Below are 224859 nucleotides of genomic sequence, written 5' to 3' on the forward strand. Positions count from 1 at the left end.
TCGTCTGTACCGATACCGAGGCTTACCGGGGTTATCTGCCTTGTACTCGAGTACTCAGCAACTCCACCGAAGAGTGGCTGCAAGCCATCCGCATGCACTTGGCGGATCCTGATGCCAGCTACCGCATGGGCGATGAATTACGCGAAGCGGTACTGCGCGATTTCATGCTGCGCGGCGACAACGTTCGCTACTGGGAGAACGGCTGGCTGGCCGATTGACCCCTCCTTCTGTGGTCGCCGCTGCCCAACGGTAGCGGCGGCTGCCGCGCCTGCATTCGAGCTGGCGCGTTTCCTGCAAGTCCCCTGAAAATCGCCATAAATCTAGCATGTGCGACGCAGCCAAAAGCTCAAGGTTGCTGCCGCATGCGATTTATCCAGATGGTCGCAAAGCCTTGTCAGGCTTGAGTCGGCCCTGTGACGAACAAGAGGGGGAAACGATGAAGGCAGTTATTCTGGCGGGTGGTCTGGGCACGCGGATCAGCGAAGAGTCGCACCTCAAGCCCAAGCCAATGATCGAGATCGGTGGCAAGCCAATTCTCTGGCACATCATGAAGCAATATTCCGCCCACGGGATTCACGACTTCGTGATCTGCCTTGGCTACAAGGGCTACGCGATCAAGGATTTCTTCGCCAACTACTTCCTGCATACCTCCGACGTCACGTTCGACATGTGCAACAACCGCATGGACGTTCACCAGAACTACAGCGAGCCATGGCGCGTGACCCTGATCGACACCGGCGAAGACACCATGACCGGTGGCCGCTTGCGTCGCGCCGCGCGTTATCTGGAAGGCGAGGAGGCGTTCTGCTTCACCTACGGTGACGGCGTCTCGGACCTCAATATCGGCGCGCTGGTGGACTTCCACCTGACCCACGGCAAACTCGCGACCGTCACCGCCGTTCAGCCGCCGGGCCGTTACGGCGCCCTGGAGCGCGACGGTGACAGCGTCAAAGGCTTCATCGAGAAACCACGCGGTGATGGCGGCTGGATCAATGGCGGTTTCTTCGTGCTGTCACCAAAAGTGCTGCCGTACATCGCCGACGACCAGACCTCCTGGGAAGCCGAGCCGCTGGCAGCGCTGGCCAACGAACAGCAACTGCAAGCATTCCAGCACGACGGCTTCTGGCATCCGATGGACACCCTGCGCGACAAGAATCACCTTGAGCAGTTGTGGCTGAGCGGGGAGGCCCCATGGAAGCAATGGGACTGAGCCCGGAGTTCTGGCGCGGCAAGCGGGTTCTGCTGACCGGCCACACCGGTTTCAAAGGCAGTTGGCTGACGTTGTGGCTGCAAAGCCTCGGCGCCGAAGTCAGCGGTTTTTCGCTGGACCCTTCCACCGAGCCGAGCCTGTTCGAACTGGCACGGGTCCATGAAGGTATCAACGATCAGCGCGGCGACCTGCGTGACCTCGGTGCGTTGCTTGAGCTGATCGCCGAGACCCAACCGGAAATCGTCCTGCACCTGGCGGCCCAGCCGCTGGTGCGCGAAGGCTATCGCGACCCGCTGGGGACTTACTCCAGCAACGTGATGGGCACGCTCAATCTGCTTGAAGCCATCCGCCAGATCGGCGGCGTGCGTGCCTGCGTGCTGGTGACCACCGACAAGGTCTACGCCAACCAGGAATGGCTGTGGCCGTACCGCGAAAACGAAGCCCTCGGTGGCCACGATCCTTACAGCAGCAGCAAAGCCTGCTGCGAGTTGTTGGCGCAGTCTTACGCCGCTTCGTTCTTCCCTGCCGAAAAGCATGCCGAACACGGTCTGGCCCTGGCCACGGCACGGGCCGGCAATGTTCTGGGCGGCGGTGATTTTGCCCCGGAACGCTTGATTCCCGATGTGCTGAAAGCCTGGTCGGCCGATGAGCCCGTGACCCTGCGCTACCCGCAAGCCGTGCGCCCGTGGCAGCACGCGCTGGAGCCGCTGGCCGGTTACCTGCAACTGGCGGCCGGTCTTTATGAGAAGGGCCCAGAGTTCGCCGGCGCGTGGAACTTCGGCCCGAGCGAAGCGGATATGTGCAGCGTCGGTGAAGTGGTCGAATTGCTCGCCAGCCGCTGGCCGCAAGCGCGCGGCCTGCGTATCGAACCGAGTGACCTGCATGAAGCCGGTCTGCTGCGTCTCGATAGCAGCCGTGCCCGTCAGTTGCTGGCCTGGCAACCTCGCTGGTCGTTGCAGCAGTGCCTGACCCAGACCCTCGACTGGCACCTGGCGTGGCAGAACGGCGATGACATGCGTGCCATCAGTCTGGGCCAATTGAACCTGTACCGAGGCGTGCTGTGAGCGAGTTTCTGGTGAAACCTCTGCCGCTCGCCGGCTTGTTCAGCGTGCAGCACAAACGCTTCGAAGATGAGCGCGGGCACTTCGCGCGGCTGTTCTGCGAAGGCAGTCTCAATGCTTTCGGCCAACCTTTTCATATCCGCCAGATCAACCATTCCTGCACCCGCGAGCACGGCAGTGTGCGGGGGCTGCATTACCAGAACGCCAGCGCCCCGGAAGCCAAGTTGATCACCTGTCTGCGCGGTGAAGTCTGGGATGTGGCGGTGGACCTGCGCCCCGACTCGCCGACGTTCCTGCAGTGGCACGCCGAGCACCTGCGGGCGGGCGACGGTCGCAGCCTGTTGATCCCGGCCGGGTTCGCCCATGGTTTTCAGACCCTGACTGACGACGCCGAATTGCTCTACCTGCACAGCGCGGACTACACGCCGGCGCACGAAGGTGGTTTGAGCGTGAACGATCCACGGCTGGCGATTGCCTGGCCGTTGCCTGTCAATAATCTGTCGGTACGGGATTCCAGCCATCCCTTGCTCGATGAACACTTCGCTGGAGTGCGTGTATGAACTGCCGTGGTTGCGGGACTTCTCTGGCTTTGCCGCTGATCGATCTCGGCACTTCGCCGCCGTCCAACGCCTATGTGCGCGCCGATCAGCTGGAGCAAGCCGAGCAATGGGTGCCACTGAAAGTGGCGGTGTGCGAGCAGTGCTGGCTGGTGCAAACCGAGGATTACACCAGCGCCGACAGCCTGTTCGACGCTGAGTACGCCTATTTCAGTTCGTTCTCCACCACCTGGCTGGCCCACGCCGACCGCTATGTGGCCGAGATGGTCGAGCGCTTCGGTCTGACTGCCGACAGTCGCGTGGTGGAAATCGCCGCCAACGACGGTTACCTGTTGCAGTACGTGGCCGGACGCGGCATCCCGTGCCTGGGGGTCGAGCCGACCCGCAGCACCGCGCAAGCCGCGCGGGAAAAAGGCCTGGAAATCCGCGAGCTGTTCTTCGGTCGCGACACCGCCTCACAGTTAGTTAGCGAAGGCTGGTCCGCGGACCTGATGGCCGCCAATAACGTGCTGGCCCATGTGCCGGACATCAATGATTTCCTCGGCGGTTTCTCCACGTTGCTCAAGCCGACCGGTGTAGCGACGTTCGAGTTTCCGCAACTGCTGACGCTGATGGCCGGGCAGCAGTTCGATACGCTTTATCACGAACACTATTCCTACCTGTCGCTGACCGCCGTGCAGACGCTGTGCGCACGCAACGGCCTGGAAGTGTTCGACGTCAGCCAACTGTCGACCCACGGCGGATCGCTGCGGGTCTTCGTCCAGCGTGCCGACGGTGTGCGCCGCGACGTGCAGCCAGCGGTTGCGCAACAATTGCAGGCCGAACTCGTCGCCGGGGTGAAAACCCCCGAGTACTACGCGACCCTCGCACCGGCTGCCGAACGCATCAAGCACGGCCTGCTGCGCTTCCTGTTGCAGGCGAAAGCCGAGGGCAAGCGCGTGGTCGGTTACGGCGCCGCGGCCAAGGGCAACACCTTGCTCAACTATGCCGGGGTCAAGCCGGACCTGTTGGCCTGGGTGGCCGACGCCAATCCGCACAAGCAAGGCAAATACCTGCCGGGCAGTCGCATCCCGATCGTATCGCCGGCGCAGATCGACCTGGAAAAACCGGATTACATCCTGGTCCTGCCGTGGAACCTGTTGCAGGAAGTCAGTCAGCAACTGGCCCAGGTACGCGAGTGGGATGGTCGCTTTGTCATCGCCGTGCCTGAGTTGACTGTCCTGTGAAGGTCCTTGTCACCGGCGCGACCGGATTCGTTGGCCGTCACCTGGTGCAGGCCTTGCTCGCCCGTGGTTGCGAAGTCCGCGCGGTGGCACGCAATGCCGAGACCGCCGCGAACTTGCCGTGGATCAATGCCGTGGAATTCGTGGCGGCCGATATTCACGCCGCCGACCTCGATGTCTCGGCATTGACCGCTGGCATCGATGCCCTGCTGCATCTGGCCTGGCCGGGGTTGCCGAACTATCAGGCGCTGTTTCACTTCGAGCACAACTTGATGGCCGACTACCGGTTCATCAAGGGCGCGGTCGAGGCGGGTGTCGCGCAAGTGCTGGTCACCGGGACCTGTTTTGAATACGGCATGCAAAGCGGACCACTCAGCGAGCAGACCGCGCCGCAGCCGGGTAACCCTTACGGATTGGCGAAAAACACCCTGCGCCTGTTTCTGGAAAATCTGCAGCGGCTTCAACCGTTCACCCTGCAATGGGCACGGCTGTTTTACCTGCACGGAGAAGGGCAAAACCCGAACAGTCTGCTGGCGGCGCTGGACCGCGCCATCGACGCCGGTGAGGACAGTTTCAACATGTCGGCCGGCGAACAGCTGCGCGATTACCTGGCCATCGAGACGGCCGCCGGTTACCTCGCGGCCATCGTGCAACACCGTGAGTTCGACGGCGTGATCAATTGCGCCAGCGGCCAACCGGTTTCGGTCCGGGCGCTGGTCGAGCAGCGAGTGCGTGAACGTGGCGCCTCGATCCGTCTGAACCTCGGTCACTACCCATACCCGACCCACGAACCGATGGCGTTCTGGGGCGTGGCGGACCGTTTGCAACAGCTACTGGGAGCAGAGCATGAGGCATGAGTTGTATCGGGTCGCCGACCTGCCGGTGTTGCAGAATCGCACCTTTGCCGACCCCGAGTCGGCGCGGGCATCGGCCTGCGCCGACCTGTTGCTGGTGCAGGATGAACGGAGCGGGTTGATCTTCAACCAGGCCTTCGATGCCGACAAGCTCAGCTACGACGCCGACTACCAGAACGAGCAGGCGCATTCGGGCCAGTTCCAGAAGCACCTGGGTGACGTCGAAGGCATCATTGCCCGGCACTTCAAGGGCCAGGAACTGATCGAAGTCGGCTGCGGAAAAGGTTACTTCCTCGAACTGCTGAAGGGCCTGGGCTATGCGATCACCGGCATCGACCCAGCCTACGAAGGCAGCAACGCCGATGTGATCAAGGCGCCGTTCACACGCGGCCTGGGCCTGGCGGCGGACGCCATCGTGTTGCGTCATGTGCTGGAGCACATCCAGGACCCGGTGAGCTTCCTCGCCGAAATGGCCGACGCCAATCAGGGCGGGCAGATCTACATCGAAGTGCCGTGCTTCGACTGGATCCTCGACCACCGTGCCTGGTTCGACCTGTTCTACGAACACGTCAATTACTTCCGCCTCGATGACCTGCGCCGGATGTTCGGCACGGTGCACGAAGCCGGTCACCTGTTCGGTGGCCAATACCTGTACATCGTCGCCGACCTGGCGACGTTGCGCCTGACCCCGGAACAGCCGGTGCCACGCCTCGAACTGCCGCAGGGTTTCACCCGCAGTCTCGAACGCGCGGTGCAGATTATCCAGGCCGCCCCCGAACAGGGTTCGGCCATCTGGGGCGCGTCTTCCAAAGGCGTGATCTATTCGCTGTTCCTGCAACGGGCGGGGGTGGCGGTGGATCGCGTGGTGGATATCAACCCGGCCAAACAGGGTCGTTATCTGCCCCTGAGCGGCGTGCGGGTGTCCTCGCCGCAAGAGGCTTTGGACGCGTTACCCGAAGGCGCCAATCTGTTTGTGATGAACTCCAACTACCTCGAAGAAATCAAGCGGATGACCGATGGACGTTTTGTCTATCACGCCGTCGACAGCGCTTCGTTCCAGTGACTATTGAGACTAGAAAAATGACCGACAACACCATCAATACCGCCTTCGAAGCCGAATGCCAGGCAGAAATCGCGGCCCAGGGCGACGACCAGAAACTCACCGGCCTGGCCCAGGATTTCTTCAACCAGTCGGCGAAGCACAAGTACAGCTACCACTTCTCGTGGATGGGCCGTCCGATCATTCAGTTGCCGCAAGACATGATGGCGATGCAGGAAATCATCTGGCAGGTCAAACCTGACCTGGTGATCGAATGCGGTATCGCCCACGGCGGTTCGATCATCTACTACGCCTCGTTGCTGGAGCTGCAAGGCCACGGTGAAGTGCTGGGCATCGACCTCGACATTCGCCCGCACAACCGCGAAGCCATCGAGAGCCATCCGATGAGCAAGCGCATCAAAATGATCGAAGGTTCGAGCATCGATGCCGCCATCGCCGAGCAAGTGCGTGCGGCCGCCGAAGGCAAGAAAGTCATTCTGGTCCTGGACTCCAACCACACCCACGATCACGTGCTGGAAGAGCTGCGCCTGTACGCGCCACTGGTGTCGGTCGACAGCTACTGCGTGGTGATGGACACCGTGGTCGAAGACATGCCGGCCGACTTCTTCCCTGACCGTCCATGGGGCCCGGGCGACAATCCGAAGACCGCCGTGTGGAAATACCTGGAAGAAAACGCCGACTTCGAAATCGACCGTCAGTTGCAGAACAAGCTGCTGATCACCGTGGCGCCGGACGGCTACCTGCGTCGCGTTCGCTAAGCAACGACATCATTGTTCAGTTCATCGGGCGATAAGCCGGTTGTGGGGAAGAAAATGCAAGGCAATTACGGTTCTGAAAGCGGGTTACCACTGAACGAGTTGTTGACGGTGGTGATGGTCACCCATAACCGTCCGGCCTTTGCGCGCCGGGCCGTCAAGTTTTACAGCACCTTGCCTTGCAGGATTCTGCTGCTGGATTCTTCGACCCAGGTTACCGAGGGCATCGACGGCGTTTATCCCTCGGTCGATTACCGGCATGTACCGCAGTTCGGCTACCAGGGTCTGCGGGCCAAGCTGGACTACGGCGTGAAGGAGGTGACCACGCCGTACATGGTGTTCGCCGCCGACGATGACTTCATTTTGCATGACGGGATCAAGGCTGCGGTCTCGTTCCTGGAAGACAATGCCGATTACGGCATGTGCCACGGCTATTGCCTGATGTACCTGACCCTGGCGAGCAGCGTGAGCTACTACCGCCGGGACAAGAAGGTCTGTGAAGACTATTCGTCCGAGCGTGCTCAGGACCGGGTCATCGATTTCATGCAGCAATACATTCCGCCGTTCTATGCGGTTCACCGCGTCGACCTGCTGCGTGACTGGTACGCGATCATGCCAGAGGACACCAGTTTCGAATGGCAGGAAATCGGCCACGCGTACTACATGCTGGCACGGTCCAAGGCGCGAATGCTGCCGATCCCGTACGTGGTGCGCGAGGTCAACTACATGGTCTCGGAACACAAGACAGAGGTCTACGTCACCCTGACCGCCAACGATGCGAAATCGGTGGAAGACCGTGAAACGTTCGCCGAATTGCTGTCGACCTTGCCGAGCGCACACACCGGGCTCGAACCGGCGCAGGCCAAGCAGTTGGCGCTGGACAGCTTCGACGCGATGGCCGACTGCCTGCGCACCGGCCGCTCGCTGACCTCCGAACCGATTATCGAGTCGCGCTGGACCGACGTTCAGAAAGGACCGGAACGCCGGTTCGGGCTTTATCAGTACGTTGAGTTGCCTTACTACAACCAGCCGTTCTTCGATCTGTTGAGCCAGATCGAGTTTCTGCTGCACGCCATGCCGGCTGGCCGGGTCCAGCTGCAGGGACTCGAAGGCATTTGGGCTGATCAGGAAAACATGATGCGCCCGCGCAACAACGACACCGTCGACAGTGTGGTCGATCGGCTGTGGCATGCGTATGGCGCCAGTCCGTTCAACCGTCAGGTGGTTGATCGCCTGGCTCAGCAATTGAAACTGTTGGGTGAGGAGGAACCGGCGCGGAACATGTTCGCCTGGTCCGAGCGTCTGAATGCGCTATCGACTGAGGGCCATGAAGCGGCGTTCGGTGCCATGCGCTCCGGTCGCCTGCTCAAGTGGCTGGCGGCGCGAGCCCCGGACGCTGACGAAGTTGCTGCGACTTCGCGTTATCTGGCTGAGCACAACGGCGGCCCGCAATTCGGCATTCTGGTGCTGGACCTCGACAGCGACGCCGCCAAGTTGCAAATCACTCTCGACAGCTTGCTGGAAGGCCACAGCCACGCCTTCAAGATCGTGGTGTTCACCACGGGCGAACCCCTGGCGGCAACGACCGAACACAACACGCTGCACTTTGTGCGCGTGACGCCTGCCAACTATGTCGACAAGCTCAACCAGGTGACGCGTCATTCGACGTGCGACTGGATGATTCTGACGGAGGCGGGTGATGAGTTCACCGCTGGCGGCCTGTTGCGCGCCGGGCTGGAATTGCTCGCCGCGCCGGAATGCCGCGCGGTGGCGCTGGACGAAATTCAGCGCGACGCCCATGGCGCTCTGGTGGACGTGTTCCGTCCTGGTTTCAACCTCGATCTGCTGCAAAGCCTGCCCGCGCTGATGGCGCGCCACTGGCTGATCCGCAGGGACGTGTTACTGGCCGCGGGCGGTTACCAGGCCGACTTCAGCAAAGCGCTGGAATTCGACTTGCTGCTGCGCATCATCGAAGAGGGCGGTCTGGCCTGGCTGGCGCATCTGGACGAGCCGCTGCTGATCGCCCGCGCGCCGGTGCTGGAAGACAATGCCCACGAGCGTCAGGCACTGGTCCGTCACCTCGCGACCCGTGGTTACAAGGCGCAAGTCAGCTCTGAGGATACAGGCACTTACCGCATCGACTACCGTCACTCTGAACGTCCGCTCGTGTCGATCATCATTCAGAGCCAGGACAACCTGGAGCAATTGCAACGTTGCCTGACCGGCATCGTGCAGCGCACCCGCTATACCCGTTACGAAGTGTTGATCGCCGACAACAAGAGCCAGTCGCCAGAGCTTCTGCAGTGGCTGGATGGTCTAGGGCAGCCGGGTGACCGGGTGCGCGTGCTGCGCTCGCACGAGCGTCTCAGCGCATCGGCGTTGGTCAACGAAGCCAGTCGGCAAGCCGAGGGTGAGTACCTGGTGCTGCTGGCGTCGGACAGTGAGGTGGTCAATCCGAACTGGCTCGAATCCCTGCTCAACCAGGCTCAGCGCCCGGAAGTCGGCGTGGTCGGCGCCAAGTTGCAGGACCGCGACGGCAACGTGACCCAGGCCGGGCTGATCCTGGGTATGAACGGCGGTGTCGGTTCGCCCTTTGTCGGCGAGCCGAAAGATGCCAAGGGCTACTTGAACCGTCTGGTGCTGGAGCAAAGCTACTCCGCCGTCTCAGCCGTGTGCCTGATGGCCCGCAAAGCCTTGTTCAACGAAGTCGGCGGTCTGGACGAAGCGGCGTTCGCCGATGCGTTCGCTGATGTCGACCTGTGCCTCAAGGTCGGGCAGACGGGTTATCTGGTGGTATGGACGCCGCAAGTACAGGTCATTCACCCGGGCGCCTTGCCAGACGCACCGAAGGCCCTTCAAGCCTTGCGTGAAAAGTGGTCTGGTCCGTTCCAGCATGATTTGGCCTACAACCAGAACCTGGCCTTGACCGGCAAGGGCTTTACCCTCGGCGACGCCTCCAGTGTGAACTGGGCGCAGTTGCTTGCTTAAGCGGACTGATCGGCAAAAGGATTCAGCACATGTGCAACGGCAAATTGATGTTCAAGGACACGGGCTTTAGCCCGTTGATCGGGCCTTGTGTTGAGTCACGGTCATGATGCCGTACCGGATTCCCTACGGCCGACAAAGCATTGACCAGACGGACATCGACGCCGTCATGGAAGTGCTCAACTCACCGTGGCTGACGCAGGGGCCGACGATCGAGCGCTTTGAAAAAGCCTTGGCCGAACACTGCCAGGCCGAGTACGCGGTCGCGGTGTGCAACGCCACGGCGGCGTTGCACATTGCTTGCCTGGTCGCCGGACTGGGGCCGGGTGACACGCTGTGGACCAGCCCCAACACCTTCGTCGCGTCGGCCAACTGCGGACGTTACTGCGGCGCCGATGTCGATTTCGTCGACATCGACCCGCACACCCTGAACATGGATGCCCGGTTGCTGGCCGAGAAACTCGAAGTCGCCGAAGCTGCGGGCGAGCTACCCAAAGTGGTGGTGGCGGTTGCGTTCGCGGGGCAGAGTTGTGACATGCGCACGATCGCGCAATTGTCCGAGCGCTATGGTTTTGTCTTGATCGAGGACGCGTCCCACGCGGTGGGCGCCTCGTATCTGGGACGGCCGGTGGGTTGTGGCCAATACGCGGCGATGACGATTTTCAGTTTTCACCCGGTGAAGATCATCACCAGTGCCGAGGGCGGCATGGTGCTGACCAATCGCCCGGAATTCGCCGACCGTCTGCGGCGCTTGCGCAGCCATGGCATTACCGGTAATCCGGCGCAGATGAACGTGCCTGAGACCGGGTTGTGGTACTACCAGCAACTGGAGCTGGGTTTCAATTACCGCATGACCGATCTGCATGCGGCGCTGGGGCTGTCGCAGATGGCCCGGCTCGATGCGTTCGTCGCCAAGCGTCGTCAGTTGGCGGCGCGCTATGAAACACTGCTTGAAGGCCTCGCGGTGACGTTGCCGACGGTTCAGCCAGGGGCGGAATCGGCCTGGCACCTGTACGTCGTCAGGTTGCAACTGCCTCGGATCAAGCTCGACCAGACCCAGGTGTTCGAAGCGTTGCGGGCCGCCGGTCTGGGGGTGAACCTGCACTACATTCCTGTGCACTTGCAGCCGTATTATCGTGAACAAGGTTTCAAGGATGGCGACTTCCCGGAAGCCGAGCGTTACTTCTCCGAGGCCATCAGTTTGCCGCTGTACCCGGATCTGACGGACGAAGAGCAGGTTGAAGTGGTGGAGCATTTGAGGCGAGTTCTGGGTTGAACAGCATGATTGATCGTCGGGCGGCGGGAGGCTGACTGTGAGTTGCGTGGCCATCATTCCAGCCCGGGGCGGCAGCAAGCGAATTCCGCGCAAGAACCTCAAACCGTTCGACGGCGTGCCGATGATCGTCCGTTCGATCCGGGTGGCGCTGGAATCGCAGCTGTTCGACCAGGTGATCGTCAGCACCGACGACGAAGAAATCGCCGATGTCGCCCGGGCTCACGGCGCTGAAGTGCCGTTCATGCGTCCGGCTGCGCTGGCCGACGATTTCACCGGCACCGCCGCGGTGATCGTTCATGCCTTGAAGGCATTGCCGGCGTTCGATTACGCCTGCTGCGTCTACGCCACCGCTCCGTTGTTGCAAGCACGCTTCCTGCGTCAGGGCTTCGAATTACTGGCGCAGCATCCGGACAAATCCTTCGCGTTTTCCGTCACCGGTTTCGGTTTTCCCGTGCAGCGCGCCTTGACCCTAGACGAGGAGGGCGCGCTGACGTCGTTGTACCCGGAATTCCGCAACACCCGCTCGCAGGACCTGGCCGCGGCCTTTCAGGATGCCGGCCAGTTCTACTGGGGACGCAGCGACGCCTGGGTGCGCGGCGACGTGCTGTTTTCTCCGGCGAGCCTGCCGGTGATCCTGCCGCGGCACCTGGTGCAGGACATCGACACCCTCGAAGACTGGACGCGCGCCGAATACCTGTACGCCGCGTTGAAGGCCGGTGGTGAATTGCAATGAGAGTGCTGATTCGCTCCGACGCATCGCCCACCATCGGCAGCGGGCATATCGCCCGCTTGTTGCCGTTGGCCCGGACCTTGCGCAAACAGGGCTCGCACGTTGCTTTCGTCTGTCGCCAACTGCCCGGGCATCGGCTCGACATGCTCGCGGCCGAAGGCTTCGAAACCTTCGCGTTGCCGCAGCGTTATCCCGGCGAAGACCCGCAACAAGCCATCGAATCCCTGTTGCCGTGGCAGGCGGACATCGACGCGCTGGCACACGCACTGGACAGCCATCCCACGTTCGACTGGATCATCGTCGATCACTATGGCCTCGACTATCACTGGCAGACGGCGGCCCGGCGCTGGGCGCCACGGATCGCCGCAGTGGATGACCTTGCCACCCGCCAGTACGACGTCGACTTGCTGCTCAATCAGAACCTGTTGGGTACGCCGCAGGCTTATGCTTCGCTGCTTCCCCTCGGCTGCCAGACGTTGTTCGGTCCGCGATTCGCCATGCTGCGTGACGAGTTCTGCTGCCCGGCGATCCCGATCAAGCCTCAGGCCAAACGGGTGCTGGTGAATTTCGGCGGTTTCGATGCGGCGATGCAGACTCATCACGCCATGTTGGCGATGGCCGAGTTCCCTGAGCTGGAAGTCGACTTCGTCGCCGGTGCCGATAACCCGGCCTGGGAGAACATGCAGGCGCTGGCGGCGGATCATCCGAATTGGCGCTTGCACAGTTTTGTCAGCGACTTCTACCGCCTGATGACTGAGGCCGACCTGTTTGTCGGCGCCGGCGGCGGTACCAGTTGGGAGCGGGCGGCCCTGGGGTTGCCGACGATTTGCATCGCGGTTTCGAATAATCAACAGGCCAATGGCGAGGCCATGGCCGCTTCGGGCGCTCATGTTTACCTGGGACCTCGTGAGCAGGTGAGCGTCGAGCAGCTGCGTCAGGCAATCGGTTTTGTCGCGGGCAACCCCGGCATACGCCGCAGCATGGCCGAGCATTCGCGACAGCTGGTGGATGGTCGCGGCGCCCAGCGGGTAGCTGCAGCTTTGGCTGGCGCGGTGTTGCAGGTTCGCCCTGCCACTGCAGACGATGCGCAGCTGCTGTTCGACGGACGCAACGCTGAAGCGGTGCGGCGCTGGTCGCTGGAGACCGGGGTGATCGAATGGTCGTCGCATCAAAAGTGGCTGGCCGCCAGTTTGCACAATGCCCAGCGTTTGTTGTTGATCGCCGAGACCGATGACGGTCCGGTGGGCGTATTGCGTTATGACCTGCGCGGACTTGAGGCCGAAGTCTCGATTTATCTGTTCGAAGAGCGCATCGGCCTGGGCTGGGGCAGGGCGCTGCTGGCCCGGGGCGAGGCCTTCGCGATCAACCATTGGCCGCAACTGCGGGCCATCACTGCTCAAGTGCTGCCCGCAAATCAGCCCTCGCTGAAGGTGTTTCGCGAGGCCGGTTTCACACAGAGTGCTTGCGCGTTCACGCGCGTATTGAAGGATGACAGCAATGACTAGTTTCAAGATCGGCCATCGTTCCATCGGTGCCGATGCGCCGCCGTTCATCATCGCCGAGATGAGCGGCAACCATAACCAGTCCCTGGACATGGCGCTGCAAATCGTCGACGCCGCGGCCAAGGCCGGTGCGCATGCCTTGAAACTGCAAACCTACACTGCCGACACCATGACGCTGGACCTGTCCGAGGGCGAGTTCTTCATCAAGGACCCCAACAGTCTGTGGGCCGGATCTTCGCTGTATGCGCTGTACGAAAAAGCCCATACGCCGTGGGAATGGCACGCGCCGATCTTCGCCCGCGCCAAGGAGCTGGGGATGCTCGCGTTCTCCACGCCGTTCGATGACAGCGCGGTGAACTTCCTCGAAAGCCTCGACGTGCCGGCGTACAAGATCGCCAGCTTCGAGAACACCGACCTGCCGCTGATCCGTCGCGTTGCTGCCACCGGCAAACCGTTGATCATTTCCACCGGCATGGCCAGCATCGCCGAACTCGACGAAACCGTACGGGCCGCCCGCGGGGCCGGTTGCAAGGACCTGGTGTTGCTCAAGTGCACCAGCACCTACCCGGCCACGCCGGCCAACAGCAACGTGCGGACGATTCCTCATCTGCGGGAACTGTTTGGCTGTGAAGTCGGGCTCTCCGACCACTCCATGGGCGTCGGTGTGTCCGTGGCGGCGGTGGCGCTCGGGGCGACGGTGGTGGAAAAACACTTCACCCTCGACCGTAGCGCGGGTGGCGTGGACGCCAGTTTTTCCCTCGAGCCGGCTGAACTCGCCAGCCTGGTGATCGAAACTGAACGCGCCTGGCAGGCCATGGGTCAGGTGCATTACGGCGTCACTGAAGCCGAGCGCAAGTCGCTGGTGTATCGGCGATCGCTCTACGTGACCGAAGACATGGCGGCCGGCGAGCCGTTCACCGGTGCCAATCTGCGTGCCATTCGTCCGGGCCTGGGGCTGGCTCCCAAACATGCAGAAACCCTTCTGGGCCGTCGCGCCCGTCAGGCCATCAAGCGCGGAACGCCGCTGGACTGGTCCTTGGTCGAATAACCTGTTGTGGGTTGATTCGGCAAAATAGCGTGACCTGCGAGTCATAACGCGCATCTTCACTGTATTGTATTGATCGGGAAGGTGGCGCCTGGCCTGTTTCTGGCCCAGTGATAGCCTTTTATTCTTCCCGCTGTCGCCCCGATAAGGCGGCAGATTTCCTCTGTTTGTCGGCGCCCCTCGAATCATTACGAGCGGTGGTATTGGGCTGTTTATTATTGGGAAGCCGTAATGATTGGCATAAAAAGCATTGCGAGCTACGTTCCTGTAGCCGGCGTGGACAATTACGCACAAGGTGCAAAATTCGAAAAGGATGAAGAATTCATCCTTGGCAAAATCGGTTCGGCCTTCCTGCCGCGCAAAGACGCCGGGCAGGAAACTTCGGACCTGTGTGTCGAAGCAGTCAATGCGCTATTTGCCAATAACCCGGACTTGAAACGCGAATCCATTGACGTGCTGATCGTCGTCACCCAGAACGGTGACGAAGAAGGCCTGCCGCACACAGCTGCCATCGTTCAGGACAAGCTGGGCCTGCCGACCACCGTGGCGGCGTTCGATATTTCCCTGGGCTGTTCCGGTTACGTATACGGCATCTACGCGATCAAGGGCTTCATGGAAGCCGCGGGCCTGAAGAATGGCCTGCTGGTCACCGCCGATCCGTATTCGAAGATCGTCGACCCGGAAGACCGCAACACCACCATGCTCTTCGGTGACGCGGCCACCGCAACCTGGATGGGCGAAAACGCACCGTGGCAGCTGGGCAAAGCCAAGTTCGGCACCGACGGTTCCGGCGCGCCGCACTTGAAGGTCTCCGATGGCGTGTTCTTCATGAACGGCCGTCAGGTGTTCAACTTCGCGCTGCTCAAGGTTCCTGCGCATTTGCATGAGCTGCTGACCGATTCGCAACTGACGCCGGCCGATGTCGATGCTTTCTGCATTCACCAGGGCAGCGCCGCGATCGTCGACGCCGTGGCGCGCCGTTTCGAAGGCGAGCCGGAGAAGTTCATCAAGGACATGGTCGAGACCGGCAACACCGTGTCGTCGAGCATTCCGCTGCTGCTGGAAAAACACGTGCTGGACTCCGACTGGAAGCGCGTTGCGCTCAGCGGTTTCGGTGTGGGGCTGTCCTGGGGTTCGGCGATCATCTATCGCCCTTGAATCCTGTGCTGTAGTCGAAAAAAGCCAGGCACAAAAATAGCGCTCAGGGTGTAATCTTGAGCGCTATTTTTTTTGTTTGGCGAGCGAGGCGATATGAGCGACAGCTTTGACCACAATGCTCAGGTGATAGAGCGACGCTGGCCGGCGTTGTTTGCACGGCTGGTCACCGAATGCAGCATGGAAGAGCAGGCTGAACTGGTGGAAGGTTTGGGCTCGACTCTCAGTATTGCCGGCATTCAGCTCACCAGTCGCCATGACCGCACGCGTGAAGCGCGCCTGCAGGCCGCCAGCCTGCCGCCGGAGAGTCCGGTGGTGCATGTCTATGGCACAGGGCTGGGTGACTTGCCGAGCGTGTTGCTGGAAAGCGACGTTCAGCGTGTCTACGTGCATATCCTCAACGGGGCGATTTTTCGGTTGACCCTGCAGCTGCTCGATCAGTGTCACTGGCTCAGCGATCCACGGATCGAGTTGAGGTACGCCGGTGATTCGTCGGACATCTGCATGCCGTTTTTTGCCTTGCCTTCCGAGATGCTGCTGGCAGACGACTTCAACGCCAAGATCCGTGATCGGCTGATCAGCGAAGTGCACCTGGCCTTCAGCAATCGCAGGTTTGATCCGACATCTCCGGAAATCATCCGCCGGCTGGAAGAGAGCGTTGAGCTGGTCAGCCAGGATGCCGATGTCGCCGAGCTGTTCGCGACCTGTCCAGGACGGGAGGTGTACGTCATTGCTACGGGGCCGAGCCTCGAACACCACTTCGAACAGCTTCGGGCCATACGCGAGCAAACCCCGCGGCCGTTGTTAATCAGCGTCGATACCGCCTACCGTCCCCTGCGCGAGCACGGCATTGCACCGGACATAGTGGTCAGCATCGACCAGCGCATCGGCCTCAGCCACTTGCCGCCCGAAGATACGGGTGACATCCCTTTGGTTTATTTGCCCCTGAGCGACCCGCAGGTCCTGTCAGCCTGGCAAGGCGCCCGATACGTCGGGTATTCCGCCAGCCCGGTCTATGCCGCGCTGCGTCAGCAACTGCCCAAGGCTGAACTGTACGTGGGCGGCAGTGTGATTCATCCGGCGGTGGACCTGGCGGTGAAAATGGGCGCGGACCGGATCACCCTGTTCGGCGCCGACTTTGCATTCCCGATGAATAAAACCCACGCCGGCTGGGGCGATGGCGATCTGGGGCCAGGCGTAAGCCAAGCCAGGCACTGGGTACTCGACGGCAATGGTCAGCGGGTCAGCACCCAACTGAACTTTCGCAGTTACCTGTGCGAGCTGGAGCGTTATATCGCCGGGCACCCGCAGGTGAGCTTTTTCAACAGCAGTCGGGCTGGCGCGATGATTGTCGGAACGATGTTCAATCAGGAGTTCGTACAGTGAACGGGTTCGCACAATGCATCAGCGATTGCCGCCAGTGCGCGCTGCTGTTCCGTCTCGGGCGAGATGTCGAGGCGGCGCTGAACATGGTCGATGTCTTCGAACAGTCGCAGGCGCTAATCAGTCAAATGCCGCAGACGATCCAACAGCAGTGGGCGCAACTGCTGATGTCGATGCTCGCGGCTCAGGAAGCGCAGAACTGGCTGGGGTTGGCGGATTCGATGGAATACGAATTGGTTGATTTGCTCGAAGCGGGTCCGTCCCCGCGTTGAGCGTTCACTGCCGGCTGATGCGACTGACGATCGCCGGCGATTCTCTGGCGTCATTTTTTCCTCTGGTGGGTGTCTTGCAAGCCTTTGTTTTCATAGGGGTGGCAGTGTGATGGCAAATTTTTTTCAAAAAGCCCTCAAGCAACCTGCAATCGCGACGATAACTACTACGAAGGTTCTCTAGGCCATACCCGGCGGTTGCCAGGGCCGGAAGCCAGTACCCAACCAACGAGGAATTCATCATGCCATTAGGCGTAAACACTAACGTTGCATCCCTGAACGTTCAAAAGAACCTGGGCCGTGCTTCGGATGCTCTGTCGACCTCCATGACTCGCTTGTCTTCCGGCCTGAAAATCAACAGCGCTAAAGACGACGCCGCCGGCCTGCAGATCGCTACTCGTATGACCAGCCAGATCCGTGGTCAGACCGTAGCCATCAAAAACGCCAACGATGGTATCTCGATGGCTCAGACCGCTGAAGGCGCTCTGCAAGAGACCACCAACATTCTGCAGCGTATGCGTGAACTGGCTGTTCAAGCCCGTAACGGTACCAACATCACTGCTGACCGTACCGCAACCAACTCCGAATTCACCCAGCTGTCCGACGAGCTGACTCGTATCGCCGCCAGCACCAACCTGAACGGCAAAAACCTGCTGGACGGTACTGCTGGCAGCATGGTTCTGCAAGTTGGTTCCAACACCGGTACCAACAACCAGATCACCCTGACCCTGAGCACCAGCTTCGCTGCTTCCAGCCTGTCCGTAGGTTCGGGTACTACCGTTCTGACCGGTGCTACCAGTGCTGCTGCTTTCTCGAACATCGACGGTGCAATCACCGCGATCGACAAAGCTCTGGACTCGGTGAACGCCGTTCGCGCCAACCTCGGTGCTTCGCAAAACCGTCTGACCAGCACCATCTCCAACCTGCAGAACGTCAACGAAAACGCCACCGCTGCACTGGGTCGCGTACAAGACACTGACTTCGCTGCTGAAACTGCCAACCTGACCAAACAGCAAACTCTGCAACAAGCTTCCACCGCTGTTCTGGCTCAAGCCAACCAGTTGCCTTCCGCTGTACTGAAGCTGCTTCAGTAATTCGGTTGAGTTTTAGCGGGGGAGTGCGCTTGTCGTGCTCTCTCGCTTTTTAGCTTCAGGAGTGATGGACATGGACATGAGCGTAAAGCTGAACTTGTCTTACCCGGCGGCTCATCCGGCGAACGCGACGGTGGCTCAATCGACTGGCGTTTCTTACGGCGCAAGCGATAACGATCAGTCGGTGGCTGGCAGTAAAGACTCGGATCCGAACAAGCTGAAACTGGCTGTGCAGGAAATCGAGAAGTTCGTCCAGTCGATCAAGCGGAATCTGGAGTTCTCGATTGATGAGGCGTCCGGAAAAGTGGTTGTTAAAGTGATTGCCACGGAATCCGGTGAAGTGGTGCGGCAGATCCCTTCCGAAGAAGCCTTGAAGCTGGCAGAAAGTTTGAATACTGCAAGCAACGTTCTGTTTGACGCCAAAGCCTGACAGCTGGCATGAATCGTGTTTGTGCTTTGATGTGATGGTGCGACCGGTCAAAAGACCGGCGGCAGACATTTAGGGAGATCTACATGGCAAGTCCAATTACAACCGGTACGGGCCTTGGCTCCAATCTGGACATCAGTTCGATCGTCAATGCATTGGTCAACGCTGACAGTTCGGCCAAGCAAAACCAGATCAAAAACCAGACCACGATCAATACCGCGAAAATTTCGGGTGTCGGCTCGCTCAAAAGTGCCCTGGCCGCCTATCAGGCCGCCATGGATAAGCTGAGCAGCGCGACCAGCCCAGCGTTCAGTGGTTTCGCTGCAACGTCGTCGTCGCCGACCGTCTTGACCGCGGTTTCCGATAACACAGCTGTCAATGGTTCCTACGTCATCAAAGTCAACAATCTGGCTACCAGCTCCAAAGTTGCCAGTGCTTCTTTTGCAGGCGGTGCGACCAGTGCCATTCCGACTGGTACCTTGAAAATCAGTCAAAATGGCACTGACTACAATGTGGCAATTCCAGCCGGTGCGACGCTGCAAAGCACTCGCGATGCGATCAACACCACGCTGAGCGCCCAGGGAATTTCAGCCAACATCGTCACTGACAGCAGCGGTTCGCGCCTGGTCATCGGGTCGACCGTGACCGGAAAGGGCTCGGACCTGGTCGTGAGCGGTATCGCAGGTCTGAACATCGACGGTACGCAGTTGATGGGGACCATTCCCGATCCTGCAAACCCGGGGCAGACCCTGCCGGATCCAGCCAGTTCCGGGACTATCGGTGCGCTGGCTGTCGATGCGAACCTGACGGTCGATGGCCTGCCTGTGCCTAGCAAATCCAACACCATCAGTGGTGCGGTGGGCGGGTTGAGTCTGACTCTGGTAGCGGCGGGCACTTCCACGGTCACCGTGGCGACGAACACGACCGGTCTGCAGACATCGATTCAGTCGTTTGTCGACGCTTACAACACGCTGATCAAAACAGTTAACTCGTTGACTCAGGCCACGGCCGACAAAGATGGCAAGCTGACCGTCTCGGCACCGATGACCGGTGATTCCTTGCCGCGTTCGCTTATTGCCGATATCCGCAAAGAGCTGACTACCCCGGGCCCTGGCGGACAGTTGTCTGTACTGGCGCAATTGGGTATCACCACCGATCAGAAAGCCGGCACCTTGAACTTCGACTCCAGCAAGTTCAACACGGCAATGAAAGACAAGTCGCTGGGTAGTCAGGTGCAGACGCTGTTCACCGGCACGAACAGCACCAACGGTCTGCTGGCGCGAATGAAGACGGCGATGACTCCGTACGTGCAGACCGGTGGAATACTGGACCAGCGCTCCACGAGTCTGGGCAAGCAGAAAACCGACCTGAGTGCTCAGCAGGTGGCACTGGATCTGCGTGTGGAAGCGATGACGAAGACGCTGACTGCCAAGTACAATGCGATGGATCTGTTGGTTGGACAGATGAAGGCGACGGCGAGCAACATTACTTCGTTCTTCGACACCATGAACGCTCAAGCCAAAAGCTCATAGTTGAATATTTGGCACAAAAAACCCGGTTACGTTTTCACGTGCCGGGTTTTTGTCTTCTGCTTTAAAGTTTTTTGACTCTGAGACGATATATTGGTTAGGCGAGTCCTAACGTTGTGATGAGGTAAGAACATGAATCCGATGTTGGCCCTTCGGCAATATCAGAAAATCGGAGCGCAAGCTCAAGTCTCCGAAGCCAGTCCGCACCGTTTGGTGCAAATGCTGATGGAAGGCGGGCTTGATCGCATTGCTCAAGCCAAAGGGGCTATCGAGCGAGGCGATGTTCCGGGCAAAGGTGTCTTGATCAGCAAGGCCATTGGCATCATTGGCGGCTTGCGAGAGGGCCTGGATCTCGAGAACCGGGCTGATGAGGTGGAGCAGCTGGATAACCTCTATATCTATATGATGAAGCGTCTGGCCGAGGCTAACATCAAGACTGATCCTGTGCTTCTCGACGAAGTTTCCGATTTGCTTCGGACCGTCAAAGACGGTTGGGATGGAATTGCCGCACCGGATCCGCAGTTTTAAGGAGATCACCATGAGTCTGGTATTGCAGCGAATCGAAAACACTCGCGAAGCACTGGTCGGTGCATTGGCCGAGCGCGACTGGGAGGCCATTGGTGAACTGGACCTGGCTTGCCGTTCCTGCATGGAGGACGTCTTGAGTGAAGCTTCGGTGGACGAGGCGCTGTTGCGTAAAAATCTTGAGGAGTTGCTGTGGGTCTACAAGCAGCTTCTGGAGGCGGCGACAGGGGAGAGGCAGGCAATAGTTGATGAGATGTCGCAGATCCATCAAGCACAGAACGCTGCAAAGGTTTACCATCTGTTTGGTTAATTAATCCTCAGTTAATCCAGACCTGGCGCGCCATAAATTTGACTGTGCACGGTTTTTTGACTTAACTAGTGGCTGGTTGCAGATTTCAGGCGTCAACAGGCTTAACGTATTGGCTGGCGTCTAGATTGCCCCTCATTTTCGGGCATTGAGTTGACTAGGGAAGTTGCTATTGCATGTGGCGTGAAACCAAAATTCTGCTGATTGATGACGATAGCGTCCGCCGCCGCGATTTGGCGGTGATCTTGAATTTTCTTGGCGAAGAAAATTTACCCTGCGGTAGCCATGACTGGCAGCAGGCTGTCGGCTCTTTGTCATCAAGTCGTGAAGTGATCTGTGTCCTCATCGGGACGGTCAATGCTCCTGGCGCACTTCCGGGCTTGTTAAAGACACTCTCAACCTGGGATGAGTTCCTTCCGGTTTTGTTAATGGGCGATAATTCTTCCGTTGACTTGCCAGAAGACCAGCGTCGCCGAGTGCTTTCGACCCTCGAAATGCCGCCCAGCTACAGCAAACTTCTCGATTCGCTGCACCGTGCCCAGGTCTATCGCGAGATGTACGACCAGGCCCGCGAGCGCGGTCGTCACCGTGAACCCAATCTTTTCCGCAGTCTTGTCGGCACCAGCCGGGCGATTCAACACGTCCGCCAGATGATGCAGCAAGTCGCCGACACCGACGCCAGCGTGCTGATCCTCGGCGAGTCCGGCACCGGCAAGGAAGTGGTCGCACGTAACCTGCACTATCACTCCAAGCGTCGTGACGCACCGTTCGTTCCGGTCAACTGCGGGGCGATCCCGGCCGAGTTGCTGGAAAGCGAACTGTTTGGTCACGAGAAGGGCGCTTTCACCGGGGCAATCACCAGCCGCGCCGGTCGTTTCGAGCTGGCCAACGGTGGCACGCTGTTCCTTGATGAAATCGGCGATATGCCGCTGCCGATGCAGGTCAAGCTGTTGCGTGTGCTGCAGGAGCGCACCTTCGAACGTGTGGGCAGCAACAAGACCCAGAGCGTAGATGTGCGGATCATCGCGGCGACCCACAAGAATCTCGAAAGCATGATCGAGATCGGCACCTTCCGCGAAGACTTGTACTACCGCCTGAACGTGTTCCCGATCGAGATGGCGCCACTGCGCGAACGTGTCGAAGACATTCCGTTGCTGATGAACGAACTGATCTCGCGCATGGAACACGAAAAGCGCGGTTCGATCCGTTTCAACTCTGCAGCGATCATGTCGCTGTGTCGTCACGGCTGGCCGGGCAACGTCCGCGAGCTGGCCAACCTGGTGGAGCGCATGGCGATCATGCATCCGTACGGGGTGATCGGCGTGGTCGAGCTGCCGAAGAAATTCCGCTATGTCGACGACGAAGACGAGCAGATGGTCGACAGCCTGCGCAGCGATCTGGAAGAGCGCGTGGCCATCAACGGTCATACGCCTGACTTTACCGCCAATGCCATGCTGCCGCCGGAAGGGCTGGACCTGAAGGACTACCTCGGTGGCCTGGAACAAGGGCTGATCCAGCAGGCGCTGGACGACGCCAATGGCATCGTGGCGCGCGCGGCTGAACGCCTGCGGATTCGTCGCACCACGCTGGTGGAAAAGATGCGCAAGTACGGCATGAGCCGTCGCGAGGGCGATGAACAGGCGGATGATTGACGCCTGTTCCCGGTAATCCGTAAGGAACCAAAAAAAGGCCAGCGCGAAACGCTGGCCTTTTTTTCAATCCGTCAGCCAGGCGTTTCGCCACGTCAGCAGGTGTTCGTCCCTGAGCATCCAGTTATCGAGCACCACGCTGCGCAGGGCGTCACCGGCCCTGGCGTTTGCATCGGGTTCAGCGAGATGTTCGCGAATGGCGGCGATCCAGTCTTTCGGCTTGTTCTTGACCCTGGTCACCGGGAAGTCACCGCGATAACAGATGATGTCCGAGCAAATCACCGGGAAGCCACACGCACCGTATTCCAATAGCCGTAGATTGCTTTTGCAGGCGTTGAAAACAGAGTCTTTCAGCGGTGCCAGAGCCAGGTCCAGGTTTAGGCCAGCCAGGCGTTCCGGGTATTTCTCAATGTTCACGCCCCTATGGAATTCGTGGACATAGGGACGCAGTGCCGGTGGACACATGCCCATAAACACCCACTCCACTTCCCCGGCCAGTTCACGAACCACCTCGGAGATGACGTGCAAGTCAGCGCCATGGCCCGAGCCCCCAGCCCAGCCGACCCGAGGTTTGCGGCCTTGTTGGCGAAGGCTGTTGAGGCCACTCCACCACTGGCTTGGTAAACGGTTTTCTACCACGCGGATATCGGCGTTGTAGCCCTTCAGTGCATTGGCCAGCGGCTGCGTCGAGACCACCAGCCGATCGCACAGGCCCACGGCTTTCTTCAAGCGCTTGGCAATGTCTTTGGGGGGCAGGTCGCGGCTTGCGCCGGCGGGTACGTCGAGAATGTAGTCGTCCAGCTCGTAGACCTTGAAAGCCTTGGAGAATGCTTTGGTGTTCTGCATGAACTCGAGCTGAGGTGTCGTGTATTGCCGCTGGAAAATGATGGTGTCCGGCGCCAGGCGCTCCAGCTCTACCGGTTGAAGCGCCCAGTCACTCACCGCGCCCTCGACCAGGTGCGCGGCTTTCATGGCCGCGAAGGGCTGACGCACCCGATAATGACCGCAGCCGAAAGCGTCGCCGGGGTAGCACAGCGCTTGAGGTAGCGCGCGACTGGCGAACGGTTGCCAGCCGGCTTCGCTGCGGGATTCGGCGGCGAAGCCGCTGCCTTCCAGGGTCAGGTTGCGGTTGTAGGCCGAATCGTTAGCGAGCAGCGGTAGCCAGCGTTGGTACATCACCGACTGTTCGCGCTTGAAGCGTTCGCGCTTGGCTTCCAGCTTGGTCGTGTCGACATTGTTCTGGCTCACGTTGGATTCGTGCATGAGCACTGCATAAGGCGTCCAGACGATCAGTCGCCCGGCCTGTCCGGCCTTCAGGCACAAATCTACGTCGTTGAAACAAACCCCCAGGCCGGACTCGTCCATTCCGCCCACCTGGCGGTACAGATCCGTGCTGATCATCAGGCAGGCGGCAGTCACCGCGCTGTAGTTCTGATCAACCTGCAAGCGGTGAAGGTAGCCGTTGGATTGCATTGGGTCGCCGAAGAATGGATGGTCTGCGACACCGCGCAAGCCGAGTACCACGCCTGCGTGCTGAATAGTCCCGTTGGGAAACAACAGTTTGGCGCCGACAACCCCGACTTCCGGTCGTTGAGCGTGATGGAGCAATGCGCCAAGCCAGTTGCCGTCAATGACCGCCGTGTCATTGTTGAGGAGTACCAGGTAATCGCCATGAGCGTGGCCGACAGCAAAATTGTTGATCGCCGAGTAGTTGAACGGGTGCGGGTAACGCAGGATGCGCACCTTGGTGTCGTTCAAACTTTCCATACCCTCGAACCATTCCCGGGCCTCGGCGGTTTCACTGTTGTTGTCGATGATGATCAGTTCGTAATTCGTATAGAGGGTTTTCTCAATAATGCTTTCGATGCAGCGCAGCAGCATCGGCAGGCAGTCCTTGGTGGGAATGAGGATGGACACCAACGGCTGTGCGGCGTGTTGGTAAACCACGCGGTTGATCATCGGCAAAGGTCCCGCACGCAGCTCATGAGCCACGCCCAGGCGCTGCAAATGCGCCTCGACGATCGCCGCGGAATGCGCGACGACCTTGGGTTCGCCGAGCCACTGACCGAAGTTGATTGCCTGGTGCACTAGCACGTCAGAAAGGTGCCCGACGGTGCCAAGCCCGTGAGTTTCAATCAGCCGATAGAGCAAATCATGAGGCGCCAGTTCGGGAAAGGCGGGATCGAAGCCATCAGCCTCCAGCACGGCTTCGCGACTGAAGGCCAAGGCTCGGCCGACATACGGATAACTGCGCATCAGATCCAGGTTCAGGTCCGGCTTGAATACAGGGTCCTGGCATCCAGTCGGGGTCAGCGAGTCTTCATCGCTGTAGCAAACTTTGATACCGGGATTCAGGGCGATGCCTTCGGCGAGCAACAGCAGTGCGTGAGGATCGAGCTGATCGCCGCCCCGCAGCAGGTAACACCAATCGACTTCGATGCCTTGCAGCAGCTCATTGAGCTGGCTTGGCCAGGATTCAGCCAGCGGTAGCCAGACCAGATTGTCGGCTGGCGTCACGCCTACCGGTTCCGCATCGGACAGCACCACGATGGCTGCCGCCCCATAAAGCTGGCGGTCAATGCTTTCCAGGCTGGAGCGCAACAACGCAATGTCACCGGTGGTATCGGTCAATACCAACAACACGTCCGGTTGCTGTGGCCAGCTGGCAAGTCGTGCCGGTAACGCTTCAAGCTCGGCAGGGGCCAATTGCCGGGTGTCCAGCCAGCGCCGATACAGCTCGATATTGCGCTGCTGATGGCCGACATTCGCCAGTACACCAAAAAAGCGTTCCAAGGCGTGCGCCAGGGTGCCTTCAAGCTGATCGCGTTCGGTTTCGAAATCCTTGCTTGTCAGGCGCATCCGTTCCACTGGCGCCAGCGCGTCGGTACGTACAAAGAAATTTGAGCCGGTAAAAAAATGAGCGGCGTCGATTTCTCGTGGGTCAAAGCCTGCGCGCTCGAACAGGGTGAGCAAGTGCGCGCGGGTGCTTTCATCGAGGTTTTTGGTGATCTGCAGGCAATATTTCTCGATGCCGAGCAGCGGATTGCGCGCCGGGTCGGCAAGGTGTTCTACCGATTGACGGAAGCGTACCGGGTTTAGCAAGTCATCGAAAAGGTCTGGGGTCGAGGCGTTCGTCGCGCCCTGGCGCAGCTGGGGCTGGGTGTGCAACTTGACCAGCGTGTGAATGTTGTCGGCACGTACGAGCGGCAACATCTGCAGGAAAGGCAAAGCATCCCTCCCGTGGTTGGCCACCCGGTACAGTGAGTAACTCAGCCCGCTGGCCTCCAGCTGGGCACGTACTGTGTCGTCACGGCCGGCCACGCAGGTTACGTAGAGGTGCAGGCGTTCATGCAGATCAATCAAGCGGACCAGAATGTCTCGCAGCACATCGGGGTGAAGCGCATGGATGACCACGCCGACCGGAGGCTCACCGTCTTCGAAAACTGGCTGCTGCACGACCAGCGCTTCGCACTCCTCGATGACCGGGGCTGCGGTAGGGTATGCGTTGATCAGCGGGGTGTCAGAAACCTGGTAAACGCCTCGGTTTGAGGGGGTATTTGTCATGGTCATACCAATTTGAATAGGGGGGCGCAGCGCGTGTTTGTCGAGTAGCCGGCGCTGGATCGAAATCGACTTCGGCGTGGTGCGGCGCATTGAACAGCCGCGCGTGAAAATGCCCCGGTAGCCGTCAATGAAATGTTGCTCTCCAAAGGGGGTAAAGCAGGAAGCGTTCCAACTTCAGGCCTCGACGCCAATGGTGGGACTGCGCAATTGCAGGGCTCGCCAGCACTCGATCGCGGTTTTGCGTGCATCGTCATCCCCGTACTCCGTGCACACCCTTTTTAGGCACGGGTATTGCTATAGCCCTCGCAACGTTCCGTTTCACTGACGGTCAGCCAAGCGAGAGAGCACGATGCCCCAAGCCGCCCAGATGTCTCCTGTCCCTGACGCTTCGGGGCAACCGTCGTCCGTAGAGCAGGCAAGCCGGCTTGGCCTTGAGCAGGCTTTCGCGCTGTTCAACCAGATGTCCAGCCAGTTGACCGACTCCTACAGCATGCTCGAAGCCCGGGTCACCGAGCTCAAGGGCGAGCTGGCAGTGGTCAGCGCGCAACGCATGCAGGAACTGGCGGAAAAGGAACGCCTGGCCAACCGTCTGCAAAACCTCCTCGATCTGTTGCCGGGCGGTGTCATCGTCATTGATGCCCAAGGCATTGTGCGCGAAGCGAACCCCGCGGCCTGCGAGCTGCTCGGTCTGCCCCTTGAGGGCGAACTGTGGCGTCATGTCATTGCCCGCTGTTTCGCGCCACGGGAAGACGACGGTCATGAAATCTCGCTCAAGGACGGTCGACGTTTGTCGATCGCCACGCGTTCGCTGGATGCCGAGCCGGGTCAGTTGGTGTTGCTCAACGACCTGACCGAAACCCGTCATCTGCAGGACCAGCTGGCTCGCCACGAGCGCTTGTCCTCCCTCGGCCGGATGGTCGCCTCGCTGGCTCATCAAATTCGCACACCTTTGTCCGCTGCGTTGCTCTACGCCAGTCATTTGACCGAACAAGAATTGCCGGTCGCCACGCAGCAGCGTTTTGCCGGACGGCTGAAAGAACGTCTGCATGAGCTGGAGCATCAGGTGCGCGACATGCTGGTGTTTGCCCGTGGCGAGCTGCCGCTCACCGATCGCGTCACGCCGAAGATGCTGATGCAGTCCTTGCAATCGGCTGCCTTGACCCACGTGCAGGATTTGCCGATCCGCTGGCAGTGCGACAGTCATGCGGGCGAGTTGCTGTGCAATCGCGACACGCTGGTCGGGGCGATCCTGAACCTGATCGAGAATGCCATCCAGGCCAGCGCCGGCGACGTGCGCTTGAAGGTCCATCTCTACGCCCGAGACAACACGCTGCGGGTGTCAGTCAGTGACAACGGCAGCGGCATCGATGCGAAGGTGCTGGCGCGTCTGGGCGAACCTTTCTTTACCACCAAAACCACCGGCACCGGCCTCGGTCTGACCGTGGTCAAGGCGGTGGCGCGTGCTCATCAGGGAGAATTGCAACTGCGCTCGCGGCCGGGTCGCGGCACCTGCGCGCAGGTCATCCTGCCGCTGTTCAGCAGCACTCAGGGAGCGGAGTGAAGGACATGGCGATCAAGGTTTTACTGGTCGAGGATGACCGCGCGTTGCGTGAAGCGCTGGCGGATACGCTGTTGCTCGCGGGTTACGACTACAAGGCGGTCGGTTCGGCGGAGGAGGCGCTGGAAGCAGTCGGTGCCGAGTCATTCAATCTGGTCCTCAGTGACGTCAACATGCCAGGCATGGACGGCCATCAACTGCTGGGAATGTTGCGCGCTCGTCAGCCGCAACTGCCGGTGTTGCTGATGACGGCGCATGGCGCCGTGGAGCGTGCCGTCGATGCGATGCGCCAGGGCGCGGTGGATTATCTGGTCAAGCCGTTCGAACCCAAGGCGCTGCTGGACCTGGTGGCGCGTCACGCGCTGGGCAGTCTCGGCGCGCCCGATCGCGAGGGGCCTGTCGCGTTCGAGCCGGCCAGCGCGCAATTGCTGGAGCTGGCCGCGCGAGTGGCGCGCAGTGATTCCACGGTGTTGATTTCCGGCGAGTCCGGCACCGGCAAGGAAGTGCTGGCGCGGTATATCCATCAGCACTCGCATCGCGCCAGCCAACCGTTCATTGCGATCAACTGTGCGGCGATTCCCGACAACATGCTCGAGGCGACGCTGTTCGGTCACGAGAAGGGTTCGTTCACCGGTGCCATTGCGGCGCAGGCGGGCAAGTTCGAGCAGGCGGATGGCGGCACTATCCTGCTCGACGAGATTTCCGAAATGCCCCTCGGCCTGCAGGCCAAATTGCTGCGCGTGTTGCAGGAGCGCGAGGTCGAGCGCGTCGGCGCGCGCAAACCCATTACGCTGGATATCCGTGTGGTCGCGACCACTAACCGTGACCTGGCTGGCGAAGTGGCGGCGGGGCGATTCCGTGAAGACCTTTACTATCGCCTCTCGGTGTTTCCGTTGGCCTGGCGTCCGTTGCGCGAGCGCACCGCCGACATCCTGCCACTGGCCGAGCGCCTGCTGGCCAAGCACGTCAATAAAATGAAGCATGCTGCTGCGCGACTGTCGCCTGAGGCGCAGGCGTGCCTGGTCGGTTATCCATGGCCGGGTAACGTGCGCGAGCTGGATAACGCCATTCAGCGTGCGTTGATTTTGCAGCAGGGTGGCTTGATCCAGCCGCAGGATTTCTGTCTGACCGGGCCGGTCGCCTATGCGCCCCTGCTGACATCGGCACCTGCGCCGGTGCGCGTGGCGGATGCCGAGGCCGAATCCGCCGGGGCGCTGGGCGACGATCTGCGTCGTCGCGAATTCCAGATGATCATCGACACACTGCGCGCCGAGCGCGGTCGCCGCAAAGAGGCGGCCGAACGCCTGGGCATCAGCCCGCGCACCTTGCGCTACAAGCTGGCGCAGATGCGCGATGCCGGAATGGATGTGGAAGCGTACCTGTTCGCCACCTGAAAACCGATGCACACAAAACCCCTGTAGGAGCGAGCCTGCTCGCGATGAGGCCGTGTCAGCTGGCATTTATGTGTCTGTCGCACCCTCATCGCGAGCAGGCTCGCTCCCACAGGGGCTGCGGTAATTTTTGATCAAAGCGAAGCCAGGACGGCTTTTGTTGAGAGTGGCCACGGAGCTGGCACCCTTGTTGCTAACACCTCACTACCCGCCGAGTGAGTGTCAAAAAATTGCGGGCCGCCAGAGAGAGTAGTCCATGAGCCAAGGTATTGAATTCAATCGATTGATGCTGGATATGCGTTCCATGCAAATGGATGCGATGTCTGCGCCGAAATCGACTGCCGCCGTCCCAGAACTGAGTGGCAGCAGCTTTTCCGACATGCTCGGTCAGGCCGTCAATAAAGTGAACGACACCCAGCAGGCGTCCAGCCAGTTGGCCAATGCCTTCGAAATCGGCAAGAGCGGCGTCGACCTGACGGACGTGATGATTTCCTCGCAGAAGGCCAGCGTGTCTTTCCAGGCGTTGACCCAAGTGCGTAACAAGTTGGTTCAGGCATACCAAGACATCATGCAGATGCCGGTTTAAGGACGAGATTGAGTCATGGCAGAAGCAGTCGCCGATAATGTTCCGGCCAAGGCCACCCCGATAGACGGCAAACCGCCGCTGTTCGGCTTGTCCTTCCTGGAAAACCTCTCCGAGATGACCATGTTGCGTCAGGTGGGCCTGTTGGTCGGCCTGGCTGCGAGCGTGGCGATTGGCTTCGCCGTAGTGTTGTGGTCCCAGCAGCCGGACTACCGGCCTCTGTACGGCAGCCTTGCCGGTATGGACGCCAAGCAGGTCATGGACACCCTGGCTTCCGCTGATATCCCCTACACCGTTGAACCGAACTCCGGTGCCTTGCTGGTCAAGGCCGATGACTTGTCCCGTGCGCGACTCAAGCTCGCGGGCGCTGGTGTCACTCCCAGCGATGGCAACATCGGTTTCGAGATCCTCGACAAGGACCAGGGGCTCGGCACCAGCCAGTTCATGGAAGCGACCCGTTATCGTCGCGGCCTCGAAGGCGAACTGGCACGGACCATCTCCAGCCTGAACAACGTCAAGGGTGCCCGCGTGCACCTGGCGATTCCGAAGAGCTCGGTGTTTGTGCGCGACGAGCGCAAGCCAAGCGCTTCTGTTCTGGTGGAACTGTATTCCGGCCGCTCGCTGGAGCCGGGCCAGGTGCTGGCGATCATCAACCTGGTCGCGACCAGCGTGCCTGAACTCAGCAAGTCGCAGATCACCGTCGTCGACCAGAAAGGCAACCTGCTTTCCGATCAGGCGGAGAACTCCGAACTGACCATGGCCGGCAAGCAATTCGACTACAGCCGTCGCATGGAAAGCATGCTTACCCAGCGTGTGCACAACATCCTGCAGCCGGTATTGGGCAACGACCGCTATAAAGCCGAAGTCTCCGCTGACGTGGATTTCAGCGCCGTCGAGTCAACCTCCGAGCAGTTCAACCCGGATCAACCGGCGTTGCGCAGCGAGCAGTCGGTCAACGAACAACGCACGGCCAGCAATGGCCCGCAAGGTATCCCGGGCGCTCTGAGCAACCAGCCGCCGGCACCGGCATCTGCGCCGCAAACCACCGGTGGCGCTACTGCGCAGGCCGGTATGGTGCAGCCAGGTCAGCCATTGCTCGACGCCAACGGTCAGCAAATCATGGACCCGGCCACCGGCCAGCCGATGCTCGCGCCGTACCCGGCGGACAAGCGTCAACAATCCACCAAGAACTTCGAACTCGACCGTTCCATCAGCCACACCAAACAACAGCAGGGTCGCTTGAATCGCCTGTCGGTGTCCGTTGTCGTGGACGATCAGGTCAAGGTCAACGCAACCAACGGTGAAACCACCCGTGCACCGTGGAGCGCCGACGAATTGGCGCGCTTCACCCGCCTGGTTCAGGACGCCGTCGGTTTCGACGCCAGCCGTGGCGACAGCGTCAGCGTGATCAACATGCCGTTCTCCGCCGAGCGCGGTGAAGTGATCGCCGATATTCCGTTCTATTCCCAGCCGTGGTTCTGGGACATCGTCAAGCAAGTACTGGGTGTGTTGTTCATCCTGGTGCTGGTGTTCGGCGTGCTGCGTCCGGTGCTCAACAACATCACCGGTGGCGGCAAAGGCAAGCAGCTGGCCGGCATCGGCAGCGACGTGGAACTCGGTGGCATGGGCGGCCTGGATGGCGAACTGGCCAACGACCGCGTCAGCCTCGGTGGCCCGACCAGCATCCTGCTGCCTAGCCCGAGCGAAGGCTATGACGCACAGTTGAACGCAATCAAGAGTCTGGTGGCAGAAGATCCGGGTCGCGTGGCCCAGGTCGTGAAAGAGTGGATTAACGCAGATGAGTGATAACCGAGCCGTTGCCGCCAAACTGACCAAGGTCGACAAAGCCGCGATCCTGCTGCTGTCCCTCGGTTCGACCGATGCCGCCCAGGTGCTGCGCCACATGGGGCCCAAAGAGGTCCAGCGTGTGGGTGTGGCCATGGCGCAAATGGGTAACGTGCACCGCGAGCAGGTCGAGCAGGTGATGAGCGAGTTCGTCGACATCGTCGGCGACCAGACCAGCCTGGGCGTCGGCTCCGACGACTACGTGCGCAAAATGCTCACCCAGGCCCTGGGCGAAGACAAGGCCAACGGCCTGATCGACCGGATCCTGCTGGGTGGCAACACCAGTGGCCTCGACAGCCTGAAGTGGATGGAACCGCGCGCCGTCGCCGACGTGATCCGTTACGAGCACCCGCAGATCCAGGCGATCGTCGTGGCGTATCTCGACCCGGATCAGGCCGGTGAAGTGCTGGGCAACTTCGACCACAAAGTGCGTCTGGACATCATTCTGCGGGTTTCCTCGCTGAACACCGTGCAGCCAGCCGCCCTGAAAGAGCTCAACCAGATTCTCGAGAAGCAGTTCTCCGGCAACTCGAATGCCTCGCGCACCACCCTGGGTGGCATCAAGCGCGCGGCCGACATCATGAACTTCCTCGACAGCTCGATCGAAGGCCAGCTCATGGACTCGATCCGCGAAGTCGACGAAGACCTGTCCGGTCAGATCGAAGACCTCATGTTCGTGTTCAACAACCTGTCCGATGTCGACGACCGTGGTATCCAGGCTCTGTTGCGCGAAGTGTCCTCCGACGTGCTGGTGCTGGCCCTCAAGGGTTCGGACGAAGGCGTCAAGGAAAAGATCTTCAAGAACATGTCCAAACGAGCGGCCGAACTGTTGCGCGACGACCTCGAGGCCAAAGGCCCGGTGCGCGTCAGCGACGTGGAAACCGCACAGAAAGAAATCCTCACCATTGCTCGCCGTATGGCCGAAGCCGGAGAAATCGTTCTCGGCGGGAAGGGCGGCGAAGAGATGATCTAAGGTCACTATGTCGTCCAAACATGATGAGTCCCAGACCGACCTGCTCCGTGGCAAGGATGTCGCGGGTTTTGATACCTGGTCGCTGCCCAGCTTTGACCCGCCTGCACCGGAGCCCGAGCCGGAACCTGAGCCCGAGCCTCCGGAAATGGAAGAAGTGCCGCTGGAAGAAGTCCAGCCACTGACCCTCGAAGAGCTCGAAAGCATTCGCCAGGAAGCCTATAACGAAGGCTTCGCGACCGGCGAGAAAGAAGGTTTTCACAGCGCCACGCTCAAGGTTCGTCAGGAGGCCGAGGCCGCCTTGACGCCGAAAGTCACGGCGCTTGAGCAATTGATGGTGAACCTGTTCGAGCCCATCGCCGAGCAAGACACACAGATCGAAAAATCCCTGGTCGACCTTGTTCAGCACATCACCAAACAGGTGATCCAGCGCGAGCTGGCCATCGATTCGACGCAGATCGAACACGTGATGCGCGAGGCCCTCAAGCTGCTGCCGCTGGGCGTGGGCAATGTGCGTCTGTACATCAATCCGCAGGATTTCGAACAGGTCAAAGCCCTGCGCGAGCGCCATGAAGAAACCTGGCGCATCGTCGAGGACGAGGCGTTGTTGCCCGGTGGTTGCCGGGTCGAAACCGAACACAGCCGCATCGACGCCACGGTCGAAACCCGTGTCGCGCGGATCATGGACAAGCTGTTCGATCAGTTGCACGAGCAGGCCTTGCACCCTGCGGCGCCGGACTTGAGCCTGGAGCTGCCGGTGGCCGCCAAGCCTGCCGCTACGCCAGCCGTCGAGCCTGAACCGGAAGACCCCGATGCGTCTTGATCGCACCAGCTTCGCCAAGCGCCTGGGCAGTTACGCCGAGGCCGCGGAGCTCGCCGGCGCACCGATCCTTGAAGGTCGTTTGTTGCGCATGGTCGGCCTGACCCTCGAAGCCGAAGGTTTGCGTGCCGCCATGGGCAGTCGCTGCATGGTCATCAACGACGACAGTTATCACCCGGTGCAGGTCGAAGCCGAAGTCATGGGCTTTTCCGGCAGCAAGGTGTTCCTGATGCCGGTTGGCAGCGTCGCCGGCATCGCGCCCGGCGCCCGTGTGGTGCCTTTGGCGGACACCGGTCGCTTGCCGATGGGCATGAGCATGCTCGGACGGGTGCTGGATGGCGCCGGTCGTGCGCTCGACGGCAAAGGCGGGATGAAGGCTGAAGACTGGGTGCCGATGGACGGCCCGACCATCAACCCGCTCAAGCGTCACCCGATCAGCGAACCGCTGGACGTGGGCATTCGCTCCATCAACGGTTTGTTGACGGTCGGTCGCGGTCAGCGGCTCGGCCTGTTCGCCGGTACCGGCGTCGGCAAGAGTGTGCTGCTGGGCATGATGACCCGGTTCACCGAGGCGGACATTATTGTCGTCGGGCTGATCGGTGAGCGGGGGCGTGAGGTCAAGGAGTTCATCGAGCACATCCTCGGTGAAGAAGGCCTCAAGCGTTCGGTCGTCGTCGCCTCGCCTGCGGATGATGCGCCGCTGATGCGTCTGCGTGCCGCGATGTATTGCACGCGGATCGCCGAATATTTTCGCGACAAGGGCAAGAACGTCCTGTTGCTGATGGATTCCCTGACCCGTTTCGCCCAGGCCCAGCGGGAAATCGCCCTGGCCATTGGCGAGCCGCCGGCCACCAAGGGTTATCCGCCCTCGGTGTTCGCCAAGCTGCCGAAACTGGTGGAGCGGGCCGGTAACGCCGAGAAGGGCGGCGGTTCGATCACGGCGTTCTACACCGTGCTGTCGGAAGGCGATGACCAGCAGGACCCGATCGCCGATGCGGCGCGGGGCGTGCTCGACGGGCACATCGTGCTGTCCCGGCGTCTGGCCGAGGAAGGGCATTACCCGGCCATCGACATCGAAGCCTCCATCAGCCGGGTCATGCCGTCGGTGGTGTCGCAGGAGCACATGCTCCGCTCGCAGTATTTCAAGCAGTTGTGGTCGCGTTATCAGCAGAGCCGGGACTTGATCAGCGTGGGCGCTTATGTCGCCGGCGGCGATCGGGAAACCGACCTGGCGATCTCCCTGCAACCGCAGTTGGTCAAATACCTGCGTCAGGGTTTGAACGACAGCATCAGCCTGGGCGAAAGCGAAGCCTATCTCGGCTCGATCTTCGCGCCCGCGGCTGGCGGGTAACCGGTCATGGCCCAGACTCGGGCGGGGCGGCTGGCGCCGGTGGTCGAAATGGCCGAGAAGGCCGAAAAGACCGCTGTCCAGCGCTTGGGCCACTTTCAGGGCCAGGTGCGCCTGGCCGAAAGCAAGCTCGCCGACCTTGAAGCCTTTCGTCTCGACTATCAGGAACAGTGGATCGTGCGCGGCAGCAGCGGCGTTTCCGGTCAGTGGTTGCTCGGGTATCAGGGCTTCCTGGCGCAACTGGGCGTCGCCATCGATCAGCAGCGACAAAGCCTGGCGTGGCATCAGAACAACATGAGCAAGGCGCGGGACACCTGGCAGCAGGCGTTTGCCCGGGTCGAAGGTCTGCGCAAACTGGTCCAGCGTTATGCGGATGAAGCGCGGCAGCTTGAAGACAAGCGCGAACAGAAGCTGCTGGACGAGTTGTCCCAGCGGTTGCCGCGTGAGAGTCCGTATTGATTGTCACGGGTAAATACCTTCCCTGTAGGAGCGAGCCTGCTCGCGATGAGCCCGAGAGCGCACGGAAACATCAGAATTACAGCGTTATCCTTGACGACCATCGCCAGCGAGCTCGCTCCTGCACACTTGCCCGAGCTTCTACCAGGTGCTAAACCTTGTACAAGTATGTTCACCAATGACAAGGAAGCCGTTCAATGTCAGTCGTTACAGAAGTCTCCCAAGATGGGCAAAAGCTGACGATATCAATCAAGGGACGATTCGATTTCGCCAAGCATCAGGAGTTTCGCGAGTCCTATGAGTCCAGGGACCTCGGCGCAGTGGTCGTCGACTTGAAGGAAGCGACCTACCTCGATAGCTCGGCACTGGGCATGTTGCTCCTGCTGCGCGATCACGCCGGTGGCGACAATTCCGACATTCGCGTCGTCAACAGCAGTTCGGACGTGAAAAAGATCCTCGCCATCTCGAACTTCGACAAACTGTTCGACATCAGTTGATCGTCGTGCAGCCGCTCGAACCGCTGACGATACTGATCGCCGAAGACAGTGCGGCCGATCGCATGCTGCTGTCGACGATCGTCCGGCGCCAGGGCCATGAAGTCCTGACGGCTACCAATGGTGCCGAAGCCGTCGAAGCATTTCGTTTGCAGCGACCGCAACTGGTCCTGATGGACGCGATGATGCCGGTGATGGATGGTTTCGAGGCCGCGCGGCAAATCAAGGCATTGGCGGGAGAGACGCTGGTGCCGATCATCTTCCTCACGTCGCTGACCGAAAGCGAAGCCTTGGCGCGCTGTCTGGAGGCCGGCGGTGACGACTTTCTGGCAAAACCCTACAACCAGGTGATCCTTTCCGCCAAAATCAAGGCGATGGATCGCTTGCGACGGTTGCAAGCCACCGTGCTGGAGCAGCGAGATCAGATCGCCAGGCACCACGATTACCTGCTCAACGAGCAGCGTGTGGCCAAGGCCGTATTCGATAAGGTGGCCCATTCCGGCTGTCTGAGCGCCCCCAATATCCGTTACCTGCAATCGCCCTATGCGCTGTTCAACGGCGATTTGCTGCTGGCGGCGTTCACCCCGGCGGGGGACATGCACGTCCTGCTCGGTGATTTCACTGGCCATGGTTTGCCGGCGGCTGTCGGCGCGATGCCGCTGGCTGAAGTCTTCTACGGCATGACCGCCAAGGGCTATGGCCTGTCGGAAACCCTGCGCGAGATGAATGCCAAGCTCAAGCGCATCCTGCCGGTGGACATGTTCTGTTGCGCGACGTTGCTCTGTTTGAGTTTCCAGCGACGTTCGGTGGAGGTCTGGAATGGCGGGATGCCGGACGGGTATCTGCACAGCCTTGCCAGCGGCGAGCGTACACCGCTCAAGGCCCGGCATTTACCCCTCGGCGTACTGAGCCCGCAGACCTTCGATGACCGCACGGAAGTCTTTCCGATGGCCGTCGGCGATCGGGTCTTCCTGTTGTCCGACGGGGTTATCGACACCTGCGACGCCCATGATCAGCTGTTTGGTGTCGAGCGATTGCAACAGGTGTTTGCGGCCAATCGGGAGCCTGATCAGTTGTTCGAGGACATCGAACAGGCGCTGCGGGATTTTCGCGGTGAGGCCCGCGACGATGTCAGCATGGTCGAGGTCAGTCTGCTGGAGGCGACACAGTTGAGTCCGCCAGCCCTGATCTATTCCGATAGCGGCCAGTCTTGTCCGCTGGATTGGTCGGTGAGTTTCGAGTTTCGCGGCGCCACCCTCAAACGCTTCAATCCGCTGCCTTATCTGCTGCAATTGCTGTTGGAAGTTCATGGTCTGCGCGCACAGAGCGGGGCGCTCTACAGTGTGCTCGCCGAGTTGTATTCCAATGCGCTGGAGCACGGCGTGCTGGGGCTGGACTCGAGTCTCAAGCGCGATGCCTCGGGTTTTGCCCGCTATTATCAGCAACGCAATGTGCGCCTGGACGAGCTGCAGGATGGCTATGTGCGGGTGCATTTGCAGGTTGCGCCAAAGGACGACGGCGGCTGCCTGATTATTCGCGTCGAAGACAGCGGCAAGGGTTTTGACGTCGAGCGGGTGATGGCTCGCCCTGTGGATGGTGCCCGTCTGTCGGGGCGTGGCATCAGTCTGATCCGCCAGTTGGGCCGTAACGCCCAATGGTCCGACGAAGGTCGAACTGCCCGCGTGGAGTTTTTCTGGGAGGCTCTGGCATAATCCACGCGTTCTTGATCAAGGAGTGAGCAAGTGGCTGACACACATCTGGATCGCGACGTGCTGATTGCGTTGCAAGAAGTCATGGAGGAAGAGTATCCAATGTTGCTGGATACGTTCCTTGCCGATTCCGACGCCCGCATGAAGCAGTTGCACAAAGCGCGTGACGCCGAGACGCTGGGCGCCACCGCCCACAGTTTCAAGGGCAGCTGCAGCAACATGGGCGCCATCTGTCTCGCTCAGTTGTGCAATGAGCTGGAACAGCGAAGCAAGCAGACGTCCCTGGAAGGCATCGAGCAACTCGTTGAAGAGATTGATCGCGAGTTCGCGATTATCCGTCCCCTCTATGAGGCAGAGCGCCAGCGCTCTCTCGCCGGCAGTGCGACCGTCCGGCGTTTTTAACGGCGCTTCAGCAAAGCTGGCTCAACCCTTGCAGCAATGTCCGCAACTGTACCTTCGATTCCAGTGCAGCGGAGATCGTTTCATGCCCATCACCCCCAATATTCTTCTTCAGGCCAATGCGCAGGCCAAGACTCAAGCTGCCTCCGCCAATACATCGGCGCTGGCCGCAGAGCCCGGGGACAAGGCGTCCAGCTTCGCTCAGGTTTACGCCACCCAAGCTCAGAACAAGCCCTCTGTCGCCACTGACGGACCGGCAAAACCGGTGCGTGACAAGTCCTCTGACGGCCCCGATAAAAAGAATGTCAGCAAAGACGGTTCTGCCGCCCCGGAACCGACGGTTGCCGATAGCGGCAAATCCTTGCCCGCCGACAAACCGGCGCCGAGCAACGACAAAGCAGCCAGTGACGACGCATCGGATGCTGCACAAACGCCGGTAGCTGATACGGCGCCGGTTGATCCGACGCTCGATCCTTCGTTGTTGCCGGAACTGCAAATCCTGGCGGCAGTGCCTGTTCCGGAAACCCCGCCCGTGGTGGTCACGGCGCAGCCACAAGTCGAAGCACCTGTAGTCGCAGCGCCGACAGTGGTCGCAGGAACACCGCCGGCGCCAGCGCCGCTGCCTGCAACGGCCGACAGTGACTTCGACCCCGAAGCCGACCCGCTCGATGCCTTGCCCGCAGTGCGCATGGCCATGGAGCAGGGCGGTCATATTTCCGCCAGCAGTCAGGCACAGCCGAAAGCAGCGCCGACATCGGCCGAGGCTCAGGCGGATGGCGAGCGCACCTCGGCGCAAAACTTTGCCGCCGGCATGGCGGGCATGCTTGATGTGCAGGCTGACAAGGACAGCACCAGTCAGGGTGGCGACAAGGCGTTCAGCGGGCTGATCGACGGCGGTCTCAAGGATCTGAAGTCGGCCAGCAGCGATACCCGGGTCGACGATTTTGCCAACCGCCTGGCGGCACTGACCCAGGCTGCTACGCCTAAAACTGCCAACGCACTGCCGGTGAATCAACCGATCGCCATGCATCAGAGCGGCTGGACAGAGGAAGTGGTGAACCGGGTCATGTACCTGTCCAGCGCCAACCTCAAGGCGGCAGATATTCAGTTGCAGCCGGCCGAACTGGGGCGTCTGGATATCCGGGTGAACATGGTCCCGGATCAGCAGACCCAGGTGACGTTCATGAGCGCGAACCCAAGCGTTCGCGAAGCGCTGGATGGCCAGATGCATCGCTTGCGTGACATGTTTTCTCAGCAGGGCATGGGCCAGGTCGATGTCAACGTTTCCGACCAGTCCCGTGGCTGGCAGGGACAAGGGCAGGAGCAGGCGCAGCAGGGGCAGCAGGGCCAGAGCGGGCGCACCAGCGCCAGCGGTGGTCGCCTCGATGGCATGGATGAAGAGCTCGTTCCAACGGTTGCCGAAGTGGCAGCCAGCACCACCAGCGTGATCGGCTCCAGCGCCGTCGATTACTACGCCTGATCAAACGCAAGACCCACTGTGGGAGCAAGCCTGCTCGCGATTGAGGTTTAACATCGACACTTTTTGTCGACTGTTACGCCGCTTTCGCGAGCAGGCTCGCTCCCACAGTTGTTTGGTGTGTTCGGTGCGCGAACGATGACGCGTACTTTCTGAAAAAATGCAGCGCTTTCCAATTCTTCGCGAGCAGGCTCGCTCCTACATGGCATAACACTTGCTCTTGCCTTGCCGTGCGACTGTGAAAACCCGAATAGTGACGGATTATTGGCATGGCGAAGAGCGAAGCAGCAGTAAAAGACCCCGCAACCAAAGGCAAAATCAAGCTGATCATTGTGATCGTGGTGGCCCTGCTGCTGGCGATCGGCTTGTCCGTGGGGGCGACCTGGTTTTTCATGCATGGCGCCCAGAGCAAGCCTGAGGCCGCCGCTGCAGCCGCCCCGGTCGGCAAGCAGCCCGCGATTTTCGAACCGATGGCGCCCGCCTTCGTGGCCAACTACAACCAGAACGGCCGTCAGCGCTACATGCAGGTGAGCATCACCATGCAGGGGCGCAATCAGGCCGATCTGGAAGCGCTCAAAGTCCACATGCCGGTGATCCGCAATAACCTGGTCATGCTGTTCTCCGGTCAGGATTTTGCGACCCTGGCGTCGCCGGTCGGTCAGGAAATGTTGCGTCAGAAGGCCACCGCCAGCGTCCAGGAAGTGGCGCAGAAAGAGCTCGGCAAAGTGGTCATCGAACAGTTGCTTTTCACTAATTTCGTACTGCAGTAGGAACACGACATGGCCGTGCAGGACCTGCTGTCCCAGGATGAGATCGATGCGCTGTTGCATGGCGTCGACGATGGTCTGGTACAGACCGATACCGCTGCTGAGCCCGGCAGCGTCAAAAGTTACGACCTGACCAGCCAGGATCGCATCGTCCGCGGACGCATGCCGACCCTGGAAATGATCAACGAGCGTTTCGCCCGCTATACCCGCATCAGCATGTTCAACATGCTGCGCCGCTCGGCGGACGTTGCCGTCGGTGGTGTGCAGGTCATGAAGTTCGGCGAATACGTGCACTCGCTGTACGTGCCGACCAGTCTCAACCTGGTCAAGATCAAGCCGCTGCGCGGCACGGCCCTGTTCATCCTTGACGCCAAGCTGGTGTTCAAGCTGGTGGACAACTTCTTCGGCGGCGACGGCCGTCACGCGAAGATCGAAGGGCGTGAATTCACCCCGACCGAACTGCGTGTCGTGCGCATGGTGCTGGAGCAGGCCTTCATCGATCTGAAGGAAGCCTGGCAGGCGATCATGGAAGTGAACTTCGAGTACATCAACTCGGAAGTGAACCCGGCCATGGCCAACATCGTCGGCCCGAGCGAAGCCATTGTGGTGTCGACGTTTCACATCGAACTCGATGGCGGTGGCGGCGACCTGCACGTGACCATGCCTTATTCGATGATCGAACCAGTGCGCGAGATGCTCGACGCCGGCTTCCAGTCGGACCTCGACGATCAGGACGAGCGCTGGGTCAATGCCCTGCGCCAGGACGTGCTCGACGTCGACGTTCCGATCGGTGCCACGGTTGCCCGTCGCCAGTTGCGCCTGCGGGACATCCTGCACATGCAGCCGGGGGACATTATCCCGGTCGAAATGCCGGAAGAAATGATCATGCGCGCCAACGGCGTGCCTGCGTTCAAGGTCAAGATGGGCTCGCACAAAGGCAACCTCGCGTTGCAAGTGATCGAGCCGATCGAGCGCCGTTAAACGGCGTTCGTACACATTCGCTTTTAACTGACGGTTGCCCATCGAAGGGCTGCCCGCCGAGGACACATGATGGCTGACGATATGAATACCCAGGACGACCAGGCACTCGCTGATGAATGGGCTGCGGCCCTGGAAGAAACCGGCGATGCCGGGCAGGACGACATCGACGCCTTGCTGGCCGCCGACGCCGCGAGCTCGCCGTCCAATCGCTTGCCAATGGAAGAGTTCGGCAGCGTGCCGAAAAGCAACGATCCGGTGAGCCTGGAAGGCCCGAACCTGGACGTGATCCTCGATATCCCGGTGTCGATTTCCATGGAAGTCGGCAGCACCGACATCAATATTCGCAACCTGCTGCAACTCAACCAGGGTTCGGTGATCGAGCTTGATCGCCTGGCCGGTGAGCCGCTGGACGTGCTGGTCAACGGCACGTTGATCGCGCACGGCGAAGTGGTCGTGGTCAACGAGAAGTTCGGCATCCGCCTGACCGACGTGATCAGCCCAAGCGAACGCATCAAGAAGCTGCGCTGAGTGAAAAAGGTTCTGGGGTTGTTGCTGGCCTTGCCGTTCAGTGTGCTGGCGGCCGAACCGGCGGCGAATGCTGCCGCGACGGTCGCACCTGCGGTGGGCAGTGGTGTGGCGGGGCAGTTGACGCAACTGGTGCTCGGTCTGCTGCTGGTGCTGGGGTTGATCTTCTTCCTCGCCTGGTTGCTGCGCCGGGTCCAGCAGGCCGGGCCTGCGGGCAAGGGGCAGGTGATCGAACTGATCGGTTCCCGGGCGCTTGGCCCTCGTGACCGTCTGATGCTGGTGCAGGTCGGCAACGAGCAGATTCTGCTTGGCCTGAGCCCAGGCAGCATCACTGCTTTGCATGTGCTCAAGGAACCGGTGCAGGTGCCGGTCACCGAGAAAGCGACCCCGGAGTTTGCCCAGCGCCTCTTGGAGCTGATGGGCAAGGATCAGAAGGATAAGAAGTAATGGGTGCGCTACGCATCATCTTGACGCTGACCCTGATGCTGGCCGCGCCTTTGGCGTTTGCCGCTGACCCGCTGTCGATCCCGGCAATCACCTTGGGCACCAATGCTCAGGGGGCCCAGGAATACTCGGTCAGCCTGCAAATCCTGCTGATCATGACGGCGCTGAGTTTCATCCCGGCGTTCGTCATGCTGATGACCAGTTTCACCCGGATCATCATCGTGTTCTCGATCCTGCGTCAGGCCCTGGGCCTGCAGCAGACACCGTCGAACCAGATCCTCACGGGCATGGCGCTGTTTCTGACCCTGTTCATCATGGCGCCGGTGTTCGATCGCGTGAACCAGGACGCCTTGCAGCCGTATCTGGCGGAAAAACTCACCGCCCAGGACGCCGTGGCCAAGGCTCAGGTGCCTATCAAGGACTTCATGCTCGCCCAGACGCGCAGCAGCGACCTTGAGTTGTTCATGCGCCTGTCCAAGCGCACGGACATCGCGACGCCGGATCAGGCGCCGCTGACCATCCTGGTACCGGCCTTTGTCACCTCTGAACTCAAGACCGCGTTCCAGATTGGCTTCATGATCTTCATCCCGTTCCTGATCATCGACCTGGTCGTCGCCAGTGTGCTGATGGCGATGGGTATGATGATGCTGTCGCCACTGATCATTTCCCTGCCGTTCAAAATCATGTTGTTCGTGCTGGTGGATGGCTGGGCGCTGATTATCGGCACGTTGGCCAGCAGCTTCGGCGGTGTCTCGCCATGACGCCGGAAGTAGCGGTAGACATCTTTCGCGAAGCGCTCTGGCTGACCACCATGATGGTGGCCGTGCTGGTGATTCCGAGTCTGCTGGTGGGGCTGTTGGTGGCGATGTTCCAGGCCGCGACCCAGATCAACGAACAGACCCTGAGCTTCCTGCCGCGCCTGCTGGTGATGCTGGTGACGCTGATCGTCGCCGGGCCCTGGCTGGTGCAGACCTTCATGGAATATATCCTGCAGTTGTACGGCAATATTCCTCGGGTCATCGGCTAAGCCATGTCGCTGCTGCAGCTGACCGACACCCAGATCAGTACCTGGGTCGCCTCGTTCATATTGCCGCTGTTCCGTATCGGCGCGGTGCTGATGACCATGCCGATCTTCGGCACGACCCTGGTGCCGTCGCGCATCCGTTTGTATTTCGCCCTGGCCATCACGGTGGTGGTCGTGCCCGGCCTGCCGCCGATGCCGCCGGTCCAGGCGCTGGACCTGAGCGCGCTGCTGCTGATCGCCGAGCAGATCATCATTGGCGCCTTGATGGGGCTTTCCCTTCAGCTGTTTTTTCAGGCGTTTGTCGTTGCCGGCCAGATCATTTCGATCCAGATGGGCATGGGCTTCGCTTCCATGGTCGACCCCACCAACGGGGTGTCGGCGGCGGTGATCGGGCAGTTCCTGACCATGCTGGTGACGCTGCTGTTCCTCGGCATGAACGGGCACCTGGTGGTGTTCGAGGTGCTGACGGAGAGCTTTACCACGTTGCCGGTCGGCAGTGCGATGCTGGTCAATCATTTCTGGGACATAGCCAACAAGATGGGTTGGGTGCTGGGCGCGGCGATGCTGTTGGTCATGCCAGCGATCACTGCGTTGCTGGTGGTCAACATTGCCTTCGGGGTAATGACGCGTGCGGCGCCCCAGCTGAACATTTTCTCCATCGGTTTTCCGTTGACCCTGGTGCTGGGCCTGGTGATTTTCTGGGTCAGTCTCGGCGACATTCTCAATCAGTATCAGCCGTTGGCCACCGAGGCCTTGCAGCTGCTACGTGATATGGCGCAGGCGCGTTAGCCATGGCCGAGAGCGAGAGTGGCCAGGACAAAACAGAAGACCCCACGGAGAAACGAAAAAAGGACTCCAGGGAAAAGGGCGAGATTGCCCGATCCAAAGAGCTCAACACCCTGGCAACCATGCTGGCGGGTGCCGGCGGCCTGCTGATCTATGGCGGTGGGCTGGCCCAGGATCTGCTGGAAATCATGCGCCTCAACTTCTCCCTGCCCCGGGAAGTGTTGCTTGACCCGGGACAGATGGGGCATTACCTGCTGCATTCGGGCAAGATCGCGATTCTTGCGTCGCAACCGATTTTGCTGACGCTGTTGCTGGCGGCATTCCTGGGGCCGATTTCCTTGGGTGGCTGGTTGTTTTCGGCCAAGACCATGGCGCCGAAGTTCAGTCGGATGAACCCGGCGGCGGGCCTTAAGCGGATGTTTTCCAGTACGGCCTTGATCGAACTGCTCAAGGCGCTGGCCAAATTCCTGTTGATTCTGTTCGTCGCCTTGTCCGTGCTGCGTTCGGACATCGATGACCTGTTGCGCATCGCCCATGAGCCGTTGGAGCGGGCGATTATCCATAGCGTGCAATTGGCAGGCTGGAGCACGTTGTGGATGGCGTGCGGGCTGATCCTGATTGCCGCGGTGGACGTGCCGGTGCAGCTTTACCAGAGTCACAAGAAACTGCTGATGACCAAGCAGGAAGTGCGCGACGAGCACAAGGATCAGGAGGGGCGGCCGGAGGTCAAGCAGCGGATTCGCCAGCTGCAGCGCGAGATGTCCCAGCGGCGGATGATGGCGGCGATTCCCGAGGCTGACGTGGTGATTACCAACCCGACTCACTACGCCGTCGCGCTCAAATACGATCCGGACAAGGGCGGGGCGCCGATGCTGGTTGCCAAGGGCAGCGACTTCCTGGCCCTGAAGATCCGTGAGATCGCCGTGGCCAATGAAGTGCTGTTGCTGGAGTCGCCGGCGCTGGCGCGTTCGATCTACTACTCCACCGAGCTGGAGCAGGAAATTCCGGGCGGGCTGTACCTCGCTGTCGCCCAGGTGCTGGCCTACGTCTACCAGATTCGCCAGCACCGTGCCGGCAAGGGCAAGCGTCCCGAGCCGCTCAAGGATGATTTGCCGATTCCGCCGGATCTGCGGCGCGATTCCTGATTGTTGTGTGGGTCGTGCGGGCCTCATCGCGAGCAGGCTCGCTCCCACACGTGACCGCGTTTTGGCAGAGGGATGCCGTCGAATGTGGGAGCGAGCCTGCTCGCGAAGGCGTCAGCTCAAACAGCACAAATCCCCTGATAAACCCCTCTGTTACAAAGCCCGGCAAAAGTTGGAAGGCTTCTTGCAGTAGCCGCCTTGCGCCTGCTTTGGGCGTCAAAAGTTTGCTTTAAGGAACGGGGAAAACCGGTGGATCGCTCTCAGTTTATCAACAGTGCCCGCACCAACGTTGCCGACCTGAGTCGGGGCAATCTGGGTGTGCCGTTGCTGCTGCTGATCATGCTGGCCATGATGATGTTGCCAGTGCCGCCGTTCCTGCTGGACGTGTTCTTCACGTTCAACATTGCGCTGTCGATTGTCGTGCTGCTGGTCTGCGTCTACGCCTTGCGGCCACTGGATTTCGCGGTGTTCCCGACGATTCTGCTGGTGGCAACGTTGCTGCGGCTGGCGCTGAACGTGGCTTCCACGCGCGTCGTTATGCTCCACGGTCAGGACGGCCACGCCGCTGCCGGTAAGGTGATCCAGGCCTTCGGTGAGGTGGTGATCGGCGGTAACTACGTGGTCGGTATCGTGGTCTTCGCCATTTTGATGATCATCAACTTCGTCGTGGTGACCAAGGGCGCCGGGCGGATTTCCGAGGTCAGCGCGCGCTTCACCCTCGACGCGATGCCCGGCAAACAAATGGCGATCGACGCCGATTTGAACGCCGGCCTGATCGATCAGAACCAGGCAAAACTGCGCCGGATGGAAGTGGCCCAGGAAGCCGAGTTCTACGGTTCCATGGACGGTGCCAGCAAATTCGTGCGCGGCGATGCCATCGCCGGCCTGCTCATTCTGTTCATCAACCTGATCGGCGGCATGGCGGTCGGTATCTTCCAGCACGGCATGACCTTCGGCGATGCCGGTCGGGTTTACGCCTTGCTGACCATCGGTGACGGTTTGGTGGCGCAATTGCCATCACTGTTGTTATCGACAGCTGCGGCGATCATGGTGACCCGTGCTTCCGGTTCGGAAGACATGGGCAAACAGATCAATCGCCAGATGTTCGCCTCGCCCAAGGCGTTGGCCGTTGCCGCAGGTTTGATGGCGGTCATGGGCCTGGTGCCCGGCATGCCACACTTTTCCTTCCTGAGCATGGCAGCCGTCGCGGCCGGTGCCGCTTACCTGTTCTGGAAAAAGCAAAACATCGTCAAGGTTCAGGCCTTGCAAGAGGTCAAGCGTCAGCAGGAGCTGCTGCCATCGCCAGCCCGCGCCCAGGAAACCAAAGAGCTGGGCTGGGATGACGTCACTCCGATCGACATGATTGGCCTGGAAGTGGGCTATCGCCTGATTCCGCTGGTGGACCGCAATCAGGGTGGCCAGCTGCTGGCGCGGATCAAGGGCGTGCGCAAGAAGCTCTCCCAGGATCTGGGGTTCCTGATGCCGACTGTGCATATCCGTGACAACCTGGACCTCGCGCCGAGCGCTTATCGCCTGACCCTCATGGGCGTGATCCTGGCGGAAGCGGAGATTTACCCGGACCGCGAGCTGGCGATCAACCCCGGCCAGGTTTATGGTTCGCTCAACGGCATCACCGCCAAAGATCCGGCTTTCGGCCTGGAGGCGGTCTGGATCGAAATCAGCCAGCGTGCCCAGGCACAATCCCTTGGTTACACCGTGGTCGATGCCAGTACAGTAGTGGCTACCCACTTGAACCAGATTCTGTACAAGCATTCCAGTGAGCTGATCGGCCACGAAGAAGTGCAGCAACTCATGCAATTGCTGGCCAAAAGCTCGCCAAAACTGGCTGAAGAGCTGGTGCCGGGCGTGGTGTCGCTGTCGCAACTGCTCAAGGTTCTGCAGGCGTTGCTGGCCGAGCAAGTGCCCGTCCGCGACATCCGCAGCATCGCCGAGGCGATCGCGAACAATGCCGCCAAGAGTCAAGATACTGCCGCGCTGGTGGCTGCGGTGCGCGTCGGCGTCTCTCGCGCAATCGTCCAAAGCATTGTAGGCACTGACTCGGAGCTGCCAGTTATCACCTTGGAGCCAAGGTTGGAACAGATATTGCTCAATAGTCTGCAGAAGGCAGGACAAGGCTCGGAAGAGGGCGTTCTGCTGGAGCCAAGCATGGCTGAAAAACTGCAACGCTCGTTGATCGACGCGGCGCAGCGTCAGGAAATGCAAGGTCAACCGGTGATTCTGCTGGTGGCCGGTCCGGTTCGCGCCATGTTGTCGCGATTTGGCCGACTGGCAGTCCCGGGTTTGCATGTGTTGGCTTACCAGGAAATCCCTGACAACAAGCAAGTGACCATCGTTGCGACAGTAGGGCCCAACGGCTGAGGTAGTGGTTTATGCAAGTTAAGCGTTTTTTCGCCGCCGATATGCGTCAGGCCATGAAACTGGTTCGTGATGAGCTGGGCGCTGATGCGGCCATCATTGGCAATCGCCGGATCGCCGGTGGTGTCGAGCTGACGGCTGCCCTTGATTACAAATTGTCGGCGCTGGCCCCACGTGTTCCGAACATGGAACTCGAGGATGAGCTGCGCAAGACCCAGTCGCGGATCGTCACCGCCCAGGCCGAACTGAGCCTGCGCAGCGAAGGCGAGAGCGACAAGAGCACCAATCGCCAGCTGTTTGCCGGCCTGCCGTTGACTGCTGCCGAGCCTCTGATCGAGCCGACTTATGCCGAGCCTCGTCGTGCCGCGCCAGCGCCTGCGCCAGCTGCCACGGGTGTCGATCCGCGGGCGTTCGACTCGATGCGTTTCGAGCTCAACAGCCTGCGCGAACTGATGGAAGTGCAACTCGGCTCCCTGGCCTGGAATCAGCTGCAAGGCAGCCGTCCGGCCCAGGCCAATCTCTGGCGTCGCCTGCAACGCATCGGTTTGTCCGGTCCGTTGTCCCGCGACCTGCTGGAGCTGATTCCCGGTATTGAAGAACCTCGTCAGGCCTGGCGCATGTTGCTGGCGCACCTGGCGCGCATGATCGTCACGCCTGAAATCGAGCCACTGGAAGAGGGCGGTGTGATTGCCATGGTCGGTCCTGCCGGCATGGGCAAGACCACCACCCTGGCCAAGCTCGCGGCGCGTTACGTGCTCAAGTATGGCTCGCAGAACATCGCGCTGGTGAGCATGGACAGCTACCGCATCGGGGCCCAGGAACAGCTCAAGACCCTCGGCCGCATCCTCAATGTGTCGGTGACCCACGTCGATCCGGGCCAGTCCCTGGTGCAGGCGCTGGATCCATTGCTGCGCAAACGCGTGGTGCTGATCGATACTGCTGGCCTTCAGGCCAGCGATCCGGCGCTGCGCATGCAGCTCGAAAGCCTGGCCGGTCGTGGCATCCGCTCAAAAAATTACCTGGTTCTGGCAACCACCAGCCAAAAACAGGTTCTAACAGCCGCTTATCACAGTTACAAGCGCTGCGGGCTGGCTGGCTGCATCCTGACTAAACTGGATGAAACGGCAAGTCTTGGTGAGGTGTTGAGCCTGGCGATCAGTCATGAATTGCCGGTGGCTTACCTGACCGACGGCCCGCGGATCCCGGATGATTTGCATCTGCCGCGTCGCCACCAATTGGTCAGCCGCGCCGTCAGCGTGCAAATGCAGGAAGAACCCAGCGAAGAAGCCATGGCTGACATGTTCGCTGATATTTACCACAGCCCGACCAAGCAGGTTGGCTGAGGTACTAATGAATAATTTTTGTACCTACATCGATGGTCTGCCATGCATTGTTCCGTTTGTGAACGCGCAGCCAGTAATGTGGCCTCCGTCTATGCAAGACAAGGTAAAGAAATAACATGGGCAGCATGCATCCCGTACAGGTGATCGCGGTGACCGGCGGCAAAGGTGGCGTCGGGAAGACTAACGTGTCAGTGAACTTGTCCCTGGCTCTAGCTGAACTCGGCCGGCGCGTCATGTTGCTGGACGCCGATCTGGGCCTGGCGAACGTAGACGTCCTGCTAGGACTCACACCCAAACGCACCCTGGCCGACGTGATCGAAGGTCGCTGTGAGCTGCGCGACGTTCTGTTGCAGGGCCCCGGCGGCATTCGCATCGTCCCCGCTGCGTCCGGCACCCAGAGCATGGTGCACTTGAGCCCGGCGCAACACGCGGGCCTGATCCAGGCATTCAGCGATATCGGCGACAACCTTGACGTGCTGGTGATCGATACAGCTGCAGGTATTGGTGACTCGGTAGTCAGTTTTGTTCGCGCCGCGCAGGAAGTCCTGCTGGTGGTCTGCGACGAGCCGACCTCGATCACCGACGCCTATGCACTGATCAAGCTGCTGAACCGCGACTACGGCATGAACCGCTTCCGCGTCCTGGCCAACATGGCCCAGAGCCCGCAGGAAGGTCGCAACCTGTTCGCCAAGTTGACCAAGGTCACGGATCGCTTCCTCGACGTCGCCCTACAATACGTCGGCGCGGTGCCGTACGACGAAAGCGTGCGCAAGGCGGTTCAGAAGCAGCGCGCGGTCTATGAAGCTTTCCCGCGTTCCAAGTGCTCCCTGGCCTTCAAGGCCATCGCACAAAAGGTCGATACCTGGCCGCTGCCCGCCAATCCGCGTGGGCACCTGGAGTTTTTCGTCGAGCGCCTCGTGCAACAAACGGCAGGACCCGTGCTATGACAGCCAGCGGTTACAACCTCTACAAGAAGTCGGCACGTGACGCGCAGTACGAGCTCATCGAGCGTTACGCGCCGCTGGTCAAACGCATTGCCTACCACTTGCTGGCGCGTCTGCCGGCCAGTGTCCAGGTTGAAGACTTGATCCAGGCCGGGATGATCGGCCTGCTTGAAGTGTCGACCAAATATGACGCCAGCAAAGGCGCCAGTTTCGAAACTTACGCGGGCATACGAATCCGCGGCGCCATGCTCGATGAAGTGCGCAAGGGGGACTGGGCGCCTCGTTCGGTCCACCGCAATACCCGCATGGTCAGCGACGCAATTCGCTCGATTGAAGCTAAAACCGGTCGTGACGCTAAAGATCACGAGGTTGCGGCCGAACTCCAATTGAGTCTCGACGATTACTACGGGATTTTGAACGACACCCTGGGCAGCCGGTTATTCAGTTTCGACGATCTGTTGCAGGACGGCGAACACGAAGGGCTGCACGAGGATGGCGCGAGTGCTCATCTCGAGCCGTCACGCGATCTGGAAGATGAACGCTTCCAGGCGGCGCTGGCGGACGCGATTGCCAATTTGCCGGAGCGTGAGCGACTGGTGTTGGCGCTGTACTACGACGAAGAGTTGAACCTCAAGGAAATCGGTGAAGTCCTGGGGGTCAGCGAATCTCGGGTCAGCCAGTTACACAGCCAGTGCGCGGCCCGTTTGCGGGGGCGTTTGGGGGAGTGGCGAGCGCGCTGAAGGCAGTGTGGGGACACTGCGAACGTGGCTGGTGTGGTGTTGAACTGCGCCGGTCTCGATCTGTTGTGCTCCAGACAGTCATCGAGTGCTTTGCCGGATTGATTGAAATGGCGCGTCCAGGTGCTGGGCGCGTTTAAGACTGCTTGGAGGTCGAATTGGACAAGAACATGAAAATCCTCATCGTTGATGACTTCTCAACGATGCGGCGGATCATAAAAAACCTGTTGCGTGACCTTGGGTTCACCAACACGGTCGAGGCCGACGATGGCACTACTGCCATTCCGGTTCTCAACAGCGGGAGCATCGACTTTCTGGTAACGGACTGGAACATGCCTGGCATGACCGGTATCGATCTGCTGCGCCACGTGCGCGCCGATGAAAAGCTCAAGCATCTGCCGGTGCTGATGGTGACTGCTGAAGCCAAGCGCGAGCAGATCATCGAAGCGGCCCAGGCCGGTGTAAATGGCTACGTGGTCAAACCCTTCACGGCCCAGGCGTTGAAAGAAAAAATCGAGAAGATTTTCGAACGCATCGGTTGAGAAACTGCGCCACGGGGGAGCTATGGACCACAAAGAATCTTCACAGGGCGATTTTGAATCGACCCTGAAAAAACACGCGGTCGAACTGGTTGAGAGCCTTGAAAAAGGCAAGTTCGGCGACGCTGTGCAACTGATCCATGAGCTCAACCAGACCCGTGACCGCGGCCTGTATCAGGAAGTGGGCAAGCTCACCCGTGAGCTGCATAGCGCGATCGTCAATTTCCAGATTGACCCGAACATGCCGCAAGCCGAGGAAGTGTCCCAGATCACCGACGCCACCGAGCGTCTGGGGTATGTGGTCAAGCTGACCGAGGCCGCGGCAAACCGCACCATGGATCTGGTGGAAAGCGCCACGCCGCTGGTCAGTCGCCTGAGTGATGAAGCCCAGGCATTGAGCACGGACTGGGGACGGTTCATGCGTCGCGAAGTCGGGGCTGAAGAATTCCGCGAGCTGGCCCGGCGAGTCGACGGCTTCCTGTCGCGCAGCGCCGAAGACGGTCGCGCGGTGTCGAGCAACCTCAACGACATCCTGCTTGCCCAGGATTACCAGGACCTCACCGGCCAGGTGATCAAGCGTGTGACCCAACTGGTCACCGAAGTTGAAAGCAACTTGCTCAAGCTCGTACTCATGGCCAGTCAGGTGGACCGCTTCGCGGGCATCGAACATGACCGTGCAGCGATGCTTGCAGAAAAAGATCCGCAAAAACATCTCTCTCAGGGTGAAGGTCCGCAGATTCATGCCGATAAAAGAGAAGACGTTGTGTCCGGTCAGGACGATGTGGACGATTTGCTATCCAGCCTAGGGTTTTAGAATTTTAGGTATTTTAGGTTTTTAGACCTGTAGGAGCACACCCTTAATGAGCTTCGGCGCCGATGAAGAGATCCTTCAGGATTTCCTGGTTGAGGCCGGCGAGATTCTAGAGCAACTGTCCGAACAGCTGGTCGAGCTTGAAAGCCGACCGGATGATGCGGACTTGCTCAATGCAATTTTTCGCGGTTTTCACACTGTAAAAGGGGGCGCCGGCTTCCTCCAGCTCAACGAGCTGGTGGAGTGCTGTCACATCGCCGAGAACGTGTTCGACATCCTGCGCAAGGGTGAGCGTCGCGTCGACTCGGAACTGATGGACGTGGTTCTCGAAGCGCTGGACGCGGTGAACAGCATGTTCAGCGAAGTCCGCGAACGCAGCCCGATCACGGCTGCCACTCCTGAATTGCTCGCAGCCCTGGCCCGTCTGGCCGAGCCGCAATCCGCCGACGAAGCCGCGCCTGTGGCTGAAGTGGTGGAAGCCCCGGCTGCCGAAGCCGAATCGGGTGACATCACCGATAACGAATTTGAACAACTGCTGGACTCGCTGAACGCCGTCAAGGCTCAGGCCGAGGCGCCGGCGGCTGCTCCAGTTGCGCCCGCCGATGGCGCGGCCAGCGACGAAATCACCGATGCCGAGTTCGAGTCGTTGCTCGACCAGCTGCACGGCAAAGGCCAGTTCGCCGTCGATGCAGTGGCAGCGCCTGCTGCACCGGCCGCCCCGTCTGCACCGAAAGCGGCGGGCGACAGCTCCGACATTACTGACGACGAATTCGAAGCACTGCTTGATCAGCTGCACGGCAAAGGCAACTTCGCCGTCGACGCGCTGGAATCGGCCATTGCTTCGGTTCCTGCGGCGGCGCCAACCGCAGCGGCGGCGGGCAGTGATCTGATCTCCGATCACGAATTCGAATCGCTGCTCGACGAATTGCACGGCAAAGGCAAGTTCACGGAAGTTGGCACCGGCTCCGCCGCCTCTTCGGTGGCCACGCCAGTCGCCAAGGCTTCGGCACCTGTCGCGAAAGCGCCAGAGCCAAAAGCCGAAACGCCGAAACCGGCTGCCGCTGCTGCACCGGCTCCGGCCCGTGCACCGGCCGCGCCGCCTCCGGAAAAACCGGCCAGCGAAGCCGAGACCACCGTGCGGGTCGATACCGCGCGTCTCGACGAAATCATGAACATGGTGGGCGAGCTGGTTCTGGTGCGTAACCGTCTGGTTCGCCTGGGTGCCAACAGCGCCGATGAAGCCATGTCCAAAGCCGTGTCGAACCTCGACGTGGTCACGGCGGACCTGCAGACCGCGGTCATGAAGACCCGGATGCAACCGATCAAGAAAGTCTTCGGGCGCTTCCCGCGCCTGGTTCGCGACCTGGCTCGCCAGCTCAAGAAAGAGATCAACCTGGAGCTGGTCGGCGAAGAAACCGACCTCGACAAGAACCTCGTCGAGGCCCTGGCCGACCCGCTGGTCCACTTGGTGCGCAACTCGGTCGACCACGGTATCGAAGAGCCGGCTGACCGTGAAGCGATGGGCAAGCCACGCAGCGGTAAAGTGATTCTGTCCGCCGAACAGGAAGGCGACCACATCCTGCTGTCCATCTCCGATGACGGCAAGGGCATGGACGCTGATGTCCTGCGCGGCATCGCGGTCAAGAAAGGCCTGATGGACAAGGATGCGGCGGACCGCCTCAGCGAATCCGACTGCTTCAACCTGATTTTCGCGCCGGGCTTCTCGACCAAGACCGAGATCTCCGACGTGTCGGGTCGTGGCGTGGGCATGGACGTGGTGAAAACCAAGATCGCCCAGCTCAACGGCACCATCAACATCTACTCGACCAAGGGCAAAGGCTCGAAGATCGTCATCAAGGTCCCGTTGACCCTGGCGATCATGCCGACGCTGATGGTCATGCTCGGCAACCAGGCGTTCGCGTTCCCGCTGGTGAACGTCAACGAGATCTTCCACCTCGACCTGTCGCGCACCAACGTGGTGGACGGCCAGGAAGTGGTGATCGTGCGGGACAAGGCGCTGCCGCTGTTCTACCTCAAGCGCTGGCTGGTCAGCTCCGCCGCTCACGAAGAGCAGCGCGAAGGCCATGTGGTGATCCTTTCGGTGGGCACCCAGCGGATCGGCTTCGTCGTCGATCAGCTGGTGGGCCAGGAAGAAGTGGTCATCAAGCCATTGGGCAAAATGCTCCAGGGAACCCCGGGCATGTCGGGCGCCACCATTACCGGTGACGGCCGCATTGCGCTGATTCTCGATGTTCCGAGCATGCTCAAGCGTTACGCCGCACGGCGTATTTGATTCTGGAGGGAGCGGGGCGACTGTGCCTCGCCCCCGCCTAACGGAGTGTTTATGGCAGTCAAAGTCCTGGTGGTGGACGATTCGGGGTTTTTCCGCCGCCGCGTCTCGGAAATTCTTTCAGCGGATTCGAATATCCAGGTCGTCGGCACGGCGACCAACGGCAAAGAGGCGATCGATCAGGCACTGGCCCTCAAGCCGGACGTGATCACCATGGACTACGAGATGCCAATGATGGACGGCATCACGGCTGTGCGGCACATCATGCAGCGCTGCCCGACCCCGGTGTTGATGTTCTCCTCGCTGACGCACGAAGGCGCCCGGGTCACCCTGGATGCGCTGGACGCCGGCGCGGTGGATTTCCTGCCGAAGAATTTCGAAGACATCTCGCGCAATCCCGAGAAGGTCAAGCAACTGCTGTGCGAGAAGATTCTCAGTATCTCGCGCAGTAACCGTCGCGTCAGCGCCTACAGCGCGCCGGCACCTGTCGCTGCGCCAGCCCCGACACCCGCGCCTTCCAGCGTTGGCAGTTATGGCAGCAGCGCGCCTGCACGTCCGGCACCGATTCCGGCCCGCGCACCTGCGCACGTCGCACACGCACCGTCCTCGCCGGCGCCGAAACGCAAAGCCTACAAGCTGGTTGCCATCGGTACGTCCACGGGCGGCCCGGTTGCCCTGCAGCGCGTATTGACTCAACTGCCGGCCAGTTTCCCGGCGCCGATCGTGTTGATCCAGCACATGCCGGCCGCCTTTACCAAGGCGTTCGCCGAACGTCTGGACAAGCTGTGCCGCATCACCGTCAAGGAAGCCGAGGATGGCGACATCCTGCGTCCGGGCCTGGCGCTGCTCGCACCGGGTGGCAAGCAAATGATGATCGATGGCCGTGGCGCGGTGAAAATCCTGCCGGGCGACGAGCGTTTGAACTACAAGCCGTGCGTGGACATTACCTTCGGTTCGGCGGCCAAGTCCTATGGTGACAAAGTTCTGGCGGTCGTACTGACCGGCATGGGCGCCGACGGTCGTGAAGGCGCGCGCCTGCTCAAGCAGGGCGGCAGTTCGATCTGGGCCCAGGATGAAGCCAGCTGCGTGATCTACGGCATGCCGATGGCAATCGTCAAAGCGGAACTCGCCGATGCCGTGTATGGCCTCGACGATATTGGCAAACACCTGGTCGAGGCGTGTATCTGATGGACGTACTCAGCCTTATCGGCATCATCATGGCGTTCGTCGCCATCATCGGCGGCAACTACCTTGAAGGCGGCCACCTCGGTGCGCTGGCCAACGGTCCGGCCGCCTTGATCGTTCTCGGCGGCACCATCGGCGCGGCGCTGTTGCAGTCGCCCATGAGCGCCTTCAAGCGCGCCATGCAGATTCTCGGCTGGATCCTGTTCCCGCCGCGCGTGGACCTCGCCGGCGGCATCGACCGCGTGGTGAACTGGAGCCTGACCGCGCGCAAGGAAGGTCTGCTCGGTCTGGAAGGGGTGGCCGATGCCGAACCTGACAGCTACTCGCGCAAAGGCCTGCAATTGCTGGTGGACGGCGCCGAACCGGAAGCGATCCGCAGCATCCTCGAAGTGGATTTCTTCACTCAGGAAAGCCGCGATATCGAGGCCGCCAAAGTGTTCGAAAGCATGGGCGGCTACGCGCCGACCATCGGCATCATCGGTGCGGTGATGGGCCTGATCCATGTCATGGGCAACCTGGCCGATCCGTCGCAACTGGGCAGCGGCATTGCCGTGGCCTTCGTCGCCACCATCTACGGCGTGGCCAGTGCCAACCTGGTGTTGTTGCCGATCGCTGCGAAACTCAAGTCCGTTGCATTGCGCCAGTCCCGTTATCGCGAAATGTTGCTGGAAGGCATTCTGTCGATCGCCGAAGGTGAAAACCCTCGCTCTATTGAGTTGAAGCTTCAGGGCTTCATGGATTGATGGGAGTAATGGACTATGGCACGTCGCCGGCAGCATGAAGAACACGTAAACCACGAACGCTGGCTCGTTTCCTACGCCGACTTCATTACCTTGCTGTTCGCCTTTTTCGTGGTGATGTACTCGATCTCTTCGATCAACGAAGGCAAGTACAAAGTCATTTCCCAGGCGTTGATCGGCGTGTTCACCGATGCGGATCGCTCACTCAAGCCGATTCCCATCGGCGAAGAACGTCCGCAAACCGTGACCCCGGCCAAGCCGTTGGTCAAGGACAGCGAACAGGTCGATGCCGGTATCGCCGGGGCCAGCGATCCGCTGAAAAGCATCGCCGACGACATCAGCGCCGCGTTCGGCGACCTGATCAGCTCCAACCAGATGACCGTGCGCGGCAACGAGCTGTGGGTCGAGATCGAACTCAACTCCAGCCTGTTGTTCGGCAGTGGCGATGCCATGCCCAGCGACATGGCGTTCAACATCATCGACAAGGTCGCGGGCATTCTGAAACCGTTCGACAACCCGATCCACGTCGAAGGCTTCACCGACGATCAACCGATCCGCACTGCGCAATACCCGACCAACTGGGAGCTGTCCTCGGCCCGTTCGTCGAGCATTGTGCGCATGCTCGCGATGCAGGGGGTAAACCCCGGTCGCCTGGCGTCGGTGGGGTATGGCGAATTCCAGCCGGTGGCCAATAACGCCACGGTAGAGGGCCGGGCGCGCAACCGGCGTGTGGTGCTGGTGGTATCTCGTAATCTCGATGTCCGTCGCAGCCTCACCGGTACCGGAACCGCTCATGCGCAACCGGATGCGGCGTTGAAGCGTGCTGGCACACAAACTGCACCTGCACCGGTCAAGTCGCCGGGACGAGAGAGCGCCGTCAATTCTCCGTCACCCGCATTAACACGTTGAGCTATTTCCCGGTCGACCCGACCTGGGTGGAACAATCCGAATGAGAGTCTGGGCAGTCGCCAATCAAAAGGGTGGTGTCGGTAAAACCACTTCCTCCATCGCTTTAGCCGGGTTACTGGCCGAGGCGGGCAAGCGCGTGGTCGTGGTCGATCTCGACCCCCACGGCTCGATGACCAGCTACTTCGGTTACGATCCCGACAGCCTGGAACACAGCAGCTACGACCTGTTCCTGCACAAGGGCGGCGTGCCGCAAGGCTTGCCCGGCCAACTGTTGCTGCCCACCAGTCACGCCAGTATTTCCCTGTTGCCGTCGAGCACCGCGCTGGCCACCCTTGAGCGTCAGTCGCCGGGGCAAAGCGGTTTGGGCCTGGTGATCGCGAAGAGCCTGGCGCAACTGTGGCAGGACTTCGATTACGCCGTGATCGACAGCCCGCCGTTGCTTGGCGTGCTGATGGTCAATGCCTTGGCGGCCAGTCAGCAATTGGTGATACCGGTGCAAACCGAGCACCTGGCGGTCAAGGGCCTGGAACGCATGGTCAACACCCTGGCGATGATCAACCGCTCACGCAAGCAGCCGCTGGCATTCAACATCGTGCCGACCCTCTTTGACCGGCGCACGCAAGCTTCCCTCGGCACCTTGCGGGTGTTGCGCGACAAATATCCTGAAGAAATCTGGCAAGGCTACATCCCGGTCGACACGCGTTTGCGCGATGCCAGCCGTGCCGGCGTCACGCCTTCGCAATTCGACGGCAAGAGCCGCGGCGTGTTGGCCTATCGCGCACTGCTCAAGCATCTGCTCGCGCAGCAATCCGTAGCGCAGGTGGCGTGAGATGAATCGCCCGGTAAAAATCACTTCCCGCCCTCAGCTTGCACTCCAGTCTTATCTGGACAGCTTGCTGATGGACGCCACCGAAGAGTTGCCGCCGGAAATCGAAGCGGTTCCCGAGGTGGTCGAGACCGAAGCCGCGCTGGACGAATTCCAGGCGGCCGTGCTTGAAGAGCAGGCTCGCGATGCACAGAAGCCGGCCGAGAGACCGGCCGCTGTTACCGCGCCGGTCGCCGAGCCAGTAGCGTCGCCGGCAGTGGTGAAAGTCCCGGTAGCGCTGGTCGATGCGCCGGAGCCGGTGCTGGCGTCCGTCTCGACCATCGCCCCACTGCTGCAAGCCTTGGTGCCACCGATCGTCGAAGTTCATCTGCCACCGAGCAACACACCGCCACCGGTGGAAACCGACGGCCGCCCTGCGTGGGCCGCCGAGCCGTTCGAATGCCTGTTGTTCGACGTTGCCGGGTTGACCCTGGCTGTGCCGCTGGTGTGCCTGGGTTCGATTTATTCGCTGGCGGGCCAGGAACTGACCGCGTTGTTCGGTCAGCCGGAATGGTTCCTCGGGATCCTGCCGAGCCAGGCCGGCAACCTGAAGGTGCTCGATACCGCCCGTTGGGTCATGCCCGATCGCTATCGCGATGACTTCCGTCAGGGGCTGCAATACGTCATTTCGGTTCAGGGCTACGAGTGGGGGCTGGCGGTGCATCAGGTCAGCCGCTCGTTGCGCCTGGACCCGAACGAAATCAAGTGGCGCAGCCACCGTGGTCAACGGCCATGGCTGGCCGGCACAGTGATTGAACACATGTGTGCATTGCTCGATGTTTCCGCACTGGCCGAGTTGATTGCCAGCGGTGGGGCGAAGCACATGAGCGGCCTGAAGCCGGTCCACAAACCAACATAAAAACACGCGGGGCAAAGTGACTTGCCATCGCACCGAACACACACCGCTAGGGCGGTTTTTCGAGGGGTCAGGGTATGAATGATAAGGCGTCGTCTGCAAAAGGTTCCGAAGATCCGATCCTGCAATGGGTAACCTTCAAGCTGGACAATGAAACCTACGGCATCAACGTGATGCGCGTTCAGGAAGTCCTGCGCTACACCGAAATCGCCCCGGTCCCGGGTGCCCCGAGCTACGTGTTGGGCATCATCAACCTGCGCGGTAACGTGGTCACCGTGATCGACACCCGTCAGCGCTTCGGCCTGATGAACGCCGAGATCAGCGACAACACCCGGATCGTCATCATCGAAGCTGACAAGCAGGTTGTCGGGATCATGGTCGACAGCGTGGCCGAAGTGGTTTACCTGCGTCAGTCGGAAATCGAAACCGCACCGAACGTGGGTAACGAAGAGTCCGCCAAGTTCATCCAAGGCGTGTGCAACAAGAACAACGAACTGCTGATCCTGGTCGAGCTGGACAAGATGATGAGCGAAGAAGAATGGTCGGAACTGGAGAGTATCTGATTGATTCTCGAGGTTGCGGTCATTGTCCTGTTCCTCTTCTGGGCAGGCACGCTGGCGATGTTTCTGGCGTACATTCGCGGTCAACGGCTGATCGCCGCGCAACAGGCTGAAGGTGATGCGCTGCGCGATCAGCGCATCAAGGACCTGGGCAAGCGCTTCGACAACTACCAGAACGGCATCGTGCGCATGGGTGAAGACCTGCACGAACTGCGCGCGGTGGTTGGGCCGTTGCCGGACAAGCTCGCTCAGCTTGAACAACGCGACCCGTCGAGCCTGTCGTTTGCCCAGGCGGCACGCCTGGTCGGGATGGGCGCGAGCGTCGATGAACTGACTCAGTCCTGCGGGTTGACCCAGGCTGAGGCGGAGTTGATGAGCAAGTTGCACAAGAACTGAAATCGATCTTGTAGGAGCCGGCTTGCTGGCGATGGCGTCCGAAAGGGCGCCGCAAGATTCAAGGCCGCTTCGCCGGCAAGCCGGCTCCTACAGGTTGTGCGGTGTTCGCGGTTTTTTCATACGCCGCCAACCCTTGTAGGAGCCGGCTTGCCGGCGATGGCGTCTTCGAATCCTCAGTAATCATCCCCACGCTCGGTGATGTCCTTCTCGATCATCGGCGCATCCGGGTCATGCCCTTCAGGGAACTTGCCTTTCAGGTTCCAGGCAAACGCAATGATCTCGGCGATCGTGCGGTACAACTCCTCCGGAATACTGTCCCCCAACTCCATCCTCGCGAGTAGTTTCACCAGCTCGGCGTTCTCGTAGATTGGCACTTCATAATCGCGGGCAATCCTGAGGATTTCTTCCGCCAGTGCTTCGTCGCCCTTGGCTGTCAGGGTCGGGGCGTGAGTGCCGTCGTATTTGAGGGCGATGGCCTGGCGCGGCGTTTCGGGATTTCTCATGCGGTTTCGTCGACCCAGCGTTGTTCCAGTTTGGTTTGCGCGCCTTGCGGCGGAGTGCCGAGATGGCAATCCAGATCACCGACATTCAGCCCCGACGCCAACAAGCGATCGCGCAGGCCGGCGAGGTTGCTCTCGATCAGGCTGGCGGTGTACGGCCGTTCGGCCCACAACTGGCTCGACAGGCTGCCCTGGATCAACTGCGCCTGAATCTGCATCGGGCCTAGCGGCTCCATGTCGAAGGCCAGATCGACGCGCCACAATTGTTGCTTGGGTTCACGCTCGTCACGGCGTTCATTGGGCTGTTCTTTCTCGGGCGCTTCCTCGCGCTGGAACTTGACCTGCAGCGGCACGATGTCCTGCATATTGCGCATCGGGATTTCCAGCTGCCAGGTGCTCATCAACCGTCCATCGTCGGTGACGCCGGTCTGTTCCAGGCTCGACAGTTGATGGCTCTGCAAGCGCGAAACCGCCGCTGCGGCCAGGCGCAGCAAGTGCTCCAGATCGCCTTCGCCCTCAAGGCTCTGCAAGAATCGCTCAGGCAACGGAAAGCTGGTTGGCAACGGTTTGGCGCTGACCTGGCCGAGCATGCCGAGCGCGCTGCGCACGAAGCTCGGCATGGCCTGAACCAGCGTATTTGCCGCAATGATCGCGTTCAGATTGGTGTTCGCAGGCAACTGCTGCGTCAGTTGCGCGATCACCTTGAGCAGGTCGCCTTTCATGTCCGGCGCCAGCGTCGGATTCTGCCCGGTCAGCAATTTCGCCTCAAGGAACAGGCCACTGTTGGCTAGCGCCTGGGCCAGTCCTTTTGGCGTGCTCAGTTGCTGAACGTCCGGCAGGCCGGCGAGCAGCTTGTCCACGGCGACGCGCAAGTCGATGGAGGTCTGGTTCGAGGTTGGGGCCGGCAGGTTTTGCAGGAGTTTGAGCAGTCCGTCCAGCGAGCCCTGACGGCTTTGCTGGCTGACCAGTTGCTGGGTGACTGCCAGTTGTTCCTGGCGGTTGCTCAGCGGGACAAATTTCAACGTCTGGGTGTCTTGCACCAGCGCGCTCAGCAAGGTGCCGATGCGCAACGGTGTCGGGCTGTCGATGCTCAGCGTGCTGCCGCTCAGCGAGGTATTGAGCAAACTCACCAACGAACGAAACACCGTCGGTTGCCCCGGCACTTGCGGCATCACTTGCGAGGTCTGCACCTTGCCTTGCAGGAGTGTGCCAACCGGCAGTTGTGCGGTGTCGATGCGGGTGAGGGTGGCCACGCTGGAGGCAATCGCGTGTTGCACGGTGACCGCCAGGTTAGCCGCCGATGGCTGGGTGATCGCCAGGCTCGTGCCTTGCGGCAAGGGTTGGTTGCTGGTGGCCTGGACCGTGGTCTGGCGGCCGCTGTCGAGGGTGACCTTGAGCAGTAGCTGAAAAGTCTGATCCGCCTGCTTGAGCGACAGCACTTCGGCCCTGGCGGATTGCCCAGCGGTGATCAGGCCCTCCATCGGTTTCAGCAGTGTCAGCAAATCGCCACTCACCACCAACGGCCGCGAAGTCGCGGGGGTGGGCTGGGGGAGCGGAAGGATGTTCATTTCGCCTGTCATACGCGGTCACAACCTGAGGAAATTGCCCTCTTTAGAGTAGGGCATGGCATGTATAATGCCGCCCGTCTTTCGGAGAGTGGCAAAAACATTGCAATTGTTTGACGCAGCTCTCTAGAACAGGCCGCCAATGCATCTATGCTGCAACACTTTAGCGGCCGTTCCGCCGCTGACTTGAACCGTAAAGGCCCGTGATCTCTTGACCAGTCCTGTCCTGCAAACCGTTGCCCTCGCCTGTGAGCGAGACCTCCGGCTGCTCTTCGAAAATCTCGAATTGAGACTGGCCAGTGGCGAAATGTTGCAAATTAGCGGTCCCAACGGCAGCGGCAAGACCAGCCTTCTGCGGTTACTCTCAGGGTTGATGCAGCCCACCGCCGGTCAAGTCCTGCTCAATGGCCAGCCACTCAACGAACAACGCGACGAACTGGCGCGCAACCTGCTGTGGATCGGCCATGCCGCCGGCATCAAGGATTTGCTGACGCCGGAAGAAAACCTCAGCTGGCTCTGTGCCTTGCATCAACCTGCCAGCCATGCAGCCATCCGTGATGCGCTCGCCGCTGTCGGACTGCGTGGTTTCGAAGATGTTCCCTGTCACACCCTGTCCGCCGGCCAACAACGGCGGGTGGCGTTGGCGCGCTTGTACCTGGATAGCCCGCCGCTGTGGATTCTCGACGAGCCGTTCACCGCGCTCGACAAACAAGGCGTGGCGCAACTCGAAGAACACCTGGCCGCCCACTGCGAGCGCGGTGGCATGGTCGTGCTGACCACCCACCACACGCTGGCCCGGATGCCCGAGCGCTATCGCGACATTAATCTGGGGAACTGGGCCGTATGAGTGTTTTCGGCCTGTTGGTCGCCCGTGAGGCCCGTTTATTGTTTCGCCGTCCGGCGGAACTGGCCAATCCGCTGGTGTTCTTCGCGATCGTGGTTTCCCTGTTCCCGTTGGCGGTCGGTCCCGAGTCTCAATTGTTGCAAACCTTGTCTCCGGGCCTGGTCTGGGTTGCGGCCCTTTTATCGGTCCTGCTCTCGCTGGACGGGCTTTTCCGCAGTGATTTCGAAGACGGTTCCCTTGAGCAGTGGGTCCTTTCGCCGCACCCCCTGCCTCTTCTGGTTTTGGCCAAGGTGCTGGCACACTGGGCCTTCTCTGGGCTGGCACTGGTTTTGCTCGCTCCACTGCTGGCCTTGATGCTCGGTTTGCCAACCGCCTGTCTGCCGGTGTTGCTGCTTTCCCTATTGCTGGGTACACCGGTGCTGAGCCTGCTCGGTGCGGTGGGCGCAGCCCTGACGGTGGGATTGAAGCGGGGTGGCCTGTTGCTGGCGCTGCTGATTCTGCCGCTGTACATCCCGGTGTTGATTCTCGGCAGTGGCGCCTTGCAGGCCGCCTTGCAGGGCATGCCGGCGACCGGTTATCTCTTGTGGCTTGGTAGCCTGACCGCCCTGGCGATAACCCTGACACCTTTTGCAATAGCTGCTGGCCTGAAGATCAGCGTCGGCGAATAATAATGAGGTCTGATCAATTTTTGATCACTTTTTAATAAAAAAGACAGACCCTTTGACTGCTCCGTGACAACGGGCAGCAACCGTGATGGAAACTGCAATGAACTGGACCTGGTTTCATAAGCTCGGCTCACCCAAATGGTTCTACGGCATCAGCGGCAAAATGCTGCCGTGGCTGAGCATCGCCGCGTTGCTGCTGATCGGTGTCGGCGTCGTCTGGGGCCTGGCCTTCGCACCGCCCGATTACCAGCAAGGCAACAGCTTTCGCATCATCTACATCCACGTTCCGGCGGCGATGCTTGCCCAGTCCATCTACGTGATGCTGGCGGTGTGCGGCATCGTCGGGCTGGTGTGGAAAATGAAACTGGCTGACGTCGCCCTGCAATGCGCCGCGCCGATCGGTGCGTGGATGACCGCCGTAGCGCTGGTCACCGGGGCGATCTGGGGCAAACCGACCTGGGGCTCGTGGTGGGTCTGGGATGCACGACTGACGTCCATGCTGATCCTGCTTTTTCTGTACTTCGGTCTTATTGCGCTGGGCAACGCCATCAGCAATCGTGACAGCGCGGCCAAGGCCTGCGCGGTGCTGGCGATTGTCGGCGTGATCAACATCCCGATCATCAAGTACTCGGTGGAGTGGTGGAACACCCTGCACCAAGGCGCGACCTTCACCCTCACCGAAAAACCGGCGATGCCGGCCGAGATGTGGCTGCCGCTGCTGCTGACGGTGCTGGGTTTCTACTGTTTCTTCGGCGCGGTATTGCTGCTGCGCATGCGCCTTGAAGTTCTCAAGCGTGAAGCCCGCGCCAGTTGGGTCAAGGCAGAAGTGCAGAACAGTCTGGAGGCCGCTCGATGAGTTTTGCTTCATTCGGCGACTTTCTCGCCATGGGCCACCATGCCCTGTATGTCTGGTCAGCCTATGGCATTTGCCTGGCGGTCCTGGTTCTTAACGTGGCGGCGCCGGTCCTGGCCCGCAAGCGGTATCTGCAACAAGAGGCGCGTCGTCTGCGCCGGGAGAACGGCAAGTGAATCCGCTGCGCAAAAAGCGTCTTATCATCATTCTCGCGATCCTGGTCGGTGTCGGCGCTGCCGTTGGCCTGGCCCTGAGTGCCCTGCAGCAGAACATCAATCTGTTTTACACCCCGACCCAGATCGCTAACGGCGAAGCGCCGCAAGACACGCGGATTCGTGCGGGTGGCATGGTCGAGAAAGGTTCGCTGCAACGTTCGGGCGACTCGCTGGACGTGAAGTTCATCGTCACCGACTTCAACAAATCCGTGACCATCAGCTATCGCGGCATCCTCCCGGACCTGTTCCGCGAAGGGCAGGGCATCGTCGCCCTCGGCAAGCTCAACGCCGATGGCGTGGTGGTCGCCGATGAAGTGCTGGCCAAGCACGACGAGAAATACATGCCGCCGGAAGTGACCAAGGCGTTGAAAGACAGTGGTCAATCTGCTCCAACACCCGCGAAGGAGGGTTGATCGATGACTTCCGGTATCTTTATTCCAGAGCTTGGCCACCTGGCCATGATCCTGGCGCTGTGTTTTGCGCTGGTTCAGGCCGTGGTGCCTTTGCTCGGTGCCTGGCGCGGTGACCGCTTGTGGATGAGCCTCGCTCAGCCGGCGGCCTGGGGCCAGTTCGCCTTTCTGGTGTTTGCCTTCGGTTGCCTGACGTACGCATTCATGACCGACGACTTCTCCGTCGCCTACGTCGCCAGCAACTCCAACAGCGCGTTGCCGTGGTACTACAAGTTCAGCGCCGTGTGGGGCGCGCACGAAGGTTCGTTGTTGCTGTGGGCGCTGATCCTCGGTGGCTGGACTTTCGCGGTGTCGGTGTTCTCCCGGCAGTTGCCGCAAGTGATGCTGGCGCGGGTGCTGGCGGTGATGGGCATGATCAGCACCGGCTTCCTGCTGTTCCTGATCCTCACGTCCAACCCGTTCTCACGCATCCTGCCGCAGATTCCGGCGGACGGTCGTGACCTCAATCCCTTGCTGCAAGACATCGGTCTGATCGTTCACCCGCCGATGCTGTACATGGGGTATGTCGGTTTCTCGGTAGCGTTCGCTTTCGCCATCGCCGCCTTGCTGGGCGGTCGTCTCGATGCCGCGTGGGCACGCTGGTCGCGTCCGTGGACCATCGTCGCCTGGGCCTTCCTCGGTATCGGCATCACCCTCGGTTCGTGGTGGGCGTATTACGAACTCGGCTGGGGTGGCTGGTGGTTCTGGGACCCGGTGGAAAACGCCTCGTTCATGCCATGGCTTGTCGGTACCGCACTGATTCACTCGCTGGCGGTCACGGAAAAACGTGGCGTGTTCAAGAGCTGGACCGTGTTGCTGGCCATCGCCGCGTTTTCGTTGAGCCTGCTCGGGACCTTCCTCGTGCGTTCCGGCGTGCTGACATCGGTTCACGCCTTTGCCTCCGATCCGGAGCGCGGCGTGTTCATCCTGATCTTCCTGCTGTTCGTGGTGGGCGGCTCGCTGACGCTGTTCGCTCTGCGCGCGCCAGTGGTGAAAAGCCATATCGGCTTCAACCTCTGGTCCCGGGAAACCCTGTTGCTGGGTAACAACCTGGTGCTGGTGGTGGCGGCGTCGATGATTTTGTTGGGGACCTTGTATCCGCTGATCCTCGATGCCATGACCGGCGCCAAACTGTCCGTCGGCCCGCCGTACTTCAACGCGCTGTTCATTCCGTTGATGGCGTTGCTGATGGTGGTGATGGCCGTCGGCATGCTGGTGCGCTGGAAAGACACCCCGGTCAAATGGCTGATGAGCATGCTCACGCCAGTGTTGCTCGGCAGTGCCGCATTGGCCGTCATTGCCGGCGTCGCTTACGGCGATTTCAACTGGGCGGTGATCGCGACCTTCATGCTGGCGGCGTGGGTATTGCTGGCCGGCGTGCGTGACATTTTCGACAAGACCCGCCACAAAGGCTTGATCAAAGGCCTGCCGACCTTGACCCGTAGCTATTGGGGCATGCAGGTCGCGCACTTGGGCATCGCCGTGTGTGCGCTCGGCGTCGTGCTGTCGAGTCAGAACAGTGCCGAACGCGACCTGCGTCTGGCACCTGGCGAATCCATGGACCTGGGCGGTTACCAGTTCGTGTTCGAAGGCGCCAAACACTTTGAAGGCCCGAACTTCACCTCCGACAAGGGCACCGTGCGGGTGATCCGCGACGGCAAGGAAGTCAGCGTGCTGCACCCGGAAAAACGCCTGTACACCGTGCAGAACTCGGTCATGACCGAAGCCGGGATCGACGCCGGTTTCACCCGCGACCTCTACGTCGCCCTCGGCGAGCCGTTGGGTGAGGGCGCCTGGGCTGTGCGCGTGCACGTCAAACCGTTCGTGCGCTGGATCTGGTTCGGTGGACTGCTCACTGGTTTGGGCGGATTGCTGGCAGCGCTGGACCGGCGTTATCGGGTCAAGGTGAAAAGCCGTGTGCGTGAAGCGCTGGGCATGACGGGAGCGACTGCATGAGACGTTGGTTGATGCTGCTGCCACTGGTGATTTTTCTGGTGGTGGCTGTGTTCCTTTATCGTGGTCTGTACCTGGACCCGGCCGAGTTGCCATCGGCGATGATCGGCAAACCGTTCCCGGAGTTTTCCCTCCCGGCGGTGCAGGGCGACAAGACCCTGACCAAGGCCGACATTGTGGGCAAACCCGCACTGGTCAACGTCTGGGGCACCTGGTGCATTTCCTGCCGAGTCGAGCACCCGGTGTTGAACAAGCTGGCCGAGAAGGGCGTGGTGATCTACGGCATCAACTACAAGGACGTGAACGCCGACGCCTTGAAGTGGCTGGTGGAGTTCCACAACCCGTATCAACTGGACATTCGTGACGACGAAGGCACGCTGGGCCTGAACCTCGGTGTGTATGGCGCTCCGGAAACCTTCTTCATCGACGCCAAGGGCATCATCCGCGACAAGTTCGTCGGCGTGATCGATGAGCAGGTCTGGCGCGAAAAACTGGCTGCCAAGTATCAGGCGCTGGTGGACGAGGCCAAGCCATGAAGCGCTGGATAGCTGCCGCCGTTTTGGGTTTGAGCATGGCCGGCGTGGCACACGCGGCCATCGACACCTACGAGTTCGCCAAGGAAAGCGATCGCGAGCGCTTTCGCGAGCTGACCAAAGAGCTGCGTTGCCCCAAGTGCCAGAATCAGGACATCGCCGATTCCAACGCACCGATCGCCGCCGATCTGCGCAAAGAGATTTTCCGCATGCTCGGCGAGGGCAAGGACAATCAGCAGATCATCGACTTCATGGTCGATCGCTACGGCGATTTCGTCCGCTACAAACCTGCTCTGAACGCCAAGACCGCGTTGCTCTGGTTCGGCCCGGCCGGGCTGTTGCTGGGCGGTTTCGTGATCATCGCCGTGATCGTCCGCCGTCGTCGCGTGCAAAACGCCGAGACGAAGGATGAGCTTTCTGCCGAGGAGCGCGAGCGCCTCGACCACCTGTTGGATAAAAACCAAGAATGATTGATTTCTGGCTCGCTGCAGGTCTGCTGCTTCTGGTTGCCCTGAGTTTCCTGTTGATCCCCGTTCTGCGTGGCCGTCGCGCCCAGCTTGAAGAGGATCGTACTGCCCTGAACGTCGCGCTGTATCAGGAGCGCGTGGCCGAGTTGCAGACTCAGCAGGAAGAGGGTGTTCTCGACACCACGCAAATGGACACCGGCCGCGCCGAAGCGGCCCGTGAACTGCTGGCGGATACGGAGGGCGTCGAGGCGCCACGTGTTTCCCGACTGGGCAAACCGTTGCCATTGCTGGCGGCGATTCTGGTGCCGGTGCTGGGCCTCGGCTTGTATCTGCATTTCGGTGCCAGCGACAAGGTCGAACTGACCCGCGAATTCGCCCAGGCGCCGCAGTCGATGGAAGAGATGACCCGTCGTCTGGAGCGTGCCGTCGCGGCGCAACCGGATTCGGCGGAAGGCCTGTACTTCCTCGGTCGGACCTACATGGCACAGGATCGTCCGGCCGATGCAGCGAAGATCTTCGAGCGCACGGTGAACCTGGCCGGTCGTCAGCCGGAACTGTTGGGGCAGTGGGCCCAGGCCCAGTACTTCGCCGATGGCAAGAAGTGGTCGGACAAGGTTCAGGCCTTGACCGACGAGGCGCTGAAGGCCGATCCGAAGGAAGTCACCAGCCTCGGCCTGCTCGGCATCGCCGCGTTTGAGAGCGAGCGTTACCAGGACGCCATCGACTATTGGAATCGCCTGCTGGAGCAACTGCCGCCGGAGGACAATTCCCGGGCTGCGCTGCAAGGCGGGATTGCCCGTGCCACGGAAAAACTCGAAGCCAGCGGCGGCAAGGTCGCCCAGGCGCCTGCGGCCAAGGCCGGGGCGTTGCTCAAGGTCAGCGTCGATCTGGCGCCAGAGCTCAAAGCCAAGGTCCAGCCGGGCGACAGCGTGTTCATTTTCGCCCGTGCCACCAATGGCCCGCCGGCACCGTTGGCCGCCAAACGCCTGACCGTGGCCGACTTGCCGGCGACCGTCGAACTGGGCGACGCCGACGCGATGATGCCGCAATTGAAACTGTCGAACTTCCCTGAAGTCCAACTGGTTGCGCGCGTCTCCCGCGCCGGCCAACCGACGGCCGGCGAATGGATCGGTCGCAGCCAGCCTCTGGCCAGCAGCACCACCACGGCGCAAAAACTGACCATCGACAGCCCGGACAAATAACAGGAAGCACCGCCATGACCGCCATCGCTCGTATCACCCTGCTCAGTCTCGTTCTGGGCTTAAGCGCATGTGCGGTCCAGCGGCCCGAACCGACGCCGCTGCCACCGATTCCGCCTTCGCAGCCGAAACCGACGCCGTCAACGACCCCGACGCCCGGCAAGCCGAGCATCCCCGCCAAGCCGGCGAAGCCAATGCCACGCACCTCGGCCAGCTTCGCGCCGCCGCCAGGTGGCAACAGCCACTGGGATCAGAAGCTCGGCGTGTATGTGCTCGATGACCAGACCAACACCTTCTACCGCCAGCGTACCTACTACCGCTGGAACAACGGCTGGAGCCGCTCGATCAGCCCGAACGGGCCATGGGAGGAAACGGACATCCATGGCGTGCCGGGTGGGTTGGGGCGGCAGTTCGGGCAGTAAACGAAACGGCGATCAAAGGATCGCCGTTTTGCTGTCCGGGTTTGCAAAAGCCGATCAGAGAATGGCGCGGTATTCGGCCAGTGCCTTGCTCGACTGAACCAGCCCCTGACGCAACAAAAGGTCAAGGTAGGTGCTGACCTCCATGGGCGGCAGCTTCAGCTGCTTGCGTTGCCGTTGCGCTGCCGCGATCACCGCCGTGGGGTCGAGATCGAAAAGATTGTCGACGAATTCGTCAGGGTGTTGGGCTTCTATACCGAAGGGGCTCAGTGCCGCGGATGGGAAGTCTTTCTGATTGAAGGTGACAATGACACTGGCATTGCAGTGAATGGCGGCGGCCAGGACATGCCGGTCATCAAGATCTGGCAGCGTTAACCCCTCGATCAGTTCCTGGTAACCGGACACGCAAGCATCGGGTAAAGCCTGATTCATCAACTCGGAAGTACGATCCAGTTGCTGGATAGTCAGGTCTGGCCGGTTTTTCAGCAAATTGCGTTTCCATTCATTGTCTATCTCCAGGGTCCATTTCGCTCTAAAACGCCCGGAGAGCGCTAGCCACATCATGAAGTCTCTGAGGGGAGCGGGGTACAGCACACAGGCATCATATACAGCGGTAAAAGAAGAGTGCCTCACTCGTATCCTGTCCTTAACGCCTGTGCCTGCTCGGCGAGAAGCGTCATTGCCTGCTCGCTGGCGGTATCGCGCCGGTTTTTATAGTCCATCAAATCGGCAAAGCGGACACGTCGGTGCTTGCCGGTTTTGTGGTAGGACAAGTCGCCGGATTCGAGCAGTTTGATCAGGTGCGGGCGTGAGACATTCAGCAAATCCGCTGCTTCCTGCGTCGTCAGTTCGGCGTGAACCGGGACGACTTTGACTGCATTACCTGCAGCGAGCGCTTCCAGGATGTCCACAAGCAAACGAAGGGCAGAGGTGGGCAGTTCGACACTGTGAGCTTCATTACGCTCATCGAAAATCTGGATGCGCTGGGTGTCGAATTGGGTGGCAAGGTAGGCTGCCAAGGCGCGCTGACCTGCAAGGGCAACCTGTACCTCCCGCTCCAGAGGGAGGTTTATCGGCGGGTGGATGGCTGGTGGCATGATGGTTTCCAATAGTCTGAACAAGCGATGTTCGCAGGCTATTCGAATTAATCGAAAATCGCAATAAACGAAAAGCGGCCGATTTAAACGTTTCTTTCCATCACTTCCTGTACGTAATCCACAAACGCCCGAGCCTTCGCGCTGGCCATCCGCCCGGTCGGAAACACCGCCCATAACTCCTGGACCGGTAGCGTCCAATCCGCCATCACCTCTCTGACCGTCCCGCTGGCAAGCTCCGGCGCAAACATCCATTCCGATGCCGAGGTGAGCCCCTGATGGGCCAGCACCGCTTCACGCAGACCTTCTGCGGCGCTGACGCGAATCCTGCCGTTGACGGTGATGGTTTGTTCCTCACCCGCCTTTGTGAACTGCCAGTGGGCGCCACCGCCCAGGGTGTAGATGACTGCCTGATGCTGGCTAAGGTCGGCGGGGCAGGCGGGTTCGCCGTGGCGTTCGAAGTACGCCGGTGTGCCGAGTACCACACGCCGGCATTCGGCGATCTTGCGCGCGGTGAGGCTGGAGTCGCTCAACGTGCCCATGCGCAGGGCGACGTCGATGCCTTCTTCCACCAGATTGACGTTGCGATCATCCAGCATCAGGTCGATGGTCAGTTCAGGGTTTTGTTCGAGGAACGGCCCGAGGTGCGGCACGATGTGCATCCGGCCGAAGGTCACAGCGGCGCAGATGCGCAGGTTGCCGGTCAGGCCGTGGGCGGCGCCGCGAGCCGCATTGTCGGCTTCGTTGGCCTCTTCGATGGCGCGCTTGGCGCGTTCGAAAAAGGCCAGCCCGGCTTCGGTCGGCGTCAGGCCTCGGGTCGAGCGCAGCAGCAACCGGACGGCGAGGCGCGTTTCCAGTTGCGCGATGGTTTTCGACACAGCGGGCTGGCCGACACTCAAACGTCGCGCGGCGGCTGAAAACGAACCGGTTTCCACCACGTAGACGAAGGTTTCCATTGCGGCCAAGCGGTCCATCTCAAGTCCTTGTGAAGATCAAGATTGTGGGAGCCAGGGTGGTGTTGGTCAGAACGCGGCTTTGCCTATTGAAGCACCGCCATCGACGAACAAGGTCTGCCCGGTGATGAAGCCGCTCTGTTCCGACAGTAAGAATGCAATCGCCGCGGCAATCTCCTGTGGCTGCCCCAGGCGCCCCATCGGTACACCGGCCAGGTAACGCGCTTCGCCTTCACTGCCCGGCGGGTTGTTGGCGCGGAACAGCTCAGTTTCAGTCGGTCCCGGTGCCACGGCGTTCACCGTCACGCCGGTTTGCGCCAGTTCCAGCGCCCAGGAGCGTGTAAAGCTGATCAATGCCGCTTTTGCCGCTGCGTACGCCGTGCGTTGGGTAATCCCGAGCACCGTCAGACTGGAAATGTTCACCACCCGACCCCACCCCCTGGCGCGCATATTCGGGAGCAGGGCCTGGGTGGCTTGCAGCGCTGAATGCAGGTTGACCCGCATCACGTCGTCGAACGTGTCGAGGTCGATTTCGCCCAGCACTTGTGGGCGCACCAGACCGACGTTGTTGACCAGCCCGTCGAACTCGTAGGTCTGGGCCAAGTCCGCGAGTACTTCCTGAGTCAGCGCCCGGTCGCTCAGATCCAGGGGAAACAGAATGCCCGGAAAACTGAGATCAGGTGTCCGGGCAATCCCCACCACCCGATGCCCGGCCCGATCCAGATGTTCGGCCACGGCCCGGCCAATGCCTTTGCTGGCGCCGGTAATGAGAAAGGTACGTCGGGTCATTGCACACTCCTTGGACAAAACATGCCGCGCGTCAGGCGGCATTTGAACCGGTCAACCGCGAATCGCATCCCGCATCGCTTCAGGCTCCGGACGCTGAGTGTAAACCGGGATTACCTCGGGGTGACGGCCTGCGTCGCGCAAAAAAATCATTCCCGGAGAAGTTGCAGCGGCGCCGCAATCACAATTCGTAAAACAACCGAGCGTCGTGCCCGGCGTTTTTGTGCTTGAGTAAAGATAACTCTAGAGTTACTTTTGTCTGGGCCGGAGCAAGGAGGCTGTTGGTGCAAAGCAGGTTATTGATCAAGGAACTGCAGGAGGCGGGCTGGACGCTGGACCGGATTACCGGCAGCCATCATCTCTTCACTCACCGATACAACCCGTACACGATTCCCGTCCCTCACCCGAAAAAGGATTTACCGACCGGGACGGTCAAGAGCATCAGGAGGCGAGCCGGGCTGTACTGCCCGACAGCCAGTCACGCAGGAGATCCATAATGCAATATCCAATCTGTATCGAGTGGGGCGACGAGAACACCGCCATCGGTATTCAGATCCCCGATATTCCGGGCGCCGTAACGGCCGGGGATACCTTTGAAGACGCCTACAACGCGGCGATCGAGATTGCCCACATCATGCTTCAGGAGTTGGCGGCTGACGGCGAGTCGATCCCGATGCCGACATCGGCCGCCGCCCATCGAGGCAATCCGGACTTTGCCGACATGGGATGGGGGATGCTGGAGCTGGACATCTCGCCGTATATGGGCAAGACCGAGAAGGTCAATGTGACGTTGCCCGGCTATGTGATTCAGCGTATTGACCGCTATGTGCGCGAGCACAATGTCAAAAGCCGCTCTTCCTTCCTGGCAGATGCGGCGATGGAGAAGCTGGTTCGTCATTAACGAGCGTAATCGCCTTCGCGGGCGGTTTGCCCGCGAAGCTTTTTGGATACTTACGCCGTTGCCAGCGAACGCTTCTCTGAAACACTCAAAAACCGCAGCAACGCCAACAGCGGAAAGGCACTGCCCACGATCACGATCCACAACCAGCCGCCATGCTCATACACGGCACTGGCCACCGACGAGCCAAATGCGCCGCCGATGAAGATGCTGGTCATGTACAGCGCATTCAGGCGGCTGCGGCTTTTGGCATCGAGGGCGTAGACCGCGCGTTGGCCGAGGACCATGTTCATCTGTACGCAGAAGTCGAGCACCACGCCGGTGACAGCGAGGCCGATGACGCTGTAGGCCGGATGGATGAAAGCGGGCAGGAAGCTCAGGCTGGCAAACAGCAAGGCCAGCAGCGAAGCGATGCGGGTATGGCCGGCATCGGCCAGGCGACCGGCAATCGGCGCGGCAATCGCACCGATGGCACCTACCAGCGCGAAGATCGCGATCTGGGTTTGCGACAGACCGTGATTACGCGCCAGCTCCAGCGGGACGGCGGTCCAGAACAGGCTGAAGGTGGCGAACATGCAGCCCTGGTAAAACGCTCGCTGACGCAGCACCGGCTGTTGGCGCAACAGGGTCCACAGCGAACCGAGCAATCGGCCATAGGAGGCGCTGTGATCAGGCTGACGTTTGGGAATCGTCACGGCCAGCACGATGCTGATGGCCGCCATCAACACGGCTGCAATCACGAACATCGCGCGCCAGCCAAAGTGGTCGGCCACCACACTGGACACCGGCCGCGCCAACAGAATCCCCAGCAGCAAGCCGCCCATGATTCCACCGACCACCCGGCCGCGAGTCTCTTCTGGCGCCAGGTGTGCGGCCAGTGGAATGAGGATCTGCACCGATACGGAACTGAACCCCACCAGCAACGAAATCAGCAGAAACACGTTCGGTTGATCGGTAAACGCGGCACCCAGCAGACTGGCGATCGCCACCAGTGTGGTGATGATCATCAACCGGCGGTTCTCCAGCAGATCACCCAGCGGCACCAGGAAAAACAGGCCCAGTGCGTAGCCGATCTGGGTCAGGGACACGATCAGGCTGGCCATGGTGCTGGTCAGGCCGATGTCCGGCGCGATCAGGCCGATGATTGGTTGGGCGTAGTAAATGTTGGCGACAATGGCGCCACAGCAAAAGGCGAACAGCAGCACCATGCCTTTGGTCATTGTCGCGGTGCCGTGGGGCACCTGGTTCGCTGGAGTCATGACGTTTCTCGCTGAGCAAAATGGAATGCGCGCAGGCTAAGCGGCGGGCCGAATCGGCGGAAGTGGGATTGGAGTGATAGCAATCATTCCTTTGCGGAATGAGTGACGCCGGCGTGTACGGTGAGCCGATGAAGCCTGCGTCAGAATTCGAAACCTGATGATACATTCACTTACATCTTGTTCGATAGCGTGCTTATGTTCTCTCTTCACGATTCTTCACCGGAAGGCTCTTTCATGAACACGATATTCCGTCACCTGATTCGCGGTGCATCAGTTATCAGCTTGATTGGCTTGTTCACTGCGGGGCTCGCCCAGGCGGCCGATGCGCCGGGCATGCGCATCGGCGTGCGCGGCGAGATCACCGGGGTGAGCCCCGATGTCCTGAAGGTCCACGTCAACAGCGGTGAAAACGTGGTCATCAACCTGACCGCGGACACCAAGGTCCGCGCCGTCACCCTGGCCAATATCGAAGACATCAAACCCGGCAGCTACATCGGTTCGGCGGCCATTCCGCAGGAAGATGGCACGCTGAAGGCGCTGGAAGTCCACGTCTTTCCGCCGGAGCTGGCCGGCAGTGGCGATGGCCATCGGCCTTTTGACCTGGCAAAAGGCAGCAGCATGACCAATGGCAGCGTCGGTGATCTGGTGGTCAGCAACGGCCGGGTGCTGACCGTCAATTACAAGGGCGGCCAGCAGAAAATTCTGGTGCCGGAGGACGTGCCGATCGTCAACCTGATGCCGGGGGACCGCAGCCTGCTGAAAGTGGGCGTGAAGATCGTGACGTTTGTGACCCAGAGTGCGGACGGCACGCTGACGGCGCAGTCGATTTCGGCCGGCAAGGATGGCGTGACACCACCGATGTAAAGGCAGGTGAAGTTCCCTGTAGGAGCGAGCCTGCTCGCGATAGCGGTAGGTCAGTCACCATCAAAGTGAAGGACCCACCGCTATCGCGAGCAGGCTCGCTCCTACAGAGGATCTTGCGCGAACACAAAAAAGGCGACCTCTGCAGGTCGCCTTTTTCATTGGTTCATCAGCGTTTACTGAGCGTAAATCTGATCGAAGATCCCGCCATCGTTGAAGTGGGTCTTCTGCACGGTGCGCCAGTCACCAAAGGTCTTCTCTACCGACAGGAAGTCCACTTTCGGGAAACGATCGGTGTACTTGGCCAGCACTGCCGGGTCACGTGGACGCAGGTAGTTGGCGGCAGCAATTTCCTGGCCTTCCGGCGACCACAGGTACTTCAGGTATTCCTCGGCGGCTGCGCGGGTGCCTTTCTTCTCGACCACTTTGTCGACCACGGCTACCGGCGGCTCGGCTTCAGCGGAAACGCTTGGGTAGATCACTTCGAACTGATCGCGGCCAAACTCGCGGGCAATCATTTCCGCTTCGTTTTCGAAGGTCACCAGCACGTCGCCGATCTGGTTGGTCATGAACGTGGTAGTGGCGGCGCGGCCACCGGTATCCAGCACGGGTGCTTGTTTGAACAGCTTGCCGACGAAGGCCTTGGCCTTGTTCTCGTCACCGCCGTTCTTCAGCACATAGCCCCAGGCCGACAGGTAGGTGTAGCGGCCGTTGCCCGAGGTTTTCGGGTTCGGCACGATCACTTGCACGCCGTCCTTGAGCAGATCCGGCCAGTCTTTCAGGGCTTTCGGGTTGCCTTTGCGGACGATGAACACGGTGGCCGAGGTGAACGGCGCGCTGTGGTTCGGCAGCAGGGTGACCCAGTTGTCCGGGACCAGCTTGCCGTTGTCCGCCAGGGCGTTGATGTCAGTGGCCATGTTCATGGTGATGACGTCAGCCGGCAGGCCGTCGATCACGGAGCGCGCCTGTTTGCTCGAACCGCCGAAGGACATCTGCAGGGTGATGTTTTCGTTGTGCTCGGCTTGCCAGTGTTTCTGGAAGGCAGCGTTGTAGTCCTTGTAGAAATCGCGCATCACGTCGTAGGAAACGTTGAGCAGGGTCGGTGCTGCCTGAGCCACGCTGGTCAATGCCAGGCCAGCGGCCAGAAGTGAGGCGCCAAAGAGTTTTTTCACTGCGCATTCCTTGTTCTATTTAAAAGTGAGGCAATTTGCCAGCGACTATAACCGGGCTCGTATAGTCGTTTAAAGATTAAAAAGCACTTTGCTTATTCCAGTTTTTTGAACAGCGCATTGCCACATCGCGAGCAAAATGCAGCGCCGTGTTCGTGGCTGTTTTTCTTGCACACCGGGCAGTCGTGCTGCAACTGTTCGCCGCGCATGGCGTTGGCCAGTTCGGCGGTGAAAATACCCGTGGGCACGGCGATGATCGAGTAACCGGTGATCATCACCAGCGACGAAATCACCTGGCCCAGTGGCGTCTTCGGCACGATGTCGCCGAAGCCGACGGTGGTCAGGGTCACGATAGCCCAATAGATGCCTTTGGGAATGCTGGTGAAACCGTGCTCGGGGCCTTCGATCACGTACATCAGCGTGCCGAACACAGTGACCAGCGTACAGACGCTGACCAGGAACACGACGATTTTCTGCTTGCTGCCGCGCAGCGCCGACATCAGATAATTGGCTTGCTTGAGGTACGGACTGAGCTTGAGCACACGGAAAATCCGCAGCATCCGGATGATCCGGATGATCAGCAGGTACTGCGCATCGGCGTAATACAGCGCCAGGATGCCGGGCACGATCGCCAGCAGATCCACCAGCCCGTAGAAGCTGAACGCATAACGCAGCGGCTTGGGCGAACAGTACAGGCGCAGGCCATATTCGATGGCGAAAATGACCGTGAAGCCCCACTCGATGTAGGCCAGCACGTTGGCGTAGTTCTGATGAATCGTGTCGATGCTGTCGAGCATCACGATGACGATGCTGGCGAGGATGATCAACAGCAGGATGCCGTCGAAGCGCCGCCCGGCCTTGGTGTCGCTCTGGAAAACCATGACGTAAAGCTCTTCACGCCAGTTTTTGCTGCTGTCCATGGAAAACGCCTGAATCGAGAATCAGCGAAGCCTAGGGTGATTATCCTCCAGAGCGCAAGGCGTAACGGCGGCAGGGGTTTTGCCGAGCGTTTGAACCACCGTGCGAATCAGCCAGCCGGCGAGGATGAACGGCGCAGTGAGCGTTGGCAGACCGATGGCGGCAAACACCGGCGTCAGCAACAGCGCCAATGCAATGCCGATGAGCGGCAGCCACGGTTGCTGGCGCTTCGAACTGAAGGCGAGGGCGGCAAGTACGGCGTTATAGCCGCCGAGGCCGATCAAGGCGGTGTAGAAATCCTGATGCAGCAGGCTCCAGCCCATGCCCGCGACAGACGCCAGCATTGCCCAGAAAAAGGCGCGGCGATCAGCGATCAGCAATCCCGCGGCAATCATCGCACCGGCCAGCGGGTGACCGAGGAACATCACCTGGCCGAGGCCTTTCAGCGGAGCGAGGAACATGTTCAGCGCATTGATTTCAATCAAGTGCGCTTCGGTCGAAGGGGTGGTGAAGCACAACAGCAACCAGCCCATCCCCACGAAAGGCGCCGTATAGGCGGGCAGGTATTGGCTGAGCCGGACACGTTTGAGCCACTGTTGGGTGAGCATCGCACTCAGTCCGCCGGCAGCGATGATCAACGGTGGCAGCAGCGCAGACCAGGGGAAATACAGGCTCAGCAGCAAGCCGAGGAGGACACCGTTGTAGCTGAACAGCCCGGCCTGTCGATCGGCCTTGGCGTAGTTGCGCCGTTGTGCGGTGAGCAGACCGGCGACACCGCCGAGCAGGGCGCCGCCGAGCAGGGCCGGTGCGGTAAACAGAATGGCGAGCAGGCACAGCAGACCGAACAGCGGATGACGCTGGAGGAAAATCTGGCTGAAGCCGTTGAACAGGGCAGTCGCCCAGTCGGGGCAGTGGGTGTTGAAGTGGTTGGCAGGCATGGCAGTTCTAAAAGTCAGTGAAACCGGTTTGGTCGAGCGCGACCCCGGCTGATCGCCAGCAGGCTGGCTCCCACACTGAATCTGCGTTCAGTCGCTGTATTTGTGGTCAACACAAATCAACTGTAGGAGCGAGCCTGCTCGCGATGAGGCCGGTACGGGCGCCCTAGATCAACGTCTCGATACGCAAGGAGTTAGTCGACCCAGGCTGCCCAAACGGCACACCCGCAGTGATCAATAACGTATCGCCGCGCTGCGCCATGCCCTGCGCCTGCGCAATCTCCAGCGCCGTCGAACACACCTCGTCCACCTGACGCAGCCGATCATTGACCACCGAGTGCACGCCCCAGGCCACGGTCAGGCGGCGGGCCGTCTGCAGGTTCGGCGTCAGGTTCAGGATCGGCACGGTCGGACGCTCCCGCGCCGCCCGCAGGCTCGACGTTCCCGACTCGCTGTAATTCACCAGCACCGCCACCGGCAGCACGTTACTGATGCGACGAATCGCACAGCTGATCGCATCGGAAACGGTCGCTTCCGCTTTCGGTCGGCTGACGTCGAGTTGCGTCTGATAGTCCGGACCGTTTTCCACCTGGCGAATGATCTTGCTCATCATCTGCACGGCTTCCAGCGGGTACTCGCCGGACGCGGTTTCCGCCGACAGCATCACCGCGTCGGCACCTTCGGCCACCGCGTTGGCGACATCGGTGACTTCGGCACGGGTCGGGGCCGGGGAGAAGCGCATCGACTCCAGCATCTGCGTCGCCACCACCACCGGTTTCCCCAGTTCGCGGCAAATGCCGATGATGTTCTTCTGGATCTGCGGCACGCTTTCGGCCGGCACTTCGACGCCGAGGTCGCCACGAGCCACCATGATCGCGTCGCTCAACTCGGCGATTTCCCGCAGTTGAGTCACGGCTGACGGTTTCTCGATCTTGGCCATCAGAAACGCTTTGTCGCCGATCAGTTCACGGGCTTCGCGAATGTCTTCCGGGCGCTGCACGAACGACAGCGCGACCCAGTCCACACCCAGCTCCAGACCGAAACTCAAGTCACGGCGATCCTTGGCCGTCAACGGGCTCAGTTCCAGCACCGCTTGCGGGACGTTCACGCCTTTGCGGTCCGACAGTTCGCCACCATTGAGCACGGTGGTGTCGATGGCGTCAGCGTATTTGGTGATGACCCGCAGGCGCAGCTTGCCGTCGTCCAGCAACAGGTCCATGCCGGGCTCCAGTGCGGCGATGATTTCCGGATGCGGCAGGTTGACCCGGCGCTGGTCGCCCGGTGTCGGGTCGAGGTCCAGGCGCAGGGCTTGGCCGCGCAGCAGTTGCACCTTGCCTTCGGCAAACTTGCCGACCCGCAGTTTCGGGCCTTGCAGGTCCATCAGAATGCCCAGCGGATAATTCAGCTGGCGCTCGACTTCACGAATCCACTGATAGCGCTGGGCGTGGTCGGCGTGATCGCCGTGGCTGAAGTTCAAACGGAAGATGTTGACCCCGGCCTGCACCAGCTCGCGGATGTCATCGATGCCGTCGGTGGCCGGGCCGAGGGTGGCGAGGATTTTGACCTTTTTATCAGGCGTCATGTTTAGGGCTCTCGAGAATCAGAATGGCGCGGAAGTCGTTGACGTTGGTGCGGGTCGGCTCGGTGACGATCAGTGCATCGAGCGCGGCGAAATAGCCGTAGCCATTGTTGTTGTCGAGCTCATCGCTGGCGCTCAGGCCAAGGGCGGCGGCGCGGGCGTAACTGTCCGGGGTCATGATCGCGCCGGCATTGTCTTCGGAGCCGTCGATGCCATCGGTATCACCGGCCAGCGCGTAGACGCCGGGCAGGCCTTTGAGACTCTCGGTCAGGCTCAGGAGAAACTCGGCATTGCGTCCGCCGCGACCATTGCCGCGCACGGTGACCGTGGTTTCACCGCCCGAGAGAATCACGCACGGCAGGGGCAATGGCTGGCCATGCAGGACCACTTGCCGCGCAATGCCGGCGTGAACCTTGGCCACTTCGCGGGATTCGCCTTCGAGGTCGCCGAGGATCAACGGACTGAAGCCGGCTTGCCGCGCTTTCACCGCCGCCGCTTCGAGCGACTGCTGTGGGCGGGCGATCAACTGGAAATGACTGCGCGCCAGGCACGGATCGCCGGGTTTGACCGTCTCCGATTCCGGGCTCTGCAGCCAGGTGCGCACGGACGCCGGGATCTCGATGCCGTAGCGCTTGAGGATCGCCAGCGCTTCGGCGGAGGTGCTCGGGTCGGCCACGGTGGGGCCCGAGGCGATGACCGTGGCGAGGTCGCCCGGCACATCGGAAATCGCGTAGGTGTAAACAGTGGCGGGCCAGCAGGCCTTGCCGAGACGGCCGCCCTTGATCGCCGAGAGGTGCTTGCGCACGCAGTTCATCTCGCCGATGGTCGCGCCGGATTTGAGCAGGGCTTTGTTGATCGATTGCTTGTCGGCGAGGCTGATGCCTTGGGCCGGCAGGGCGAGCAACGCTGATCCACCGCCGGAAAGCAGGAAGATCACGCGGTCGTCTTCCGTCAGGTTGCTGACCAGTTCGAAGACGCGCTTGGCGACGGCCTGGCCGGCGGCGTCCGGCACCGGATGCGCGGCTTCGACCACTTCGATTTTTTCGCACGGGGCGCCGTGACCGTAACGCGTCACCACCAGGCCTGAGACTTCACCCTGCCAGCAGCGCTCGACCACCTGGGCCATGGCGGCAGCGGCTTTGCCCGCACCGATGACGATCACCCGACCGCTGCGGTCGGCAGGCAAATGGGCTTCGAGGACTTGCTGCGGATGGGCGGCGTCGATGGCTGTGGCGAACAGGTCGCGCAGGAATTGTTGCGGATCGACCGACATGGCGGGCTCCCGGAATTCTTGTTATTGGAGGGCGACTCGGTCCTGTAGGAGCCAGCTTGCTGGCGATGCAGACGACACGGTCCGCCATGCACACCGAGGTGATGCCATCGCCGGCAAGCCGGCTCCTACAGGGATAGCGTGTTACTTGTCGCGAATCGAGAAATTCGCCATGTGTTCCAGGCCCTTGATCAGCGCCGAGTGGTCCCAGTTGCTGCCACCGATGGCCGCGCAGGTGCTGAACACTTGCTGGGCGTTGGCGGTGTTCGGCAGGTTGATGTTCAGTTCCTTGGCGCCTTGCAGAGCGAGGTTCAGGTCCTTCTGGTGCAGGCTGATGCGGAAGCCCGGATCGAAGGTGCCCTTGATCATGCGCTCGCCGTGCACTTCGAGGATCTTCGAGGAAGCGAAACCGCCCATCAGCGCTTCACGCACCTTGGCCGGATCGGCACCGTTTTTCGAAGCGAACAACAGGGCTTCGGCCACGGCCTGAATGTTCAGGGCCACGATGATCTGGTTCGCCACTTTCGCGGTCTGCCCGTCGCCGTTACCGCCGACCAGGGTGATGTTCTTGCCCATGGCCTGGAACAGCGGCAAGGCGCGTTCGAACGCATCGGCATCGCCACCGACCATGATGCTCAGGGTTGCAGCCTTGGCGCCGACTTCACCGCCGGACACCGGCGCGTCGAGGTACTGCGCGCCTTTTTCGTTGATCTTGGCCGCGAAGGCTTTGGTGGCGGTGGGCGAAATCGAGCTCATGTCGATGACGACTTTGCCTTTGCCGACACCGGCCGCGATACCGTCGGCGCGGAACAGCACGTCATCGACCTGCGGGGTATCCGGCACCATGACGATGATGAATTCGGCTTCCTGCGCGACTTCTTTCGGGTTGGCCAGGGCGACGGCGCCAGCGGCGACCAGATCGGCAGGTGCAGCGTCGTGGTGTGCCGACAGGAACAGGCTGTGACCGGCTTTCTGCAGGTTCAACGCCATTGGGTGGCCCATGATGCCGGTGCCGATAAATCCGATTTTAGCCATGAGAAATTCCTCTTTTTATTTGGTTTCTGTAGGAGCCGGCTTGCCGGCGATCCAGGCGACAAGGTGTGTCTGATGCACCGCGGTGATGCCATCGCCGGCAAGCCGGCTCCTACAGGAAATTGTGTTAGATCGCGTTATGGGTTTTGAGCCAGCCCAGGCCTGCTTCGGTGGTGGTCAGCGGCTTGTATTCACAGCCAACCCAACCCTGATAACCGATGCGGTCCAGGTGTTCGAACAGGAAGCGGTAGTTGATTTCACCGGTGCCCGGTTCGTTGCGCCCCGGGTTGTCCGCCAATTGCACGTGATTGATTTCACTCAGGTGCGATTGCAGGGTGCGGGCCAGGTCGCCTTCCATGATTTGCATGTGATAGATGTCGTATTGCAGGAACAGGTTGGCACTGCCGACCTGCTCGCGAATCGACAGGGCTTGCGCCGTGTTGTTCAGGTAGAAGCCCGGGATGTCGCGGGTGTTGATCGCTTCCATCACCAGTTTGATACCCGCCGCCTGCAGCTTGTCGGCTGCGTATTTGAGGTTGGCGACGAAGGTTTTTTCCACGGTGGCATCGTCGACGCCTTGTGGACGAATACCGGCCAGGCAGTTGACCTGGGTGTTGCCCAGCACTTGCGCGTAGGCGATCGCCAGATCGACACCGGCGCGGAACTCTTCGACCCGGTCCGGCAGGCACGCGATACCGCGTTCGCCCTTGCCCCAGTCACCGGCCGGCAGGTTGAACAGCACTTGGGTCAGGCCGTTGGCGTCGAGCTTGGCCTTGATCTCGGCGGAGCTGAAGTCGTAAGGGAACAGGTATTCGACACCACTGAAGCCGGCCTTGGCGGCCGCTTCGAAACGGGCGAGGAAATCCTGTTCGGTGAACAGCATGGACAGGTTGGCTGCGAAACGCGGCATGGTGGTCTCCCGTAAATGTATGTAGCCCCCTGTAGGAGTGAGCCTGCTCGCGATAGCGCAATGTCAGTCAACATGGAAGTTGAATGTGCTGGCCTCATCGCGAGCAGGCTCGCTCCTACATGAAGAGCAATCAGTCGAGCAACGAAATCGCGGTTGGCGCATCGTTACCGACCAGCGCCAGGTCTTCGAATTCGTTGACGGCGTTGATCTCGGTGCCCATGGAAATGTTGGTCACGCGCTCCAGGATAATCTCGACGATCACCGGGACCTTGAACTCTTCGATCAGCTCCTGGGCCTTGCGCAGGGCAGGCTGGATCTGAGCCGGTTCGAACACACGCAGTGCCTTGCAGCCGAGGCCTTCGGCGACTGCAACGTGATCGACGCCGTAACCGTTGAGCTCCGGAGCGTTCAGGTTATCGAAGGACAGCTGCACGCAGTAGTCCATGTCGAAACCGCGCTGGGCCTGACGAATCAGCCCCAGGTATGAGTTGTTTACCACAACATGGATGTACGGCAGCTTGAACTGCGCGCCCACCGCCAATTCTTCGATCATGAACTGGAAATCATAGTCGCCCGACAGTGCCACGACCTTGCGGGTCGGATCGGCCTTGACCACGCCCAGCGCCGCCGGAATGGTCCAGCCCAACGGGCCGGCCTGGCCGCAGTTGATCCAGTGACGCGGCTTGTAGACGTGCAGGAACTGCGCGCCGGCAATCTGCGACAGACCGATGGTGCTGACGTAGCAGGTGTCTTTGCCGAACACCTGGTTCATCTCTTCATACACGCGCTGCGGCTTGACCGGCACGTTGTCGAAGTGAGTCTTGCGCTGCAGGCTGGCTTTACGCTGCTGGCAGTCTTGCAGCCAGGCACTGCGGTTTTTCAGTTTGCCGGCGGCTTGCCATTCGCGAGCGACTTCGATGAACACGGTCAGCGCGGCAGCGGCGTCGGACACGATGCCCAGATCCGGGGTGAACACGCGGCCGATCTGTGTGCCTTCGATGTCGACGTGAATGAACTTGCGGCCTTCGGTGTAGACGTCGACCGAACCGGTATGACGGTTCGCCCAGCGGTTACCGATGCCCAGCACCACGTCGGATTTCAGCATCGTCGCGTTGCCGTAGCGGTGCGAGGTTTGCAGACCGACCATGCCGACCATCAGCGGGTGATCGTCGGGAATGGTGCCCCAGCCCATGAGGGTCGGGATTACCGGAATACCGGTCAACTCGGCGAACTCGACCAGCAGGTCGCTAGCGTCGGCATTGATGATGCCGCCACCGGCCACCAGCAATGGACGTTCGGCCTGATCAAGCAACGCCAGGGCCTTTTCCACCTGAACGCGGGTCGCGCTCGGCTTGGCCAGTGGCAGTGGCTGGTAGGCATCGATGTCGAATTCGATCTCGGCCATCTGCACGTCGAACGGCAGGTCGATCAGCACTGGGCCTGGACGGCCGGAGCGCATTTCAAAGAAGGCTTTCTGGAACGCATAAGGCACCTGGCCCGGTTCCAGAACGGTGGTCGCCCACTTGGTCACTGGCTTGACGATGCTGGTGATGTCGACTGCCTGGAAATCTTCCTTGTGCATCCGGGCGCGGGGTGCCTGGCCGGTGATGCAGAGGATCGGGATCGAGTCGGCCGAGGCGCTGTAGAGCCCGGTGACCATGTCAGTACCGGCCGGGCCGGAAGTGCCGATGCACACGCCGATGTTGCCGGCCTTGGTGCGGGTGTAGCCCTCGGCCATGTGCGAGGCGCCTTCAACGTGGCGAGCGAGGACGTGATCGATGCCACCGACCTTCTGCAAGGCGTTGTACAGCGGGTTGATCGCGGCGCCCGGGATGCCAAAAGCGGTATCAACCCCTTCACGGCGCATCACCAGAACGGCGGCTTCGATTGCTCTCATTTTGCTCATGGTTTTGTGCCTCTTACGTTTTGTAATTGTATACAAGTGGCTTTGCGCTGAGTGTATTCACGGTGGACGGCGCAGGTCAATCCATTTTCTCAAGCGACTGTTTCATTCGTCGGAAGCCCATTCTGCTGTGGCTTTTCGTCGCATGTGACGCTTTTCGATAATTATTGTATACAAAAAAATAACTCATTGTGTTCTATTTGTTGCATCGGACTGCGGCACTTGCGCACAGTCCCTCCGCTTTCCCTATAACAAAATGAGGACGGCACCATGAGCGCTTTAACCTTGAAAGTGGCAGTCAACCTGACCAGCCAGGCCATCTCCGCCGCGCGTGCAATCAACGCGGCCCCTTTGACCATCGCCGTGCTGGATGCCGGCGGACACCTGGTTTCCCTGCAACGCGAAGACGGCGCCAGCCTGTTGCGACCGCAGATCGCCATCGGCAAAGCCTGGGGCGCCATCGCACTGGGCAAGGGCTCACGCCTGTTGGCCCTGGACGCCCAGCAACGCCCGGCGTTCATTGCCGCACTTAACAGCCTGGGGCAGGGCAGCGTGGTGCCGGCACCGGGTGGTGTGTTGATCCGGGATCAGGACGGAAATGTACTGGGAGCGGTGGGCATCAGCGGGGATTTGTCGGATGTTGATGAGCAGTGCGCTATCAATGCGATTGAGGCGTTGGGATTGAGGGCGGATGCGGGGGTTACTGCTTGATCTTTGACGCCTGAGCAAATGCCATCGCGAGCAGGCTCGCTCCTACAGAATCGTGGTCTGACACAAAATGTCTGAACACCTGAATCCGCTGTAGGAGTGAGCCTGCTCGCGATAGCTATCTACCAGACACATCCAGCCAAAAGTCTGTCCCACCCACTTCAATCCACAGAGCTAGCCTTCTCGTGACCTAATCACGGGAGGCTAAGGAATGCCGAATTTACCTGCCGCAAATCGATTGCGAATCGGTCGCTATGCCGAAGCCAGTCGAATTTATCTATTAACCACCAACACAATAAACAGAGTCCCGGTTTTCAAGGATTTCACCTTGGGCCGGCTGGTGGTCGATCAATTTCGTAATGCGCAGAATCTAGGCTCTGCGAACTCGTTGGCTTGGGTGGTCATGCCAGATCATTTTCATTGGTTAATTGAGTTGCAGAAGGGATCTTTGAGTGAGCTGATGCAAAAAACCAAGTCGATGAGTACCAAAGCCATAAAGCAGTCTACCGGTCGAAGCACCAGCCTTTGGCAGAGAGGATTTCATGATCGAGCACTGCGGCGGGAAGAGGATTTGGTGAAGATGGCTCGATATGTGGTAGCCAACCCGTTGCGGGCTGGGCTGGTTGAAAATCTTGGCGACTATCCGTTGTGGGATGCTGTTTGGGTTTGAACTGAAATCGAGTTGCCTTCATCGCGAGCAGGCTCACTCCTACAGGGAAATGCATTCCAAATGTAGGAGCGAGCCTGTTCGCGAAGACCTTTAGTCCGGCTCACACCCCTTCAACACCAACCGGATAATCGTCTGCGCTGCCGCTTCATAATCCTCTTCATCCAGCTTGGCCTTGCCGGTGATGGCGGTGATCTGCCAGTCGAAGTCGGCATAGGTCTGGGTCGCGGCCCAGATGCTGAACATCAGGTGGTTGGGGTCGATAGGGGCGATCTGGCCGCGGTCGATCCAGGTCTGGATGCAGTCGATGTTGTGTTTGGCCTGGCTGTTCAGTTGTTCGACCAGGTCGGCGCTCAGGTGCGGGGCGCCGTGCATGATTTCGCTGGCGAACACTTTCGAGGCAAAGGGCAGGTCGCGGGAGATGCGGATTTTCGAGCGGATGTAGCCGCTCAGCACTTCACTGGGCACACCGTCGGGATTAAACGGCGTCGAGGCCTGCAGAATAGGCTCGATGATACTTTCCAATACCTCGCGGTAGAGGTTTTCCTTGGATTTGAAGTAGTAATAGACGTTGGGCTTGGGCAATCCGGCCTTGGCTGCGATATCACTGGTTTTGGTCGCAGCGAAGCCCTTGTCGGCAAATTCTTCACTGGCGGCACGCAGGATCAGTTGTTTGTTGCGCTCGCGGATAGTGCTCATAAACCAGGGGGTTCCTTGCCTGTTCTGGCGGTTGCGCATGGTAGCACCGGCCTCGCGCGCCGCTCAAGAATGCCCCATGCGGCGCGCGGCCGCGCTATGCTGCGCAGCATTCCATTCAAAAGGACACCTGATTCATGGCAGGAAGCAGTTTGCTGGTGCTGATCGACGACATCGCAGCGGTACTCGACGATGTGGCGCTGATGACCAAAATGGCCGCCAAGAAAACCGCCGGCGTGCTCGGTGACGATCTGGCGCTGAATGCCCAGCAAGTCAGCGGCGTGCGTGCCGAACGGGAAATCCCGGTCGTGTGGGCGGTGGCCAAGGGCTCGTTTCTCAACAAGCTGATCCTGGTGCCGTCGGCGCTGGCGATCAGTGCGTTCATTCCTTGGTTGGTCACGCCGTTGCTGATGGTGGGCGGCGCTTACCTGTGCTTCGAAGGTTTCGAAAAACTCGCGCACAAATTCCTGCACAGCCAGGCTGAAGATCAGGCCGAGCACGCGGAACTGGTCGAGGCGGTGGCCGACCCGGCGGTCGATCTGGTGGCCTTCGAAAAGGACAAGATCAAGGGCGCCATTCGCACCGACTTCATTCTCTCGGCGGAAATCATCGCTATCACCCTCGGCACCGTGGCCGGTGCTTCGCTGAGTCAGCAGGTCATCGTGCTGTCGGGTATCGCCATTGTCATGACCATCGGCGTCTACGGCCTGGTGGCGGGCATCGTCAAGCTCGATGACCTCGGTCTGTGGCTGACCCGGAAGCCTGGCCAGATGGCCAAAAGCATCGGCGGCGGGATCTTGCGTGCGGCGCCGTACATGATGAAAAGCCTGTCGGTGATCGGCACCGCGGCGATGTTCCTGGTGGGCGGCGGGATTCTGACCCACGGCGTGCCGGTGGTTCATCACTGGATCGAAAACGTCAGCGCAGGGGCGGGCGGTGCCGGGTTTATCGTGCCGACGTTGCTGAATGCGGTGGCGGGGATTGTCGCGGGTGCTGTGGTGTTGGCGGTGGTGATGGTTGTAAGCAAAATCTGGAAGGCAGTGAAAGGCTGAAGCCTGGCGCTAACCAACTGTGGGAGCGAGCCTGCTCGCGAAAGCGGCGTACCAGTCAACGTGGATGTTGAATGTTAAGGCCTCTTCGCGAGCAGGCTCGCTCCCACAGGGAAGTTTTGAGTTGGAAGCAACGCGTGAAAAAAGGCCATTCGACTCACATCGAATGGCCTTTTTTGTCGCCGATGAATTACTCGGCGATCTGCAACTTGCGCGATTCGGTGTACACGTAGCGCACCTTCTCGTATTCGAACGGCGAGTTCAGCTGACCATAGCGGAAGCTGGTCTGGTTGCGCTTGTCGATGCTGCGCAGGACCCAGAGTTCCGGATGGTTGGAGCTGACTTCGGCGACGTTCAGGAAGTTGATCGCGTTCTCGGCGGTGAAGTCCACGGCCAGGCCGCCGGTGTCGCGGATGTTGGAAGGGCCGAGGATCGGCAGCACGAAGTAAGCGCCGCCCGGCACGCCGTAGAAGCCGAGTGTCTGGCCGAAGTCTTCGCTCTGGCGCGGCAGGCCCATGGCGGTGGCCGGGTCCCACAGGCCGGCGATGCCGATGGTGGTGTTGAGCAACAGGCGTGCGGTGGTTTCCATCGAGCGCTTGCCTTTGAACTGCAGCAGGCTGTTCATCAGGTTCGGCACGTCGCCGAGGTTGTTGAAGAAGTTGCTGACGCCGGTGCGCAGGAAACTCGGCGTGATGTAGCGATAACCGTCGACCACCGGCAGAAAGACCCATTCGTCGAAGCGGTAGTTGAAGTGATACACCCGGCGGTTCCACTCTTCCAGCGGGTCGTAGACGGCCAGCGCGCTGAGGGTCGAGCGCTCGAACTCGCGCTGGTCCAGGCCCGGGTTGAACTTGAGTTTGCTCAACGGTTCCTTGAAACCATCGTTGTCGATGACAACCGGCGCGTTGGCTTTGCTGTTGTCGGCATTCGCGACGCCTGCACAGAGTAACGCTGCGATAAGCAGGAGGTATTTAGCCACGGAAGAACTCCAGCATGGCGTCGCTGTTGACGCGATAGTTAAGGTTGCCGCAATGGCCGCCCAGTGGATAAAGCGTCAGGCGATCGCCGAAAGTCTTGCGCAGGAAACCGAGGTCGCCCGGGCCGAGGATCACGTCGTCGGCGTTGTGCATGACCGCAATTTTCGGGCTGTCGTGCAGGTAATCCTTCAGGGCATACAGGCTGACCTGGTCGATCAGTTGCAACAGGCTGCCGCCGTCGGTGCGGGCACGCCACATCGGGATCACCTGTTCGGTGATGTAGCAGTCGAAGTCGCACTGCAGGGCACGCTTGAGGTACGGCGTCAGGCTGGTGCCTTCGGTGATGGGGGTTTTCGGCGGAGTGATCAGGCCGCGACGGTTGATCAGGTCCGAGGTGAAGGCGATGTCGGCCGCGGAGAAGCGGAACGACGTGCCGATCAACATGGCCATCTGCTCGTTGGTCAGGTGCTGCTTGGACTGCTGGAAGTCGTAGAGCAGGGCATCGTTGAGGTCGATGTAGCCTTTCTGCTGGAAGTAGCGGGTCAGTTTGTTCAGCACCAGTTCATAGAACGTGGTGCTGTTGTTGATGCCTTTGACCTCGGTCTGGACCAGCTTGTCGAGGTTGGTGATCGAGGTGTAGAGGTTGACCGGCGGGTTGAGCAGCAAGACTTTCTTGAAGTTGAAGCTGCGGCGGGTTTCGTCCAGGTGCGCGACGAAGGCTGCGTCCAGGGCCCCCAGGCTGTAGCCGGTCAGGTAGTAGTCGGTGACGGCCACTTTCGGGTTTTGTGCCCGCACGGCCTGCATCACCCGGTACATGTCTTCGGCGTCGTCCTTGGTGATACCGGGCGTGGCAAAGCGTGAAGCGGCGCTCATGAAGTCGAAGCTGGTGGGCGACGACAACTGCACGACGTGGTAACCGGCCTTGTAGTAGAGCTTTTTCAGGTATTCGTTGAGGCTGCTGTCATAGCGTGCACCGGTGCCGGCGATCAGGAAGATCAGTGGCGCGGCCTTGTCCTGGGTGGCAATGCGATAGGTGAGCTTCTTCACCGGCCAGAAGTTGTCCGGCAGTTCGAACTCTCGCTCCGGGCGCAACGTGACGGTGCGGGTTTCCTGGTCGATGTCATCGTCTAGCGGCAACTCCGGACGCAGGTCCGGCGGCGTCGTCGCAATCGTCGCCTCGAACGGGTTGGTCAAGGGATAGCCGTAGCTGGCGGCGTCGATATCGGCCGCCAGTGCAGACGCACTCAAAATAAGGCCGCCAAACAGAGCGGCGAAGCGCAAGGAACGGAGCATGACTAGATCCCTTAGAGAAAGGTGCCGAATGAAGTTCGCAGGCTATGACCACCGGGGTTGCGCCAAAGTGCCATGGTACGGCACCAATCAGGCCTAATTTCGGAGTAATAGTAGCTGGACGATACACTTTGCAGTGATTGACTGCCCAGTTAACTGTTGTTAACGCTTGCGTAAGGCTGGCGGGGGATTAAGCTGGCCGCCGTTTTCGATTAATTGGAGTGCTTCATGTCCCGCCGCTTGCCCGTGATTTTGCTGCTTGTTCTGTTGCCTTTATGGCTGGCCGCCAGTTATGGCGCGCGTTACGGCTTCATGGAAGATGCGCAGTGGGTCGGCCTTTGCGTGGACGATGCGAGTCGCTGGGAGTGCGTGGTCCGATCAAACCTGGGGCTGATGATTCATTTCCAGGTGTTGGGCTGGGCGGCGCTGGTGTCAGCGGTGATCGGCTTCGTGTTGCCGGGATGGGCAGGGTGGTGGCTGGCGGTGCTGGCGCTGGTGTTCGGGTTTCCGGCGCTGGCGTTGTACAACACGACGATGGCGGTGTTTGCGGTGGTGATTGCGGGGTTGCGTCTGGTCCGGGCGTCTCGTAGCGCCTGACAGATCGTCATCGCGAGCAGGCTCGCTCCCACAGTAGATCTTCAGTGAGCACAAATTATGTGAACGATGGAGATCAAATGTGGGAGCGAGCCTGCTCGCGATGGGGCCCTCAGCCCTGACGAACCCGCAAACTGCGCCACAACGCCGCCACCATCAACACACTCACCAGCGCCCAGCCCCAGGCCTGCTGGTTCTGCAAACCTTCCCGGAACAGCTGCGGCGCGATGCCGGCACCGATGATGAAGGTCAGCAGGGCGATTTCACGACGCGGCACGCTGACCGGGCGGCACAGGTAAACCAGCGCTGGCAGGATGAATGCGACGCTCGGAAAGCTGCGATAGCGCGGATCGAACACCAGCTCCAGCATCATCACCGCCGCGGCAAAACCGGCGACCGCCAGTAACCAGCCCGCGCGCCGCTCGAGAATGTTGAAGGCCCGTTCACGCCAGCCGGTACGGGCGCTCAATGTCAATGCGGCATGCGTCAGCACCAGCAAATTAAGACCCGTCAGCAAGGCGACCCACAACCACTCACTGGTAAACCGCGTGGTGACCCTTGCCAGGTCGCCCCAGGCCCCAATCGAGCAGGCGGCCAGCGCGCCGAGCAGCGGTAGCACCAGTGCCGAGCGGGTGCTGCGGACGCGACCGCCGAGGAACAGCGTGACAAGGAAGATCACGCCACCCACCGCCAGCCATTGCGACCAGTACGGCACGTTCGACACCGGACCTGCCAGCACACCCTTGTCCTGGCGGTCGGCGTCAAACAGTCCCCAGTAACCACCGACGGCCCCTTCGCTGGCGCGTTTCCACGGTTGGTCGAAGGCTTCGATCAGGTTGTAGTGCCAGCCCTCCTGCTCGGCAATGATGACGAATGCGCGAATGAACTTGGCTTCATTGACCCGGCTAGGCAAGGCGGTTTCGCGCTGGCGACCTTCGCTCGGCCAGCCGGTTTCGCCAATCATCACGTCCTTGGGGGCGAATTTGTTGCCGAACACCTGGCGCACTTCGCGAACATGCTGCAATGCGGCGTCGATGTTCGACGGGTCATCTTCCCAGTACGGCAGCAGGTGAATAGTGAGGAAGTCCACCGCCGGGGCGATCTCCGGGTGCTTGAGCCAGAACTCCCAGACGTCGGCATAAGTGACAGGCTGCTTGACCTGGCTTTTGACCTTGTTGATCAGCCTGGCCAGTTGCGCGCCGGTGACTTCCTTGCGCAGCAGGGTTTCGTTGCCGACGATCACCGAGGTCACCACGTCCGGGTTGGCGTTGGCGGAGGCGATCAGCAGGTCGACTTCTTTCTCGGTGTCCACCGGATTGCTGTTGATCCAGGCGCCGATCATCAACTTCAGACCATGCTTGCGCGCCAGGTCGGGCAGGGCCTCGAGGCCGGTCATGGAATAAGTGCGGATACATTCGAAGCGGGTGGCCAGCAGAGCGAGGTCGGCATCCATGCGCTCGGGGCGCAGCTTGAATGGCTGATCGAACGGCGATTGGTCCTTGTCGAACGGCGTGTAGGACGCGCATTGCAACTTGTGTGTCGCGCTGGCGACGTCCGGCAGGACTACAGGTTTACCGAGCCCGTACCAAAAGCCGCCGAGGGCAAAAAGCCCGAGCAGGCAGGCGAACAAATAAGCAAGAAAAGGAAAGCGTGAGGTCGCGGGCATGGTCAGGCCGTATGGGAGCAAAGCCGGGCATGTTACCCGCATTTGTCTTGCGCTTGGTGCCTCGCATAATTTTGACATGCAAAGTTCGGGCGGATTGCCCGAGGCCTTTCAACGCGTCGTAATTAATGGCGTTCTGATGTCGTTTCTCGATGCCTTGAGGTCGCTGGCAGCACAGGTTCAGGTTGGCGTCAGGTTGATTATCAATGCGTCAGTAGCCCCATTGATAAATAGCGCTGATGATCGAACGAGTTTGCGGTGAGGCGTGATGGGGGCGCTGAGCACCATAACAATACGTTGACGCGACTCGGCACCCGTCGAGCGCAGCACTTTCGGGGAAGTAACGATGAAGATGCGACGACTTTTAGGCGCAGGTGCCGCTCTGGTGCTTGCGATTGGCTCCACGATGGCCAGCGCCGAGACCAAAACCCTGAGCATTGGTTACGTTGACGGCTGGTCCGACAGCGTAGCGACCACGCACGTGGCGGCGGAAGTGATCAAGCAAAAGCTGGGTTATGACGTGAAGCTGCAAGCCGTCGCTACCGGGATCATGTGGCAGGGTGTGGCCACAGGCAAACTCGACGCCATGCTGTCCGCGTGGCTGCCGGTGACTCACGGCGAATACTGGACCAAGAACAAGGATCAGGTGGTCGACTACGGTCCGAACTTCAAGGACGCAAAAATCGGCCTGATCGTGCCGGAGTACGTCAAGGCTAAAACCCTCGATGACCTGAAAACCGACGACAGCTTCAAAAAACGTATTGTCGGCATCGACGCCGGTTCGGGTGTGATGCTGAAAACCGAGCAGGCGATCAAGGATTACGACCTGACCGGCTATCAACTCAAGGCCAGTTCCGGCGCCGGCATGATTGCCGAGCTGACCCGTGCCGAGAAGAAAAACGAATCCATTGCCGTCACCGGTTGGGTGCCGCACTGGATGTTCGCCAAGTGGAAACTGCGCTTCCTGGAAGACCCGAAAGGCGTTTATGGCGCGGCTGAAACCGTGAACAGCATCGGTAGCAAAGAACTGGCAACTAAGGCTCCTGAAGTGGCCAAGTTCCTGAAGAACTTCCAGTGGGCGTCGAAAGACGAAATCGGCGAAGTCATGCTGGCCATCCAGGACGGCGCCAAGCCTGAAGCCGCGGCGAAGGATTGGGTTGCCAAGCACCCTGAGCGCGTTGCGGACTGGACCAAATGATGTGAGCTGACGTTTCTGGTCGGCGCTTCTCAAGGCCCCTTGGCGTAATAGCCAAGGGGCTTTTTGCTTTTCTGTAGGAGCGAGCTTGCTCGCGATGGAGGTAAAGGCACCGCGCTCTTTCAGTCAGTACGCGTTTTCGTTTACGTCCATCGCGAGCAAGCTCGCTCCTACAAATGGCGATTCTGTCATGTCGTTCTAATACTAAGGTCGTCTGGAACCTGTCTCGCAGCCGCATAGAGTGGATACCGTTCCAACAATAATCTGTGCTGCGAGGATAAAAACAATGAACGACAGCATTTACCTCTCGATTCAAAACAGCCCGCGCTTCAAGGAGCTGGTTAGCAAGCGAGAAAGGTTCGCCTGGATTCTTTCGGCGATCATGCTTGGGCTTTACTCCGGATTCATCCTTCTGATCGCTTACGGGCCGCATGTACTCGGGGCGAAACTCAGCCCTGAATCATCGATTACCTGGGGCATACCGATCGGTGTCGGGCTGATTGTCTCGGCCTTCATCCTGACCGGGATCTACGTTCGACGCGCCAATGGCGAATTCGACGACCTGAACAATGCGATTCTCAAGGAGGCTCAGCAATGATCCGGCGTCTAATGGCTCTATTGAGCATCGCAGCCTTCGCTCCGGGCGCCTGGGCGGCTGACGCCCTGACCGGCGCCGTACAGAAGCAACCGCTTAACGTTGCCGCGATCCTGATGTTCGTGGCGTTCGTTGGCGCGACGCTGTACATCACTTACTGGGCATCGAAGAAAAACAACTCGGCGGCCGATTACTATGCGGCCGGCGGCAAGATCACCGGTTTCCAGAACGGTTTGGCGATTGCCGGCGACTACATGTCCGCGGCGTCCTTCCTGGGTATTTCCGCGCTGGTGTTCACCTCCGGCTACGACGGCCTGATCTATTCGATCGGCTTCCTGGTGGGCTGGCCGATCATTCTGTTCCTGATCGCCGAGCGCCTGCGTAACCTGGGTAAATACACCTTTGCCGACGTGGCGTCCTACCGCCTCGGGCAAACCCAGATCCGCACGCTGTCCGCTTGCGGTTCGCTGGTGGTGGTGGCGTTCTACCTGATCGCGCAAATGGTCGGTGCCGGCAAGCTGATCCAGCTGCTGTTCGGTCTCGATTATCACGTCGCGGTGATCCTCGTCGGTATCCTGATGTGCATGTACGTGCTGTTCGGCGGCATGCTGGCGACCACCTGGGTGCAGATCATCAAGGCTGTGCTGCTGCTGTCCGGTGCCTCGTTCATGGCGCTGATGGTCATGAAGCACGTTAACTTCGATTTCAACATGCTGTTCTCCGAGGCGATCAAGGTTCACCCGAAAGGTGAGGCGATTATGAGCCCGGGCGGTCTGGTGAAAGACCCGATCTCCGCGTTCTCCCTGGGTCTGGCACTGATGTTCGGTACCGCTGGCCTGCCACACATCCTGATGCGCTTCTTCACCGTGAGTGACGCAAAAGAAGCGCGTAAGAGCGTGCTCTACGCAACTGGTTTCATTGGTTACTTCTATATCCTGACCTTCATCATCGGCTTCGGCGCGATCCTGCTGGTCAGCACCAATCCGGCCTTCAAAGACGCGGCTGGCGCGCTGTTGGGCGGTAACAACATGGCGGCGGTGCACCTGGCCAACGCGGTGGGTGGCAGTATTTTCCTCGGCTTCATCTCGGCGGTTGCGTTCGCGACCATCCTGGCAGTAGTGGCCGGTCTGACCCTGGCCGGTGCTTCGGCGGTGTCTCACGACCTCTATGCCAGCGTGATCAAGAAGGGCAAGGCCAACGAGAAGGACGAGATCCGCGTCTCGAAAATCACCACCATTTGCCTGGCGGTGCTGGCGATCGGTCTGGGCATCCTGTTCGAAAGCCAGAACATCGCGTTCATGGTGGGCCTGGCGTTCTCCATCGCGGCGAGCTGTAACTTCCCGGTGCTGCTGCTTTCCATGTACTGGAAGAAGCTGACTACCCGCGGTGCGATGATTGGTGGCTGGTTGGGGTTGATCAGTGCCGTTGGCCTGATGGTCCTTGGTCCGACCATCTGGGTGCAGATCCTGCATCACGAGAAGGCGATCTTCCCGTATGAATACCCGGCGCTGTTCTCGATGATCATTGCGTTTGTGGGGATCTGGTTCTTCTCGATCACTGACAAGTCGACTGCGGCTGACAATGAGCGGGCGCTGTTCTTCCCGCAGTTTGTACGTTCGCAGACGGGTTTGGGGGCGAGTGGGGCGGTTTCGCACTAAAGCTTCAGGATTGTTGATTTAAGTTGCAGTAAAAACAGAAATGCCCTGGTCGAGAGATCGGGGCATTTTTTATTGGGCGGTTATCGGTCAGCCGGCCTGTCTCTTGTTGGTCGGGTACATATCCATTGCTGCGGTAACGGCCGCTTATGGTTTCGCCCTTACGGCGACTCACTTTTTTTCAAACGCCAAAAAAAGTAAGCAAAAAAGGCTCGCCCCGAGCGTCCGGCCCCTCGCCAGGGCTCGGGGTTCCTTCGCTCCGGCATTCATCCGGGGGCATCGCCCTCCGGTTGGCTTCGCTGGCACCTACATGCGATGAGTTCGACTGCGTCGAACGGCGCTGCGCGCCAATCCCCGGATGAACGCCTCCACTCAGCCTTCCGAAGGGGCGGGTGGATCAAGATCAAAATCAAAAACCCAAGCAAAGCGAACGCAACCCTGTAGGAGCGAGCCCTGCTCGCGAAAAACGTCCAGGCACCGCGTTTATTCAGACAGCCCGCGCCATTGTTGACGTCCATCGCCAGCAAGCTGGCTCCTACAATTTTGACCGTGTGAACCCGATCCCCTGTAGGAGCCGGCTTGCCGGCGATAGCGGTGGGTCAGTCGACACATTTATTGGCTGAACGGACGCCATCGTCGGAACGCCGCCCGCAGCAAGCCGGCTCCTACGGGGAGAACGCATACATATCCGGAATGGGGGAGCGCAGCGTTCAAGAACAACACGGACACCAAAAGAGCCAGGTCGGCTACCAGGCCGCCTCGGCGGCTGTGGCGGTGGTCGCCCCCTCGAGAGGCCGCGCACGGCCATGGATGGCCGATCGCGGCGGGCCCACGGAGCAGGACCGGAGCGAGGGAATGCCGAGCCTAGGCGAGGCACCGAACGAAAGGGGCAAGAGCGCTTGGTTACTTGCCGCTTTTGCAAGTGACTCGCCGTAAGGGCGAAACCAATAGCAGGCGTTACCGCAGGAATGGATATGCACACCGCCCAAAGCGCACAAACAAAAACGGCCCCTATATAAATAGAGGCCGTTCCCGGTACAACTTCAAGACGTTATCGCAAGACAAGTCTTACTTGCGGTCTTCCAGCTTGGTGATGTCACGCGACTCGTAGCCGGTGTACAGCTGGCGCGGACGGCCAATCTTGTACGGGCTGGAGAGCATTTCTTTCCAGTGGGAGATCCAGCCAACGGTCCGCGCCAGAGCGAAGATCACGGTGAACATGCTGGTCGGAATGCCGATCGCCTTGAGGATGATCCCCGAGTAGAAGTCGACGTTCGGGTACAGCGAGCGCTCGATGAAGTACGGGTCGGTCAGGGCGATCTCTTCCAGGCGCATGGCCAGTTCGAGTTGCGGATCGTTCTGGATGCCCAGTTCCTTCAACACTTCGTCACAGGTCTGCTTCATGACGGTAGCGCGTGGGTCGCGGTTTTTGTAAACGCGGTGACCGAAGCCCATCAATTTGAACGGATCGTTCTTGTCCTTGGCCTTGGCGATGAACTTGTCGATGTTCGACACATCGCCAATTTCGTCCAGCATGGTCAGAACAGCCTCGTTCGCGCCGCCGTGGGCAGGGCCCCACAGTGCAGCGATGCCGGCGGCGATACAGGCGAACGGGTTGGCACCCGAAGAGCCGGCCAGGCGTACGGTGGAGGTCGATGCGTTCTGCTCGTGGTCGGCATGGAGGATGAAGATCCGGTCCATGGCCTTGGCGAGCACCGGGCTGATCGGTTTGATCTCGCACGGGGTGTTGAACATCATGTGCAGGAAGTTTTCCGCGTACGTCAGGTCGTTGCGCGGGTACATCATGGGTTGGCCCATGGAGTACTTGTAAACCATCGCTGCCAGGGTCGGCATCTTGGCAACCAGGCGGATCGCGGAGATTTCGCGATGCTGCGGGTTATTGATGTCCAGGGAGTCGTGGTAGAAGGCCGAGAGGGCGCCGACTACGCCGCACATGACGGCCATCGGGTGGGCGTCGCGACGGAAGCCGTTGAAGAAGGTCTTCAATTGCTCGTGAACCATGGTGTGGTTCTTCACGGTGCTGACGAACTGGGCCTTCTGTTCTGCGGTCGGCAGTTCGCCGTTGAGCAGCAGATAGCAGGTTTCCAGGTAGTCCGACTTTTCAGCCAGCTGTTCGATCGGGTAGCCGCGGTGCAGCAGAATGCCGTTGTCGCCGTCGATATAGGTGATCTTCGACTCGCAGGAAGCGGTCGACATGAAACCAGGGTCAAAGGTGAAACGGCCCGTGGCCGTCAGGCCCCGAACATCGATAACATCGGGACCAACGGTGCCGGTTAAAATGGGCAGCTCGACGGGGGCTGCGCCCTCGATGATCAACTGCGCTTTTTTGTCAGCCATGTGGCCTCCTATTTATGCTTGAAATCATCAGACAGACCCCCCACGCAGGGCCCGCACCACTATAGTGAGATAAATTCGAATGTCAATTTGCCTAAAGTCTTGCTCCAGAAGGCTTTAACCGGACTTTTTCCTCGAAATTGACTGCCATTTACGCCTTTTATGCAACTTGTGCAATGCGCTATTAGGGGAAGGTGAACGCGTTGTCATTAGTAGCCTAACTGTCTATACTCGGCCACCGACCGCCAAGGGCTTTTGGGCTTGCTTTCATTGGGGGTCGCATCCCTGGGTGGTGGTTACCTGACCAGTGCACTCCCCAACAACTTTGCCCTGATTGTTAGGGGCTCTTCAGTGTGAAAAAAAAGCCGTGAAAAGCCAACGACCTGTAAACCTAGACCTAAGGACCATCAAACTCCCAGTCACTGCTTACACGTCCATTCTTCACCGTATTTCCGGTGTCATCCTCTTTGTCAGCCTGGCCATCATGCTTTACGCATTGGACAAGTCGCTGAGCTCCGAGGAAGGCTTCGGTCAGGTGAAAGCGTGTCTGACCAGTCCGCTAGCCAAGCTAGTGATTTGGGGCATCCTGTCCGCTCTGCTGTATCACCTGGTAGCCGGTGTGCGCCATTTGATCATGGACATGGGCATCGGTGAGACGCTGGAAGGCGGCAAGCTGGGCTCGAAAATCGTTATCGCCGTTTCCGTGGTGGTAATCGTTCTGGCAGGAGTTTGGATATGGTAACTAACGTCACGAACCTGTCGCGTTCGGGCCTCTATGACTGGATGGCGCAACGCGTTTCTGCGGTCGTTCTCGCGGCTTACTTCATTTTCCTGATCGGATACGTCGTTGCCAATCCAGGCATCGGCTACGCCCAATGGCATGAACTGTTCGCCAACAACTGGATGCGTATCTTCAGTCTCCTGGCCCTCGTTGCCCTCGGCGCTCACGCCTGGGTCGGCATGTGGACCATCGCGACCGACTACCTGACGCCAATGGCGTTCGGCAAGTCCGCGACCACTGTACGTTTCCTGTTCCAGGCAGTATGCGGCGTTGCGATGTTCGCTTACTTCGTCTGGGGTGTGCAGATTCTTTGGGGTATCTGATTCATGTCTACTACAGTTAATACGCTTTCGTTCGACGCCATTATTATTGGCGGCGGCGGTGCTGGCATGCGCGCTGCGCTGCAGCTGGCACAGGGCGGTCACAAGACTGCCGTTGTCACCAAGGTTTTCCCGACTCGTTCGCACACCGTATCCGCCCAGGGTGGCATCACCTGCGCCATCGCGTCCGCTGACCCGAACGATGACTGGCGCTGGCACATGTACGATACCGTCAAGGGTTCCGACTACATCGGTGACCAGGACGCTATCGAATACATGTGTTCCGTAGGCCCGGAAGCGGTCTTCGAACTCGAGCACATGGGTTTGCCGTTCTCCCGTACCGAACAGGGCCGCATCTACCAGCGTCCGTTCGGCGGTCAGTCGAAAGACTTCGGTAAAGGTGGCCAGGCTGCACGTACGTGCGCCGCTGCCGACCGTACCGGTCACGCCCTGCTGCACACCCTGTACCAGGCCAACCTCAAGGCCGGTACCGTATTCCTCAACGAATACTACGGTGTTGACCTGGTCAAGAACGAAGACGGTGCCTTCGTAGGCATGATCGTCATCTGCATTGAAACCGGCGAAACTTCCTACGTCCGCGCTAACGCCACCGTATTGGCGACTGGCGGTGCAGGCCGTATCTACTCGTCCACCACCAACGCCCTGATCAACACCGGTGACGGCGTCGGTATGGCTCTGCGTGCTGGCGTGCCGGTACAAGACATTGAAATGTGGCAGTTCCACCCGACCGGCATCGCCGGCGCCGGTGTACTGGTTACAGAAGGTTGCCGCGGTGAAGGCGGTTACCTGATCAACAAGCACGGCGAGCGTTTCATGGAGCGTTATGCTCCGAACGCGAAAGACCTGGCCGGTCGTGACGTGGTTGCCCGTTCGATGGTTAAAGAAATCATCGCCGGCAACGGTTGCGGTCCGGATGGCGACCACGTAATGCTGAAACTCGATCACCTCGGTGAAGAAGTTCTGCACAGCCGTCTGCCAGGCATCATGGAGCTGTCCAAGACCTTCGCCCACGTCGATCCAGCCGTGGCGCCGATTCCGGTCGTTCCAACCTGCCACTATATGATGGGCGGCGTTGCCACCAACATTCATGGCCAGGCAATCACCCAGGACGCTGACGGCAAGGACCAGATCATTCCTGGCCTGTTCGCTGTAGGCGAAGTGGCGTGCGTATCGGTTCACGGTGCCAACCGTCTGGGCGGCAACTCGTTGCTCGACCTGGTGGTGTTCGGTCGTGCCGCCGGTCTGTTCCTCGAGCAGACCCTGAAGGAAGGCGTTGATTACGCTCGTCCTCGCCAGTCCGACATCGACGCTGCCCTGGCGCGTCTCGATGGCCTGAACTCGCGTACCGAAGGTGAAGACGTCGCTACCCTGCGTAAAGAACTGCAAAGCTGCATGCAGAACTACTTCGGTGTGTTCCGTACGGGCGAATACATGCAGAAGGGTATCGCTCAGCTGGCTGATCTGCGTGGCCGTATCGCCAACGTCAAGATCAACGACAAGAGCCAGGCGTTCAACACCGCTCGTATCGAAGCTCTGGAGTTGCAGAACCTGCTGGAAGTGGCCGAAGCCACCGCCATCGCTGCAGAGATCCGCAAAGAGTCCCGCGGCGCTCACGCTCGTGAAGACTTTGAAGATCGCGACGACGAAAACTGGCTGTGCCACACCCTGTACTTCCCGGGTGACAAGCGCGTGACCAAGCGTGCTGTGAACTTCTCGCCGAAGACTGTTCCGACTTTTGAACCTAAGATTCGGACTTATTAAGGGTGGCCGCCATGTTGCAAGTCAGTGTTTATCGCTACAACCCTGATCAGGACGCCGCGCCGTTCATGCAGGAATTCCAGGTCGATACCGGTGGTAAAGACCTGATGGTGCTGGACGTGCTGGCCCTGATCAAAGAGCAGGACGAAGGTTTCTCCTATCGTCGCTCTTGCCGTGAAGGCGTTTGCGGTTCCGACGGCATGAACATCAACGGCAAGAACGGTCTGGCATGCGTCACGCCACTGTCCTCTGTCGTAAAAGGTAACAAGCTGATCGTTCGTCCGCTGCCAGGTTTGCCGGTTATCCGTGACCTGGTCGTCGATATGAGCATCTTCTACAAGCAATACGAGAAGGTTAAGCCATACCTGCAGAACGACACGCCGGCTCCGGCCATCGAGCGTCTGCAGTCCCCTGAAGAGCGTGAAAAGCTCGACGGTCTGTACGAGTGCATCCTGTGCGCTTGCTGCTCGACCTCTTGCCCGTCCTTCTGGTGGAACCCGGACAAGTTCCTGGGTCCAGCTGCACTGCTGCAAGCGTACCGCTTCCTGGCAGACAGCCGCGACACCAAGACTGCCGAGCGTCTGGCTTCGCTGGATGACCCGTTCAGCGTATTCCGCTGCCGCGGGATCATGAACTGCGTCAACGTCTGTCCGAAAGGCCTGAACCCGACTAAGGCCATCGGTCACGTACGTAACATGTTGCTGCAAAGCGGCGTGTGATTCAGCTGCTGTACCCGTAGGACCGCTGTACCCGTAGATGCTACGGCGCAGGCTTCAACCGGCGCCGTAGTTTTAACCTGAGCAGCAGCTCACAAAGCTGCCGCTCTTATTTTGAAGAAATGAGACAAGCAGGGGCATCCGGGCTGGTACCCGGACTATCAGCGTGATCCTAAGTGGCTTGTTTTGGTCGCTGCATTCGGACTTCTGCAAGTTTGCTCGGTGTCGACGCCGATGGTGTTCCCCTAACCGAGGGTGACCAAGCATGCAAGAAAGCGTGATGCAGCGCATGTGGAACAGCGCCTACCTTTCCGGAGGTAACGCTGCCTATGTGGAAGAGCTTTATGAGCTCTACCTGCACGACCCTAACGCTGTGCCAGAAGAGTGGCGCACCTACTTTCAGAAGTTGCCGACTGAAGGCAACTCTGCCACCGATGTTTCGCACTCCACAATTCGCGATCATTTCGTCTTGCTGGCAAAGAACCAGCGCCGCGCCCAACCGGTTTCCGCCGGCAGCGTGAGCAGTGAGCACGAGAAGAAGCAAGTTGAAGTGCTGCGATTGATCCAGGCCTACCGTATGCGTGGCCACCAGGCAGCCCAGCTTGACCCGCTGGGGCTGTGGCAGCGTCCTGCACCTGCAGACCTGTCGATCAATCATTACGGCTTGACCAATGCCGATCTTGATACGACCTTCCGTGCCGGCGACCTGTTCATCGGCAAAGAGGAGGCGAGCCTACGCGAAATTCACGAAGCGTTGCAGCAGACATATTGCCGCACCATCGGCGCTGAATTTACGCACATCACCGATTCCGAGCAGCGCCAGTGGTTCCAGCAGCGTCTGGAAAGCGTGCGTGGTCGTCCGACGTACTCCGCCGACATCAAGAGCCACCTGCTCGAGCGCGTCACCGCCGGTGAAGGCCTGGAAAAATACCTGGGCACCAAATACCCGGGCACCAAGCGTTTCGGCCTGGAAGGCGGCGAAAGCCTGATTCCGATGCTCGACGAGCTGATCCAGCGTTCCGGTTCCTACGGTACCAAGGAAATCGTTATCGGCATGGCCCACCGTGGCCGTCTGAACGTGCTGGTCAACACCTTCGGCAAGAACCCGCGTGAGCTGTTCGACGAGTTCGAAGGCAAGAAGAAGGTCGAGCTGGGTTCCGGTGACGTTAAATACCACCAGGGCTTCTCGTCCAACGTGATGACCACCGGCGGTGAAGTTCACCTGGCCATGGCGTTCAACCCGTCCCACCTGGAAATCGTTTCCCCGGTGGTCGAGGGTTCGGTTCGCGCCCGTCAGGATCGTCGTAACGACCCTACCGGTGAGAAGGTTCTGCCGATCTCCATCCACGGTGACGCGGCATTCGCCGGTCAAGGCGTGGTGATGGAAACCTTCCAGATGTCGCAGACCCGCGGTTTCAAGACCGGCGGCACCGTGCACATCGTGATCAACAACCAGGTTGGTTTCACCATCAGCAACCCGCTGGACTCGCGTTCCACCGAGTACGCGACCGACGTTGCGAAGATGATCCAGGCACCGATCCTCCATGTGAATGGCGATGATCCGGAAGCCGTGCTGTTCGTGACCCAGCTGGCCATCGATTACCGCATGCAGTTCAAGCGTGACGTGGTGATCGACCTGGTCTGCTACCGTCGTCGCGGCCACAACGAGGCCGACGAGCCTAGCGGCACCCAGCCCCTGATGTATCAGCAGATCACCAAACAGCGCACCACCCGTGAGCTGTATGCCGATCGCCTGACTCAGAGCGGCGTGCTGGACGTTGAGCGTGTTCAGGCGAAAGTCGATGAATACCGCAACGCGCTGGACAACGGTCTGCATGTTGTAAAAAGCCTGGTCAAAGAGCCGAACAAAGAGTTGTTCGTGGACTGGCGTCCGTATCTGGGCCACGCCTGGACTGCGCGTCACGACACGCGTTTCGACCTGAAGACCTTGCAGGAACTGTCCGCCAAGCTGCTGGAAATTCCGGAAGGCTTCGTGGTTCAGCGCCAGGTTTCGAAAATCTACGAAGACCGTCAGAAGATGCAAGCCGGCGGCCTGCCGATCAACTGGGGTTACGCCGAAACCATGGCGTACGCGACCCTGGCGTTCGAAGGTCACCCGATTCGCATGACGGGTCAGGACATCGGTCGCGGTACGTTCTCGCACCGTCACGCTGTCTTGCACAACCAGAAAGACGCGGGCACCTACATCCCGTTGCAAAACCTGTACAACGGCCAGCCACGTTTCGACCTGTACGATTCGTTCCTGTCCGAAGAAGCCGTGCTGGCGTTCGAATACGGTTACTCGACCACCACGCCTGAGGCGCTGGTGATCTGGGAAGCCCAGTTCGGCGACTTCGCCAACGGTGCCCAGGTGGTTATCGACCAGTTCATCACCAGTGGCGAGCACAAGTGGGGTCGTCTCTGCGGCCTGACCATGCTGCTGCCGCACGGTTACGAAGGTCAGGGTCCGGAGCACTCTTCGGCACGTCTGGAGCGTTACCTGCAGCTGTGCGCCGAGCACAACATCCAGGTAGCCGTACCGACTACGCCGGCTCAGATCTACCACTTGCTGCGTCGTCAGGTGATTCGTCCGCTGCGCAAGCCGCTGATCGTTCTGACTCCGAAGTCGCTGCTGCGCCACAAGCTGGCCATCTCGACCCTGGAAGATCTGGCCGAAGGTTCGTTCCAGACCGTTATCCCGGAAATCGATGCCCTGGACCCGAAAAAGGTCGAGCGCGTTGTTCTGTGCAGCGGCAAGGTCTACTACGACCTGCTGGAAAAACGCCGTGCCGAAGGTCGTGATGACATCGCCATCGTGCGTATCGAGCAGCTGTACCCATTCCCTGAGGACGACTTGAAAGAAGTCCTGGCTCCTTACACCAACGTAAAAAATGCCGTTTGGTGCCAGGAAGAGCCGATGAACCAGGGTGCCTGGTACTGCAGCCAACACCACATGCGTCGCAGCATCAGCAACCTCAACCCGTCTCTCGTACTTGAGTACGCGGGCCGTGAGGCTTCTGCTGCACCTGCTTGTGGTTATGCATCGATGCACGCTGAGCAGCAGGAAAAACTGCTGCAAGACGCCTTTACTGTTTAACGCCTTCGCGCACCTGAAACCGAATTTAAGGACACACAGATAATGGCTATCGAAATCAAAGCCCCCACTTTCCCGGAATCGGTTGCCGACGGCACCGTTGCCACCTGGCACAAGCAACCAGGCGACGCTGTAAAGCGTGACGACCTGATTGTCGATATCGAAACCGACAAGGTTGTGCTGGAAGTGTTGGCGACTGCTGACGGCGTGCTGGGCGCTATCGTCAAGAACGAAGGCGACACCGTTCTGTCCGACGAAGTCCTGGGCTCCATCGTTGAAGGCGGCGCTGCTGCCGCTGCTCCTGCTGCCGCTGCTGCTCCGGCCGCTGCTGCTGCCGCTCCGGCTGCTGGCGCTGACGAAGACGCTATCGCTGCTCCGGCTGCTCGCAAGCTGGCTGAAGAAAACGGCATCAACCTGGCGTCCGTCAAAGGCACCGGCAAAGATGGTCGTGTAACCAAGGAAGACGTGGTTGCCGCTGTTGAAGCCAAGAAAGCCGCTCCGGCTGCCGCACCTGCCAAGGCTGCTGCTCCGGCTGCCGCCGCTCCTGTGTTCGCCGCTGGCGACCGCATCGAGAAGCGCGTACCGATGACCCGCGTTCGCGCTACCGTGGCCAAGCGCCTGGTAGAAGCTCAGTCGAACATGGCGATGCTGACCACTTTCAACGAAGTCGACATGACCGAAGTCATGGCCCTGCGTTCGAAGTACAAGGATCTGTTCGAGAAGTCCCACAACGGCGTACGCCTGGGCTTCATGTCGTTCTTCGTCAAGGCTGCCACCGAAGCGCTGAAACGCTTCCCGGCTGTCAACGCGTCGATCGACGGCGGCGACATCGTTTACCACGGTTACGCTGACGTCGGTGTTGCTGTTTCCAGCGACCGCGGCCTGGTTGTACCGGTTCTGCGTAATGCCGAACTGATGAGCCTGGCTGAAATCGAAGGCGGCATCGCCACCTTCGGCAAGAAAGCGCGCGACGGCAAACTGTCGATGGACGAAATGACCGGCGGTACGTTCACCATCACCAACGGTGGTACCTTCGGTTCGATGATGTCGACTCCGATCGTCAACCCGCCGCAAGCGGCTATCCTGGGCATGCACAACATTCTGCAGCGTCCGATGGCGATCAACGGTCAGGTCGTAATCCGTCCGATGATGTACCTGGCTCTGTCCTACGATCACCGTCTGATCGATGGCAAAGAAGCTGTGACCTTCCTGGTTACCATCAAGAACCTGCTGGAAGACCCGGCTCGTTTGCTGCTGGATATCTGATTTCGTTGCACGGGCCGCTGCTTGACGGGCGGCCCATCTGTAATGACCAGCTTCGTCCCACGATGGTCCCCAAAAGGGACCTTCCGGTTTGATTCGAGAAGGAATGACACATGACTCAGAAATTCGACGTGGTAGTGATTGGCGCGGGCCCTGGCGGCTACGTGGCTGCCATCAAAGCAGCGCAACTGGGCCTCTCCACTGCCTGCATCGAGAAATACACTGACGGCGAAGGCAAACTGGCCCTCGGCGGTACTTGCCTGAACGTCGGCTGCATTCCCTCCAAGGCGCTGCTGGACAGCTCCTGGAAATACAAGGAAGCCAAAGAAGGCTTCGCGATCCACGGTATCAATCACGCTGGCGTGACCATGGACGTGGCCGCAATGGTTGGCCGTAAAGCCAACATCGTCAAAGGCCTGACCTCTGGCGTTGCGACCCTGTTCAAGGCGAACGGCGTCACTTCCCTGCAAGGCCACGGCAAACTGCTGGCCGGCAAGAAAGTTGAACTGACCAAGCCAGACGGCAGCGTTGAAATCATCGAAGCCGAGAACGTGATTCTTGCTTCCGGTTCGCGTCCGATCGACATTCCACCGGCTCCGGTTGACCAGAAAGTGATCGTCGATTCGACCGGCGCCCTGGAATTCCAGGCCGTACCTAAGCGTCTGGGCGTTATCGGCGCTGGCGTGATCGGTCTGGAACTGGGTTCGGTATGGTCGCGCCTCGGCGCTGAAGTGGTTGTTCTGGAAGCGCTGGAGAAGTTCCTGCCGGCTGCTGACGACGCCGTTTCCAAAGAAGCCTACAAAACCCTGACCAAACAAGGTCTGGATATCAAGCTGGGCGCTCGCGTCACCGGTTCGAAAGTGAACGGCGACGAAGTCGTTGTGAACTACACCGATGCCAACGGCGAACAGAGCATCACTTTCGACAAGCTGATCGTTGCCGTTGGTCGCCGTCCAGTGACCACCGAACTGTTGGCTGCCGACAGCGGTGTGACCATCGACGAGCGCGGTTTCGTATTCGTTGACGACCAGTGCGCCACCAGCGTACCGGGCGTTTACGCGATCGGCGACGTGGTTCGCGGCATGATGCTGGCGCACAAGGCGTCCGAAGAAGGCATCATGGTGGTTGAGCGCATCAAGGGCCACAAAGCCCAAATCAACTATGACCTGATCCCGTCTGTTATTTATACTCACCCGGAAATCGCGTGGGTCGGCAAAACCGAGCAGACCTTGAAGGCTGAAGGCGTTGAAGTTAACGTTGGCACCTTCCCGTTCGCAGCCAGCGGCCGCGCCATGGCAGCCAACGACACCGGCGGTTTCGTGAAAGTCATTGCCGATGCCAAGACTGACCGCGTATTGGGCGTCCACGTGATTGGCCCGAGCGCTGCAGAACTGGTTCAGCAGGGCGCGATCGGTATGGAATTCGGCACCAGCGCTGAAGACCTGGGCATGATGGTTTTCTCCCATCCGACCCTGTCTGAAGCCTTGCACGAAGCAGCTCTGGCAGTGAATGGCGGCGCCATCCACATCGCCAACCGCAAGAAGCGTTAAGACAATAAGAAACCACGGCGGTATGGCCCGTCGTGAGCCTTGCATGCAAGACTCACCGCGGAATATCCGCTGGACGCAGTCTTGCGTGGCTGCACCGGGTATCCGGAAAGGCTACGCAAGCAGCAGTCACAGGTGGTGCGGCACTTGAACAAGTGCAGCACCGAATGCGCAGTACCTAACGAAGACGGTAATAAGCATGAATCTTCACGAGTATCAGGGTAAGCAGCTGTTCGCTGAGTACGGCCTGCCAGTATCCACCGGTTACGCGGTAGACACCCCGGAAGCAGCAGCAGAAGCTTGCGACAAAATCGGCGGCAGCGAGTGGGTTGTCAAAGCCCAGGTTCACGCCGGTGGTCGCGGTAAAGCGGGCGGCGTTAAGCTGGTTCGCAGCAAAGAAGACGCCAAAGCCTTCGCACAGCAGTGGCTGGGCAAGCGTCTGGTGACTTACCAGACTGACGCCAATGGTCAGCCAGTCACCAAGATCCTGGTTGAATCGTGCACTGATATCGCTAAAGAGCTGTACCTGGGCGCTGTCGTTGACCGTTCGAGCCGTCGTATCGTGTTCATGGCTTCCACCGAAGGTGGCGTGGACATCGAGAAAATCGCTCACGACACTCCAGAAAAAATTCTGAAAGCCACTATCGATCCACTGGTTGGCGCTCAGCCATTCCAGGGTCGCGAGCTGGCATTCCAGCTGGGTCTGGAAGGCAAGCAGGTTGCTCAGTTCGCCAAGATCTTCGTAGGTCTGGCCAAGCTGTTCAAGGATCACGACCTGGCTCTGCTGGAAGTGAACCCGCTGGTGATCAAGGCTGACGGCGATCTGCATTGCCTCGACGCCAAGATCAACATCGACGCCAACGCCATGTACCGTCAGCCTAAGCTGAAGACTTTCCACGATCCGTCGCAAGACGATCCGCGCGAAGCGCACGCTGCCAAGTTCGAACTGAACTACGTAGCGCTGGAAGGCAACATCGGTTGCATGGTCAACGGTGCTGGCCTGGCCATGGGTACCATGGACATCGTCAACCTGCATGGCGGCAAACCAGCCAACTTCCTCGACGTGGGCGGCGGTGCTACCAAAGAACGCGTTACCGAAGCGTTCAAAATCATTCTGTCCGACACCAACGTCGCTGCAGTACTGGTTAACATCTTCGGCGGCATCGTTCGTTGCGACATGATTGCCGAAGGCATCATCGGCGCTGTGAAAGAAGTCGGCGTGAAAATCCCGGTTGTTGTTCGCCTTGAAGGCAACAACGCTGAGCTGGGCGCTAAAGTACTGGCAGAAAGCGGTTTGAACATCATCGCTGCTACCAGCCTGACCGACGCTGCTCAACAAGTCGTTAAAGCTGCGGAGGGCAAATAATGAGCGTCCTGATCAATAAAGACACCAAAGTTATCTGCCAGGGTATTACCGGTTCGCAAGGTAGTTTCCACACCCAGCAAGCCATCGAGTACGGCACCAAGATGGTGGGTGGTGTAACTCCGGGCAAAGGCGGCACCGAGCACCTGGGTCTGCCAGTGTTCAACACCGTGAAAGACGCTGTAGCTGCCACTGGCGCCACCGCCAGCGTGATCTACGTTCCGGCTCCTTTCTGCAAGGACTCGATCCTGGAAGCTGCTTTCGGCGGCATCAAGCTGATCGTTTGCATCACCGAAGGCATTCCTACCCTGGACATGCTGGATGCCAAAGTAGTTTGCGACGAGCTGGGCATTGTCCTGATCGGTCCTAACTGCCCAGGCGTGATCACTCCAGGCGAATGCAAGATCGGCATCATGCCAGGTCACATTCACTTGCCAGGCAAGGTCGGTATCGTTTCCCGTTCCGGCACCCTGACCTACGAAGCTGTGAAGCAAACTACTGACGCCGGTTTCGGTCAGTCGACTTGCGTCGGCATCGGCGGTGACCCGATCCCGGGTTCGAACTTCATCGACATCCTGAAGCTGTTCCAGGAAGACCCGAAGACCGAAGCGATTGTAATGATCGGCGAGATCGGCGGTTCGGCTGAAGAAGAAGCGGCTGCCTACATCAAGGCACACGTGACCAAGCCGGTTGTTTCCTACATCGCTGGTGTGACTGCTCCTCCGGGCAAGCGCATGGGCCATGCTGGCGCAATCATCTCTGGCGGCAAAGGCACTGCAGACGAGAAATTCGCTGCACTGCAAGACGCAGGCGTTAAAACCGTGCGTTCGCTGGCAGACATCGGCAAGGCCCTGGCCGAGCTGACTGGTTGGGCTGTCAAGTAAGCCTCGCGCTTAGCTGACGCTTTACCAAACAAAGGCCACCTTCGGGTGGCCTTTGTCGTTTCCGGTATTTACTTCAAGCCGGACTTATAGGCGACAACCATTTACATGCAAAAACGCGACACGAAAATGTCGTAGATCGGATAGTTCGCCCTCTAACAGTGCGTTTGTCGCCCAAATTCGTTAGGCTAGCCGCCATTTTTGCGTCCGCATCCCACAAGGAAGCTTCGCGCTAAAGGGTCGGTCCTATACGGGTCGACAGCATTTCCCTCACCCATAAGGGAAATCCCTCTCTAAATTCCGATTCAGTAGTGTGGTATTTCCTTAATGAAAGTGTTGAAAGGCCAGGACATCCTGGCACTTGGTTTTATGACGTTTGCCCTGTTCGTCGGGGCTGGCAACATCATCTTCCCGCCTATCGTCGGTTTGCAGTCCGGGCCTCATGTCTGGATGGCGGCGCTGGGCTTTCTGATCACCGCAGTCGGCCTGCCGGTGATCACTGTCGTTGCCCTGGCCAAGGTCGGTGGAGCAATGGACACCTTGAGCAGCCCGATCGGCAAAATCGCCGGTGGTCTGCTGGCCGCTGCGTGCTACCTCGCCGTCGGCCCGCTGTTCGCCACGCCGCGCACTGCGACCGTATCGTTCGAAGTGGGCCTGGCACCGCTGACCGGCGAAAGCCCGCTGGCGCTGTTCCTCTACAGCTCGGTGTACTTCCTGCTGGTGTTCTTCATCTCGCTCTACCCTGGCCGTTTGCTGGACACCGTAGGACGTTTCCTCGCACCGCTGAAGATCATCGCCCTGGCCGTCCTCGGCATCGCCGCGTTCGCGCTGCCGGCCGGTGATATCGGCGTGGCGACGCCCGAATATGTCGCGGCACCGTTCTCCCAGGGCTTCATCAATGGTTACCTGACCATGGATACCCTGGGCGCGTTGGTATTCGGCATTGTGATCGTCAACGCCATCCGCTCCCGCGGTGTCGAGTCGCCAGCGTTGATCACCCGTTACGCGATCATTGCCGGGTTGATAGCCGGCGTCGGTCTGGCGCTGGTGTATGTCAGCCTGTTCCGTCTCGGTTCCGGCAGCCATGAAGTAGCGGCGGGTGCGACCAACGGCGCGGCGGTATTGCACGCTTACGTTCAGCACACCTTTGGTTCGTTGGGCAGCGGTTTCCTCGCGGTATTGATCTCGTTGGCATGCCTGGTGACAGCGGTCGGTCTGACGTGCGCCTGTGCCGAATACTTCAGCCGTGTGCTGCCACTGTCCTACAAGACCCTGGTCATCATCCTGGCGGCGTTCTCCCTGCTGGTGTCCAACCTGGGCCTGACCAAGCTGATTGCGTTCTCGATCCCGGTCCTCACCGCGATCTACCCGCCGTGCATCGCCCTGGTCGCCCTGAGCTTCTGCAAGGACTTCTGGCATGAACACAGCCGCATCGTCGGTCCGGTGATGCTGGTGTCGTTCATCTTCGGCCTGATCGACGCGCTCAAGGGCGCAGGTCTGGCGGACTGGATGCCGGCACAACTGGCTCACTTGCCGCTGAGCGAGCAAGGCCTGGCGTGGCTGGTGCCATCGGTCATGACCCTGGTGGTCGCGGTGGTGTGTGACCGCCTGCTGGGCAAGCGCGAAGAAGCGCTGGCCTGAGACGCTTCACGGCTCGCCACAAGCGGGCCTTGAGCCAATATGGAAATGCCCCGTATCAATCGATACGGGGCATTTTTTATGCGCGTGAGGCAGTGTCTTTTTTTGTCAGCTAACGTCGAAGCACTGCAAATCCCCCTGTAGGAGCGGGCCTGCTCGCGAAAGCGGTCGATCAGTCAACATCCGTGTTGAATGTAAATCCGTCATCGCGAGCAGGCTCGCTCCTACAAAGGTTTCAGTGTTCAGCCTCTACATCACAAGGACCTGCATGTCGTTCATCCACGCCAACCTGATCCACATCCTCGCCGCCGTCTGGTTTGTCGTCTGCTGGGGTGGCTACACCCGTTACGCGACGTGGAAGGGCCGCGACACCGCGTGCCTCGCCAGCGTGCTGCACCTGTATCGCGAAGACTGGATGCGTCGTATGCTGCTGCGGGACAACCGCATCGCCGATGCCAGTGTGATCGGCAATCTGGAGCGTAACGCCTCGTTCTTCGCCTCCAGCACACTGATCATCCTGGCCGGTATTCTCACGGTGCTCGGCGCGTCGGAAAGGGCGGTGTCGTTGCTGGCGGATATCCCGATGGTGCAACAGGCTTCCCAAGGTATGTCGGAGATCAAGCTGCTGTGCCTGGCGCTGGTGTTTGTGTATGCGTTCTTCACGTTCAGCTGGTGCATGCGCCAGTACAACTTCGCGGCAATTCTGGTCGGTTCGGCCCCGATGGTCGGCGAACGGCATGTTTCCGAGCTGGAGCGTAAAGCCTTCGCCGCACGGGCGGCGCGGGTCATTTCCATGGCCGCCAACCAGTTCAACTTTGGCCTGCGCTCCTATTATTTCGGCATGACCATGCTGGCCTGGTTTGTCAGCCCGTGGCTGTTCATGTTGATGAGTGCCGGTGTGGTGCTGGTGCTGTATCGCCGGGAATTTCATTCCGACGTTCTTGATGTGATGGTCTATACCCCTACAGAGGCGCCATTGCCCGACGTCAACAAAGAGGCCGCTTGATGAGTATCCCGTTCTGGTGTGTGTTTATCAGCGCTGTGCTGATCTATGTGTCCCGCATGCCGGTGGCCAAGGCGATGAAAGAGCAGGGTGGTTACGATAATCACCTGCCGCGTCAGCAGCAGGCACAGCTCACCGGCTTCGGTGCCCGGGCATTGGCCGCTCATCAGAACTGTATTGAAGCGTTCATGTTGTTTGCGGTGGGCGTATTGATGGCGCATACCACGCAGACGGTGGGATGGCTGATTGATTCACTGGCAATCATCTTCGTGATTACCCGGATCATTTACTTAGTGTGCTATTGGAGCGATCTCGCCTGGCAGCGAAGTCTGGTGTGGTTTGTCGGGCTAGTGTGTTCGTTGCTATTGATGATTAGTCCGACTTTTAGAACTATTTTGCTCTAACAAGGCTAACCGCCAGGCAAAAGAAAACCCGCACTTGGCGGGTTTTCTTTATCACGCTAAAAACCGATTTAGTTTTTAGGTGCTTCTTTTGCAGCGGCTTCGTTCGATTCAGCCTGAGCTTTGGCAGCTTCGGCGTTTTCTTTCGCTGCGTCGTTCACTTTATCCTGAGCTTTGTTCATGTCTTGCTGAGCTTGCTCAGCATGTCTGTCGGCTTCTTGAGCTTTGTCCTCGGATTTTTTATCGCAGGCAGCGAGACCGAGGGAAGCGGTCAACATCAAGGCAATAGCTAAAGTCTTACGCATGGGGTGTTTCTCCTTATGGAAAATATCTACTGGCCTTTCGAGCACCGCCATCAGGGTTAAGTTCCTCGAATCGTTCAGATATATAAAGTTGATCCTGCGGGAACTTTTACTCAATACGCCTAGTGCGATGTCCGGACACTAAGAAGAGTTTTTATAAGATGGCCGAAAACCCCGTTTTTGAGCGTGCGACGCGATTTTTGTCGGCACTGCGCCACTGTCAGGTCCTCGGGTTGCGGGTCCACAGTGCCAGCGACGAAGGGCTCACCGTGATTCTGCCGTACAGCCCGCAGATCGTCGGCAATCCGCAGACCGGTGTGATTCACGGCGGTGCGCTGACCTCGCTGATGGACACCGCTTGCGGCATGGCAACCCTATGCGTATTGCCCGAGTTCGAAGTCTGCCCGACCCTCGACCTGCGCATCGACTACATGCACGCGGCCGAGCCACATAAAGATGTGTATGGCTTCGCCCAATGCTATCGGGTCACCACCGATGTGATCTTCGCCCGGGGTTTCGCCTATCAGGACGATCCGGAACACCCCATCGCCCATGTCGTGGGCACCTTCATGCGCATGGGCAAGTCCGTCAAAGGCGCCAAAGGGTTTGGTGGCGTCATCGCGGGAGCAGCGAAATGACCGACAACTTCAAGGAGCAACTGCAACAGGCCCATGAGCGGGGCGACTACGCCTCGCTGTTGCACCTGATTCCCTACGCCAAATTGATTGGCGTCGAATGCTCGCGGGTCGGCGATGACCTGTTGTTTCGTCTGCCGGCGAACAAGGACAACATTGGTAACCCTTTATTGCCGGCGATCCATGGCGGGGTGATTGCCGGGTTCATGGAGCTGTCTGCGGCCCTGCATTTGCTGATTCTCACCGGTGCGCCGGGGGTACCGAAAATCATCGACTTCTCCCTGGATTACCTGCGCGCGGGGCAGTTTCGCGACACCTGGGCCAGATGTCAGGTGTGCCGCCAGGGCCGGCGTGTCGCCAACGTTGCAGTGACGGCCTGGCAAAGCACCGAAGCCGAGCCCATCGCCACAGCCCGCGCGCACTTCAAAATCGATGAGCCCTTGAAATCCTGATCTCAGCCCCCAACTTTGATGACAACCCGCCCCCGACCCTCTAGGTCGTGGCCACTGCCATCTGATTGGAGTTTGATGACCATGAGTGTGGAAACTCAAAAGGAAACCCTGGGCTTCCAGACCGAGGTGAAGCAACTGCTGCACCTCATGATCCATTCGCTGTATTCCAACAAGGAAATCTTCCTTCGCGAATTGATCTCGAACGCCTCTGACGCTGTCGACAAATTACGCTTCGAAGCCCTGTCCAAGCCTGAACTGCTGGAAGGTGGCGCCGAGCTGAAAATCCGTGTGAGCTTCGACAAGGACGCTAAAACCGTCACCCTCGAAGACAACGGTATCGGTATGAGCCGTGAAGACGCGATCACCCACCTGGGTACCATCGCCAAATCCGGCACCGCTGATTTCATGAAACACCTGACGGGCGACCAGAAAAAGGATTCGCACCTGATCGGTCAGTTTGGCGTGGGTTTCTATTCCGCCTTCATCGTCGCCGACAAAGTTGACGTGTTCAGCCGTCGTGCCGGTGCTGCCGCCAGCGAAGGCGTGCACTGGTCGTCCAAGGGCGAAGGCGATTTTGAAGTCGCTACCATCGAGAAAGCCGAGCGCGGCACTCGCATTGTCCTGCACCTGAAGTCCGGTGAAGACGAGTTCGCCGATGGCTGGCGTCTGCGTAACATCATCAAGAAGTACTCCGATCACATCGCTTTGCCGATCGAGCTGCCGAAAGAAGTGGCCGCTGCTGAAGGTGAAGAGAAGCCGGCCGTTGAGTGGGAAACCGTCAACCGCGCCAGCGCCCTGTGGACCCGTCCTCGCACCGAGATCAAGGACGAGGAATACCAGGAGTTCTACAAGCACATCGCTCACGATTTCGAAAACCCGCTGAGCTGGAGCCATAATAAGGTCGAAGGCAAGCTCGAATACAGCTCGCTGCTTTACGTCCCGAGCCGTGCTCCGTTCGACCTGTACCAGCGTGAAGCGCCGAAAGGCCTGAAACTGTACGTACAGCGTGTGTTCGTCATGGACCAGGCCGAGTCGTTCCTGCCGCTTTACCTGCGCTTCATCAAGGGCGTGGTCGATTCCAACGACCTGTCGCTGAACGTGTCGCGGGAAATCCTGCAGAAAGACCCGATCATCGACTCCATGAAGTCGGCGCTGACCAAGCGCGTGCTGGACATGCTGGAAAAACTGGCGAAGAACGAGCCTGAGCAATACAAAGGCTTCTGGAAAAACTTCGGCCAGGTCATGAAAGAAGGCCCGGCAGAAGACTTCGCCAACAAAGAGAAAATCGCTGGCCTGCTGCGTTTCGCCTCCACTTCGGGCGAAGAAGGCGAGCAGGTTGTTGGTCTGGCCGACTACCTGGCTCGCGCCAAGGAAGGTCAGGACAAGATTTACTACCTGACCGGCGAAACCTACGCACAAGTCAAAAACAGCCCGCACCTGGAAGTCTTCCGCAAGAAAGGCATCGAAGTGCTGCTGCTGACTGACCGCATCGACGAGTGGCTGATGAGCTACCTCAGCGACTTCGACGGCAAGAGCTTCGTCGACGTGGCACGCGGTGACCTCGACCTGGGCAACCTGGATTCGGAAGAAGACAAGAAAGCCGCGGAAGAAGTCGCCAAGTCCAAAGAAGGTCTGGTTGAGCGTCTGAAAACGGCACTGGGTGAATCCGTGGCTGAAGTACGGGTTTCCCATCGTCTGACCGACTCCCCGGCGATTCTGGCCATCGGCGAGCAGGACCTGGGCCTGCAGATGCGTCAGATTCTGGAAGCCAGCGGTCAGAAGGTTCCGGATTCGAAGCCGATCTTCGAATTTAACCCGGCTCACCCGCTGATCGAGAAGCTCGACAACGAGCAGAGCGACGAGCGCTTCGGCGACCTGTCGCACATTCTCTTCGATCAGGCGGCCCTGGCAGCCGGTGACAGCTTGAAAGATCCGGCAGCGTACGTGCGCCGCCTCAACAAGTTGCTGGTTGAACTGTCGGTTTAACTGAGTTGTACAAAAACCCGCTTCGGCGGGTTTTTTCATTCTGGTGCCTTTTACTGGGAGTTAGTCATGAGCCAAATCACTGTTCGTTCCGTCTCGTACCAGATCGACGGCCAGCCGTATGAAAGTCGCCTGGCGTTCGATGCCGACCATAAAGGCCCGCGTCCTGGCCTGTTGATGGCGCCGAACTGGATGGGCGTCAGCGCCGGTGCCGAGGAGATCGCCAAATCGGTGGCGGCCAAGGGGTATGTGGTGCTGATCGCGGACCTGTACGGTCAGGCAGTGCGCCCAAAGAATGGCGACGAGGCGGGCGCGGCAATGATGCCGTTGAAGAACGATCGTGCGCTGCTGCGCAAACGTATGCAGGCCGCCTTCGAGCAGCTGCAAGGGCAGGGCGATGCGGCGGTCGATACCTCGAGGCTGGCGACCTTCGGTTTCTGCTTTGGTGGTTGCTGTGCACTGGAACTGGCTCGCACGGGCGCGCCGGTGAAGGCTGCGGTGTCGTTCCATGGCACGCTGGATACGCCGAACGTCAACGATGCCAAAAACATCAAGGGCTCGGTGCTGGTGCTGCACGGCGCATCCGATCCGTTGGTGCCCAGGGAGCAACTGCCGGCGTTTGAAGAGGAAATGAATGCGGCGGGTGTGGATTGGCAGTTACTGAGCTATGGCGGGGCGGTGCATTCGTTTACCGACCCGCATGCCAACGTGCCGGGCAAGATGATGTATGACGCGAAAACGGCGGCCCGGGCGTTCACGTCGATGCACAATCTGCTGGATGAGGTGTTTAAAGACTGAACACAGAACCTGTAGGAGCCGGCTTGCCGGCGATGGCGTCCTCACGATCGCCATCGCCGGCAAGCCGGCTCCTACAGTGGTTTTGCGTTAATTTTTGGGGTTCTATTTCAGGGGCAGTTCGATGCGCTCGACTTCCCCCGGCACCGTCGGCCAATCCCCGGCCGCCCAGCGCCGGCGCGCTTCGTCGATGGCCGCAGGATCACTGGCCACAAAGTTCCAGTTGATCCGTCGCGGCCCATCCAGCGGCGCACCGCCGAACAACACCGCATGACAGTCGCTCTCAGCGAACAGGGTCATTTCTTCCCCGGCAGGCAGCACCACGAGCGAGTAAGGCTCTATTGGCTCGCCATCGAGCTGCGCCTCACCACTCAGCACATACAACGCCCGTTCTTCATGCTCGGTGGGAATCAGCAGCGTGGTGGCGGTCTGCAGGTTCAGTTCTGCGTACAGCGTGGGAGAAAGCACCGGTACTGGCGATTCCAGGCAAAAGCCTGACCCGGCGATCATCCGGATCTTCACCCCAAGGTTATCGCTGACCGGCAGGGTGTCTGCCGGGTGATGGCTGTAGTGCCCCGGGCCTTGCTCATGCTCCTTGGGCGATGCCAGCCAGATTTGCAAACCGTGCATCGTGAATCCGCTGGTTTTCAGGGCTTCGGGCGTACGCTCGACGTGAGCAATGGCGCTGCCGGCGGTCATCCAGCTGACGTCCCCGGCGTTCACCACCTGGTCGGAACCGAGGCTGTCCTTGTGCTGGATTTTTCCTTCGAACAAGTAGGTAAGGGTCGACAGACCAATGTGCGGATGCTGACGGATGTTCATGCCTTTGCCCGCCGGATAACGGGTTTGCAGCATGTGGTCGAAAAACACGAAAGGCCCGACGCTGCGGCATTTGGCTGACGGCAGCGGGCGAAGAATCGGCTGGCCTTCAACATCTTCGGCGCGGGGGCGGATCACGAGCGGAGAGTTCATGGTGCATTCCAGGCTGAGCGGGTGACGCGTGGAGCATAACCCGCTTGCCCGAGCCTTGCTGCTATTGGCTGAAGGCGCCTTCGGACAGATGGGTTTCGATGCTGACTTCCGAGGTGGTCATCAGCTTGTGCACCGGGCAACGGTCGGCCACGCGATGCAGTTCGTCGCGCTGGGCATCGGTGAGCACGCCCTTGAGGGTCAGTTTGACGTGGAGGGCGTATTTGCCTTTTTGCTCTTCGCTGTTGTCGCGTTTGACCTCTACGCCAACGCCGGTCAGCGGGATGCCTTTTTTCTTCGCGTACAGCTTCAGGGTCAGGGCTTTGCATGCACCGAGCGCGGCATCGAAGTAATCGTGCGGCTCGGGTGCCGAGCCTTCGCCGCCGGAGGATGTCGGCACGTCGGCGAAGAGTTCGTGGTCATCGATTTGTACGCTGTGGCGCAAGCCTTCGGCGGAAACGGTATTGACGGTGACGGTCATGGGGAACCTCGACTGTAGGAAAAGGCATTCGATCAAAAAAGACCTTGAAGGTATAGAGCATTCCTCCTTCGGCGCGTTCCGCTTTTTTGCCTTCGTAGCCCTGGCCCTTGCTTGAGGGCGCAGAATGGTTTTTTTTGATGGGGTACATATCCGATTCTGCGGTTATGGCTTCCATTGGTTTCGCCCTTACGGCGAGTCACTTGCAAAAGCCTGCGCGGCCCGGCGGTAAGTAACCAAGCGCTTTTGCCCCTTTCGTTCGGTGCCTCGCTAATGCTCGGCATACCCTCGTTCCGGTCCTGCTCCGTGGGCTAGCCGCGATCGGCCATCCCTGGCCGTGCGCGGCTAACCCGGCATCCATGCCGGGTTGCCCACTGCGCAGAACCTCCACTCGGCCTCTCGAGGGGGCACCCACCGCCACAGCCGCCGAGGCGGCCTTAAAGCCGACCTGGCTCTCTGTTCGACCGCGTTGTTCTTCTCTGCGGCGTTCACCCATTCCGGATGCGTACACCAATCCCCTGTAGGAGCCGGCTTGCTGGCGATAGCGGTGGATCAGTCGACATATCTATCGTCTGAACTAACGCCATCGCCAGCAAGCCGGCTCCTACAAGTAGATTGGGTTCACACAGTTGAAATTGTAGGAGCCAGCTTGCTGGCGATGGACGTTAACGATGACGCGGGTTGTCTGAGTGAACGCGGTGTGTTGAGGTTTTTCGCGAGCAGGCTCGCTCCCACAGGTTCTGCGCCTTAAATGAAGTTGAGTGAGTAAACGCTTTTTCAAGGCAAAAAAAAGCCCCGCATTGGCGGGGCTTTTTGTGTCGGGCCGGATCAGCTGCCTTTGACAGATTTGCCGTTGACCTTGCCGTCGAGGAGCATGATGTTGTACTCCTTGCCGTCGGTTTCGACCTGTTGCAGGCGGACCAGCAGGTAGTCCCAGTCCTTGGCGAACCACAGCACGGTGATGCGCTTGCTTTGTGTCGGGTCGCGCACGCGCTCGACCTTGATCGCGTCGATCTGGCCGGCCTTGGTGTCGACTTTTTCCGAACCCAGCACGCGGAAGTCATAGGTATCGACTTCGCCATCATCGACCACCTGATAGCTCATGCTTTTTTTGCCGGCGGCCACGTCATGCTGCAGGGCCAGCTGGTAAGTGGACTTGTCGACCATGCCGCGATTGAGCGGGATGTTGACGGCGTCGCCACGGTCGGTACCGGTCACCTTCTTGGCGGTCCAGTCGAAATCCAGGTCAGCCTTCTTGGCTTTGCCCAGACCGCCGCGTTCGAAGTGGTAGGACTGAGGCAGCAGGGTGTCCTTGTCCAGGGTCAGGGTGCTTTCTTCGGTCAGGCTGGCAATCATCATCGATGCCTTGAAGCTGAGCTTCCAGACGCCGTTGGCTTCCTTGGTCAGGCTGCGCTCGGCGGTGCCGCTCATGGGCAGCTGTTTCCAGTCGGCGGTGTAGCTGGCGGAGAAAGGTTGAAGTTCCGCAGCCTGCGCGAAAGGCAGGGCAAGCAGAGCGCAAGCGAAGAGCAGGGCGCGACGCATAAAATCTCCTAGGTTCGAATCAAGTGGCCGCTGGCCGCGAGTAACTTGCCATCCAGTAAAGCACCTTGTTCACCGAGTGATAAGCGACCTTCGGCAAACCAGCGTACGGCCATCGGATAGATCAGGTGTTCCTGGGTGTGAACTCGCTGCGCCAGACTCTGCGGCGAATCCTGCAACTCTACCGGTATTACTGCCTGTACGACCAGTGGTCCGCCATCGAGTTCCTCGGTGACAAAGTGCACGGAGCAGCCGTGTTCAGTGTCGCCAGCTTCCAGCGCGCGCTGATGAGTGTGTAACCCTTTGTATTTGGGCAGCAGCGAGGGATGGATGTTGAGCAGGCGACCCGCGTAATGACGCACGAAATCAGCGCTGAGGATGCGCATGAAACCGGCGAGGACCACGAGTTTGGGATTGAAAGCGTCGATCAGTTCGATCAGCGCGGCATCGAAGGCTTCGCGGCCTTCGTATGCCTTGTGATCCAGGGAGCGGGTGTCGATACCCGCATCCCTGGCGCGTTGCAGGCCGTAGGCGTCGGCGCGGTTGGAAATCACCGCGGCGATGCGGACCGGGCTGTCGCCGGTCCGCGTGCTGTCGATCAAAGCCTGCAAGTTACTGCCGGTGCCGGACAACAGCACCACCACATCACAGGTGACGGACATTAATGAGCCTTGAGGTTCTTCAGTTCAACCTGGGCCGCGCCTTCGGCAGCGGTGGCGATCTGACCGATGACCCAAGGCTGCTCGCCGGCTTCACGCAGGACGTTCAGCGCGGTTTCAACGTGCTCTTGTGCCACGCAGATGACCATGCCGACGCCACAGTTCAGCACGCGGTGCATTTCGTTTTCGTCGACGTTGCCTTTCTCTTGCAGCCAGTCGAATACCGCCGGGCGGTTCCAGCTTGCGACGTCAACCACGGCTTGAGCGCCTTTTGGCAGTACGCGCGGGATGTTGTCCAGCAGGCCGCCGCCGGTGATGTGGGCCATGGCCTTGACCGCGCCGGTTTCCTTGATCAGCTTCAGCAGAGGCTTCACGTAGATACGGGTCGGGGCCATCAGCAGGTCGGTCAGCGGCTTGCCGTCGAGCTGGATGTTTTCGATGTCGGCACCGGACACTTCGATGATCTTGCGGATCAGCGAGTAACCGTTGGAGTGCGGGCCGGAAGACGGCAGGGCGAGCAGGGCATCGCCGGCAGCGACTTTCGAACCGTCGATGATTTCGGATTTTTCCACGACGCCGACGCAGAAACCGGCCAGGTCGTAGTCTTCGCCTTCGTACATGCCAGGCATTTCAGCGGTTTCGCCGCCGACCAGGGAGCAGCCGGACAGTTCGCAGCCAGCGCCGATGCCGGTCACCACTTGGGTCGCGGTTTCAACGTTGAGTTTGCCGGTGGCGTAGTAGTCGAGGAAGAACAGCGGCTCGGCGCCGCAGACCACCAGGTCGTTCACGCACATGGCCACCAGGTCGATGCCGATGCTGTCGTGCTTGTTCAGGTTCAGCGCCAGGCGCAGCTTGGTGCCGACGCCGTCGGTGCCGGAAACCAGCACAGGCTGCTTGTAGCCGGCCGGGATTTCGCAGAGGGCGCCGAAACCGCCCAGGCCGCCCATGACTTCCGGGCGCGCAGTGCGCTTGGCGACGCTCTTGATGCGTTCGACCAATGCTTCACCGGCGTCGATGTCTACACCGGCGTCCTTGTAGCTCAGGGAGGGTTGCTTGCTCATGATCCAGGCCTTTAGGGGGGATTCAGGGGTAACGACCGAGTCCAGCGGGACCGCCGGAACAGACGAAGGCGAGAGCCATGCGCGCTATTCCGAGACTGCCCGGCTGTTGCCGGTCTGCGAAGGCGCGCGATTTTATCAGGCTTGAGGGGCAGCGGCCATCCTCAGGCCGACAGCAGGGGCATATCGATACAAAAAAACCGTTATTGCCGGTGTTGGTGGCCTCCCGCATGGCTGTATAAGGTATCGCGATTAACCGTCTATCGTTAGGGCAGTGAGAAAAACTTAACCGGGACCTGTGAATGTTTTGCGTCGGGCGATGGTCACAGCCTTGCTCCGATTGTCTTCATGCGGTCAGTTCCAGCCGCTCTTGTCGTCAGGAATCTTCCATGCGTTTTTTCAGATCATTGTTTGTGGGTTGTATCTCCCTGGTCAGCCTGGCGAGTCATGCCGACACCGTCAAAAGCCTTTATCAGGTGCGTGAGCCCGTCACCAGTCAGGCACCGGAAGAGCGCGATCAGGCCACCCAGCGCGCGCTCGACACGCTGGTGCTGCGCCTGACCGGTGATCCCAAGGCGGCGCAGAGCCCGGGCCTGGCGGCGATTCGCAAAGACCCGCAGCAGATCATCAGCCAGTACGGTTTTGATGCCGGCCCGCCGGAGGTGCTCAAAGTCGACTTTGATCCGGCCAGCACCGAGCAGGCGTTGCGCCGCGCCGGGCTGTCGCTGTGGGGCGCGAACCGGCCATCGATCCTCGCCTGGTGGTTGAACGACTCAACCGAAGGTTCGAGCCTGGTCGGTGATGGCCAGGGCAGTGCCGCACCGTTGCGCCGTGCGGCGCAACACCGTGGTCTGCCGCTGCGGCTGCCGCTGGCGGATCTGAGTGAGCAACTGGTTGCCACGGCGCCGAATCTCGAAGGAACGGATGCCGCGCCGCTGCGCAGTGCTTCCGATCGTTATAACGCTGACGCCTTGCTCGCGGTGCATGCCCGTGAAGAGGGTGGCCAGTGGCAGGCCAATTGGCGTTTGTGGCTCGGTGATCAAAAGGAAGCGGGCAGCGTGCAGGGCGCCGATCAGGCCGCCGTGGCCGATGCGGTGCTGCTGGCGGTCAGTCAGCGTCTGGCGCCACGCTTCGTGGTCAAGCCGGGCGCCTCGGGCGAGCAGTTGCTGGAAGTGCAGGGCATGAGCCTGGAACGCTACGCAACGCTTGGGCGTTTGCTCGAACCGTTTGGCGCGCGTCTGCAAAGTGTTGACGCTGACCGGATTCTCTACCGGGTCAATGGCAGTGCCGAGCAGTTGCGGTCGCAATTGTCGCTGGCGAAGTTGCAGGAAGTGCCTGCGGGCGAGGCGCCAGCTCCGACGGTGCCGGTTCAGCCGGCGGCCGAAGGTTCCGCGCCGATCGTGGCGCCTGCGCCAGCCCCGGTGCCGCAGTTGCGTTTCCGTTGGTAGGGTTTTCTTTCTTTATATAGAAGCATATGGAGTGGTACATGGCCGATACGCGGCGTTGGTTCTGGTTGGGTGGAGTAGTTCTGCTCTGCGCGTTTATCTGGCTGTTGCATCCGATCCTGACGCCGTTTCTGGTGGCGTTGCTGTTGGCCTATCTGTTCGACCCGTTGGTGGATCGGCTGGAAAAGGCCGGTCTGTCCCGAACCTGGGGCGTAGTGGCGGTGTTTGCGCTGTTCACCCTGATCTTCACCACCTTGCTGCTGGTGCTGGTGCCGATGCTCGCCAAGCAGTTGTTTCGTTTGTACGAGCTGGCACCGCAGATGCTCGACTGGCTACAGCACACGGCATTGCCGTGGGCGCAATCCAAATTTGGCCTGTCGGACGGTTTCTGGAAGTTCGACAAGCTCAAGGCGGCCATCAGCGAGCACATGGGGCAGACCACCGACATCGTCGGCGTGGTGTTGAGTCAGGCGACTGCTTCCGGTCTGGCGTTGATCGGCTGGCTGGCCAATCTGGTGCTGATCCCGGTGGTGAGCTTTTATTTGCTGCGTGACTGGGACGTGATGATGGCGAAGATCCGCAGCCTGTTGCCCCGCGATCGTGAAGAGCGCGTGGTGACGCTGGCGGGTGAGTGCCATGAAGTGCTGGGGGCGTTCGTTCGCGGGCAATTGCTGGTCATGGTCGCGCTGGGCGTGATCTACGCCGCAGGCCTCATGCTGGTCGGGCTGGAGCTGGGCTTGCTGATCGGGATGATTGCCGGCCTTGCGGCGATCGTTCCGTACATGGGCTTTGTCATCGGCATTGGCGCGGCGATTATCGCCGGTCTGTTCCAGTTTGGCGGCGACTTGTACCCGATGATTGGCATCGTCGCGGTGTTCATGGTCGGGCAGGCACTGGAAGGCATGGTGCTGACGCCGTTGCTGGTGGGCGATCGCATCGGCCTGCACCCGGTGGCGGTGATCTTCGCGATTCTGGCCGGTGGCGAGCTGTTCGGTTTTACCGGCATCCTGCTGGCGTTGCCGGTGGCGGCGGTGATCATGGTGCTGGTGCGCCATGTGCATGATTTGTATAAGGATTCTGATATCTACAGTGGGGCTGACGAACCTGAGTTGTAAGGTTTGCCGATGGCACTGCGCGGGCCGCCTGATTCAACCTCAGGTTGGCCCGTTTCTCCCGGGCGGCTGTCACATACGCCGCCAAAGAAACAGTCATGAAACCGGTGCGATAACGCAAACCTTTGATTTTGCTTATGGTCTGTCGCATTGTGCGGTCAGCGTCACGGGTATAAACTTCGCAAACTTTACACAGAGGCCACTAACGGTTCCTTTGGAACTGTTCAGTCAGCATGAAACCGATTCAGCTGCCCCTAGGTGTGCGTCTGCGTGATGACGCCACCTTTATCAATTACTACCCAGGCGCCAATGCCGCTGCACTCGGCTATGTCGAGCGGCTTTGCGAAGCCGACGCCGGCTGGACCGAGAGCCTGATTTATCTCTGGGGCAAGGACGGGGTAGGGCGCACGCATCTGCTGCAGGCGGCCTGCCTGCGTTTCGAACAGCTGGGGGAGCCGGCGGTGTATCTGCCGTTGGCCGAACTGCTGGACCGGGGCACCGAAATCCTCGACAACCTTGAACAATACGAACTGGTCTGCCTGGATGATTTGCAGGCGGTTGCCGGTCGGGCGGATTGGGAAGAAGCGTTGTTCCACCTGTTCAACCGCTTGCGTGACAGCGGCCGACGTCTGCTGATCGCGGCATCGACTTCGCCGCGCGAGTTGCCGGTGAAGCTGGCGGACCTCAAATCGCGCCTGACCCTGGCGCTGATCTTCCAGATGCGCCCGTTGTCCGACGAAGACAAATTGCGCGCCCTGCAACTGCGAGCATCCCGTCGCGGGCTGCACCTGACCGACGAAGTCGGGCATTTTATTTTGACTCGCGGTACTCGCAGCATGAGCGCGCTGTTCGACCTGCTTGAACAGCTGGATCAGGCCTCTCTTCAGGCTCAGCGCAAGCTGACCATTCCATTCCTGAAAGAGACGCTGGGCTGGTAAAACCCAGTCTTTTCGCGGGTTTCGGCATATTCCAGGCGCCAGAAAATCCGCTTTCCTGTCAGGTGCAGGCCGCGCGAACGTCTAAATGGGGCTTAAGCGCTTAGATGTCAGGCCGAAACTGGGAAGTCACATAAAGTTCGATTGAATTTGCAAATGAGAGCGATAGTGGGCATAGTCTCGGCTTCTTTATAACTAATCAGCCACGGTCGTGCCCATGCTAAAGCGCTTCGCACCCCTCGTGCCTCTCGCACTCGTTACCCTGTTGTTCGGTTGCGCTGCCCACTCTCCAGTGTCCGAGCAAGCGCCGCAACAGCAGGTCAAGAACTCAGTTACCGCGCAATCCTCTTCCGTACTTTTCCAGGAAGAGCTGGCCACCGATAAAGAACTGGCTGACTTCGCCGACGGCAAGTCGTACCAGCTTCCGGTTCTGGCCGACAGCATTCTCGAACGTGGCATGTCCCTGATCGGTACCCGTTACCGTTTCGGCGGCACCTCTGAAGCCGGTTTTGATTGCAGCGGCTTCATCGGTTACCTGTTCCGTGAAGAGGCCGGCATGAACCTGCCGCGCTCCACTCGCGAAATGATCAACGTGAACGCCCCGCTGGTCGCTCGCAGTGCTCTCAAGCCGGGTGATCTTCTGTTCTTCGCCACCAACGGTCGTCGCGGTCGTGTCAGTCACGCCGGTATCTACCTCGGTGACAACCAGTTCATCCATTCCAGCAGCCGCAAAAGCGGTGGTGTCCGGGTCGATAGCCTGGGCGACAGCTACTGGAGCAAGACCTTCATCGAAGCCAAGCGCGCACTCGCGATGGCTCCGACCGTAGTCACGGCGCGCAAGTAAATCTTCCTGTTGTCGCCACCTTTGTGGCGACAACCGCTTCTCCGCAAGGGAGTAGGCGGACAGTTTGTAAGGCGAAGTTAAAGTCTTACTTGAAGTTTGGCGTATAGCCGCTAGAATCCGATCTATTATTGATGGCAAACCGCCTGCGTCCTGCGCAGGCGGTTTTCTTTTCTGCCCTGTCGGCAGAAAAAAGCCGCAGCCAGATCAGGATGTTCTGCAGATGACGATGTCGGCCCGCCTCGCAATCATGTTCTTCGCCGCGCTGCTCAGCGCCTGCGCCAGCCGTACGCCACCGCCTGCGCCGGTGGTTCGAGCCCCGATTGTCTTCAACTCCTCGCAACCCTTTTCGCCTGAAGCGGAAGACGTGCTGTTTCGCGCGCTGGGTCTGGTCGGCACGCCTTATCGCTGGGGCGGCAACACGCCGGATTCCGGATTTGATTGCAGCGGGCTGATCGGTTACGTCTACCGTGATGTCACCGGCATCGCTCTGCCGCGCACCACCCGCGAGATGATCAGCATGCAGGCGGCCGATGTCGGCAAGGAAGGCCTGCAAACCGGCGACCTGGTTTTCTTCGCCACCAATGGCGGCTCCCAGGTCAGTCACGCCGGGATCTATGTCGGCGAAGGTCGCTTCGTCCACGCGCCGGCCACTGGCGGCACGGTAAAGCTCGACAGCCTGTCCAAGGCGTATTGGCAGAAAGCCTACCTGAGCGCCAAGCGTGTTCTGCAACCTGAGCATCTGGCGCGCAACCCTTAGTTCGCAGAGGTTGTCATGACCGCTCGATCGCTCAATCTCGACGATTCCCTGTATCAGTACCTGCTCGACGTTTCCCTGAGGGAAACGCCGCTGCTCAAGCGTTCGACCTGCTTGAACAGCTGGATCAGGCCTCTCTTCAGGCTCAGCGCAAGCTGACCATTCCATTCCTGAAAGAGACGCTGGGCTGGTAAAACCCAGTCTTTTCGCGGGTTTCGGCATATTCCAGGCGCCAGAAAATCCGCTTTCCTGTCAGGTGCAGGCCGCGCGAACGTCTAAATGGGGCTTAAGCGCTTAGATGTCAGGCCGAAACTGGGAAGTCACATAAAGTTCGATTGAATTTGCAAATGAGAGCGATAGTGGGCATAGTCTCGGCTTCTTTATAACTAATCAGCCACGGTCGTGCCCATGCTAAAGCGCTTCGCACCCCTCGTGCCTCTCGCACTCGTTACCCTGTTGTTCGGTTGCGCTGCCCACTCTCCAGTGTCCGAGCAAGCGCCGCAACAGCAGGTCAAGAACTCAGTTACCGCGCAATCCTCTTCCGTACTTTTCCAGGAAGAGCTGGCCACCGATAAAGAACTGGCTGACTTCGCCGACGGCAAGTCGTACCAGCTTCCGGTTCTGGCCGACAGCATTCTCGAACGTGGCATGTCCCTGATCGGTACCCGTTACCGTTTCGGCGGCACCTCTGAAGCCGGTTTTGATTGCAGCGGCTTCATCGGTTACCTGTTCCGTGAAGAGGCCGGCATGAACCTGCCGCGCTCCACTCGCGAAATGATCAACGTGAACGCCCCGCTGGTCGCTCGCAGTGCTCTCAAGCCGGGTGATCTTCTGTTCTTCGCCACCAACGGTCGTCGCGGTCGTGTCAGTCACGCCGGTATCTACCTCGGTGACAACCAGTTCATCCATTCCAGCAGCCGCAAAAGCGGTGGTGTCCGGGTCGATAGCCTGGGCGACAGCTACTGGAGCAAGACCTTCATCGAAGCCAAGCGCGCACTCGCGATGGCTCCGACCGTAGTCACGGCGCGCAAGTAAATCTTCCTGTTGTCGCCACCTTTGTGGCGACAACCGCTTCTCCGCAAGGGAGTAGGCGGACAGTTTGTAAGGCGAAGTTAAAGTCTTACTTGAAGTTTGGCGTATAGCCGCTAGAATCCGATCTATTATTGATGGCAAACCGCCTGCGTCCTGCGCAGGCGGTTTTCTTTTCTGCCCTGTCGGCAGAAAAAAGCCGCAGCCAGATCAGGATGTTCTGCAGATGACGATGTCGGCCCGCCTCGCAATCATGTTCTTCGCCGCGCTGCTCAGCGCCTGCGCCAGCCGTACGCCACCGCCTGCGCCGGTGGTTCGAGCCCCGATTGTCTTCAACTCCTCGCAACCCTTTTCGCCTGAAGCGGAAGACGTGCTGTTTCGCGCGCTGGGTCTGGTCGGCACGCCTTATCGCTGGGGCGGCAACACGCCGGATTCCGGATTTGATTGCAGCGGGCTGATCGGTTACGTCTACCGTGATGTCACCGGCATCGCTCTGCCGCGCACCACCCGCGAGATGATCAGCATGCAGGCGGCCGATGTCGGCAAGGAAGGCCTGCAAACCGGCGACCTGGTTTTCTTCGCCACCAATGGCGGCTCCCAGGTCAGTCACGCCGGGATCTATGTCGGCGAAGGTCGCTTCGTCCACGCGCCGGCCACTGGCGGCACGGTAAAGCTCGACAGCCTGTCCAAGGCGTATTGGCAGAAAGCCTACCTGAGCGCCAAGCGTGTTCTGCAACCTGAGCATCTGGCGCGCAACCCTTAGTTCGCAGAGGTTGTCATGACCGCTCGATCGCTCAATCTCGACGATTCCCTGTATCAGTACCTGCTCGACGTTTCCCTGAGGGAAACGCCGCTGCTCAAGCGTTTGCGCGATGAAACCCAGGCGCTGCCGATGGCGCGCTGGCAGGTGGCGCCGGAGCAGGGGCAGTTCCTCGCCTTGCTGGTGAAGCTCACCGGCGCCAGGTGTGTGCTGGAAGTCGGCACCTTCACCGGTTACAGCGCCTTGTGCATGGCGGCGGCGTTGCCGGATGACGGTTCGCTGATCTGCTGTGACATTCCCGGTGACTACAACGCCATTGCGCGGCGTTACTGGCAAGAGGCGGGTTTGGCCGAACGCATTGATTTGCGTCTGGCGCCTGCACTGGAAACCCTCGGCCGGCTGGATCAGCCGGGGCAATTCGATCTGATCTTCATTGATGCCGACAAGGCCAATTATCCGGCTTACCTGGAGCATGCGCTGTGCTTGCTGCGCGTGGGTGGTCTGGCGGTGTTTGACAACACGCTGTGGAGCGGGCGGGTGCTGGAGCGCAATTCCGAGAGTGAAGACACGCGAGCCATCCAGGCGCTTAACCGCGCGTTGAAGGATGATTCGCGTGTGGATCTGTCGCTGTTGCCGCTGGGCGACGGGCTAACCCTCTGCCGCAAACGCTGACACCGATTAAATGTGGGAGCGAGCCTGCTCGCGATAGCGGAGTGTCAGCCGACATCATAATCATCTGACACATCGCAATCGCGAGCAGGCTCGCTCCTACATTGTTTCGTGTTTGGCTTATTTAACCGCCGACACCCGCCATACCTTGTTCCCCACATCATCCGCCACCAGCAAATCGCCCTGACGATCGATCACCACGCCCACCGGCCGGCCCATGGCTTTTTTCTCGTCATTGAGGAAGCCCGTGAGCACATCCACTGGACTCCCGGTCGGTTTACCGGCACTGAACGGCACGAAAATCACTTTGTAGCCACTGTGCGGCTTGCGGTTCCACGAGCCGTGCTGGCCGATGAAGGCGCCTTCCTTGAATTGCGCCGGCAACGTATTGCCTTCGGCGAAGGTCAGGCCCAGCGACGCGGTGTGCGGGCCGACCGCGTAGTCCGGCGCAATGGCCTTGGCCACCAGGTCCGGGTTCTGCGGCTCGACGCGAATATCCACGTGCTGCCCGTAATAGCTGAACGGCCAGCCGTAGAACCCGCCGTCCTTGACCGAAGTGATGTAGTCCGGCACCAGGTCGCTGCCGATTTCATCCCGCTCGTTGACCGCCGTCCACAACGCGCCACTCTGCGGTTCCCAGGCCATGCCGTTGGGGTTTCGCAGGCCCGAGGCGAAGATGCGGTGGTTGCCGGTGGCACGATCCACTTCCCAGATCGCTGCGCGACCTTCTTCCTGGTCCATGCCGTTTTCAGCGACGTTACTGTTGGAGCCCACCGTCACGTACAGCTTGCTGCCGTCCTTGCTGGCGATGACGTTTTTGGTCCAGTGGTGATTCAGCGTGCCGCCCGGCAGATCAACGACTTTGATCGGCTGCGACGTGATGGCCGTGGCGCCTTCCTCGTAGTGGAAACGCAGCAAGCGATCGGTGTCGGCGACATACAGGTCATTGCCGACCAGGGTCATGCCGAACGGTGAATTGAGGTTTTCCAGAAACACCGTGCGGGTCTCGGCGATGCCGTCGTGGTCCTTGTCCCGCAGCAAGGTAATGCGGTTCGGGCTCGGGACCGCAGCGCCGGCGCGGCCCATGACTTTTTTCATCACCCAGCCTCTAACGCCTTTGCCGTCATCCGGTTTCGGTGGCGCGTTGGTTTCGGCCACCAGCACGTCGCCGTTGGGCAGCACATAGAGCCAGCGCGGGTGATCGAGGCCTTCGGCAAACGCGGCCACCTGCGTGCCGGCCGCGGCGGTGGGTTTCGCGCCGCCCGGCCAGCCGATCGCCGGGGCGATGTTCAGTGTAGGGATCAGGGTCTTGTTCGGTTCGGGCAGCTTGGGCGACGGGCCGGTGCCGTCGGAGACTTGCAGGCTGGAGGTTTCACCGCAGGCGGCGAGCCCTCCAGCGAGGGCGATGACGAGAACGAGCTGAGGCTTGCGCATGCTGATCTTCCCTATAAATGCAGTGACCTGATCAATAGAGAAGCGCCAGCCCGCGATGGTTCAACCGGTCAGCCGCGGGCTTCCTTGAACAACACGGCAATGCCAGGGTGATAGTTGCCCGCTTCGTTGCGCAACTTGCGATAGGCGTAGGGGAAATACCAGGCCACCGCGCAGGAGTGTTCCTTTTGCAGGTCGTCGACCATGTCCTGGAGTTCCTCAGGAGTGGCGCCGTGCTGGGCCTTTTGCGGTGCGACGAACAGGCAGCCGAGTTTGAGGTCGCTGGCGTAGCTGATTTTCTTCGCGTCGCTGGTGATATCCACCAGTGCCTGTGTCAGGTTCAGGTTATTGACCCGCGGCCAGCGCTGGGTGGCCTGAAGGTAAGCGCGTTCTTCGGTGCTAGCGATGAACAGGTCGGCGCGGGCATTGCGTTCGCCTTCCTCGTTCTGCTTGCGGGTCGATGTGCTTTGCAGCGTAACCATCTCCGCCATCCACGCCGCCGCCGAGAGCAGCCCGAGGTTGGCTTTTTCGTCGTACCAGTAAGGCGTGTCGTTATCGCCGCGCACGGCGTTGTAGCGGTCGATACAGTCAAACCAGCGTTCCAGTACCGGCCGCAGGAATTCCAGCTTCGGATTGCTGATGATCATGCCTTGCATACGGCTTACCCTTGTTCTTGTGATGTGGGGTTTATGGCTATTTGATATCACTGCTCGGAGTGTGGCACAAGATTATCACCAGTTAGTTGACCGACGGCAGTTATTCGCCCGGCGGCGTCCCGGCTTTAATTGACGCTCCACCCCCAACCCTCTAACCTTCGCGGCTTGTTTCAGGTGCTCTGTGGCCGTGGTCGACAGAGTGAAACAGGGAAGCCGGTGAGTGTGTTCGTTCAACTGATGAGCAACCACGATCCCGGCGCTGCCCCCGCAACGGTAAATGAGTGAAGGCTGCGCCTTGAGCCACTGTGTCGACTGTCGATATGGGAAGGCGCGCAGTCAGGCGAAACGCCGCTCATGAGCCCGGAGACCGGCCTGATCCATCCAGCGGCATCACGGTGGGCGATGCCAGGCTTCTTGCCGTCTATTCTTGTGCCTGCCCGCCGTTATCCAGCCTCAACGGAGAGCTCCCCATGACTGATACCCCCGATCGTGACGAACGCCACCTGGCGCGCATGTTGCGCAAAAAAGCCGTGATCGACGAGCGCATCGCCAACTCGCCGAATGAATGCGGCCTGCTGCTGGTGCTGACCGGCAATGGCAAAGGCAAAAGCAGCTCGGCGTTCGGCATGCTCGCCCGTTCGATGGGCCACGGCATGCAGTGTGGCGTGGTGCAGTTCATCAAGGGCCGCAATAGCACCGGCGAAGAACTGTTCTTCCGACGCTTCCCGGAGCAGGTGCGTTTTCATGTGATGGGCGAAGGCTTCACTTGGGAAACCCAGGATCGCCAGCGTGACATCGCCGCCGCCGAAGCGGCCTGGGCAGTATCCCGCGAACTGCTGCGCGACCCGTCGATCGGCCTGGTGGTGCTCGACGAGTTGAACATCGCCCTCAAGCACGGTTACCTCGACCTCGATCAGGTGCTCAGTGACTTGCAGGCCCGTCCACCGATGCAGCACGTGGTGGTCACCGGTCGCGGCGCCAAACCGGAGATGATCGAGCTGGCCGACACCGTCACCGAAATGGGCATGATCAAGCACGCGTTCCAGGCCGGAATCAAAGCGCAAAAAGGCGTCGAACTGTGAGTCAACCACGTCATTGCCCGGCGGTGCTGATCGCCGCGCCGGCCTCCGGTCAGGGCAAGACCACCGTCACCGCCGCGTTGGCCCGTTTGCATCGCAATCAGGGGCGCAAGGTGCGCGTGTTCAAATGCGGCCCGGACTTTCTCGACCCGATGATTCTCGAGCGCGCCAGCGGTGCGCCGGTGTATCAACTGGACATGTGGATGGTCGGCGAGCAGGAAAGTCGCCGGCTGTTGTGGGAAGCCGCCGCAGAAGCCGACCTGATTCTGATCGAAGGTGTCATGGGCCTGTTCGACGGCACGCCGTCCAGTGCCGATCTGGCGCGGCACTTCGGTGTGCCGGTGCTCGGCGTGATCGACGGCACGGCGATGGCGCAGACCTTCGGCGCGCTGGCGTTGGGGCTGGCGAAATATCAGCCGGACTTGCCGTTCGCCGGCGTGTTGGCCAACCGCGTCGGCACCTTGCGCCATGCGCAGTTGCTCGAAGGCAGCCTGACTGAAGGCTTGCGTTGGTACGGCGCGTTGTCCCGGGAAACCGGGATCGAACTGCCGAGCCGGCACCTCGGCCTGGTTCAGGCCAGCGAGTTGAACGACCTTGATCTGCGCCTCGATGCGGCGGCCGACTCACTGGCCAACAGCTGCGACGTCACACTGCCGCCGCCCGTGGAATTCGCCGCTCCGGAAGTGATCGCTGCCGAGCCGTTGCTCGCCGGCGTTCGAATTGCCGTGGCCCGCGACGAAGCGTTCGCGTTCACCTACGGCGCGAGCCTGGACTTACTGCGAGCCATGGGCGCCGAACTGTCCTTCTTCTCGCCGATCCGCGACACGCAACTGCCGGAGGCTGACAGCCTCTATCTGCCGGGCGGCTACCCGGAACTGCACCATGTTGCGCTGTCCCGGAACACGCCAATGCTCGACGCCATCCGCGCTCATCACGCGGCGGGCAAACCGTTGCTGGCCGAGTGTGGCGGCATGTTGTATTTGCTCGACTCGCTGACCGATGTCGAAGGCACGCGGGCGGAACTGGTCGGTTTGCTGGCCGGTGATGCGGTGATGCAGAAACGGCTGGCGGCGCTGGCGTTGCAAGCGGTCGAATTGCCGGAAGGTTCGTTGCGCGGACATACCTATCACCATTCGTTGACCAGCACCCAACTTGAGCCGATTGCCCGTGGCCTGAGCCCGAATGGCGGGCGCGGGGCGGAGGCGGTTTACCGTGAGGGGCGGATGACGGCTTCCTACGTGCACTTTTATTTTCCGTCGAATCCGAACGCGATCGCCGCGCTTTTTGCGCCTGACCACAGGGACGCCATCGCGAGCAGGCTCGCTCCCACAGTTGATCACCTAAACCCTGTAGGAGCGAGCCTGCTCGCGAAGAGGCCATGACCGACAACGCATTCCCTGAAGCCGAACGCGCAGCGGTCTACAGAGCCATCGCCGAACGCCGCGACATGCGCCACTTCAGCGGCGGCACCGTCGAGCCGGAGCTGTTGCGGCGTCTGCTCGAAGCCGCGCACCAGGCGCCGAGCGTCGGTTTGATGCAGCCGTGGCGGTTCCTGCGCATCAGCAACCGCGAACTGCGCGGCAAGATCCAGTCGCTGGTTGAAGAAGAACGCATCCGCACCGCCGAGGCCCTCGGCGAGCGCACTGACGAATTCATGAAACTCAAAGTCGAAGGCATCAACGACTGCGCGGAAGTGCTGGTCGCCGCGTTGATGGACGATCGCGAGCGCCACATCTTCGGCCGTCGCACCTTGCCGGAGATGGACATGGCCTCGTTGTCCTGCGCGATCCAGAACCTGTGGCTGGCGTCCCGTGCCGAAGGACTCGGCATGGGCTGGGTGTCCCTGTTCGAGCCGCAAGCCCTGGCCGATCTGCTGGGATTGCCCGCCGGGGCCAAGCCGTTGGCGATTCTTTGCCTGGGGCCGGTCAAGGAATTCTATCCGGCGCCGATGCTGGTACTCGAAGGCTGGGCGCAAGCGCGTCCGCTCAGTGAATTGCTGTATGAAAATTATTGGGGAGTGAGTCAATGAGTGTGGCGTTGTTGAGTGTCGCCGCAGTTGCGCTGGATGCGCTGCTGGGTGAACCCAAACGCTGGCATCCGCTGGTGGCGTTCGGCCGTTTTGCCGATCGCATCGAGCAACGTTTCAACGGCGGCGGTCGCGGCTGGCGCAGTCACGGCGTCACTGCCTGGGTGATCGCGGTCGTGCCGCTGACCTTGCTCGCCACGGCATTTTCCTGGGCGCCTTACGTTGGCTGGATCGTCGAGATTCTCGCGCTCTATTGTGCCCTCGGCCTGCGCAGTCTCGGTGAGCATGTCGAGCCCGTCGCCAAGGCGCTGCGCAGCGATGATCTGGAGGAAGCGCGCAAGCGTGTCGGTTACCTGGTCAGCCGCCAGACCAGCGAACTGGATCAAACCGAAGTCGCCCGCGCCGCCACCGAATCAGTGCTGGAGAACGGCAGCGACGCGGTCTTCGCCGCGCTGTTCTGGTTTGCCGTGGCCGGTGCGCCCGGCGTGGTGCTCTATCGCTTGAGCAACACACTGGATGCGATGTGGGGTTATCGCAACGAACGCTTCGAACGTTTCGGTTGGGCCGCGGCGAAAATCGACGACGTGCTCAACTACATTCCTGCGCGGCTGGTGGCATTGACCTACGCGCTGCTGGGTAAAACCCGACTCGCCCTGAAATGCTGGCGTTCACAAGGCCCGACCTGGGACAGCCCGAACGCCGGTCCGGTGATGGCTGCCGGTGCCGGTGCGCTGGGTGTCGAGCTGGGCGGAGCGGCGATTTATCACGGTGAACTGCATCAGCGTCCGCCACTCGGTGAAGGCGTGCCGGCGGACGCCGACTCCATCGACCGCGGCTGGCAATTGGTCCAGCGCGGGGTATGGTTATGGCTGCTGATTCTCTGCGTGGGAGCGGAATTCTATGCTTGAACACGGTGGACGGTTGCGCAAGGCCGCGCTCGAACACGGCATCGCCGAAGCCGATTGGCTCGACCTGTCCAGCGGCCTCGCGCCCTGGCCGTTTCCGGTCCCGGAGATTCCGTCGCGTGCCTGGGCGCGCTTGCCGGAAACCGACGATGGTCTTGAGCAGGCCGCCTGCGAGTACTACGGCGCGGCGCAAGTGCTGCCGGTGGCCGGTTCGCAAATGGCCATCCAGTTGCTGCCGCGCCTGCGTCGGGTCGGCAAGGTCGGCGTGTTGTCGCCGTGTTACGCCGAGCACGCCGAGGCCTGGCGCCGCAACGGCTACATCGTGCGCGAAGTGCTGGAGCAGGAAGTCGACTTCTTCCTCGACAGCCTCGACGTGCTGGTGGTGGTCAACCCGAACAACCCTACGGGCCTGAGCCTGACACCAAGTCGCTTGCTCGGCTGGCATTCGCGGCTGGCCCAGCGCGGTGGCTGGCTGGTGGTGGACGAGGCGTTCATGGACAACACGCCGCAGCTGAGTCTGGCGCCCTGTGCCCATCAGGTCGGCTTGATCGTGTTGCGTTCCTTCGGCAAGTTCTTCGGCCTGGCCGGGGCGCGCCTGGGGTTTGTGCTGGCGGAGCGCAAGTTGCTCAAACTGCTCGCCGAACAAGTCGGTCCCTGGGCAGTCAGCGGCCCGACCCGCGTGCTGGGGCAGGCCTGTCTGCAGGATACCGAAGGGCACGCCAGGCAACGGGCGCGCACCGAACAGGCCAGCGAACGTCTGGCGTTGCTGCTGGAAGCCCACGGTTTCAAACCTCAAGGCGGCTGCGCGTTGTTTCAATGGCTGGTGACCGAGCGCGCGGAAGAACTGCATGAGTTCATGGCCCGGCGCGGCATTTTGCTGCGACTGTTCACCCACAACAGCAGCCTGCGATTCGGTTTGCCTGGCGAAGAAGCCGACTGGGTCCGGCTCGATCAGGCGTTCGACGCCTTTGCCAAGGAAACCCGATGACCACGCTGATGGTGCAAGGCACCACCTCCGACGCCGGTAAAAGCACGCTGGTGACGGCGCTGTGTCGCTGGGTCACGCGGCAGGGCGTGCGCGTCGTGCCGTTCAAACCGCAGAACATGGCGCTCAACAGTGCCGTGACCGCCGACGGTGGCGAGATTGGCCGCGCGCAAGCGGTACAGGCCCAGGCGGCCAACCTTGAACCGCACACCGACATGAACCCGGTGCTGCTCAAGCCCAACAGCGACACCGGCGCACAAGTGATCATTCATGGTCGTGCTGTCACGACCATGAACGCGGTTGCGTATCACGACTACAAGGCCGTCGCCATGCAAGCGGTGCTGGCTTCCCATGAACGGTTGAGCGCGGCCTATCCAGTGGTCATGGTCGAGGGCGCCGGCTCGCCGGCAGAGATCAACCTGCGCGCCGGCGACATCGCCAACATGGGGTTCGCCGAGGCGGTGGATTGCCCGGTGGTGCTGATTGCCGACATCAATCGCGGCGGAGTGTTCGCGCATCTGGTGGGCACCCTGGAACTGTTGTCGCCGAGCGAACAGGCGCGGGTCAAAGGGTTCATCATCAACCGTTTTCGTGGCGACATTGCCTTGCTGCAGCCGGGCCTCGACTGGCTGGAAGCGCGCACCGGCAAACCGGTGATCGGCGTGTTGCCCTATGTGATGGACCTGCACCTTGAGGCCGAGGACGGCATCGATCAGCGTCAGACCGATAAGGCCGATCAGGTGCTGAAAGTGGTGGTGCCGGTGCTGCCACGCATCAGCAACCACACCGATTTCGATCCGCTGCGCCTGCACCCGCAAGTCGACCTGCAATTTGTCGGCCCCGGCCAGCCGATCCCGCCCGCCGACCTGATCATTCTTCCCGGCTCGAAAAGCGTGCGCAGCGACCTCGCGTACCTGCGCGCCAACGGCTGGGAAACCGCCATCTCCCGCCATCTGCGCTACGGCGGCAAAGTGCTGGGAATTTGCGGTGGCCTGCAAATGCTCGGCGAACAGGTGCACGACCCGCTGGGTCTCGAAGGCGCGCCGGGGACCAGCCCGGGGCTGGGTTTGCTGGCGTTCGAAACGCAGCTCGAAGCAGACAAGCAATTGCGTAATGTGCGCGGACGCCTGGCGCTGGAAGATGCCGAAGTCAGCGGTTATGAAATCCATGCCGGCGTGACCACCGGGCCAGCGCTGGAACAGGCCGCCGTGCAGCTGGACGATGGCCGATGCGATGGTGCGCAGAGCCTCGACGGGCAAATTTTCGGCACTTATCTGCATGGCTTGTTCGAATCGCCGGCGGCGTGCAGTGCGTTATTGCGCTGGGCGGGTTTGCGGGATGTGCAGGAAGTGGATTACCACGCGCTGCGCGAGCGGGATATCGAGCGGTTGGCGGATCTGGTGGAGAAGCATCTGGATACCGCGCTGCTGCGTCAGCTCTGCGGGATTTGAGGTGTGTTTCAGGACGCCTTCGCGAGCAGGCTCGCTCCCACATTGGGGCCAGGGTGTAACTCCATTTTGTGATCAATGCAATTCCCCTGTGGGAGCGAGCCTGCTCGCGAAAGCGCCAGTCGCTTCACCGCCAATCAAGAGGTTATGAACCATGCTGCAACTGATCCTCGGCGGCGCCCGTTCCGGCAAAAGCCGCCTGGCCGAAAAACTGGCCACCGACAGCCAGCTCCAGGTGACTTACATCGCCACCAGCCAACCCCTGGACGGTGAAATGAACGAGCGGGTCGCCCATCACCGCGCCCGTCGCCCAGCCGAGTGGGCGTTGATCGAAGAACCGGTGGCACTCGCCCGCATCCTGCGTGAAACCGCTCACGCCGACCGCTGCCTGCTGGTGGATTGCCTGACCCTGTGGATGACCAATCTGCTGATGCTCGACGACAACGAGCGGCTGGCCGCCGAACGCGAAGCCCTGCTGGACTGCCTGGCTGAACTGCCGGGTGAAATCATTTTTGTCAGCAACGAGACCGGAATGGGTGTCGTGCCGCTGGGCGAATTGACTCGCCGCTATGTCGATGAAGCCGGTTGGCTGCATCAAGCCTTGGCCGAGCGCTGTCAGCGAGTCGTCCTGACCGTCGCCGGCCTGCCCCTGACTTTGAAAGGAACTGCGTTATGACTCAAACCTGGTGGCTGAACCCGTGCAAGCCGATCGACGCCCACGCGATCGAACAGGCCGAAGCACGTCAGCAGCAGCTGACCAAACCCGCCGGCTCCCTCGGTCGGCTCGAGTCGGTGGCGGTGCAATTGGCCGGATTGCAGGGGCAAGTGAAGCCGAGCCTGGATCAGCTGTGGATCGCGATTTTTGCCGGTGACCACGGTGTCGTCGCCGAAGGCGTGTCGGCGTTTCCCCAGGAAGTCACCGGGCAGATGCTGCACAACTTCGTCAACGGTGGCGCGGCGATCAGTGTGTTGGCGCGCCAGCTCGGGGCGTCCCTCGAAGTGGTCGACCTCGGCACGGTGACGCCGTCGTTGAATCTGCCGGGCGTGCGCCATCTGAACATCGGCGCGGGCACCGCGAATTTTGTCGAAGGCCCGGCCATGACTCAGGCTCAGGGCGAACAGGCCTTGCAGGCCGGGCGCGCCAGTGTGCAACGTGCCCTCGCGGCCGGTGCTCAGTTGTTCATCGGTGGTGAGATGGGCATCGGCAATACCACCGCGGCCAGCGCGTTGGCCTGTGCGTTGCTGGATTGCCCGGTGGTGCACCTGACCGGGCCGGGCACCGGCCTGAATGCGGCGGGTGTCAGCCATAAAGCCCAGGTGATCGAGCGCGCTTTGGCTCTGCACAGTGCGCAGCGTGACGACGCGCTGCAAGCCTTGTTCAACCTCGGCGGATTTGAAATCGCCGCATTGGTCGGTGCCTACCTGGCGTGTGCCCAGGAAGGCGTCGCGGTGCTGGTGGACGGTTTCATTTGCAGCGTCGCCGCGTTGGTCGCGGTGCGTCTGAATCCCGAGTGCCGGCAGTGGCTGTTGTTCGGGCATCGCGGCGCGGAGCCAGGCCATCACCACGTACTGGAAGCCTTGCACGCCGAGCCTTTGCTGGAACTCGGCCTGCGCCTGGGCGAGGGCAGTGGTGCCGCATTGGCCGTGCCGTTGTTGCGCCTGGCCTGCGACCTTCACGGGCAGATGGCGACATTCGCCGAAGCAGCCGTGGCGGATCGCCCGGCATGACCTTGCGCCTGGACCTGTTGCGCCACGGCGAAACCGAACTCGGTGGCGGCCTGCGTGGAAGCCTCGACGATGCACTGACCGATGCGGGTTGGGCGCAGATGCGCGCGGCGGTGATCGAGCAAGGTCCGTGGGACCGTTTGATCAGTTCGCCGTTGCAACGCTGCGCGCGGTTCGCCGCGGAGCTCGGGTCGCAACTGGGGTTGCCGGTGCAACTGGATAAAGATCTGCAGGAGCTGCACTTTGGCGCCTGGGAAGGGCAGAGCGCCGCCGCGCTGATGGACACCGATGCCGAGGCGCTGGGTCTGTTCTGGGCCGATCCGTATTCCTTTACGCCGCCTCAAGGCGAGCGGGTCGAGGACTTTTCGACGCGGGTATTGGCGGCGGTCGACAGATTGCACGCGGCCTACGCCGGCGAGCGGGTGTTGCTGATCAGTCATGGCGGCGTCATGCGTTTACTGTTGGCGCAGGCGCGGGGATTGCCTCGGGAGCAGTTGCTCAACGTTGAAGTCGGTCACGGTGCGCTGTTTTCGTTGAGCGTCGAAGCCGGCGTTGTTCTCAAGGAAGTGCGCTGATCATGTTGCCGTTCTGGATCGCCCTGCAATTTCTCAGCTGCCTGCCGATTCGTCTGCCGGGCATGCCGGCACCCCAGGAGCTGGGCCGCTCGCTGTTGTTTTATCCGCTGGTGGGATTGCTGTTCGGCGTCATTTTGTGGGCGGTGAATGGGCTGTTGCTCGGTACGCCGCTGCTGTTGCACGCAGCGCTGTTGTTGAGCGTTTGGGTCTTGCTCAGTGGCGCCTTGCACCTCGATGGCCTGGCCGACAGCGCCGATGCGTGGCTCGGTGGTTTTGGTGACCGCGAGCGGACGCTGACGATCATGAAGGATCCGCGCAGCGGCCCGATGGCGGTGGTCACGCTGGTGCTGGTGTTGCTGCTCAAGTTCGCTGCGTTGCTGGCGTTGATCGAGCAACAGCATGGTGTTCTGTTGATCATCGTTCCGTTGATTGGCCGTAGCGCGTTGTTGGGTTTGTTCCTGACCACGCCTTATGTGCGGGCGGGTGGCTTGGGGCAGGCGCTGGCGGATCATCTTCCGCGTACGGCGGGCAAGCAGGTGCTGGCGGTCAGTGTGCTGGGTTGTGTGTTGATCGCCGGGCTCAGCGGTGTCTTGGCGGTGGTGTTGGCTGTGCTGGCTTTCGTCTGGTTGCGGCAGGTGATGGTCCGGCGATTGGGCGGTGCGACGGGCGATACGGCGGGGGCGCTGCTGGAGTTGCTGGAGGTGGCGGTGCTGGTGGGTTTGGCACTGGCCTGATGTTTATGTTTTGGTGTTGGACCGCTATCGCGAGCAGGCTCACTCCTACAGAGGATCGCATTCCAATGTGGGAGCGAGCCTGCTCGCGATAGCGGTCTTACAGACACTTGTAACTTGATTTAACACACTCGCGGGTATATACACGCACCATGCTCGATTCCCAATGTTTATGCATCAACCTGCGACGCGCCGCCCGTGGCGTCAGCAGGCATTACGACGGCGCTCTCGACGGCTTCGGGATCAACGTTGCCCAGTATTCTTTGCTGTGCAATCTGCAGCGCCTGAATGAACCGAGCATTTCCACCCTGGCCGAAGCCATGGGTCTGGACCGCAGCACCCTCGGGCGCAATCTGCGGGTGCTGGAGGGCGAAGGCCTGGTCATGCTGGTCGAGGGCGAAGACATGCGCAATCGCATCGTCAAGCTCACCGAGGCCGGTGCGCAGCGCCTGACGGCGGCCCTGCCGGCCTGGGAGGCGGCGCAACAAAGACTGGTGGATCGTCTGGGCGCCGAAAAACGCGAAATTTTGCTGAAGCTGCTGGACGAACTGGCCTGACGCCAGTTTTTCCGATCTTAAGCGGGTATATACCCGCTACCGGAGAATAAGAAATGACATCGATGTGGCGTACTTGCGGTTGGGTTCTGGTGGGGAGTGCGCTGATCCTTGCGTTGTCTCTGGGCGTGCGACATGGCTTCGGGCTGTTTCTGGCGCCGATGAGTGCCGAGTTCGGCTGGGGGCGCGAGACGTTTGCGTTCGCCATCGCCTTGCAGAACCTGATCTGGGGCTTGGCGCAGCCGTTCACCGGCGCGCTGGCCGACCGCTTTGGCGCGGCGAAAGTCGTGCTGGTCGGTGGCGTGCTCTACGCCTTGGGGCTGGTGTTCATGGGCCTGTCCGATTCGGCGGTGACCTTGTCCCTGAGCGCAGGCCTGTTGATCGGTATCGGCCTGTCGGGCACGTCGTTCTCGGTGATCCTCGGCGTGGTTGGCCGCGCGGTGCCACCGGAGAAACGCAGCATGGGCATGGGCATCGCCAGTGCTGCCGGTTCGTTCGGCCAGTTCGCGATGTTGCCGGGTACGCTGGGGTTGATCGGCTGGCTCGGCTGGTCGGCGGCATTGCTGGTGCTGGGCCTGTTGGTTGCGCTGATCGTGCCGCTGGTGAGCATGCTCAAGGATAAGCCGTTGCCGGTTCTGGGTCATGAGCAGACCCTTTCCGAAGCACTGCGCGAAGCCTGTTCTCATTCGGGGTTCTGGCTACTGGCGTTCGGCTTTTTCGTCTGCGGTTTCCAGGTCGTGTTCATCGGCGTGCATCTGCCGGCGTATCTGGTGGATCAGCACCTTCCGGCCTCTGTCGGCACGACCGTGCTGGCGCTGATCGGCCTGTTCAATATCTTCGGTACCTACACGGCGGGCTGGCTCGGCGGGCGGATGTCCAAGCCTCGCCTGCTCACGGGCCTGTATTTGCTGCGGGCGGTGGTGATTGTGCTGTTCCTGTGGGCGCCGGTCACCACGACCACCGCTTATCTGTTCGGCATGGCGATGGGCTTTTTGTGGCTGTCGACGGTGCCATTGACCAACGGCACGGTGGCGACCTTGTTTGGCGTGCGAAATCTGTCCATGCTCGGCGGTATCGTTTTCCTGTTCCACCAGCTCGGCTCGTTCCTTGGCGGCTGGTTGGGTGGGGTGGTGTATGACCGAACCGGGAGCTATGACTTGATCTGGCAGGTAGCAATTCTCTTGAGTCTGTTGGCCGCAGCCTTGAACTGGCCGGTGCGTGAGCGGCCGGTGGCGCGCCTGCAAACCCAGATGAACGCGACATGAACAGTCTTTGGCCGCGCATTGCCGTGGTCGCGGGCGGCGCTTTACTGCTGGCCCTGGTGTGGTGGGGCTGGCAACGGGGCGGGCTGGCGCTGATGCAATTGGGCATGGGCGCTTGCTAGCAAGCGGCGAGGGCGAGTAAGTTCGTTTCAGAAGACTTCTCAAGGATGCATGGACATGCTGATGCGCTGGCTTGCCGTTCCCGCGTTACTGATGGCGTTCACCGGACTGGCGCACGCCGCCGAGTGCCCGGAGCTTTTGCAAGGTTCGTTGCCCAAGCTGCGGGCCAAGGAATCCATCGACCTGTGCCAGCGCTTTGCCGGCAAACCATTGGTGGTGGTCAATACCGCGAGCTTCTGCGGCTTTGCACCACAGTTCAAAAGTCTAGAGGCGCTGAATAAGCGTTACAAGGCGCAGGGTCTGGAGGTGATCGGTGTGCCTTCCAATGACTTCAAGCAGGAGTCGAAGGACGGCGAGGAAACCGCCAAGGTGTGCTACGTGAACTACGGCGTGACCTTCACCATGACCGAACCGCAGAAAGTTCGCGGTGACGACGCGACTCATCTGTTCCAGGTCCTCGCGGCCCAAAGTGATGCGCCAAAGTGGAATTTCTATAAGTACGTGGTCGATCGCAAGGGCAAGGTGATCGCCAATTTCTCCAGCCTGACCAAACCCGACGATCCCGAGTTCATCGCCGCCGTGGAAAAAGCCTTGGCGTCCCAACCCTGATCGACGTTTCTCTGTAGGAGCGAGCCTGCTCGCGAAAAACGCAAGGGCGCCGCGTTCATTCAGGGGCCACTCGTCTTTACCTACACCCACGAAAAAGCCCCGCCTCTGTACAAGAGCGCGGGGCTTTTTTGATTCAGGCGGCGAGTGGTTCAGGCCCGCCGGGCATCATCAGAAGCGGTAGGTCGCACCGATACCCAGACCGTTCGCCGAGTTTTCATACTTGGCGGTATAGGTCTGGCGGCCGTTGTTGTCATTGACCTTGACCGACTCTTCGACCAGGTACGAATACGCAACGTCGATGGTCAGGTCATCCGTTGGGCTCCAACCGGCGCCCAGGCTGAAAATCTTGCGATCGCCAGTCGGAATGCGTGGGGAGCGGTTTTCGTTGTTTGTCGGTGCCTGGTCAACCGAGAAACCGGTACGCAGGACCCACTGCTTGTTCACCTGGTAGGCAGCACCGATGGCGTGAGCCCAGGTGTCGTGCCAGTTTTGCTCTTCGCTGATTGTGCCAAAACGGCTGTTAAGTGCAGCAGGAACGCCACTGTTCTCAACGCTGATTTCTTTCAGGCGGCTCCAGCGAGTCCAGGTGCTGCCTGCGTAGAGAGTCCATTGGTCGTCCAGTTGGTGAGTGACCGAAAAGTCCACCGACTCAGGCGTGGTGATGTCCAGCGAGGCGTCGTACTTCTGGTTTGGGTTTTGACCCAGGGTGGCGAGCACGCTGTAGTTGACCTTGGTGTCACCCTCGAGCTTGTACTTCACTTTCGAGTGGTAGGTCAGACCGACGCGAGTGCTGTCGGTGGCTTGAACCAGGATGCCGACGTTGTAACCCAGTGCGGTGTCGTCACCTTTGATTTTGACCTGGCCGTCCGGAGCGAGCGGGCTTGGCGAAATGTTAAGGCTCGATTCCAGCTTGCCGTCAATGCGGTTGATGGTCGGACCGAAACCGATCGACACCTTGTCATTGAAGGCATAGCTGACGGTAGGCTGAAGTGTGACGATTTTGACTTCGCTCTTGCTGCCGAAGTAACGGCCGGCGAAGTTATTTTCGTAATCGGTTACGAGGCCAAACGGGGCGTATACACCGACACCGAATGCCCAATTGTCGTCGATTGGCTTGACATAGTAGCCCATAGGAACAGCGATGAAGGGAACCATGTCGCCGTCATTGCTGCCACCACGGCTGCCGCGGGCGTCGCTGATATCGGTATGTGCATCGAGAAATGCAGCACCGCCGGTGACTTGTTCGCGCTTGAGGCGCGACATGCCGGCAGGGTTGCCAAAAATGGTGCTTGCGTCATCGGCAGAGGAAGATCGCCCGGCAAAACCTGTACCCATCCCGCTGATGCTTTGTTCGTTGATGGCGAAGCCACTTGCGAAAATCTGGGTGGATGCCAAGGTAACGGCGAGGCTAAGGGTGGTTTTGAGCATTACTTTTTTCATTATTAGAACTCCTGGTGATCACCGGGGCGAAAATTACCAACATTTTCGTCCCAGCGCTATAGGCTGTATGGCTTGATTTAGAGCGGTTTTGTAGGACAATCCGACCAAATTCGCGACGTGTTGCGCGATCTTTCAAAAGGGCGGATCAGCAGGCGACCTGATTCAACGGTGAAACACAGGTTTGCCAGGCGTAGGTGAAGTCTCTCAGGCGTCCTTGGGGCTGGAAGGTCTGGCGCCAGATGCGGGCCATTCCCAGCAGGTCGTCTGCTTCGGGGAGCGGGGTGTTCTGTTCTTCGACCAGCAGCCAGGCGATGGCGGTGGCGTAACGCAGGTTGACGGTCAATTCGAGGTGCGGGCCGCTGAGGAAAGCATGCTGGCTGGCCAGGCCGCGGACCAGGCTGGCGCGTTCGGGATCCAGCGCCAGATAGTGGTCCCAGAGTGCCTGGTGGCGGGGTTCGGCGATGCGGTACAAGCCATGGCCACGGCGGTCGTGCAGGGCTGAACCAAGGGCGGATTGACTGGCGGCGATACCCAGCAGCAGGGACTCGGCGGTTGCGCTGTGGCGCCCGAGGTAAATCAATGTCGGACGGATCACATAACGGCACAGTTCGCTGGCAGCGATACCCATAACACCCTCGGAACAGGAAGTGGTCGGCGAGGCCTGAAGGTAGCGTTGGCAGCGGGTGAATCGACTCAGGCTCGCCGGAAGCGGATCAAGCCGCTTGAGTTGAAGTGTAGTGTCATATTCGCGCTGTAAAGGCCTGTTTTTAAAATATTTGTGGCTGCGAGTTATAACCGTTATATCGGTTAGTGCTTAGGCGCTGGGCGTGGAAAGTGAAATATCGGGTAATAGAAGGTCTGCGTTTTTTGGGGTTTTTGTTGGGTACATATCCGTAATTTAGGTAATGGCGGCTTACGGTTTCGCCCTTACGGCGAGTCACTTTGAAAAGCGCAAAGTGACCAAACGCTCCTGCCCCTTTCGTTCGGTGCCTCGCCTAGGCTCGGCATTCCCTCGCTCCGGTCCTGCTCCGTGGGCCCGCCGCCATCGGCCATCCATGGCCGGGGGCGGCTAACCCGGCATCCATGCCGGGTTGCCCACTGCGCAGAACCTCCACTCGGCCTCTCGAGGGGGCGACCACCGCCACAGCCGCCGAGGCGGCCTAGTAGCCGACCTGGCTCTTCATTTGTCCGCGTTTATCCCATTCCGGATATGTACACCAATCCCCTGTAGGAGCCGGCTTGCTGGCGATAGCGGTGGGTCAGTCGACACATTAATCGCTTGAACAAATGCAATCGCCAGCAAGCCGGCTCCTACACGGGGATTGGGTTCCACGATTCAAAATTGTAGGAGCCAGCTTGCTGGCGATGGACTTCAACGATGACGAGGGCTGTCTGGATGAACGCGGTGTCTGGGCGTTTTTCGCCAGCAAGCTGGCTCCTACAAGGAATCGCGTGCGCTTTTGCTTTTCACCACTCATCAGGTCGAGCGTTAGCTCGCCTTGCTTTTGATCTTGCGGTGCACGCCCCCTCGAGAGGCCGAGTGGAGGTTCTGCGCAGTGGGCAACCCGGCATGGATGCCGGGTTAGCCGCCCCCGGCCATGGATGGCCGATGGCGGCGGGCCCACGGAGCAGGACCGGAGCGAGGGCATGCCGAGCATTAGCGAGGCACCGAACGAAAGGGGCAAGAGCGCTTTGGTTACTTTCCGCCGGGCCGCGCAGGCTTTTCGAAAGTGACTCGCCGTAAGGGCGAAACCAATAGCCGCCGTTACCGCAGCAACGGATATGTACTCACCACAAAGCCCAATCAACAACCAAAAGGCAGGCAATAAAAAGCCCCGCTATTCAAGCGAGGCTTTTGAGGTTTTCAGCTTTCTGGCGTATCAGGCAACCAGTGCCTGACGGGTACGCTCGATCACGGCCTGCAGCGGTTCTGCGCTGGAGTATTGATCGGGGTACAGGCGTTCGCTGTGACGAGCGATGCCGTGTTCGTTGACCAGGGTGAAGCTGAAGCAGCCTTTGCGAGCGGCCATGATCAGGCAATTCATTGGTGCAAAAGCGTTGGTTAGGGTGCGAATGGCATCCTGAGCGTGGATTTGAGTAGTCATTAAAGGTGTTCCTACAAGCGACACGGATAAGAACCGTGCAAAATTAAAACGTTCCAGTGACGACGACCACCATTGGTCGAACGAAGAACCCGACTGGAACAAAGCAGCCAGTTTGAAGCGCTGATTAAATTGGCGCGCTTGGGCTGGCAGGTAGGTACTTAGGAGGGCAGGCAACACATCAAGGGCAAAGGTTCTGGGCCCGGGGTGAAGATCCTGATCAATTTGCAGGCTGGTTCGGTCAGAGTAAGTGAGCTTCGCAACACCCTTTGCTTTCGATTCAAAGGCAGTGTTGACGCAAGGTTTACCTGGAAACCATCGAGGTGGTCGATCCCGCTTGTTCGGTGGAAGCTTCCTGTGGGAAGGCAGACCGGGGGGATTTGTTCGACCAGAATTGACTTTCAGCTTGGTACTAACGCCGCGGATACTAACGGATTGAATTGCAGAAGGGAAGTGTGTTAGCCAAAAACATCTGCTGTACGGCTCCGTGAAGCCATTCGCCACCGCCCTTGAGCGTGAGTTTCGCCCTGTAATCGCCCAATATCCGACGGTCGGTGGGTATCGTTCATCGGACCAGAGCAAGCCTGTACCAAGGGTTTGCAGGGGGTTATCCCCAGGATGGGTAACAAAATGCGCCGTAAAAGCGCATCGATATAACTGCCTTGAAGGTACTTGTGCACATAAGTTGCGCACGCTGTCACCCCGTTGTCATCTGACCTTCAAGCACAGTGGGTGCCTGTATCCAAAATTTAAGTCAATGAAAAACATCGCTTTTTTTTACTGGTGAAAAAATCGTCAGTTTGACTGCGAGCCCCATTCCACACGGCTTTGCGAGAGTTCAAGGGCGGTTGTCCACTGAGTTATCCACAGCTTCTGTGGATTGTCCCGAGCGCTTGCTCTAGGACGGGCGTGCCGGGATTTTTAGGCTTTACCTGTAAGAAAAAAAGAGTAGAGTTGCGCGCCTTCCGATCTGCCCCACAGTGCTATATGAAGTTTCGCTCAGTATCAGTTTCCGTAACCCCTACAGCTTCCTCTGTTACCCCGCCCAAGCGCTTTTCGATGCGCGTGGCCGAGTGGCTGCTCGACAGCCCGCGCCTGGGTGAAAACACCAACGTCAAACACTTTGCCGGACGTTTGCTCAAGCAACCGGCTCGTGAAGGCGTGGTGGCTGCACAAAGCCGTCTCGGCCAGCTGATGTGCCGTGAATGCGGGAATGCCCGGGATCGTCGTATCGGCCAGGACCTTCTGCGCCAGGCAGCGCGGGCAGGGGATCGACGCGCGCAACAGGAACTGGGTCTGATCGAAGACTGAGCTGTCCAAGACCTGACGCCTTGGTTAACCTTCAAGTTTTATCGAATGGGCAGGAAAGGCGATGGCTATGGACTTGACCAGCATATTGCTCGGTCTGGCAGGTGCTGCACTGCCATTGTTGGCTCTGGCCTGGCAACTTCAGCGACGGGCGAGCGCGACGCAGTCGGACGTTGCGCTGCTGGAAGAGCGCCTGGCCATGGCCCATCTGGCCCAGGATGGCTTGAATGCCCAGCTCGAAGCCTGTCGCGATGAAATTGCCGATCTGGGGCTGGCCAATGGCGCCAAACAGGCCGAACTCGCAGCGCTTCGCCGTGAAGTCGAACTGCTGCAGATCGAGCGCGACGACGCCCGCGACGCGGCTCACGCCTGGAACATCGAACGCGCCGGCAAAGAGGCCGAGTTGCGTCGCCTGGACGCGCAGGCCGCCTCGCTCAACGCCGAGCTGCGTGAGCAACAGGAAAGCCATCAGCAACGCCTCAACGACCTGCAAGGCTCGCGAGATGAGCTGCGTGCGCAGTTCGCCGAGCTGGCCGGCAAGATCTTCGACGAGCGCGAGCAGCGCTTCGCCGAAACCAGTCAGCAGCGCCTGGGGCAATTGCTCGATCCGTTGAAAGAACGCATCCAGTCCTTTGAAAAGCGCGTCGAGGAAAGTTATCAGGCCGAGGCGCGTGAACGCTTCTCGCTGGCCAAGGAGCTGGAGCGCCTGCAGCAGCTGAACCTGCGCCTGAGCGACGAAGCCACCAACCTGACCCGTGCCTTGAAAGGGCAGAAAACCCAGGGTAACTGGGGCGAGCTGATTCTTGAGCGAGTGCTGGAGCACGCCGGGCTGGAGAAGGGCCGCGAGTACCAGACCCAGGTCAACCTCAAGGGACCGGACGGTGAGCGGTTCCAGCCGGACGTGATCATTTATCTGCCGGGCGACAAACAGGTGGTGGTCGACTCCAAGGTCAGCCTGACGGCGTATCAGCAATACGTGGCGGCGGAAGACGATGCCATCGGCCAGATCGCCATCAAGCAGCACGTGCTATCGCTGCGCACCCACGTCAAAGGCCTGGCCGGCAAGGATTACAAACGTCTCGACGGCTTGCACAGCCTGGATTTCGTCTTGCTGTTCGTACCCATCGAAGCGGCGTTTTCTGCCGCGTTGCAGGCGGAGCCGACGCTGTTTCAGGAAGCCTTCGACCGCAACATCGTGATCGTCAGCCCGACCACGTTGCTGGCGACGCTGCGGGTTATCGACAGCTTGTGGAAGCAGGAACGCCAGAGCCAGAACGCCCGGGAAATCGCCGAGCGGGCAGGGTGGCTGTACGACAAGTTCGTGCTGTTTATCCAGGACCTGGATGAAGTCGGCAATCGCCTGCAGCAACTGGACAAGGCCTACAGCTCGGCGCGAAACAAGCTGACAGAAGGCCGCGGCAATCTGGTCAGCCGCAGTGAGCAGCTCAAGTTGCTCGGTGCGCGGGCGAGCAAGAGTTTGCCGGCGGACCTGTTGGAGCGGGCGATGACGGATGTGGATGGTCTGGCTGAATTGCCCGAGTAATTCAAAAATCGCCAGCAAGCCGGCTCCTGTAGGAGCCAGCTTGCTGGCGATGGCGTCATTTGAAACACCACACGCCTAAAAATCTGCCGACCTACAACGGCAAATGCCGACTCAACAACGCCCGCAACGCCGCCGGTTTCACCGGTTTGGCCAAGTAATCCAATCCCGCCGCATGCACCTGGGCCACCGTCTCCGGGTGCCCGTCGGCGCTGATCACTACACCGGGCACTGGCTCACCCAGACGGGTTCGCAACCACGCCATCAACTCAGTCCCGGTCTCGCCATCGTCGAGGTGGTAATCCACCAGCGCCAGTTGCGGGCGCATGCCGCTACTCAGCAACGCCGCGCATTCATCACGGTTGCGCGCCGTCCACACCTGGCAGCCCCAGCGGGTCAGCAGGCTGTTCATGCCGATCAGGATGCTGTCTTCGTTGTCGATACACAGCACCTGCGCGCCGCTCAAGAGTTTGCCGTTCAGTTCGGTGACGTTGGCGGGCACCGCGATCTGCGCCTTGGCCAGCGGCACACTGACGCTGAACACGCTGCCGCGCCCCGGCCACGAACGCACTTGCAAGGTGTGGCCCAGCACGCGACACAGCCCGTCTGCGATCGCCAGGCCTAAACCCAAGCCTTTTTCAGCGCGGGTCTGGTGACTGTCGAGGCGTTTGAACTCTTCGAAAATCACTTTCAGCTTGTCCTGCGGAATGCCCGGGCCACGGTCCCAGACCTCCAGGCACAGTTCGTCCTTGTGCCGACGAACCCCCAGCAGCACCGGCCCCTTGGCGTAGCGGAAAGCATTGGTCAGGAAGTTCTGCAGGATCCGCCGCAACAGTTTGATGTCGCTGTTCACCCGCAATCGGCTGCCGCGAACCCTGAAGCCAATGCCTTGATCGCGGGCCAGTGCCTTGAATTCTGCACCGAGGATGTCGAACAGTTCGTTAAGTACGAAGGGCTTTGCATCCGGGTTGATCTTGCCGTTTTCCAGGCGGGAAATGTCCAGCAAGTCGCTGATCAGGTCCTCGGCCGAGCGCAGTGACGAATCCAGGTGATGCACCAGTTTCTGCGCTTCGCTGGACAAGCCGTCGTCCTGATGGGAAAGGGCAGCGGAAAACAGTCGGGCGGCGTTCAGCGGTTGCATCAGGTCGTGACTGACCGCCGCAAGGAAGCGGGTCTTGGACTGGTTGGCCGACTCAGCGGTGCCCTTGGCTTCAGTCAGGGCCACGTTGAGTTGCGACAGTTCGTGGGTGCGCTCGGTCACCCGCCGCTCCAGGCCCTCGTTGGCTTCGGTCAGCGCCTGCTCGGCTTCGCGGAACGCGGTGATGTCGGTAAAACTCATGACGAACCCGCCGCCCGGCATCGGGTTGCCGATCAGCTCGATCACACGGCCGTTGGGGAACAGTCGTTCAGACGTGTGGGCGCGGCCCTGACGCATCCAGTGCAATCGGCGGGCGACGTGCACTTCCGCTTCGCCGGGACCACACAGGCCGCGCTCGGCGTTGTAGCGAATGATGTCGGCAATCGGTCGACCAACGCTGATCAAGCCGTCCGGGTAATTGAACAGCTCCAGGTAACGCCGGTTCCACGCCACCAGCCGCAGCGACTGGTCGACCACGCTGATACCCTGGGTGATGTTTTCGATCGCTCCCTGCAACAAGGCTCGGTTGAATTGCAGCACTTCCGACGCTTCGTCGGCGATGCGCACGACGTCCTCGAGCTGCATTTCCCGACCTTCGATGGCGGCTTTTACCACCGCGCGGGTCGAAGACGCGCCGAGGACACCGGCGAGCAAACGTTCGGTGTGGGCGATCCATTCGCTGTCGGCGTTCTGGTTCGGGTTGAAGCCCTTGCCCTGGCGGTAGGCGAAGCGGATGAAGCTCTGACGGGCGCGCTCTTCGCCGACAAACCGTGCGGCCAATTGCAGCAAATCTTCGATTTGCACCGCCAGCATCGAGCGGGCGCTGGGGCGGCCGCTGATTTCCTGGCCGATGAAACGCCCGGCCTGCCAGTGTTCCGAGACCCGCGTGCGCGACAACACCGAAACCCAGGCGAATAACGTGAAGTTGGCCGCGAGGGACAGCACCACGCCTTGGGTCAGCGGAGTGAGCGGCAGGTTCAGCGGGTTGCTGTGCAGCCACGCCAGCCCGGGAAAAGTGTTCAGCGACACGCCGAGGCTGTGCGCGGCGATCGGCAGGATCAGTGTGTAGAACCACAGGAAGGTCCCCGCGGCGAGGCCGGCGAACACCCCGCGACGGTTGGCCTGTTTCCAATACAGCGCGCCGAGCATGGCCGGGGCCAGTTGGGTCACGGCGGCGAAGGCGATCTGGCCGATGGTCGCCAGGCTCGCGGTGGACCCCAGCAGGCGATAACTGACGTAGGCCAGCAGCAAAATCACCACGATGCTGACGCGGCGCACCGAGAGCATCCACTGGCGGAACACTTCGAACGGCCGCTCGGCGTTGTTGCGGCGCAGCAGCCATGGCAACAGCATGTCGTTGGACACCATGGTCGATAACGCCACGCTGGCGACAATCACCATGCCGGTCGCCGCCGAAGCACCGCCGATAAACGCCAGCATCGCCAGCGCGGGATGGGCCTGGGCCAGCGGCAGGCTGATCACAAACGAATCCGGCAACACTGAACTCGGCAGCAGCATTTGGCCGGCCAGTGCGATCGGCACGACAAACAGGGCGGCCAGCGCCAGGTACGCCGGAAACACCCATTTGGCCAGGCGCAAATCCTGCGGGTCGATGTTTTCCACCACGGTGACGTGAAACTGCCGGGGCAGGCAGATGATCGCCATCATCGCCACGCCGGTCTGCACCACCATCGACGGCCAGTTGATGGTTTCCTTCCAGTACGCTTCAAGGCGCGGGGCGAGCATGGCCTGGTCGAACAGGTCGTCGAAACCGTCGTACAGGCCGTAGGTCACGAAGGCGCCGACCGCGAGGAAGGCGAACAGCTTGACCAGCGATTCGAAGGCAATCGCCAGCACCATGCCGCGGTGGTGTTCCGTGGCGTCGAGGTTGCGGGTACCGAACACAATGGTGAACAACGCCAGCACCAGCGACACGATCAACGCCGTGTCCTGCGCGCGGGTGCCCATGGCGTCGGCCCCCGCACCGATCAGCAGGTTTACCCCGAGCACGATGCCCTTGAGTTGCAGCGCGATGTAAGGCAACACGCCGACCAGACAGATCAACGCCACGACAATCGCCAGCGATTGGGATTTGCCGTAGCGGGCGGCGATGAAGTCGGCGATGGAGGTGATGTTCTCCTGTTTGCTGATCATCACCATTTTTTGCAGGACCCACGGCGCGCAGACCAGCAGCAGGATCGGCCCGAGGTAGATCGGCAGGAACGACCAGAGTTGTTCGGCGGCCTGGCCGACGGCACCGAAGAACGTCCAGCTGGTGCAATAGACGGCCAGCGACAGGCTGTACACCCAGGCGCGCACCCGCGGTGGCAGCGGTGTGCTGCGACGGTCGCCATAGAAGGCGATGGCGAACATGATGGCCATATAGGCCAGGGCGACGGCGGCGATCAGCCCGCTGGACAGCGACATGGGAACTCCAGACAAAAGACACCCGGGACTCCCGCCCGGACAGACAGTCTCGCATGACCGTCTGCGTTAGTCAGTGTCGACCAAGGTCGTGGCCCAAGGTCGCGGCGCGGCGGGGTGTCGCAGGCGGAGTGTCAGTTGAATCTTCGGTCATTCTTGAGGATGCCATCGCTGGCAAGCCAGCTCCCACAGGTTTTTGTATTGATTGCGAAACCTGTGGGAGCGGGCTTGCTGGCGAAGGTGGCCTTACTGACTGAATGCAACATCGATCAACCGATGCAATTCCTCAACCTCCAACGGTGCCGGCGAAAACAGGATGCGAAACACCGTGGGCGCCGCCAGCAGATTGATCAGCCGATCAACGCCGGGCTTCGGCTCATCCGGATAACGATCCAGAATCACCTGCAACTGCCCGCCAATCAGCGACACGCACAGCCCTGGCGTCGGGCTCGACTGCACATCGCGCAGCATGTTGCGGCCCGGTTCGGAGCTCATTTCATCGAGATACTGTTCCGCCCACGCCTGCACATCGCCGCGCAAACTGCCGGTGTTGGCCGGCTCGCTGTCGGGCTGCATGCGCGCCAAGGCGACATCTGCCAGCAACGCCGAAAGATCGCCCCAACGTCGATAGATAGTCGACGGCGTAACCCCTGCCCGCGTGGCGATTTGCGGGACGGTCACGGTGGAACGCTCCTGTTCTTCCAGGAGCGCGCGGACTGCCGAATGAATCGACTCTTGCACCCGGGCACTGCGGCCGCCGGGGCGTAAACCTTCTTTAATAGCCATGGAGCGGACCTTAACACAAAGAATTTGCTTTAAGCGCTGACGAGTAGCACACTCCGCAAAAGCAAAAAGTTAGCTTTTGCGGAGTGTGCACATGTCGAATTCAGCGTCCCACCGTTCAACCCTGTGGTTTCTGGCGATCACTTTACTGAGTTTTCTCGCCGCTTCCACGGCGCCGACGCCGTTGTATCACTTGTATCAGGAGCAGCTGCATTTCTCGGCGGCAACCCTGACCGTGATTTTCGGCATCTACGCCATCAGCCTGCTGGTGGCGCTGCTGACGGTCGGCTCGCTCTCCGATTACCTGGGACGCAAACCGGTGATCTTCACCGCCGTGCTGCTGAACATGTTGGCCATGTTGCTGTTTATCAACGCCGACAGTGTGGCGTGGCTGATCAGTGCGCGGGCGCTTCAGGGATTCGCGACCGGGATGGCCACGGCCGTGCTGAGTGCTGCGCTGCTGGATACCGATCGCCAGCAGGGGCCGCTGGTCAATAGCGTCGCGCCGCTGCTCGGCATGGCACTCGGCGGCATGGGCTGTGGGCTGTTGGCCGAGTTTGCGCCGCTGCCGTTGCAGCTCACGTATTGGGTGCTGCTCGCGTTGTTTGCGATGCAGGCGCTGTTCGTCTGGCGCCTTCCGGAAAGCGTCAGCCCGCAAGCGGGGGCACTGGCTTCGCTGCGTCCGACGTTGCATGTGCCGGTGCAGGCCCGGGCGACCTTGTGGCGAGTGCTGCCGCTCAATACGGCGACCTGGGCGCTCGGTGGTTTTTACGCGTCGCTCGCGCCTTCGCTGGTGCGCACCGCCACCGGTTCAACGTCGAACCTGGTGGGCGGTTCGACCGTAGCGGCATTGACGGTCACCGGCGCGCTGATGATTTTCACCCTGCGCAATCGGCCCGCCGCTACCGCGCTGTTGTTGGGCGGTACGCTGCTGCCGGCGGGAATCCTGTTGTTTTTGTCCGGCGTGCACACCGCCAGCCTGCCCCTGTTTTTCCTCGGCACACTGGTCGCCGGCTGTGGATTCGGCGCCGGTTTCCTGGGCGCGGTGCGCAGTCTGGTGCCGCTGGCGCAACCCCATGAGCGGGCCGGGATGATGTCGGCGTTTTTTGTGCTGAGTTACCTGGCGTTCTGCTTACCGTCGCTGTTGGCGGGCAACCTCACACGGACCTTTGGCCTGGTGGCAACCACCGATGGCTATGGCGCGATACTGATCATCCTGGCGGTGGGGGCATTGCTGGCGCTCCTGCGCCAAAGACCGACGCCAGTCTGCAGCGCGACCGGTCGCCCATAAAAAAAGCGGCGCCATTCAAGGCGCCGCTTTTTTTTGTGTGCAGGGATCAGATCTGCGCAAACCCACCGTCCACGAACAACTCGATTCCGTTGATGAAGCTGCTGTCGTCCGACGCCAGGAACACCGCCGCTTTGCCCACTTCCGATGGCTCGCCGAGACGGCCGATCGGCACCTGGCTGGCCAGGTAATCCAGCAGGCCCTGTTGTTGGTCTTCTGGCGCGAGTTCGGTCAGGCCCGGCGTGTGGATCGGGCCGGGGCTGATGACGTTGACGCGAATCCGGCGAGCTTTCAAATCCAGCAACCACGAGCGGGCAAAGTTGCGCACCGCGGCCTTGCTGGCGCTGTACACGCTGAAATTTTCCGTGCCTTTGGTGGCGGTGGTGGAGGCGGTGAGGATCACCGAGCCGCCGTCCTTGAGCAGCGCCAGGGATTTCTGCACGGTGAACAGCAGGCCTTTGACGTTGACGCTGAAAATCCGGTCGAAGTGTTCTTCGGTAATCGCGCCGAGCGCCAGCATGTCACCGCCGCCGGCGTTGGCGAAGACGATGTCCAGCGCACCGGCCTTGGTCTTGATCACGTCGAAGATGCGGTCGAGGTCGGCAAGGTTCGCGACGTCGCCCTGAATCCCGGTGACGTTGCGACCGATGCTACTGACCGCGGCATCCAGTTCAGCCTGGCGACGGCCGGTGATGAACACCGTGGCGCCTTGTTCGACGAAGGCTTGAGCCGATGCCAGGCCGATGCCGGTGGTCCCGCCAGTGATCAGTGCAACCTTGCCTTTGAGTGTGTTGCTCATGAGGTGAATCTCCGCTGAGTCATTTGGGAAGTTCTTGGCGATGTGCGCCGTTGAACAAACTCTATGCCGGAAGATTCGTCAGAAAAATCGCCTGAATCGGGTTTGTTTGTCCATGGTTGTGGACAATACTCAAGGCTCGTCCCTTGAGATGCCTGTCATGAATCAACTGTTGGCCATGCGTGTTTTCTCCCGCGTCGTGCAGGCCGGTTCGTTTACCAGGGCCGCCGATTCGCTGAACATGCCCAAAACCTCGGTCAGCAAACTGGTGGCCGAACTGGAAGAACACCTCGGTGCCAGGCTGTTGCAGCGCACCACTCGCCGACTCACCGTGACGGCGGACGGCATGGCCTACTACGAGCGCGCCCTGCAACTGATGGTGCAACTGGACGATCTGGACAACAGTTTCGCCAGTGCCCAGGGCCATCCGCGCGGCAAGATTCGGGTCGATGTCGGCGGCTCGGTGGCGACGCTCCTGATCATTCCCGCGCTGCCGGATTTCCACACCCGTTACCCGGACATCCAGATCGAACTGGGGGTCAGTGACCGGCAGGTGGACTTGATCAGCGAGAACGTCGATTGCGTGATTCGCGGCGGCCCGTTGACCGAGTTGTCCATGGCCGCGCGGCCACTGGGGTTGTCATCCTGGACCACCTGCGCGACGCCGGGTTATCTCGCGCAATTCGGCACGCCTGTCGATCCCCGCGACCTGGAAAAAAACCATCGCCTGGTCAGCTACCACTCCGCCCGCAGCGGACGGGTGATGCCGGCACGGTTTGAGCGCAATGGTGAAAAGATCGAGATCCATGGCCAAGGGATCTTCAGCGTCAATGAAAGCAACGCGCACCTGGCCTGCGGACTGGCCGGGCTCGGCGTCATCCACACCTTCACCTATACGGTGCAGCCGCATATCGAGCGGGGCGAACTGGTGCCGATTCTTCAGGACTGGCGGCCGCCGCGGTATCCGTTCCATGTGTTGTACCCGCCCAATCGGCACCTGAGTAACCGGGTCCGGGTTTTTATCGACTGGCTGGCGCAGTTGTTCGCCGGTTTGGGTTAGCCTTGGCGCTGCCATTCATTTCCACGGACTGCCCATGAAGATCATCCGCAGCAAATCCTTCACCGCCGACCGTGCCTGGGGCGCGCTGGACATCGCCAACATGAATGGCATCACCACGCGTCTGCACTGGACCGACCAGCCCTACAAATGGCACGTGAACGACGGCCAGGAAGTGTTCGTCGTACTCGACGGCCAGGTGCGAATGCACTACCGCGAAGAGGGGGCGGAAAAGCAGGCCGTGCTGGAGACCGGCGACATTTTTTACGCCTCGGTCGGCACCGAGCACGTGGCTCATCCGTTGGGTGCCGCGAGAATTCTGGTGATCGAAACGGAAGGCAGCGTCTGATTGCTTATCTGTAAAACAGATAACAGTTAGAGATACTACCCGTTATATAGATATTCGATTCGGATCTACCATGGCTTCCACCTCATCAGAGGACAGGAGTTCGCCATGACATGCCCCCAAGCCGCCACACGCGGTCTCAAGCCTTTTTCTCATTTGCAGCACCCGCGCGAAGTGATCCGCCAGTTCACCCCGAACTGGTTCGCCGCGACCATGGGCACCGGTGTCCTGGCCCTGGCGCTGGCCCAATTGCCCGTAGCAGGCGCCAGTTTGCACGCGGTTGCCGAAGCGCTGTGGCTGTTCAACATTTTCCTGTTCGTTTTATTCACTGCGTTGTACGCGGCCCGCTGGGTGCTGTTTTTCGACGAGGCCCGGCGGATTTTCGGTCATTCCACGGTCTCGATGTTTTTCGGCACGATACCCATGGGCCTGGCGACCATCATCAACGGGTTCCTGATGTTCGGGTTGCCGCGCTGGGGCGAGGGTGTGATTCAGGTTGCTGAAGTGCTGTGGTGGCTGGACGTGGCGATGTCGCTGGCCTGCGGTGTGCTGATTCCCTACATGATGTTCACCCGCCAGCAACACAGCATCGATCAGATGACCGCGGTCTGGCTGTTGCCGGTGGTGGCGGCGGAAGTGGCGGCCGCCAGTGGTGGCTTGCTCGCGCCGCACCTGGCCGAGGCGCATTCTCAGCTGGTGGTGCTGGTCACCAGCTACGTGCTGTGGGCGTTTTCCCTGCCGGTGGCGTTCAGCATCCTGACGATCCTGCTGCTGCGCATGGCGCTGCACAAACTGCCTCACGAGAACATGGCGGCGTCGAGCTGGCTGGCGCTCGGCCCGATCGGCACGGGCGCGCTGGGCATGTTGCTGCTGGGCGGTGACGCACCGGCGATCTTCGCCGCCAACGGGTTGCCGGGCATCGGCGAGATTGCTGCCGGGCTGGGGCTGGTGGCCGGGATCACGTTGTGGGGCTTTGGCCTGTGGTGGATGCTGATCGCGTTGCTGATCACCGGCCGTTACCTGCGCGCCGGCATTCCCTTCAATCTGGGCTGGTGGGGTTTCACCTTTCCGCTGGGCGTCTATTCTCTGGCCACGTTGAAACTGGCCATCACCCTGAACCTGACGTTTTTCAGTGCCTTTGGCTGTGTGCTGGTGGCGTTGCTGACGGTGATGTGGCTGATCGTCGCCAATCGCACAGTGCGGGGCGCATGGCGGGGGGAGTTGTTTGTCTCGCCGTGCATTGCCGGTTTAAACAAATAAACGGGTAAGGTGTGGCCTGGATCGACGCTGCGGCATTCCAATAACCGTATCCACGCCACTCTCCAACAACATCAGGGCACACGGAAGATGAGTCACCCCTCACAGTTCAACCTGCTTCGAACCCGGCGCTTCCTGCCGTTTTTCGTGACCCAGTCCCTCGGGGCGTTCAACGACAACGTCTTCAAGCAGTCGTTGATCCTCGCCATTTTGTACAAGTTGACCATCGAGGGTGATCGTTCGATCTGGGTCAATCTGTGTGCGCTGCTGTTTATCCTGCCGTTCTTTCTGTTTTCCGCGCTGGCCGGGCAGTTTGGCGAAAAATTCGCCAAGGACGCGCTGATCCGTCTGATCAAGCTCGGTGAAATCGCGATCATGGCGGTCGGCGCGATCGGCTTCGTGTTCGATCATCTGTCGCTGATGCTGGTGGCGCTGTTCGCCATGGGCACGCACTCGGCGCTGTTCGGGCCGGTGAAGTATTCGATCCTGCCCCAGGCCTTGCATGAAGAGGAGCTGGTGGGCGGCAACGGCCTGGTGGAAATGGGCACTTTCCTGGCGATCCTTGCGGGGACCATTGGCGCCGGGGTCATGATGTCGTCCGCGCATTACGCGCCCATCGTCTCCACGGCGATCATCGGCATTGCGGTGCTCGGTTACCTGGCCAGCCGCAGCATCCCACGGGCGGCGGCTTCGTCGCCGGAAATGCGCCTGAACTGGAACATCTTCAGCCAATCCTGGGCCACCCTGAAACTGGGCCTGGGACAAACCCCGGCGGTGTCGCGCTCGATTGTCGGCAACTCATGGTTCTGGTTTGTCGGGGCGATTTACCTGACGCAGATTCCGGCGTATGCCAAGGAATGGATGCACGGCGACGAAACCGTGGTGACGCTGATTCTGACGGTATTTTCCGTTGGCATCGCCCTCGGTTCACTGCTCTGCGAAAAACTCTCCGGGCGCAAAGTCGAGATCGGCCTGGTGCCGTTCGGCTCCTTCGGTCTGACGGTGTTCGGTTTGCTGCTGTGGTGGCATTCAGGCGGAATTCCCGACAGCGTTGCCGGCCATGGCTGGATCGAGATCCTCGGTTTCGGTCACACCTGGCTGGTGTTGCTCGACATTCTCGGCCTGGGTGTTTTCGGTGGTTTCTACATTGTGCCGCTGTACGCGCTGATCCAGTCGCGCACCCCGGAGAACGAGCGGGCGCGGGTGATTGCCGCCAACAACATTCTCAACGCGCTGTTCATGGTGGTCTCGGCGATTGTCTCGATCGTGTTGCTGAGCCTGGCCAAGCTGTCGATCCCGCACCTGTTCCTGGTGGTGTCGCTGCTGAACATCGGCGTCAACGCCTACATCTTCAAGATTGTCCCCGAGTTCAGCATGCGCTTCATGATCTGGCTGCTCAGCCATTCCATGTACCGCGTCGAGCATCGCAACCTCGAAGCGATTCCGGATGAAGGCGCGGCGCTGCTGGTGTGCAACCACGTTTCCTTCGTCGACGCCTTGCTGATTGGTGGCGCGGTGCGTCGGCCGATTCGCTTCGTGATGTACTACAAGATCTACAACCTGCCAGTGCTGAATTTTATCTTCCGCACCGCCGGGACCATTCCGATCGCGGGACGGCAGGAAGATATCCAGATTTACGAAAAGGCCTTCACGCGCATCGCCCAGTACCTGAAGGACGGAGAGCTGGTGTGCATCTTCCCCGAGGGTAAATTGACGGCCGACGGTGAGATCGACGAGTTCAAGGGCGGGCTGACGCGGATTCTCGAAGAAACGCCAGTGCCGGTAATTCCGTTGGCATTGCAGGGGTTGTGGGGGAGCTTCTTCAGTCGCGATCCGAACAAAGGCCTATTTCGCCGGTTGTGGTCGCGGGTGACCCTGGTGGCAGGGCCTGCGGTGGCGGTCGAGGCGGCAGAGCCAGCCACGTTGCAGGGGCTTGTCGGGGAATTGCGCGGCGCGGTGCGCTGACGCGTGTCAATGCGGGCCGCTACGGTTGCGAGCCCGCGCTGACGAACATCAGCCCGCCATCGCCAGGCGATTGCGCCCCTCGCGCTTGGCCACGTAGAGGGCGCTGTCGGCCCGGCGCAACAGGCTCTCGGCGGACTCGCCGGGCAGCAGGGTCGAGCAGCCGAGGCTGACGGTCAGTTCGATCAGCTTGCCATCGGCCAGAAAGTCCTTGGCCTGGGCCGCAAACCGCAAGCGTTCACCGACCATGGCCGCCGCGTCGCGCCCGGTGTTGGAAAGCAGGATCAGGAACTCTTCGCCGCCGAAGCGGAACACCATGTCGACATTGCGCAACTGGCTTTTGATCGAGGCTGCAACGGCCTTGAGCACATCATCGCCAGCGCTGTGGCCGTGGGTGTCGTTGATGTTCTTGAAATGGTCGATGTCGAGCATCAGCAGCGACAGGGGTTGCAGATGCCGACGCGACATCTCGATTTCCCGCTGCAGGGTCTGATCCATGGCAATGCGATTGCCGGTATCCGTGAGCGGATCGCGCAAGGCGCTTTGGGTAGCGGTGCGGTAGAGCAGGGCGTTGCGCACCGGGTACAGCAGGGCGGACAGCAGCGATTCAAGGTTGCCCAATTCCTGTTCGCTGAAACGCTGGTTACGGCGGAAGACCAGTTCGCCCAGGTGCTCGCCTTCATGGCTGAGGGTGTAACTGACGGAGTGGTGGCCGCGCAGGCCGAACTCCAGGCGCAAGTCGCTGGCCTTGTGCTGATAGCTCAAGGCGTCGAGGGGCACGAGTTGTTGAACTTCGCGGAAGAAGATCCCGAGAATGCGCTGTGGCTCAAGACTGGTTTGCAGTTGCTGGCTCAGTTGCTGGCGCACTTGCGCGAGGCTGACCGGCCTCTTCAGAAGCGGGGGCTGCTGACCAAAGCCCAGGCGTTGCAATTTGGCGCTGTCGAAGTCAATTGCGTTGGTCTGGGGAGGTGATTTCATATGGCGTGCGCCCCTAAGCAGTAAGGCTGTCTTACAGGCTGGGTGAGAGCGGCTTTGGGCTGCGCGTCATACTGATCCATCAGTCCCGTAGGACATTTGGAGCAAGTCTAATCTGCTTTGCAGAAGATTAGTAACCTATCGACTGGAGCGTCGGCCCGCCTGCTTTCACGCGGCGTGTCTGAGCAAAATTAGAGCGAAAGTCGTGCCATTCGGTTCATTTGTATTAAAACCGTTATAAATCAATAAATTGATTCAGCTTCTGATTGTTTCGGGTTTATTTCATGACAGTTGTTTGACTGAAATTAAGCTCAGTTACGACGCAATTTGAGTGCCGTGACGGAAATTCGCCACGGCACAAATGCGACGCACGGCACTACTGGGCGTTGAAAGCCTGGCCGTTGATACCGGTGCTGTCGGGTCCCATCAGGTAGAGGTAGACCGGCATGATCTCCTCGGGCGTCGGGTTGTTCAGCGGGTTTTCACCGGGGTAGGCCTGAGCGCGCATGCTGGTGCGGGTGGCGCCAGGGTTGATGCTGTTGGAGCGCACCGGGGCGACAGTATCGACTTCGTCCGCCAGGGTTTGCATCAGGCCTTCGGTGGCGAATTTCGATACGCCGTAAGCGCCCCAATACGCGCGGCCCTTGCGCCCGACGCTGCTGGACGTGAACACCACCGATGCGTCCTGCGACAGCTTGAGCAGTGGCAGTAGCGTGCTGGTGAGCATGAACATCGCGTTGACGTTGACTTGCATGACGCGCATGAAGTTTTCGCCGGACAACTGCTCGATCGGCGTGCGCGGGCCAATGATCGACGCGTTGTGCAGCAAGCCGTCGAGGTGGCCGAATTCGGTTTCGATCATGGCCGCCAGTTCATCGTATTGATGGGGCAGGGCGGTTTCCAGGTTGAACGGGATCACGGCCGGTTGTGGATGGCCGGCGGCCTCGATCTCGTCATAGACCTGAGTCAGATTGGCCTCGGTCTTGCCCAGCAACAGCACGGTGGCGCCGTGGGCTGCGTAGGTTTTCGCCGCGGCGGCACCGATGCCGCGGCCGGCGCCGGTGACCAGGATGACCCGGTCCTTGAGCAATTCGGGGCGGGCGGAATAATCAAACATAAAGAAACCTCAACAAAAAATAGTCAGGTCGCGCGCTATCCCTGTGGGAGCGAGCCTGCTCGCGATGGCGGTGTATCAGGCAACATCAGAGTTGGCTGACATTGCCTCTTCGCGAGCAGGCTCGCTCCCACATTTGCAGGGCGGGCAGCCGTGTTTTTGCAGATGCGATTCAGCAGCTGCAAAGCGCGCTGTCGAGCACCTTGCGCAACTCCAGCGGATGATCGACCACCACATCCGCGCCCCAATGCCGCGGGTTGTCGTCCGGATGAATGTAGCCATAGGTCACCGCGGCCGTCTTGGTGCCGGCATCACGGCCAGACTCGATATCGCGCAGGTCATCACCGACGAACAACACACTGGCCGGATCGAGGTCGAGCATCTTGCACGCCAGGATCAACGGCTCCGGGTCCGGCTTGCTGTTCTTCACGTGATCCGGGCAGATCAACAGTGCCGAACGCTCGGCCAGTCCCAGTTGTTGCATGATCGGCTCGGCAAACCGCAGTGGCTTGTTGGTGACCACGCCCCAGATCAGGTTGGCTTTCTCGATGTCGGCCAGCAGTTCGCCCATGCCGTCGAACAGCTTGCTGTGCACGGCGCAACCGGCGAGGTAGCGCTCCAGGAACTCCAGGCGCAATTCCTCGAAACCCGGCGATTCCGGGTCCATGGAGAAGGTCACGGCGACCATCGCCTTGGCACCACCGGAAATCTCGTCGCGAATGTGCTTGTCATTCATCGGCGGCAAGCCGCGGTCGGCACGCATCGCCTGACAGATCGCAATGAAGTCCGGCGCGGTGTCGAGCAGCGTGCCGTCCATGTCGAAAAGGACTGCTCTGATACGCATCGGCTTACTCCTCGCGCAGGGTCTGGATCATGTAGTTGACGTCCACATCGGAGGTCAGTTTGTAGTGCTTGGTCAGCGGGTTGTACGTCAGGCCGATGATGTCCTTGACGGTCAGGCCGGCCATGCGGCTCCAGGCACCGAGTTCGGAAGGGCGGATGAATTTCTTGAAATCGTGGGTGCCGCGCGGCAGCAGCTTCATGATGTATTCGGCGCCGACGATGGCGAACAGGTACGCCTTCGGGTTGCGGTTGATGGTGGACAGGAACACCTGGCCGCCCGGCTTGACCATTTTGAAGCAGGCGCGGATGACCGACGACGGGTCCGGCACGTGCTCCAGCATTTCCAGGCAGGTGACCACGTCGAACTGCTCCGGCATTTCTTCGGCCAGGGCTTCGGCGGTGATCTGCCGGTATTCGACGTTCACGCCGGATTCCAGCTGGTGCAGTTGGGCGACGGCCAGCGGCGCTTCGCCCATGTCGATGCCCATGACGGTCGCGCCGCGCTGAGCCATGGCTTCGCTGAGAATGCCGCCGCCGCAACCGATGTCGAGGACCTTCTTGCCGGCGAGATTGACCCGCTCGTCAATCCAGTTGACCCGCAGCGGGTTGATGTCGTGAAGCGGTTTGAACTCGCTTTCGCGGTCCCACCAGCGATGGGCCAGGGCTTCGAATTTGGCGATTTCGGCGTAGTCGACGTTACTCATGGTTCATCCTCTAAAACTTGAAAAATCCTGTTGCCCCCGACGGTGAGTCCGGGGTGCTTACGATTCGGTGTGGCCGCTGATGCGCTGGCCCCAGGCCTTGGCGGTGGCGCAGAGCTGTGCTTCATCCAGACGGGTCAGGCGGCGATCGTCGAGCAGTTGCTTGCCGCCGACCCAGAGGTGTTTCACGCAATCCCGGCCGGTGGCATATATAAGCTGCGAAACCGGGTCATAGACCGGTTGCTGCGCCAGGCCCGAGAGGTCGAAAGCCACGATGTCCGCAGCCTTGCCGATTTCCAGCGAGCCGACCTCGGCCTCGATGCCCAGCGCCCTTGCGCCGTTCAGGGTGGCCATGCGCAGCGCACGATGGGCGTCCAGCGCCGTGGCCGAACCCGCAACGGCTTTGGCCAGCAGGGCGGCGGTGCGGGTTTCGCCCAGCAGGTCGAGGTCATTGTTGCTGGCTGCGCCATCGGTGCCGACGGCGACGTTGACACCAGCCTGCCACAAACGCTCGACCGGGCAAAAACCACTGGCCAGTTTCAGGTTCGACTCCGGGCAATGAATCACAGTGGTGTTGCTTTCTACCAGCATCACCAGGTCTTCATCGCTGATCTGAGTCATGTGCACCGCCTGGAAGCGCGGCCCCAGCAAGCCCAGGCGTGCAAGTCGTGCCAGCGGGCGCTCGCCGCGCTGTTCGACGGCCTGTTGCACTTCGAAGGCGGTTTCATGGACGTGCATGTGGATCGAGGCGTCCAGTTCTTCGGCGATCACCCGGATTTTCTCGAGGTTTTCGTCGCCCACGGTGTAGGGCGCGTGGGGGCCGAAGCTGACTTTGATGCGCTCGTGGTGCTTGAGATCGTTGAACAGTTCGACGCCCTGACGAATGGCATCGTCCGCGGTGCTGGCGCCCGGGATGGGAAAGTCGAGGATCGGAATCGCGATCTGCGCGCGAATGCCGCTGTTATGCACGCGTTCGCTGGCAACCTTCGGGAAGAAATACATGTCAGAGAAGCAGGTGATGCCACCTTTTATCTGTTCGGCGATGGCAAGGTCGGTCCCGTCGCGTACAAAGGCTTCATCGACCCATTTGGCTTCGGCCGGCCAGATGTGGTTTTCCAGCCAGGTCATCAGCGGCAGATCGTCGGCCAGGCCGCGGAACAGTGTCATCGCCGCATGCCCGTGGGCATTGATCAGGCCTGGGCTGAGCAGCATGTCCGGCAATTCGCGGACTTCGGTCGCTTCGAGCTTCAGTGCAGCGGCACGCGGGCCGATAAACACGATGCGCCCGTCGCGGATGCCCAGGCCGTGCTCCTTGAGGACGACGCCAGCAGGTTCGACGGGTACCAGCCAGGTTGGCAGCAATAACAGGTCGAGCGCAGCGGCAGTGTTCGGCATCGAGGATCGGTTCCAGTGCTTTTATAAAGGATGGCGAAGTATACCCGAGCGTCTTCGCGGGGGGATCGCTATAATCGGCGGCTTTTGTGACTGAGTACGGGGTGTAGGATGCGCGATCGACTGTTGGCTGCGGAGAAGGTGAAGGCCATCGATTGGCGTGATGGCGTCCTGTACCTGCTGGATCAGCGAGTCTTGCCGTTCGAGGAAACCTGGATTGCCTACACCAGCGCTGCTGGCGTGGCCGAGGCCATTCGCTCGATGGTGGTGCGTGGTGCGCCGGCGATCGGCATCAGCGCTGCGTATGCCATGGTTCTGTCGGCCCGGGCCCGGATTGTCGAGGGCGGTGACTGGCAGGCCTCATGGGAAGAGGATTACGCGTTGCTGGCCGATTCCCGTCCGACGGCGGTGAATCTGTTCTGGGCCTTGAGTCGCATGCGTGACCGCCTTGATCGCATCAAGGGTGACGCCGATCCTTTGGCAGCGCTGGAAGCCGAGGCCATCGCCATTCACGAAAGTGATCGCGAGGCCAACCTGACCATGGCGCAACTGGGTGTAGACCTGATCCGCAAGCATCAGGGCAACGCGCAGGCCATTCTGACTCACTGCAACACCGGCGCGCTGGCCACTGGCGGCTTCGGCACCGCACTGGGCGTGATTCGGGGGGCGTTCATTGAAGGCATGGTCGAGCGCGTCTACGCCGACGAAACCCGCCCATGGCTGCAAGGTTCACGGCTGACAGCGTGGGAGCTGGCCAACGAGGGCATTCCCGTGACCCTCAACGCCGACTCCGCCGCGGCCCACATCATGAAGACCAAAGGCATCACCTGGGTCATCGTCGGCGCCGACCGGATCACCGCCAATGGCGACGTGGCGAACAAGATCGGCACCTATCAGCTGGCGGTCAACGCCATGCACCACGGCGTGCGCTTCATGGTGGTCGCGCCGAGTTCGACCATCGACATGAACCTGGCCAGTGGCGATGACATTCCGATTGAAGAGCGGGATGGCCGCGAGTTGCTGGAAGTCGGCGGCAAGCGGGTCGGGGCCGACGTGGATGCGTTCAACCCGGTGTTCGATGTGACCCCGGCGGACCTGATCGATGCGATCGTCACCGAAAAAGGCATCGTCGAGCGCCCGGACACCGCGAAGATGGCGCAGTTGATGTGCCGCAAGCGTCTGCATTAAAGATCTCTGGCGTCTGATCAGGCCCGCTCCCACAATGGATTTGCGTCGAAAACAAATCCTGTAGGAGCGAGCCTGCTCGCGATAGGGTCCGAAAAGTCAACAAATCCGCCCGAATCACCCCCGAATCGGGTATTCAACAAAGCTCTAAGCCCCTCTCGTCCCCTTCAAGCCTGCCACCAGTCAACTAACTACACTCCATGCGCATCTGGGGGATAGGTGCGTGGCGGCTCTTGTGATAACATCCGGCGGTTTCCAAGGTAGCCCGATGTGGCTGCCTTTACTGCGCAGATCCATGGCATAACTCGTTGATTTGTCGTAAGTCGGTGCATTGGCAATCAGCCTGCATCGGCGAGCTTCGTTCGTCCCATATGGATGTGACGAAGTTTCACCAGAAAAAGGAATCAGGCTTCTCATGGGCGAACTGGCCAAAGAAATCCTCCCGGTCAATATCGAAGACGAGCTGAAGCAGTCCTACCTCGACTACGCGATGAGCGTAATTGTCGGGCGGGCACTGCCGGATGCGCGCGATGGCTTGAAGCCCGTGCACCGGCGTGTGCTGTTCGCGATGAGCGAGCTGGGCAACGACTTCAACAAGCCGTACAAGAAATCTGCCCGTGTTGTCGGTGACGTGATCGGTAAGTATCACCCGCACGGTGATACCGCGGTGTACGACACCATCGTTCGGATGGCGCAGCCATTCTCGCTGCGCTACCTGCTGGTAGACGGTCAGGGCAACTTCGGTTCGGTGGACGGCGACAACGCTGCGGCCATGCGATACACCGAAGTGCGCATGACCAAACTGGCGCACGAGCTGCTGGCTGACCTGCATAAAGAAACCGTGGACTGGGTGCCGAACTACGACGGCACCGAAATGATCCCGGCGGTCATGCCGACCCGTATTCCCAACCTGCTGGTCAACGGCTCCAGCGGTATCGCCGTGGGCATGGCGACCAACATTCCGCCGCACAACCTCGGTGAAGTCATCGACGGTTGCCTGGCCCTCATCGACAACCCCGAGTTGACCATCGATGAGCTGATGCAATACATCCCCGGTCCGGACTTCCCGACCGCCGCGATCATCAACGGTCGCGCCGGCATCATCGAAGCCTACCGCACCGGTCGCGGGCGCATTTACATGCGTGCCCGCTCGATCATCGAAGACATCGACAAGGTCGGTGGCCGCCAGCAGATCGTTATCACCGAACTCCCGTACCAGCTGAACAAGGCTCGTCTGATCGAGAAGATCGCCGAGCTGGTGAAAGAGAAGAAGCTGGAAGGCATCACCGAACTGCGCGACGAGTCCGACAAGGACGGTATGCGCGTCGTGATCGAGCTGCGTCGTGGCGAAGTGCCTGAGGTGATCCTCAACAACCTCTACGCCCAGACCCAGCTGCAAGCGGTGTTCGGTATCAACATCGTCGCGCTGATCGACGGCCGTCCGCGGATCCTGAACCTCAAGGACCTGCTGGAAGCCTTCGTGCGCCACCGTCGCGAAGTCGTGACCCGTCGTACCGTGTTCGAACTGCGCAAGGCGCGCGAACGCGGTCACATCCTCGAAGGTCAGGCCGTTGCCCTGTCGAACATCGACCCGGTCATCGCGCTGATCAAGGCTTCGCCAACTCCGTCGGAAGCCAAGGAAGCGCTGATCAGCACGCCTTGGGAATCTTCTGCCGTGGTCGCGATGGTCGAGCGTGCCGGTGCCGATTCGTGCCGTCCGGAAAACCTCGATCCGCAATACGGTCTGCGCGACGGCAAGTACTTTCTGTCGCCGGAACAGGCGCAAGCCATTCTGGAACTGCGCCTGCACCGCCTGACCGGCCTGGAACACGAAAAGCTGCTGGCCGAGTATCAAGAGATCCTCAACCAGATCGGCGAACTGATCCGCATCCTCAACAGCGCCACGCGCCTGATGGAAGTGATCCGCGAAGAGCTGGAAGTGATCCGCGCCGAATACGGCGATGTGCGTCGCACCGAAATCCTCGATGCCCGTCTCGACCTGACCCTGGGTGACATGATCCCGGAAGAAGAGCGCGTCGTGACCATTTCCCACGGTGGCTACGCCAAGACCCAGCCGCTGGCTGCGTACCAGGCCCAGCGTCGTGGCGGTAAAGGCAAATCGGCTACCGGCGTCAAGGATGAGGACTACATCGCTCACCTGCTGGTCGCCAACAGCCACACCACGCTGCTGCTGTTCTCCAGCAAGGGCAAGGTGTACTGGCTGAAAACCTACGAAATCCCGGAAGCGTCCCGCGCTGCCCGTGGTCGTCCGCTGGTCAACCTGCTGCCGCTGGACAGTGATGAATACATCACCACCATGCTGCCGGTCGAGGAATACACCGAAGGTCACTTCATCTTCATGGCCACTGCCAAAGGCACCGTGAAGAAGACCCCGCTGGAATCCTTCAGCCGTCAACGCAGCGTCGGCCTGATTGCGCTGGAGCTGGACGAAGGTGACGTACTGATTTCCGCGGCCATTACCGATGGCGAGCGTGAAGTCATGCTGTTCTCCGACGGCGGCAAGGTGACTCGTTTCAAGGAAACCGACGTTCGCGCCATGGGCCGTACTGCTCGCGGTGTCCGCGGCATGCGTCTGCCGGAAGGCCAGAAGCTGATTTCCATGCTGATCCCGGAAGAAGGCAGCCAGATCCTCACGGCTTCGGCCCGTGGTTTCGGCAAGCGCACGGCGATCACCGAGTTCCCTGAGTACAAGCGTGGCGGCCAGGGCGTTATCGCCATGGTCAGCAACGACCGCAACGGCCGTCTGGTCGGCGCGGTCCAGGTGCTCGACGGCGAGGAAATCATGCTGATTTCCGACCAGGGCACGTTGGTTCGTACCCGTGTCGACGAAGTCTCCAGCCTGGGTCGTAACACCCAGGGCGTAACCCTGATCAAGCTGGCCAGCGATGAAACGCTGGTGGGTCTGGAGCGGGTTCAGGAGCCGTCGGAAGTCGAAGGCGAAGAGCTGGAAGGTGAAGAGGGTGCAGTGTTCGACGGCGAAGTCGTGATCGACGACGTGGTCGATGATCAGCAACTCGACGCCGCCGCTGACGAAGAACCGCAAGAGTAAGCGGACAAACAGGGGGCGGATGAAAATTCGCCCCCTTGTTGTTTGTCCGAACGGAAAATGTCGACACCCATGGAGCTCTCTGTAGGAGTGAGCCTGCTCGCGATGCAGGCGCCGCGGTATGTCTGCCACATCGCGGTGATGCAATCGCGAGCAGGCTCACTCCCACAAAAGCTGTGATTTAACAGGGGCTCCTGTGTCGATTGATGTTGTGATTTATTGCGTGATTACCACCAGATCAGAGCGAGATTGGATGTGAGCAAGAGAGCCTATAACTTCTGTGCCGGTCCTGCGGCACTTCCCGAAGCTGTCCTGCAGCGCGCCCAGGGTGAACTCCTTGATTGGCACGGCAAGGGCCTCTCGGTCATGGAAATGAGCCATCGCAGCGATGAGTTCGTGTCCATCGCGACCAAGGCCGAGCAGGATCTGCGTGATCTGCTGAATATCCCCTCGAACTATAAAGTGCTGTTCCTGCAAGGCGGCGCCAGCCAGCAATTTGCCCAGATTCCCCTGAACCTGTTGCCTGAAGGTGGTTCGGCCGACTACATCGACACCGGCATCTGGTCGCAGAAAGCCATCGAAGAAGCGTCGCGCTACGGCCACGTCAATGTTGCCGCTACCGCCAAGCCTTACGACTATTTCGCGATTCCCGGCCAGAACGAATGGAGCCTGTCGAAAGACGCGGCCTACGTTCATTACGCACCGAACGAAACCATCGGCGGCCTGGAATTCAACTGGATCCCGGAAACCGGTGATGTCCCGCTGGTCGCCGATATGTCCTCGGACATCCTTTCGCGCCCGGTCGACGTTTCGCGCTTCGGCATGATCTACGCCGGTGCCCAGAAAAACATCGGCCCGAGCGGCATCGTCGTCAACATCGTTCGCGAAGACCTGCTGGGTCACGCCCGTTCCCTGTGCCCGACCATGCTCAACTACAAGGTCGCGGCCGATAACGGCTCGATGTACAACACCCCGCCAACCCTGGCCTGGTACTTGTCCGGCCTGGTGTTCGAGTGGCTGAAAGAGCAGGGCGGCGTCGAAGCCATCGGCAAGCTCAACGAAGTGAAGCAGCGCACGCTGTACGACTTCATTGACGCCAGCGGGCTGTACAGCAACCCGATCAACAAGCCGGACCGCTCGTGGATGAACGTGCCGTTCCGCCTGGCTGACGACCGTCTGGACAAGCCATTCCTGGCCGGTGCCGACGAGCGTGGCCTGCTGAACCTCAAAGGCCACCGTTCCGTGGGCGGCATGCGCGCCTCCATCTATAACGCCGTCGACATCGTTGCGGTCAACGCACTGGTTTCGTACATGGCAGAGTTCGAGAAGGAACACGGCTAATGTCTGAGCAAGAACTCAAGGCACTGCGCGTTCGCATTGATGCTCTGGACACCAAGGTCCTGGAGCTGATCAGCGAGCGCGCACGCTGCGCCCAGGAAGTTGCGCGAGTAAAGATGGCCTCGCTGGCCGAAGGCGAAGTGCCGGTGTTCTATCGTCCTGAGCGCGAAGCTCAGGTGCTCAAGCGCGTGATGGAGCGTAACCAGGGCCCGCTGGGCAACGAAGAAATGGCGCGGCTGTTCCGCGAAATCATGTCTTCGTGCCTGGCCCTGGAACAGCCGCTGAAAGTGGCTTACCTCGGTCCGGAAGGCACCTTCACGCAAGCGGCAGCCATGAAACACTTCGGTCACGCGGTGATCAGCAAGCCAATGGCGGCGATCGACGAAGTGTTCCGTGAAGTGGCGGCGGGTGCGGTGAACTTTGGCGTGGTCCCGGTGGAGAACTCCACCGAAGGCGCGGTCAACCACACCCTCGACAGCTTCCTCGAACACGACATGGTCATCTGTGGCGAAGTCGAGTTGCGCATTCACCACCACCTGCTGGTCGGTGAAAACACCAAGACCGACAGCATCAGCCGTATCTATTCCCACGCCCAGTCGCTGGCCCAGTGCCGCAAATGGCTGGACGCACACTACCCGAATGTCGAGCGCGTGGCGGTGTCGAGCAACGCCGAAGCGGCGAAGCGGGTCAAGGGTGAGTGGAATTCGGCAGCCATTGCCGGTGACATGGCTGCTGGCTTGTACGGGTTGACCCGCCTGGCCGAAAAAATCGAGGATCGCCCGGACAACTCCACGCGATTCCTGATGATCGGCAATCAGGAAGTCCCGCCGACCGGCGACGACAAGACCTCGATCATCGTCTCCATGAGCAACAAGCCGGGCGCACTGCACGAGTTGCTGGTGCCGTTCCACGACAACGGCATCGACCTGACGCGCATCGAGACGCGTCCTTCGCGCAGCGGTAAATGGACCTACGTGTTCTTCATCGACTTCGTCGGCCACCACCGCGATCCGCTGATCAAGGGTGTGCTGGAAAAAATCAGTCAGGAAGCAGTGGCACTTAAAGTGTTGGGTTCCTACCCGAAAGCCGTTCTCTAAGGGGTAGCAAATGAGTGGCAACTTCCTCGCCCTGGCGCAGCCGGGCGTGCAACAACTTTCGCCTTACGTTCCGGGCAAGCCTGTGGACGAACTGGCGCGCGAGCTGGACATCGATCCGGCGAGCATCGTCAAGCTGGCGAGCAACGAAAACCCGTTGGGCGCCAGTCCAAAGGCGCTGGCCGCGATTCGTGAAGAGCTGGCCGAGCTGACCCGTTATCCGGACGGCAACGGTTTTGCGCTCAAGACCCTGCTGGCGGACCAATGCCGCGTCGAGCTGAATCAGGTGACGCTGGGCAATGGCTCCAACGACATTCTGGAGCTGGTCGCCCGGGCTTATCTGGCGCCGGGTCTGAATGCGGTGTTCAGCGAGCACGCGTTTGCGGTCTACCCGATCGTCACCCAAGCCGTTGGCGCTACCGCCAAGGTGATCCCGGCCAAAGACTGGGGCCATGACCTGTCCGGCATGTTGGCCGCGATCGATGCCGACACCCGCGTGGTCTTCATCGCCAACCCGAACAACCCGACCGGCACCTGGTTCGGCGCAGAAGCGCTGGACGAGTTCCTGCAGGACGTTCCGGAGCACGTGCTGGTGGTGCTGGACGAGGCCTACATCGAGTACGCCGAAGGCAGCGATTTGCCGGACGGCCTCGATTATCTGGCCGCCTACCCGAACCTGCTGGTTTCGCGCACCTTCTCCAAGGCCTATGGCCTGGCGGCGCTGCGGGTCGGTTATGGCTTGTCCACTGCCGTGGTTGCCGACGTGCTGAACCGCGTGCGTCAGCCATTCAACGTCAACAGCCTGGCCCTGGCCGCTGCGTGCGCTGCACTGCAGGACGCCGAGTACCTGGCGGAAAGCCGTCGCCTGAACGAATCCGGCATGCAGCAACTGGAAGCCGGTTTCCGTGAGCTGGGCCTGAGCTGGATCCCGTCCAAGGGCAACTTCATCTGTGTTGATCTGGATCGTGTGGCTGCCCCGGTCTTCCAGGGCCTGTTGCGCGAAGGCGTGATCGTTCGTCCGGTGGCCAACTACGGCATGCCGAACCACCTGCGCATCACCATCGGCCTGCCGGCGGAAAACAGCCGCTTCCTCGAGGCGCTGACCAAGGTTCTGGCTCGTGGTTGATGTCACTGCTCTGCAATCTGCTGAACCTATGATCGGTCGCCTGGTGGTGGTCGGTCTGGGGTTGATCGGCGGCTCGTTTGCCAAGGGGCTGCGTGAAAGCGGCCTGTGCCGCGAAGTGGTCGGTGTCGATCTCGATCCGCAATCGCGCAAGCTCGCGGTTGAGCTGGGCGTAGTGGACCGTTGTGAGGAAGACCTGGCGGTAGCCTGCCAGGGGGCTGACGTAATCCAGCTGGCGGTGCCGATCCTGGCCATGGAAAAAATGCTCGGTCGTCTGGCCGCCATGGACCTCGGGCAAGCGATCCTGACCGACGTCGGCAGCGCCAAGGGCAACGTCGTGCGCGCCGCGACCGAAGCGTTTGGCGGCATGCCGCCGCGTTTCGTGCCGGGCCATCCGATCGCCGGCTCAGAGCAGAGCGGGGTGGAAGCCTCCAATGCGGAGCTGTTCCGTCGTCATAAAGTGATTCTGACACCGCTGGATCAAACCGATCCGGCCGCGCTGGCAGTGGTTGACCGTTTGTGGCGCGAACTGGGCGCCGATGTCGAGCACATGCAGGTCGAGCGTCACGACGAAGTGCTGGCGGCGACCAGCCATTTGCCACACTTGCTGGCGTTCGGTTTGGTCGATTCGTTGGCCAAGCGCAATGAAAACCTTGAGATCTTCCGTTACGCTGCCGGCGGTTTCCGCGATTTCACAAGAATCGCGGGGAGTGACCCGGTCATGTGGCACGACATCTTCCTCGCCAACCGCGAAGCTGTCCTGCGCACGCTTGATACATTTCGCAGCGACCTCGACGCCTTGCGCGACGCGGTCGATGCAGGGGATGGGCACCAATTGTTGGGCGTGTTCACGCGCGCCCGGGTTGCCCGCGAACATTTCAGTAAAATCCTGGCTCGCCGGGCTTATGTGGACGCTATGAACTCCAACGACCTGATTTTCCTGGGACAACCTGGTGGCCGCCTGACTGGGCGGATTCGTGTACCGGGCGATAAATCGATTTCCCACCGTTCGATCATGCTCGGCTCTCTGGCTGAAGGCGTCACCGAAGTCGAAGGCTTCCTCGAGGGCGAAGACGCCCTGGCGACCCTGCAGGCTTTCCGTGACATGGGTGTCGTGATCGAAGGTCCGCACCATGGTCGCGTGACCATCCACGGCGTCGGCCTGCATGGCTTGAAACCGGCGCCGGGCCCGATCTACCTGGGCAACTCTGGCACGTCGATGCGTCTGCTGTCCGGCCTGCTGGCCGCGCAGAACTTCGACAGCACCCTGACCGGTGACGCTTCGCTGTCCAAGCGCCCGATGAATCGCGTGGCCAACCCGCTGCGGGAAATGGGCGCGGTGATCGAGACCGCCGCTGAAGGGCGTCCGCCGATGACCATTCGCGGCGGCAACAAGCTCAAAGGCCTGACCTACACCATGCCGATGGCCAGTGCCCAGGTGAAGTCCTGTCTGTTGCTGGCGGGTCTGTACGCCGAAGGGAAGACCACCGTTACCGAGCCTGCTCCGACCCGTGATCACACCGAGCGCATGTTGCGCGGTTTCGGCTACCCGGTCACCGTCAACGGCGCCACCGCGTCGGTCGAGTCCGGGCACAAGCTGACCGCAACCCACATTGAAGTGCCGGGGGATATTTCGTCTTCCGCGTTCTTCCTGGTGGCGGCATCGATCGCCGAAGGTTCGGAACTGGTGCTCGAGCACGTCGGCATCAACCCGACCCGTACCGGCGTGATCGACATCCTGCGCCTGATGGGCGCTGACATCACTCTGGAAAACCAGCGTGAAGTCGGCGGCGAGCCGGTAGCGGACCTGCGCGTGCGGGCAGCTAAACTCAAAGGCATCGAGATTCCCGAAGCGCTGGTGCCACTGGCCATCGACGAATTCCCGGTGCTGTTCGTGGCGGCGGCGTGTGCCGAAGGGCGCACCATTCTGCGCGGCGCTGAAGAGCTGCGAGTCAAGGAGTCGGACCGGATCCAGGTCATGGCCGACGGCTTGCTGGCGCTGGGCGTCAAATGCGAACCGACGCCGGACGGCATCATCATCGACGGCGGCCTGATCGGCGGCGGCGAAGTGCACGGTCACGGCGATCACCGGATTGCCATGGCCTTCAGCGTGGCGTCGCTGCGCGCTACCGCACCGATCCGCATCCATGATTGCGCCAACGTCGCGACCTCGTTCCCGAACTTCCTGGCGCTGTGCGCTCAGGTCGGTATCCGCGTTGCACAAGAGGCTCAGTCGTGATTATCAAGCCACCGGTCATCACCATCGACGGCCCTAGCGGGTCGGGCAAAGGCACTATCGCCGGCATTCTGGCCAAGCGTCTGGGCTGGTGTCTGCTGGATTCCGGTGCGTTGTACCGTCTGTTGGCATTTGCCGCGCGAAACCACGGTGTGGATCTGACTAACGAAGAGTCGTTGAAGCTGCTGGCGGCTCATCTGGACGTGCAGTTCGTCGGAGCGACCGAAGGTCATCCGCAACGCATCATCCTTGAAGGTGACGATGTCACCGATGATCTGCGCAATGAACAGGTCGGTGCGTGGGCCTCGCAAGTGGCGGCGTTGCCCGCCGTGCGCGACGCCCTGCTGCAGCGCCAGCGGGCTTTTCAGGAAGCGCCGGGCCTGGTGGCCGATGGCCGCGACATGGGCACCGTGGTTTTTCCGGATGCTCCGCTGAAGATATTCCTCACTGCCAGTGCCGAGGAGCGTGCGCGCCGTCGATACTTGCAGTTGAAGGGCAAAGTCGATGGTGTTAGTCTGTCGAGTCTGCTAGATGAGATACGTGTCCGCGATGAGCGTGACACCCAGCGAGCGGTAGCCCCGCTCAAGCCGGCGGCTGACGCCATTCAGCTGGATTCCACGGAATTATCCATCGACCAGGTGCTGGAACGCATCATGAGCGAGATCGCCATTCGCGATATCGCCGGGTGACCAAGACGCCTCGCAGGGGACCAGTCATAGTCCTGCGGTGCTTCTTCTAAATGAAACTAACCCACATCGTCTGGGATGTGGAGATGGGCGTATTCTTCGCCCTTATCAACAGGAATTAAAATGAGCGAAAGCTTTGCGGAACTCTTTGAAGAAAGCCTAAAAACCCTGAACCTTCAGGCAGGCTCCATCATCACCGGTGTTATCGTTGATATCGATTACCAAGCTCGCTGGGTAACCGTTCACGCTGGCCTGAAGTCTGAAGCACTCATCCCGCTTGAGCAGTTCTACAACGACGCTGGCGAACTGAACATCAACGTCGGTGACGAAGTTCACGTTGCTCTGGACTCGGTTGAAGACGGCTTTGGTGAAACCAAGCTGTCCCGTGAAAAAGCCAAGCGCGCTGAATGCTGGATTGTTCTGGAAGCTGCCTTCGCAGCCGAGGAAGTGGTCAAGGGCGTTATCAACGGTAAGGTTAAAGGCGGCTTCACTGTCGACGTTAACGGCATCCGTGCGTTCCTGCCAGGTTCCCTGGTTGACGTCCGTCCTGTGCGCGACACCACGCACCTGGAAGGCAAAGAGCTGGAATTCAAGGTCATCAAGCTCGACCAGAAACGCAACAACGTTGTCGTTTCCCGTCGCAGCGTCCTGGAAGCCGAGAACTCCGCCGAGCGTGAAGCTCTGCTGGAATCCCTGCAGGAAGGCCAACAAGTCAAAGGTATCGTCAAGAACCTCACCGATTACGGCGCATTCGTCGATCTGGGTGGCGTCGATGGCCTGCTGCACATTACCGACATGGCTTGGAAGCGTATCAAGCATCCTTCCGAAATCGTCAACGTTGGCGACGAGATCGATGTCAAGGTTCTGAAGTACGATCGCGAGCGCAATCGTGTTTCCCTGGGCCTGAAGCAACTGGGCGAAGATCCATGGGTTGCTATCAAAGCCCGTTACCCAGAAAGCACTCGCGTTACCGCTCGTGTAACCAACCTGACCGACTACGGCTGCTTCGCTGAGCTGGAAGAAGGCGTTGAAGGTCTGGTACACGTTTCCGAAATGGACTGGACCAACAAGAACATCCACCCTTCGAAAGTCGTACAAGTCGGCGACGAAGTGGAAGTTATGGTTCTGGACATCGACGAAGAGCGTCGTCGTATCTCCCTCGGCATCAAACAGTGCAAATCTAACCCATGGGAAGATTTCTCTGGCCAGTTCAACAAGGGCGATAAAATCTCCGGCACCATCAAGTCGATCACCGATTTCGGTATCTTCATTGGTCTGGACGGCGGCATCGACGGTCTGGTTCACCTGTCCGACATCTCCTGGAACGAAGTGGGCGAAGAAGCCGTTCGCCGCTTCAAGAAGGGCGACGAGCTGGACACCGTTATCCTGTCGGTTGACCCAGAGCGCGAGCGCATCTCCCTGGGCATCAAGCAACTGGAAAGCGATCCGTTCTCCGAGTACGTTCAAGAGAACGACAAAGGCGCAATCGTTAAAGGCATCGTGAAAGAAGTTGACGCTAAAGGCGCCATCATCACTCTGGCCGACGATATCGAAGCGACTCTGAAAGCCTCCGAAATCAGCCGTGACCGCGTTGAAGACGCGCGCAACGTTCTGAAAGAAGGCGAAGAAGTAGAAGCCAAGATCATCAGCGTTGACCGTAAGAGCCGTGTAATCCAGCTCTCCATCAAGTCGAAAGACGTTGAAGAAGAGAAAGAAGCAATCCAGAGCCTGCGCGACAAGCCAGCTTCGGACACTGCTGCTCCTGGTCCTACCACTCTGGGCGACCTGTTGCGTGCACAAATGGAAAAACAGAACTAAGTTCTGTCAGACCATAGAAAAAGGGCGACTTCGGTCGCCCTTTTTTGTGCCTGCGATTTGATGTAGCAAACGTTCGCGCTGAGTCAAACTGCTTGCCCATGAAACGAACAGGCCTGCTAGGCGGTCTCTTTCGTTAACAGGATCAATCATTTATTTGCAGCTAATCTCTAGCCAGAAGCGAACGACAGCCGGGAAGGGCATCCGGCATAAGGAAATGAATGAATAAGCTCATTGTCGCAATAGCATTACTGACATTGGCGGGTTGTACAACTAATGCCAGGACCCATGCAGCGCGCGGAGTCAGCGGTATCGAGGTTGATTGTTCGGGGTTAGGTTCGGGGTGGGAAAAGTGCCATAAGCGCGCTGCCAAAGAGTGCAAGGGGGCTGGCTACAAGGTAGTGACGAGATCTGATGATGCCAAGGAAGAAGATGAGTTTCCTTTTGGCTTCAACCCTGCGGGCTACCTGACGCGCACCATGCTGGTTATCTGTCGTTAAGGAGGCAGGGCAGGAGTAACGCGCGCTCTGAAACTGTGCACGCTGTGGTCGACAAAGATATGTCAAGTCTCGGGCTGTTCAAATTCTTCCGGGCATGCTAAAACCTTTGAAGCGCTTTTCCTAGCTGCTTGAAAAAGAAGGGAAAAATATGACGAAGTCGGAGTTGATCGAACGAATTGTCACCCATCAAGGGCTGCTCTCATCGAAGGATGTGGAGCTGGCAATCAAGACCATGCTCGAGCAAATGTCCCAATGTCTGGCCACTGGTGATCGTATCGAGATCCGTGGTTTTGGCAGCTTCTCCCTGCACTATCGTGCGCCACGCGTAGGTCGCAATCCTAAAACCGGTCAGTCCGTCAGTCTTGACGGAAAGTTTGTACCGCATTTCAAGCCAGGTAAGGAATTGCGAGACCGGGTAAACGAGGAAGAAGAAAATGACCTTTGATTACCGGCATGAGGTTTAGATGAGTAGCCTCAAGCGAGTAACAGCACTAACGCTGATATTGCTGTTGGTTGCGCTGGTGGTGATCTTCATTCTGGAGAATAACCAGCCCGCAACGCTGACCTTTTTAGGATGGTCGACCCCGCAACTTCCCTTTGCATTCTATATCGCCATGGCGTTGCTGTTAGGGTGGGTCGCAGGGCCGTTAATGAGCTGGGTTGTAGGCAGGGGAGTGAAGCGCCGAAGCAAGGAAAGCTCCAAGCGATTGAGCGGAATGTAAAGCGGAGCACCCTGAACAGGGGCTCCGCCGGTAAAAACTACATTGTTCCGCTCAGTGTGGTGTTTCGACCAAATCAGGTCGGTACAGGCGCTTCAAGTTCCCCTGCATGAAATTTCGTCGCGAGAACGATCAGTGGGGCGTAGGCAATCACGACTCCCCAGGCTCCATCAAGGCCCAGTTGAGTGACGCAATAAGCAATGGGCAACAACCAGAATATGTTGATTGCGCCGACAGCGAGCGTGACAGGCAAATGCTTGCCATAGTGGCGTGAAGCAAATTGATAGGCGTGGCTGCGGTGAGCCTCATAGACTTTGTCGCCGCGAAGCAGTCGACGTATCAAGGTAAACGTTGCGTCGACGATGAAGACACCCAGCAGAATCAGCCAGGCCCAGAGCAGGTCTGACGACACCCAGGCTGCCTGTAAAGACAAAGCCCCCAAGGCGATGCCGAGAAAGCCGCTTCCTGCATCGCCCATGAATATCCGCGCCGGTGGGAAATTCCAGATCAGGAAACCGATCACGGCAAGCGCCATCGCCAACGGCCCCCAGATCAGTGTCGAGGCGCCACTTAGCCAGTAAAGCAAGCAGGCTCCGATACAGGCGGACAACGCTTCAATGCTCGCAATTCCGTCGATTCCGTCCATGAAATTGTAGAGATTGAGCAGCCACACCAGGTAAACCACCGCGAGGCAATTGCCGATCCAGGCCAGGTTCAGGCTTGTGCCGAAAAACTCGATCGGAGGAAGCCCGCCCAGCCACGCCAAGGCCCATATGCTGGCGGCAAAATGCCCAAGCAGTCGCCATCGGGCAGCGATGTGGCCATGATCGTCCATGAAGCCGATAACGGCCACGATTGCGCCGCTGCCTCCTATGGCGAGCAGGTCCTGCCACGGAAAAAGTCCGAAAAACCCCAGGGCCGGAAGTGCAATCAGGAACGTCACTACGATGGCAACCCCTCCGCCACGCGGCGTTGGGATGGTATGGGAGCTACGAGCATTCGGGATGTCGATGATGCTTCGAGACAACGCATATCGCCGCAGGGCAGCGGTCAACACGAAAGACAGAAAAGCCAGGGCCGGGGCCAACCACAAGTAAATCATTGTTCTTGATGTTCCCGAAAATGTAACGCAATGATCCCCCGAGGCTGCTCGATATTCGGCCTGAAAGATTGCGGTTTTGGGTGATATCGATCTGCAACGATCCGCATAGATGACGGGAAAGTGCCTTTTAATCCAGGACAGCGGCTCCGCGTCTGGAATGCGCAGAAGTATAACCGGGTCTGGTGGGGGATATCGATGCGATGTCGGCTGATTGGTGCACTGCCCGTTCGCGTCGACTGTTTCATATCCTGTAACCAACGCATTTTTGACAGGCTCCCCACATCGCCTAAGTTTGGAGGGCAGCTTCGGAAAAGCTGCTTTCCCAATCGATGTCATGGAGCGTCACTTATGCATACTGGTTACTTCCACTCTCTGGTTTTTGCCTTGCTCGCCAGCGTCTCTGTTGCAGCCATCGCTGCGCCGACAGCCAAACCTGAGGCGGGTAACGCACCTCTGGTCGTGGAGATTTCACCTGAAACCCAGTCGGAAAAGGTCGACCTGAACCTGGCTGATGCGCCGACCCTGCAGCGAGAACTGGCGGGTGTGGGAGAGGCGAAGGCCAAGGCGATTGTTGCATATAGGGAGAGCAATGGGCCGTTTGCCTCGGTAGACGAATTGCTCGAAGTCAAAGGCATCGGTAAAGCGATTCTGGATAAGAACCGCGAAAAGCTCGATGTGAACTAAGCTTGTAATCCAGCGCCAGAGGCCGGTCATTGACCGGCCTTTTTGCATTTCGGCTCAGGTGGAGTCTGACGCCTTCGGTCGTCTCATGAAAAATTACGTCTATCATATTGCGTTTGGATTATGCCTATAATAATCACGCCATCGCCGAAGCGTTCCGAGATTTCGGCGCCTTTTCTTATCCCAGGTTCTTCCAGGAGCACTGCCATGAATTCTGTTCAGACCCAAGGTACGGCCCTCGTCACGGGTGCTTCCTCAGGCATCGGCGCGGTCTATGCTGATCGACTGGCGAAGCGCGGTTTTGATTTGTTGCTGGTTGCGCGTGACGAGCAGCGGCTGGAGGCCGCCGCGAGCAAGTTGCGCGCCGAGCATGGTGTTCAGGTCGAAGTGTTGAAGGCGGATCTCACGCAAAAAGATGATGTGCTGAAGTTGGAGCAGCGCCTTCGCAGTGACTCAAGTATCAGCCTGTTGCTGAACAATGCCGGTGTCGCAACGGATGGTTTGTTGGCCAATTCAGACATGGATCAGCTGGAAAAGCTGATTCAACTGAACGTCACCACCGTCACCCGGCTGGCATCGGTGGCGGCCGCCAGTTTTGCCAAGGCTGGACGAGGCACGATCATCAATATCGCTTCAGTGGTGGCACTGTTTCCCGAGCGTTTCAACGCCACATACAGTGCCAGCAAAGCTTATGTGCTAAGCCTGACCCAGTCGTTGAACGCCGAGCTAGACGGCACCGGCGTCAAGGTGCAAGCCGTGTTGCCCGGCGTAACGCGCACCGAAATCTGGGAGCGTTCCGGTATCGACGCCAGCCAGATCCCGGCGGACATGGTCATGGAAGCGGGTGAAATGGTCGATGCGGCGCTGTCGGGCCTGGACCAGGGTGAGTTGGTCACCATTCCTTCGTTACCGGATGCCGCTGACTGGAACGCCTTTGTTGCAGCGCGGCATGTGATGGCGCCAAACCTTTCCAAAAGCAAAGCCGCTGCGCGTTACAAATAAAACGCCAGTAATCGGCATGAGGACGTTGCGGTATGAGTGATCGTCGAGTGGTTGTAACAGGTATGGGGCTGGTGTCGCCGCTGGGTAGCGGAGTCGAGGCGGTCTGGGCACGTCTGCTGGCCGGGCGCTCCGGGTTGCGCAATTTGCCGGACGACGTCGTCGCAGATCTGCCGGCCAAGGTGGGCGGTTCCGTGCCAATGCTGGCTGAAGACGCCGAGGCGGGCTTTGATCCTGACCGGGCCACGCCCCCCAAAGAACAGAAGAAGATGGACCGCTTCATCCTGTTTGCCATGGAGGCGGCGCGTCAGGCGCTGGAGCAAGCCGGTTGGCAGGCGCAGGACGTTGAGGCCCAGGAGCGCACGGCTACCATTATCGGTTCGGGTGTCGGTGGTTTCGGCGCGATCGCCGACGCGGTGCGCACCACGGACAGCCGTGGGCCGCGGCGTTTGTCGCCATTTACGATCCCGTCCTTTCTGGTCAACCTCGCTGCCGGGCATGTGTCGATCCAGCATGGCTTCAAAGGCCCCTTGGGGGCTCCGGTAACGGCCTGCGCGGCCGGGGTTCAGGCGATTGGCGACGCGGCGCGGCTGATTCGTAGTGGCGAGGCGGATATTGCGGTGTGTGGCGGTGCGGAAGCGGCGATCGATCGCGTCAGCCTCGCCGGGTTTGCCGCCGCCCGGGCCTTGTCCAGCGGCTTCAACGACACCCCGGAACGCGCTTCGCGTCCTTTCGACAGTGATCGCGATGGTTTCGTCATGGGCGAGGGCTCGGGCCTTCTGGTGATCGAGTCCCTGGAGCATGCCCTGGCTCGAGGTGCACAACCGCTGGCGGAGCTGGTCGGTTACGGCACCAGCGCCGACGCCTATCACCTGACCGCGGGGCCTGAGGATGGCAGCGGGGCGCGACGGGCGATGTCACTGGCGTTGGCCCAGGCGGGTATTTCGCCCTCACAGGTGCAACATCTCAATGCGCATGCAACCTCGACGCCGGTTGGCGACCTCGGTGAACTGGCCGCGATCAAGTCACTGTTCGGCGCGAACAATGGCATTGCAGTGACTTCGACCAAATCCGCGACCGGGCATCTGCTCGGTGCAGCGGGCGGGATCGAGGCGATCTTCACCCTTTTGGCGATTCGCGATCAGGTGGTGCCGGCAACCCTCAACTTTGAAACCCCGGACCCGGCGGCGCAAGGGGTGGACATCGTCCACGGTCAGGCGCGATCGATGGCGATTGAGTATGCGCTGTCCAACGGCTTTGGCTTTGGCGGGGTCAATGCCAGCGTGTTGTTCAAACGCTGGCAGGGTTAGTCCAGCGAATGCTTCAGGTGATCGCGTGTGACGTCGAGAATCCGCTGAGCCAGCTCGGCGCTCTCGACACTGCGCGACAGCAGCAGCGCCCCGACCAGGGCAGACATGATGAAGATGCTCCGGTCGGCGGCATCCTCGCCTTCGAGGGTGCCTTCTATCTGTTCCAGCCGTGCATTGAGCACCACATCGGAAGTCGGACTTGGCTGGCCGCGCAGGCCGAGTTCGGATGACATGGTCGGCAGCGGGCACCCTTCATGGGGTGAGGTCTGGTGCCATTCGGACAAGTAGGTATCGATGAACGCCTCCAGTGGGCGTTCCTGCGCAAACAGTTCGGCGCAGACGACTTCAACCTCGGCACCAGCAGCCTGCAAGGCTTTTTCTACCAGCTCATCCTTGGACTTGAAGTGCGAATAAAAGCCACCGTGGGTCAACCCCAGCGCTTTCATCAAAGGTTGCAGGCCGGTTGCGCTGATCCCGTCACGGCGAAATCGCGCTGCAGCTTCCTTGATGATGCGTTGGTGGGTCTGAGCTTTATGGTCCTGCGAGTAACGCATCTTGTATCTCCGCAACAATGCGTCATCTTAACCAATGAAAATGGGATGGTGACTGTACTTCTACTTCTAAAAAGCATGCAGATGCGTCGAACTTCGTCATAGCGAATTTATTGAGATGGCACGAGGGAGACGCGTTTATCTTGAGTACACGCGTTATCGTTGACGTCCATCGTCGAGACGCCGCCCGGAGCAATCTCGCTCCTAAGGGAAGAAAAAAACCCGCGATTAGAAGCGGGTTTTTTTGTTTCAGCGGTCCTGCGCATCCTTGGCATCCGCTTGCGCATTGCGTTCAGCAACACGTTTACGCTGTTCTTCGGTCAGTTCGACCTTGTTGGCGGTGTCACGCAGCATCATCAGACCACCGACGATCGAGCCGATTGCAACGACCAGAATCAACCAGGCATACCAGGGCATAGGGCTCTCCTTGAGGGCAGGCCGATTGGCGGATTTCGCCAATCGATCGTGCATACCACTTTGAGCGATTCATTTTCGCAGTGGTTCCATTCTATGCCTGATATGACCGTGGCACGGTGGCTGTTTACAACCCGGTGAGCATCGCGTCCGCCGGTGCATCCGCCCGCAACTGCGCGGTCAGCATGAAGTACACGAAACCCACCACCATGAAGCCGAGGAAGATCAGGCCGATCAGCGCGTTGAACCAGGCCATCGCGACCAGGCACACCACCGCCAGCACCAACGCAATCGCGGGCACCAACGGATAACACGGCGCGCGGAAGGTGCGTTCCAGGTTTGGCTCGGTTTTACGCAGTTTGAACAGGCTGAGCATGCTCATGATGTACATCACGATCGCACCGAACACCGCCATGGTAATCATCGCCGCTGTCAGCGTCATGCCGCCCAGATTGATCAGGCCATCGCTGTAGATTGCCGCGATACCGATGATGCCGCCGGCGATGATCGCCCGGTGCGGGGTCTGGAAGCGCGACAATTTCGCCAGTGACGCCGGCAGGTAACCGGCACGGGCGAGGGCGAAGAACTGTCGCGAGTAGCCGAGGATGATCCCGTGAAAACTCGCCACCAGGCCGAACAGGCCGATCCACACCAGCATGTGCAGCCAGCCGGAGCTTTCGCCGACCACGGTTTTCATCGCTTGCGGCAGCGGGTCGTTGATGTTCGACAGGGTGCGCCAGTCGCCGACGCCGCCGGCGAAGAACATCACGCCCATCGCCAACAGCACCAGGGTCAGGATGCCGCTGATGTAGGCCTTGGGAATCGTGCGTTTCGGGTCCTTGGCTTCTTCGGCGGCCATGGCGGCGCCTTCGATGGCGAGGAAGAACCAGATCGCGAATGGAATCGCGGCGAACATCCCGGCAATTGCCGGTGCGCCGAACACATCTGAACCGGCCCAGCCATTGAGCGCGAAGTTACTGAAGCTGAACGCCGGGGCGACCACGCCCATGAACACCAGCAGTTCGGCAACGGCCAGCACGCAGACCACCAGTTCGAAGGTCGCCGCCAGTTTCACCCCGAGGATATTCAGGCCCATGAACACGATGTACGCACCGACCGCTGCGTGCTTCGGGTCGAGCGCCGGAAACTGCACATTCAGGTAGGCGCCGATCGCCAGGGCGATGGCCGGTGGGGCGAAGACGAATTCGATCAGCGTCGCCAGCCCGGCGATCAATCCGCCTTTCTCGCCAAAGGCGCGGCGGCTGTAGGCAAAGGGACCGCCGGCATGAGGAATGGCGGTGGTCAGCTCGGTGAAGCTGAAGATGAAGCAGGTGTACATCGTGGCGACCATGAACGAGGTCACCAGAAAGCCCAGAGTCCCGGCCACGCCCCAGCCGTAACTCCAGCCGAAGTACTCACCGGAAATCACCAGCCCGACCGCGATGCCCCAGAGGTGCAGCGTGCCCAGCGTGGGTTTGAGTTGTGTGTTCATGCGTTTGCTCCCTGAACGGTTTGGACAGCTCGGGGGGAGGGCGTGTGCAGTGGGCGTGCCAGTATTGTGGGGGCGGTCGTAAAGCGTAAAAAGGTGTCGTATCGGGGATGTTCGCTGCTGAATGGGCTTTTCTTGTGCATCAGTTGAGGGCGTTGGTGTCTGTTATGCCGTCTTCGCGGGCAAGCCCGCTCCCACAAGGATATGCGGTTGTCGATGCAACCTCGTCCCCTGTGGGAGCGAGCCTGCTCACGAAGACGGCAGAACAGACACCACAAAACCAAGCTGTAACGCCCGCATAAACCCACTCTTTACGCTTTCTTTATGCCCCGCCACACCCCTCGGTCTCGTTCCTTTACAGCCTTCCTTCCGACAATGGCTCCACACGCGGCAATACGCCGTAACACGGAGAACTTCCATGAGCGTTCTGGACGGGGTGTCACTGCTGTTGGCAGTGGGGCTGTTCATTTATCTGTTGGTTGCGCTGTTGCGCGCGGACCGGAACTAGGAGCGGCTATGCACAGTTATGACTATTGGCTGATCCTGGCCTTCTTCGCCGTGGTGCTGATCCCGGCACCGTTTCTCGGACGGTTCTACTACAAGGTCATGGAAGGCCAGCGCACCTGGCTGACACCGATCCTCGGACCGGTCGAACGTGGTTGTTATCGAGTGGCCGGCGTGGATCCGCAGGACGAACAGAGCTGGCAGAAATACACGCTTGCGTTGCTCGCGTTCAACCTCGCGGGCTTCCTGCTGTTGTTCGTGATTCTGTTGTTCCAGGACCACTTGCCGCTCAACCCGCAAAACCTGCCGGGGCAGGAGTGGACGCTGGCGTTCAACACCGCCGTCAGCTTCATGACCAACACCAACTGGCAGGCCTACAGCGGCGAAGCCTCGCTGAGTTACCTGAGCCAGATGGCCGGCCTCACCGTGCAGAACTTCGTCAGCGCCGCCACCGGCCTCGCTGTGTTGGTTGCACTCTGTCGAGGTATAGGGCGCCGCGGTATCGGGCGCGAGTCGACCCCTACCCTGGGCAACTTCTGGGTCGACATGACCCGCGCCACCCTCTACGGCCTGCTGCCGCTGTGCCTGCTGCTGGCGCTTTACCTGGTCTGGCAGGGCGTGCCGCAAACCTTCGCGCAGTACGTGAATGCGGTGACGATGCAGGGCGTCGATCAGGTGATACCGCTCGGCCCGGCCGCCAGCCAGATTGCGATCAAGCAACTGGGCACCAACGGTGGTGGCTTCTTCGGCGTCAACTCGGCGCACCCGTTCGAGAACCCGACGGCGTGGGCCAACCTGTTCGAAATGGCCTCGATCATCCTGATCCCGGTCGCGCTGGTGTTCACCTTCGGCCACTACGTGAAAGACCTGCGTCAGAGCCGCGCGATCATCGCCTGCATGCTGGCGCTGTTCCTGATCGGCGGCGCGACTTCGCTGTGGGCTGAATACCAGCCGAACCCGAGCCTCAACAACGTCGCTGTCGAACAGACCGCGCCGCTGGAAGGCAAGGAAGCGCGCTTCGGCACCACCGCGACCGTGTTGTGGTCGGTGACCACCACGGCGGCGTCCAACGGCTCGGTCAACGCCATGCACGACAGCCTCAACCCGCTGACCGGCATGGTCGCGATGGTCAACATGATGGTCGGCGAAGTGATCTTCGGCGGCGTCGGCGCCGGCCTCTACGGCATGTTGCTCAACGTGCTGATCGCCGTATTCCTCGCCGGCCTGATGATCGGCCGCACCCCGGAATACCTCGGCAAGAAACTGCAAGCGAAGGAAGTGCAATTGCTGGTGGTGACCCTGCTGGTGATGCCGGTTGGCGTGCTGGTGCTCGGCGCAATCGCCGCGAGCCTGCCGGGCCCGGTGGCCTCCGTGAGTAACCCTGGCGCCCACGGTTTCAGCCAGTTGCTTTACGCCTACACCTCGGCCAGTGCCAACAACGGTTCGGCGTTCGGCGGCTTCGGCGCCAACACCGCGTTTCACAACCTGATGCTCGGTCTGGGCATGTTAATCGGTCGCTTCGGTTACATCCTCCCGGTACTGGCCCTGGCCGGCAGCCTGGCGATGAAGAAAACCGCTCCGATCGGCCAGAACAGCTTCCCGACCCACGGCCCGCTGTTCGTGACCTTGCTGACCGTGACCATTTTGCTGGTGGGTGGTTTGACCTTTCTGCCGACGCTGGCGCTGGGTCCGATTGCTGAACACTTGAGCATGGGCTTCTAAGGAATCAATGATGAATATGCCCGTAGTTAAACCGGTTGCCGCCAAAGCACCGGAACAACCGAAAACCGCGATCTCGGCCCTGTGGCGTCCGGCGCTGGTGCAAGCCTTCGTCAAGCTCGACCCACGGCAATTGCAGCGTGCGCCGGTGATGCTGGTGGTCGAACTGACCGCCGTGCTGACCACCGTGCTGTGCTTCATTCCCGACAGCGCCGTGCCGACTTTCGTCGCCGCGCAAATCGCCTTGTGGCTGTGGTTCACCGTGCTGTTCGCCAACTTCGCCGAAGCCTTGGCCGAAGGTCGCGGCAAGGCCCGCGCCGACAGCCTCAAGGCCGGCAGCGAAGGCTTGAGCGCCCGCCGCAAAACCGCCAACGGCGCCTTTCAAGTGGTGCCGGCGACCAGCCTGCGCAAGGGCGATGTGGTGCGCGTCGAAGCCGGGGAAATGATCCCCGGCGACGGCGAGGTCATCGAAGGCATCGCGGCGGTCAACGAAGCAGCGATTACCGGGGAATCCGCGCCGGTGATTCGCGAATCCGGCGGCGACCGTTCGGCCGTCACCGGCAACACCCGGCTGGTGTCCGACTGGCTGCTGGTGCGCATCACCGCCAACCCCGGCGAGTCGACCCTGGACCGCATGATCGCGCTGGTCGAAGGCGCCAAGCGCCAGAAGACCCCCAACGAAGTGGCGCTCGACATCCTGCTGATCGGCCTGACCCTGATCTTCCTGCTGGTGGTCGTGACCCTGCAACCGTTCGCCCACTTCGCCAATGGCAGCCTGCCGCTGGTGTTCCTGGTGGCGTTATTGGTCACGCTCATCCCGACCACCATCGGCGGTTTGCTCTCGGCCATCGGTATCGCCGGGATGGACCGCCTGGTACGCCTGAACGTGATCGCCAAATCCGGGCGCGCCGTGGAAGCGGCGGGGGACGTGCACGTCCTGCTGCTGGACAAGACCGGCACCATCACCTTCGGTAACCGTCGTTGCACCGCGGTTTATCCGGCGCCGTGCGTGAACGCCAAGGAAATGGCCGAGGGCGCGCTGTTCGCCTCGCTGGCCGATGACACGGCGGAAGGCAAGTCCATCGTCGAGTACCTGCGCGGTGTTCATCCACAGCCCGAGCCGTCCACCGACGTGCTGACAGCGGTGCCGTTCAGCGCCGAGACGCGCTTGTCCGGTGTCGACTATCAGGGCCGTGTGTACCGCAAAGGCGCGGTGGATTCTCTGCTGGCGTTCGTCGGTCTGAAACGCGCTGACCTGGCCCCCGCGCTGTCCCGGGAAATCGACAAGATCGCCCAGAGTGGCGGCACGCCGTTGCTGGTCTGCGCCGACGGCAAACTGCTCGGCGCCATCCACCTCAAGGACGTGGTCAAGCCAGGCATTCGTGAGCGTTTTGCAGAACTTCGCAAGCTGGGGATTCGCACCGTCATGGTCACCGGCGACAACCCGCTGACCGCTGCGGCGATTGCTGCTGAAGCCGGGGTCGACGATGTGCTGGCCGAGGCCACGCCGGAGAAAAAACTGGCGCGCATTCGCCACGAACAGAACGATGGTCGGTTGGTCGCGATGTGCGGCGACGGCGCCAACGATGCCCCGGCATTGGCCCAGGCGGACGTCGGCATGGCGATGAACGATGGTACGCAAGCGGCGCGTGAGGCGGCGAACATGGTCGACCTCGACAGCGACCCGACCAAGTTGCTGGACGTGGTGCAGATCGGCAAGGAATTGCTGGTGACCCGCGGTGCGCTGACGACTTTTTCCATCGCCAACGACGTGGCCAAGTACTTCGCGATTCTGCCGGCGCTGTTTGCCTCGATCTATCCGCAACTCGGTGTGCTCAACGTCATGCACCTGAGCAGTCCGCAGAGCGCGATTCTCTCGGCGATCGTGTTCAACGCCCTGATCATCGTCGTGCTGATTCCACTGGCCTTGCGCGGTGTGCGAGTGCAGGCGGCGAGTGCGGCGGCGTTGCTGCGGCGCAACCTGTTGATCTACGGGCTGGGCGGGATTCTGGTGCCGTTCGTGGGCATCAAGGCGATCGACATGCTGTTGACGGCGTTGCATCTGGTTTAAGCGCCAACTCCTGTAGGAGCGAGCTTGCTCGCGATGGACGCTAACGATAACGCGTTCTGTCTGAGTGAACGCGTCGCGGCCTCTTTCTTCGCGAGCAAGCTCGCTCCTACAGGTTATTCATTCGAATTCGAGGATTTTGAAATGTCCACAATGATACGTCCGGCCCTGAGCCTGCTGGTCCTGATGACCCTGATCACCGGCGTGGCCTACCCGCTGGTGGTCACCGGTGTCGCTCAGGTCGCGTTCCCCGACCAGGCCAACGGCAGCCTGGTGCGCGATGCCGACGGCAAGGTCCGTGGCTCGGCCCTGATTGCCCAGGATTTCGTCGGTGACGCCTGGTTCCATCCACGGCCTTCGGCGGGTGCGTTCGCCACCGTGTCGAGCAGCGCCAGCAACCTCTCGCCGAGCAACCCGGCGCTGGCTACCCGAGTGATCGACGATGCCAACAAATTGCTGGTGCCGGGCCAGGGGCCGGTGCCGCTGGCGCTGCTGACCACCTCGGGCAGCGGCCTCGATCCGCACTTGCCACCGGCGGCGATTGCCTATCAACTGGCGCGTGTTGCGGCGGCGCGGAATGTGCCGGTGTCTACGCTTCAACAGTTGATGAACGCGCACATCGAACAGCCTTTGGTGGGGCCGCCGGTGGTGAATGTGTTGGCGCTGAATCTGGCGTTGGAAAAGTTGTAAATCGGTGGCGCCGCTAATCGCGAGCAGGCTCACTCCTACAGTTGATCGCATTCCAATGTGGGAGCGAGACCGGCTTGCCGGCGAAGGCGGCATAACAGTCACCACATCAACAACAGAAAGAGATCCCAAACATGAGTGACTCCGGCCGCGCCGACGCGCTGTTAGCAGACCTGCCCCGCGATGGCCGTGGCCGGCTCAAGGTTTTCCTCGGCGCCGCACCCGGCGTCGGCAAGACCTACGCGATGCTGCAAGCGGCCCACACCCAATTGCGCCAGGGCGTGAAAGTCATCGCCGGCGTGGTCGAAACCCACGGTCGCGCCGAAACCGAAGCATTGCTTGGCGGCTTGCCCCAGCAACCGCTGGTGCGCTCGGAATACCGTGGCGTGATGCTCGAGGAAATGGACCTCGACGGCCTGCTCGCGGCCAAGCCGAAACTGGTGCTGGTGGACGAACTGGCCCACAGCAACGCCCCCGGCAGTCGTCACGCCAAACGCTGGCAAGACATCCAGGAACTGCTCGCCGCCGGCATCGACGTGTTCACCACGGTCAACGTCCAGCACCTTGAAAGTCTCAACGATCAGGTGCGCGGCATCACCGGCGTGCAGGTCCGCGAAACCCTGCCGGACTGGGTGCTGCAGGAAGCCTATGAACTGCTGCTGATCGACCTGCCGCCACGGGAATTGCTCGAGCGCCTGCGCGACGGCAAGGTCTACGTGCCGGAACAGGCGCGGGCGGCCATCGATGCATTTTTCACCCAGACCAACCTCACCGCCCTGCGTGAACTGGCGATGCAAACGGCGGCGGCCCAGGTCGATAACGATCTGGCCCAGGGGTATCGCCAGCTCGGTCAGGCCGCACCCGCCGTACGAGGGCGTCTGCTGGTCGGCGTCGATGGCGATGCCCAGGCCGAACGTCTGGTGCGGCATGCCAGCCGAGTGGCGCAACGTCGGCACTTGCCTTGGAGCCTGGTGCATGTGGATAACGGCAGCGTACGCGACGAACAATCGCGCCTGCGCCTGCAAAGTGCTCAGCAGCTGGCGGAAAGGCTGGGCGGCGAAGTGGTGCTGTTGCGGGCCGGTGAAGTGGCGAAAACCCTGATCCAGCACGCCGCGGAACGCCGGGCGAGCCTGGTGCTGGTCGGCCAGTCGCGGCAGCGTTTGCGCCGGCGACTGTTCGGCGGCGGGCTGGCGTCACGCTTGCTGCGCGATGCGCGCGGGCTGGAAATCAACGTCCTCGACAGTGATCACGAACAGCATCAGCCACGCCCGCGTTCGACCCAGTCGCTGGTGTGGTTCGACTACGCGCTGGCCGTGGTGGCGACACTGTTGGCCAGTGCGTTGGCCTGGGCCGTGGCGAGTGTCTTGCCGCTGCCGAACATCTCGCTGGTGTTCCTCGCGGCTGTGTTGCTGGTGGCGGTGCGCAGCAGTCTGGGCCCGGCGCTGGCCTGTGCGGCGCTGTCGTTCCTGACCTATGACTTTCTGTTCATTCCGCCGAATTTCTCCTTCAGCATCCAGCGCGAAGAAGACGTGTTGACGCTGCTGTTCTTCCTGCTGATGGCGGCGCTCACCGGCAATCTCGCGGCTCGCCAGCGCCGGCAATTGCAGGCGTTGCGCGACACCCAGGAAGAGACCACCGAACTGCTCGACCTGTCGCGCAAACTCACCGCCGCCACCGACCGCCAGGCCGTGATCAGCGCCGCTGCTTCTCATCTCGAAGGCTGGAGCGACCTGCAACTGTGTCTGCTTAATCGCGACGGTCAGGCCGGCTGGAAAGTCGAAACCGGTGGCCCGCTGGCGTTCACCGAAGCCGAACGCGCCGCCGCCGATTGGGCCTGGCAGCACGATCAACCGGCGGGCGCCGGCACCGGCACGTTGCCGTTCGGGCGCTGGTGGTGGTGGCCGCTGTCCGTGGAAGACGGTCCGCTGGCGCTGCTCGGCGTCTGTGCCAAGGAAGGCCAGACCTTGAGTGGCCAGCGTCGGCGTTTGCTCACGGCCCTGAGCCAACCGCTGGCCCAGGCGCTGGCCCGGGCACAACTGGCCGACGATCTGGAAGCGGCGCGCCTGCACGGCGAAACCGAGCAACTGCGCAGCGCCTTGCTGGCTTCGGTGTCCCACGATTTGCGCACGCCGCTGACGTCCATGCGTGGCAGCATCGACAGCCTGTTGGCGCTGGGCGAGGCGATCCCTTTGGAGGATCGCCGCGAACTGCTCGAAGGCACGCGCGATGAAGCCGAGCGCCTCGACCGCTACATCCAGAACCTGCTGGACATGACCCGTCTCGGTCACGGCGCATTGAAGCTGGCGCGGGACTGGGTGTCGCCCGCCGACATCGTCGGCAGTTCGCTCAATCGCCTGCGCGCGGTGCTCGGCCCGTTGCAGGTCAGCACCGACGTGCCGCCCGAGTTGCCGCTGCTGTACGTCCACGCCGCGTTGATCGAGCAGGCGCTGGTCAATGTGCTGGAAAACGCCGCGCGGTTTTCACCGGCCCATGGGCGTCTGGAATTGCGCGCCGGGGTCGAAGGCAATGAACTGTTTTTCTCGGTGAGCGATGAAGGGCCGGGTATTCCGCAGGAGGAGCGGGCGAAGATTTTCGACATGTTCTACACCGCCGCGCGAGGTGATCGTGGCGGGCAGGGCACCGGGCTGGGGCTGGCGATCTGTCAGGGCATGGTCGGTGCGCATGGCGGGCGGATCAGTGTCGGCGACGGCATCGAGGGGCGCGGCACCTGCATCACGCTGCACTTGCCCTTGCAGGAACAACCGGGGTACGAAGGTGAAGCCTGATCGTGCCTGCGCTACTCTTTGCCACCTCTCTTTGTTGATATGAACTCATGAGCCAGACCGCGACCATTTTGGTCATCGACGACGAACCGCAGATCCGCAAATTCCTGCGCATCAGCCTCGCTTCCCAGGGCTACAAAGTGCTGGAGGCCGGCACCGGTACCGAAGGGCTGGCGCAGGCCGCGTTGAACAAACCCGATTTGCTGGTACTCGACCTCGGCTTGCCGGACATGGATGGCCAGCAAGTGCTGCGCGAGTTTCGTGAATGGTCGACCGTGCCGGTGCTGGTACTGTCGGTGCGCGCGGGGGAAGGGCAGAAGGTCGAAGCGCTGGATGGCGGCGCGAATGACTACGTGACCAAGCCGTTCGGCATCCAGGAGTTCCTGGCCCGGGTACGTGCCTTGTTGCGTCAGGCGCCGGTGGGCGAAGCGCAGCAAGCGGCGTTGCAGTTCGGTCCGCTGACCGTGGACCTGGCCTATCGACGGGTGCTGCTCGACGGCGTCGAAGTGGCATTGACCCGCAAGGAATACGCGGTGCTGGCGCAACTGGCGCGGCATCCTGGACGGGTGATTACCCAGCAGCAATTGCTCAAGGACATCTGGGGGCCGACCCATACCGAAGACAGTCACTATCTGCGGATTGTGGTTGGGCATTTGCGGCAGAAACTGATGGATGACCCGACCCGGCCACGGTTCATCGTGACCGAGGCGGGGGTTGGGTATCGGTTGTTGAGCGAGGGTGGCTTGTAGGTTTTTGTGTTGGATGATCCGGCCTCATCGCGAGCAGGCTCGCTCCCACATTTGATTTTTAGTGGCCACAAAATCTGTGGTTCACCTCAATCCACTGTGGGAGCGAGCCTGCTCGCGATGAGGCCCTCACATCCACCCAAGAACCCTCAGGAATCCCGCTCGTTCTCATACCGATCCAGCGTGTCCCGCGCAATCTCCCGCCCCAGCGCGATCAACTCCGGCGCCTTGTAAAACTCGAAAAACCGGCACACCCGCTTCGGCACGTTGATCAGGATATCCGGCGGATACCCGGCGATCTTGTACTGCGCCAGCGACGTCTGCATCACCTCGAAACTCTGGTTGATCAAGTCCAGCAACGACGCCGGCCCCACGTTGTCGATGATGAACGAACCGGTGGCCGACTTCGGCGCGCCGTCACGTTCGGGGGCGGCGGCCGGCTGCTGCGCTTCAGGTTCGGCGGATTCGATCCACGGGTTGATCTCGGCCGCGTCTGCGCTCAGCGCTTCCTGTTCCAGCAGCAGCAATTTTTCCGCTTGCGTGCGGCGGAAGGGCAACTTCGAGCCTACCGAATTGATCAGGCTGTCGAAGCGGGTCTTGAATTTCGCCGGGCGCTGGATCACCGGCAATTGGTAATGGCGCTGGTTGGTCGAGTTGAGATTGACCGCGATGATCAGATCACAATGGCTCGACACCACCGGCACGATTGGCAACGGGTTGAGAATCCCGCCGTCCACCAGCATGCGATTGCCCTGCATCACCGGGGTAAACAGGCTGGGAATCGCCGCCGAGGCACGCATGGCCTGGTGCAGGCAACCTTCCTGGAACCAGATTTCCTGCTGGTTGGTCAGGTCGGTAGCCACGGCCGTGTAGGGGATGCGCAGGTCTTCGATATTGATCTCGCCGACAATCTTGCGGATCTGCCCGAAGACCTTTTCCCCGCGAATCGCGCCGAGACGAAAACTCACGTCCACCAGGCGCAGCACGTCGAGGTAATCCAGGCTCTCGATCCAGTTGCGGTAATCATCCAGTTTGCCGGCGGCGTAAATCCCCCCGACCACGGCCCCCATTGAACATCCGGCGATGCAGGCGATGTCGTAGCCACGCCGCTCGATCTCTTCAATGACACCAATGTGGGCATAGCCCCGGGCCCCACCCGAACCCAGTACCAGTGCGACACGCTTTTTCATGAATCGCCCTCGTCTGACAAGGTTCAACAATGCACCCATCGGGGGGCGCGCTTCAATCGCCAAGGTCGCTCGACGGGAGGATCGCGTCGTTTTTTCGACACTCCATGGCGGCAGATGGTTATTCTCGCGGGCGCTATAGTTTCCGCTGCGGGGCCAAGGCACTTTTCACGCGCCATACCGTCTTACCTGCACGACTGTTTACCTAATGTTGAGGTGTAAGTGATGAAAGCCTGGATCTGTGTGCCTTTGATTGCCCTGGCACTCGCCGGTTGTGCCGGCAAAACCGCTTACCGCGAGAGCTGCGGCAGCCAGATCGATGCCGCGTGGCATGAACTGGACCTGGCCAAGGCCGAGGGGTTCGCCGGGACGGTCAGCTACTCCAAGGCCCTGTCGTTGCTGACCGGCGCCAAGACCCAGCAGCAATTCGAAGCCTATGAAGGCTGCACCAAAAAAGCTGAAAAAGCGCGTTTCTACATTCGTGAATCCCGCGCCGGCCGCTAACCTGTAGGAACCGGTTTGCTGGCGATGACGGCATAACAGCCACCCTCGCCAGCGAACGAAACGCCGAAACGGAGTCAAGCCCATGGTTAATCGGTTGGTGGCCCATGTCCTGGGCCTGGAAGTCCGCTTGTTGGCCTGTCAGGCCCGTTTGAATGCCCGCACCGACCCTGAAGCATTGCACGACCTGCGCACCACGGTTCGCCGTTTGCGCAGTCTGCTGCGGCCATTGCGCGGCTTGCCCGGCGTCGAGCAACTGGAAGTCGGGGCATCCCGGGTGGGTGAACTGACCACGCCGTTGCGCGATCGCGAAGTGCTGGCGGCGTACTTGCTCGAGCACGGTCAACCCGAGGCGGCGCAACGGCGCATGGCGCAAATGGCCGAGGCTTACCCGGCGGTTGCCGCGAGCACTGAGCTGGCGCAGTTGCTGATGATTTTCGACGCCTTCCCGCGTTTCCTGCGCGCTGCCCAACGTCAGGGGCTGCTCAAGGGGTTGAGCAAACGCATCGAAAAACGCCTGGGCAAACAATGGAAAAAACTCGATGAGGCGCTGCACGATCCTGCCCATGATCGCCATCGTCTGCGGCTGCTGATCAAGCGCGTGCGCTATGGCATCGAAGCCTATCCCGAGCTGGATCGCTTGCCGAAACCGGCCCTCTCCCGGTTGAAATCGGCCCAAGGCGCGTTGGGCGATTGGCACGATTGCTGGCAATGGCTGGCCCGGGCCGAGCAAGAGGCCGATCTGCAACCGTGCGTGGCCGTGTGGAAAACCACCATGGCCGAAGCCGAAGCCCGGGCCGACCGAGTCCTCGAAAAGCTCAGCGTGTCCTGCTTCAAACCCTGAATCTGTGAGCAACACAAATCCCCTGTAGGAGCGAGCCTGCTCGCGATGGACGCAAGGACAACGCATCCATTCAGGCAGCCCGCGTTATCGTTGACGTCCATCGCGAGCAGGCTCGCTCCCACAGTGGTTCGGGGGAAGTTAACGGCCTATCTGTCAGCCTCTTTGGCCAGAATAAGCGCTGTGCCATCCGCGCGGGCTGGTTAACATCCCGTCATCGTTTTCCTGTCCTTGAGGTTGCCATGCGCTTTTCCGATCTTCTCGATGCCGTCCGCAATCAGCCACTGGAGCTGTCTATTCCGGCCGAATGGGCGCAAGGGCGGGCCAGCTTCGGCGGTCTGGTCGCGGCGCTGCAGTACGAAGCCATGCGCGCCAAAGTGCCGGCTGATCGCCCCGTGCGTTCGCTGGCGATCACCTTTGTCGGGCCGGTCGAGCCCGAGGTGCCGGTCAGTTTCGAAGTCGATGTCCTGCGCGAAGGCAAGGCCGTCAGCCAGGTGCTGGGCCGGGCGATGCAGAAGGGACAAGTGGTGACGTTGATCCAGGGCAGCTTCGGCGCCTCGCGACCGTCCGAAGTGGCCGTGCCCGCCATGCCCGCGCCTGAAATGAAACACTGGGATGAGTGCCAGGAGCTGCCCTACGTCAAGGGCGTGACCCCGGAGTTCATGCGTCATCTGGCAATGCGCTGGACCGTCGGCGGCTTGCCGTTCAGTGGCAACAAGTCCCGTGAGATGGGCGGCTGGGTGCGTTTGCGTGGGGACGTGAAGGAAGAGGCGGTCAGCGAGTCGCATATTCTTGCGCTGGTCGACGCCTGGCCGCCGTCGCTGATGCCGCATCTGACCAAAGTCGCGATGGGCAGCACGCTGACCTGGACCATCGAATTCGTCCAGCCAGTGCTCGAACTCAGCACGCTGGACTGGTGCAAATACCTCGTAGAAATCGAATACGCCGCTGACGGCTATGGCCATGCCGCCGCGAAATTATGGAACGCTGAAGGTCAGTTGATTGCCATGAGCCGGCAGACGGTGACGGTCTTCGCCTGATCAGTGACGGCGGTGGCGTTCACGCCAGGCGCGCCACCAGCCGCCGCTGAGGAAGAACCGCGGAAAGGTCAGGAACTGCTCGACCAGCAGGCGTGAGACCGCGTCTTTGCGATCACTGAACGGCTCGGAGGCTTGCGCCTCCAGGCTGTGACCATGGCGTTGCAGACCCAGGGCCGCGAGCAGGCCGATCACGCCAATCGCCAGGTTCGCGAAGCTCAGGCTGAACACCCCGCACACCAGCAGCAGAAACGCCACGATGAACAGCGGCACGGCAATCAGGTGCAGTACCAGGTTGGCCGGGTGCTGGTGATTGTCCGGGTACGCGCGCCATTGCCAGGCGGGAAGGTTGGGGTGACGTTTGCCCATGATGCTGATCCTCGATCCGTGTTGAACACATGATTGAAGAATAGGCGTCGCGTGAGCGGGCGGCGAATCGAGGATGGCTATCGAAGTGATAGGTGTCATTTTCGGAATTGATGTAGTTCACACAGACGCCATCGCGAGCGGGCTCGCTCCCACATTGGATCTTTAGTGGACACAAGATTTGTGGCTCACCTCAACCCCCTGTGGGAGCGAGCCTGCTCGCGATGAGGGCCTCAAAGTTTCAACTGCCCAATGGCCTTGCTCAGCTCCCCGGCCAACGCCGCCAGCTCATTACTGGTCGTCGCCGAATCCACCGTCTGCTGCACCGTGTTTTCCGTCACATCGCGGATGCTCACCACCGCCCGGTTCATTTCTTCCGCCACCTGGCTCTGTTGCTCGGCCGCCACCGCGATCTGCGTATTGCTTTCACGCATCTGCGCCACGGCACCGGTGATCTCCACCAACGCGACCCCGGCCTCTTGTGCCTGCTGCACGCAATCGTCGGCCTTGAACGAGCTTTCCTGCATGAAGTCCACCGCGTCCCGGGTGCCGGCCTGCAACGCCGAGACCATCAGGGTGATCTCGTCGGTCGAGGCCTGCACGCGTTTGGCCAGGTTGCGCACTTCATCGGCGACCACCGCAAAACCACGGCCCATTTCCCCGGCGCGAGCCGCTTCAATCGCCGCGTTCAATGCCAACAGATTGGTCTGTTCGGCGATGCTGTGGATCACGTTGACCACGCCGTTGATCTTCTGGCTGTCCTCGGCCAGGCGCTGAATCATCTCGGCGGTTTGCTGAACGCCGGTGGACAGCCCGGCAATCGACTTCTGCACACGGATCACCACTTCCTGGCCGCTGCCGGCCAGGGTGTCGGCGGATTGCGAAAGGTCGCGGGTAGCGCCGGCGTGCTGGGCGATGTGATAAACGGTGGCGGTCATTTCGTTGATCGCGGTGGCGGCCTGATCGGTTTCACTTTGCTGGCCGAGCATGCCGTGGCGCACCTCGTTCATGCTCGACGCCAGCCGCGCCGCGCCGATATCCAGCTGCCGGGCAGTGTTGGCGACGGTGTTTACCACGCGTTGATAACCGGCCTGCATGGCGTTGAACGCGCCGGCCATCTGCCCGACTTCGTCAGCGCAGGACAGCGGCACACGGGCCGACAGGTCGCCGGTTTTCTCGACGTGCAGCATCACGTCTTTCAAGGTGTTGAGCTGGCTGAGCAGGAAGCGGATCAACAATTGCGACGCGCCAAGCATCGCCAGCATCAGGATGAACACGGCGACCGCGTAGTTGGCAAACCGCTCCTCGAACACCTGGCTCAGGCTCGGGCCCGGTGCTATCAGCTCAACTTTTGGCAATGGTTGTCCGGGAGGCCAGGCGCTGAGCAATTGCGCCTGCGCTTGAGCGGACGCTTGTGACACATGACTGCGGGCTTGCTGTTCGAGGTGTACGGCGTACAGCACCAACAGCAAGGTCGTGACAAAGGCGACGGCGTTCACCGCCCAGAATTTGTATTTCAGCGAGATGTTGCTAAGCCAGGCACCCATGGAGGTTTTCTCTGATAGCGGAAACAGTATTGGCAAGGTGCCAGCATTGTGCCGCTACCCTCGGCGACGGATCTTGATATGCGTCAACATTCCCGAGCGTGCTCCCGCAGGAATTGCGGGGCGTAATGCGCTATCCTTCGCGCCTTCAAAATTCCCTCGCTACAGGATCCGCCCCATGAAAGCCGCACTCGTCGAACTCATCAGCAAAATCAGCTCCGGGTGCATGGGCGAAGACGAAATCCTCAAGGTCGCTGACGAAGCGGCCCAGGCCTACGCCGATCCCGAAGCTTTTCTGAGCGCCAATCCGGACATCAACTACGACGACACCTTCCCGATTCCGTTGGGCGAGTGGGTCGTTGTCGGCAGCCTGCCGGAAACCGTGCTGTTCCAGGCGGACACCTACGTGGACCTGTTCGCACAGATCGTCGCTTCGTTTGGTCCGGGGGTGGATTTCAATATCAAACCCAAGCAACTGGCGAAGACCGAGGCGCTGACCGCGCTCAATCGCATCCAGGTGCAGATGGGCAGCATGAACAAGGAAAACGGCGGTTACACGCTGATGAACTTCAGCCAGTTGCTCGACGACGAGCTGCAAGTGGTGCTGGTCTTCGGCAACGACGTGCCGCGTGTGCTGGAGCTTTGCGCCGAAGTCGGCATCGCCGCCGCGCCTTCGCTGGAAGCCCTGAAAGTCGCGATCCACGTTTGATGGAATAAAACGGAACCCTGGTGAGAGCCGTCTATCCTAAGACTGCACACCACTCTTAGGAGCGACACCATGGGTTCCACGTTCAACGGCCTGATCGGCCTGATCATTCTTGCCCTGGACATCTGGGCAATCATCAACGTGCTGAAAAGTGGCGCCAGCACCGGGATGAAAATTGTCTGGGTCCTGCTGATCCTGCTGCTGCCGGTCCTGGGGCTGATCATCTGGGCCATCGCCGGGCCGCGGGGCAACGTGCGGATCTGACCCCATTCCCGACAACCACACGATATCTGTAGGAGCTGGCTTGCCAGCGATCAAATCGCCGCGGTGTATTTGACGAACCGCGTCGTCTGCATCGCTGGCAAGCCAGCTCCTACCAGTTTTGTGTTGGCCATCAACTGAGGTTCGACCTGTCATCTTCCGCGACGTAGAATGCGCGCCTTTCCCGGGCAATCGAGCTGATCGATTGGCCATCATGGGCGGGTAACCGTCCGTTGCCACCCGCATTCATCGGAGCACTTCCCATGAGCAACACCCCAACCAGCGAGTACCTGGAAACCCTCTACGAAGGCTACGGCCAGCGTTTTCGCATGGAAAAACTGCTGCACGAAGTGCGCACCGAGCACCAGCACCTGGTGATTTTCGAAAACCCGCGCATGGGCCGTGTGATGGCGCTGGACGGCGTGATCCAGACCACCGAAGCCGACGAATTCATCTACCACGAAATGCTCACCCACGTGCCGATCCTGGCGCACGGCAGCGCCAAGCGCGTGCTGATCATCGGCGGCGGCGACGGCGGCATGCTGCGTGAAGTGGCCAAGCATGGCAGCGTCGAGCACATCACCATGGTCGAGATCGACGGCACCGTGGTCGACATGTGCAAGGAATTCCTGCCGAACCACTCCAAGGGTGCGTACGAGGATCCACGCCTGAACCTGGTAATCGACGACGGCATGCGCTTCGTCGCCACCACCACTGAAAAGTTCGACGTGATCATTTCCGACTCCACCGACCCGATCGGCCCGGGCGAAGTGCTGTTTTCGGAAAACTTCTACCAGGCCTGCCATCGCTGCCTGAACGAAGGCGGCATCCTGGTGACGCAGAACGGCACGCCATTCATGCAGATCGAAGAAGTCAAAACCACCGCCGGGCGCCTGCGCAGCCTGTTCCCGGACTGGCACTTCTATCAGGCGGCCGTGCCGACCTACATCGGCGGCTCGATGACCTTTGCCTGGGGCGCCACCAATACCGCCTATCGCAAACTGTCCCGCGAAACCCTGCAACAGCGTTTCGCCGGTAGCGGCATCATCACCCGCTACTACAATCCTGAAATCCATATCGGCGCCTTCGCCCTGCCGCAATACGTGCTGCAGGCCGTGAACAAGCCAAGCAACGACTAACCGTTCCCTTGTAGGAGCGAGCTTGCTCGCGATGAACTCAAGAACTCCGCGCGCTTTCAGACAGCCCGCGTTATCGTTTACGTCCATCGCGAGCAAGCTCGCTCCTACAGGGAAATACGTCAGCGAGCGGTAATCCATTTGAACGATCAGTCAGGGCAAAAGTCCAGATAGGTGTAAGCCCATTTGCGGGTTTGTTCGAGGAGGCACTGATGCAAAAGTGGAAAATCACTTTCGTGGATGATCACGGCGAAACAGTCGATGAAGTCTTTGAGTGCGACGAGTGCCCGGACAACGAGCACGCCGCCAAACTGCTCAAGGAACGGCTTCTACCGGTCGCGTCCGAACTGGACCTGAACGATCTGGAAGGGCGGACTGCTGACGCCACCGTCAAAAATCTCAAAACCCAGAACAGCATACAAATCCTCGGCATCACCCCCGTCTGATACACCTCTGGCACCTTCGTGAAACAACCAGGCCTTGGCAGCGCCTCTGACTTGAGGCTACTCTGCAAGCGAGATCAGCGAATGGATCGCTAAGGTCTGGTCTTGTCAGCTACATGCTTGTTTCCCATTGGCAACCTGGTTGCCGTATTGCTTGCACCATTCGGTTGCAAGTGATGGGAGTACGGAAAGTCTATCCATCGGTTTTAGGAGGACGTTTCATGAGCACAGCCTATCAAGAAGACATCAGCAGCTCGGTGCTGCGCCGCATGAAAGAAGGCGGTTTCGACTTTTCAAGATTCCATCCCATCGAGTTCTACGCCATTTTCCCGGACGAGGAGCGGGCACGCAGAGCGGCAGGGCATTACTGCGGTGAATCCATGAATGCACAAATCAGCGTGCGCGACGACGGCGCCTGGGCGCTGGAACTCAGTAAAGTGATGTACGCCACCTACGACGGCATCGGCGACTTTGAGCAGGATTTCGAGGCCGTGGTCGAGCCTTTGGGCGGCATCATCGAAGGGTGGGGCGTCAAGCAGGAGGTACGAGGGCGACTCGCATAACACTATGAACAGCGACAACATCCACTAACGGCTGACCTTCGGGTTGGCCGTTTTAGTATCTGGCTTTCCATGCCTCCTGTAGGAGCGAGCCTGCTCGCGATGGTCGTCAACGATAACGCGTGCTGTCTGGATGAACCGGTTTTCCCAACGTTTTTCGCGAGCAGGCTCGCTCCTACAGGGAGCGTTAGCGTAAGACCACAAATCCCGAAACAAAAAAAAGCCGCCTGAGCAAGGCGGCTAAAAGGGAAGTTCGGTGAGCATTTCCAGCGAATGTGCGGATTATCCGCAGCGACGGCCGGGCAGTGAAATCAACTGTGACTATGCTGGTGATAGGCGAAAGCATTGCTTCGCAATGAAGCGGGGGCAATCAGGTTGGGGCATTTGCCGCACAGGAATGGTGCGGTGCTGGCGCATCGAATATCCAACCGATTGATATCAAAGCGTTTATGCCGATGGCACGGGCCTTGCGAAGGCCTGTCAGTCCGGGTGACAAGGAGTACGGCATGATCCGCACCTATTATGATGAGATGTACGATGCCGGCGGCCAGGTCCGTCCGCATTATCGGGAGTTTGCCCGTTGGCTGGCCGAAACGCCTGACGAGCTTCTGGCCCAACGGCGACGCGAGGCCGATCTGCTGTTTCATCGGGCCGGGATTACCTTCACGCTCTACGGGGACGAGCAGGGGACAGAGCGCCTGATTCCCTTCGACACCATTCCGCGCAGCATCCCCGCCAGCGAATGGCGGATTGTCGAGCGCGGCTGCATCCAGCGGGTCAAGGCGTTGAACATGTTCCTCGCCGACCTTTACCACGAGCAGCGCATCATCAAGGCCGGCATCATTCCGGCTGAACAGGTGCTGGCCAACGAGCAGTATCAGTTGGCGATGCAAGGGCTGGATCTGCACCGGGATATCTATTCGCACATCTCCGGCGTCGATCTGGTGCGCGATGGCGACGGCACGTACTACGTGCTCGAAGACAACCTGCGTACACCCAGCGGCGTGAGCTACATGCTCGAAGACCGCAAGATGATGATGCGGCTGTTCCCCGAGCTGTTCTCGGCCCAGCGCATCGCGCCCATCGACCATTATCCGAACCTGTTGCTCGACACCCTGAAAAGCTCCAGCCCGATCGATAACCCGAGCGTGGTGGTGCTGACGCCAGGGCGCTTCAACAGCGCGTTTTTCGAGCATGCATTCCTCGCTCGGGAAATGGGCGTGGAGCTGGTGGAAGGCGCGGACCTGTTCGTGCGTGACGACAAGGTGTTCATGCGCACCACGGACGGGCCGAAAGCCGTCGACGTGATCTACCGCCGCCTCGACGATGCGTTCCTCGATCCGCTGGCATTCAACCCGGACTCGATGCTCGGCGTTCCGGGCCTGCTGTCGTCCTATCGCTCGGGCAACGTGGTGCTGGCGAATGCCATCGGCACCGGGGTGGCGGACGACAAGTCGGTGTACCCGTTTGTCACCGACATGATCCGCTTCTACCTCGACGAAGAACCGATCCTGAAGAACGTTCCGACGTTCCAGTGTCGCAATCCTTCTGAACTTTCCCACGTACTGGCCCATCTTCCGGATCTGGTGGTCAAGGAAACCCAAGGCTCCGGCGGTTACGGAATGCTCGTGGGGCCGGCGGCGACCGCAGCGGAAATCGAGTCTTTCCGCGCGCGGATCAAAGCCAAGCCCCACGCGTACATCGCGCAACCGACGTTGTCCCTGTCGACCTGTCCGACCTTTGTCGAAAACGGCATCGCGCCACGCCACATCGACCTGCGTCCGTTTGTATTGTCTGGCCGCGAAACCCGGGTCGTGCCCGGCGGTTTGACCCGTGTCGCCCTGCGTGAAGGCTCCCTGGTGGTGAATTCCTCCCAGGGCGGCGGAACCAAGGACACCTGGGTGGTCGAGGATTGAAGGAAGCCTGCCATGTTAAGTAGAACTGCCTCGGATTTGTATTGGATGTCGCGTTACCTGGAGCGGGCGGAAAACCTCGCCCGGATGCTCGACATCAGTTACTCGCTGTCACTGATGCCGCAGGATGGTCGCGGCGACGGTCTGCACGAACTTGCCATGCCGCTGCTGATTACCGGCACCCTGGATGATTACCTGGAGCGCCACGGCGAACTGCACGCCGAACGGCTGCTGCACTTTTTCGCCCTGGACGCGGCCAACCCGGCCAGCATCTACAGCTGCCTCGGTGCGGCACGGGCCAGCGCCCATGCGGTGCGAGGGCGCATCACTGCGGACATGTGGGAAAACATCAACGCCACCTGGCTGGAAATTCGCGGGATCGCCGATCAGGGTTTGAGTCGCTACGGCATGAGCCGTTTTTGCGAGTGGATCAAGGAACGTTCCCACCTGTTTCGTGGCGCGTCCTACGGCACGATCATGCGTAACGACGCGTTTCGCTTCATTCGGCTGGGCACCTTCATCGAACGGGCCGACAACACCTTGCGCCTGCTCGACGCCCGTTACGAAATGGCCGGCGATCAGGCTGAAGCCGTCAGCGACGGTACGGCTCACGCCTATTACCAGTGGAGTGCGTTGCTGCGGGCGTTGTCGTCGTTCGAGGCCTACACCGAAATCTACCGCGACGCACCCGGCGCCCGGCATGTGGCCGAATTGCTCCTGCTGCGCGCCGACGTCCCGCGTTCCTTGCGCGCCTGCACCGAAGAAATCGACCAGATCCTCGCCCAGTTGCCCGGCGCCAACGGCCGTCCTGCGCAACGCCTGGCGGCGGAAATGGACGCGCGCCTGCGCTACACCGGCATCAACGAAATTCTCGACGAAGGCCTGCACGCCTGGCTGACCGAGTTCATCCCGCTGGTGCGCCAGTTGGGTAACGCCATACACAGTTCCTACCTGGAGGCTGCATGAGACTTTCCATTAGCCACGAGACCACCTATCACTATGAGGATCAGGTGCGGGCGAGCATCCAGTACCTGCGACTGACCCCACACGACAGCGAGCGCCAGCACGTGCTGAGCTGGCAACTCGATCTGCCGCGCCCGGTGCGCGCGCAACTCGATCCGTTCGGCAACATCCTGCACGTGCTGACCATGGACGAACCGCACGAGGCGATCATCATCGGCGCCCGTGGCCAGGTCGACATCGACGAACTGCGTGAAGCCGAGCACGAGAGCCAATCGGCGCTGCCGTTCCTGCGTTTCACCCGCCTGACCGAAGCCGACGAAGCCTTGCGCGCGTTCGCCGAGAAGGAATGCAAGCAACGCCGGGATCGCACGGCGCTGATCGACTTGATGCACGGCCTGAACTCGCACATGACCTACACGCCGGGGTCCACCGAAGTGGACACCAGCGCGGCGCAGGCGTTTGCCGGGCGTGCCGGGGTGTGCCAGGACCACACCCACGCGTTCCTCGCCTGTGCCCGCAGCCTGGGCATTCCGTCGCGTTACGTGTCGGGGTATCTGTACAGCGAGGACTGCGAGCATCTGGCCAGTCACGCCTGGGCGGAAGCCTGGCTGGATGACGCGTGGTACAGCTTTGACGTGACCAATGAACTGGCGCGGCCGGAGCGTCATCTGAAGCTGGCGGTGGGCCTGGATTACCTGGATGCCTGCCCGGTGCGCGGAATGCGCCGGGGCGGCGGGTGTGAGCAGATGCATGCGAAGGTGTTTGTATCGCCAACGCCCATGCCGGTGATTTCCGTCCAGCAACAATAGGTCTGTTCGCCGCAAAAACCTGTGGGAGCGAGCCTGCTCGCGATAGCGGTCTGTCTGTCACATTGATGTTGAATGTGCCACCGTCATCGCGAGCAGGCTCGCTCCCACATGGGAATAGTGTCAGGGCGTGGTCTTGCGCCCGGCCATGTGCTTCAAATACCCCACCAACCTCTCCAGGTCCCCATCCGGCAACACCTGCGCCGAAAACCCCGGCATCTTCGCCTGCGGCCATTGCCGCAAACTCTGTGGATCACGGATGTAGCGCTTCAAAAAGTCCGCGCCGAAATATTCGGTCGGATTAAACGGAATATTCAGATCCGGCCCGAACTGCGCATCCCCGGCACCATTGAGCCGATGGCACGCCAGGCAATTCTTCTGGAACAGCGCAAACCCCAGGTTCACCGGATCGTCCGCCTTCAACGCCGGATCCGGCAGCAGGGCAGGGAAGCGCTCGTCCACCGGTGCCAGGCGTTTGATCGCGGCGACCTGAAATGGCCATTGCTCCGGGCTGATGTTGCCCGCCTGCGGATCTGTCCAGACCAGATAAAACGGCCCCGCACTCGGCTTGCCCGCCGACAGTGCCGGCCATGGTTTGGAAGGGTCTTCGATCGCCAGCCAGGCCCGCGCGCCCTTGGTGTTGAGCAACGGCGCAGCCGCCAGCTCGGCGGCGAAACCATCCAGCGCCACGGCTTGCAAGTGATCGTCTGGCTTGATGCCGGTCAACAGGGCTGCCAGCGGCACGGCGCGATAGCTCATGTCCTGTTTGTAGGAAACGTCGTTGTTGATCGTGATGGTCTGAACCTGAGGGTGCTTGAGCAGTTCCTCGGTCTGCCAGGTGCGACTGTTCGCGCCCAGCTCCAGATTCAGCTGTGCGGCATAGAGGGGCGAGCCGAACAGCAAGGCCCCAAGCAGAATGAGCGTTTTCAAAAGATCGCCGTCCATGTCGTGGAAGTGCCGCAAAGGTTGGCACACCCACGCTGGCCCGGGTAGCGAGCCAGTCACATTTTTGATGAGGCGATAGTAAGCAGTGACGCTTAAGTCAGCCGATCACCTTCGTCAGGTTCGGCAAAATCAACAACAGCGTGGTGGCGAAAAGAATGAGCCCGGCTTGACGTACTTTCGAATGTTTGAACATGGCTTGACCGCCTTTTTTGTTATTTCCTGATGCCTGCCTGCATATCTCCATGACGGCAGCGCGTTGCACTTCCTGTAGAGCGAGCGCCTCGGCAAAACCCGACGACAACTTCGCCTATGTTCACCTTAGGGCCCGCGTCACGCGTGGTTTAGATCCCTTTCGTATGGAGTGCGCTCAAAAAGCTTTAAAAAAGGCATGAGGCCTATTGCCAGCTTCTTTGCCGCCCTTTTGCTAGACAGCTCGGTGTCCTGAAACGGTTAATCCGGTCGCGTACTACCGTCCGTCTGAGCGTGTCCGTCAACGCGGGTGAGCATTGCGGTCATTGAATCGGCGGTGGCTCGGCATAAGGTGAAGGCACTGTTTTTTCACCGTCAGGTTCGAGGACGTCATGACCCAAGCGTTGATTTTCGATGCGTTACGTACGCCACGTGGCAAAGGCAAGGCCGATGGCGCCTTGCACAGCGTCAAGCCGGTCAACCTGGTCGCCGGGTTGCTTCGGGCACTGCAAGAGCGAACCTTGCTGGACACCAGCCAGGTCGATGACGTGGTGCTCGGTTGCGTGACCCCGGTTGGCGATCAAGGTGCCGACATCGCCAAGACTGCGACGCAAGTGGCCGATTGGGACGTCAGCGTGGCGGGGGTGCAAATCAACCGGTTCTGCGCGTCGGGCCTGGAAGCGGTCAACCTCGGGGCGATGAAAGTGCGTTCCGGCTTCGAAGAGCTGGTGGTAGTCGGTGGCGTCGAGTCGATGTCCCGAGTGCCGATGGGCAGCGACGGCGGCGCGTGGGCGCTGGACCCGGAAACCAATCTGCACAGCCATTTCACCCCGCAAGGCGTGGGCGCCGACCTGATCGCCACCCTCGAAGGGTTCAGTCGTCACGATGTCGATGCTTACGCGTTGCATTCCCAGCAGAAAGCCGCGCGAGCCCGGGCGGACGGTTCGTTCAGCAAATCGCTGGTGCCGGTGCGGGACCAGAACGGCATCCTCCTGCTCGATCACGATGAATTCATCCGCGCCGACTCCACGCTCGAAGGCCTGGGCAAGCTCAAGCCGAGTTTCGAAATGATGGGGCAAATGGGCTTCGACGCGACCGCGTTGCGGGTCTACAGCCATGTCGAGCGCATCAACCACGTGCACACACCCGGCAACAGCTCCGGAATCGTCGATGGCGCCGCGTTGATGCTGATCGGCTCCGAAGCCAAGGGCCGCGCGCTGGGCTTGCAGCCTCGGGCGCGGATTGTCGCCACGGCCGTCACCAGCACCGACCCGACGATCATGCTCACCGGCCCGGCGCCGGCCACCCGCAAAGCCCTGGCCAAGGCCGGGCTGCGGGTCGAAGACATCGACTTGTTCGAAGTTAACGAGGCGTTTGCCTCGGTCGTCCTGAAATTCATCAAGGACATGGCCATCGACCCGGACAAGGTCAACGTCAACGGCGGCTCCATCGCCATGGGCCACCCGCTCGGCGCAACCGGCTGCGCGATCCTCGGCACGCTGCTCGATGAACTGGAAACCCGGCGCCTGCGCTATGGCCTGGCGACCCTGTGCGTCGGCGGCGGCATGGGCATTGCCACCATCATCGAACGCCTCTGAGCCCTGACTTCCAAGGAGTTCTCTTCATGACTGAAGCCATTCGCTACAAAAAAGGCCAGGACCAGATCGTCCTCCTGACCATCGACATGCCGGGCCAGAGCGCCAACACAATGAACGCGGTTTACCGTGAGGCCATGGCCGCTTGCGTGGCCCGGCTGGTGACCGAGAAAGACAGCATCGCCGGCGTCATCATCACCTCGGCCAAGAAGACGTTTTTTGCCGGCGGCGACCTCAATGAACTGATCAAGGTCGGCAAACCTGAAGCCAAAGCGTTCTACGACATGGTGCTGACGCTGAAGGCCCAGTTGCGCACGCTGGAAACTCTTGGCAAACCGGTGGTCGCCGCCATTAACGGGGCGGCATTGGGCGGTGGCTGGGAGATTTGCCTGGCGTGCCATCATCGTGTGGCGCTGGACAATCCATCGGTGCAGCTCGGTTTGCCGGAAGTGACGCTTGGCCTGCTGCCGGGCGGCGGCGGTGTGGTGCGCATGGTACGCATGCTGGGGCTGGAAAAAGCCCTGCCTTACTTGCTCGAAGGCAAGAAGGTCCGTCCGCAACAGGCATTGCAGGCGGGTTTGATCAATGAACTGGCTGCCAACACTGACGAACTGCTGGCCAAGGCCCGGGCCTGGATCATGTCGAATCCGGTGGCGGTGCAGCGCTGGGATGTGAAGGGCTATCAGATTCCCGGCGGCACACCGTCGCATCCAAAAGTCGCGCAGATGCTGGCCATCGCGCCGTCGATCCTGCGTACGAAAACCCAAGGTTGCATGCCCGCGCCGGAGAAAATCCTGTGCGCGGCGGTGGAAGGCGCTCAGGTGGATTTCGACACGGCGCACCTGATTGAAACCCGATATTTCACCGAATTGACCACCGGCCAGATCTCGAAAAACCTGATCGGCACCTTCTGGTTCCAGCTCAACGAGATCAATGCGGGCGGCTCCCGGCCTCAAGGGTTTGCGCCTTATGTGACGCGTCGTGTGGGGGTTCTGGGCGCCGGCATGATGGGCGCCGGCATTGCGTTTGTCAGCGCCTCGGCCGGTATCGAGGTGGTGCTAAAAGACATCAACCTCGCAGCAGCGGAGAAGGGCAAGGCGCATTCGGCGACGTTGCTGGACAAGAAAGTCACGCGCGGCCAGTTGAGCGTCGAGCAACGGGATACGGTGCTGGCGCGGATCAAGACCACCGAACATGACGCCGACCTGGCCGGTTGCGACCTGATCATCGAAGCGGTGTTCGAAGACCGAGAGCTGAAAGCCAAGGTCTCGTCAGCCGCCCAGCAAGTCGTGGGCCCGGACGCGGTGATCGCTTCCAACACCTCGACCTTGCCGATCAGCGGGCTCGCGACTGCCGTGCAGGATCAGGGCAAATTCATCGGCCTGCATTTCTTCAGTCCCGTGGAAAAAATGCCCCTGGTGGAAATCATCAAGGGCGCCCGCACCAGCGACGAAACCCTGGCCCGTGGTTTCGATTTCGTACTGCAAATCAAGAAAACCCCGATTGTGGTTAACGACAGTCGCGGTTTCTTCACCTCGCGGGTGTTCGGCACCTTCACCAACGAAGGCATCGCCATGCTGGGCGAAGGCGTGAGTGCGCCGATGATCGAGACCGAGGCACGCAAGGCCGGCATGCCGATCGGGCCTCTGGCGATCTCCGACGAAGTTTCACTCAGCCTCATGAGCCATATCCGCCAACAAACCGCCAAAGACCTGCAAGCGGAAGGGAAACCGCTGATTGAGCACCCGGCGTTCGCCGTGATTGACTTGCTGCTCAATGAATTCAAGCGTCCGGGCAAAGCCGCGGGAGGTGGTTTCTACGAGTACCCGGCCGGCGGCCAGAAACATCTGTGGCCGGAACTGAAAAACCGTTTCGAGAAAGCCGACGGGCAGATTTCGCCGAAAGATGTGCGTGATCGCCTGCTGTTCGTGCAAGCCCTCGAAACCGTGCGTTGCGTGGAGGAGGGCGTGCTGACCTCGACGGCGGACGCCAACGTCGGCTCGATCTTCGGCATCGGTTTTGCGGCCTGGACCGGCGGCGCGCTGCAGTTCATCAACCAGTACGGTGTGAAGGATTTCGTCGCTCGCGCCCAGTACCTGGCCGAACAGTACGGCGAGCGGTTCGCGCCACCGGCATTGCTCTTGGAAAAAGCAGCCAAGGGGGAGACGTTTTAAGGGACCGGTGACGCACTCCGGGCTTGCCTTGTCACGGTGTTTCGAGGCAGGCTCTGGGGTGTGCATTATTCCCATCACGTGTCAGGTATTTTTTATGTCGTTACGCATCTGCATTCTGGAAACCGACATCCTGCGTCCGGAACTGGTCGATCAATATCAGGGTTACGGGCAGATGTTCCAGCGTCTGTTTTCGCAGCAACCCATCGCCGCCGAGTTCACCGTCTACAACGTGATGCAGGGCGAATACCCAAGCGATGACGAGACCTTCGACGCCTACCTCGTCACGGGCAGCAAGGCCGATTCCTTCGGCACCGACCCGTGGATCGAAACCCTCAAGGCTTACCTGCTGACCCGCTACGAACGTGGCGACAAATTGTTGGGCGTGTGCTTCGGCCATCAGTTGCTGGCGTTGCTGCTGGGCGGCAAAAGCGAGCGCGCGACCCAGGGCTGGGGCGTCGGCACCCACAACTACAAACTGGCGGCCAAGGCGCCGTGGATGAGCCCGGTGCGCGAAGAGCTGACGTTGTTGATCAGCCATCAGGACCAGGTGACCTCGCTACCGGAAAACGCGACGGTCATCGCTTCCAGCGATTTCTGCCCGTTTGCCGCGTACCACATCAACGACCAGGTGCTGTGCTTCCAGGGCCATCCGGAATTCATCCACGACTATTCGCGAGCATTGCTGGATATTCGTCAGGAAGCGCTCGGCGAGCAGATCTACTCGAAAGGCATGGCGAGCCTTGAGCATGAGCATCACGGCACGACCGTTGCGGAGTGGATGATGCGGTTTGTGGCGCACAAGCCTCAGGCGGTGTGAAACCAACAGGCCTCGCTCCTGCAGGAGCGGGGCCTGCTTCGGCTACAACCAACCCGACTTCTTGAAACTCGCCCACAAACTCACGCAACCCACCGCAATAAACCCCAGCACCGCGAAATACCCGTAGTGCCAGGTCAGCTCGGGCATGTTCTGGAAATTCATCCCGTAGATCCCGGCCACTGCCGTCGGGAACGCCAGAATCGCCGCCCACGCCGCAAACTTGCGTTGCACCACACTCTGGCGTGACGCCTCCAGCAACACCCCGACTTCGATGGTCTGGCTGGCGATGTCCGCCAGGGTCGTCAGGTCTTCCATCTGCCGTGTCACATGGATTTGCACATCGCGGAAGTACGGGCGCATGTTCTTGTCGATGAACGGAAAGCTCAGCTTCTGCAACTCCTCGCCAATCTCCACCATCGGCGCCGCATACCGGCGCAAACGCAGAACGTCGCGGCGCAGGCCATGCAGCTTCTGGATGTCATGCTCGTTCAGCGCGCTGCACAACACGTTGCGTTCCAGCTCATCGATCTCGGCATGAATCGCTTCGCCCACGGGCTGGTAGTTTTCGATGACAAAGTCGAGGAGGGCATAGAGTACGAAATCTTCCCCATGCTCGAGCAAAAGCGGACGCGCCTCACAACGCTGTCGGACGTAAGCGTAGGACGCCGAATGACCGTTGCGGGCGGTAATGATGTAACCATTACCGGCAAAGATATGGGTCTCGATGAACTCCAGCTTGCCTTCATGACGGATCGGCGAATACGTGACGATGAACAACGCGTCGCCGAAGGTTTCCAGTTTCGGTCGACTGTGTTTTTCCAGAGCGTCTTCGATGGCCAGTTCGTGCAGGTTGAACTGGCGTTGCAGGTTGGCCAGTTCCTGGGCGTTCGGCTCTTCGAGGCCGATCCAGACAAAGTGACCAGGCTTGGCAGCCCAGGCAGCGCCTTCGTCGAGGGTGATATTGGTGACTTTCTTACCAGCGCTGTAAACGGCAGCAGCAACAACTCTACCCATGATTCAGGTTCACTTCTTATTAGCAGGTGGCATTGGCCAGGCAGTGTTCAGCTTAGCCTTGTCTGCTGCTTGAGAGTCAGTGAAATCTGCAGAGTTCGCAGGCAAAAACCTTCAGGCAAAAGAAAACCCGCACAGGGCGGGTTTCGTTTCACGCGGCTTGCAGTTGCCGATCCATCGAAGCGATGCACTCGCGCATCTGCTCGCGGCATTGGGCGATCAACATGGGCATGTCATCCAGGCTCAAACCTGCTGTAGGAATCGCCGGCAGCGAGCGGATCAGAATGTTCCCACTGCGCCAACGGTTCAATCGCATGTGTTTGACGTAACTGCTGACACACACCGGGACAATCGGCACACCGGCCGCGATGGCCATCTGGAACGCACCTTTCTTGAAGGGCAGCAGTTCTTCACCGAGGTTGCGCGTACCTTCCGGGAACACCCAGATCGAGGTGTCTTCATGCTGCAAGGTGTGCGTCGTGGTCAGCATCGACTGACGTGCCTTGTGCGCGTTACCGCGGTCGATCAGCACGTTGCCGGCCAACCAGAACAACTGGCCGAACAAAGGCACCCACTTCAGGCTCTTCTTGCCGATGCATACGGTCCGACGGGGCACCACGTTACCGAACACGAACAGGTCGTAGTTGGACTGATGGTTGGCGATGATCACGCAGCTTTCAGGCTTGTCCATCAACGGACCGACTTCTGCTTTCACCCGCAATCGCAAAATACACATCGCCGGCCATGCATATAAACGCGCGCACAACCGGCTGTTGTCCGGGTTGAAGGGGCGGCATAGACCCAGAATTACTCCCAGCACGCCGGCCAGAATAAAGTGCAGGCCCATCAATAACATACGAAACACAAACAGCATTTAGCGGGCCCACCGGGACAAAAGGTGGCGCAGTGTACGGATGTGCACTGTTTTCGGCAATTGCCGCTATAGAGGTAGGAGATAGACGATGTTTGAGCGCATGTTTCCGACTTATTGGTCAGAGCTGTCCTAGAGCGGTTGCAGACTTTTCCATAGGGTGTGTAAGAAAAAGCCCGACACGACGGTCGGGCTTTTCGGTAAAGCGTTGGTTTGCGTTAACCCATATGCTCCTGATCCAGGATGATTGCGTTGTCCAGGGTTTCCAGCAGCGCCTTGCGCACTTTCAGTTTGGTGTTCTTGTGCGCCGTCATGTTGATCTTCTTCAACTGGCGCGCCGCTGCGAGTGCTGCGCCTTGCAGCTCCTCGGCGGACACCACCACGTCGAGGAAGCCTGCATCCACTGCGCTCTGAGGATTGAACATCTCGCCATTGATCACCGAGCGGTGGAAGGCCGATTTACGCAGGCGATCACGGGCAATTTCGATGCCGGCGTGGTGCATGGTCATGCCGATCTGCACTTCGTTCAGACCGATGCTGAACGGACCATCGACGCCAATCCGGTAATCCGCCGACAGCAGCAGGAAAGCCCCCTTGGCCACCGCATGCCCCGGGCACGCGACGATCACCGGGAACGGGTGCGACAGCAGACGACGGGCCAGGGTCGAACCGGCGGTCACCAGCGCCACGGCTTCTTTAGGGCCCGAAGTCATCACCTTCAGGTCATAACCACCCGACAGAATCCCGGGCGTACCGGTAATGATCACCACTGCACGATCAGTCACCGCCTGATCCAGCGCAGCATTAAACGCAGTGATCACGTCCGGGGAAATGGCATTGACCTTGCCATTGCTCAAGGTCAGGGTCGCGATACCGTCTTCGAGGTGGTAGGAAATCAACTCACTCATGACGCTATTCCTTGTATGAAAGTTGAAGCAGACGTTACTCACCGCCGTAGGCCAGGTAAAGCGCTGTGACTGACCCGCCAGTCACCCTTTTCCCCGCCGGGCAAGCCCGCCCACCCGATCTGCTGCGCGTTGGCGTCTATAAAGAAGAGGGCGCGCGGCCGGAGATTGGCAGGTTTGCCATGCCCAGAAACCCGCGGATCGTCTAAATCGCTAACCGCATGAAAATTCTGCAAAAAAAGTTTGCCATCGGAAATGCTTTCGACTACATTAGCGCGCCTCGACAGACAGAACATGTTTGAAGAGATACGGTGAAGTGTCCGAGTGGCTTAAGGAGCACGCCTGGAAAGTGTGTATACAAGAAATTGTATCGAGAGTTCGAATCTCTCCTTCACCGCCAAATTCGATGTAACCAGAACCCCTGATTTCGAAAGAAGTCAGGGGTTTTGTGGTTTCTGGGTGCTGGTTTTTTCGAGATTGCCGGTGACTGCACCAAAGCGTCTCGCTGAAGGCGCTTCTGAAAATGATGTAGGACTCGTGACAGACGTGTGGGAAGTGGTGCAGGAAACCCAGATAGGGCGGGGCTTTCCTGAACACCAGCGTTCAAAAAAGCCATTCCGGAGGAGGGTGTTCACGCTGGGCCTTCCAGGTCCAAAATGAATCAGCGGTAAGTGGCAGTCACGCACCCCTCATAATCCCGGAATGGACGCAGGTACTTATGCAGGCATTCACCATGAAGCAGGCCGAACTGGAAAAGGTTCATGTCGAGATCGTCAAGCTGATCGCTGAACAGCGCAAGTTGAACGCTGAGGCGGGCAAGATGACGTGTGAGATTTTCTGGTATCCGGTGACCATTGCGATCGGATTGATCGGCACGGTGGCCACTGTCACGACGGTATTGATCAAGTTGTTTTAAAGTTGTTTGTTCCTCTTCAGTTTTAGCTCCCTTCCGTTGCCAACGATCCCATTACGCTGCTGGCGTGTGACGCCATGAACAAGGAAATTCAATGATCACCACCACGACTCATTCCATCGAAGGTCGCCAAATCACCGCTTACCTGGACATTGTCAGTGCCGAGTCGGTACAGGGCGTGAACGTCATTCGCGACATGTTTGCCGGGATGCGCGACTTTTTCGGTGGGCGCTCCCAGACATTGGAGCGGGCATTGAAGGAGGCGCGGATTCAGGCGACGGACGAGATCAAGGAGCGGGCACGGGCGCTTCAGGCTGATGCAGTGGTGGGGCTCGATTATGAGATCAGCATGCCGGCCGGGAAGGGCGGGATGGTGGTGGTGTTTGTCACTGGGACTGCCGTTAAATTGCGGTGAGACGGGTGGAGAAGGTGTGAGCCATTCGTCGGGCATTGGCTGATCTGAATTACAAGTCCAGTAATGACCGGCTAGTCTCAAAAGCTTGGCGATCGATATGTTTCGGGCAAATAGGGCTTGCCGGTGTCGATCCCGCATTTGAGAGGGGTGAAAAGATGGCTGATCCGTATATCGAAGACGACGGTTCTGAATTTCCGATCAACAATTGCGTGCGGTGCGGCCAGGCCGAGTATGTAGTGGGGTTCGGTGACGATCAGGCCAAGCTTGGCAAGATGAAAACCATGGTGCGCCAAGGGCCGAAGGCGAAATTTATGCCCAAGGTCGCGGCACCGGTCAGGAAGTAATCACTCACTCACGGACCCCGTTATCAAGCGGGGTTTTTTATGGCTGGCAGGTTTTTGGGTGAGGTGTTTTTTTCACAAAGTTTTCACAACGTCTTGCGTAGGCTCAACTCATCCGTTAGAAAGCAACACCTGGCCCGTCTCCCCAGCGGGCTTTTTTTTGCCTGTCATAAAACCTTTTCCATAAACGCTGTCCAACCGTCGCCACTGGTGAGGTTGGCTCCGTACGTCTGGACTTTCTCGCCGCTAAAGCATTCAATCTCGGCCCTTTTTGATTTCCCCCTATTTTTGAGGTTCTTGTCATGCGTTTAACACTGCCCGCCCTGGTTCTGGGGCTTCTGGTTGCTCAAGGTGCAATGGCTGCTGGCGACGGCACGGCCGCGCTGGGCGGCGGTCTGGGTGGCGCGCTGGGTAATGTGGTCGGCCAAAGCATGGGCGGCAGCACGGGCGCTGCGATTGGTGCCGGTGTCGCGGGCGCAGCCGGCAGTGCTGTAGCTGCGCGTAAAGGCAGCCGCACCAAAGCCGCGATCGGCGGTGGCGTGGGTGCCGCCGGTGGTTCGGTGATCGGCAACAGCCTGGGCGGCAAGACCGGTTCCACCATCGGCGCTGGTTTGGGCGGTGCGTTGGGTGGCGGTGTAGGCAGCAACCTGGCGAAGGGTCACAAGCGTCACTGATTCTGAGTGACCATTCAAAAAGCCCGGCTTGATGCCGGGCTTTTTGTATCTGTCTGTTTCGCTTTCGCAGGTTTTGGGTTTTGTGCGGTCCAACGCTCAACGCTGGCCGGATTCAGTGGGGACAGGTGCTAGACTCCGCCGATCCGCAGCGCATTCTTTCCCCGATGCGGAATTAGAGGTTCATCTCATGCGTTTGACATTGTCCACGTTGGTTCTGGGACTCTTGGTTGCTCAAGGTGCGATGGCGGCCGGTGATGGCACCGCTGCGGTTGGCGGCGGTATTGGCGGCGCGTTGGGTAACGTGGTCGGCCAGCAAATGGGCGGCAGCACCGGTGCCGCGATTGGCGCAGGTGTGGGCGGCGCGGCAGGCAGCGCGGTGGCGGCACCCAAAGGTAGCCGCACAGCAGCGGCAGTCGGCGGTGGCTTGGGTTCGGCGGGTGGCTCGGTGATTGGCAACAGCCTCGGTGGTTCGACTGGCTCGACTATCGGCGCGGGTCTGGGCGGTGCGGCAGGTGGTGCGGTGGGTAATAACCTGGGCACCGACAGCGGCAGTTCCCATTCCGGTAACGGGCACAAACACAAGCATAAACACAAGAACAAGCATCACTGAGTCGATAGCGAACTACAGTAAAACCCGGCCTGGTGCCGGGTTTTTTGTATCTGCGAGAAAGCCGTTCTGAACGTTTGCCCCAGGTCTGTCTCGAAACCTCATACACACTTGAATAATCCAGAGGTCTGCCATGACACCCGAAACCGAAGGCAAGGAAGAGAAAGGCCCGAGCGGGCTGCCGTTTATCAATGATCCTGGCAACGAAGATCCGGGGTCGCTGATGGATGATGCGACAGTGCCGCTTAACGATGCCGATGATGCGGGAGATGTCGGGTTGACCGAGTTTGAAGACGAGGATGAGGACGAAGACGAGCAGTGATGGGCTCGACCGATCGTCCTTTCGGCTGAACGGATTTCGTTGTGGTGCCATCGAAATTTCAGGGGGTCTTTCAAGGCCCCGTGAGAGGTGCTTTATGAACGTTGACCCGAAAGATATCGACGTCGATGACACTCCAGAGTATCCGTTGCCTTCGCCTACCGATTCGCTGAGCCGTGACCAGCGTCCGCCGGATGATGATGAGACGGGTGTGGAGCAGGTGTTTGAGGAAAACGAGAGGCGTATTTCTACGGATGTAGAAGCAAGTCCTGATGATCCCGATGTTGAGGGGGAGGATTGTTCTGATGAGCCCAGTTGATCAGCATGTGCGGGGTATAAACCCATCAATTCGCTGCTGTTCCTAAACCCCTGCACCCCATGCTAGTGCGCGAGCCGGTTCTTTATAGAATCGGCAGTCGCGCGCCGAGAGCTTACCCACCAAAAGACTCTCTCCAGCGTTTGTAAAAATCACGCTGTTGTCCAATGTCATTTGTAATGTCGGCTACTTCATAATCAAAAATGTTAACCACGTCATCAGACCCCGCTGGTTTACCCAGCTGGAGCTCGTACGCTACTACTCCCGCAGACATTTGCGAGGACATGCTGGATGGGTGCACGTTGAGTTTGGCACCTTTGCATAAAAACTTTGTTTCCGGATAGTCAGCTCGCAACATCCCAAAGCAAACATATAGATCGGAACCCGAGTATGTTTTTCTTTCGCCGTTTTCCAAAATTAAGGTTAACGATCGAACTCGTCGGTCGCACTCGATCATCACCTTATTAATGGCACCCTGAGTATCCGTGGTTATTTCGATTGTTTTCATGGCAGCTTTCTATGCGGATTGGGAATTGAGTAACCTTTGTAGGTCCCGTCGGCGTGCACGGGGGTAACGCCGAGGATATATTTGCTATCGACTCCACCAGGCATGGCAATTTCTGCCTCGCCTTTATGAGGTGAGCGTGAACCCAGTTTTTTGTTCACATCTATCCCTTTAATATTTTTGATCACGTACACAAACCCGTCTTCAAATCCGTAACCAGTGGCGAATTTTATAGCCTCATTTTCAGAGGTAGTGGTGCTGACAAAAAAACTGGGAGGGCTTCGGTTGTCGCGTGCGTGTAAGTAAAGATCAATGCTATCTCCCAAAGGCTCAAACCCAGTCTCAAAAATCTCCAAGGATTCCCTCGAGTCTCCTCGGTACAAATAACGTTTGTTTGTTTTTGGGCGTGGGATGCCAGGCTCTCCTCCATCGCCTTTCACCTTTGCTGCGGGATCCTCACCTCCCGGCACAACCTCACACTTCCCAACCCCCGGACACTCACTCAACCCCAACGGATCAACCCGCCCCGTCGGGCTTCCCGTGTACCGGTACTGATTCAACCCTCCCGCCAACTTGCTCGGATCCGGCGTCAGATACCGGCCGACATCCGGCTGGTAATACCGATGCCGGTTGTAGTGCAGCCCGGTTTCCGGGTCGAAGTACTGGCCCTGGAAACGCAGTGGCTGGTCGAGGATCTGGTGGGTGTCGCGGTTGAGGCGGGTGAGGCGGCCGTAGGCGGTGTATTGGGCGGCCCAGACGATTTCGCCGCTGTAGTCGGTGAGTTCCTGGGGGGTGCCGAGGTGGTCGAGTTGGTAGTAGAACGGGCAGGCCTTGCGTGGGCCTTTGCCGTCGAGCATGGCCAAGGGGCGGAAGCTGCCCGGTTCGTAAACGTAGCTGCGGTAATGCTCGTGGCTGCTTTCGGCGACGAGGTTGTCGCCCTGCCAGAAGAATTCGGTGGTTTTGCCATCGACCTGTTTGCTGATGCGCCGACCAAACGCGTCGTAGCGGTAGGTCGCGTGGCTGCCATTGGGCAGGGTGGCGCCGATCAGTCGATGCTGGCAGTCGTAGCGGTACTCGGTGACGAGTTTTTGCCCGGTGCCACGTCGCTCGCGGATGAGGTTGCCGAAAGCGTCGTACTCGTAATGGCGGTCGCCTTGCATCAGCAGGCGATTGCCCAGCACCTTCGCCACGCCAGGGCGGTCCTGCATGAGCAGGTTTCCGGCGGGATCGTGGGCGAAGCTTTCCGGTTGGTGATCGCGGGAGTGGCGGACGTGGATCAGCCGGTCGAGCGCATCATAGTGGTAGCTGCGTTGGCCGTGACGGGAGTCGGCGACGGTATCGAGGTTTCCGTTGGCGCTGTAGGAATAGTCGCGGCGAAAAAGCGGCTGTTGCCGTTGGCTGATGGCGTGGGCTTTCAGACGGCCTTGGTCGTCGTACTGATACTCGCTGAGCAACAATCCCTGGCGACGGGTGTGTTCGCGATCAGCAACAAAGGTGTGTGACGTCAGGCGTGCGCCATTGAGGTCAATGGCTGTCAGTGCACCGCCCTTGGCATGGTAATAATCAAGTTTGCTGCCATCCGGCAGGCGCATCCGGTTTAGCTGGCCGCAGGCATCGTAGCCATAACGCAACGTGCCCCAACCCTGATGTTCGGTGACAAGCCGGTCCTGACTGTCGTACTCGAATTCCAGCGGATGATCGTGACCGTCATCAATGCTGACAAGCCGTCCCAGGCTGTCATAGCGGTACTCGACCTTGACGCCATCCGGCAGCGTCTTGACCAGCAGCCGTCCGGTCGAATCCCGTTGATAAGCGGTGACCAACAAAGAGCTGTCATCACCGAACTCGGTTTTCTCCAGCAGATGACCGTTGAGGTCGTAGGCATACGCAGTGCGGCAGCCGTCGAATCCGCTTTCCTGTCGGACCAATCCATTGGGCGTGTAGTCCAGCTGATATTTCTCGCCGGATTCGTTTTCTATTTCGGTCAGTAACAGCCGCGCGTTGTCGTAGTGATAACGCAGCTGGGTGCCATCGGGATTGATCCTTCGGCTCAGCAGGTGCAGGTCGTCGAGGTATTCGTAGCGAGTGATGCGCCCCAATTCATCGCGTTCAGCGGTGACCTTGCCGTAGGCGTTGTAGCTGAAGGCGCGGCTGGTGCCCGTGGGAAATGTCGTCTGGATCAGTCGTCCAACGGCATCCCGCTGGTACTGGGTGACGGCACCGTGTTCATCCTGACGGGATATCTGCCGTCCCAGCACATCGTAGGAAAAACGCCGCTGACTGCCGTCCGGCAAGGTTTCTTCGACTAGCTGCCCCAAGGCATTGCGGACGAAAACATGGCGGCTGTTGTCCGGATAACGGATAGAAAGCAGCCGACCTTTGTCGTCGTAATAATGGTGGGTGACATGACCATCAGGATCGGTCGCCTCGGTGACGTCGCCCTGGGCATTGCGCTGATACTTCCACACCGCGTTGCCGCGATACCGCGCATGGAGGAAACCGTGGCGGTATTCGTAGGACTCCGGCTCGCCTTCAGGAGGAATCAGGGCGACCAGGCGCCCGATGTCGTCATAGTGGTATTGGGTAATCGCCCCCAGCGGGTTCTTCTCGGCAACCCGCCGGCCTTTGTCGTCATAGGCATTAAGGTGTTCCGCGCCGTCGGGCTCAATCCGACGCACCAGCCGCGCCTGATGATCGTGCTGGTAAAACGCCTCGCTGCCGTCGACGTTTTTAACCTGAACGCCACCGTTGTCATCCCAGACATACCCTGTGTCCATCTGCGCGAACGACGCCCAATGTCGGACGCATCGCGCAGCCTTGCCGGACCTTTGCCACTCCCAGAAGAAACTCGCGCCACCGGCCAGTTGCCGCTGCAAAATGACGTGCTGGTCGTCGTAGTCGTAGCGCTCGCTTTCGCCGAGGGCATTGGTCGCTTCGATCAACCGATGACAGGCATCGTAGCGATAGGCAACCAGCGTCTGCTCGGTATGCCAGGCGTCTTCCAGGGTGTCGGCGGGGTGAAAACTCTGGTACTCGACGGCGGCGAGGTGTCGGCGGTCATAGCGTAAACGCAGGGAACGCCCGACGCCGTTGTCTAGGCGGATGATTCTGTCGGACGTGTCCCGTTGCACCGTCAGACGATTGCCATAGGCATCGCTGATGGCCGTCAGTCGTCCCGTGCGGAAGTGGCAGAAGCGCGAGGCTTCACCTGCCAACGCGAGAATCAGCTCCTCGGGTTCTTCCCCCAGATAAATTGCCGCCCGCGAAAGGCTGTTGTGGATAACCGGACGCTCGACAGAGGGCAGCGGGAAAACAGTGCGCCGGTTTTCGTGGTCGATCCAGATGACGGACTCCCCGTCGATTTCCAGTCGATGCGCGAGGCTGTGACTCCAGCCATGACCGAGCCCGCCATCAATCTCGACAGCACTGGTGCGATACACCCGGGTGAACTCGAATGGCAGCAGCCCATCCAGCGAACCATCGGTCAGCGTCAGCAGTTCTTCACCGGTGACCATGGAAACCGGGCAGCCGTTGGTGAGGGTGTTGTCCGCTGAATCGACACTGTCGCCATTCGGGTTTTGCGCCGGGGCAGGGGCATCGTCGCGATGTTCCTGTCGGCTCAGGCGGGTTCGTGCTTCGGTCTTGTTGCGGGCAATGGCGAGTGGATTGTTGACTTGTATGACCGCCGAACCGGCGGCGTTGATGTGCAACGGCACCGCCGGTGCAGGCCGGAGGGGCGCGCTCCGGGCGTTGACCATCAAAGGCTTGAGCGCATCGGCGTGACGGCCAAGGTCGGCGCCCGACGTGAGTCCGGCCAGTCGGATACTCGCCGCCGACAGCCATTGCCGGGCGCGCTCGGACTTGATCCTGCCCAGGACTTTGGCGCTCATGCCGACGTTCAAGCCGGCAGGACCCGTGAGGCGCATCAGCAGGAAACCGATCAGAACCTCTGTACGAATTTCCGCCACGACCTCGGCGATATACTGCGGAGGCAACAGGCGCAGCCAACTGGTAAACGCCGCGAGATGAATGAACAGCAGCGGCTCATCGCTCGCCACCAGCAATATGTTGGCAATGGCTTCGGTCGAAGCGTTCAGCAACGTCTCGAGCTCAAGCCCGGTCAGGTACTCAAGGAGCTTTTCGCTGTTGGCCTGCAGGTCCGCCATCAGGGCAAAGACCTGCTTCACGTCATCCCATAAACCGTGCAGCGACTGTTCGAAACCGCGCCAGTCGGCCCGTTGCAGCAAGCCGTAGCGCTCGCTGAACGTCGCCTCGGAAAACTCCGCCCACAGCGGTTGGAGCTCGGTCGACCACTCGTTGCGCAGCCAGCCCTCAAGTTCATCAATCACGCTTTGATAAGAGGCACGCAGCGCTTTGACGTGATCGGTGGAAACGTTGGGGAAGAACGTCACGCGGTAACGGTGGCCGCGCCAGCATTCGGGGATTTCGAGAATGCCGCTGGGGCCGATGACCTTGTGAATCGGCTCGCCGAAGGCGGTTACGCCGTTGCTCTCCGTCAACACGGGTTCGAGCATCACCGGCGTATTGCCGATCGGCACGAAGCGCGCAGCTTCGAACAAGTGCACAAGGGTGAGGGGACCGCTGGCCGGGCACGTGGCGAGTGTCGAGCTGACGTGAGAGATAGAGTCTTTCGGTGCGCTAAGGCGGACCTCCTTGCCGACTTCGGAGACTTGCTCGACATTCAGCGCCCAAGCGATCCAGGAGGACTTCACGTTGAGGCAGAGACGGAAATCGCTGAACACCTCCTCGGCGTCCGGTTTCCCGGGAGGCATGGCTGCGACCACGAGCAGGCCGATGGCGTTGTTCAAGGCCAGGACCTTGTCAGGGTTGAACATTCGCAGTCCCTCGCACGGATCGATTTGGAGCGCGAAACTTTGCGGGGGATCAACGGGGAAAGAAGTCGGGAAAGGAGGAGTTTGGTGTAGGGCGAATCGCTAAATCCTGACCGGCGCCTGCGGTCCGGCTTTTGCCGCCGTCGGGAGATTGCCCGTTGCTCAATGCTGGCCGTGCTCGCTATGCTGCTGAACCCTTTAATCAAATTCGCGGTTCAGGCACACCTGAGTCGAGCGGATGTCATTAAAAACGGATCAGATGCGATGAATGCACCGCTGAAAGAGTTCGGCCCGATCAAAGCCGTGATTTTCGATATGGACGGCTTGCTGCTGGACACCGAGGGCATTTACACCGAAGTCACGTCCATCATTGCCGGGCGTTATGGCCGGACTTTCGACTGGAGCCTCAAACAGCACATCATCGGCCGGGGCGCGGGCGATCTGGCGCGTTAT

217 protein-coding genes, 1 tRNA gene, 2 pseudogenes and 1 riboswitch (2 of these 221 cut by a window edge) are annotated in these 224859 nt (G+C 60.3%); of the genes and pseudogenes, 166 read left to right on the top strand and 54 right to left on the bottom strand.

Features of this window, described 5'->3' with window-relative positions:
• The 22 genes from ACF6ZU_RS20350 to ACF6ZU_RS20455 form a co-directional block, all read left to right on the top strand.
• On the top strand, positions 1-218 hold the final stretch of the coding sequence (locus ACF6ZU_RS20350; protein WP_392886401.1) for a glycosyltransferase. 3379 nt of this gene lie to the left of the window's left edge; only the last 218 of its 3597 coding nucleotides appear in the window; its start codon lies beyond the left edge, outside the window; its stop codon occupies positions 216-218.
• 218 nt (positions 219-436) lie between these two features.
• Positions 437-1210, top strand: coding sequence for a glucose-1-phosphate cytidylyltransferase (gene rfbF / locus ACF6ZU_RS20355; protein ID WP_094471206.1), 774 nt, complete (start codon positions 437-439; stop codon positions 1208-1210).
• Positions 1192-2274 carry a CDP-glucose 4,6-dehydratase gene (rfbG, locus tag ACF6ZU_RS20360; RefSeq protein WP_392886404.1) on the top strand — a complete coding sequence of 361 codons (1083 nt, stop codon included), beginning with the start codon at positions 1192-1194 and terminating at the stop codon, positions 2272-2274. Before rfbF ends, rfbG begins: the two co-directional genes overlap by 19 nt.
• A complete protein-coding gene (locus tag ACF6ZU_RS20365) occupies positions 2271-2831 on the top strand; it encodes a dTDP-4-dehydrorhamnose 3,5-epimerase family protein (RefSeq protein ID WP_392886406.1) in 561 nt (186 codons plus the stop codon). Before rfbG ends, ACF6ZU_RS20365 begins: the two co-directional genes overlap by 4 nt.
• Positions 2828-4054 carry a methyltransferase domain-containing protein gene (locus tag ACF6ZU_RS20370; RefSeq protein WP_392886409.1) on the top strand — a complete coding sequence of 409 codons (1227 nt, stop codon included), beginning with the start codon at positions 2828-2830 and terminating at the stop codon, positions 4052-4054. Before ACF6ZU_RS20365 ends, ACF6ZU_RS20370 begins: the two co-directional genes overlap by 4 nt.
• A complete protein-coding gene (locus tag ACF6ZU_RS20375) occupies positions 4051-4908 on the top strand; it encodes an NAD-dependent epimerase/dehydratase family protein (protein ID WP_392886411.1) in 858 nt (285 codons plus the stop codon). The genes ACF6ZU_RS20370 and ACF6ZU_RS20375 overlap by 4 nt, the downstream gene beginning before the upstream one ends.
• Positions 4898-5968 carry a class I SAM-dependent methyltransferase gene (locus ACF6ZU_RS20380; protein ID WP_392886413.1) on the top strand — a complete coding sequence of 357 codons (1071 nt, stop codon included), beginning with the start codon at positions 4898-4900 and terminating at the stop codon, positions 5966-5968. Before ACF6ZU_RS20375 ends, ACF6ZU_RS20380 begins: the two co-directional genes overlap by 11 nt.
• A gap of 17 nt (positions 5969-5985) precedes the next feature.
• A complete protein-coding gene (locus ACF6ZU_RS20385; protein WP_094471212.1) occupies positions 5986-6723 on the top strand; it encodes a cephalosporin hydroxylase family protein in 738 nt (245 codons plus the stop codon).
• A gap of 54 nt (positions 6724-6777) precedes the next feature.
• The gene (locus tag ACF6ZU_RS20390; RefSeq protein WP_392886415.1) at positions 6778-9708 is read left to right on the top strand and encodes a TIGR00180 family glycosyltransferase; all 2931 of its coding nucleotides are present in this window, start codon (positions 6778-6780) and stop codon (positions 9706-9708) included.
• A gap of 103 nt (positions 9709-9811) precedes the next feature.
• Positions 9812-10981: a UDP-4-amino-4,6-dideoxy-N-acetyl-beta-L-altrosamine transaminase gene (pseC, locus tag ACF6ZU_RS20395; protein ID WP_392886417.1), complete on the top strand. Its 1170-nt coding sequence runs from the start codon at positions 9812-9814 to the stop codon at positions 10979-10981.
• A gap of 37 nt (positions 10982-11018) precedes the next feature.
• A complete protein-coding gene (pseF, locus tag ACF6ZU_RS20400) occupies positions 11019-11714 on the top strand; it encodes a pseudaminic acid cytidylyltransferase (RefSeq protein WP_392886419.1) in 696 nt (231 codons plus the stop codon).
• Complete coding sequence (gene pseG, locus ACF6ZU_RS20405) at positions 11711-13216, top strand: UDP-2,4-diacetamido-2,4,6-trideoxy-beta-L-altropyranose hydrolase (RefSeq protein ID WP_392886422.1); 1506 nt, start codon at positions 11711-11713, stop codon at positions 13214-13216. Before pseF ends, pseG begins: the two co-directional genes overlap by 4 nt.
• Entirely contained in the window at positions 13209-14261 is a 1053-nt protein-coding gene (gene pseI / locus ACF6ZU_RS20410) for a pseudaminic acid synthase (protein WP_392886424.1), read from the top strand. Before pseG ends, pseI begins: the two co-directional genes overlap by 8 nt.
• Before the next feature lie 228 nt (positions 14262-14489).
• Positions 14490-15416: a ketoacyl-ACP synthase III gene (locus tag ACF6ZU_RS20415; RefSeq protein ID WP_392886426.1), complete on the top strand. Its 927-nt coding sequence runs from the start codon at positions 14490-14492 to the stop codon at positions 15414-15416.
• Positions 15417-15509: 93 nt separating this feature from the next.
• Complete coding sequence (locus ACF6ZU_RS20420; protein WP_392886427.1) at positions 15510-16799, top strand: motility associated factor glycosyltransferase family protein; 1290 nt, start codon at positions 15510-15512, stop codon at positions 16797-16799.
• Positions 16796-17068, top strand: a complete 273-nt coding sequence (locus ACF6ZU_RS20425) for a hypothetical protein (protein ID WP_392886429.1) — start codon at positions 16796-16798, stop codon at positions 17066-17068. The genes ACF6ZU_RS20420 and ACF6ZU_RS20425 overlap by 4 nt, the downstream gene beginning before the upstream one ends.
• Before the next feature lie 239 nt (positions 17069-17307).
• The gene (locus ACF6ZU_RS20430) at positions 17308-18159 is read left to right on the top strand and encodes a flagellin domain-containing protein (protein ID WP_392886431.1); all 852 of its coding nucleotides are present in this window, start codon (positions 17308-17310) and stop codon (positions 18157-18159) included.
• Between the two features lie 70 nt (positions 18160-18229).
• A complete protein-coding gene (locus tag ACF6ZU_RS20435) occupies positions 18230-18586 on the top strand; it encodes a flagellar protein FlaG (RefSeq protein ID WP_392886433.1) in 357 nt (118 codons plus the stop codon).
• 83 nt (positions 18587-18669) lie between these two features.
• The gene (fliD, locus tag ACF6ZU_RS20440) at positions 18670-20115 is read left to right on the top strand and encodes a flagellar filament capping protein FliD (RefSeq protein ID WP_392886435.1); all 1446 of its coding nucleotides are present in this window, start codon (positions 18670-18672) and stop codon (positions 20113-20115) included.
• Positions 20116-20244: 129 nt separating this feature from the next.
• Entirely contained in the window at positions 20245-20640 is a 396-nt protein-coding gene (fliS, locus tag ACF6ZU_RS20445; protein ID WP_392886438.1) for a flagellar export chaperone FliS, read from the top strand.
• 10 nt (positions 20641-20650) lie between these two features.
• Entirely contained in the window at positions 20651-20947 is a 297-nt protein-coding gene (locus tag ACF6ZU_RS20450) for a flagellar protein FliT (RefSeq protein ID WP_392886440.1), read from the top strand.
• A gap of 173 nt (positions 20948-21120) precedes the next feature.
• Complete coding sequence (locus ACF6ZU_RS20455; protein WP_392886442.1) at positions 21121-22596, top strand: sigma-54 dependent transcriptional regulator; 1476 nt, start codon at positions 21121-21123, stop codon at positions 22594-22596.
• Positions 22597-22659: 63 nt separating this feature from the next.
• On the opposite strand, the gene ACF6ZU_RS20460 is transcribed toward ACF6ZU_RS20455, so the two are convergent.
• Positions 22660-26157: a glycosyltransferase gene (locus tag ACF6ZU_RS20460; protein WP_392886444.1), complete on the bottom strand. Its 3498-nt coding sequence runs from the start codon at positions 26155-26157 to the stop codon at positions 22660-22662.
• Positions 26158-26524: 367 nt separating this feature from the next.
• On the opposite strand from ACF6ZU_RS20460, the gene ACF6ZU_RS20465 reads away from it, so the two are divergent.
• The 34 genes from ACF6ZU_RS20465 to ACF6ZU_RS20630 all read left to right on the top strand — a co-directional run bounded on the left by ACF6ZU_RS20465 (position 26525) and on the right by ACF6ZU_RS20630 (position 59427).
• A complete protein-coding gene (locus tag ACF6ZU_RS20465) occupies positions 26525-27718 on the top strand; it encodes a sensor histidine kinase (RefSeq protein ID WP_392893856.1) in 1194 nt (397 codons plus the stop codon).
• A gap of 5 nt (positions 27719-27723) precedes the next feature.
• Positions 27724-29109, top strand: coding sequence for a sigma-54-dependent transcriptional regulator (locus ACF6ZU_RS20470; RefSeq protein ID WP_392886446.1), 1386 nt, complete (start codon positions 27724-27726; stop codon positions 29107-29109).
• A 253-nt stretch (positions 29110-29362) separates the two neighbouring features.
• Complete coding sequence (fliE, locus tag ACF6ZU_RS20475) at positions 29363-29692, top strand: flagellar hook-basal body complex protein FliE (protein WP_017337179.1); 330 nt, start codon at positions 29363-29365, stop codon at positions 29690-29692.
• A gap of 15 nt (positions 29693-29707) precedes the next feature.
• Complete coding sequence (gene fliF / locus ACF6ZU_RS20480; RefSeq protein ID WP_392886449.1) at positions 29708-31495, top strand: flagellar basal-body MS-ring/collar protein FliF; 1788 nt, start codon at positions 29708-29710, stop codon at positions 31493-31495.
• Positions 31488-32507 (top strand): flagellar motor switch protein FliG, encoded by a 1020-nt coding sequence (fliG, locus tag ACF6ZU_RS20485; RefSeq protein ID WP_007894195.1) that lies wholly within the window; start codon positions 31488-31490, stop codon positions 32505-32507. The genes fliF and fliG overlap by 8 nt, the downstream gene beginning before the upstream one ends.
• A 7-nt stretch (positions 32508-32514) precedes the next feature.
• A complete protein-coding gene (gene fliH, locus ACF6ZU_RS20490; RefSeq protein WP_392886452.1) occupies positions 32515-33327 on the top strand; it encodes a flagellar assembly protein FliH in 813 nt (270 codons plus the stop codon).
• On the top strand, positions 33317-34675 hold the full coding sequence (gene fliI, locus ACF6ZU_RS20495) for a flagellar protein export ATPase FliI (RefSeq protein ID WP_392886454.1): 1359 nt from the start codon (positions 33317-33319) through the stop codon (positions 34673-34675). The genes fliH and fliI overlap by 11 nt, the downstream gene beginning before the upstream one ends.
• A gap of 6 nt (positions 34676-34681) precedes the next feature.
• On the top strand, positions 34682-35131 hold the full coding sequence (fliJ, locus tag ACF6ZU_RS20500; RefSeq protein WP_392886456.1) for a flagellar export protein FliJ: 450 nt from the start codon (positions 34682-34684) through the stop codon (positions 35129-35131).
• A gap of 194 nt (positions 35132-35325) precedes the next feature.
• A complete protein-coding gene (locus ACF6ZU_RS20505) occupies positions 35326-35625 on the top strand; it encodes an STAS domain-containing protein (protein ID WP_392886458.1) in 300 nt (99 codons plus the stop codon).
• Positions 35626-35630: 5 nt separating this feature from the next.
• The gene (locus ACF6ZU_RS20510; RefSeq protein WP_392886460.1) at positions 35631-37334 is read left to right on the top strand and encodes a SpoIIE family protein phosphatase; all 1704 of its coding nucleotides are present in this window, start codon (positions 35631-35633) and stop codon (positions 37332-37334) included.
• A 30-nt stretch (positions 37335-37364) separates the two neighbouring features.
• On the top strand, positions 37365-37733 hold the full coding sequence (locus ACF6ZU_RS20515; RefSeq protein WP_392886462.1) for an Hpt domain-containing protein: 369 nt from the start codon (positions 37365-37367) through the stop codon (positions 37731-37733).
• Between the two features lie 82 nt (positions 37734-37815).
• Positions 37816-39210 (top strand): flagellar hook-length control protein FliK, encoded by a 1395-nt coding sequence (locus ACF6ZU_RS20520; RefSeq protein ID WP_392886463.1) that lies wholly within the window; start codon positions 37816-37818, stop codon positions 39208-39210.
• Between the two features lie 266 nt (positions 39211-39476).
• Positions 39477-39977 carry a flagellar basal body-associated protein FliL gene (gene fliL / locus ACF6ZU_RS20525; RefSeq protein WP_392886465.1) on the top strand — a complete coding sequence of 167 codons (501 nt, stop codon included), beginning with the start codon at positions 39477-39479 and terminating at the stop codon, positions 39975-39977.
• Between the two features lie 9 nt (positions 39978-39986).
• A complete protein-coding gene (gene fliM / locus ACF6ZU_RS20530; RefSeq protein ID WP_123409179.1) occupies positions 39987-40955 on the top strand; it encodes a flagellar motor switch protein FliM in 969 nt (322 codons plus the stop codon).
• Between the two features lie 69 nt (positions 40956-41024).
• Positions 41025-41483, top strand: coding sequence for a flagellar motor switch protein FliN (gene fliN / locus ACF6ZU_RS20535; protein ID WP_392886466.1), 459 nt, complete (start codon positions 41025-41027; stop codon positions 41481-41483).
• A complete protein-coding gene (fliO, locus tag ACF6ZU_RS20540) occupies positions 41484-41927 on the top strand; it encodes a flagellar biosynthetic protein FliO (protein ID WP_392886467.1) in 444 nt (147 codons plus the stop codon).
• On the top strand, positions 41927-42685 hold the full coding sequence (gene fliP / locus ACF6ZU_RS20545) for a flagellar type III secretion system pore protein FliP (protein ID WP_392886469.1): 759 nt from the start codon (positions 41927-41929) through the stop codon (positions 42683-42685). Before fliO ends, fliP begins: the two co-directional genes overlap by 1 nt.
• Positions 42682-42951: a flagellar biosynthesis protein FliQ gene (gene fliQ / locus ACF6ZU_RS20550; protein ID WP_008024593.1), complete on the top strand. Its 270-nt coding sequence runs from the start codon at positions 42682-42684 to the stop codon at positions 42949-42951. Before fliP ends, fliQ begins: the two co-directional genes overlap by 4 nt.
• Positions 42952-42954: 3 nt before the next feature.
• A complete protein-coding gene (fliR, locus tag ACF6ZU_RS20555) occupies positions 42955-43737 on the top strand; it encodes a flagellar biosynthetic protein FliR (protein ID WP_392886472.1) in 783 nt (260 codons plus the stop codon).
• A 2-nt stretch (positions 43738-43739) separates the two neighbouring features.
• The gene (flhB, locus tag ACF6ZU_RS20560) at positions 43740-44879 is read left to right on the top strand and encodes a flagellar biosynthesis protein FlhB (RefSeq protein WP_392886473.1); all 1140 of its coding nucleotides are present in this window, start codon (positions 43740-43742) and stop codon (positions 44877-44879) included.
• A 246-nt stretch (positions 44880-45125) separates the two neighbouring features.
• The gene (flhA, locus tag ACF6ZU_RS20565; RefSeq protein WP_392886476.1) at positions 45126-47255 is read left to right on the top strand and encodes a flagellar biosynthesis protein FlhA; all 2130 of its coding nucleotides are present in this window, start codon (positions 45126-45128) and stop codon (positions 47253-47255) included.
• 11 nt (positions 47256-47266) lie between these two features.
• Positions 47267-48595, top strand: a complete 1329-nt coding sequence (gene flhF, locus ACF6ZU_RS20570) for a flagellar biosynthesis protein FlhF (protein ID WP_392886479.1) — start codon at positions 47267-47269, stop codon at positions 48593-48595.
• A gap of 116 nt (positions 48596-48711) precedes the next feature.
• Complete coding sequence (gene fleN, locus ACF6ZU_RS20575) at positions 48712-49542, top strand: flagellar synthesis regulator FleN (RefSeq protein WP_008001746.1); 831 nt, start codon at positions 48712-48714, stop codon at positions 49540-49542.
• On the top strand, positions 49539-50279 hold the full coding sequence (gene fliA, locus ACF6ZU_RS20580) for an RNA polymerase sigma factor FliA (protein ID WP_007894214.1): 741 nt from the start codon (positions 49539-49541) through the stop codon (positions 50277-50279). Before fleN ends, fliA begins: the two co-directional genes overlap by 4 nt.
• 167 nt (positions 50280-50446) lie before the next feature.
• Positions 50447-50818: a chemotaxis response regulator CheY gene (locus tag ACF6ZU_RS20585; protein WP_003183998.1), complete on the top strand. Its 372-nt coding sequence runs from the start codon at positions 50447-50449 to the stop codon at positions 50816-50818.
• Positions 50819-50840: 22 nt separating this feature from the next.
• Positions 50841-51629, top strand: a complete 789-nt coding sequence (locus ACF6ZU_RS20590; protein WP_392886486.1) for a protein phosphatase CheZ — start codon at positions 50841-50843, stop codon at positions 51627-51629.
• A 46-nt stretch (positions 51630-51675) separates the two neighbouring features.
• Positions 51676-53919 (top strand): chemotaxis protein CheA, encoded by a 2244-nt coding sequence (locus ACF6ZU_RS20595; RefSeq protein ID WP_392886488.1) that lies wholly within the window; start codon positions 51676-51678, stop codon positions 53917-53919.
• 51 nt (positions 53920-53970) lie between these two features.
• On the top strand, positions 53971-55104 hold the full coding sequence (locus ACF6ZU_RS20600; RefSeq protein ID WP_392886490.1) for a chemotaxis response regulator protein-glutamate methylesterase: 1134 nt from the start codon (positions 53971-53973) through the stop codon (positions 55102-55104).
• Positions 55104-55844: a flagellar motor protein gene (locus ACF6ZU_RS20605; protein WP_392886492.1), complete on the top strand. Its 741-nt coding sequence runs from the start codon at positions 55104-55106 to the stop codon at positions 55842-55844. Before ACF6ZU_RS20600 ends, ACF6ZU_RS20605 begins: the two co-directional genes overlap by 1 nt.
• A 15-nt stretch (positions 55845-55859) precedes the next feature.
• Positions 55860-56750, top strand: a complete 891-nt coding sequence (gene motD, locus ACF6ZU_RS20610) for a flagellar motor protein MotD (RefSeq protein WP_392886494.1) — start codon at positions 55860-55862, stop codon at positions 56748-56750.
• Positions 56751-56790: 40 nt separating this feature from the next.
• The gene (locus ACF6ZU_RS20615) at positions 56791-57579 is read left to right on the top strand and encodes a ParA family protein (protein ID WP_392886496.1); all 789 of its coding nucleotides are present in this window, start codon (positions 56791-56793) and stop codon (positions 57577-57579) included.
• A gap of 1 nt (position 57580) precedes the next feature.
• Complete coding sequence (locus ACF6ZU_RS20620) at positions 57581-58474, top strand: chemotaxis protein CheW (RefSeq protein ID WP_392886498.1); 894 nt, start codon at positions 57581-57583, stop codon at positions 58472-58474.
• A gap of 74 nt (positions 58475-58548) precedes the next feature.
• Positions 58549-59034: a chemotaxis protein CheW gene (locus ACF6ZU_RS20625; protein ID WP_008024622.1), complete on the top strand. Its 486-nt coding sequence runs from the start codon at positions 58549-58551 to the stop codon at positions 59032-59034.
• Positions 59035-59427 (top strand): DUF2802 domain-containing protein, encoded by a 393-nt coding sequence (locus tag ACF6ZU_RS20630; protein WP_392886499.1) that lies wholly within the window; start codon positions 59035-59037, stop codon positions 59425-59427.
• 173 nt (positions 59428-59600) lie between these two features.
• On the opposite strand, the gene ACF6ZU_RS20635 is transcribed toward ACF6ZU_RS20630, so the two are convergent.
• Both ACF6ZU_RS20635 and ACF6ZU_RS20640 read right to left on the bottom strand, forming a co-directional pair.
• On the bottom strand, positions 59601-59930 hold the full coding sequence (locus tag ACF6ZU_RS20635) for an EscU/YscU/HrcU family type III secretion system export apparatus switch protein (RefSeq protein ID WP_392886501.1): 330 nt from the start codon (positions 59928-59930) through the stop codon (positions 59601-59603).
• Positions 59927-61507 carry a flagellar hook-length control protein FliK gene (locus tag ACF6ZU_RS20640; RefSeq protein WP_392886503.1) on the bottom strand — a complete coding sequence of 527 codons (1581 nt, stop codon included), beginning with the start codon at positions 61505-61507 and terminating at the stop codon, positions 59927-59929. The genes ACF6ZU_RS20635 and ACF6ZU_RS20640 overlap by 4 nt, the downstream gene beginning before the upstream one ends.
• A 196-nt stretch (positions 61508-61703) precedes the next feature.
• Here ACF6ZU_RS20640 and ccmA point away from each other — a divergent pair, with 196 nt between their 5' ends.
• From ccmA to ACF6ZU_RS20690, 10 genes are all read left to right on the top strand, one after another.
• Complete coding sequence (gene ccmA, locus ACF6ZU_RS20645; protein WP_392886505.1) at positions 61704-62339, top strand: cytochrome c biogenesis heme-transporting ATPase CcmA; 636 nt, start codon at positions 61704-61706, stop codon at positions 62337-62339.
• Positions 62336-63004, top strand: a complete 669-nt coding sequence (gene ccmB, locus ACF6ZU_RS20650; RefSeq protein WP_084320586.1) for a heme exporter protein CcmB — start codon at positions 62336-62338, stop codon at positions 63002-63004. The genes ccmA and ccmB overlap by 4 nt, the downstream gene beginning before the upstream one ends.
• Before the next feature lie 97 nt (positions 63005-63101).
• A complete protein-coding gene (locus tag ACF6ZU_RS20655) occupies positions 63102-63857 on the top strand; it encodes a heme ABC transporter permease (RefSeq protein ID WP_392886507.1) in 756 nt (251 codons plus the stop codon).
• Positions 63854-64030 carry a heme exporter protein CcmD gene (gene ccmD / locus ACF6ZU_RS20660; RefSeq protein ID WP_392886510.1) on the top strand — a complete coding sequence of 59 codons (177 nt, stop codon included), beginning with the start codon at positions 63854-63856 and terminating at the stop codon, positions 64028-64030. The genes ACF6ZU_RS20655 and ccmD overlap by 4 nt, the downstream gene beginning before the upstream one ends.
• A complete protein-coding gene (gene ccmE, locus ACF6ZU_RS20665; RefSeq protein ID WP_008026817.1) occupies positions 64027-64482 on the top strand; it encodes a cytochrome c maturation protein CcmE in 456 nt (151 codons plus the stop codon). The genes ccmD and ccmE overlap by 4 nt, the downstream gene beginning before the upstream one ends.
• 3 nt (positions 64483-64485) lie before the next feature.
• Complete coding sequence (locus ACF6ZU_RS20670) at positions 64486-66474, top strand: heme lyase CcmF/NrfE family subunit (protein ID WP_392886513.1); 1989 nt, start codon at positions 64486-64488, stop codon at positions 66472-66474.
• A complete protein-coding gene (locus ACF6ZU_RS20675) occupies positions 66471-67007 on the top strand; it encodes a DsbE family thiol:disulfide interchange protein (protein ID WP_084320589.1) in 537 nt (178 codons plus the stop codon). Before ACF6ZU_RS20670 ends, ACF6ZU_RS20675 begins: the two co-directional genes overlap by 4 nt.
• On the top strand, positions 67004-67474 hold the full coding sequence (locus tag ACF6ZU_RS20680) for a cytochrome c-type biogenesis protein (protein ID WP_392886515.1): 471 nt from the start codon (positions 67004-67006) through the stop codon (positions 67472-67474). The genes ACF6ZU_RS20675 and ACF6ZU_RS20680 overlap by 4 nt, the downstream gene beginning before the upstream one ends.
• Complete coding sequence (gene ccmI, locus ACF6ZU_RS20685) at positions 67471-68673, top strand: c-type cytochrome biogenesis protein CcmI (RefSeq protein ID WP_392886517.1); 1203 nt, start codon at positions 67471-67473, stop codon at positions 68671-68673. Before ACF6ZU_RS20680 ends, ccmI begins: the two co-directional genes overlap by 4 nt.
• A gap of 14 nt (positions 68674-68687) precedes the next feature.
• A complete protein-coding gene (locus ACF6ZU_RS20690; RefSeq protein WP_392886519.1) occupies positions 68688-69092 on the top strand; it encodes a hypothetical protein in 405 nt (134 codons plus the stop codon).
• 54 nt (positions 69093-69146) lie between these two features.
• Here the strand turns inward: ACF6ZU_RS20690 and ACF6ZU_RS20695 are convergent, their stop codons facing one another.
• The 4 genes from ACF6ZU_RS20695 to ACF6ZU_RS20710 form a co-directional block, all read right to left on the bottom strand.
• On the bottom strand, positions 69147-69722 hold the full coding sequence (locus ACF6ZU_RS20695) for a PIN domain-containing protein (protein ID WP_392886522.1): 576 nt from the start codon (positions 69720-69722) through the stop codon (positions 69147-69149).
• Complete coding sequence (locus tag ACF6ZU_RS20700; protein ID WP_392886524.1) at positions 69719-70186, bottom strand: helix-turn-helix domain-containing protein; 468 nt, start codon at positions 70184-70186, stop codon at positions 69719-69721. The genes ACF6ZU_RS20695 and ACF6ZU_RS20700 overlap by 4 nt, the downstream gene beginning before the upstream one ends.
• An 83-nt stretch (positions 70187-70269) precedes the next feature.
• Positions 70270-71157 carry a LysR family transcriptional regulator gene (locus ACF6ZU_RS20705; protein WP_392886526.1) on the bottom strand — a complete coding sequence of 296 codons (888 nt, stop codon included), beginning with the start codon at positions 71155-71157 and terminating at the stop codon, positions 70270-70272.
• A gap of 48 nt (positions 71158-71205) precedes the next feature.
• The gene (locus ACF6ZU_RS20710) at positions 71206-71925 is read right to left on the bottom strand and encodes an SDR family oxidoreductase (RefSeq protein ID WP_392886528.1); all 720 of its coding nucleotides are present in this window, start codon (positions 71923-71925) and stop codon (positions 71206-71208) included.
• A 281-nt stretch (positions 71926-72206) separates the two neighbouring features.
• Between ACF6ZU_RS20710 and ACF6ZU_RS20715 the strand changes: the two genes are divergently transcribed.
• Complete coding sequence (locus tag ACF6ZU_RS20715) at positions 72207-72419, top strand: type II toxin-antitoxin system HicA family toxin (RefSeq protein WP_392886530.1); 213 nt, start codon at positions 72207-72209, stop codon at positions 72417-72419.
• Positions 72419-72823 (top strand): type II toxin-antitoxin system HicB family antitoxin, encoded by a 405-nt coding sequence (locus ACF6ZU_RS20720; RefSeq protein ID WP_192226071.1) that lies wholly within the window; start codon positions 72419-72421, stop codon positions 72821-72823. Before ACF6ZU_RS20715 ends, ACF6ZU_RS20720 begins: the two co-directional genes overlap by 1 nt.
• A gap of 50 nt (positions 72824-72873) precedes the next feature.
• Here the strand turns inward: ACF6ZU_RS20720 and ACF6ZU_RS20725 are convergent, their stop codons facing one another.
• Positions 72874-74079, bottom strand: coding sequence for an MFS transporter (locus ACF6ZU_RS20725; protein WP_392886533.1), 1206 nt, complete (start codon positions 74077-74079; stop codon positions 72874-72876).
• A 234-nt stretch (positions 74080-74313) separates the two neighbouring features.
• Between ACF6ZU_RS20725 and ACF6ZU_RS20730 the strand changes: the two genes are divergently transcribed.
• On the top strand, positions 74314-74943 hold the full coding sequence (locus tag ACF6ZU_RS20730; RefSeq protein ID WP_392886535.1) for a hypothetical protein: 630 nt from the start codon (positions 74314-74316) through the stop codon (positions 74941-74943).
• A 173-nt stretch (positions 74944-75116) separates the two neighbouring features.
• Here ACF6ZU_RS20730 and ACF6ZU_RS20735 read toward each other — a convergent pair whose 3' ends face one another.
• The 8 genes from ACF6ZU_RS20735 to gcl all read right to left on the bottom strand — a co-directional run bounded on the left by ACF6ZU_RS20735 (position 75117) and on the right by gcl (position 84659).
• Positions 75117-76112 (bottom strand): sulfate ABC transporter substrate-binding protein, encoded by a 996-nt coding sequence (locus ACF6ZU_RS20735; RefSeq protein ID WP_392886537.1) that lies wholly within the window; start codon positions 76110-76112, stop codon positions 75117-75119.
• Positions 76113-76204: 92 nt separating this feature from the next.
• Complete coding sequence (locus ACF6ZU_RS20740) at positions 76205-77029, bottom strand: ion transporter (RefSeq protein ID WP_392886539.1); 825 nt, start codon at positions 77027-77029, stop codon at positions 76205-76207.
• Positions 77030-77050: 21 nt separating this feature from the next.
• Entirely contained in the window at positions 77051-77965 is a 915-nt protein-coding gene (locus tag ACF6ZU_RS20745) for an urea transporter (protein ID WP_392886540.1), read from the bottom strand.
• 163 nt (positions 77966-78128) lie between these two features.
• Positions 78129-79544: a pyruvate kinase gene (gene pyk, locus ACF6ZU_RS20750; protein ID WP_392886542.1), complete on the bottom strand. Its 1416-nt coding sequence runs from the start codon at positions 79542-79544 to the stop codon at positions 78129-78131.
• A complete protein-coding gene (locus ACF6ZU_RS20755; RefSeq protein ID WP_392886544.1) occupies positions 79534-80814 on the bottom strand; it encodes a glycerate kinase in 1281 nt (426 codons plus the stop codon). Before ACF6ZU_RS20755 ends, pyk begins: the two co-directional genes overlap by 11 nt.
• A gap of 141 nt (positions 80815-80955) precedes the next feature.
• Entirely contained in the window at positions 80956-81846 is an 891-nt protein-coding gene (locus ACF6ZU_RS20760) for a 2-hydroxy-3-oxopropionate reductase (RefSeq protein ID WP_392886546.1), read from the bottom strand.
• Positions 81847-81970: 124 nt separating this feature from the next.
• On the bottom strand, positions 81971-82753 hold the full coding sequence (hyi, locus tag ACF6ZU_RS20765; protein ID WP_392886547.1) for a hydroxypyruvate isomerase: 783 nt from the start codon (positions 82751-82753) through the stop codon (positions 81971-81973).
• A gap of 130 nt (positions 82754-82883) precedes the next feature.
• A complete protein-coding gene (gcl, locus tag ACF6ZU_RS20770) occupies positions 82884-84659 on the bottom strand; it encodes a glyoxylate carboligase (RefSeq protein WP_084320601.1) in 1776 nt (591 codons plus the stop codon).
• A gap of 267 nt (positions 84660-84926) precedes the next feature.
• Between gcl and ACF6ZU_RS20775 the strand changes: the two genes are divergently transcribed.
• A complete protein-coding gene (locus ACF6ZU_RS20775; RefSeq protein WP_392886550.1) occupies positions 84927-85367 on the top strand; it encodes a heme-binding protein in 441 nt (146 codons plus the stop codon).
• 208 nt (positions 85368-85575) lie between these two features.
• Positions 85576-86034, top strand: coding sequence for a transposase (locus ACF6ZU_RS20780; RefSeq protein WP_392886552.1), 459 nt, complete (start codon positions 85576-85578; stop codon positions 86032-86034).
• 90 nt (positions 86035-86124) lie between these two features.
• Here the strand turns inward: ACF6ZU_RS20780 and ACF6ZU_RS20785 are convergent, their stop codons facing one another.
• Positions 86125-86730 carry a TetR/AcrR family transcriptional regulator gene (locus ACF6ZU_RS20785; protein ID WP_339556648.1) on the bottom strand — a complete coding sequence of 202 codons (606 nt, stop codon included), beginning with the start codon at positions 86728-86730 and terminating at the stop codon, positions 86125-86127.
• Between the two features lie 134 nt (positions 86731-86864).
• On the opposite strand from ACF6ZU_RS20785, the gene ACF6ZU_RS20790 reads away from it, so the two are divergent.
• Complete coding sequence (locus ACF6ZU_RS20790) at positions 86865-87779, top strand: DUF808 domain-containing protein (RefSeq protein ID WP_392886555.1); 915 nt, start codon at positions 86865-86867, stop codon at positions 87777-87779.
• A 187-nt stretch (positions 87780-87966) separates the two neighbouring features.
• Here ACF6ZU_RS20790 and ACF6ZU_RS20795 read toward each other — a convergent pair whose 3' ends face one another.
• The gene (locus ACF6ZU_RS20795; protein ID WP_392886557.1) at positions 87967-88755 is read right to left on the bottom strand and encodes a VacJ family lipoprotein; all 789 of its coding nucleotides are present in this window, start codon (positions 88753-88755) and stop codon (positions 87967-87969) included.
• A complete protein-coding gene (locus ACF6ZU_RS20800) occupies positions 88748-90046 on the bottom strand; it encodes a serine/threonine protein kinase (RefSeq protein ID WP_392886560.1) in 1299 nt (432 codons plus the stop codon). Before ACF6ZU_RS20800 ends, ACF6ZU_RS20795 begins: the two co-directional genes overlap by 8 nt.
• Positions 90047-90271: 225 nt before the next feature.
• Between ACF6ZU_RS20800 and ACF6ZU_RS20805 the strand changes: the two genes are divergently transcribed.
• Positions 90272-90640: a hypothetical protein gene (locus tag ACF6ZU_RS20805; protein ID WP_392886562.1), complete on the top strand. Its 369-nt coding sequence runs from the start codon at positions 90272-90274 to the stop codon at positions 90638-90640.
• A gap of 109 nt (positions 90641-90749) precedes the next feature.
• Here ACF6ZU_RS20805 and ACF6ZU_RS20810 read toward each other — a convergent pair whose 3' ends face one another.
• On the bottom strand, positions 90750-92345 hold the full coding sequence (locus tag ACF6ZU_RS20810; protein WP_392886563.1) for a beta (1-6) glucans synthase: 1596 nt from the start codon (positions 92343-92345) through the stop codon (positions 90750-90752).
• 301 nt (positions 92346-92646) lie between these two features.
• Here ACF6ZU_RS20810 and ACF6ZU_RS20815 point away from each other — a divergent pair, with 301 nt between their 5' ends.
• The 3 genes from ACF6ZU_RS20815 to ACF6ZU_RS20825 all read left to right on the top strand — a co-directional run bounded on the left by ACF6ZU_RS20815 (position 92647) and on the right by ACF6ZU_RS20825 (position 95748).
• A complete protein-coding gene (locus tag ACF6ZU_RS20815) occupies positions 92647-93498 on the top strand; it encodes a glycine betaine ABC transporter substrate-binding protein (RefSeq protein WP_392886565.1) in 852 nt (283 codons plus the stop codon).
• A gap of 283 nt (positions 93499-93781) precedes the next feature.
• Positions 93782-94093 carry a DUF485 domain-containing protein gene (locus tag ACF6ZU_RS20820; RefSeq protein ID WP_060539902.1) on the top strand — a complete coding sequence of 104 codons (312 nt, stop codon included), beginning with the start codon at positions 93782-93784 and terminating at the stop codon, positions 94091-94093.
• Complete coding sequence (locus tag ACF6ZU_RS20825) at positions 94090-95748, top strand: cation acetate symporter (RefSeq protein ID WP_392886567.1); 1659 nt, start codon at positions 94090-94092, stop codon at positions 95746-95748. The genes ACF6ZU_RS20820 and ACF6ZU_RS20825 overlap by 4 nt, the downstream gene beginning before the upstream one ends.
• A 1065-nt stretch (positions 95749-96813) precedes the next feature.
• Here ACF6ZU_RS20825 and gltA read toward each other — a convergent pair.
• A complete protein-coding gene (gene gltA / locus ACF6ZU_RS20830) occupies positions 96814-98103 on the bottom strand; it encodes a citrate synthase (protein WP_392886569.1) in 1290 nt (429 codons plus the stop codon).
• Between the two features lie 364 nt (positions 98104-98467).
• On the opposite strand from gltA, the gene sdhC reads away from it, so the two are divergent.
• The 12 genes from sdhC (at position 98468) to ACF6ZU_RS20890 (ending at position 112889) form a co-directional block, all read left to right on the top strand.
• Positions 98468-98842 carry a succinate dehydrogenase, cytochrome b556 subunit gene (gene sdhC, locus ACF6ZU_RS20835; protein ID WP_017127965.1) on the top strand — a complete coding sequence of 125 codons (375 nt, stop codon included), beginning with the start codon at positions 98468-98470 and terminating at the stop codon, positions 98840-98842.
• Entirely contained in the window at positions 98836-99204 is a 369-nt protein-coding gene (sdhD, locus tag ACF6ZU_RS20840; RefSeq protein ID WP_008032661.1) for a succinate dehydrogenase, hydrophobic membrane anchor protein, read from the top strand. Before sdhC ends, sdhD begins: the two co-directional genes overlap by 7 nt.
• Before the next feature lie 3 nt (positions 99205-99207).
• Positions 99208-100983 (top strand): succinate dehydrogenase flavoprotein subunit, encoded by a 1776-nt coding sequence (gene sdhA, locus ACF6ZU_RS20845; protein WP_392886571.1) that lies wholly within the window; start codon positions 99208-99210, stop codon positions 100981-100983.
• 11 nt (positions 100984-100994) lie between these two features.
• Positions 100995-101699 carry a succinate dehydrogenase iron-sulfur subunit gene (locus ACF6ZU_RS20850; protein ID WP_392886572.1) on the top strand — a complete coding sequence of 235 codons (705 nt, stop codon included), beginning with the start codon at positions 100995-100997 and terminating at the stop codon, positions 101697-101699.
• A 262-nt stretch (positions 101700-101961) separates the two neighbouring features.
• The gene (locus ACF6ZU_RS20855; protein WP_392886573.1) at positions 101962-104793 is read left to right on the top strand and encodes a 2-oxoglutarate dehydrogenase E1 component; all 2832 of its coding nucleotides are present in this window, start codon (positions 101962-101964) and stop codon (positions 104791-104793) included.
• Positions 104794-104835: 42 nt separating this feature from the next.
• Entirely contained in the window at positions 104836-106056 is a 1221-nt protein-coding gene (gene odhB, locus ACF6ZU_RS20860) for a 2-oxoglutarate dehydrogenase complex dihydrolipoyllysine-residue succinyltransferase (protein WP_392886574.1), read from the top strand.
• Positions 106057-106166: 110 nt separating this feature from the next.
• Positions 106167-107603: a dihydrolipoyl dehydrogenase gene (lpdA, locus tag ACF6ZU_RS20865; RefSeq protein ID WP_392886575.1), complete on the top strand. Its 1437-nt coding sequence runs from the start codon at positions 106167-106169 to the stop codon at positions 107601-107603.
• Positions 107604-107799: 196 nt separating this feature from the next.
• Entirely contained in the window at positions 107800-108966 is a 1167-nt protein-coding gene (gene sucC, locus ACF6ZU_RS20870) for an ADP-forming succinate--CoA ligase subunit beta (protein WP_007919879.1), read from the top strand.
• Entirely contained in the window at positions 108966-109847 is an 882-nt protein-coding gene (gene sucD, locus ACF6ZU_RS20875; protein ID WP_128608023.1) for a succinate--CoA ligase subunit alpha, read from the top strand. Before sucC ends, sucD begins: the two co-directional genes overlap by 1 nt.
• 324 nt (positions 109848-110171) lie before the next feature.
• Positions 110172-111485 carry a branched-chain amino acid transport system II carrier protein gene (gene brnQ, locus ACF6ZU_RS20880; protein ID WP_392886578.1) on the top strand — a complete coding sequence of 438 codons (1314 nt, stop codon included), beginning with the start codon at positions 110172-110174 and terminating at the stop codon, positions 111483-111485.
• Positions 111486-111750: 265 nt separating this feature from the next.
• A complete protein-coding gene (locus tag ACF6ZU_RS20885; RefSeq protein ID WP_392886580.1) occupies positions 111751-112488 on the top strand; it encodes a DUF599 domain-containing protein in 738 nt (245 codons plus the stop codon).
• On the top strand, positions 112488-112889 hold the full coding sequence (locus ACF6ZU_RS20890; protein ID WP_392886582.1) for an MAPEG family protein: 402 nt from the start codon (positions 112488-112490) through the stop codon (positions 112887-112889). Before ACF6ZU_RS20885 ends, ACF6ZU_RS20890 begins: the two co-directional genes overlap by 1 nt.
• A gap of 68 nt (positions 112890-112957) precedes the next feature.
• Here ACF6ZU_RS20890 and ACF6ZU_RS20895 read toward each other — a convergent pair whose 3' ends face one another.
• On the bottom strand, positions 112958-113191 hold the full coding sequence (locus ACF6ZU_RS20895) for a hypothetical protein (protein ID WP_392886584.1): 234 nt from the start codon (positions 113189-113191) through the stop codon (positions 112958-112960).
• A 158-nt stretch (positions 113192-113349) separates the two neighbouring features.
• Between ACF6ZU_RS20895 and ACF6ZU_RS20900 the strand changes: the two genes are divergently transcribed.
• The 4 genes from ACF6ZU_RS20900 to ACF6ZU_RS20915 all read left to right on the top strand — a co-directional run bounded on the left by ACF6ZU_RS20900 (position 113350) and on the right by ACF6ZU_RS20915 (position 117056).
• A complete protein-coding gene (locus tag ACF6ZU_RS20900; RefSeq protein ID WP_392886586.1) occupies positions 113350-113826 on the top strand; it encodes a PaaI family thioesterase in 477 nt (158 codons plus the stop codon).
• Positions 113823-114275, top strand: coding sequence for a PaaI family thioesterase (locus ACF6ZU_RS20905; RefSeq protein ID WP_392886588.1), 453 nt, complete (start codon positions 113823-113825; stop codon positions 114273-114275). The genes ACF6ZU_RS20900 and ACF6ZU_RS20905 overlap by 4 nt, the downstream gene beginning before the upstream one ends.
• Positions 114276-114356: 81 nt before the next feature.
• Positions 114357-116261, top strand: coding sequence for a molecular chaperone HtpG (gene htpG / locus ACF6ZU_RS20910; RefSeq protein WP_392886590.1), 1905 nt, complete (start codon positions 114357-114359; stop codon positions 116259-116261).
• Positions 116262-116327: 66 nt separating this feature from the next.
• Complete coding sequence (locus ACF6ZU_RS20915) at positions 116328-117056, top strand: dienelactone hydrolase family protein (protein ID WP_392886592.1); 729 nt, start codon at positions 116328-116330, stop codon at positions 117054-117056.
• Positions 117057-117158: 102 nt separating this feature from the next.
• Here ACF6ZU_RS20915 and ACF6ZU_RS20920 read toward each other — a convergent pair whose 3' ends face one another.
• The 5 genes from ACF6ZU_RS20920 to purM form a co-directional block, all read right to left on the bottom strand.
• Positions 117159-118025, bottom strand: coding sequence for a pirin family protein (locus ACF6ZU_RS20920; RefSeq protein WP_392886594.1), 867 nt, complete (start codon positions 118023-118025; stop codon positions 117159-117161).
• A 61-nt stretch (positions 118026-118086) separates the two neighbouring features.
• The gene (locus ACF6ZU_RS20925) at positions 118087-118503 is read right to left on the bottom strand and encodes an OsmC family protein (protein WP_392886595.1); all 417 of its coding nucleotides are present in this window, start codon (positions 118501-118503) and stop codon (positions 118087-118089) included.
• Positions 118504-119328: 825 nt separating this feature from the next.
• Positions 119329-120042, bottom strand: a complete 714-nt coding sequence (locus ACF6ZU_RS20930; protein WP_392886596.1) for a DUF3108 domain-containing protein — start codon at positions 120040-120042, stop codon at positions 119329-119331.
• Positions 120043-120050: 8 nt separating this feature from the next.
• On the bottom strand, positions 120051-120701 hold the full coding sequence (gene purN / locus ACF6ZU_RS20935) for a phosphoribosylglycinamide formyltransferase (protein ID WP_392886597.1): 651 nt from the start codon (positions 120699-120701) through the stop codon (positions 120051-120053).
• Entirely contained in the window at positions 120701-121759 is a 1059-nt protein-coding gene (gene purM / locus ACF6ZU_RS20940; RefSeq protein ID WP_008033526.1) for a phosphoribosylformylglycinamidine cyclo-ligase, read from the bottom strand. The genes purN and purM overlap by 1 nt, the downstream gene beginning before the upstream one ends.
• A 386-nt stretch (positions 121760-122145) precedes the next feature.
• On the opposite strand from purM, the gene ACF6ZU_RS20945 reads away from it, so the two are divergent.
• From ACF6ZU_RS20945 to ACF6ZU_RS20990, 10 genes and pseudogenes are all read left to right on the top strand, one after another.
• A complete protein-coding gene (locus ACF6ZU_RS20945; RefSeq protein ID WP_392886599.1) occupies positions 122146-123204 on the top strand; it encodes a DUF2066 domain-containing protein in 1059 nt (352 codons plus the stop codon).
• Between the two features lie 38 nt (positions 123205-123242).
• Positions 123243-124316 (top strand): AI-2E family transporter, encoded by a 1074-nt coding sequence (locus ACF6ZU_RS20950; RefSeq protein WP_392886601.1) that lies wholly within the window; start codon positions 123243-123245, stop codon positions 124314-124316.
• Between the two features lie 230 nt (positions 124317-124546).
• Positions 124547-125251: a DnaA regulatory inactivator Hda gene (gene hda / locus ACF6ZU_RS20955; RefSeq protein ID WP_392886602.1), complete on the top strand. Its 705-nt coding sequence runs from the start codon at positions 124547-124549 to the stop codon at positions 125249-125251.
• A gap of 214 nt (positions 125252-125465) precedes the next feature.
• A complete protein-coding gene (locus tag ACF6ZU_RS20960) occupies positions 125466-126092 on the top strand; it encodes a C40 family peptidase (protein WP_392886603.1) in 627 nt (208 codons plus the stop codon).
• A gap of 220 nt (positions 126093-126312) precedes the next feature.
• Entirely contained in the window at positions 126313-126849 is a 537-nt protein-coding gene (locus ACF6ZU_RS20965) for a C40 family peptidase (protein WP_392886605.1), read from the top strand.
• 15 nt (positions 126850-126864) lie between these two features.
• Positions 126865-126951, top strand: a pseudogene (locus ACF6ZU_RS20970) (SAM-dependent methyltransferase); the annotation flags it as partial.
• A pseudogene (locus ACF6ZU_RS20975) lies at positions 126951-127040 on the top strand (DnaA regulatory inactivator Hda); the annotation flags it as partial. The pseudogenes ACF6ZU_RS20970 and ACF6ZU_RS20975, both read left to right, overlap by 1 nt.
• A 214-nt stretch (positions 127041-127254) precedes the next feature.
• On the top strand, positions 127255-127881 hold the full coding sequence (locus ACF6ZU_RS20980; RefSeq protein ID WP_392886603.1) for a C40 family peptidase: 627 nt from the start codon (positions 127255-127257) through the stop codon (positions 127879-127881).
• A gap of 220 nt (positions 127882-128101) precedes the next feature.
• A complete protein-coding gene (locus ACF6ZU_RS20985) occupies positions 128102-128638 on the top strand; it encodes a C40 family peptidase (protein ID WP_392886605.1) in 537 nt (178 codons plus the stop codon).
• A 15-nt stretch (positions 128639-128653) separates the two neighbouring features.
• Complete coding sequence (locus ACF6ZU_RS20990; protein WP_392886606.1) at positions 128654-129307, top strand: O-methyltransferase; 654 nt, start codon at positions 128654-128656, stop codon at positions 129305-129307.
• 117 nt (positions 129308-129424) lie between these two features.
• Here the strand turns inward: ACF6ZU_RS20990 and ACF6ZU_RS20995 are convergent, their stop codons facing one another.
• Positions 129425-130738: a PQQ-dependent sugar dehydrogenase gene (locus ACF6ZU_RS20995; protein ID WP_392886608.1), complete on the bottom strand. Its 1314-nt coding sequence runs from the start codon at positions 130736-130738 to the stop codon at positions 129425-129427.
• A 68-nt stretch (positions 130739-130806) separates the two neighbouring features.
• A complete protein-coding gene (locus ACF6ZU_RS21000) occupies positions 130807-131391 on the bottom strand; it encodes a hypothetical protein (protein ID WP_392886609.1) in 585 nt (194 codons plus the stop codon).
• A 155-nt stretch (positions 131392-131546) separates the two neighbouring features.
• Positions 131547-131782, top strand: a riboswitch (cobalamin riboswitch).
• Positions 131783-131861: 79 nt separating this feature from the next.
• Here ACF6ZU_RS21000 and cobO point away from each other — a divergent pair.
• From cobO to ACF6ZU_RS21070, 14 genes are all read left to right on the top strand, one after another.
• Positions 131862-132473: a cob(I)yrinic acid a,c-diamide adenosyltransferase gene (cobO, locus tag ACF6ZU_RS21005; protein ID WP_075948452.1), complete on the top strand. Its 612-nt coding sequence runs from the start codon at positions 131862-131864 to the stop codon at positions 132471-132473.
• Positions 132470-133852 carry a cobyrinate a,c-diamide synthase gene (locus tag ACF6ZU_RS21010; RefSeq protein WP_392886611.1) on the top strand — a complete coding sequence of 461 codons (1383 nt, stop codon included), beginning with the start codon at positions 132470-132472 and terminating at the stop codon, positions 133850-133852. The genes cobO and ACF6ZU_RS21010 overlap by 4 nt, the downstream gene beginning before the upstream one ends.
• Positions 133849-134499: a 5,6-dimethylbenzimidazole synthase gene (gene bluB / locus ACF6ZU_RS21015; RefSeq protein ID WP_392886613.1), complete on the top strand. Its 651-nt coding sequence runs from the start codon at positions 133849-133851 to the stop codon at positions 134497-134499. Before ACF6ZU_RS21010 ends, bluB begins: the two co-directional genes overlap by 4 nt.
• Positions 134496-135404 carry an adenosylcobinamide-phosphate synthase CbiB gene (gene cbiB, locus ACF6ZU_RS21020; RefSeq protein WP_392886615.1) on the top strand — a complete coding sequence of 303 codons (909 nt, stop codon included), beginning with the start codon at positions 134496-134498 and terminating at the stop codon, positions 135402-135404. Before bluB ends, cbiB begins: the two co-directional genes overlap by 4 nt.
• Positions 135397-136389 (top strand): threonine-phosphate decarboxylase CobD, encoded by a 993-nt coding sequence (gene cobD / locus ACF6ZU_RS21025; protein WP_392886617.1) that lies wholly within the window; start codon positions 135397-135399, stop codon positions 136387-136389. Before cbiB ends, cobD begins: the two co-directional genes overlap by 8 nt.
• The gene (locus tag ACF6ZU_RS21030; RefSeq protein ID WP_392886619.1) at positions 136386-137837 is read left to right on the top strand and encodes a cobyric acid synthase; all 1452 of its coding nucleotides are present in this window, start codon (positions 136386-136388) and stop codon (positions 137835-137837) included. The genes cobD and ACF6ZU_RS21030 overlap by 4 nt, the downstream gene beginning before the upstream one ends.
• Positions 137838-137988: 151 nt before the next feature.
• A complete protein-coding gene (cobU, locus tag ACF6ZU_RS21035) occupies positions 137989-138510 on the top strand; it encodes a bifunctional adenosylcobinamide kinase/adenosylcobinamide-phosphate guanylyltransferase (protein WP_392886621.1) in 522 nt (173 codons plus the stop codon).
• Positions 138507-139562 carry a nicotinate-nucleotide--dimethylbenzimidazole phosphoribosyltransferase gene (gene cobT / locus ACF6ZU_RS21040; protein ID WP_392886622.1) on the top strand — a complete coding sequence of 352 codons (1056 nt, stop codon included), beginning with the start codon at positions 138507-138509 and terminating at the stop codon, positions 139560-139562. The genes cobU and cobT overlap by 4 nt, the downstream gene beginning before the upstream one ends.
• On the top strand, positions 139559-140134 hold the full coding sequence (gene cobC / locus ACF6ZU_RS21045; protein WP_392886624.1) for an alpha-ribazole phosphatase family protein: 576 nt from the start codon (positions 139559-139561) through the stop codon (positions 140132-140134). Before cobT ends, cobC begins: the two co-directional genes overlap by 4 nt.
• A 2-nt stretch (positions 140135-140136) precedes the next feature.
• Complete coding sequence (locus tag ACF6ZU_RS21050) at positions 140137-140868, top strand: adenosylcobinamide-GDP ribazoletransferase (RefSeq protein ID WP_392886626.1); 732 nt, start codon at positions 140137-140139, stop codon at positions 140866-140868.
• 149 nt (positions 140869-141017) lie between these two features.
• Positions 141018-141422: a MarR family winged helix-turn-helix transcriptional regulator gene (locus ACF6ZU_RS21055; RefSeq protein ID WP_392886627.1), complete on the top strand. Its 405-nt coding sequence runs from the start codon at positions 141018-141020 to the stop codon at positions 141420-141422.
• A gap of 53 nt (positions 141423-141475) precedes the next feature.
• Entirely contained in the window at positions 141476-142684 is a 1209-nt protein-coding gene (locus ACF6ZU_RS21060; RefSeq protein ID WP_392886629.1) for an MFS transporter, read from the top strand.
• Entirely contained in the window at positions 142681-142803 is a 123-nt protein-coding gene (locus tag ACF6ZU_RS21065) for a hypothetical protein (protein WP_392886630.1), read from the top strand. Before ACF6ZU_RS21060 ends, ACF6ZU_RS21065 begins: the two co-directional genes overlap by 4 nt.
• Before the next feature lie 55 nt (positions 142804-142858).
• The gene (locus ACF6ZU_RS21070) at positions 142859-143410 is read left to right on the top strand and encodes a glutathione peroxidase (RefSeq protein WP_392886632.1); all 552 of its coding nucleotides are present in this window, start codon (positions 142859-142861) and stop codon (positions 143408-143410) included.
• 168 nt (positions 143411-143578) lie between these two features.
• Here ACF6ZU_RS21070 and ACF6ZU_RS21075 read toward each other — a convergent pair whose 3' ends face one another.
• From ACF6ZU_RS21075 to ACF6ZU_RS21085, 3 genes are all read right to left on the bottom strand, one after another.
• Positions 143579-144850 carry an OmpP1/FadL family transporter gene (locus ACF6ZU_RS21075; protein ID WP_392886634.1) on the bottom strand — a complete coding sequence of 424 codons (1272 nt, stop codon included), beginning with the start codon at positions 144848-144850 and terminating at the stop codon, positions 143579-143581.
• A 145-nt stretch (positions 144851-144995) separates the two neighbouring features.
• Positions 144996-145478: a hypothetical protein gene (locus ACF6ZU_RS21080; protein ID WP_008033583.1), complete on the bottom strand. Its 483-nt coding sequence runs from the start codon at positions 145476-145478 to the stop codon at positions 144996-144998.
• 1252 nt (positions 145479-146730) lie between these two features.
• Positions 146731-146955 carry a hypothetical protein gene (locus ACF6ZU_RS21085; RefSeq protein WP_130908481.1) on the bottom strand — a complete coding sequence of 75 codons (225 nt, stop codon included), beginning with the start codon at positions 146953-146955 and terminating at the stop codon, positions 146731-146733.
• A 984-nt stretch (positions 146956-147939) separates the two neighbouring features.
• Here ACF6ZU_RS21085 and ACF6ZU_RS21090 point away from each other — a divergent pair.
• Both ACF6ZU_RS21090 and rmuC read left to right on the top strand, forming a co-directional pair.
• The gene (locus ACF6ZU_RS21090) at positions 147940-148263 is read left to right on the top strand and encodes a sel1 repeat family protein (protein ID WP_392886637.1); all 324 of its coding nucleotides are present in this window, start codon (positions 147940-147942) and stop codon (positions 148261-148263) included.
• A 175-nt stretch (positions 148264-148438) separates the two neighbouring features.
• Positions 148439-149803, top strand: coding sequence for a DNA recombination protein RmuC (gene rmuC, locus ACF6ZU_RS21095; RefSeq protein WP_392893858.1), 1365 nt, complete (start codon positions 148439-148441; stop codon positions 149801-149803).
• 91 nt (positions 149804-149894) lie between these two features.
• On the opposite strand, the gene ACF6ZU_RS21100 is transcribed toward rmuC, so the two are convergent.
• Both ACF6ZU_RS21100 and ACF6ZU_RS21105 read right to left on the bottom strand, forming a co-directional pair.
• Positions 149895-153365, bottom strand: a complete 3471-nt coding sequence (locus ACF6ZU_RS21100) for a NahK/ErcS family hybrid sensor histidine kinase/response regulator (protein ID WP_392886639.1) — start codon at positions 153363-153365, stop codon at positions 149895-149897.
• A 243-nt stretch (positions 153366-153608) separates the two neighbouring features.
• The gene (locus ACF6ZU_RS21105) at positions 153609-154148 is read right to left on the bottom strand and encodes a TetR/AcrR family transcriptional regulator (protein WP_392886641.1); all 540 of its coding nucleotides are present in this window, start codon (positions 154146-154148) and stop codon (positions 153609-153611) included.
• A 91-nt stretch (positions 154149-154239) separates the two neighbouring features.
• On the opposite strand from ACF6ZU_RS21105, the gene ACF6ZU_RS21110 reads away from it, so the two are divergent.
• Entirely contained in the window at positions 154240-155436 is a 1197-nt protein-coding gene (locus ACF6ZU_RS21110) for an MFS transporter (RefSeq protein ID WP_392886643.1), read from the top strand.
• A gap of 46 nt (positions 155437-155482) precedes the next feature.
• Here the strand turns inward: ACF6ZU_RS21110 and ACF6ZU_RS21115 are convergent, their stop codons facing one another.
• Positions 155483-156232, bottom strand: a complete 750-nt coding sequence (locus ACF6ZU_RS21115; RefSeq protein WP_392886646.1) for an SDR family NAD(P)-dependent oxidoreductase — start codon at positions 156230-156232, stop codon at positions 155483-155485.
• Positions 156233-156389: 157 nt separating this feature from the next.
• Here ACF6ZU_RS21115 and ACF6ZU_RS21120 point away from each other — a divergent pair, with 157 nt between their 5' ends.
• From ACF6ZU_RS21120 to ACF6ZU_RS21135, 4 genes are all read left to right on the top strand, one after another.
• Positions 156390-157289: a LysR family transcriptional regulator gene (locus ACF6ZU_RS21120; RefSeq protein WP_392886648.1), complete on the top strand. Its 900-nt coding sequence runs from the start codon at positions 156390-156392 to the stop codon at positions 157287-157289.
• A gap of 34 nt (positions 157290-157323) precedes the next feature.
• Positions 157324-157635 (top strand): cupin domain-containing protein, encoded by a 312-nt coding sequence (locus ACF6ZU_RS21125; protein ID WP_392886649.1) that lies wholly within the window; start codon positions 157324-157326, stop codon positions 157633-157635.
• 105 nt (positions 157636-157740) lie between these two features.
• Entirely contained in the window at positions 157741-158892 is a 1152-nt protein-coding gene (locus ACF6ZU_RS21130) for a TDT family transporter (protein WP_392886652.1), read from the top strand.
• Positions 158893-158979: 87 nt separating this feature from the next.
• Positions 158980-160854, top strand: coding sequence for an MFS transporter (locus ACF6ZU_RS21135; RefSeq protein WP_392886654.1), 1875 nt, complete (start codon positions 158980-158982; stop codon positions 160852-160854).
• A gap of 48 nt (positions 160855-160902) precedes the next feature.
• Here the strand turns inward: ACF6ZU_RS21135 and ACF6ZU_RS21140 are convergent, their stop codons facing one another.
• The 5 genes from ACF6ZU_RS21140 to ACF6ZU_RS21160 all read right to left on the bottom strand — a co-directional run bounded on the left by ACF6ZU_RS21140 (position 160903) and on the right by ACF6ZU_RS21160 (position 165879).
• Entirely contained in the window at positions 160903-161829 is a 927-nt protein-coding gene (locus ACF6ZU_RS21140) for a GGDEF domain-containing protein (protein WP_392886656.1), read from the bottom strand.
• A gap of 373 nt (positions 161830-162202) precedes the next feature.
• On the bottom strand, positions 162203-162943 hold the full coding sequence (locus ACF6ZU_RS21145) for a YciK family oxidoreductase (protein WP_008031809.1): 741 nt from the start codon (positions 162941-162943) through the stop codon (positions 162203-162205).
• A 169-nt stretch (positions 162944-163112) separates the two neighbouring features.
• Positions 163113-163784, bottom strand: a complete 672-nt coding sequence (mupP, locus tag ACF6ZU_RS21150; protein WP_056744070.1) for an N-acetylmuramic acid 6-phosphate phosphatase MupP — start codon at positions 163782-163784, stop codon at positions 163113-163115.
• Between the two features lie 4 nt (positions 163785-163788).
• Positions 163789-164487 carry a bifunctional 2-polyprenyl-6-hydroxyphenol methylase/3-demethylubiquinol 3-O-methyltransferase UbiG gene (ubiG, locus tag ACF6ZU_RS21155; RefSeq protein ID WP_392886659.1) on the bottom strand — a complete coding sequence of 233 codons (699 nt, stop codon included), beginning with the start codon at positions 164485-164487 and terminating at the stop codon, positions 163789-163791.
• A gap of 57 nt (positions 164488-164544) precedes the next feature.
• Positions 164545-165879 carry a TRZ/ATZ family hydrolase gene (locus ACF6ZU_RS21160; protein WP_392886661.1) on the bottom strand — a complete coding sequence of 445 codons (1335 nt, stop codon included), beginning with the start codon at positions 165877-165879 and terminating at the stop codon, positions 164545-164547.
• 108 nt (positions 165880-165987) lie between these two features.
• On the opposite strand from ACF6ZU_RS21160, the gene mtnA reads away from it, so the two are divergent.
• The 11 genes from mtnA to ACF6ZU_RS21215 all read left to right on the top strand — a co-directional run bounded on the left by mtnA (position 165988) and on the right by ACF6ZU_RS21215 (position 179642).
• Positions 165988-167064 (top strand): S-methyl-5-thioribose-1-phosphate isomerase, encoded by a 1077-nt coding sequence (gene mtnA, locus ACF6ZU_RS21165; RefSeq protein WP_392886663.1) that lies wholly within the window; start codon positions 165988-165990, stop codon positions 167062-167064.
• A gap of 412 nt (positions 167065-167476) precedes the next feature.
• Positions 167477-170131 (top strand): DNA gyrase subunit A, encoded by a 2655-nt coding sequence (gyrA, locus tag ACF6ZU_RS21170; RefSeq protein WP_392886665.1) that lies wholly within the window; start codon positions 167477-167479, stop codon positions 170129-170131.
• A gap of 252 nt (positions 170132-170383) precedes the next feature.
• Positions 170384-171469, top strand: a complete 1086-nt coding sequence (serC, locus tag ACF6ZU_RS21175) for a 3-phosphoserine/phosphohydroxythreonine transaminase (RefSeq protein WP_392886667.1) — start codon at positions 170384-170386, stop codon at positions 171467-171469.
• Positions 171469-172563 carry a prephenate dehydratase gene (gene pheA, locus ACF6ZU_RS21180; RefSeq protein ID WP_016770924.1) on the top strand — a complete coding sequence of 365 codons (1095 nt, stop codon included), beginning with the start codon at positions 171469-171471 and terminating at the stop codon, positions 172561-172563. The genes serC and pheA overlap by 1 nt, the downstream gene beginning before the upstream one ends.
• A gap of 10 nt (positions 172564-172573) precedes the next feature.
• Positions 172574-173686, top strand: coding sequence for a histidinol-phosphate transaminase (gene hisC, locus ACF6ZU_RS21185; RefSeq protein WP_392886671.1), 1113 nt, complete (start codon positions 172574-172576; stop codon positions 173684-173686).
• 28 nt (positions 173687-173714) lie between these two features.
• Positions 173715-175922, top strand: coding sequence for a bifunctional prephenate dehydrogenase/3-phosphoshikimate 1-carboxyvinyltransferase (locus tag ACF6ZU_RS21190; RefSeq protein WP_392893859.1), 2208 nt, complete (start codon positions 173715-173717; stop codon positions 175920-175922).
• Positions 175919-176608 carry a (d)CMP kinase gene (gene cmk, locus ACF6ZU_RS21195; protein WP_008148720.1) on the top strand — a complete coding sequence of 230 codons (690 nt, stop codon included), beginning with the start codon at positions 175919-175921 and terminating at the stop codon, positions 176606-176608. The genes ACF6ZU_RS21190 and cmk overlap by 4 nt, the downstream gene beginning before the upstream one ends.
• A 120-nt stretch (positions 176609-176728) precedes the next feature.
• Positions 176729-178423 (top strand): 30S ribosomal protein S1, encoded by a 1695-nt coding sequence (rpsA, locus tag ACF6ZU_RS21200; protein ID WP_007939922.1) that lies wholly within the window; start codon positions 176729-176731, stop codon positions 178421-178423.
• 218 nt (positions 178424-178641) lie between these two features.
• Positions 178642-178920, top strand: a complete 279-nt coding sequence (locus tag ACF6ZU_RS21205; RefSeq protein WP_392886672.1) for a hypothetical protein — start codon at positions 178642-178644, stop codon at positions 178918-178920.
• A 148-nt stretch (positions 178921-179068) separates the two neighbouring features.
• Positions 179069-179365 (top strand): integration host factor subunit beta, encoded by a 297-nt coding sequence (gene ihfB, locus ACF6ZU_RS21210; RefSeq protein ID WP_392886674.1) that lies wholly within the window; start codon positions 179069-179071, stop codon positions 179363-179365.
• Positions 179366-179384: 19 nt separating this feature from the next.
• Positions 179385-179642, top strand: a complete 258-nt coding sequence (locus tag ACF6ZU_RS21215; protein ID WP_392886675.1) for a LapA family protein — start codon at positions 179385-179387, stop codon at positions 179640-179642.
• Between the two features lie 73 nt (positions 179643-179715).
• Here ACF6ZU_RS21215 and ACF6ZU_RS21220 read toward each other — a convergent pair whose 3' ends face one another.
• Positions 179716-180741: a glycosyltransferase family 4 protein gene (locus ACF6ZU_RS21220; protein ID WP_392886677.1), complete on the bottom strand. Its 1026-nt coding sequence runs from the start codon at positions 180739-180741 to the stop codon at positions 179716-179718.
• A gap of 348 nt (positions 180742-181089) precedes the next feature.
• Here ACF6ZU_RS21220 and ACF6ZU_RS21225 point away from each other — a divergent pair, with 348 nt between their 5' ends.
• From ACF6ZU_RS21225 to fabF, 3 genes are all read left to right on the top strand, one after another.
• Positions 181090-181425 (top strand): ComEA family DNA-binding protein, encoded by a 336-nt coding sequence (locus tag ACF6ZU_RS21225; protein ID WP_392886679.1) that lies wholly within the window; start codon positions 181090-181092, stop codon positions 181423-181425.
• Between the two features lie 204 nt (positions 181426-181629).
• On the top strand, positions 181630-182424 hold the full coding sequence (locus ACF6ZU_RS21230; RefSeq protein WP_392886681.1) for an SDR family NAD(P)-dependent oxidoreductase: 795 nt from the start codon (positions 181630-181632) through the stop codon (positions 182422-182424).
• Positions 182425-182456: 32 nt separating this feature from the next.
• Positions 182457-183731 (top strand): beta-ketoacyl-ACP synthase II, encoded by a 1275-nt coding sequence (gene fabF, locus ACF6ZU_RS21235; RefSeq protein ID WP_392886683.1) that lies wholly within the window; start codon positions 182457-182459, stop codon positions 183729-183731.
• Here fabF and ACF6ZU_RS21240 read toward each other — a convergent pair.
• The 3 genes from ACF6ZU_RS21240 to eat all read right to left on the bottom strand — a co-directional run bounded on the left by ACF6ZU_RS21240 (position 183728) and on the right by eat (position 186188).
• Positions 183728-184285: a TetR/AcrR family transcriptional regulator gene (locus ACF6ZU_RS21240; RefSeq protein WP_392886685.1), complete on the bottom strand. Its 558-nt coding sequence runs from the start codon at positions 184283-184285 to the stop codon at positions 183728-183730. The two genes, fabF and ACF6ZU_RS21240, sit on opposite strands and share 4 nt — an antisense overlap.
• A gap of 246 nt (positions 184286-184531) precedes the next feature.
• A complete protein-coding gene (locus ACF6ZU_RS21245; protein WP_064678955.1) occupies positions 184532-184699 on the bottom strand; it encodes a DUF2897 family protein in 168 nt (55 codons plus the stop codon).
• Between the two features lie 124 nt (positions 184700-184823).
• Positions 184824-186188, bottom strand: coding sequence for an ethanolamine permease (gene eat / locus ACF6ZU_RS21250; RefSeq protein WP_392886688.1), 1365 nt, complete (start codon positions 186186-186188; stop codon positions 184824-184826).
• Between the two features lie 415 nt (positions 186189-186603).
• Here eat and kdpF point away from each other — a divergent pair, with 415 nt between their 5' ends.
• The 6 genes from kdpF (at position 186604) to ACF6ZU_RS21280 (ending at position 194695) form a co-directional block, all read left to right on the top strand.
• Positions 186604-186693 (top strand): K(+)-transporting ATPase subunit F, encoded by a 90-nt coding sequence (gene kdpF, locus ACF6ZU_RS21255; RefSeq protein WP_007899818.1) that lies wholly within the window; start codon positions 186604-186606, stop codon positions 186691-186693.
• Between the two features lie 8 nt (positions 186694-186701).
• Positions 186702-188411 (top strand): potassium-transporting ATPase subunit KdpA, encoded by a 1710-nt coding sequence (gene kdpA, locus ACF6ZU_RS21260; protein WP_392886697.1) that lies wholly within the window; start codon positions 186702-186704, stop codon positions 188409-188411.
• A gap of 10 nt (positions 188412-188421) precedes the next feature.
• The gene (gene kdpB / locus ACF6ZU_RS21265; protein ID WP_392886700.1) at positions 188422-190479 is read left to right on the top strand and encodes a potassium-transporting ATPase subunit KdpB; all 2058 of its coding nucleotides are present in this window, start codon (positions 188422-188424) and stop codon (positions 190477-190479) included.
• A 141-nt stretch (positions 190480-190620) separates the two neighbouring features.
• Entirely contained in the window at positions 190621-191166 is a 546-nt protein-coding gene (kdpC, locus tag ACF6ZU_RS21270; protein WP_392886702.1) for a potassium-transporting ATPase subunit KdpC, read from the top strand.
• 131 nt (positions 191167-191297) lie between these two features.
• Positions 191298-193949, top strand: a complete 2652-nt coding sequence (locus ACF6ZU_RS21275) for a DUF4118 domain-containing protein (RefSeq protein ID WP_392886704.1) — start codon at positions 191298-191300, stop codon at positions 193947-193949.
• Positions 193950-193996: 47 nt separating this feature from the next.
• Positions 193997-194695, top strand: coding sequence for a response regulator (locus ACF6ZU_RS21280; protein ID WP_392886706.1), 699 nt, complete (start codon positions 193997-193999; stop codon positions 194693-194695).
• A gap of 146 nt (positions 194696-194841) precedes the next feature.
• Here ACF6ZU_RS21280 and ACF6ZU_RS21285 read toward each other — a convergent pair whose 3' ends face one another.
• Positions 194842-195882 carry a patatin-like phospholipase family protein gene (locus ACF6ZU_RS21285; RefSeq protein WP_392886708.1) on the bottom strand — a complete coding sequence of 347 codons (1041 nt, stop codon included), beginning with the start codon at positions 195880-195882 and terminating at the stop codon, positions 194842-194844.
• Between the two features lie 222 nt (positions 195883-196104).
• On the opposite strand from ACF6ZU_RS21285, the gene ACF6ZU_RS21290 reads away from it, so the two are divergent.
• From ACF6ZU_RS21290 to ACF6ZU_RS21300, 3 genes are all read left to right on the top strand, one after another.
• Positions 196105-196383: a hypothetical protein gene (locus ACF6ZU_RS21290; protein ID WP_392886710.1), complete on the top strand. Its 279-nt coding sequence runs from the start codon at positions 196105-196107 to the stop codon at positions 196381-196383.
• An 82-nt stretch (positions 196384-196465) separates the two neighbouring features.
• On the top strand, positions 196466-197224 hold the full coding sequence (locus ACF6ZU_RS21295) for a CHAD domain-containing protein (protein ID WP_392886711.1): 759 nt from the start codon (positions 196466-196468) through the stop codon (positions 197222-197224).
• Between the two features lie 239 nt (positions 197225-197463).
• Entirely contained in the window at positions 197464-198261 is a 798-nt protein-coding gene (locus ACF6ZU_RS21300; RefSeq protein ID WP_392886713.1) for an acyl-CoA thioesterase, read from the top strand.
• Here ACF6ZU_RS21300 and ACF6ZU_RS21305 read toward each other — a convergent pair whose 3' ends face one another.
• Positions 198262-198627 (bottom strand): terminase, encoded by a 366-nt coding sequence (locus ACF6ZU_RS21305; RefSeq protein WP_392886715.1) that lies wholly within the window; start codon positions 198625-198627, stop codon positions 198262-198264. It lies immediately after the preceding gene.
• A 230-nt stretch (positions 198628-198857) separates the two neighbouring features.
• Complete coding sequence (locus ACF6ZU_RS21310) at positions 198858-200171, bottom strand: methyl-accepting chemotaxis protein (protein WP_392886717.1); 1314 nt, start codon at positions 200169-200171, stop codon at positions 198858-198860.
• A 175-nt stretch (positions 200172-200346) separates the two neighbouring features.
• Between ACF6ZU_RS21310 and ACF6ZU_RS21315 the strand changes: the two genes are divergently transcribed.
• The 8 genes from ACF6ZU_RS21315 to ACF6ZU_RS21350 all read left to right on the top strand — a co-directional run bounded on the left by ACF6ZU_RS21315 (position 200347) and on the right by ACF6ZU_RS21350 (position 206959).
• Positions 200347-200877 (top strand): hypothetical protein, encoded by a 531-nt coding sequence (locus tag ACF6ZU_RS21315; protein WP_392886719.1) that lies wholly within the window; start codon positions 200347-200349, stop codon positions 200875-200877.
• A gap of 69 nt (positions 200878-200946) precedes the next feature.
• Complete coding sequence (locus ACF6ZU_RS21320; RefSeq protein WP_028622263.1) at positions 200947-201138, top strand: PLDc N-terminal domain-containing protein; 192 nt, start codon at positions 200947-200949, stop codon at positions 201136-201138.
• Between the two features lie 260 nt (positions 201139-201398).
• Entirely contained in the window at positions 201399-202274 is an 876-nt protein-coding gene (gene speE, locus ACF6ZU_RS21325) for a polyamine aminopropyltransferase (RefSeq protein ID WP_392886721.1), read from the top strand.
• A 209-nt stretch (positions 202275-202483) separates the two neighbouring features.
• Positions 202484-202717, top strand: a complete 234-nt coding sequence (locus tag ACF6ZU_RS21330; protein ID WP_392886723.1) for a hypothetical protein — start codon at positions 202484-202486, stop codon at positions 202715-202717.
• A 218-nt stretch (positions 202718-202935) separates the two neighbouring features.
• Entirely contained in the window at positions 202936-203277 is a 342-nt protein-coding gene (locus ACF6ZU_RS21335; RefSeq protein WP_392886724.1) for a ribonuclease E inhibitor RraB, read from the top strand.
• Between the two features lie 503 nt (positions 203278-203780).
• Entirely contained in the window at positions 203781-205190 is a 1410-nt protein-coding gene (locus tag ACF6ZU_RS21340) for a circularly permuted type 2 ATP-grasp protein (protein WP_392886726.1), read from the top strand.
• 12 nt (positions 205191-205202) lie between these two features.
• Entirely contained in the window at positions 205203-206153 is a 951-nt protein-coding gene (locus ACF6ZU_RS21345; protein ID WP_392886728.1) for an alpha-E domain-containing protein, read from the top strand.
• Complete coding sequence (locus ACF6ZU_RS21350) at positions 206150-206959, top strand: transglutaminase N-terminal domain-containing protein (protein WP_392886730.1); 810 nt, start codon at positions 206150-206152, stop codon at positions 206957-206959. The genes ACF6ZU_RS21345 and ACF6ZU_RS21350 overlap by 4 nt, the downstream gene beginning before the upstream one ends.
• Before the next feature lie 120 nt (positions 206960-207079).
• On the opposite strand, the gene ACF6ZU_RS21355 is transcribed toward ACF6ZU_RS21350, so the two are convergent.
• On the bottom strand, positions 207080-207901 hold the full coding sequence (locus tag ACF6ZU_RS21355) for a c-type cytochrome (protein WP_392886732.1): 822 nt from the start codon (positions 207899-207901) through the stop codon (positions 207080-207082).
• A gap of 97 nt (positions 207902-207998) precedes the next feature.
• The gene (locus ACF6ZU_RS21360; protein WP_139272994.1) at positions 207999-208202 is read right to left on the bottom strand and encodes a hypothetical protein; all 204 of its coding nucleotides are present in this window, start codon (positions 208200-208202) and stop codon (positions 207999-208001) included.
• Between the two features lie 280 nt (positions 208203-208482).
• On the opposite strand from ACF6ZU_RS21360, the gene ACF6ZU_RS21365 reads away from it, so the two are divergent.
• The 3 genes from ACF6ZU_RS21365 (at position 208483) to ACF6ZU_RS21375 (ending at position 212676) form a co-directional block, all read left to right on the top strand.
• Positions 208483-209688 carry an acetyl-CoA C-acetyltransferase gene (locus ACF6ZU_RS21365; RefSeq protein WP_392886734.1) on the top strand — a complete coding sequence of 402 codons (1206 nt, stop codon included), beginning with the start codon at positions 208483-208485 and terminating at the stop codon, positions 209686-209688.
• 26 nt (positions 209689-209714) lie between these two features.
• The gene (locus ACF6ZU_RS21370) at positions 209715-211859 is read left to right on the top strand and encodes a 3-hydroxyacyl-CoA dehydrogenase NAD-binding domain-containing protein (protein ID WP_392886736.1); all 2145 of its coding nucleotides are present in this window, start codon (positions 209715-209717) and stop codon (positions 211857-211859) included.
• Between the two features lie 94 nt (positions 211860-211953).
• Positions 211954-212676 (top strand): amidotransferase, encoded by a 723-nt coding sequence (locus tag ACF6ZU_RS21375; protein WP_392886738.1) that lies wholly within the window; start codon positions 211954-211956, stop codon positions 212674-212676.
• A gap of 42 nt (positions 212677-212718) precedes the next feature.
• Here ACF6ZU_RS21375 and ACF6ZU_RS21380 read toward each other — a convergent pair whose 3' ends face one another.
• The 3 genes from ACF6ZU_RS21380 to ACF6ZU_RS21390 all read right to left on the bottom strand — a co-directional run bounded on the left by ACF6ZU_RS21380 (position 212719) and on the right by ACF6ZU_RS21390 (position 215466).
• Entirely contained in the window at positions 212719-213690 is a 972-nt protein-coding gene (locus tag ACF6ZU_RS21380; RefSeq protein ID WP_392886740.1) for a magnesium and cobalt transport protein CorA, read from the bottom strand.
• A 148-nt stretch (positions 213691-213838) separates the two neighbouring features.
• Positions 213839-214561: a 1-acylglycerol-3-phosphate O-acyltransferase gene (locus ACF6ZU_RS21385; RefSeq protein ID WP_392886742.1), complete on the bottom strand. Its 723-nt coding sequence runs from the start codon at positions 214559-214561 to the stop codon at positions 213839-213841.
• Positions 214562-214776: 215 nt separating this feature from the next.
• Positions 214777-215466, bottom strand: a complete 690-nt coding sequence (locus ACF6ZU_RS21390) for a crotonase/enoyl-CoA hydratase family protein (RefSeq protein WP_392886744.1) — start codon at positions 215464-215466, stop codon at positions 214777-214779.
• Between the two features lie 307 nt (positions 215467-215773).
• Between ACF6ZU_RS21390 and ACF6ZU_RS21395 the strand changes: the two genes are divergently transcribed.
• The 8 genes from ACF6ZU_RS21395 (at position 215774) to ACF6ZU_RS21430 (ending at position 219051) form a co-directional block, all read left to right on the top strand.
• Positions 215774-215863, top strand: a tRNA-Ser gene (locus tag ACF6ZU_RS21395).
• Positions 215864-216196: 333 nt separating this feature from the next.
• The gene (locus ACF6ZU_RS21400) at positions 216197-216379 is read left to right on the top strand and encodes a hypothetical protein (protein ID WP_392893861.1); all 183 of its coding nucleotides are present in this window, start codon (positions 216197-216199) and stop codon (positions 216377-216379) included.
• A 91-nt stretch (positions 216380-216470) separates the two neighbouring features.
• The gene (locus tag ACF6ZU_RS21405) at positions 216471-216791 is read left to right on the top strand and encodes a YbjQ family protein (protein ID WP_392886746.1); all 321 of its coding nucleotides are present in this window, start codon (positions 216471-216473) and stop codon (positions 216789-216791) included.
• Positions 216792-216946: 155 nt separating this feature from the next.
• On the top strand, positions 216947-217135 hold the full coding sequence (locus tag ACF6ZU_RS21410) for a hypothetical protein (protein ID WP_392886748.1): 189 nt from the start codon (positions 216947-216949) through the stop codon (positions 217133-217135).
• A gap of 299 nt (positions 217136-217434) precedes the next feature.
• Positions 217435-217806 (top strand): hypothetical protein, encoded by a 372-nt coding sequence (locus ACF6ZU_RS21415; protein ID WP_017337435.1) that lies wholly within the window; start codon positions 217435-217437, stop codon positions 217804-217806.
• 187 nt (positions 217807-217993) lie between these two features.
• Positions 217994-218416, top strand: coding sequence for a glycine zipper domain-containing protein (locus ACF6ZU_RS21420; RefSeq protein ID WP_392886750.1), 423 nt, complete (start codon positions 217994-217996; stop codon positions 218414-218416).
• A 130-nt stretch (positions 218417-218546) separates the two neighbouring features.
• Positions 218547-218735 (top strand): hypothetical protein, encoded by a 189-nt coding sequence (locus tag ACF6ZU_RS21425; protein ID WP_150633968.1) that lies wholly within the window; start codon positions 218547-218549, stop codon positions 218733-218735.
• A 94-nt stretch (positions 218736-218829) separates the two neighbouring features.
• Positions 218830-219051, top strand: a complete 222-nt coding sequence (locus ACF6ZU_RS21430; protein ID WP_392886753.1) for a hypothetical protein — start codon at positions 218830-218832, stop codon at positions 219049-219051.
• A 112-nt stretch (positions 219052-219163) separates the two neighbouring features.
• On the opposite strand, the gene ACF6ZU_RS21435 is transcribed toward ACF6ZU_RS21430, so the two are convergent.
• Complete coding sequence (locus ACF6ZU_RS21435) at positions 219164-219556, bottom strand: hypothetical protein (RefSeq protein ID WP_392886755.1); 393 nt, start codon at positions 219554-219556, stop codon at positions 219164-219166.
• Positions 219553-224409, bottom strand: coding sequence for an RHS repeat-associated core domain-containing protein (locus tag ACF6ZU_RS21440; protein WP_392886756.1), 4857 nt, complete (start codon positions 224407-224409; stop codon positions 219553-219555). The genes ACF6ZU_RS21435 and ACF6ZU_RS21440 overlap by 4 nt, the downstream gene beginning before the upstream one ends.
• Positions 224410-224670: 261 nt before the next feature.
• Here ACF6ZU_RS21440 and ACF6ZU_RS21445 point away from each other — a divergent pair, with 261 nt between their 5' ends.
• Positions 224671-224859, top strand: partial view of an HAD-IA family hydrolase gene (locus tag ACF6ZU_RS21445; protein ID WP_392886757.1) — the start only. It continues 507 nt past the right edge of the window; only the first 189 of its 696 coding nucleotides appear in the window; its start codon is at positions 224671-224673; its stop codon lies beyond the right edge, outside the window.

Origin of the sequence: Pseudomonas migulae (assembly GCF_043225285.1) — a bacterium.
Classification (GTDB): domain Bacteria; phylum Pseudomonadota; class Gammaproteobacteria; order Pseudomonadales; family Pseudomonadaceae; genus Aquipseudomonas; species Aquipseudomonas migulae_C.

Excerpts from the sequence above, each read along its gene's own strand:
- ACF6ZU_RS20850 (WP_392886572.1), top strand. The coding sequence starts at position 100,995 with ATGTTGCAAGTCAGTGTTTATCGCTACAACCCTGATCAGGACGCCGCG.
- ACF6ZU_RS20430 (WP_392886431.1), top strand. The coding sequence starts at position 17,308 with ATGCCATTAGGCGTAAACACTAACGTTGCATCCCTGAACGTTCAAAAG.
- ACF6ZU_RS21280 (WP_392886706.1), top strand. The coding sequence starts at position 193,997 with ATGAGCCAGACCGCGACCATTTTGGTCATCGACGACGAACCGCAGATC.
- ACF6ZU_RS20590 (WP_392886486.1), top strand. The coding sequence starts at position 50,841 with ATGGACCACAAAGAATCTTCACAGGGCGATTTTGAATCGACCCTGAAA.
- ACF6ZU_RS20720 (WP_192226071.1), top strand. The coding sequence starts at position 72,419 with ATGCAATATCCAATCTGTATCGAGTGGGGCGACGAGAACACCGCCATC.
- purM (WP_008033526.1), bottom strand. The coding sequence starts at position 121,759 with ATGAGCAAGCAACCCTCCCTGAGCTACAAGGACGCCGGTGTAGACATC.
- ACF6ZU_RS20885 (WP_392886580.1), top strand. The coding sequence starts at position 111,751 with ATGTCGTTCATCCACGCCAACCTGATCCACATCCTCGCCGCCGTCTGG.
- htpG (WP_392886590.1), top strand. The coding sequence starts at position 114,357 with ATGAGTGTGGAAACTCAAAAGGAAACCCTGGGCTTCCAGACCGAGGTG.
- ACF6ZU_RS20950 (WP_392886601.1), top strand. The coding sequence starts at position 123,243 with ATGGCCGATACGCGGCGTTGGTTCTGGTTGGGTGGAGTAGTTCTGCTC.
- ACF6ZU_RS21320 (WP_028622263.1), top strand. The coding sequence starts at position 200,947 with ATGGGTTCCACGTTCAACGGCCTGATCGGCCTGATCATTCTTGCCCTG.
- sucD (WP_128608023.1), top strand. The coding sequence starts at position 108,966 with ATGAGCGTCCTGATCAATAAAGACACCAAAGTTATCTGCCAGGGTATT.
- ACF6ZU_RS20450 (WP_392886440.1), top strand. The coding sequence starts at position 20,651 with ATGAGTCTGGTATTGCAGCGAATCGAAAACACTCGCGAAGCACTGGTC.
- ACF6ZU_RS20460 (WP_392886444.1), bottom strand. The coding sequence starts at position 26,157 with ATGACAAATACCCCCTCAAACCGAGGCGTTTACCAGGTTTCTGACACC.
- ACF6ZU_RS21425 (WP_150633968.1), top strand. The coding sequence starts at position 218,547 with ATGACACCCGAAACCGAAGGCAAGGAAGAGAAAGGCCCGAGCGGGCTG.
- ACF6ZU_RS21375 (WP_392886738.1), top strand. The coding sequence starts at position 211,954 with ATGTCGTTACGCATCTGCATTCTGGAAACCGACATCCTGCGTCCGGAA.
- fliF (WP_392886449.1), top strand. The coding sequence starts at position 29,708 with ATGGCAGAAGCAGTCGCCGATAATGTTCCGGCCAAGGCCACCCCGATA.
- ACF6ZU_RS21030 (WP_392886619.1), top strand. The coding sequence starts at position 136,386 with ATGACCACGCTGATGGTGCAAGGCACCACCTCCGACGCCGGTAAAAGC.
- fliS (WP_392886438.1), top strand. The coding sequence starts at position 20,245 with ATGAATCCGATGTTGGCCCTTCGGCAATATCAGAAAATCGGAGCGCAA.
- sdhA (WP_392886571.1), top strand. The coding sequence starts at position 99,208 with ATGTCTACTACAGTTAATACGCTTTCGTTCGACGCCATTATTATTGGC.
- ACF6ZU_RS21420 (WP_392886750.1), top strand. The coding sequence starts at position 217,994 with ATGCGTTTGACATTGTCCACGTTGGTTCTGGGACTCTTGGTTGCTCAA.
- fliR (WP_392886472.1), top strand. The coding sequence starts at position 42,955 with ATGTCGCTGCTGCAGCTGACCGACACCCAGATCAGTACCTGGGTCGCC.
- ACF6ZU_RS21290 (WP_392886710.1), top strand. The coding sequence starts at position 196,105 with ATGAAAGCCTGGATCTGTGTGCCTTTGATTGCCCTGGCACTCGCCGGT.
- ACF6ZU_RS21135 (WP_392886654.1), top strand. The coding sequence starts at position 158,980 with ATGAGTCACCCCTCACAGTTCAACCTGCTTCGAACCCGGCGCTTCCTG.
- gcl (WP_084320601.1), bottom strand. The coding sequence starts at position 84,659 with ATGAGCAAAATGAGAGCAATCGAAGCCGCCGTTCTGGTGATGCGCCGT.
- ACF6ZU_RS21220 (WP_392886677.1), bottom strand. The coding sequence starts at position 180,741 with ATGATTTACTTGTGGTTGGCCCCGGCCCTGGCTTTTCTGTCTTTCGTG.
- ACF6ZU_RS21245 (WP_064678955.1), bottom strand. The coding sequence starts at position 184,699 with ATGCCCTGGTATGCCTGGTTGATTCTGGTCGTTGCAATCGGCTCGATC.
- ACF6ZU_RS20605 (WP_392886492.1), top strand. The coding sequence starts at position 55,104 with ATGGACGTACTCAGCCTTATCGGCATCATCATGGCGTTCGTCGCCATC.
- ACF6ZU_RS20470 (WP_392886446.1), top strand. The coding sequence starts at position 27,724 with ATGGCGATCAAGGTTTTACTGGTCGAGGATGACCGCGCGTTGCGTGAA.
- ACF6ZU_RS20380 (WP_392886413.1), top strand. The coding sequence starts at position 4,898 with ATGAGGCATGAGTTGTATCGGGTCGCCGACCTGCCGGTGTTGCAGAAT.
- ACF6ZU_RS21300 (WP_392886713.1), top strand. The coding sequence starts at position 197,464 with ATGCGCTTTTCCGATCTTCTCGATGCCGTCCGCAATCAGCCACTGGAG.
- speE (WP_392886721.1), top strand. The coding sequence starts at position 201,399 with ATGAGCAACACCCCAACCAGCGAGTACCTGGAAACCCTCTACGAAGGC.
- ACF6ZU_RS20985 (WP_392886605.1), top strand. The coding sequence starts at position 128,102 with ATGACGATGTCGGCCCGCCTCGCAATCATGTTCTTCGCCGCGCTGCTC.
- kdpC (WP_392886702.1), top strand. The coding sequence starts at position 190,621 with ATGTCCACAATGATACGTCCGGCCCTGAGCCTGCTGGTCCTGATGACC.
- ACF6ZU_RS21415 (WP_017337435.1), top strand. The coding sequence starts at position 217,435 with ATGCGTTTAACACTGCCCGCCCTGGTTCTGGGGCTTCTGGTTGCTCAA.
- ACF6ZU_RS21275 (WP_392886704.1), top strand. The coding sequence starts at position 191,298 with ATGAGTGACTCCGGCCGCGCCGACGCGCTGTTAGCAGACCTGCCCCGC.
- pyk (WP_392886542.1), bottom strand. The coding sequence starts at position 79,544 with ATGACGCCTGATAAAAAGGTCAAAATCCTCGCCACCCTCGGCCCGGCC.
- ACF6ZU_RS20625 (WP_008024622.1), top strand. The coding sequence starts at position 58,549 with ATGAATGATAAGGCGTCGTCTGCAAAAGGTTCCGAAGATCCGATCCTG.
- ihfB (WP_392886674.1), top strand. The coding sequence starts at position 179,069 with ATGACGAAGTCGGAGTTGATCGAACGAATTGTCACCCATCAAGGGCTG.
- ACF6ZU_RS21355 (WP_392886732.1), bottom strand. The coding sequence starts at position 207,901 with ATGGACGGCGATCTTTTGAAAACGCTCATTCTGCTTGGGGCCTTGCTG.
- fliE (WP_017337179.1), top strand. The coding sequence starts at position 29,363 with ATGAGCCAAGGTATTGAATTCAATCGATTGATGCTGGATATGCGTTCC.
- cobO (WP_075948452.1), top strand. The coding sequence starts at position 131,862 with ATGACTGATACCCCCGATCGTGACGAACGCCACCTGGCGCGCATGTTG.
- kdpF (WP_007899818.1), top strand. The coding sequence starts at position 186,604 with ATGAGCGTTCTGGACGGGGTGTCACTGCTGTTGGCAGTGGGGCTGTTC.
- ACF6ZU_RS20990 (WP_392886606.1), top strand. The coding sequence starts at position 128,654 with ATGACCGCTCGATCGCTCAATCTCGACGATTCCCTGTATCAGTACCTG.
- ACF6ZU_RS20455 (WP_392886442.1), top strand. The coding sequence starts at position 21,121 with ATGTGGCGTGAAACCAAAATTCTGCTGATTGATGACGATAGCGTCCGC.
- odhB (WP_392886574.1), top strand. The coding sequence starts at position 104,836 with ATGGCTATCGAAATCAAAGCCCCCACTTTCCCGGAATCGGTTGCCGAC.
- ACF6ZU_RS20855 (WP_392886573.1), top strand. The coding sequence starts at position 101,962 with ATGCAAGAAAGCGTGATGCAGCGCATGTGGAACAGCGCCTACCTTTCC.
- pseG (WP_392886422.1), top strand. The coding sequence starts at position 11,711 with ATGAGAGTGCTGATTCGCTCCGACGCATCGCCCACCATCGGCAGCGGG.
- fliD (WP_392886435.1), top strand. The coding sequence starts at position 18,670 with ATGGCAAGTCCAATTACAACCGGTACGGGCCTTGGCTCCAATCTGGAC.
- ACF6ZU_RS20895 (WP_392886584.1), bottom strand. The coding sequence starts at position 113,191 with ATGCGTAAGACTTTAGCTATTGCCTTGATGTTGACCGCTTCCCTCGGT.
- ACF6ZU_RS21365 (WP_392886734.1), top strand. The coding sequence starts at position 208,483 with ATGACCCAAGCGTTGATTTTCGATGCGTTACGTACGCCACGTGGCAAA.
- rpsA (WP_007939922.1), top strand. The coding sequence starts at position 176,729 with ATGAGCGAAAGCTTTGCGGAACTCTTTGAAGAAAGCCTAAAAACCCTG.
- ACF6ZU_RS21075 (WP_392886634.1), bottom strand. The coding sequence starts at position 144,850 with ATGAAAAAAGTAATGCTCAAAACCACCCTTAGCCTCGCCGTTACCTTG.
- ACF6ZU_RS21205 (WP_392886672.1), top strand. The coding sequence starts at position 178,642 with ATGAATAAGCTCATTGTCGCAATAGCATTACTGACATTGGCGGGTTGT.
- fliH (WP_392886452.1), top strand. The coding sequence starts at position 32,515 with ATGTCGTCCAAACATGATGAGTCCCAGACCGACCTGCTCCGTGGCAAG.
- ACF6ZU_RS21305 (WP_392886715.1), bottom strand. The coding sequence starts at position 198,627 with ATGGGCAAACGTCACCCCAACCTTCCCGCCTGGCAATGGCGCGCGTAC.
- ACF6ZU_RS21215 (WP_392886675.1), top strand. The coding sequence starts at position 179,385 with ATGAGTAGCCTCAAGCGAGTAACAGCACTAACGCTGATATTGCTGTTG.
- ACF6ZU_RS20705 (WP_392886526.1), bottom strand. The coding sequence starts at position 71,157 with ATGGACCGCTTGGCCGCAATGGAAACCTTCGTCTACGTGGTGGAAACC.
- ACF6ZU_RS21345 (WP_392886728.1), top strand. The coding sequence starts at position 205,203 with ATGTTAAGTAGAACTGCCTCGGATTTGTATTGGATGTCGCGTTACCTG.
- ACF6ZU_RS20420 (WP_392886427.1), top strand. The coding sequence starts at position 15,510 with ATGAGCGACAGCTTTGACCACAATGCTCAGGTGATAGAGCGACGCTGG.
- cobD (WP_392886617.1), top strand. The coding sequence starts at position 135,397 with ATGCTTGAACACGGTGGACGGTTGCGCAAGGCCGCGCTCGAACACGGC.
- ACF6ZU_RS21140 (WP_392886656.1), bottom strand. The coding sequence starts at position 161,829 with ATGAAATCACCTCCCCAGACCAACGCAATTGACTTCGACAGCGCCAAA.
- ACF6ZU_RS21405 (WP_392886746.1), top strand. The coding sequence starts at position 216,471 with ATGATCACCACCACGACTCATTCCATCGAAGGTCGCCAAATCACCGCT.
- cobU (WP_392886621.1), top strand. The coding sequence starts at position 137,989 with ATGCTGCAACTGATCCTCGGCGGCGCCCGTTCCGGCAAAAGCCGCCTG.
- ACF6ZU_RS20700 (WP_392886524.1), bottom strand. The coding sequence starts at position 70,186 with ATGCCACCAGCCATCCACCCGCCGATAAACCTCCCTCTGGAGCGGGAG.
- brnQ (WP_392886578.1), top strand. The coding sequence starts at position 110,172 with ATGAAAGTGTTGAAAGGCCAGGACATCCTGGCACTTGGTTTTATGACG.
- ccmI (WP_392886517.1), top strand. The coding sequence starts at position 67,471 with ATGATTGATTTCTGGCTCGCTGCAGGTCTGCTGCTTCTGGTTGCCCTG.
- fleN (WP_008001746.1), top strand. The coding sequence starts at position 48,712 with ATGGGCAGCATGCATCCCGTACAGGTGATCGCGGTGACCGGCGGCAAA.
- fliJ (WP_392886456.1), top strand. The coding sequence starts at position 34,682 with ATGGCCCAGACTCGGGCGGGGCGGCTGGCGCCGGTGGTCGAAATGGCC.
- lpdA (WP_392886575.1), top strand. The coding sequence starts at position 106,167 with ATGACTCAGAAATTCGACGTGGTAGTGATTGGCGCGGGCCCTGGCGGC.
- ACF6ZU_RS21115 (WP_392886646.1), bottom strand. The coding sequence starts at position 156,232 with ATGAGCAACACACTCAAAGGCAAGGTTGCACTGATCACTGGCGGGACC.
- ACF6ZU_RS21340 (WP_392886726.1), top strand. The coding sequence starts at position 203,781 with ATGATCCGCACCTATTATGATGAGATGTACGATGCCGGCGGCCAGGTC.
- fliQ (WP_008024593.1), top strand. The coding sequence starts at position 42,682 with ATGACGCCGGAAGTAGCGGTAGACATCTTTCGCGAAGCGCTCTGGCTG.
- ACF6ZU_RS20890 (WP_392886582.1), top strand. The coding sequence starts at position 112,488 with ATGAGTATCCCGTTCTGGTGTGTGTTTATCAGCGCTGTGCTGATCTAT.
- ACF6ZU_RS21110 (WP_392886643.1), top strand. The coding sequence starts at position 154,240 with ATGTCGAATTCAGCGTCCCACCGTTCAACCCTGTGGTTTCTGGCGATC.
- cobT (WP_392886622.1), top strand. The coding sequence starts at position 138,507 with ATGACTCAAACCTGGTGGCTGAACCCGTGCAAGCCGATCGACGCCCAC.
- ACF6ZU_RS20465 (WP_392893856.1), top strand. The coding sequence starts at position 26,525 with ATGTCTCCTGTCCCTGACGCTTCGGGGCAACCGTCGTCCGTAGAGCAG.
- ccmB (WP_084320586.1), top strand. The coding sequence starts at position 62,336 with ATGAGTGTTTTCGGCCTGTTGGTCGCCCGTGAGGCCCGTTTATTGTTT.
- ACF6ZU_RS20780 (WP_392886552.1), top strand. The coding sequence starts at position 85,576 with ATGCCGAATTTACCTGCCGCAAATCGATTGCGAATCGGTCGCTATGCC.
- ACF6ZU_RS21085 (WP_130908481.1), bottom strand. The coding sequence starts at position 146,955 with ATGACTACTCAAATCCACGCTCAGGATGCCATTCGCACCCTAACCAAC.
- ACF6ZU_RS20740 (WP_392886539.1), bottom strand. The coding sequence starts at position 77,029 with ATGGACAGCAGCAAAAACTGGCGTGAAGAGCTTTACGTCATGGTTTTC.
- ACF6ZU_RS20600 (WP_392886490.1), top strand. The coding sequence starts at position 53,971 with ATGGCAGTCAAAGTCCTGGTGGTGGACGATTCGGGGTTTTTCCGCCGC.
- bluB (WP_392886613.1), top strand. The coding sequence starts at position 133,849 with ATGACCGACAACGCATTCCCTGAAGCCGAACGCGCAGCGGTCTACAGA.
- ACF6ZU_RS21400 (WP_392893861.1), top strand. The coding sequence starts at position 216,197 with ATGAAGCAGGCCGAACTGGAAAAGGTTCATGTCGAGATCGTCAAGCTG.
- ACF6ZU_RS21440 (WP_392886756.1), bottom strand. The coding sequence starts at position 224,409 with ATGTTCAACCCTGACAAGGTCCTGGCCTTGAACAACGCCATCGGCCTG.
- fliI (WP_392886454.1), top strand. The coding sequence starts at position 33,317 with ATGCGTCTTGATCGCACCAGCTTCGCCAAGCGCCTGGGCAGTTACGCC.
- ACF6ZU_RS21385 (WP_392886742.1), bottom strand. The coding sequence starts at position 214,561 with ATGCTGTTTGTGTTTCGTATGTTATTGATGGGCCTGCACTTTATTCTG.
- ACF6ZU_RS20915 (WP_392886592.1), top strand. The coding sequence starts at position 116,328 with ATGAGCCAAATCACTGTTCGTTCCGTCTCGTACCAGATCGACGGCCAG.
- ACF6ZU_RS20960 (WP_392886603.1), top strand. The coding sequence starts at position 125,466 with ATGCTAAAGCGCTTCGCACCCCTCGTGCCTCTCGCACTCGTTACCCTG.
- ACF6ZU_RS21310 (WP_392886717.1), bottom strand. The coding sequence starts at position 200,171 with ATGGGTGCCTGGCTTAGCAACATCTCGCTGAAATACAAATTCTGGGCG.
- motD (WP_392886494.1), top strand. The coding sequence starts at position 55,860 with ATGGCACGTCGCCGGCAGCATGAAGAACACGTAAACCACGAACGCTGG.
- ACF6ZU_RS21285 (WP_392886708.1), bottom strand. The coding sequence starts at position 195,882 with ATGAAAAAGCGTGTCGCACTGGTACTGGGTTCGGGTGGGGCCCGGGGC.
- ACF6ZU_RS21435 (WP_392886755.1), bottom strand. The coding sequence starts at position 219,556 with ATGAAAACAATCGAAATAACCACGGATACTCAGGGTGCCATTAATAAG.
- fliG (WP_007894195.1), top strand. The coding sequence starts at position 31,488 with ATGAGTGATAACCGAGCCGTTGCCGCCAAACTGACCAAGGTCGACAAA.
- ACF6ZU_RS20680 (WP_392886515.1), top strand. The coding sequence starts at position 67,004 with ATGAAGCGCTGGATAGCTGCCGCCGTTTTGGGTTTGAGCATGGCCGGC.
- ACF6ZU_RS20710 (WP_392886528.1), bottom strand. The coding sequence starts at position 71,925 with ATGACCCGACGTACCTTTCTCATTACCGGCGCCAGCAAAGGCATTGGC.
- ACF6ZU_RS20435 (WP_392886433.1), top strand. The coding sequence starts at position 18,230 with ATGGACATGAGCGTAAAGCTGAACTTGTCTTACCCGGCGGCTCATCCG.
- ACF6ZU_RS20930 (WP_392886596.1), bottom strand. The coding sequence starts at position 120,042 with ATGCGTCGCGCCCTGCTCTTCGCTTGCGCTCTGCTTGCCCTGCCTTTC.
- hyi (WP_392886547.1), bottom strand. The coding sequence starts at position 82,753 with ATGCCGCGTTTCGCAGCCAACCTGTCCATGCTGTTCACCGAACAGGAT.
- ACF6ZU_RS20815 (WP_392886565.1), top strand. The coding sequence starts at position 92,647 with ATGAAGATGCGACGACTTTTAGGCGCAGGTGCCGCTCTGGTGCTTGCG.
- kdpB (WP_392886700.1), top strand. The coding sequence starts at position 188,422 with ATGAATATGCCCGTAGTTAAACCGGTTGCCGCCAAAGCACCGGAACAA.
- ACF6ZU_RS20805 (WP_392886562.1), top strand. The coding sequence starts at position 90,272 with ATGTCCCGCCGCTTGCCCGTGATTTTGCTGCTTGTTCTGTTGCCTTTA.
- cobC (WP_392886624.1), top strand. The coding sequence starts at position 139,559 with ATGACCTTGCGCCTGGACCTGTTGCGCCACGGCGAAACCGAACTCGGT.
- ACF6ZU_RS21050 (WP_392886626.1), top strand. The coding sequence starts at position 140,137 with ATGTTGCCGTTCTGGATCGCCCTGCAATTTCTCAGCTGCCTGCCGATT.
- ACF6ZU_RS20925 (WP_392886595.1), bottom strand. The coding sequence starts at position 118,503 with ATGACCGTCACCGTCAATACCGTTTCCGCCGAAGGCTTGCGCCACAGC.
- ACF6ZU_RS21060 (WP_392886629.1), top strand. The coding sequence starts at position 141,476 with ATGACATCGATGTGGCGTACTTGCGGTTGGGTTCTGGTGGGGAGTGCG.
- ACF6ZU_RS21105 (WP_392886641.1), bottom strand. The coding sequence starts at position 154,148 with ATGGCTATTAAAGAAGGTTTACGCCCCGGCGGCCGCAGTGCCCGGGTG.
- ACF6ZU_RS21330 (WP_392886723.1), top strand. The coding sequence starts at position 202,484 with ATGCAAAAGTGGAAAATCACTTTCGTGGATGATCACGGCGAAACAGTC.
- fliA (WP_007894214.1), top strand. The coding sequence starts at position 49,539 with ATGACAGCCAGCGGTTACAACCTCTACAAGAAGTCGGCACGTGACGCG.
- ACF6ZU_RS20920 (WP_392886594.1), bottom strand. The coding sequence starts at position 118,025 with ATGAACTCTCCGCTCGTGATCCGCCCCCGCGCCGAAGATGTTGAAGGC.
- ACF6ZU_RS20385 (WP_094471212.1), top strand. The coding sequence starts at position 5,986 with ATGACCGACAACACCATCAATACCGCCTTCGAAGCCGAATGCCAGGCA.
- ACF6ZU_RS21350 (WP_392886730.1), top strand. The coding sequence starts at position 206,150 with ATGAGACTTTCCATTAGCCACGAGACCACCTATCACTATGAGGATCAG.
- ACF6ZU_RS21225 (WP_392886679.1), top strand. The coding sequence starts at position 181,090 with ATGCATACTGGTTACTTCCACTCTCTGGTTTTTGCCTTGCTCGCCAGC.
- ACF6ZU_RS21230 (WP_392886681.1), top strand. The coding sequence starts at position 181,630 with ATGAATTCTGTTCAGACCCAAGGTACGGCCCTCGTCACGGGTGCTTCC.
- gyrA (WP_392886665.1), top strand. The coding sequence starts at position 167,477 with ATGGGCGAACTGGCCAAAGAAATCCTCCCGGTCAATATCGAAGACGAG.
- eat (WP_392886688.1), bottom strand. The coding sequence starts at position 186,188 with ATGAACACACAACTCAAACCCACGCTGGGCACGCTGCACCTCTGGGGC.
- ACF6ZU_RS21125 (WP_392886649.1), top strand. The coding sequence starts at position 157,324 with ATGAAGATCATCCGCAGCAAATCCTTCACCGCCGACCGTGCCTGGGGC.
- hisC (WP_392886671.1), top strand. The coding sequence starts at position 172,574 with ATGAGTGGCAACTTCCTCGCCCTGGCGCAGCCGGGCGTGCAACAACTT.
- ACF6ZU_RS21315 (WP_392886719.1), top strand. The coding sequence starts at position 200,347 with ATGAAAGCCGCACTCGTCGAACTCATCAGCAAAATCAGCTCCGGGTGC.
- ACF6ZU_RS20615 (WP_392886496.1), top strand. The coding sequence starts at position 56,791 with ATGAGAGTCTGGGCAGTCGCCAATCAAAAGGGTGGTGTCGGTAAAACC.
- ACF6ZU_RS20670 (WP_392886513.1), top strand. The coding sequence starts at position 64,486 with ATGACTTCCGGTATCTTTATTCCAGAGCTTGGCCACCTGGCCATGATC.
- ACF6ZU_RS21410 (WP_392886748.1), top strand. The coding sequence starts at position 216,947 with ATGGCTGATCCGTATATCGAAGACGACGGTTCTGAATTTCCGATCAAC.
- hda (WP_392886602.1), top strand. The coding sequence starts at position 124,547 with ATGAAACCGATTCAGCTGCCCCTAGGTGTGCGTCTGCGTGATGACGCC.
- ccmD (WP_392886510.1), top strand. The coding sequence starts at position 63,854 with ATGAGTTTTGCTTCATTCGGCGACTTTCTCGCCATGGGCCACCATGCC.
- ACF6ZU_RS20675 (WP_084320589.1), top strand. The coding sequence starts at position 66,471 with ATGAGACGTTGGTTGATGCTGCTGCCACTGGTGATTTTTCTGGTGGTG.
- ACF6ZU_RS20585 (WP_003183998.1), top strand. The coding sequence starts at position 50,447 with ATGAAAATCCTCATCGTTGATGACTTCTCAACGATGCGGCGGATCATA.
- ACF6ZU_RS20785 (WP_339556648.1), bottom strand. The coding sequence starts at position 86,730 with ATGAGCACTATCCGCGAGCGCAACAAACAACTGATCCTGCGTGCCGCC.
- fliP (WP_392886469.1), top strand. The coding sequence starts at position 41,927 with ATGGGTGCGCTACGCATCATCTTGACGCTGACCCTGATGCTGGCCGCG.
- ACF6ZU_RS20745 (WP_392886540.1), bottom strand. The coding sequence starts at position 77,965 with ATGCCTGCCAACCACTTCAACACCCACTGCCCCGACTGGGCGACTGCC.
- fabF (WP_392886683.1), top strand. The coding sequence starts at position 182,457 with ATGAGTGATCGTCGAGTGGTTGTAACAGGTATGGGGCTGGTGTCGCCG.
- purN (WP_392886597.1), bottom strand. The coding sequence starts at position 120,701 with ATGTCCGTCACCTGTGATGTGGTGGTGCTGTTGTCCGGCACCGGCAGT.
- ACF6ZU_RS20655 (WP_392886507.1), top strand. The coding sequence starts at position 63,102 with ATGAACTGGACCTGGTTTCATAAGCTCGGCTCACCCAAATGGTTCTAC.
- ACF6ZU_RS20825 (WP_392886567.1), top strand. The coding sequence starts at position 94,090 with ATGATCCGGCGTCTAATGGCTCTATTGAGCATCGCAGCCTTCGCTCCG.
- ACF6ZU_RS21145 (WP_008031809.1), bottom strand. The coding sequence starts at position 162,943 with ATGTTTGATTATTCCGCCCGCCCCGAATTGCTCAAGGACCGGGTCATC.
- ACF6ZU_RS21380 (WP_392886740.1), bottom strand. The coding sequence starts at position 213,690 with ATGGGTAGAGTTGTTGCTGCTGCCGTTTACAGCGCTGGTAAGAAAGTC.
- ACF6ZU_RS20725 (WP_392886533.1), bottom strand. The coding sequence starts at position 74,079 with ATGACTCCAGCGAACCAGGTGCCCCACGGCACCGCGACAATGACCAAA.
- ACF6ZU_RS21370 (WP_392886736.1), top strand. The coding sequence starts at position 209,715 with ATGACTGAAGCCATTCGCTACAAAAAAGGCCAGGACCAGATCGTCCTC.
- ACF6ZU_RS20370 (WP_392886409.1), top strand. The coding sequence starts at position 2,828 with ATGAACTGCCGTGGTTGCGGGACTTCTCTGGCTTTGCCGCTGATCGAT.
- ACF6ZU_RS21120 (WP_392886648.1), top strand. The coding sequence starts at position 156,390 with ATGAATCAACTGTTGGCCATGCGTGTTTTCTCCCGCGTCGTGCAGGCC.
- ACF6ZU_RS20690 (WP_392886519.1), top strand. The coding sequence starts at position 68,688 with ATGACCGCCATCGCTCGTATCACCCTGCTCAGTCTCGTTCTGGGCTTA.
- ACF6ZU_RS20945 (WP_392886599.1), top strand. The coding sequence starts at position 122,146 with ATGCGTTTTTTCAGATCATTGTTTGTGGGTTGTATCTCCCTGGTCAGC.
- flhF (WP_392886479.1), top strand. The coding sequence starts at position 47,267 with ATGCAAGTTAAGCGTTTTTTCGCCGCCGATATGCGTCAGGCCATGAAA.
- ACF6ZU_RS20390 (WP_392886415.1), top strand. The coding sequence starts at position 6,778 with ATGCAAGGCAATTACGGTTCTGAAAGCGGGTTACCACTGAACGAGTTG.
- fliN (WP_392886466.1), top strand. The coding sequence starts at position 41,025 with ATGGCTGACGATATGAATACCCAGGACGACCAGGCACTCGCTGATGAA.
- ACF6ZU_RS20505 (WP_392886458.1), top strand. The coding sequence starts at position 35,326 with ATGTCAGTCGTTACAGAAGTCTCCCAAGATGGGCAAAAGCTGACGATA.
- ACF6ZU_RS20730 (WP_392886535.1), top strand. The coding sequence starts at position 74,314 with ATGAACACGATATTCCGTCACCTGATTCGCGGTGCATCAGTTATCAGC.
- sucC (WP_007919879.1), top strand. The coding sequence starts at position 107,800 with ATGAATCTTCACGAGTATCAGGGTAAGCAGCTGTTCGCTGAGTACGGC.
- pseC (WP_392886417.1), top strand. The coding sequence starts at position 9,812 with ATGATGCCGTACCGGATTCCCTACGGCCGACAAAGCATTGACCAGACG.
- ACF6ZU_RS21090 (WP_392886637.1), top strand. The coding sequence starts at position 147,940 with ATGAAGTTTCGCTCAGTATCAGTTTCCGTAACCCCTACAGCTTCCTCT.
- ACF6ZU_RS20755 (WP_392886544.1), bottom strand. The coding sequence starts at position 80,814 with ATGTCGGTCGATCCGCAACAATTCCTGCGCGACCTGTTCGCCACAGCC.
- ACF6ZU_RS20640 (WP_392886503.1), bottom strand. The coding sequence starts at position 61,507 with ATGACAGGCGAAATGAACATCCTTCCGCTCCCCCAGCCCACCCCCGCG.
- ACF6ZU_RS21080 (WP_008033583.1), bottom strand. The coding sequence starts at position 145,478 with ATGGGTATCGCTGCCAGCGAACTGTGCCGTTATGTGATCCGTCCGACA.
- ACF6ZU_RS21295 (WP_392886711.1), top strand. The coding sequence starts at position 196,466 with ATGGTTAATCGGTTGGTGGCCCATGTCCTGGGCCTGGAAGTCCGCTTG.
- mupP (WP_056744070.1), bottom strand. The coding sequence starts at position 163,784 with ATGCGTATCAGAGCAGTCCTTTTCGACATGGACGGCACGCTGCTCGAC.
- ACF6ZU_RS21055 (WP_392886627.1), top strand. The coding sequence starts at position 141,018 with ATGCTCGATTCCCAATGTTTATGCATCAACCTGCGACGCGCCGCCCGT.
- ACF6ZU_RS20800 (WP_392886560.1), bottom strand. The coding sequence starts at position 90,046 with ATGCTCCGTTCCTTGCGCTTCGCCGCTCTGTTTGGCGGCCTTATTTTG.
- ACF6ZU_RS20620 (WP_392886498.1), top strand. The coding sequence starts at position 57,581 with ATGAATCGCCCGGTAAAAATCACTTCCCGCCCTCAGCTTGCACTCCAG.
- ACF6ZU_RS20965 (WP_392886605.1), top strand. The coding sequence starts at position 126,313 with ATGACGATGTCGGCCCGCCTCGCAATCATGTTCTTCGCCGCGCTGCTC.
- ACF6ZU_RS20810 (WP_392886563.1), bottom strand. The coding sequence starts at position 92,345 with ATGCGGGTAACATGCCCGGCTTTGCTCCCATACGGCCTGACCATGCCC.
- sdhD (WP_008032661.1), top strand. The coding sequence starts at position 98,836 with ATGGTAACTAACGTCACGAACCTGTCGCGTTCGGGCCTCTATGACTGG.
- ACF6ZU_RS21430 (WP_392886753.1), top strand. The coding sequence starts at position 218,830 with ATGAACGTTGACCCGAAAGATATCGACGTCGATGACACTCCAGAGTAT.
- ACF6ZU_RS20820 (WP_060539902.1), top strand. The coding sequence starts at position 93,782 with ATGAACGACAGCATTTACCTCTCGATTCAAAACAGCCCGCGCTTCAAG.
- ACF6ZU_RS20900 (WP_392886586.1), top strand. The coding sequence starts at position 113,350 with ATGGCCGAAAACCCCGTTTTTGAGCGTGCGACGCGATTTTTGTCGGCA.
- ACF6ZU_RS20595 (WP_392886488.1), top strand. The coding sequence starts at position 51,676 with ATGAGCTTCGGCGCCGATGAAGAGATCCTTCAGGATTTCCTGGTTGAG.
- fliM (WP_123409179.1), top strand. The coding sequence starts at position 39,987 with ATGGCCGTGCAGGACCTGCTGTCCCAGGATGAGATCGATGCGCTGTTG.
- ACF6ZU_RS20995 (WP_392886608.1), bottom strand. The coding sequence starts at position 130,738 with ATGCGCAAGCCTCAGCTCGTTCTCGTCATCGCCCTCGCTGGAGGGCTC.
- ACF6ZU_RS20635 (WP_392886501.1), bottom strand. The coding sequence starts at position 59,930 with ATGAGAAATCCCGAAACGCCGCGCCAGGCCATCGCCCTCAAATACGAC.
- rfbF (WP_094471206.1), top strand. The coding sequence starts at position 437 with ATGAAGGCAGTTATTCTGGCGGGTGGTCTGGGCACGCGGATCAGCGAA.
- pseI (WP_392886424.1), top strand. The coding sequence starts at position 13,209 with ATGACTAGTTTCAAGATCGGCCATCGTTCCATCGGTGCCGATGCGCCG.
- ACF6ZU_RS21390 (WP_392886744.1), bottom strand. The coding sequence starts at position 215,466 with ATGAGTGAGTTGATTTCCTACCACCTCGAAGACGGTATCGCGACCCTG.
- ACF6ZU_RS20415 (WP_392886426.1), top strand. The coding sequence starts at position 14,490 with ATGATTGGCATAAAAAGCATTGCGAGCTACGTTCCTGTAGCCGGCGTG.
- ACF6ZU_RS20980 (WP_392886603.1), top strand. The coding sequence starts at position 127,255 with ATGCTAAAGCGCTTCGCACCCCTCGTGCCTCTCGCACTCGTTACCCTG.
- flhB (WP_392886473.1), top strand. The coding sequence starts at position 43,740 with ATGGCCGAGAGCGAGAGTGGCCAGGACAAAACAGAAGACCCCACGGAG.
- ACF6ZU_RS20790 (WP_392886555.1), top strand. The coding sequence starts at position 86,865 with ATGGCAGGAAGCAGTTTGCTGGTGCTGATCGACGACATCGCAGCGGTA.
- ACF6ZU_RS21160 (WP_392886661.1), bottom strand. The coding sequence starts at position 165,879 with ATGCCGAACACTGCCGCTGCGCTCGACCTGTTATTGCTGCCAACCTGG.
- ACF6ZU_RS21100 (WP_392886639.1), bottom strand. The coding sequence starts at position 153,365 with ATGTCGCTGTCCAGCGGGCTGATCGCCGCCGTCGCCCTGGCCTATATG.
- ACF6ZU_RS21065 (WP_392886630.1), top strand. The coding sequence starts at position 142,681 with ATGAACAGTCTTTGGCCGCGCATTGCCGTGGTCGCGGGCGGCGCTTTA.
- ACF6ZU_RS20520 (WP_392886463.1), top strand. The coding sequence starts at position 37,816 with ATGCCCATCACCCCCAATATTCTTCTTCAGGCCAATGCGCAGGCCAAG.
- ACF6ZU_RS20905 (WP_392886588.1), top strand. The coding sequence starts at position 113,823 with ATGACCGACAACTTCAAGGAGCAACTGCAACAGGCCCATGAGCGGGGC.
- mtnA (WP_392886663.1), top strand. The coding sequence starts at position 165,988 with ATGCGCGATCGACTGTTGGCTGCGGAGAAGGTGAAGGCCATCGATTGG.
- ACF6ZU_RS21335 (WP_392886724.1), top strand. The coding sequence starts at position 202,936 with ATGAGCACAGCCTATCAAGAAGACATCAGCAGCTCGGTGCTGCGCCGC.
- fliL (WP_392886465.1), top strand. The coding sequence starts at position 39,477 with ATGGCGAAGAGCGAAGCAGCAGTAAAAGACCCCGCAACCAAAGGCAAA.
- ACF6ZU_RS20775 (WP_392886550.1), top strand. The coding sequence starts at position 84,927 with ATGAGCGCTTTAACCTTGAAAGTGGCAGTCAACCTGACCAGCCAGGCC.
- ACF6ZU_RS21070 (WP_392886632.1), top strand. The coding sequence starts at position 142,859 with ATGCTGATGCGCTGGCTTGCCGTTCCCGCGTTACTGATGGCGTTCACC.
- pheA (WP_016770924.1), top strand. The coding sequence starts at position 171,469 with ATGTCTGAGCAAGAACTCAAGGCACTGCGCGTTCGCATTGATGCTCTG.
- rfbG (WP_392886404.1), top strand. The coding sequence starts at position 1,192 with ATGGAAGCAATGGGACTGAGCCCGGAGTTCTGGCGCGGCAAGCGGGTT.
- ACF6ZU_RS21190 (WP_392893859.1), top strand. The coding sequence starts at position 173,715 with ATGATCGGTCGCCTGGTGGTGGTCGGTCTGGGGTTGATCGGCGGCTCG.
- ACF6ZU_RS20760 (WP_392886546.1), bottom strand. The coding sequence starts at position 81,846 with ATGGCTAAAATCGGATTTATCGGCACCGGCATCATGGGCCACCCAATG.
- kdpA (WP_392886697.1), top strand. The coding sequence starts at position 186,702 with ATGCACAGTTATGACTATTGGCTGATCCTGGCCTTCTTCGCCGTGGTG.
- ubiG (WP_392886659.1), bottom strand. The coding sequence starts at position 164,487 with ATGAGTAACGTCGACTACGCCGAAATCGCCAAATTCGAAGCCCTGGCC.
- ACF6ZU_RS21240 (WP_392886685.1), bottom strand. The coding sequence starts at position 184,285 with ATGCGTTACTCGCAGGACCATAAAGCTCAGACCCACCAACGCATCATC.
- ACF6ZU_RS21130 (WP_392886652.1), top strand. The coding sequence starts at position 157,741 with ATGACATGCCCCCAAGCCGCCACACGCGGTCTCAAGCCTTTTTCTCAT.
- ACF6ZU_RS21000 (WP_392886609.1), bottom strand. The coding sequence starts at position 131,391 with ATGCAAGGCATGATCATCAGCAATCCGAAGCTGGAATTCCTGCGGCCG.
- gltA (WP_392886569.1), bottom strand. The coding sequence starts at position 98,103 with ATGGCTGACAAAAAAGCGCAGTTGATCATCGAGGGCGCAGCCCCCGTC.
- cbiB (WP_392886615.1), top strand. The coding sequence starts at position 134,496 with ATGAGTGTGGCGTTGTTGAGTGTCGCCGCAGTTGCGCTGGATGCGCTG.